Consider the following 228,361-nt stretch of genomic DNA (forward strand, 5'->3'; position numbering starts at 1 on the left):
AGCTCAGCGGCGTCACCTACGACCGGATCGACGACGCCGGCCTCCACGTGACCGTCGACGGCACCCCGCAGGTGCTCGACGTCGACCACGTCGTCGTGTGCGCCGGCCAGGAGTCGGTCCGCGGCCTGTACGACGAGCTGCTCGCCTCGGACTTCCCCGGCCGGGTGCACCTGATCGGTGGAGCGGACCTCGCCGCCGAGCTGGATGCCAAGCGCGCGATCAAGCAGGGCACCGAGCTGGCGGCAGCGCTGTGAGCGCCCCCGTGAGCGCCGGGTCCGCCTTCCGGGCGGCCGTCGAGGCCCGCGACGTCGCTGCGATGCAGGCGTGCCTGGCGCCGGACGTCGTCTTCCGCAGCCCGGTGGCCCACAAGCCCTACCTGGGCAAGGCGATCACCGGCGCCATCCTGGCGAACGTGATCGAGGTGCTGGAGGAGTTCCGCTACCTGCGCGAGCTGTCGGACGAGCACGGGCACGCCCTCGTCTTCGAGGCGACCGTGGACGGCCTGGACATCACCGGCTGCGACTTCCTGGTCCTCGACGACGACGGCCTGATCAGCGACTTCATGGTGATGGTGCGCCCGCTCAGGGCCGCGCAGGCGCTGGCCGAGCAGATGGGTGCGCGGTTCGACGCCATCGTGGCGCTCGCCTCCGAGGCGACATAACCACGAGCCTGGACGACGAAACTCGCGCTGGGACGATGATGCTTCCTCGTCCCAGCGCGAGTTTCACCGGCCGGCCGGTGAAACTGACTAGATCGCCGGGTTGTCGGCGTCCCCCGGCTTCACCTCGCCGCGCCAGCCACCGGTCTCGGTGCCGCGGGTCTCGATGAACTGCTTGAAGCGCTCGAGGTCGCCCTCGGTGCGCCGGTCGATGATCCGCAGCGCGTCGCCGGTCTTCTCCACGATCCCCTCGGGCTCGAACTCCATCCGCAGCGTGACCCGCGTCGACTGGCCGAGCTCGTCGGGCGCGAAGGAGACGGTCCCGTCGTTCTTCGTGCCGCCGAGGGCGCGCCAGGTGATCCGCTCGTCAGGCGTCTGGTCGACGATCTCGGCGTCCCACTCACGGTGCACGCCCGCGATGTCGGCTCGCCAGTGCAGGTGGGTGTCGTCGAGCTGGCGGACCTCCTCGACGCCCTCCATGAAGGACGGGAAGGTCTCGAACTGGGTCCACTGGTCGTACGCCGTGCGGACGGGGACGTCGACGGTCACGGACTTCTCGATCGTGCTCATGGTTCGTGCTCCTCTCGTCGGTTGACCGGGTGGTACCCGACGGATCGGGGCGAAACCCGGGTGTCGCCTCGATGGTTCCGCGACGAGCGGGAGCCTCGCCCGGGCGCGGCGCCTCGCACCGTGCCCGCACCTTGCTGGCGCGCATCTCCACCCCGTTGTCCGCCCGGCACCGTAGGGTGCCACGCATGGGGATCGAGTTCCGCGACGTCGGCAAGACCTACCCCGACGGCACCGTCGCCGTGACGGGCTTCTCGTGCACCGTCCCCTCCCACCGCACCCTCGCCCTCGTCGGCACCTCCGGGTCCGGCAAGACCACGCTGATGCGGATGGTCAACCGGATGGTCGAGCCCACCACGGGCTCGGTGCTGATCGACGAGCGCGACGTCCAGGACCTCGACAAGGTCGAGCTGCGCCGCTCCATCGGCTACGTGCCCCAGGCCGGGGGCCTGCTCCCCCACCGGCGGGTGGTCGACAACGTCGCGACCGTCCCCGTCCTCACCGGTACGCCGAAGCGCGCGGCCCGCGACGCCGCCCTGGCCCTGCTGGAGCGGGTCGGGATCGACCCCGCCCTCGGGAAGCGCTACCCCGCGCAGCTCTCCGGCGGTCAGCAGCAGCGGGTCGCGGTGGCCCGGGCGCTCGCCGCGGAGCCCAACGTCTTGCTGATGGACGAGCCGTTCGGCGCGGTCGACCCGATCGTGCGCCGCGGGTTGCAGGACCAGCTGCTGCAGCTGCAGGCCGAGCTCGGCAAGACCATCGTGCTGGTCACCCACGACATCGACGAGGCGTTCCGGCTCGGCGACGAGGTGGTCATCCTGCGCACCGGCGGGATCGTCGCCCAGACGGGCACCCCGAAGGAGATCGTCGCCGCTCCCGCGGACGAGTTCGTGCGCGACTTCATCGGCGCCGACCGCGCGGAGCGGGCGCTGCGCACCGTCGAGATCGACGGCCGCAGCGTGGTCGTCGACGGCGACGGACGACCGGTGGGTGTCCTCGAGTGACCTGGCTCGACGCCAACCGCGCGTACGTGCTGGACATGCTCGTCCAGCACGTACGGCTCTCCGTGCCCGCCATCGCGGTCAGCGTGCTCGTCGCGATCGTGCTCGGCCGGATCGCCTGGCGCTGGCCCCGCGCCGGGACCGTCGTCCTGGGCACCGCGAGCCTGCTCTACTCCGTGCCCGCGCTGCCGCTGCTCATCGTCATCCCCGTCCTGCTCGGCATCCCGCTGCGCTCCGGCCTGACCCTGGTCGTCGCACTGGCCGTCTACGGCACCGCCCTGCTGGCGAGCACGGCGGCCGACGCGTTCCGCTCCGTCGACGCCCGGGTGCGCGAGGCGGCCGAGGCGATGGGCTACTCACGCTCCGGGCTGTTCTGGAAGGTCGACCTGCCGCTCGCCGTTCCCGTGCTGCTGTCGGGGATCCGGGTCATCACCGTCAGCACGGTCAGCCTGGTGACGATCGGCGCCCTGGTCGGCATCCCGAGCCTCGGCAACCTGCTCACCGACGGCTTCCAGCGCGACATCCGCGCCGAGATCGTCACCGGCGTCCTGGGCACGATGCTGCTGGCCGTCGTCCTCGACGTGCTGCTGGTCGGTCTCGGCCGGATCGCCACACCGTGGCGGGCGGCGACCCCGACGGGGGCAGCGACGTGAACCTCTTCGCCGACGCCCTCGCCTGGATCACCGACGGCTCCCACTGGGGAGGGCCGACCGGGATCGACCACCGGATCGTGCAGCACCTGCTGGTCACCTTCGCCGCGGTCGCCATCGCGGCCGTGGTCGCGCTCCCGCTCGGCATCCTGATCGGCCACACCGGCCGCGGCCGGCTGGTCGTGGTCGCGCTCGCCGGCGCCGTGCGCGCCGTGCCCACCCTCGGCCTGCTCACCCTGCTCGGCCTCGCGCTCGGCATCGGCCTCACGGCGCCGCTGCTGGCCCTGGTCGCCCTCGCCTTCCCCTCGCTGCTCGCCGGCGCCTATGCCGGCGTCGAGGCCGCCGACCGCGGCGCCGTCGACGCGGCCCGGGCGGTCGGGATGAGCGAGTGGCAGCTGGTCACCCGGGTCGAGATCCCGCTCGGCGCCGACGTGCTGCTCGGAGGTGTGCGGGCTGCGACCTTGCAGGTCGTCGCGACGGCCACGCTGGCGGCCTACATCTCCGACACCGGGCTCGGCCGCTACCTGTTCGCCGGCCTGAAGTCCCGCCACTACGACGAGATGCTCGCCGGCGCACTGCTCGTGGCGGCGCTGGCCCTCCTGCTCGACCTCACCATGGCTGCCCTCCAGCGGGCCAGCCGTCCCTCCACCCGAAAGGTTCCGTCATGACCCGCATCCCCCTCGGCGTCGCCCTGCTCGCGACCGCCACGCTCTCCCTGACCGCGTGCGGCAGCGACGACCCGCTCAGCGCGGGCGACGGCGGCAAGGGCGGCGACACGATCGTGATCGGCTCCCAGGACTACTACTCCAACGAGATCATCGCCGAGGCCTACGCCCAGGCGCTCGAGGCCGGCGGCATCAAGGTCCAGCGCGACTTCCGCATCGGGCAGCGCGAGGGCTACCTGCCCGAGATCGAGAGCGGCAAGATCGACCTCTTCCCGGAGTACACCGGCCCGCTGCTGCAGGTCTGGAAGCCCGACACGAAGGCCCGCCTGGCCGACGACGTGTACGCCGAGCTCGAGGACGCCGCCGACGAGAAGGGCCTGGAGGTGCTGGACCAGTCCCCCGCCACCGACCAGGACTCCTACGTCGTGACCCGCGAGTTCGCCGAGAAGTACGGCCTGAAGACGATCGACGACCTCGCGAAGGTCACCGAGAAGATGACCTTCGGCGCCAACTCCGAGGCCGAGGACCGGCCCAACGGCCCGAAGGGGCTCAAGAAGGCCTACGGCGTCGACGTCTCGTTCACGCCGATCGAGGACAGCGGCGGCCCGCTGACCGTCAAGGCGCTCAAGGACGGCTCGATCCAGCTGGCGATCATCTACACCGGCGACCCGTCGATCAAGAAGAACGACCTGGTGACCCTCGAGGACACCAAGGGCCTCTTCCTCGCCTCCCACGTCGTCCCGGTCGCCAGCGACGACCTCAGCGACAAGGCGGAGGAGATCGTCGACAAGGTCAGCGCCGCGATGTCGCCGGAGGACCTGGTCGACCTCGACGCGCGCAGCGTCGACGAGGAGCTGCCGGCCGCGACGATCGCGAAGGACTGGCTGACGAAGGAAGGTCTCCTGTGACCCTTGCGGTCACCGGCGCGACGGGAGGGCTCGGGGGACGTGTCGCCCGGGCCCTCGCGGCGCGTGGCGTCGAGCAGCGCCTGCTGGTCCGCGATCCCGCCCGCGCGCCGGAGCTTCCGGGCGCGACGGTCGTGCGCTCGACGTACGGCGACCGCGACCTGGCCCGCGCCTCGCTCGAGGGCGTGCGGACCCTGCTCATGGTCTCGGCCGCCGAGTCGGCCGACCGGCTGGAGCAGCACCTCGCCTTCGTCGACGCCGCGGCGTCGGCAGGTGTGCAGCAGGTCGTCTACACGTCGTTCTACGGCGCGGCGCCCGACGCGACCTTCACCCTGGCCCGCGACCACTGGGCGACCGAGCAGCACCTGCGCGCGTCCGGGATGGGGTTCACCTTCCTCCGCGACAACTTCTACCTCGACTTCCTGCCCGACCTGGTCGGCGAGGACGGCGTGATCCGCGGGCCGGCCGGCGACGGCCGGGTGGCGGCGGTGACCCGCGACGACGTGGCGGCCAGCGCGGTCGCCGTCCTGCTCGCGGCCACGGACCACGCCGGTGCCACCTACGACCTGACCGGCCCGGACGCGCCCACCTTCACCGAGGTCGCGGTGATCCTGACCGACCACACCGGCCGCCCGGTCCGCTACCACGACGAGACCGTCGAGGAGGCCTACGCGTCGCGGCGGCGCTGGCCGGCCCCGCCGTGGCAGTACGACGCCTGGGTCTCCACCTACACCGCGATCGCGGCCGGCGAGATGGCCGGGGTCACCGACGACGTCGAGCGGCTGACGGGGCGCCCGCCGACCGGGCTGACGGCGTACCTCGACACCACCACGACCGAGCGCCAGAATCCCTGACATGACCGCTGCTGCGCTGGTGTTCGCCGGCCTCGCCGCCCTGCTCCACGTCTACATCTGGGTGATGGAGTCGCTGACCTGGACCAGTCCGCGCACCCGTGCGACCTTCGGCACCAGCCAGGCCGAGGCCGAGGCGACGAAGGAGCTGGCCTTCAACCAGGGCTTCTACAACCTCTTCCTCGCCCTCGTCACCGCCGGCGGCATCGCGGCGTTCGGCGCCGACGACAACCGGGTGGGCGCGACCCTGGTGTTCACCGGTGCCGGCTCGATGGTCGCCGCAGGCCTGGTCCTGCTGCTGTCCTCGCCCGACAAGGCCCGCGCCGCGATCACGCAGCTCGCGCTGCCGGCGGTCGGCGTCGTGCTGCTGGCGATCGCGCTGGCCTGACCCGGCTCCCCCGCAGCAGCCCGGGTACTGCCCGGCCCATGGACGACACCGAGACCCGTCGACCGCTGCGCGCCCTGGTGCTCTGCTGCACGCTGAAGCCGTCGCCTGCGCGCTCGAGCTCCGAGCTGCTCGGCCGCCGCGTGCTGGCGGCGCTCGCCGAGCACGACGTGCAGGGGACGCTGGTGCGCGTCACCGACCACCACGTCGCCTACGGGGTCAGCACCGACGAGGGCGACGACGAGGGCCGGATGCCCACCTCGGGCAAGGTCGCGGGCGTCGCGGTGGTCGGCAACGAGGACGGCGCCCACCACGTCTCGGCCGAGGTCCACCAGGCGTTGGGCGACGTGGGGTTCACGATCCCCGCGAACGGCGTGACCTACTGGGTCGGCGAGGCGATGCAGTCGACCGACTACCAGGACCTCGACCCGGAGCCCGAGAAGACCGCCGGGACCACCAGGACGCTGGCGGCCAACGCCGCGCACCTGGCCGCGCTGCTCAGGACGGCCCCCTACCCCGCCGCCTGACCTGGGGCTCCTCGCGCTGCTCGACGAGCTGTCCGCCGGACGCCCGCTTCTTGACCTCGGCCCACGAGAACCGCTGCCGCAGCGTCGCACCGCTGGGCACCCCGTCCTGCGCCTTGGCCCAGGCCGCGTAGTCGGCGAAGGAGCCGGTGCTCCCGGGCTGCGCCAGGTAGCGCGCCACGATCACCACGACGTCGTCGTCGCTCCACCTCCGGCTGGTCGACCGGGTCTTGTTGGTCGCGACGCCGGCGTGCGCGCAGGCGGCGTTCCACGAGCCGAACCGGCGGATCAGCAGCGCGGGCGAGGCGGCGACGCGCCGGCGCTGCCAGCCGTCGTACGCCGAGGCCGTCAGCGGCTCGCCCAGCTCGGCGGCCGCGGCGGCGAGGTCGGCGGCGATCTGCTCGTCGGAGAACTCGGGGACCCGCATGAGGCCCACCGTAGCCACCTCGCGAGCCGTTGTCCGTCGGGGACGAAGGCGTCGCGGATCTTCGGTCGTCGCGGCCGTGACCGTCGACACGGTCGCGAACCTACCTTCGAGGCATCCGCCACGGCGGCCCGTCCCGAAGGAGCCAGACCGATGCCTTTCCTCACCCCCGATGCCCCGCCCGTCGACCCGGCGGAGCTGCTCGCCCGCCCCCGCCAGGAGCGGATCCGCTTCCTCGCCACCTTCTGGACCGAGTACGGCTTCGGTACCCCGAAGATGGTGCACACGATCTACATCGTGAAGCTGCTCGTCCTCCACATCGGCGGCGGCATCGCCCTCGCGACCCTCACCTCCGGTGTCGGCGGCCCGCTCGACGTCGGGCAGTGGTGGGACCAGCCGGTGATCTACCAGAAGCTGGTGCTCTGGACGCTGTTCCTCGAGCTGTTCGGCATCGGCGGCACCTGGGGCCCGCTCGCGGCGCACTTCAAGCCGATGACCGGCGGCATCGCCTACTGGGCGCGACCCGACACCATCCGGCTGCCACCGTGGCCGGGCAAGGTGCCGTTCACCGCCGGTGACAACCGCAGCGTCCTCGACGTGCTGCTCTACCTGGCGACCCTGGCGAGCTTCCTGGTCGCCGCGGTCGCGGGCAGCAGCACCACGATCGACGGTCTCGGCGGCGTCGAGATGGTGGACCCGCGTCTCATGGCCGTCTCCGCCGCTCTCCTGGTGCTCTGCGGCCTGCGCGACAAGATCCTGTTCCTCGCCGCCCGTGGCGAGCAGTACCTGCCGATCCTGCTGATCTCGAGCCTCGCCGGCAGCGTGCTGACCTTCGTCGACTTCGTCGTCGCGGCCAAGCTCGTCATCGTGATCGTCTGGGTGGGTGCGGCGATCTCCAAGATGAACGCGCACTTCGAGAACGTCGTCCCGCCGATGGTCTCCAACGCGCCGTTCGCCCCGAGGCTCGTCAAGCGCGCGCACTACCGCTCGCTGCCCGACGACCTCAGGCCGTCGAGGTTCGCCTGGTTCATGGCCCACGTCCTCGGTACGACGGCCGAGCTGGTCGTCCCGCTGGTCCTGCTGCTCAGCACGAGCTGGACGATCACCCTGCTCGCCGTCGGCTCGATGGTGCTCTTCCACCTGTTCATCACCCAGACGTTCCCGCTCGCCGTGCCGCTGGAGTGGAACATCCTGTTCGCCTACATCACGGTGTTCCTGTTCGCCGGGCACTTCGCGGGCGACGGCTACGGCGTGGGCGACTTCAGCCAGCCGTGGATGCTGCCGGTGTTCGTGGCGGCGCTCGTGTTCTTCCCGGTGCTCGGCAACCTGCGTCCCGACCTGGTCTCCTTCCTGCCCTCGATGCGGCAGTACGCCGGCAACTGGGCCTCGGCCACCTGGGCGTTCGCGCCGGGCGCGGAGGCGAAGCTCAACCAGCTGAGGAAGCCCGCGAAGAACCAGATCGACCAGCTCGTCGAGGGCATGGGCTACCCGGCCGACGTCGCCGAGATGACCCTGCAGATGACGCTGGGCTGGCGCTCGATGCACAGCCAGGGCCGCGGCCTGTTCTCGGTGATGCAGGACTACCTGGGCGAGGAGTACGAGACCTACTCGCTGCGCGAGGCGGAGTTCTGCTGCAACTCGGTCATCGGCTGGAACTTCGGCGACGGTCACCTGCACGACGACCAGCTCATCGAGGCGATCCAGCGGCGGATCGGCTTCGCACCCGGCGAGTTCGTGGTGGTCTGGGTCGAGTCGCAGCCGATCCACAAGAAGACCCAGGCGTACTTCGTGATGGACGCAGCCCTCGGCATCGTCGAGCGCGGCACCTGGCTGGTCTCCGACTGCGTCAAGGAGCAGCCGTGGCTGCCGAACGGCCCGATCCCGACCACCGTCACCTGGCGGCACCCGCAGCACCGTCGCGTGCTCGGAGTGACGGCATGAGCCCGCTGGCCCGGATCCCCTTCACCCGCGCGGAGCAGGACCCCACCGGGTCCTGCGTCCGCGACGGCGAGCGGGACCTCGGCAATGCGAGGTTCGCGGCCGACGTGCGGCGTCTCGCACAGCGGCTCGGCCGCGTCGGCGTCGCCCCCGGCGACACGGTCGCGGTGATGCTGCCGAACTGCGCGGAGATCGTCACCACGATGTTCGCCGCCTGGTACCGCGGCTCGGCGCTCACGCCGGTCAACGCGGCGCTGACCGACGACGAGGCCCGCTACCAACTGCAGGACTCGGCGGCCGCGGTGCTGGTGGGCGACGAGCGGGCCCGCGCGCTCGCCGCCTCCGTCGGGATCGCGTGGCTGGACGCGGCCTCGATCCATGCCGACGAAGCCGACGGCACAGCGACCGAGCCGGACGACGGCCCGGTCGCCACGGCGGGCGACTTCGCGCTGATCATCTACACCAGCGGCACGACCGGACGGCCCAAGGGCGTGCTGCTCGACCACGCCAACCTCGACGCGATGAGCGGGTCGCTGGTCGAGCACTTCTCGTTGACCGCCGCGGACACCAGCCTGCTGGTCCTGCCGCTGTTCCACGCGAACGGGCTGATCGCCGGCACCCTCGCGCCGCTGCGGGCCGGCGGCGACGTGGTCGTCGCGCCGCGGTTCTCCCCCGACACCTTCTGGGACCTGGTCGAGAGCCATCGGCCGACGTACTTCTCCGCGGTGCCGACGATCTACGCCGTGCTCGACGCCCGCACCGAGCGGGAGGTCGACACCTCCTCGCTGCGGTTCCTGGTGTGCGGGGCGGCGCCGATGCCGGCCGAGCTGATCGTGCGCTTCGAGGAGCGGTTCGGCGTACCCGTGGTCGAGGGCTACGGCCTCTCGGAGAGCAGCGTCGCCTCGAACATCAACCCACTCGACGGGCCGCGCAAGCCCGGAACGGTCGGCATCGCCCTGCCCGGCCAGGAGGTCGCGGTGGTCTCGCCGTCCGGTGAGCAGCTGCCGCCGGGCACACGGGGCGAGGTGGTGATCCGCGGTGCGAACGTGATGCGCGGCTACCTCGGCCGGCCCGAGGAGACCGCGAAGGTGGTCCGCGACGGCTGGCTGCACACCGGCGACGTCGGCACCATCGACGAGGACGGGTACCTGAGCATCGTCGACCGGATCAAGGACCTGATCATCCGCGGCGGCGAGAACATCTACCCCAAGGAGATCGAGGAGTGCCTCTACGCGCACCCGGCGGTGCTCGAGGCGGCCGTGGTCGGCCGGCCCGACCCGGTGCTCGGCGAGGTACCCGTCGCGTACGTCGCACCCCGGCCCGGTCGGGTCGTGACCGCGGAGGAGCTGCGCGCCCACTGCACGGCCCACCTCGCGCGCTACAAGGTGCCCGAGGACTTCGAGGTCCGCACCGCGCTGCCCAAGAACTCGGTCGGCAAGCTGGTGAAGGGGTTGCTGCGTGAGCCGAGTCGGGTCTGAGCCGTTCTGCGAGGATGCGGACGTGGCAGAGCGAACCGGAGGCGACCTGGTCGAGGCGGTCGCGGCCGCACTCCAGCCGCGGCTCGCCGACCTCACCGGCGCGCTGCGCGACCGGCTCGCGACCAGGATCGAGGAGCTCGACGGCGACGCCGTCATCATCGACCTGCTCTACGCGAGCATCGAGGGCAACATCGAGAACATCCTCAACGCGCTGCGCCACGGCATCGCGCTCGACAAGATCGAGCCGCCGTCGGCGGCCTACGAGTACGCGCGACGGCTCGCGCAGCGCGGCGTCCCCGTCAGCGCACTGGTCCGCGCCTACCGGCTCGGGCAGCAGAACCTGCTGGAGCTGGTGTTCGCCGAGTGCGAGCGGATGGACGCGCCGGCCGCGGCGCGGGCCGCGGCGTACGAGCAGGTCGTCGAGGTCACCTTCGACTACATCGACTGGATCTCGCAGCGGGTGATCACGGTCTACGAGGACGAGCGCGAGCGGTGGCTGGCCGAGCGCAACAGCGCCCGCTCCGGCCGGGTCGACGAGCTGGTCGCGGGCACCGTGAGCGACGTCGACGCCGCCGAGAAGGTGCTCGGCTACCGGCTGCGCGTGCCCCACCTCGGTGCCGTGCTGTGGGTCCACGAGACCGGCGCCCAGCAGGACCAGCTGACCCGCTTCACCCGGGCCGCCGCGACGATCGCCGAGGAGCTCGGGGCCCGCGGCACGCCGTTGCTCGTGCCGCACGACCGGGCCACCGCGTGGGCCTGGTTCGCCGTTCCCGAGGAGACCGTGCCCGACCTCGGCGCCCTCGCGTCCCGGCTCGCCACGGTCGGCGAGCCGCCCGTGCCCCGCCTGGCGCTGGGCCGTGCGGCCTCCGGCGTCGAGGGCTTCCGGCGCACCCACCTCGAGGCGTTGCAGGCCCAGCAGGTCGCCACCGTCGGCGACGACCCGCGCCGGAGCGTCACCGGCTTCGACGAGCCCGGCCTCAAGGTCGCCTCGCTGCTCACCCACGACCTCGACACCACGCGGGCATGGGTGCGCGAGACGCTCGGCGACCTCGCCCGCGACGACGAGCAGCACGAGCGGCTGCGGCACACGCTGCTGTTGTTCTTCCAGCACGACAGCAGCTACACCGCCACCGCCGAGGCGATGCTGATGCACAAGAACTCCGTGAAGTACCGGATCGCGTCCGCCGCCAAGGCACTGGGCCGCCCGATCGGCTCGGACCGGCAGGCGATCGAGCTCGCGCTGACCGCCTGCCACTGGCTGCGCGGCGCGGTGCTGGTCGAGGCGGGCTGACCCGTGGGCCTTGTGCGCCGGGACCAAAGCCGGTCCCCGAAGTCCGGCCCCGCGGGACATGGGCCCGGACCCGCCACGCGCCGTACGGTCGAACCATGACGGACACCCTCGTGATCGGCAGCGGGCCCAACGGCCTGGCCGCCGCGCTCACCCTGGCCCGCGCCGGTGCGCAGGTGACCGTGCTCGAGGCCGCGGACGAGATCGGCGGCGGCACGCGCACCACGCAGCCGTTCGGCGAGGGCATCCTCGTCGACCACTGCGCCGGCTTCCACCCGATGGCCGTGGGCTCCCCCGCCCTGGCCGGTCTCGACCGCTACGGCCTGCAGTGGGCGTGGCCCGAGATCGACGCCGCCCACCCGCTCGACCACGCCGCGCCCGCGCTGCTGCACCGTTCGGTCGAGCAGACCGCGGCCGGCCTCGGCGCCGACGCGCGGCGCTGGAGGCTGCTGTTCGGCGGCCCGTCGCGGGCCTACGGCAAGCTGGCCGCCGACATCCTCGGCCCGGTCGTCCACCTCCCCCGCCACCCGCTGCTGCTCGGCCGGTTCGGTGCCCCGACCGTCCTCCCGGCCGCGCTGCTCGCCCGGTTCTTCCGCACCGAGCAGGCCCGCGCCCTCTTCCTCGGTACGACGGCCCACGCGATGCGCCCGCTCACCGAGGTCGTCTCCTCGGCGATCGGCACCGGCATCCTCACCGCCGGCCACCACGACGGCTGGCCGGTCGTCGTCGGCGGCACCCACGCCCTCACCGAGGCGCTCGCCAAGGCACTGCTCGACCACGGCGGCCGGATCGAGACCGGCGTGCGCGTCACCTCGCTCGACCAGCTGCCGCCCGCGGACGCCGTTCTGCTGAACCTCTCCCCGACGGCCGCCCTCGACCTGTACGGCGACCGGCTGCCCGCCGGCACGCGCCGGTCCTACCGCCGCTACCGCTACGGACCGGCCGCCTTCAAGGTCGACTTCGCCGTCGAGCATGGCGTCCCCTGGCGCGACGCCGACCTCGCCCGCGCCGGCACCGTCCACCTCGGCGGCGGCCCCGCCGAGATCATCGCCAACGAGAAGGCGGTCGCCTCCGGCCGGATGCCCGAGCGCCCGTTCGTCCTCCTCGGCCAGCAGTACGTCGCCGACCCGTCCCGCTCCCGCGGCGACGTGCACCCGGTCTACAGCTACGCCCACGTCCCGGCGGGCTACGAGGGCGACGCCACCGAGGCGATCACCGCCCAGGTCGAGCGCTTCGCCCCCGGCTTCCGGGAGCGGATCGTGGGCGTCCACGTCACCGCTCCGGGGCAGTTCGCGGCGGGCAACACCAACTACGTCGGCGGCGACATCCTCACCGGCGCCAAGTCGCCGGGCGCCCTGCTCCTCGGCCCGCGCCCCGGCCGCAACCCGTACCGGACCGGCGCCCGCGGGGTCTACCTGTGCTCCGCCGCCGCACCGCCCGGACCGGGCGCGCACGGGATGGCGGGCTACCGCGCCGCGCAGCTGGCGATCAGGGACCTCGGGCTGCGGGCGACGGTCTAGCCGAGCCCCTCCGCGCCGTACACCTCCAGCCAGGCCAGGGACGCCTCCAGCATCGCGGCGTCCCGGGTGATCCGGTGGCCGAGCAGGTCCTCGAGCCGGCCGACCCGGTAGCGGACCGTGTTGGGGTGGACGAAGAGCCGCTCGGCGGTGGCGTCGACGTTCTGGCCGGCGCGCAGGTAGGCCAGGGCGGTGGCGCGCAGCGCGTCGTCACCCCTGCTGCGGCCGAGGAGCGGACCGGCGACCCGGCGGACCATGGCCCGGGTGAGCTCGCCGTGGCCCAGGAGGCTCACCAGCTCGACCTGGCGGTAGTCGTGGCAGGGCGCGGTTGCGCGCAGGCCGATCCGCTGGGCGGCCACGGCCTGCAGGTGGCTGGCACGGAAGGCGGCCGGTCCGTGGCTGGGGCGGCCGACCGCGAGGTGCAGGCCCAGGTCGGCCACGGCCTCGGCGACCTCGGCGAGGTCGTACGACGGCTCGTCGGGCGTGGCCACCCAGCCCCAGAGCTCCCGGCTGCCGGTCAGGTGGGTGAGCGGTCGGGGCAGGCCGAGCTGCTGGCACAGCTGCACGGCGACGTCGAAGAAGGGCACGTCGACGTCGCGCTCGGGCGGCGCCGAGAGCACGAACGCCGTCTGCCACAGCATCAGCTTGTGGCCGAGCACCTGCTCGGCGGCGGTGGTCGGCTCCGCCCCGGAGACCAGCGCCTCGATGGTCTCCGCGCGGCGGGCGTGGGCGCCCTCGGCGAGCAGCGCCCGTTCGCCGGTGTAGTGGTCGATCAGCTGCTCGATGGACTCGTCGATCCAGCGCTCGGCCCGCAGCCACAGGGTGATCAGCGTCTCGTCGCGCGGCAGCCCGGGGGGCAGCGCCTCGGCGCGGGTGTGCTCGGTGAGGTAGCGGAAGACGCTCTTGTTGGCGACCCGGTAGACCTTGAGCAGCACGTTGATGTCGAGGTGCCGGCGGGCGATCGAGAGGCTCAACGCGATCGCCGACGGCGGCAGCGCGAGCCGGAACTCCTCGGAGATGCCGACCAGGAAGTTGCGCCAGTGGGCGCGGGTCGAGGCGTGCAGGTCCTCGACGAGTGCCGGGTCGCCGGCGATCTCGGGGATCGCGGCGATGATCTCGTCGTCGACGCTGCGCACGAAGTGGTCGACCTCCGCCGGCTTCAGCGCCGCCTCCGCGAACTGTGCCAGCCAGGTCTCGATCGCCGCTGCGACCTCGGCCCCCATGCCGCCTCCTCGGTGCCCGAACTTTGGTGCCACGTACATCGGGATCCAGTAGAGGTGGGATCCGGTGCTCCGCTCTTGGAGCCTCCCACAAAACCGTCGCGGACGTGTGGTGGCGGTCACAAGCGCCGCACCTGGCCGGCAGCCCACGCTGGGAGCACGGGCACGACCGAGAGGAAGCCGATGAGCGAGTACGACTACGTGGTGGTGGGCAGCGGGTCGGCCGGCGCCGTCCTGGCCAGCCGGCTGAGCGAGGACCCGGGGGTCTCCGTCCTCGTCCTCGAGGCAGGCGGGAAGAGCCGGCCCAACCTCAACGTGCAGGTCCCGGCGGCCTTCGCCAAGCAGTTCCACACCGCGCTCGACTGGGACTACGAGTCCGAGCCCGAGCCGCATCTCGGTGGCCGCCGGATCTACCAGCCCCGCGGCAAGATGCTCGGCGGCACCAGCGGCATGAACGCGATGATCTACATCCGCGGCAACCGCGCCGACTACGACGGCTGGGCCAAGGCCGGCGCCACCGGCTGGTCGTACGACGAGGTGCTCCCCCTGTTCCGCCGGATGGAGACCAACAGCCGCGGCGCGAGCGAGTTCCACGGCGCGTCGGGCCCGCAGTACGTCGAGGACGCCCCCGACCCGCGCGAGGGATCGCGCCGGCTGGTGGACGCGATGGTCGAGGTCGGCCTGGGCCGCACCGACGACTTCAACGGCGTCCGGCAGGAGGGCGCCTCGCTGTACCAGCGGTTCACGCACCGCGGCCGCCGCTGGACGACGTACGACGGCTACCTGGCGCCGCACCGCAAGCGTCCCAACCTCACCATCACCAGCGGTGCCCTGGTGCACAAGGTCGTGATCGAGAACGGCCGGGCGACCGGCGTGCGCGTGAAGGTCGGCGGCACGCTGCAGACCATCCGCGCGCGCCGCGAGGTCGTCCTGTCCGCCGGCGCCTACAACACCCCGCAGCTGCTGATGCTCTCCGGCATCGGCCCGGCCGACCACCTCGCCGAGCACGGCATCACCACGGTGGTCGACAACCCGCACGTGGGTGCGCACCTGATGGACCACCCGATGTACCTGGTCAACTGGGACAGCAGCCACCCCGACAACCTGGCGTTCGCGGAGAAGCCGGCCCAGCTGTTGCGGTACTTCGTCCAGCACAAGGGCATGCTCACCTCCAACATCGGCGAGGCCGGCGCCTTCTTCCACACCAGCGTGGCCGACGACGCGCCGTCCCTGCAGATGATCGGCGCCCCGGTGTACTTCTGGCAGCACGGTGCGGCCGCGTACGACGGCCAGGCGATCGCGATCGGCCTGTCCCTGGTCGGCGCCCGCTCGGAGGGATCGGTGCGGCTCGCGTCGGCCGACCCGGAGCACAAGGTGCGGATCTGCAACAACTACTTCGAGCACCCCGACGACATGACCTCGATGGTCGAGGGCATCGAGCGGGCGCGCGAGGTGATGGCCGCGAAGGCCCTCAGGGGCTACGCGAACCACGAGATCCACCCGGGTCCGTCGTTCGGCACCGGCCGCACGGAGCTCGAGGAGGCGGTGCGCCAAGGCGTCGAGCACACCTACCACCCGAGCTGCACCGCCCGGATGGGCACCGAGAGCGGTGCTGCCGGGGGCGTGCTCGACGCGAGCCTGCGCGTGCACGGCGTCGCCGGGCTGCGGGTCGCCGACGCGTCGGCGATGCCGAGGGTCACCCACGGCAACACCCACGCCCCCACCATGCTGATCGGCGAGAAGGCCGCCGATCTCCTCACCAGCGGAGCCTGAGCCGGGTCTTTCGCCCCGTCTGCCAGCATGGCCGGGTGAGTCCGAGCATCCTGTGGTTCCGCCGGGACCTGCGGCTCGGCGACCACCCGGCCCTGCTGGCCGCGGCGGCCGAGGGCCCGGTGTTGCCGCTGTTCGTGATCGACCCGGCGCTGTGGGGGCCCTCGGGTGACGTCCGACGGGCCTTCCTGCTGCGGACGCTGCGTGCCCTCGACGCCTCGCTGCGCGAGCACGGTCCCGGACTGGTCGTCCGGTCAGGCCGGCCGGAGTCCGTCGTGCCGGCGCTGGTCGCGGAGGTCGGGGCGCAGGCGGTGCACGTCTCCGCCGACTTCGGCCCGTACGGCGCGGCCCGGGACGCCCGGGTGGCCGACGCCCTCGACTCGGTGCCGCTGGTGCCGACCGGGTCGCCGTACGCCGTCGCGCCGGGGCGGGTGCTGACCGGTGACGGTGGCCCGTACAAGGTGTTCACGCCGTTCCACAAGGCGTGGGCCAACCACGGCTGGCGGGCGCCTGCGGAGTCCGACCCGGCCGCCGTGGACTGGCTCGGCGCACCGTCCGAGGAGCTGCCCGACGAGCCGGACGTGTCCGGGGTCGACCTCCCCGAGGCCGGCGAAGCGGCCGCCCGTGCTCGCTGGGAGGCCTGGCGCGGGACGCCGTACGACGACGTGCGCGACCGTCCCGACCTGGACGCCACCTCGCGGCTCTCCCCCGACCTGCGCTGGGGCACCCTCCACCCGCGCACGATCCTGGCCGGGCTCGACGCCCGTCGCCACCACGACGCGGTCTTCCGCAAGGAGCTGGCCTGGCGGGAGTTCTACGCCCACGTCCTGCACGCCTGGCCGGACTCGGCCCGCGAGTACTTCAAGCCAGAGCTCCAGGGACTTCCCTACGTCACCGGGCGCGAGCGCGACCGGCGGCTGGCGGCGTGGACAGAGGGCCGCACCGGCTTCCCGATCGTCGACGCCGGGATGCGCCAGCTCCTCGCCGAGGGCTGGATGCACAACCGGGTGCGGATGATCGTGGCGTCCTTCCTGGTCAAGGACCTGCACGTCGAGTGGACCCACGGGGCCCGGCACTTCATGCGCCACCTCGTCGACGGCGACCTCGCGAGCAACCAGCACAACTGGCAGTGGGTGGCGGGCTGCGGCACCGACGCGGCGCCGTACTTCCGGATCTTCAACCCGACCACGCAGGGCAGGAAGTTCGACCCGGACGGCGCGTACGTGCGGCGCTGGATCCCCGAGCTGACGGACCCGACGCTCGGCGAGTACCCCGACCCGATCGTCGACCACGCCGAGCAGCGCGCCGCGACGCTCGAGGCCTACCAGCTGTTGCGACGACACGGAGGCTGACCCATCCACGACGCCGACCGCTCCGAAGACCCGGTGATGCCCGAGACGACGACCAGCTCCCCGGCCCCGGTGTTCACCGACGCCTGGGTCCCCGAGTCCGCCCGCGCGATCGTGCTGGTGCTGCACGGCGGCGCCGAGCACGGCACGGCCCCGCTCGACGGGCGCAGCCTGTCCTGGCGCCGTGGTCGGGCACTGGCCCGTCACCTCGCCGGCGTCACTGCCGCCGACGGGATCGGCGTGATGATGCTGCGCTACCGCGTCCGGGGATGGAACGCCGGCCACGGACCGCTGCCCTCGCCGGTCGCCGACGCGCGTTGGGCGCTCGGCGACATCGCCCGCACCCACGGCCTGCCCGTCGCCGTCCTCGGCCACTCGATGGGCGCCCGCACCGGCGTCGCCGTCGCCGACCACCCCTCGGTGCGCGGCGTGGTCGCCCTCGCCCCCTGGCTCCCGCCCGGGGACCCGGTCGCGCCCCTGACCGGCAAGGTGCTCCGGGCCGCGCACGGCCGGCTCGACCGGATCACCTCAGCCCGCGCCACCCGCGCCTACGTCGCCCGCGCGGGCGAGGTCGCGGACGCCGAGTTCACCGACATGGGGGCGGTCGGGCACTACCTGCTGCGGCGGGTGCCCCTGTGGAACGCGTACGCCGCAGCCAGCGTGCGCGAGGTGCTGGACGCCCCCGGACACGCCTGAGCCCCCGCAGACGTGGAGTCCTGCGGGGTGTGGGGCGGGGTCGCTACTCGTCGGGCGGGTGCACCGGGTGGGTGCCACGGTGGTCGACCCGGAACCGGTAGCCGTTGGGACTGGTCCACACGTAGGACCCGGATGTGATGGTGTCGTAGCGCCACGTCGAGTGGGTCTTCGCGCGGTGGTGCCGCCGACACAACGGCACCAAGTTGCACGGGCAGGTCGGTCCGCCCCGGTCGTGGGGCTGGTGGTGGTCGATGTCGCACCGGGTCGCGGGACGCGTGCAGTGCGGGAACCGGCAGGTGTGGTCCCGCAACACGACCCTGGTCTTGTGCCGCTCGGGGATCTCGTAGGAGCCGACGGGGAGATGATCGGCCAGGTCGATGACCGGCCGAACGATCACGGTGGTGTGCCGGGCACGCAGCCACTCCCGGATCTGCCCGGTGCTGATCGGGCAGCGGCCCTCCTCCCACCGCCCGACCGGGTTCCGGCCAGCAAGGGTGGTGTCGGTGACGTGCACGTTGAGGACGACCTTGCGACCCGGGACGGTCGCCACGACCTCCCCGGTCGCGGGGTCCGGGACCAACAGGTCCAGGGCCAGGTCCTGGCGGGCGAGCTCGGCAGCCGCCTTGGAGCGGCGCACGTCGAGTGACGAGTCGTCCCCGAGCCGGCCGAGAACCTCCGCCCTGCGTCCTACCGCTTGGTCGAGGTCGTGCCCGTCGGCGGCATCCAGGAGCCCGTCGAGGTGCACGAGCCCGTGCTCGTCGACGTCACCGATGTCGAAGTGCCGGTGGTCAGCAGCCTTGGCCCGGTCGGCCTCGGCGCGTTCGGGGTCGTAGCGCAGCACGGCTTCGGCGACGAGGCGCTCGAGCTGGGCCCATCCGACGCCGGAGGCGTTCCACAGCTGCCGGTCCACGAACCCCGCCGCCTCAGCACCAAGACCCCGGGTGAGGTCGGCGATCCGCTCGGCCCGCCACGGCGCCAACCGCCCCGCCACGACCGCCTCGTAGACGTTCGGGAGCCGCCACGCGCACTCGATCACCCGCCCGACGTACGCCTTGCCACCGTCCGGGGTACGGCCGAGGACCGCGACGAGCTCCATCAACGCGAACTCCGACACCAACGGCGCCCCGTCGCCGGCGATCGGGACACCGGTGTCGAGGTAGCCCTCGGTGATCGTCGCCGCACCCTCCGGTCCGGACACAACGTGGTCGCTCGCCCAGGCCGTGATGTCCTCCCACTCCTCGACCACCAACGCGTTGCGGGAGCGGATCCGGTCACCCACCCGCGACAGCAGAGCTGCCGTGCTGCGGGGCCGGGTTCCGAGATCCATGACTGAATTCTCCCACCCACCGCCGACATTGATGCTGGTCTTCGCTGCTCCCTGTGGAGTAGTGAAGAGGTCCCGATCGTCGTGCCTCAGCCTCCGACTGTCGCCCTGCTGGGTTGACCATCTTGTGGTCCGGCCGGCGGTCGGGACCCCGCGCGCCGGCCGGGCGGACATGACCTAATAAGAGCCTGGCAAGCGCCTCATCAATGTCCTGTCTGCTCGCCCGACCGGCGTCGACCATCCACATCGGTACGACACGGAAGGCAGCTCCATCATGACAGCGACACGACCAGTGACCCCTGCCGTCTTCGCGGGCGCTGACACCCACGCCGACACGATCCACGTGGCCGCGATCGACGGCTACGGTCGCGATCTCGGCGACGGCGAGTTCCCCACGACGCCGGCGGGCTACCGCGACGCCTTGGCCTTCCTCGCGTCGTTCGGTTCGGTACAGGTCTTCGGGATCGAAGGCACCAGCTCCTACGGAGCAGGGCTGGCCGTTGTGGCCCGCACGGCCGGGATCGCGGTGCGGGAGGTGATCCGTCCCGAAGCCACGGTGCGGCGGATGCAGGGCAAGTCCGACCTGATCGACGCTTACCAGGCGGCCCGTGCCGCCATGACCGGTCGCGCGAAGACCGCGCCGAAGGCCGAGGACGTCGAGGGACTTCGAGCGCTTCTCAGCACGCGACGTTCAGCCGCCAAGGCACGTACTGCGGCGATGAACCAGATTCACGCACAGTTGATCACCGCGCCCGTCGAGATCCGTGAGAGGTACCGGAAGCTGAGCGACAAGCGGTTGATCGACGCGCTCGCTGCCTGCCGCCCCGGCTCCCGCGGTGGAGTGGTGGCCACCGTGCTGCTCGGGTTGAAGATGCTGGCCCAGCGCCACCGGTTCCTCGGCCAGCAGATCGAGCTGCTCGACGACCAGCTCCGCGGCCTGGTCGCGGCGATCAACCTGAACCTGATCTCGGCACGCGGCATCGGACCGGTGACCGCTGCGCAGCTGCTCCTCACCGCGGGCGGCAACCCCGAGCGCCTGGCCAGCGAGACATCCTTCGCTGCCCTGTGCGGCACCGCACCGGTCCCGGCATCGTCGGGCAAGACCACCCGATACCGGCTCTCTCGTGGCGGGGATCGTCACGCCAACTCCGCGCTGCACACGATCGCGACCGTGCGGATGGCCAGCGACCCCCGCACCCGCGAGTTCGTCGCCACCCAGCGCGCCAAGAACCGCAGCAACCCCGAGATCCTGCGAATCCTCAAACGCGCCATCGCCCGCGAGGTGTTCAAGCTGCTCCAGAACCCGAACGCGCTTACCGGAATCGCCGACCTACGACGCATCCGACGCGAGAAGAACCTGCCTATCCGAGTCGTGGTCGAACAGCTCGGCACCACCCTGAACCATGTCAGCCGCATCGAACGCGGAGTCGCGTTCGACCGCGAGTTCACCCAGCGCTACCGAACCTGGCTCCAAGCCGCTTGACAACCATAGGAGCATCACAATCCAGCGTCGGAAACCCGCCTGGGGACAAGGGAAACTCCACATGGCGGGTGTGGACAAGCGACGTCACCAGACACCACCGACGTGATGTCGCGGACCGCACCCGACCCGCGAACCCAGCCACCTCCCCACCTTCTCGTCGCTGCCCTTTCGGAACCCGCCCGGCCACCCAACCGACGCCCATGGGCAGTTCCGGCAGCACGGCAGCGGGTCTCGTGGCGGCCGCTGCGCGACGTCCTCGACTTCCGGAGCGCAGCCAGCAGGTCCGCTCTCAGGCGAGCGCCAGGAACAGCTTCTCCATCTTCTTCGCATCGACCGAGTCCGGGCCGCCCTCGACCAGGCACTTCTGCAGGCCGGTGGCGACCAGCGCGTAGCCGCCGCGCCCGACGGCCTTGTTGACCGCGGCGAGCTGCATCAGCGCGTCCTCGCACTCGGCACCCTCCTCGAGCATCCGGATCACCGAGGCGAGGTGTCCGTTCGCGCGCTTGAGGCGGGTGATGATCGCCTTGATCTCCTCGGGCTCCAGCTTCATGCGGTTGCTCCCGTCTCTCCGGCCGTCAGGGCCTCCATCATCCCGGTCAGCCGGGCGCGGCCGTCGGCGGCCACCTCGGCGAGCGCGGGGTCGGGCACGAGCGAGGCGAGCAGCGCGGGGTCCATCACGTCGACGCGGGTGCGCCCCTCCCCTGCGTCGGCGACCACCACGTTGCACGGCATCAGGGCGGCGACCCGCGGCTCGACCTGCAGTGCGCGGTGGGCGAGCTGGGGCCGGCAGGCACCGAGGATGAGCTGCGCCGGGACCTCCACGTCGAGCTTCGCCGCGAGCGTGGCCCGGATGTCGATCTCGGTGAGCACGCCGAAGCCGGCGTCGCCGAGCAGCTCGCGGACCCGCGCCACCGTGTCGTCGTACGGCGCGTCGAGAGTCGCGCTCAGCGTGAAGTCGGTCAGCTCCATGGGTGTCTCCTTCGTCGATTCATTATCCCCCCGGGGGGATCTGCTACCGTTTCAGCATAACCCCCCGGGGGGATATCTCGAAAGGAGGCGCCACCGTGGCGCAGACGACATCAGCCGCACCGGAAGCGGCCTCGCACACCTGGCGGCCAGGGCCGCTCGGCCGGCTCGGGGTCTGGGTGACCGAGCACCGCCGTACCGTCGGCATCGCGTGGATCGCGCTCGTGATCGGCCTGGGCGTCTTCGCGCCGTCGGTCGAGAAGAACCTGTCCGGCGCGGGCTGGCAGGCCGACGCCTCGGAGTCCGTGGCCGTGCGCGACCTCGCTCAGGAGCACTTCGGCGGCAACGCCAGCCACGCGATCCAGGTCGTCGTGCACAGCACCGACGGCCCGCTCGACGAGGGCGAGGGCGCGCGGGTGCTCGCCCAGGTCACGCAGGCGCTCGAGGACGAGCCGCGGATCGCCGAGGTGATCGCACCGATGCCCGGCGCGAGCCTGTCCCCCGACGGCCGTACGGCGGTCGTCCTGGGCGGCGCGGGTGCGGACACCAACGAGATGGTGCGGGTCGCGACCGACCTCAAGGAGGAGCTGCAGCACCTGTCGACCGACACGGTCCAGGTCAACCCGACCGGCTCGTCGCTGCTCTGGTCGGACTTCAACGAGGCCAACCTCGAGGCGATGCTGACCTCGGAGATGGTCTCCTGGCCGGTGACCCTGGCGATCCTGGTGCTGGCGTTCGGTGCCCTCGTGGCGGCCGGGCTCCCGCTGCTGCTGACCCTCGCCGGCCTGGTCGCCTCGGCCGGCTCGCTGGTGCTGATCAACGAGCTGGTCCCGGTGTCCATCTGGGCGATGAACTTCGCGATGATGTTCGCCCTCGCCCTGGGCATCGACTACGCGCTCTTCCTCGTGGTGCGCTACCGCGCGGCGCGAATGGGCCAGCACGGCTCCGTGCAGCAGGCGATCGCGGAGACCATGGACACGGCCGGCAAGGCGGTGCTGCTCTCGGGAGCGACCGTGCTCGTCTCCCTGTCCGCGGTGCTCCTGGTGCCGTCACCGTCGTTCCGGTCGATGGCCGGCGGGATCATGATCTCGGTCGTCTTCGTGCTCGCCGCGACGCTGACCCTGCTGCCGCTCGTGCTGTTCAAGCTCGACGACCGGATCAACCGGTTCGCGCTGCCCTGGGTCAAGGTGGGCGAGCACCGCTCCCCCGTCTTCGCCCGCTGGGGCGCGCACCTGTGGCGCCGTCCCGTCGCCTGGGGTGTCGGTGCGACCGTCGTCCTGCTGGCCCTCGCGGCTCCGGTCCTCGGCCTGAAGACGGGGATGCCGTCGATCAAGGTGCTGCCGGAGGACGCCAGCGCGCGGGTCGGGTACGCGCAGGTCAAGGACGCGTTCGGCCCCGGCGCACCGGGAATGCTGCAGGTGGTCGTCGACACTGCCGACGCCGGCACGGCGGCCGCCGTGCTCACCGAGGACAGCGGCATCCAGGCCGTCCTCCCACCGATGCCCGCCACCGACGGCAGCGACCTCACCATGATCCAGGCGATGCCCACGGTCGACCCGTCCGACCCAGCCTTGCCGGCGACGATCGACCGGCTGCGCGCCGACCTGCCGTCGTCCGCCCTCGTCGGGGGCGCCGCGGTCGAGAACATCGACCTGACCGACCAGCTGCAGCGGTCCACGCCGCTGGTGATCGGCGTCGTGCTGCTGCTCGGCTTCCTGCTCCTGCTCGTCGCCCTGCAGGCGCCGCTGATCTCGCTGCTCGGCACCCTGGCCAGCCTGCTGTCGACGGCCGCGGCGTTCGGCGTCGCACGGCTGCTGTTCCAGGACGGCCACGGCTCGGGCCTGCTCGGCTTCGAGCACCAGGGGTTCCTGGACGCGTGGGCGCCGGTCTTCTTCTTCGCGATGATCTTCGCGATCGCGATGGACTACACGGTGTTCCTGCTGGCCTCGGCCAAGGAGCACTGGGAGAAGTCCGGTGACCCACGCGAGGCGATGGTCGGCGCGGTCGCCCACTCGGGCCGGGTGATCTTCGCGGCCGGCGGCGTGATGGTCGCGGTCTTCTTCACCTTCGCCCTGTCCGGACCGCTGCCGCCCAAGGAGATGGGCGTGATCCTCGGCGTCGCCGTCCTGCTCGACGCCTTCCTGGTCCGCCTGGTCCTGCTGCCCGTGCTGCTCCGGCTCTCCGGCCGCGCCGCCTGGGCCACCCCGGCCTGGCTGCGCCGGATCCTGCCCACCATCACCTTCGCCCACGACTGACCCGCACCACCCCACCGAGAGGAACCACCATGACCGACACCACCTCGCCCCACGGCAAGCAGATCCTCGACGACCTCTCGCCGCTGCACCGCCAGCTGCGCCGCGCGATCCCGGACGTCTACCAGGGCTTCGGCGCGCTCTCCCGGGCGGCCTTCGCCGACGGCGCGCTCGAGGCGCGCACCAAGGAGCTGATCGCGCTGGCGATCGGCGTCGTCGAGGGATGCGACGGCTGCATCGCCTCCCACGCGCAGGCTGCGGCCCGCGCCGGTGCGACCAAGCAGGAGGCCGCCGAGGCCATCGGCGTCACGTTCCTGATGCACGGCGGGCCGGCCACGATCCACGGCGCCCGGGCGTACGACGCGTTCTGCTCGTTCGCCGACGCCCTCGAGCCGGCCGCTGCGGAGGTCTGAGCCGTGTGCCGTCCCGTGCGCTGCAAGACGTGCAGCAAGACGACCTGGGCCGGTTGCGGCCAGCACGTCGCGTCGGTGCAGGCGCGGGTCCCCGCCGACCAGTGGTGCGGGGGCCACGAGCGTCCCGAGAAGCCGAAGCGGTGGTGGCGGTGAACGTCGACCGTCTCGTCCTCGCCCTCGCCGGCACCCTGGTGCTGGTGGGCTCGGCCCTCGCCGCCCTGGTCTCGCCGTGGTGGCTGCTGCTCACCGCGTTCGTGGGCGCCAACCTGCTGCAGTCCAGCGTCACCGGGTTCTGCCCGGCCGCGGTCGTGCTGCGCCGGCTGGGCGTGCCGACCGGCTGCGCGTTCCGCGCGCCGGGTCAGGACGGCCAGCCGGTGTAGCCCTCCGCGAGGTAGGTCGACCCGGCCGCCGAGGTGACCAGCGAGGTCAGTTCGCCGACCTGGCGGCGTACGTCGAAGTCGCTCGCCTCGGGCAGGCGGTGCAGCATCGTGGTCATCCAGTACGAGAAGTGCTGGGCCTTCCAGACCCGCTGCAGCGCCCGCTCGGCGTACCGGTCGAGTGCCACCTCGTCCCCACGGAGGTGGAGCTCGAGCTCCTCGGCGAGCACCCGGACGTCGGCCAGCGCCAGGTTGAGGCCCTTGGCGCCGGTCGGCGGCACGGTGTGGGCGGCGTCGCCGGCCAGGACGAGGTTGCCGTGGCGCATCGGCTCCTGCACGAAGCTGCGGAACGGCAGCACGACCTTGGAGGTGATCGGGCCCTCCTTGAGGGCGTAGCCGTTGGCGCCGACCCGGGCCTGGAGCTCCTCCCAGATCCGCTCGTCGGACCAGGCGGTCACGTCCTCGGCCGGGTCGCACTGGAAGTACATCCGCTGCAGGGTCTCGGTGCGCTGGCTGATCAGCGCGAAGCCGCGCTCGGAGTGGCTGTAGATCAGCTCCTCGCTGCTGGGCGGGGCCTCGCAGAGGATGCCGAACCAGGCGAAGGGGTACTCGCGGAAGAACTGGCGGCGCAGCGACTCCGGGAACTCGTGGCGGCAGATGCTGCGCGAGCCGTCGGCGCCGACCAGGATCCTCGCGGCAACCTCGTGGCGCACGCCGTCCGCGTCGGTGAACCTCATCGACGGCCGGTCGCCGGTGAGGTCGGCGACCGACACCTCGCTCACGCCGAACCGGACGTCACCGCCGTCGCGTTCTCGCGCGTCGGCCAGGTCGATGAAGACGTCGGTCTGCGGGTACAGCTGGACGCTGGCTCCCACCAGGGCCTCGAAGTCGATCCGGTGCCCGCCGCCGCCGAAGGCGAGGTCGATGCCGGCGTGGCGGTAGCCGTCGCGCAGCACCCGCTCGGAGACGCCCGACTCGACGAGCAGCCGGACGCTGTCCTGCTCCAGGATCCCGGCCCGGTGCGTGTTCTCGATCTCCTCGCGGCCACGGAGGTCGATCGCGACCGAGTCGATGCCGGCGCGCTGCAGCAGGTGGGCCAGCATCAGGCCGGCGGGGCCGGCGCCGACGATGGCGACGTCGGTGGTGGTGCGGGTGGTGGCGGTCATCGGTCCAGCTCCTCGAGGACGCCCTTCGCGACGGCGAAGGCGTGGTTGGCGGCGGGGACGCCGCAGTAGATGCCGGCCTGCAGGATCACCTCGGCGATCTCGTCGTCGGTGAGCCCGTTGGTGCGGGCGGCGCGCACGTGCATCGCGAACTCCTCCCAGTGCCCCAGGGCGATCATCGCCGTCAGCACCGCGACCGATCGGCTGCGGCGGTCGAGGCCGGGTCGGGTCCAGACACTGCCCCACGCGTAGCGGGTGATCAGCTCCTGGAAGTCCTGGGTGAACGGGGTCTTCGCGGCCTCGGCCCGGTCGACGTGCGCGTCCCCGAGCACCTCGCGCCGCACGGTCATGCCTGCGTCGAACGGGTCGTCGTACGTCATCGGTCGGCCTCCACGAACTCGGTGATCAGGGCCGCGGTGGCGGCAGGGTCCTCGACGGTCGGCTGGTGCGCGACACCGGGGACCACGACCGCGACCTGGTCGGGCGTGACGACGACGTCGTGCTCACCGCCGGCCACGAGCAGCGGCACCGGCGCGAAGGAGACGCGGTCGCGGACGTCGAAGGCGGCCAGCGCCTCGCACGCGAGCGCGTACGACTCGTCGTCGACGTCCTGCAGCGCCAGCAGGAGGTCGCTGCCGGTCGCCGGGTCCCGGTCGAGGAAGCCGGGGGCGAACCAGCGGGCGGCGGAGCCCTCGACCATGGCGGCGGTGCCGGCCTTGCGGACGTACGCCGCCCGCTCGTGCCAGGCGTCGGCCGTGCCGATCCTCGGGGCGGCGGCAAGTGTCACGACCGCGTCGAACGGCCCGGGGTCGACGGCGATGGCGAAGCCGACGGCGCCGCCGAAGGAGACACCGGCGTAGGACACGGGCCGGCCCGCGGCGATGCCGGCCGCGCGGTCGCGCACGGCGCCCGCCAGCTCCTCGACGGTGAAGGCCGTCGTCGCGGGCGCACCGGCGCCGTGGCCGGGCAGGTCCCAGCCGACGACCTGCCAGGTGGCCGGGAGCAGCGCGGCGCAGCGGGACCAGAGGTCGGCGACGCCCGTGCCGAGGGACGGCCCGACGACGAGGACGCGCTCGGCGCCTGACGTCCGCTCGTCGCCGGTGAGCTGGGTGAAGGTCAGGTCAGCCACGGGTCTCCTCCCAGCGGGTGATCGCGATGTCGACGAGGCGGCCGGCCTCGCCGGTCCCGCCCCGGGCGTCGAGCGCCGCGGTTGCGGTGGCCGCGTCGACCCGAGCGGCCATCGCGGAGGTGTCGACCTGCAGGCCGGCGACGAGCTCGGCGGCCTGGCTCGCCGCGGTGACGGCGAGCTCCAGCAGCCGCGCCAGGACGGGCCACTCGGCGTGCCAGGCACCGTCCGGACGCTCGTCGACAGCGCCCGATGCGGACAGGTGGAGCTGGGCGGCCAGGCCGGGGGCCTGCTGCGCCGCGGCGTGCACGAGGACGGACAGGACCGGGTTCTGCTTGTGCGGCATCGTCGAGGAGCCACCGCGCCCGGCGACGGCACCCTCGCGGACCTCGCCGACCTCGGGGCGCCCGAGCAGCAGCACGTCGGCCGCCACGACACCGAGGGCGTCCGTGGTCGTCGTGAGCGCGTCCCCGATCGCGGTGAGCGTGCCGCGGCGGGTGTGCCACGGCAGGTCCGGACCGGTGAGGCCGAGCGTCTGCGCCAGCGCACCCGCGGCGGCGGCGCCACCGGGGCCGGCGAGGTGGCCGAGCAGTGCGCGGGTGCCGGCCGCGCCGCCGTACTGCAGCGGGAAGGTGAGCCCGTCGAGCGCGCCGACCGCGTCACCGACACCCGCCAGCCACTGTGCGGCCCGCAGGCCGAAGGTCGTCGGCACCGCCCACTGGGTGAGGGTCCTGGCGACCGCGACGTCGTCGCGGTGCGTGCGGGCGAGGCTCGCGAGGGCGTCGCCCGTGGCGACCAGGTCGGCGCGAACGCGGGCGACGGCGGCGCGGGCGAGCAGGACCAGCGCCGTGTCGACGACGTCCTGGCTGGTGAGGCCGCGGTGGACCGCACCCGATGCGTCACCCGCTGCGGTGCGGAGCAGCTCGACCAGCGGTACGACGGGGTTGCCGGCGGCCTCGGCCGCCACCGCCAGGGCAGGGAGGTCGACGTCGAGACCGGCCGCCGCCTCGGCGACCTTCGACGCCTCGGCGTCGGTCGCGATCCCGGCGGCGACGAGGGCCCGGGCCCAGGCCACCTCCACACGCAGGATGGCCGCCAGGACCGCCGGGTCGTCGGCGATCCCGGCCGCCCGGTGCGCACCGGGGCGCAGCAGGTCGCTCATCCGTCGTGCCTCGGGTAGCGCAGGAAGACCGTCTCGCGCTCACCCTGCAGGTGGATGTCGAAGCGGAGGCCGCCGTCGGCCTCACGCACGGCCTGGAGCGTCCGGGCCTCGTCCGCGGGGAGACCGGCGAGGAAGGGGTCGGACTCGCCCGGCAGGTAGGCGCGGGTGAACAGCCGGTCGAGCAGGCCGCGGGCGAAGACCACGACCGAGAAGAACGCCGCTCCCCCGGCGCCGTGCCCGTCCGCGGGGCGCCCCGGCTCGACGGTCGTGAACGCGAAGCGCCCCGACGCGTCGGTGGCCGACCGGCCCCAGCCGGTGAACCGGCCGTCGCGGCGCAGCGAGCCCTCGACCAGCGGGGCCCGGCCGGCCGGGTCGGCCTGCCGGATCTCGACGAGCGCGTCGGGGACAGGGGCGCCGTTGCCGTCGCGCACGGTGCCGTGGAGGCGGACCGCACCGGCCGAGCCGGCGGGCACGAGGAAGCTGTCGCCGCCGTAGGGAAGGGCGTCGTGGAAGAACGGGCCGATCGTCTGCCCGGGCGTGGGGGCGAGGGTCTCACTCATGGTCGTCACGCTCCAGGGGCGTCGCGTGGGTGCCGGTCAGCACGATGTCCCAGCGGTAGCCGGTCGCCCACTCGTGGGTGGTCAGGTCGTGGTCGTAGGTCGCGACGAGCCGGTCGCGGGCGGCCTGGTCGGTGATCGACTGGTAGATCGGGTCGAGCGCGAACAGCGGGTCGCCCGGGAAGTACATCTGGGTGATCAGCCGCTGGGTGAACTCGGTGCCGAACAGCGAGAAGTGGATGTGCGCGGGACGCCAGGCATTGAGGTGGTTGCGCCAGGGGTACGGGCCGGGCTTGATCGTCGTGAAGCGGTAGTTCCCGTCGCCATCGGTCAGGCAGCGCCCGACGCCGGTGAAGTGGGGGTCGATCGGCGCGGGGTGCTGGTCGCGCTTGTGGATGTAGCGCCCGCCCGCGTTGGCCTGCCAGATCTCGACCAGCTGGTGGCGCACCGGCCGGCCGTCGCCGTCGAGGACGCGGCCGGTGAGCAGCATCCGCTCGCCGATCGGCTCGCCGCCGTGCTGGATGGTCAGGTCCGCCTCGACCGGGTCGATGTCGGAGTGCCCGAACACCGGCGCCACCAGCTCGATCCCCTCGGGGTCGGCGTGGCGCAGGTCCTTGGTGGGGTGGCGCAGGGTGGAGCTGCGGTACGGCGGGAAGTCGATCCGCGGCTGCGAGGCACCCGGCGGGGTCGCGGCGTGCGCCTCGGTGATCTCGGCGGTGATCCGCGCTTGCGAGTCCAGGGCCGGCGCAGCGGCCGGCGTGGCGGTGGTCGTGGTCACGGTCACACGCTAGGCGTCACGGCACGCAGCGCGCGATAGGCTTCTTCCACTGAGTGAAAGACCGCACCCGGGCCGAGGTGCGACGAGCGCAGCGAGGAGCCGCGAGACGATGGCCGGCAACACCTCCGTCCCGGGCGCGAGCGTCGTCTCGCGCAGCCTCGCGCTGCTCTTCGCCTTCGACGAGACCCACCGCCGGATGACCCTCTCCGAGCTCGCCCGCCGCGCCGACCTCCCGCTGCCCACGGCCCACCGCCTGGTCGGCGAGCTGGTCGCGGGCGGCGCACTCGTGCGGCGCAGCACCGGCGAGTACGTCGTCGCCCGGCGGCTGTGGCAGGTCGGCCTGCTGGCGCCGGTCGAGACCGGGCTGCGCGAGGTCGCCCGCCCGTTCCTGAACGACCTCCACGCGACCACCCGCGCGACCGTGCACCTCGCCGTGCGCGAGGGCACCGAGGTGCTCTACCTCGAGCGCCTGTCGGGCCGGGCCTCCGTGCCGGTCGTCAGCACCGTCGGCTCCCGGTTGCCCCTGCACGCGACCGGTGTCGGCAAGGCGCTCCTCGCCCACGCGCCCGAGGACGTCGTCTCCGACGCCCTCGCCCGGCTGGTCCGGGTCACGCCGTACACGATCACCCAGCCGTCCCGGATGCGCGAGCAGCTCGAGCAGGTCCGCCGCGACGGCTACGCCACCACCGTCGAGGAGATGACGCTCGGCGCCTGCTCGGTCGCCGTGCCCGTGCGGGCCGGCGGGCAGGTCGTCGCCGCGCTCGGCGTCGTCGTCCCCTCACTCAAGCGCGACCGGGCCCGGCTGGTCGCGGCGCTCCAGGTCGCGGCCCAGGGCATCGGGCGGTCGGTGGGCTGAGCGCTGCTCACACCTTCCGGTGGATCGACTTGAAGCTGAGGTAGGCCGAGAGCCCCTCCACGCCGTACTCGACCCCGAGCCCGGAGTCGTGCCGGCCGCCGAACGGCGCGGCGTGGTTGGAGGCGAAGAAGTTGATCCCGACCGAACCGGTGTCCATCCGCTCGGCCACCTCCAGCGCTCGTTCAGGCGAGGCGGAGAAGACCAGGCCGCCGAGGCCGAACGACGTGTCGTTGGCCAGGGCGATCGCATCCTCGACGGTGTCGTAGCGCAGCACCGAGATCACCGGTCCGAACACCTCCTCGCGGGCGACCGTCATCGACGGCGTCACGTCGGCGAGCACCGTGGGCTGGACGAAGAAGCCGGGCCCGTCGACAGCAGCGCCACCGACGGTGACGCGCGCGCCCTCCGCCGCAGCCCCCTCGAGGAACCCCACCACCACGTCGCGCTGGGAGCGCGTGGCGAGCGGGCCGAAGACCGTGTCGGGGTCGAACGGGTCGCCCTGCTTGCCCGCCGCGATGGTCGCGGTGACCATCTCGACGACCTCGTCGTAGCGCGACGCCGGGGCGAGGATGCGGGTGGAGATGTAGCAGGTCTGGCCGGTGTTCCGCATCGACGACCGCACCAGCACCGCGGCCATCGCGTCGAGGTCGGCGTCCTCGAGCACGATCGCGGACGACTTGCCGCCGAGCTCGAGGGTCACCGGCTTGAGGAGCTCGCCGCAGGCGGCGCCGATCCGGCGCCCGACCGGGGTGGAGCCGGTGAAGGCGACCTTGGCGGTGTCGGGGTGGCGGACCAGCGCCTCGCCGACCGCTCCCCCGCCCGTGACGAGGTTGACCACGCCCGCCGGCACGCCGGCCGCCGCAGCCGCCTCGACCACGAACCGGATCGACAGCGGCGTCGACTCGGCCGGCTTCATCACGACGGTGCAGCCGGCGAGCAGGGCCGGCGCCAGCTTGATCACCATGAGGTTGATCGGGAAGTTCCAGGGCGCGATCAGCACGCACGGACCGACCGGGTCCCGTCGTACGACGGTCTCCGCACCACCGGCTGGGAAGGGCCGCACGTCCTCGGCCTCCAGCCAGGGGGCGAGGGAGGCGACGTGGCGCAGGATCCCGGCGGCGTTGGCCGCGGCACCGGAGGTCTCGGCGATCGGCGAGCCGTTCTCGCGGGTGTTGGTCCAGGACAGCTGCTCGGCCCGCTTCTCCAGCTCGTCGGCCATCCGAAGCAGCACCTCGGCACGCTCGCTCGGCGACGTGCGGGGCCACGGCCCGGACCGGAAGGCCGCGACAGCAGCGGCCACGGCGTCGTCGACGTCCTCGCGAGAGGCATCCGGCACCGAGCCCCACGTCTCACCGGTGGCCGGGTCCACCACCGGCAGCCGTCCGGTGCCGTGCGCCGGGCGCCACGCCCCGTCGACGTACAGGTCGCCGACGTGGGTCCACGGCAGGTCGAGTGCTGGTCGGGTCACGGAGCCACCTCGCGCGTCTCCTCGTTGCGCAGCACATCGGTCCTGAGCAGCCGGTTGGAGCGGGCGAGGTCGGCGCTGGCCATCGCGACGGCGGCCTCGGTCAGCAGCTCGGGGACGATCTCGCGGGCGAGCCGGTCGCAGTACGTCGCGGGGTCCAGCCCGAACCAGCCCGACGCCAGCGCGATGCCCGCGTGGTCGAAGCGCCACAGGCGGTCGGCGTCGCGGACCAGCGCGTCCTCCAGCGAGTACGCCTCCTTGCGCGTGTCGTGGCCGTCGACGATCGCGCACACGGCGGCGACGAACTCCTCGGAGTAGCCCAGCGGCGGCAGCACCTCGCGCGCGATCAGGCAGCCCTGCCGCTCGTGCTCGTAGCGGATCTCCGCCTTGCGCCAGTCGCCCGAGAAGCCCTCGGAGATGATCCGGCTCTCGTCGACCCGGCCCCAGCCGGTGTCGTGCAGCAGGATCGCGACCCGCACCAGCTCGGCGTCGGCCTCGGGATGGGCGCGGCACAGCCGTTCGGCGTAGGCCAGCGAGATCGGCAGGTGGATGTCGTTGCTGCGCGTCCGGGTCTCCGGAACCACGCAGCGCCACACCGGGTCCAGGTCGATCCCGGCCGCCGGGGTCAGCGAGATCGGTGAGGTGTCGACCGGGCCGGACGGCTGGACGGGGGTCGGCGGCAGTGCGTGGGTCATGACGGGTTCCTCGAGATCGACTTGAGCTGGACCGCCGGATCGGCGGCCTCGCCGGGCGGGATCGCCGCCCCGCTGGCAATGGCCGCCTTGACGGCCATGAAGTCCAGGGGTGCGTTGACGCAGTCGGCGGCGATGATCGCGTCGCCGCGGTAGTAGAGGACGGAGTACTTGCCCTTCGCCTCGTCCTGCCGCACGACGGTCAGGTCGTGCCCGGCGGACAGGCCGGCGATCTGCAGCTTGAGGTCGGCCTGGTTGGACCAGAACCACGGGACGCCCGCGTACTCCTCGGGCCGCCCGACGATGGCGTAGGCAGCCACCTTGGCCTGCTCCACCGCGTTGTTGACGCTCTCGAACCGGATCCGGTCGCCCTCGGGCGCACCCGGCACGGGGTTCGGCAGGTTGGCGACGTCGCCGACCGCGACGGTGACGCCGTCGGAGGCGAGGGCGTGCGCGTCGACCCGGATGCCGTTGTCGCACTCGAGCCCGATCGACTCGGCGAGCTCGGTGTTGGGGATGACGCCGACACCGATCAGCACCAGCTCGGCGGGGACCACTCGTCCATCGGCCAGCTCGACGCCGGCGACCCGGTCGCCGGAGCCGACGATGCGTCGTACGTCTGCGTCGAGGACCACGTCGATGCCGTGCTGGCGGTGGTGGTCGAGCAGGTACGACGACGTCTCGGCCCCGACCGCGCGCCCGACCAGGCGCGGCCCGGCCTCCAGCAGCGTGACCGTGCGGCCCATCTTGTTGAGGCTGGCCGCTGCCTCGATGCCAATGAAGCCCCCGCCGATGACGACGACGTCCTTGATCATCGGCACCCGGGCCTTGAGCTCGAGGGCGTCGTCGGCGTTGCGCAGGTAGAGCACACCGGGCAGGTCGACGCCCTCCACCAGCAGTCGCCGGGCGCGGGCACCGACGGTGAGCGCGAGCCGGTCGAACGCGATCTCCGCGCCGGACATCGAGTGCGCGACGCCGCTGCCGTCGTCCCGCTTGTCGATGCGGATGATCCGCTCGTTGCGGACCACGCGGATCCGGTGCTCGTCCCAGTACTCCTGGGTGCGGTAGATCAGCGACTCCTTGGTGATCGCCCCCTGCAGGAACTCCTTGGACAGCGCAGGGCGCTGGTAGGGACGGTGGTTCTCGTCCCCCAGGAGGGTGATGGGCGGCTCGTACCCGAGCGCGCGCAGGGACACCGCGAGCTGCACCCCCGCCTGGGAGGAGCCGATGATCAACAGGCCGGCGGAGCCCTCGGGACCAGTGGGCATGGCTCAGACCTGCGTCTCCGGCGTCGTCACGTGCAGGTCCATGCCGTCGGTGACCTTGATCTGGCAGCACAGCCGCGAGGTGTCCTGCCGCTCGACGGCGGCACCCCACAGCATCTCGTCCTCCATCTCCTCCATCGGCGGCAGCGCCGCGAAGTCGGCCTCGTCGACGAAGACGTGGCAGGTCGCGCAGGACAGCGAGCCGCCGCACTCGGCGACGATCCCGGGAACCCCGTTGCGGACAGCGGTCTCCATCACGGAGTCGCCGACGTTGGCCTCGACGACGCGGGCCGAGCCGGTGGCGTCGGTGTAGGTGATCGTGGGCATTGCTCTCCCCTTCGGAAGGACTCAGATGAACTGGCGGCCACCGTCGACGACGACGGTCTGGCCGGTGACGAAGCCGGCGTCGGGGCCGGCGAGGAAGAGGGCGACCCCGACGATGTCGTCGGGCTGGCTGGCCCGGCGCAGGGCGCCGCGGTCGACGCCGTACGACGCCGCGTCGTCCATCAGCCCGAGACTGGCGTCGGTGAGGGTGAAGCCGGGGGCGATCGCGTTGACGTTGATCGAGCGGCGCCCCAGCTCCTTGGCCATCACCCGGGTCAGGGCGATCACGCCGCCCTTGGAGGCGACGTAGTGGAGCCAGTTCTCCGACCCGCTGTAGACGGTGGCCGAGGACAGGTTGACCACGCGCGCACCCTCGGGCAGGTAGGGGCTGCACGCCCGCACCACCAGCCACGGGCCCTTGAGGTTGACCCCCATCACCAGGTCCCACTCGGCGGGGTCGATGTCCTCGAGCGGGGATCGGGTGACGGTGCCGTAGATCGCGGCGTTGTTGACCAGGACGTCGATCCGCCCGCCGCCGAACCCGGCGACCGCCTCCGCGAGCGCCGCCGTCGACGTCGCCGAGGTGACGTCGACGGGACCGTGCCAGGCCTCGGCACCCGCGTCGACCACGAGCTTCGCGGTCTCCGCGGCGCCCGCCTCGTCGATGTCGGCGACGGCCACCCGGTACCCGCGGGCGGCGAAGCCGAGCGCGAACGCCCGGCCCAGCCCGCCTGCGGCGCCGGTGACGAGCACGGTCCGACCGCGACCCTCGTCGCTCATCTCGTCAGTCCAGGATCTCGACGCGCCCGGTGCCGCCGTCGACCCGGATCCGCTGGCCGGTGCGAATCGTCGTCGACGCGCTGCCCGTGCCGGTGACCGCCGGGAGACCGTACTCGCGGCACACGATCGCCGCGTGGCTCATCATGCCGCCGATGTCGGTGACGGTCGCCTTGATCCTGCCGAAGATCGGGCCCCACGACGGAGCGGTGATGGTGGCGACCAGGATCTCGTCCTGCTGCACCTCGCCCAGCTGGTCGGCGCTGTGGATCACGCGGGCGATGCCCTCCACCACGCCGGGAGAGGCGGCCATGCCGGTGATGACGCCCTCGTCGCCGCCCTCGTCACCGGCCAGCCACCGCTGGACCTGCTCGGTGGTGATGCCGTAGAGCATCATCGTGAACGGCTCGGTGATCTCGGCCGGCGGCGTGTTCAGCGCCGGCTGCGGACGCTGGGTGGCGAGCGCCTCGAAGATCTTGCGGCGCCGCTCGATCTCGGCGGGCCAGTAGTGGGGACCGGTCGCCTCGGAGCCGACCGCCCAGCCGGTGACCAGGTCGAAGATCGCGTCGCGGACCTCGCCGCGGTTGAGGTAGAGCATGTCGGACTCGTCGGCCCAGAAGCCGGCGGCCGCGAAGACCCGTCCGAGCTCGCGGACCTTGCGCCAGAAGACGCCCATCGTCCAGTGCTCGATGTAGAAGTTGTGGTTCTCGACGTACGGGTACGCGGTCGCGGCGAGCCCGCGCTTGGCGTCGAAGGTCGCGAGCGCCTCGCCGTCGAGCAGGTCGCGGTACTCCGCGACGATCCGGTCCTTCTCCGCGGTGAGCTCCTCGACCGGCCGCATGATCTGCTGCCCCTCGTCGAGGCGGCGGACGTAGTCCTTGATGTAGCCGAGCGGGATCTCCTGGTGCTCGAGCCAGTACTTGTCGTGGCCGTAGAACCCGTTGCCGACGGTGAAGTTGAACCACGGGTCCTGCGCCGCCTCGTACGCCGCCAGCCAGGCCGCGCCGCCGTCGCGTTCCCCGATCCGGGCGAGCGTGCCGGCCACGTCGTCGGTGTCGGCGAAGGCTTCCTGCAGGCCGCTCTCGACGGCGAGGGTGGCGAGCTTCTTCAGCTCGTCGTCGGGCCGGAACAGCTCCATGTCGACGCCCTGGACCATCTTGGCGATGGCCTGGTCCGGGATGCCGGGGAAGGCCTCCTTGCAGAAGCCGAAGAAGTCGAGGTAGGCGAGGTAGCCGAGGTTGAGGAACTCGAAGTGGTACTGCCAGTTCTGGTAGCAGAGCTGGATCAGCCGGTCGTAGTTCTCCATCAGCACCTCGGAGCCGTCCTTCGCGACACCGGCGACGATGTCGTCGAACGGGACCATGTCCGGAAGCGGCTCGAAGCGCAGCGCCTCCATCTCGTCGATGGTGCCGCGGACCTTGACCCGCCAGCCGTCGAGGAGCTCGTTCCAGTTCTGGAAGTAGTGGCCGGCGCGGCGCTCGAACTCCGGCACCCGGGCGGGGATCTGGTCCTCGGGGACCGGGACCGGCGACATGTAGAGGTAGCCGAGGTGGATCTTGAACTCGATGCCGTTGGCCGGCGGGATCAGCAGGTGCCGGGTGTTGTACTGCCCGAGGCACTTGACCGCGAACTCGCCGCCGATGGTCTCGAATGGCTTGAACACCGTCGGCCAGTGCTGGCTGTCGCAGAACCAGAACTTCTCGTCCTCGGCACCGCTGAGGTTCTGGAAGACCAGGTTGTAGGGGTAGAGCTTCTCCCAGCCCTCGGCCCCCTCGGGGACGGGCAGCTGCGAGGGCTTCGGGAAGGACTTCATCGCGGGGGCGGTGGCACCCGACGTGGTGGGCTCGGTGACGGTCATCGGTTGTTCCTTGGGGTGAGAGAGCTGGTCAGTCCGGACATGAAGCCGGTCATCCCGCCCGAGGCAGGGGTGAAAGGGGGCGCGGCCGCCGTGGTGGCCCTGGCCGCGACCGAGTGGACGGTCTCGGGGCGCGCCTGGAGCAGCAGGAGGTTCTCCCCCGCCGGCAGGTCGCTGTCGAAGGCCCACTCGATGTCCTGCGGGCATCCGTAGTGCTTCTCGGCGCGCTTCGCGAGCTGCGCGACGGCGACGAGCTCGTCGTGCTCGAGGCAGAGCCGGTCGCGCCGCTCGGCCTCGACCTCGCGCTCGACGAGCCGACCGGTGGCGGCGTCGGGCACGAGCTCGGCGTGCTTGTCCCCGCAGTGCTCGGCGACCACGCTGAGCATGACCTTGTCGAGGAGCAGGTTGTCGGGGGTGACCTGGCCGGAGACGACCATCTCCCCCACGCCGTACGACGCGTCGATGGCGATCTTGGAGCGGTCCCCCGTCGTCGGGTTGAGGGTGATCGCGACCCCCGCGACGCGGGCGTTGACCATCTTCTGCACGGCCACCGCCATCGACAGCCCCTCGTCGGGGATGTCGTTCCTCAGCCGGTACAGGATCGCCCGGCTGGTGTAGGTCGAGGCCCAGCAGCGACGGATGTGGTCGCGCACGTCGTCCCAGCCGCGCAGCCACAGGTAGGTGTCCTGCTGGCCGGCGAAGCTCGCGTCGGGCAGGTCCTCGGCGGTCGCCGACGAGCGGACCGCGACCGGCACGTCGGCGCCGATCCGGGCCACCAGCTCGTCGTACGCGCCGTGGATCGCCGTCCGCACCGCGTCCGGGACGGGGCAGCCCAGCAGCAGCTCGCGGATCTGCGCCGACACCTCGTCGACGCGCACCACGTCGTCGGGGTCGAGACCCGCGAGCAGCTCGTGCACGCGCTCGGCGATGCCCGACTCGTGCACGAAGGCGTCGTAGGCGGCCGTGGTGACCGCGAAGCCCGGCGGCACGGGCATGCCGGCGGCGGTCATGGTGACGAGCGAGGCGCACTTCCCGCCGAGCAGGTCGTGCTCGGCCGGCTCCCCGGCGTCGAAGAACTGGACGAAACGCTCAGGCATCACGGCTCCCCCAGGTGACGGGCACCGCGAGCGGTGCGCGGAAGGACAGGTTGTCGCCGAACCGGATGGCGTCGGCGTCGACGAGGCGAAGGTCGGGCGCGACCCGGGCGATCTCCTCGAGGCAGACCCTGGTCTGCAGCTTGGCCAGCATGTTGCCCAGGCAGTAGTGGATGCCGAACCCGAACGCGAGGTGCTCGCGGGCGTTGGCGCGGGTGACGTCGAAGCGGTCGGCGTCCTCGAAGCGGGTCTCGTCGCGGTTGGCCGAGCCCATCAGCAGGAGCAGCTCGCTGCCGGCCGGGATCTGGACCCCGCCGACGGTGGTGTCCTTCAGCGCCTTGCGCCGCCAGCCGACGATCGAGGGGCTGATCCGCAGCACCTCGTCGACAGCACCCGCGATCAGGCCGGGGTCGTCGACGACGCGCTGCCACTGGTCCGGGTGGGCCAGCAGCATCCGCACAGCGTTCGAGATCAGCGTCGTCGTGGTCTCGTGGCCGGCGAAGAGCAGGCTGTAGCAGATCGAGGCGATCTCGTGGTCGGTGATCGGGTCGCCGTCGGCCTGCGCGCGGACCAGGTCGCCGACGAGCGAGTCCCGCTCCTCGGCGTGGGCCTCGGCGACCAGCCGCTGGCACTCGGTCCAGTAGTCGACGAGGTTGTGGGCGTGCGGCACCTGCTCCTCGTCGGACAGGTCACCCCACGTCATCGCGGCGCGCGAGTCCGACCACTTCTTGAACAGGTCGACCTGGCCGGTGTCGGCGCCGATCAGGGTGAGGATGGTGACCGTCGGGACGTCGTAGGCGAGGTCACGGACGATGTCGCCCACCCGGTCGGGGTGCTCGCGCATCGCCGTCAGCAGCGCGACGACGTGGGCGCGGATCGCCGGCTCGAGCGCCTTGTAGCGGCGCGGCGTGAACGCCTTCGCGGTCACCTTGCGGATCCGGGTGTGCTCGGGGGGAACCCGCGCCGAGAGGCCGGAGTAGGCGGTGAAGCCGCCCTCCTCCATGATCCGGCGGGCCTCGGGGCCGCGCTCGCGGACCGGCGCCTGGGCGTTCTCGCTGCTGAAGGTCTCCCAGTCCTCGAAGACCGCCTTGACGTCCTCGTAGCGGCTGACGACCCAGTAGCCGACCCGCTCGTCGTACATCACCGGCTCCTCGGCCCGCAGTGCGGCGTACGACGGGAACGGGTCGTCCATCGCGAACGGCTCGTAGCCGTGGTGGGCCACCGGGCAACCGGTGCCGGGGTCGTGCGTGGTGGTCATCTCGCACCCTTCTGGGACTGCTGGTCCGGGCTGCGGAGTGGCGCCGGTCACAAGGTCAACCTTGGCCCTCGTGCCCGCCGCTCACAATGGACACCTTCCGTTGGACGGAAGTCGATCAGCGGGGTGGCGCGGCGCCCGCCCAGCGAGCCGCCGAGGGTGCGATCCGGGCCGCTATCCCCCGCAGCGTGGGCAGGTGGCGCGGCATCTGGTCGGCCTGCGCGGAGGCCATGACCAGCCCGATCGACGCCGGTGCCCGGCCGTCCGCGGTGAGCACGGGGACGGCTACCGAGCAGCTGCCGACCCTGACCTCCTCGTAGGTCGTGGCGAACCCGCGCTCGCGGATGGCGGCCAGCTCCTCGAGCAGCCGCTGGGGGTGGACGTGGGTGCGGGCGGTGACGGGGTCGAGCCGCTCGGCGACGTACGCCTCCTGCAGCCAGCGGTCCTCGTAGGCCAGCAGCACCTTGCCCACCGCGGTCGCGTGCAGCGGGAGCCGGCCGCCGACCCGGCTGGCACGCGGGACCCGCTTGGAGCCGTAGATGCGGTCGATGTAGAGCGCCTCGTGGCCTTCGCGGATGGCGAGGTGGGCGGTCTCCTGGGTCAGCGAGAAGAGGTCCTGGAGGTAGGGGCGCGCGGCGTCGCGGAGCTGGCGCCCGGCGTGCTGGGCGACCTCCCACAGCCGCAGCCCGACGACATAGCGGCCCTCCGGGGTGCGCTCCAGCGCGCCCCACGCGACCAGCTCGGCAGCCAGCCGGTGCGCCGTCGGCAGAGGTACGTCGGCGGCGGCCGCGAGCTCGCTGAGCGACTGCGCGCTCGGCCCGTGCTCGAATGCGGCGAGCAGAGCCAGCACCTTCGAGGTGACGGTGCGTCCCCCGCCGCTCTCGTCCCTCGCCACGGGCCGAGGCTACGCCAGCGCGATCCGCTGCGACGTGGTGTCGATGGAGGCGACGGCGGCCAGGGCGAGTGCGAGGGTCCGGCCGGCGTCGGTCAGCAGGTGGTCGTGCACGCGACTCGCGATCAGCCGGTGCGCCTCGCCGCGGGTCAGCCCGAACCAGTTCATCACCGTGTCGACGCCGTGGGGCGTGAGCCGCCAGAGCTTGTCGGCGTCCTTCATCAGCGCATCGTCGAGCGAGATCGCCTCGCGGCGGCTGTCGTGCCCGTCGACGATGGCCACGACCCGCTCGGTGCGCTCAGCGTCCCAGCCGACGTCGGCCAGCACCTCGCGCGCGATCCGCGCGCCCTCCTCCTCGTGCCGCAGCACCAGGTCCGGCCGCCCGCCACCCGGTGCGATCGCCTCGAGGATCTCGGGCTCGGGCACCTGGGACCAGCCGGTGTCGTGGAGCAGGATCGCCGGCAGCACGACCTCGGGGTCGGCGTCCGGGGTGAGGTCGACCAGCGCGCGGCCCAGGCCGTAGGCGTAGATCGTGTGGCCGTCGTTGTCACGCACCTGCAGGTACGGCAGGGCGCGCTCCCAGATGGCGCCGTGCGCCGCCGGGAGCGCGTAGACGCCGCGCAGCCCGTCGGCGGCCGGCAGGTGCGCGGTGACGTCGCGGCCGAGGTCGTTGCGGGTGGGCGTGAGTTGCGGCAGCACCCACGCAGCCAACCTGCTGCCACCGGGGGCGACAAGGTGCTGCTTCCGGTGGCCGGAAACGGACTCAGGCCGCGTCGTGCGCCCGCAGGTACGCCGTCAGCGGCCCCGGCAGCTGCGCCTGCCGGTCGCCCCAGTCGTAGACCACCGCGGTCCGCGCGACCAGGTCGTGCAGCGCGCGGTGGTCGCGGCGCAGCACGATCAGCAGCGCGCCGAGACCGAACAGGGACGTGCTCAGCGGGAACGCGACCACCCGGACCACCGCGGCGACCGGCCCGACCGGGCGACCGTCGCGCGCGACGACCTTGAGCCCCACGACCGCCTTGCCGATGGTGCGGCCGGCGATCGTGGTGCCGACGGCGACGTACAGCGCCGCCCAGCCGAGCAGCACGACCGATGCGACCGCGCCGGTGCCGTCCTCGAGCGAGGCGTCGAAGATCGCGTCCAGCAGGAACCCCGTGATGCCGACGCCGATCGAGTACGACGCCACCACCACTCCCACGTCGATGGCGAGCGCCGCGGCGCGACTCACCGGGCCGGCGTACTGCCCGGTGACGCTCGCGCGGCTCATCGGTCCCCCGCCGGACTCCCGACCAGCAGGGGCGGGCCGAGCGGTGCCGGCCCGCGGCGGCGCAGGAGGCGGTCGACGATGCCGGTGACCACGGTGTCGAGGCCGGCCACCTGGCTGCGCGCGACGTCGAGGGTGCGTCCGGCGAGGTTGCCCGTCGTCTCGGCCACGATGTCGGGGATCCCGGCGCGCTGCACGAGCGCCTCGACGTCCGCATGGGCGAGCAGCCGGTCGAGGTCGACCCGCTCGAGCAGCCGGTTGATGTCGACCCGATCCAGCAGGTGGTTGACGTCGACCTGGTCCAGCACGGCGTCGATGTCGACGTGCTCGAGGATCTCCTCGACCGGCACCGCGTCGACGACCTTGCCGGTGACAGCGCCGGCGACACGGCTGAGCAAACCCGGTTCTGGCGGCGTCATGCGGTCAGGATTCCATAGGGTTCCCCCATGAATCTGCTGGTTCCGACGTCGACACTCGGGTGGATCGTGTTCGGCCTCGACATGGTGCTGCGCCTCGTCGCGCTCGGCGTCATCCCCGGCAACCGGAAGCCGTCGACCGGCATGGCCTGGCTGCTGCTCATCCTGATCGAGCCGATCATCGGGTTCTCGATCTTCCTGCTCTTCGGCCGGATCCGCCTCGGCAACCGCCGGATCACCCGCCAGCGCACGGCGATCGCGACCATCCGCGAGCGCAGCGCCGAGCTGCCGCTGTCGTTCGACACCACCCGGCTGCCGCCCGCGATGGCCGGCGTGGCGATGCTCAACCAGAACCTCGGCGCGCTGCCCCTCACCGGCGGCAACGAGGTCGAGCTGTGGCCGGACTACCGGGCACTGATGGCCGAGATGGCCAGCGAGATCGACCGGGCGCGCAGCCACGTGCACGTGCAGTTCTACATCACCGCGTGGGACGACGTGACCGACCCGGTGTTCCAGGCGATGATGCGCGCGAGCGACCGCGGTGTCGACGTCCGCCTGCTCTTCGACCACATCGGCTCGCGCCGGATCCCGGGCTACAAGAAGATGGTCAAGCGGCTGCGCGGCACGACGATCGCGTGGCACCCGATGCTGCCGATCACGCCGCTGCGTGGCCGGTTCCGCCGCCCCGACCTGCGCAACCACCGCAAGATCCTCGTCGTCGACGGCAGCGTCGGCTTCACCGGATCGCTGAACCTCACCGAGCCCGGCTACAACAAGCCCGCGAACCACAGGCTCGGCCGCGAGTGGGTCGAGCTGATGGTGCGCGTCGAGGGGCCGGTCGTCGGCGCGCTCAACGCCGTGTTCGCCTCGGACTGGTACGTCGAGACCGGCCACGTCGTCGACCTGGTCGCGGTCCACGGCGAGCCCGACCGCCGCCCCGAGGAGGTCTTCGACGTCCCGTGCCAGGTGGTGCCCAGCGGGCCCGGCATCGTCGCGGAGAACAACCTGCGCATGTTCACGACGCTGCTCTACGCCGCCACGGAGCGGATCTCGCTGACCTCGCCGTACTTCGTGCCCGACGAGTCGCTGCTGTACGCCGTCACGACCGCCGCCGAGCGCGGCATCGACGTCGAGCTGTTCGTCAGCGAGGTGTCCGACCAGTTCCTCGTGGGGCACGCGCAGGCGTCGTACTACAAGGCGCTGCTCGAGGCGGGCGTGCGGATCTACCAGTACCCGGCGCCGTACATCCTCCACTCGAAGCACTTCACGATCGACGACCAGGTGGCCGTGGTCGGCTCGAGCAACATGGACATGCGCTCGTTCGCGCTCAACTACGAGGTGTCGCTGATGATGCCGGACCCGGCCGTGGTGGCGAAGATGCGCCGCATCGAGGACACCTACCGCGCACTGTCGAAGGAGCTCACCCTCGACGCGTGGCAGGAGCGCTCGCCCGGCGCGAAGTACGTCGACAACGTGGCCCGGCTGACGGCCGCGCTGCAGTAGAGGACCCCCCGTCCCGGCCGGGTGACCCGATCGGGCCAGCCGCCGAGCTCGACCGTGCCGACCTTCCTGCGAACCGTTGCCGTTCGCGACCCGACGGCCGATCCTCGACATGAGGGTCTCGGTCATCGATATTGGGGAGGGACCATGAGCGCACTCGAGGCGACCTACGTCGAGCCGGACGTCCGGGCCGCGGAGCCCGGCCCGCGCCTGTCCCCCGAGCTCGAGGAGACGATCCTGGAGATCGCGGCGTCCGAGCGGGCCCTGGACGACCTGCTCCTGCGGGCGTCCCGGCTGCACGAGAGCCACCTGCAGCACGACCCGCGCAGCTGCCTGGTCTGCTTCTCCGAGCGCTGACGCGTCTGGCCCGGCCGTTTCCGGGCACCTCGTGTCCATGTACATCGGACTCGGCATCATCCTGCTCGTGGTGGGCCTCGTGCTCGCGCTCGACGTGGTCACCGTCGACATCAAGTACGTCAACGACGACGCGCTCGGCACCATCCTGATCATCGCCGGCGCCCTCGCGATCGTGCTGTCCCTGATGATCGCGCCGCCGTGGCGCCGGGAGCGCACGATCCACCACTACGACGACCGGGTGTGAGCCCCGCTCGTCGACCACTCACCTCCGCAGCTCACGTCCGCCGCGCGAACCGGACGTCGCCGTTGGGCAGCCGCTCCGTGCGGTAGCCGCGGTCGTGGATGCGGTGATGGTGGTGCGAGCACAGGCTGATCGCGTCGGCCAGGTCGGTGCGCCCGCCGGCTGACCAGGGCTGCAGGTGGTGCGCCTCGGTCCAGGCGGCCGGGATCGTGCATCCCTCGGCACGGCAGCTGCGATCGCGCAGCCGCAGCGCCCGGCGCTGGGCCTTCGAGAGGAGTCGCACCCGCCGCCCGAGGTCGAGCACCTCTCCCCTGCCACCCAGCACGGCCGGGATGATCTGCGCCTGGCACGCCAGCCGCCGCGCCTCCCCTGCCGAGATCACCTCCTCGCCGTCACCGGCGATCACGCCGGCCGCAGCGAGGTCGCTCAGCAACTGGGCCAGCGACATCGTGACGATCACCGTGGTCGCGTCCCCGCCGTGCTCCGGCAGACCATCGGGATCCAGCAGCTCGAGCAATGCCGCGAACGCCCGCGCATGGGCACGGTGCTGCGGCACGCGATCCTCACGCCCCACGCCGGCCCCGTCGGCCCGGCGCTGCCGCGGCGAGGTGAACGCCTGCAGGTAGTGCTTCAAGCGCTCCGCGACCGAGGTGGGCAGCACACCCGTGATCCGGGTCCGCCCGTCCCCCAGGTCCCTGAACCGCAGTGACGCCTTCTCCCGTGCCCGCCGCTCCTCGTCCTCCAGCCGACGCCCCTCCTCGGCCTCGGCGACCTCGGGCGCCACCACCTCCAGGATCCGGCGTCCCAACCGCCTCAGCTCCCGCGGCGGATGATGCGCGGCGTACGCCACCAAGGTCTGCTCCGCCTGCCCTGCCAGGTCCGGTCCGAGCCCGGCAGGAAGGTCGTCGACCGCCGCGAGGATCACCTGCGCCTGAGCCGCCGACACGGTCCCGGCCCGCATCCCCGCCGCGACCGCCGGCCGCCGCTCCAGCGCCTCGGCGAGGTGGAGAGCAGCCCGCGCCGCGCGGGGGTCGGCCTGCGTCGCCTGCGCCAACCACGCCGCCGCGTCCCGGGCACCGTGCTCGAGCGCCACGTCGTCAGCGACCGCCAGCACCCGCGCCTTCAGCTCCGCCAACTGCGCCTCGGCCCGCACGAGCTCGACCAGCACCCGCTCCTTCTCCGCCACCGACATGAACACCGGCTGGACGTCGTCGACGCTTGCCAGCGCAGTCCGCAGCGCAACGGCGCACGCCACCACCGGATGGGGTGGTGCGATCGTCGCGACCGACATGCTGGCCTCCCGAGCGGAGCAGATCAGATGCCTGCATTCGACCACCGGGGTACGACACAAACCCCGCCGACGGGCTAGATCCCGATCGAGCGCAGGTACGCGTCCCCCAGGTTCCCCGCGCCCAGGATCGCGCTCCACGCCCCCAGCACCATGAACGGCCCGAACGGCACCGCCGTCTTGCGGCCCGCCTTCCCGCCCGCCATCAGCAGCACCCCGGCCACCGCCCCGAGCAGGAACCCGAGGAACGCCCCCACCAGGAAGGTCCCCCACGTCAGGTAGGCCGTCATCGCGCCCACCAGCCCGGACAGCTTGACGTCCCCGAACCCCATGCCGCCCGGTGCGATGTACCAGACCACGAAGAAGAACGCCCCGAGGATCGCTCCCCCCTCGACCGCCCGCAGCAACGCGTGCCCGTCCCCACCGATCGCCAGCAGGACCGCCAGCACCGGGTACGACGGCAGCACGATCGCGTCCGGCAGCCGGTGCACGTCGAGGTCGATCAACGCCAGCGCGATCGCCACCGCCGCGAACGTCAGGTACGCCGGCAGCAGCCGCAACCCGTCGTCGTCCGTCCCGAACCGGAGCGCCACCAGCACGAACACCAGCCCCGTGCCCGTCTCCACCAGCGGGTAGCGCGCACTGATCGGCTCCCCGCAGTCGAAGCAGCGCCCCCGCAGCACCAGCCAGCCGAGCACGGGCACGTTGTGGCGGTTGCGGATCTCGTGCCCGCACCTCGGGCACGCCGACGGCGGGCTCACCACCGACTCCCCCGCCGGCACCCGGTGCGCCACGACGTTGAGGAACGACCCGATGGCCAGGCCGAGGAGGGCAGCGATCACCGGGACGGCGAGGTCGAGGAACTGTTGCTCGCTCAGCGCTGATGACTCCAGCTCAGGATCGTGATCTGCCTCTTCGGCGGGACGGGGACGCCGGTCGGGTCCCACACCTGGACCCTAGCGGTGAGGCTGACCGGATCGGAGGCACTGCAGGTCGACTTGCCGAGACACACGTGCACCTTCAGGTGGACGGTCGTGTTGTTGTAGCCGTATCCGGGCGAGTTGTCCGGGATCTCGAAGACCGGGCCCGTGTACCGCGGATTCCCTGTGTTGACGTCGAACTCGACTCGGCGGGCGACCACCCCGAACTTGGCGACCTCGGCGCTGAAGTTGCTCAGCACGATGCTGAGGTCGGCCAGCGGCGCGTAGGTCGTGCCCTGCAGGTACATGTTGATCTTGTTGTTGCCGGACGGGTCGGTCGAGAGCAGCGGGCACGACGTGCCTGTCGCGATGCACGTCCCAGCCTCGCCCCGCAGCACCGGGACGAAGTACTTCAGGTCCAAGGTGATGGGGCCGACCGTGGTCGTCGCGTTGTTCTGCTTCGCGTTCGCCGTGTACTCGACGCTCGCGCCGGTGTAGCCGGCCAGTCGGACCGCCTTCTGCAGGTCCGTGAGGTTCGTTCCCGTGATCGGGATGTCGGTCGTCGTGGAGCTCGTGGTGGCGGTGATCGGCGTGGCCAGGCTCCATGCCCCGATGGTGAGCTTCGCGTTGCCGGCGAAGTTCGCACCCGTCGCCGGCTCCTTGTGCGTGACGTGCAGCGTCGCCTGGGTCAGGATCGAACCCGACGGGACGGACCTGCTGGGCTGGAAGCCGTCGATCTTGAGGATGCTCGACGACTGGTTGGCAGTGGCCGTCGTCCAGGTGGCGCCCGGGCCACCCGCCTTGAGGTTGGCCACGGTCGCCCCGGTGAAGGAACCGGCCGACACGACGCTTCCGCCGTGGCTGATGTCCCGCGCCGTGTCGGTCACGGCTGTCGGTGTGCTGCCGCTCTTCAGACCGTAGAGCTCGATCGGCGGGCGGTCGCTGTGGTAGCTGGCGCACAGCTCCATGTGCGCGCCGGTGCTGCCGTTGCCGTTGAGGAACATCCGGCTGTTGCCGCCGAACACGAACTGCACACCCTGGGCGTTGACGTCGGTGATGGGGCTCTGGCAGTTCCCGGGGATCAGGCCGTCGGCGTCGGTCGGCAGCGGGGACGGGGGCTTGGCGAGCACGGCGCCGGTGGTCGGGTTCGTCGGCGTGCCGCCGAGGAGGTCGGTGCCGCGCGGCACCGACCACACGTTGGTGCTGGCGGGGTAGACGCCATCCGGGCACACGTCGGTGCAGGTCTCGTCGTGGAAGTCGAAGTAGTAGTTGCCCGGCTTGAACCACATGACGCGGCACAGGCCCATCGCGTCGTTGAGCTCCTTGGCGCTGTCGTAGTAGCCGGGGGTGAAGGTGGCCACGCCTCCCGAGCAGCTCGTGGGCGGCGTCTGCAGCGCCGGCACGGTGCTGCCGAGCTCGTGGTTGTAGTTGGGGTCGTCGACCGGCGCGACGCCACCGCAGGTCTTGGTCGCCGTTCCGGTCACGGTGGTCGCCGAGCACGATCCGGTCGCCCGGACGTCCCCGGCATCCACGCTCACCGGACCGATGATGTCGCCGTCGGCGTAGATGCCGCCGTGCACCTTCAGCGCGTCGGACGCGGTCAGGTGACCGTTGGCATGGGTCCCCTGGTCGCCCAGCGTGACGATGGCATAGCCCGGCTTGTTGGAGTCGTTGATCGGGACCGGCGACCCCTGCTGACCTGTCCCCGCCTCGCCCGTGCACTCGACGAAGGCCGAGGAGGTCTTCACCGTCCCGGTCGCCGGGTAGAAGTTGTTGAGTGCGAGCGTGTCCGTGAGGTCTGCCCCCAAGGTGCCGCCGAAGCAGCCCTTGCCGCCGAGCGCGTTGTCGAACCCGCTCGGGCTCGAGGTGAAGCCGTAGCCGGTGCGCAGGTCATTGATGGCGATGTTGCCGGCGGCGTCGGCCGCGTACGACGTGCCGGCCACGTCGCGCAGGGTCACTGTCGCGCGGAGGCTGCCGTCGCCTCGAATCAGCACCGCCCCGACGACCAGGGCGATCGTGGTCGTGATGAGCAGGGCGAAGATGAGCATCGCACCCTCGTCGTCGCGACGACGGAGCCTCCACCGGGTCATGTCTGCCTCCGCTCGCCCGAGAGGGTTGCGCTGTAGGTGCTGCTGGCGTCGCGGCTGTCCTTGTCGTGGGACGTCAGCGTCATGGTGACGATCACCGGCACGTTCGCGCCGGCGCCGTTGCACTTGTCGGCCCCCGATGCGCCGTCGGCGCGGACGCACACCACCGTCGGGACGGCCGAGAGGTTCTTGGCGACCGTCACGCGCGAGTCGACGTGCGATCCCGTGCAGCGGACCCGCACCAGGTCGTACGGCGCGCCGGCTCCCTGCCGGAGGTAGGTGACGGTGACCTTCGTCGGGGTGTCCGGGGACGCAGGCGCGTACTCCGTCCAGGCCAGCGTCACGAGGTTCGCGGCAGACGGCAGCGAGCAGCTCACCAGGCTGCCCGTGTCGGGCGCCTCCACCGACTGCTGCAGCGGGAAGGAGTGGCTGGGCCGGTCGTAGGTCGTCGACCGACGCCCGATGCTGGCGACGTCCCGCTGCCAGTACGCGGAGGCGAACTGGACGTCGTGGGACTCCGTCAGCCGGGTCTCGACCGTGACCGTCGTTCTGAGGTAGCTGACGACGACTCCGGTCAGGGCGACCACGATGATGCCCACGATCGCCACCGTGAACACCAGCTCGATGAGGGTGAACCCGTCCTCGGCGTGACGGGCACGGCGTTTGCGGATGCTCAGCTGGTGCATGGCGCCACACTCGGGTCGCAGGGTTTCCGGACCACGATCGTCAGCACCTCGTCCACCTTCCTGGACGCGGTCGCGTCAGGACTGGTGACGTGCAGGGTGACCAGCTGGACACCGGTGTCCGTCGTGCAGGCAGACCGGGCGCCCGTGGGTCCGATGCTCAGCGGCTTGTCGTGGGACAGACCGGATCCGGCCGGCAGGCCGGTGAGGCGACCCCTGACGGTCGGGCTCAGGTAGGCATTCGCCGCTGGGCAGGCCGCGTAGTGGCCGGCGGCCACCCAGTCCTGCACCGCCTCGGCCAGGCTCCGCACGTAGGCGCCGTTGGTCGTCGACTTCCGCTGGATGTCGGACGCCTTGACCGTCATCGCGAGGCCCGTCATGACCGCGACGCCGGCGATTCCGAGGATGACGACGGCGACCAGGAGCTCGACCAGGGTCTCGCCCCGGTCGTCGCGTCCGTGATCGGCGGCGTCAAGGACCATCAGACGTCCACCTGCTGGAAGATGCCGTACATCGCCGACACCAGCGCGACGGCCACGAAGCCGACGATGGCGCCCATGACGATGATCACGAGCGGCTCGAAGAGCGCGGTCAGCTTGTTGATCTTGTAGTCGAGCTCGTCCTCGTAGTACTCGGCGGTGACCTCGAGCTGGGTGTCCATCGACCCGGTCTCCTCCCCGACCCGGAGCATCGAGGTCGCCGTGCCCGGGAAGAGGCGCGTCCGCGCCAGCGGCGCGGCGAGGCCCTGCCCTTCCAGCAGCTGCTCGGTCACACCGTTGAGGCGCTTGATGAAGACCCGGTTCCGCAGCGAGTCGATCGCCACGGTGATCGCCTCCGGCAGGTTGACTCCCGCCGAGACCATCGACGCCATCACCCGGCAGAATCTCTCGACCAGTGCGTACTGGATCGTCTCACCGAGTACGGGCACCTTGAGCAGGAATGCGTGCCAGACGTACTTCCCTCGCTCGAACCGTTGGGAGATCAGGAACAGGACGACCCAGGCGGCGATCCCGGCCACGATCGCCCACCACCAGTGGCCGAGGAAGTCCGTGGTCCACAGCAGCATGCGCGTCGGCAGCGGCAGCTCGGCGTGCAGCTCCGAGAAGAAGACCTTGAACTTCGGCAGCACGTAGATCGCCAGGACCAGCACGGTGACGACCGACATCGCGGCGACCGCCATCGGGTACATCAGCGCCGACTTGATCTTCCGCCGTGCCTCGAGGTCACGCTCCAGGTAGACGGCCAACCGTGCCAGGACGGTGTCGAGCTCACCGGTCAGCTCGGCCGAGCGGACGATGCCGCGGTAGAACTCCGGGAACACCTTCGGGTAGCGCTCGAGGGTGTCGGAGAACCGCTCACCGGTGCGCAGTCCGTCCTCTATGTCGTGCATCATCCGGCGCACCGACGAGTTCTCGCTCTCCGCACCGATCGAGTGGACGGCGTCGAGGATCGGCAGGCCGGCGCGCAGGAAGGCGGCGATCTGCCGGGAGAGGTGCATGACCTCGTCCTTCTTGATCCGCGGACCCGAGATCTCGTACTGGAGGATGCTCTTCTTCTCGGTGACCCGCAGGTCGCGCAGGTCGCGCTGGTAGAGAGCGACCTCCGCGTCGCCGCGGCTCGCTGCCTTCTCGGTCCCCTTGACCCGCTTGCCCTCCAGGTCGACTCCGGCGAACGCGTACTTCGGCATGTTCAGACCCCCGCGACGTAGATCGAGCGCATGACTTCGGCGGCCGTGGTCGTGCCGTCGGTGACCAGGCGGACCGCCTGCTCCTGGAGGGTGCGCATCCCCTGGCTCCGGGCGAGCTTGCGCATCTGGTCGTGCGGTGCCCGGTCGACGATCAGCTCGCGCACCTCGTCGGTGACGACGAGCATCTCGTAGACACCGATCCGCTCCAGGTAGCCGGTGTGGGCGCAGAAGTGGCAGCCGGTGCCGTGGTGCCAACCGTCGATCGGCTCCCGGCCACCGAACTGCTGCACGAAGGCGAGCTCGTCCGGTGAGGGCTCGAAAGGCTCCAGGCACGACGTGCAGCTGCGGCGCACCAGTCGCTGCGCGACGACAGCTGTCACCGAGGAGGCGATGAGGAACGCCTCGATGCCCATGTCGAGCAGGCGGTACAGCGCCGAGACCGCCTCGGTGGCGTGCAGCGACGACAGCACGAAGTGACCGGTGAGCGCCGACTGCACGGCGATCCGGGCGGTGTCGACGTCACGGATCTCGCCGACGAGGATGACGTCGGGGTCCTGGCGCAGGATGGACTTGAGCCCGCCGGCGAAGGTGATGCCGGCCGCTTCGTTGATCTGGATCTGGTTGATCGAGTCGAAGGTGTACTCGACCGGGTCCTCGATCGTCATCAGGTTCTTGTCGGGACTGTTCAGCTCGCCGAGCGATGCATAGAGCGTCGTGGTCTTGCCACCGCCGGTCGGGCCGGCGCAGATGACCATGCCGTACGGCGAGTGGATCAGCTGGGAGTAGCGCTCGGCCGTGTCGGCGGGCATGCCGAGCTGCTCGAGCTTGAAGAGCGGGCGGCTCTTGTCCAGGACCCGCATGACGACCTTCTCACCACCGACGACGGCCGTGGTCGAGACCCGGATGTCGACCTCGCGGCCGTCGACGTCCATCGTGATCTGGCCGTCCTGCGGACGACGCCGCTCGACGATGTTCATCCCGCCGAGGATCTTCACGCGGCTGACGATGGCGGGGCCGATCGATCCGGGCAGGTCGAGCACCTCGGTGAGGGCGCCGTCGATGCGATAGCGCACCCGGACCCGGTCGCCGGTCGGCTCGACGTGGATGTCGGACGCGCGGTCGCGCAGCGCCTGGGTGATCACCGACTGGACGACCCGGACGACCGGGGCCTCCTCGTTGACGCTGACGTCGGTGAGACCTTCGGCCTCGCGGCGCAGCACGTCCCGGGCCTCGAAGGCCTGGACCTGGCCGCCGACCTCGTGGGTCGCCCGGTAGGACGTCGCGAGGCCTCGCTCGAGGTCCCGGCGGGTCGCCACGAGTGCACGGACCGGCCTGTCCAGCACGGCCGCGATCGCCTCGACGCGTTCGGGGGCAGGATCGAGCACCGCCACGACCACGCTGGAGCCATCGAGGGCGATCGGAAGCGCGTCGAGGGTGACCGCCTGGTCCCGGGTGAGCAGGGCGAGCGCGTCCGGCTCTGGCTCCAGCGCACGGAAGTCCGCGAGGGCGACCCGGTGGTGCTCGGCCAGCGTCCGGGCGAGAGCCTCGTCCGTGATCATGCCGCTGGCGATGAGCTTCTGCCCCAGCGGACCGTCCTGTTCACGGACCGCATCGAGCTGGTACGGCCGGACCTGTCCGGCGGCGACCAGGATGCTGCCGAGGCGTTCGTCGTCCTCGTCCGAGCGCGGAACGGCGACCGGCGCCTCGACCTTGCTGTGCTTGCCCTTGAGCCTCATCTGACGCGGCCCCGCCTCACTGGCCGGCGCCGACACCTGCGGCGAACCGCGGGCGGGCGTCGATGTCCTTGGGGTAGAGGCTGCGGGCCACCGCCTCCTCCTCGCTGACGATGCCGTGCTGGATCAGCTGCGAGAGCGACTTCTCCAGGGTCACCATGCCGTCCTGGGCGCCCGTCACGAGGGAGTTGCGCAACTGGTGCGTCTTGCCCTCCTTGATCAGGTTGCGCACAGCGGGGGTGGCGACGAGGACCTCGTAGGCCGCGATCATCCCGCCGCCGATGCGTGGGATGAGCCGCTGGTAGACGACGCACGACAGCGCGGCCGCGAGCTGGACCCGGATCTGGGCCTGCTGCTCGGCCGGGAACACGTCGATCATGCGGCCCAGCGACTGCGCGGTGTCGTTGGTGTGCAAGGTGGCAAAGACCAGGTGGCCGGTCTCGGCGACGGTGAGGGCGAACTGGATGGACTCGAGGTCACGCATCTCGCCGACGAGCAGGACGTCGGGGTCCTCGCGGAGCACCGAGCGCAGCGCATTGCGGAAGCTCTCGGTGTCGGTCCCGACCTCGCGCTGGTTGACCGCGGCCATCTTGTGGTCGTGGACGTACTCGATCGGGTCCTCGACGGTGATGATGTGGCAGCCGCGGTTGGTGTTGATCAGGTCGACCAGGGAGGCCAGGGTGGTCGACTTGCCGGAGCCGGTCGGCCCGGTCATCAGGATCAGGCCCTGGTGCCTCATCGACAGGTCGCGCAGTACCGGTGGGAGACCGAGCTCCTCGGGCGTAGGGACCGTGCGCGGGATCATCCGCAGCGCGACGGCCGTCAGCCCGCGCTGGGTGAAGGCGTTGCCGCGGATCCGGGCGTGCTCGCGCCAGGAGAAGGAGAAGTCGTACTCGTGGCTCGACTCCCAGACGTCGCGCTGCTCGGCGGTGAGCACTTCCGACAGCAGCGCGTCGGTGTCCTCGCGGGTGAGCGTCGCCTCGCCCGGGATGGGGGCGAGCGTGCCGTCGACACGGATCATCGGCGGCAGGCCGACGGTGAGCATCAGGTCGGTGCCGCGCACGTTCCACAGGGCGTCGAGCATCTGGTCGACGCGGGCGCCGATGCGGTGGGGGTGGTGGAACACGGGCGTGCCTCTCGAGTCGAACCGAATGGAAGAGGAGGGGGCCGCCGTCGAGACGACGGCCCCCGAACTCGGCCGATCAGCAACCGGTGGCCGTTACCTCACCGGTCGTCGTGTTGACGGCGATGCCCTCGGAAGCCGGCGGCGCCTCACGCAGGTAGTTCTTGAGAACGAGGTCCGCGACGCTGTAGTAAGCCGTGTCCTGGGCGTAGCCAGCCTCCGCGGCGACCTCGACGGTGTGCTTGTCTGCCTTGCAGGCCGCGGTCTTGCCGCGGTCGGTGATGCCACGAACGCCGAAGACCACGATCGCGGCCAGGACGCCCAGGATCACGATGACGATCAGGAGCTCGATGAGGGTGAAGCCGCCGTCGTTCCGGCGGGCCGCCGAGAGGCGGTCGGTGAGTCGGCGCATGCCAAAGCCTCCGAAGGGAGAGAGGGTTGATGAGAAAGGAGCAGCCCCCGAGCGCTGATGAATAGCAAACGCTGACCGCGACGCGCAGTCATGGCTTTTCCATTTTCTTTACCGCCGTTTGGGTACACCTCCGGAAACCCCGGAAATTCGGGATGAGTCGTGCTACATCGCCCGTGACGTGGGCCACACTGTGCCCGTGGCTACGCCGAAGGCTCCCTCGAAGCAGTCCGTCCTCAACCTGTGGGACTTCCTCGTCAAGGGCGGGATCGCCGACCTGACCCGGACCCCGTCGGAGGTGATCGACACGGGCCGGACGCGCGAGCTGCACCGCTACGACAAGGCGAAAGGCGTGCGCGGCAAGGGGATTCCCGTCCTGCTCGTGCCGCCGCTCGGGTCGCAGGCGAAGTGCTTCGACCTGCGTCAGGGGCTCTCGCTCGCCCAGGCCTTCGTCGACCGCGGGCGGCCGACGTACCTCGTCGACTACGGCCCGCTCAAGGGCGAGGACCGGCTCGTCGGGATCGAGCACTTCGTCAACGACGTGCTGCCGCCGGCGATCCGCAAGGTGTCCGAGGACGCGGGTGGCAAGGACGTGCACCTCGTCGGGTGGTGCATGGGCGGCCTCCTCTCCCTGGGGACGACGGCCGTCCACCGCGACCTGCCGGTCCGCTCGGTCGCCATGGTCGCCAGCCCCTTCGACCTGTCCAAGCAGCCGCTGCTGCGCCCGGTCCAGGTCGCCTCGAAGGTCACCCGCGGCAAGGTGGTCGGCTCCGCGCTCAGGGCGGCCGGCTCGGTCCCGGCCCCGGTGGTGAGCATCGGGTTCAAGGCGACCGCGCTGCCGACCTACCTCAAGAAGCCCCGCACCCTGTGGAACAAGCGCGAGGACCGCGAGTTCCTCGGTCAGGTGCAGGCGGTCGACCACATCATGAACAACATGCTGGCCTACCCCGGCCGCGCGACCCTGCAGGTCTACCAGCGCCTCGCGCTGCGCAACGAGCTCGCCACCGGGCGCATCCAGGGGCCGAACCACCTCATCGACCTGGCGACCGTGACGGTGCCGGTGATGAACGTGGCCGGCAAGACCGACGTCCTCGTCCCGGCGGCCGCCGCGCACCACGTCGGCGAGCTGCTCACCAGCTCCCCCGACGTCCGGCTCCCGCTCGCGCCGGGCGGCCACCTCGGCGTGCTCACCGGCACCAAGGCGCCCGAGACCACCTGGGTGCACCTGCACGAGTTCCTCGAGGCGCACGACCGCAAGCGGAAGTAGCAGCGCCTCGGGCTACTCGACGACCTCGGTCGGACGCCGCAGCGCCCGGTCCACGACGAACGGCAGGTGCCGGATCGCGACGGCGGCGAGCCGGCTGTCGCGGCCCGGTACGACGAGGAAGCCGCGCCGGCGCCCGAGCGCACGGACCAGGGTGGCTGCCACCGCCTCGGGGCTGAGGGTGGCGACGCTCTCCTCGGCGGCGAGCACCTCGGCCGGCTTGTGGCGGTTCTCCTCGTCGAAGCCCGGAGTCAACGTGTTGGGCGGGCACAGCACCAGCACGCGCAGGCCGTAGGGGCGGACCTCGCGGCGCAGGGCCTCGGAGAAGCCGATCACGCCGAACTTCGTCGCGCTGTAGACGGTGTAGCCGAACACCCCGGCCAGGCCGGCCATCGACGAGGTCGTCACGATGGTGCCGCGCCCAGCGGTGCGCAGGTGCGGGAGCACCGCGCGGCAGACGTTGATGGTGCCGAGCAGGTTGGTCGCCACCATGCCGGTCACGTCCTCGGCGGGCAGGTCCTCCAGGTAGCCCGGCCGCGCGTACCCCGCCGTCGTGACCACCAGGTCCGGTACGCCGACCTCGGCGACCAGGGCGTCCACGACCCCGCGCGTCGCGGCGGCGTCGGTCACGTCCACCGCCCGGGCGAGGGCACCCGACCCCAGCCGGGCCAGCGCCGCATCGAGCTTGGCCGCTGACCGCGACAGCACGACCACCTGCCGCCCGGAGGCCACCAGCCGCTCAGCGACCGCGAGGCCGATCCCCTCCGAACCACCGAACACGAACGCGAGCCCAGACATGCGCACAGGCTGGCAGATCACTGCCCGAGGTGTTCCTCGAACACCAGCACCGTCTGCGTGGCGACCACCTCGGGCAGCGACTGGATCCGCTCGAGGACCAGCTCGCGCAGGTGCTCCGCGTCGCGGGCCCGGACCAGGATCACGCAGTCGAAGTCACCGGCCACGAGTGCCACGTGCGCGGCCTCCTCCATCGCCCACACCTTCGAGCGGAACGTCTTCCAGGTGTTCTGCTTGATCCGGACGTGGATGTAGGCCGGCAGGCCGAGCCCCAGCGCCGCGTGGTCGACGTCGATGGTGAACCCGCGGATCACGCCGGTGTCGACCAGCCGCTTGACCCGCGCGTACGCACTCGCCCGACTGATGCCCAGCCGCTCGGCCACCTCCCGGATCGAGGTCCGGGAGTCGGCGCGCAGGATGTCCAGGATTCCTTGGTCGACGCCGTCCATACGAGACAGATTGCCACCGCTGGCCCGCAAATGACAGCCATTCGTCCGACGCCACTCGCATTTGCATGGACCGGGTCACAGACTGCAGTCATGTTCGAGGAAGGCCAGTACTTCGCCCCCGTGACCGCCGACGAGGACGGATCGCTCAAGGTCCACCTCGGCGCCGACCACCCGGGGTTCGCCGACCCGGCGTACCGCGCACGTCGCGACGCCCTCGCCACCCTCGCCAGCAGCTGGCGTCCCGGTCAGCCCTGCCCGACGGCGGAGTACACCGACGACGAGCACGAGGTGTGGCGCGTGGTCAGCGAGGCGCTGGTGACCAAGCACCGCGCGTACGGCTGCCGCGAGTTCCTCGACGGCAAGGAGTCCCTCGGCCTCCCGATCGACCGGATCCCGCAGCTCGCCGAGGTCAGCGAGTGGCTCGCCCCGCTCACCGGCTTCAGCTACCGCCCGGCCGCCGGCCTGGTGCCGCTGCGCGACTTCTACGGCGCCCTGGCCGACAAGGCGTTCTGGTCCACCCAGTACGTCCGCCACCACTCGGTGCCGCTCTACACGCCCGAGCCGGACGTGCTGCACGAGGTCGTCGGCCACGGCAACACCCTCGCGAACCCGCGCTTCACCGCGCTCTACGAGCTCGCCGGCCAGGCCTCGCGCCGGGTCCGCACCACCGAGGCGCTTGAGTTCGTCAGCAAGGTCTTCTGGTTCACCCTCGAGTTCGGCGTGCTGTGGGAGGCCGGCGAGCTCAAGGCGTACGGCGCCGGCATCCTCTCCTCCCCCGGCGAGATCGAGGCCTTCCGCGGCATGAACATCCGCCCGCTCGACATCGCGGCGATGGGCACCCAGCTCTACGACATCACCGACTACCAGGACGTGCTCTACGTCGCCGACTCGTTCACGCAGCTCGAGGACGTCGTCGGCGGCTTCTGGGCCGAATGCACCGACGACTCGATCGCCGAGATCCTGGCCCGCACGCCTGCCCACGCCTGACCCGGGCGCGCGTCGTACCTGACGGATCTGCTGGACTCGCGGTCGGATCGCGACACATCCGTCAGGTACGACGGAGCTCGGGTCCGGGGCCTGTGGATGACCGACCCCCGCACGCCCGGTCCCACCCATGCTCGTCGGCATGGGACTCCACATCACCCGCGCCGGGCTGGTCGTGCCGGTGCGCATCGATCCGTCCGGACGCACCGGCCCAACGGCCGGGCATGCCCGGGGACCTCGGTGGCGCAGTGCCGGGCCGAGCCACTACGTGCCCTCCGACGTCCCTGTCACGACGCAGCAACGCATCGTCGAAGCCGTGGCCTGCCTCCCGCCGGGCTCGGCTGCGACCGGCTGGGCTGCGCTGGACATCGTCGTCGTCGACGGGCTCCCGATCACGGTCCCGCTGCGCTCGGTGCCCTTCGCCGCCCGGACCTCCGCCGACGACCTCGCCGCCGTGCGCGCGATCGACATGGCCGCGTACGACGACCTGGTCGACCTCGCCGCCCTGCACGCCTACACCACGCGGCTGGTCGGGCGCCGCGGCAAGCGACGCCTCGAACGCGCTCTCGCAGCGGCCGACGAGAACGCCTGGTCACCGATGGAGGTGGTGATGCGCCGGATCTGGCACCAGCACCGCGGCGGCAGATTGCTGTGCAACGCGCCGATCTTCGACCTGCAGGGCCGGCACCTGTTCACCCCCGACCTCCTCGACCCCGTGGCAGGCGTCGCCGGCGACGACGACGGCGCCGACCACCTCGAGGGCGGTCGCCACAGCCGGGACCTGATGCGCGAGGAGCTCACGCGCCGGGCGGGCATCGAGGTGGTCACGATGATGGCAGGGCAGGGTGAGGCGGCACGGTTCCGCTACCGGCTCGACGGAGCGTTGGCGCGCGCCGACCAGCGATCAGCGCCCCGCTCGTGGACACTCATCCAGCCCGACTGGTGGGTCGACACCTCGACCGTGGCCCGGCGCCGCGCGCTCGCGCCCGCCCAGCGTGAGGTCTGGCTCCGACACCGTCGTACCTGACCCGTCTGCTCTCATCGCGGACGGATCACGACAGATCCGTCAGGTACGAGGGCTGCGCGCCGCCCAGGCGACCAGCTCCCGCGCCGGACCCTCGGGCGGGTGCGGCCCGCCCTTCCAGACCGCGTGCAGGCGGCGGGTGAGGTCGAGGCCGGTGACGGTGATCCGCACCAGCCGGCCGGTCGCCAGGTCGTCGCGCACGGCGTGCGCGCCGACCGCGGCGGGACCGGCTCCGGCCGCGACAGCGGCCCGGACGGCCGCGGTGCTGGAGAGCTCGAGGGCCGGGGTCGCGACCGGCAGGTCGGCGAGGGCCCGCTCCAGCACGGTGCGGGTGCCCGACCCCGCCTCCCGGACGACGAGCGGCGTGGCCGCCAGCGTCTCGGCACTGACCCGGCGACGTGAGCGTGCGGCCCAGGGGTGGTCCGGGCCGACGACGACGAGCAGCTCGTCGGTGCCGACCAGCCGCCGGCGCAGGCCGCGCGGGGCCTCGGGCCCCTCGACGAACCCGAGGGCGACGTCCCCGGCCTCGACCAGCTCGGCCACGCGGGCGCTGTTGGTCGCCGTCATCCGGACCTCCGTCGGCTGCTGCCCGCGCTGGACCTGCTGGCTGCGCAGGCCGACCAGCCAGCCGGGCAGCAGGTGCTCGGCGATGGTGAGGCTGGCGGCGATGTCGAGGTGGCCGCGACGGTCGGCCCGCAGGGCGGCGATGCCGGCGTCGAGCTCCTGGGCGGCGTCGAGCACGCGGTCGGCCCACTGGACGACGAGCTCGCCGGTCGGCGTCAGCTCCGAGCCACGCTTGCTGCGCGCCACGAGCGGCTCCCCGACCAGCGCCTCCATGGTCCGCACCCGGGAGGAGGCGGCCTGCTGGCTGATGCCCAGCTCGGTCGCCGCCGCCCCCAGCGAACCGGTCCGCGCGACCACGACGAGCAGCTCGAGCGCACGCAGGTCGGGGACGTGGGGACCGAGCATGCTCACAACGATACGTTGTGAGCACCGTCCGGCGCCGCAGGAAGCACGACCCGGAAGCGCGCGCCGCTCCCCCGGGCGTCCACCGCCGCCACCGAACCGCCCACCGTGGCGGCGATCCGCCGGCTCAGCGGCAGTCCGAGGCCGGTGCCACCGCGGCCGGAGACGCCGGGCTCGAACACCCGCTCCCGCAGCTCGGGCGCCAGTCCCGGCCCGTCGTCCTCGACCTCGATGACGACGGAGCCACCCTCGCGCCGCGCATCGAGCCCGACCCGGGACGCAGCGAACCTCGCGGCGTTGTCGACCACCGGGGCGAGCACCCGCACCAGCACCGCAGCAGGTACGACGACCGCCGCGTCCGGGGCCACGTCGGCGACCAGCTCCACCGTCGCGCCGGCCACACCGCGCAGCTCGTCGAGAACGTCGTCGACGTGCGTCGGGTCGCCGTGGGACGCACGCTCGCGGGCCATGGCCAGCAGCGTCGTGATCGCCTCGCTCATCGACCGGGCCAGGCCGAGCACCCGGGCCAGGTCGGCCCGCTCCTCCGGCGTCCCGCCGCCCCGCAGCTCCATCAGCTCGACGGTCCCGATGATGCCGGTCAGCGGGGTCCGCAGCTCGTGGGCGAGCTCGGAGGTCAGCCGCTGCTCCGACTCCAGCGCCCGCGCGACCCGGTCGAGCAGCCCGTCGAGGGTCGTCGCGAGGTGCGCCAGCTCCGGGCCGTCGGGGACCTCCCCGAACCGCCGGCCGACGTCGTGGGCGCTCCAGTCCGCGGCCCGGTCCGCCATCGTCGCGACCGGCCGCAGCGCCTGCGAGGTGATCCGGCTCGCGAGCAGGCCGCTCGCCATCAGCACGAAGGCACCGGCCACGACGGTCGCGAGCAGGGCGTACTTCTCCGCCCGTTCGTAGGGCTCGGTCGGCTCCGCGACCACCACGACGCCGTGCCAGCCCGCGGGCGTGCGGAACGGTGTCGCCCGCAGGCGCACGTTCTCGCTCGGTGCGAGGTCGCGCACCCGGGTCACGTCGGCGAGCCGGTCGGCGCCGGCGCGCTCGGAGGCAGCAAGGGTGTCGACCACGACCGACCCGGCGGCGTCGTACACCCTCACGCCCGGTTCCACCCGCCCGGCCAGCGCCTCAGCGGGCGACCCGCCGGACCGCGCGACCGCGATCACCGTGTCGGCGCGCGCGTCGAGGACCCGACCGACGTCGCGCTCGGCCGTCAGCTCGAGCACGATCTGGATCCCGCAGCCGACCGCGACCATGACGGCCAGCATCAGCAGCACCGTCGAGACCACGATCCGCCTGCGCACGCGGCCAGCATGGCAGGCTGGACGGCATGGCGCGGGTAGGAGTGTGCGAGGACGATCCCGAGATCCGCCGGGTCGTGTCCGACGCCCTGCGCCTGGCCGGCCACGAGCCGGTGGTCGCGCACGACGCCGGCGAGGCGATGCGGCTGCTCGGCGCCCCGGTCCAGCTGGCCGCCCTCGTCCTCGACATCGGCCTGCCCGACGGAGACGGTCGCGACCTGTGCCAGGCGCTGCGGGCCGGCGGTCAGGAGGCACCGGTCCTCTTCCTGACCGCGCTCGACGCGCTCCACGACCGGCTCGCCGGCTTCGGCGCCGGCGCGGACGACTACCTGGTCAAGCCGTTCGCGGTGAAGGAGCTGCTCGCCCGGGTCGAGGTGCTGGTGCGCCGTGGCGCACCGACCACAGCGCCCGCGCACGAGGTCCGGCTGGACCCGACCCGGCACGCGCTGGTCGACGGGACCGGCGAGGTCGCGCTGAGCCCGACCGAGTTCCGGATCCTGGCCACCCTGATGGCCCGTCCCGGCGAGGTCGTCCGGCGCGCCACGCTCGTCGCCGCCGCCTGGCCCGACGGCGCCATGGTCAGCGAGAACACGCTGGACTCCTACCTACGCCGGGTGCGCCGCAAGATCGCCGAGGTCGACATGGCGGCGGAGATCACCACCGCACGCGGCGTCGGCTACCGCTTCGAGCAGACGCAGTCAGGTTCCTGACAGGTTCGGCTCGCCACTCTCGGCCCATGTCCACGACAACAACCCGCTCCACCCGGGCCCTGCTGCTGAACAAGGTCCCGGAGGTCACTGCCTGGTTCTGGATCATCAAGATCCTCTGCACGACGGTGGGCGAGAGCTTCGCCGACTGGATCAACGTCAACCTCGGCGTCGGACTGGTCCGCACCGCCGTCATCTTCACCGCCGTCTTCGCGGTCACCCTCGTCGTCCAGATGCGCGCCCGGCGCTACGTCCCGGCCCTCTACTGGCTGACCGTCGTGGTCGTCAGCGTCACCGGCACCCTCTACACCGACATCCTCACCGACCAGCTCGGCGTACCCCTGTGGATCAGCACCACCGTGTTCTCGGTCGCCCTCGCCGCCGTGTTCGGCGTCTGGTGGGCCCGCGAGCGCACCCTGTCGATCCACAGCATCGTGACCACGCCGCGCGAGGCCTTCTACTGGCTGGCCGTCCTGGTCACCTTCGCCCTCGGCACCGCCACCGGCGACTGGACCCTCGAGCTCACCGGCTGGGGTCCGGGCCGCTCGGTCCTGCTGCCGCTCGGCCTGATCGCCGCGGTCACCGCCCTGTGGCGCTTCGGCGCCAACCCGGTGCTGTCGTTCTGGGTCGCCTACATCCTCACCCGCCCGCTCGGCGCCAACATCGGCGACTGGCTCGCCTCGCCCAAGTCGGAGCAGGGCCTGGGCCTGGGCACCTTCGGCACCAGCGCCGTGTTCCTCGGCACCATCCTGGCCACGGTGGTGCTCCTCACGATCACCCGCAGTGACGTGACCGAGCGCCGTACGGCCGCCGAGGAGACGTCCGACGACGCCGCGCCGGCCCGCGAGCGGGCGGCCCTGGCCGGGTTCGGCGCCCTCGCGGCACTGACGGTCGGGCTGCTCGCCTACACCAACAGTCAGCCGCACGTCAGCGCGCTCGACGCCGAGGAGGGCAAGGCGCCGTCGTGCGCGGCCGGCTCGATCAGCGCCGGGGAGGCCCACACCCGCGCAGGTACGGCGTTCCCCGCCTCGACGACGGCGGGCTACCGCACCATCGTCGAGGACACCCGCCAGCTGGTGGCGAGCGGCGACCAGAGCGGCGCCGCCAAGCGGATCACCGACCTGGAGACCGCCTGGGACGACGACCAGGCGGACCTGCAGCCGGCGGACTGCGCGGCATGGAACGTGTTCGACCACGAGATCGACGACGTCCTCAGCTCGGTGCGAGCGAGCCGGCCGAAGGCCAGCGCCGAGGAGTCGGCGATGGACACCCTGCTCACGACCCTCCCGTGACAGCTCCGTGACCGGGGTCACGGCGACTCACAAGGTCGCCTTGGGAGCACCCAAGCACAACCTCGTTCTGTGAGCCGGGCCCGCCGTCCATGATCGTCAGCATGACTCTTCGTGTAGCGATCGTGGGCGGCGGCCCGGCCGGCATCTACGCCGCCGACATCCTCACCAAGGCGGACGACGCCGACGTGTCCGTCGACATCCTCGAGCGCCTCCCCGCGCCCTTCGGCCTGGTCCGGTACGGCGTCGCGCCGGACCACCCGCGGATCAAGGAGATCATCAAGGCCCTGCAGCGGGTGATCGCCAAGCCGCAGGTCCGCTTCCTCGGCAACGTGGAGTACGGCGTCGACGTGAAGCTCGAGGACCTGCGCGAGTTCTACGACGCGGTCGTCGTCGCCACCGGCGCGATGGCCGACCGCGACCTCGGCATCCCCGGCGAGGAGCACTCGTACGGCGCCGCCGACTTCGTGTCCTGGTACGACGCCCACCCGGACGTGCCGCAATCCTGGCCGCTCGACGCCACCAGCGTCGCGGTCCTCGGCGTCGGCAACGTGGCGCTCGACGTGGCACGGGTGCTGGCCAAGACCGGCGACGAGATGCTGGTGACCGACATCCCGGCCCACGTCCACGCGGGCCTGGCGGCCAAGACCATCACCGACGTGCACGTCTTCGCGCGCCGCGGCCCGGCGTACGCGAAGTTCTCGCCGCTGGAGCTGCGCGAGCTCAACCACTCGCCCAACGTCGAGGTGATCGTGCACCCCGAGGGCTTCGACGTCGACGAGCACGGCATGGCTCACATCGCCGAGCACAAGTCGCAGAAGATGGTGCTCAACACGCTCACCAGCTGGGTGGGGGCCGACCCGGTCGGCAAGCCGCACCGGATCCACCTGCACTTCGCGGAGGCGCCGGTCGAGATCGTCGCGGACGCCGACGGCAAGGTCACCACCCTGCGCACCGAGCGCACCCACTCGCCGAACGCCGACGGCCGGGTCGAGGGCACCGGTGAGGTGACCGACTGGGACGTCCAGCAGGTCTACCGCGCCATCGGCTACCGCAGCAGCGCGCTGCCCGGCCTGCCCTTCGACGAGCGCGCCGCGGTCATCCCGAACGACGGCGGCCGGGTCCTCGACCTCGACGGCACCCCGATCCCCGGCACCTACGTGACCGGCTGGATCAAGCGCGGACCGGTGGGCCTGATCGGTCACACCAAGTCCGACGCGGCCGAGACCGTCGGGCACCTGCTCGCCGAGACGCAGCAGACGGCCACCGCGCGTCGTACCGAGGACGTCGACGCGTACTTCGCCGAGCGCGACGTCGACGTCGTCACCCACACCTCGTGGGAGCGGCTCGACGCGCACGAGGTCGCCCTGGGCGAGGCCGAGGGCCGGGCCCGGGTCAAGGTCGCGACCCGCGAGGAGATGCTGGCCGCCGGGCGCGGCTGACGACTGACACCCGCCGCTGGGGCGGGACACAGGGGTGGCACAGGCGGGCCCCGCAGCATCGGGGGCATGCCCCGTCACCTCGCCCTCGGTTCCGCCGCCCTGCTGCTCGTCGCCACCGGCGCGGGCGGTGCCGCCGTCGCCGCCCGCCTGCTGGAGGCCGACCCCGCCCCGACCTCCAGCGCGGCGACCACCGAGGTCCCCACGACGCCGACGGAGCCCACGACCCCGTACCTCCGGCGCGAGTCGTACCGCCCGAGCACCGCGAGCCAGGACGCGACGGACGCGACCGAGGAGCAGTCCACCGGCGTCGTCCAGATCACCTCGACGCTCACCCACGGCACCAGCGCGGGCACCGGGCTGGTCCTCGACGCCGACGGCACGGTCGTCACCAACCACCACGTCGTCGAGGGCGCGACCGCGATCGAGGTGAGGGTGGTGACGACCGGGCGTGCCTACAGCGCGCGGTACGTCGGCGGGAACGCCGCGACCGACGTCGCCGTCCTGCAGCTGGAGGACGCACGCGGCCTGACGTCGGTCGACCTGTCCGAGACCGCGGCCGCCGTGGGTGACGAGATCACCTCCGTGGGAGACGCGGGCGGCGACGGCGGCGCGCTGACCGCATCCCCCGGCACCGTCGCCGCGCTGCACGACGACATCACCGTCGCGAGCACCGACGGGTCCGGCGACGGCACCGCCCTCACCGACCTGATCCGGATGGACGCCTACGTCGTGCCCGGCGACTCGGGCGGCGCGGTGCTGGACGCCGATGGCGAGGTGGTCGGCATGAACGTCGCCGCGTCGAGCGGGACCGGCGACGTCACCGGCTACGCGATCCCGATCGCGACCGTGGAGCAGGTCGTCGCGCAGGTCGAGGCCGGCGACGCCGGTGACGGCGTCGAGCTCGGGTACGACGGCTTCCTCGGCGTCGCCCTCGACCCCGCGGCCACCGTTCCCCTGGTCGTCGAGGTCACCGACGGCAGCGCCGCGGCCACCGCGGGCATCGCCGCCGGCGACACGATCACCCGCGTCGACGGCACCGCCGTGAGGACGACCGACGAGCTGCGCACCGCAGTCGCCGCCCACGCCGCCGGCGACCGGGTCACCGTCAGCTGGACGAGCGCCGCAGGGACCTCGCGGTCCGCGACCGTCACCCTGGGCGAGGCACCGGTCTCCTGACCCGTGGGGCCCCGGCCCTCAGGCCAGGTCCACCTGCCAGGCGTCGTACGCGTAGACCCAGTCGGCGTCCGCCGACGACTTGAGCCAGGTGTTGCCGCGCGAGCCGATCTGGATCCGGCTGGTGCGGGGCAGGCGCGCGGCCTCGTACGCCTTCAGCCCCTGGCCCACGTCGGGGCCGCCGTCGGCGATCGACCGGGTCAGCACGACCGCGTCCTCGATGGACATCGCGGCGCCCTGGGCCATGAACGGCATCATCGGGTGGGCGGCGTCGCCGAGCAGGGTGGCCCGGCCGACCGACCACTGCGGCAGGGGGTCGCGGACGTAGAGGGCCGACTTGAGCACGGAGTCGCATGCGTCGAGCAGGGCCCGGGCCTCGGGGTGGAAGTGCTCGTACATGGCGCGCAGCTCGACGACGTCACCCGGCGTCGTCCACGACTCCTCGGTCCACGACTCCTGCGGGGTCGTCGCGAAGATGAACGTGTCCCGCCCGCGGTTGAGCGGGAAGGTGACGATCTGCGTCTCCGGGTCCGGTCCCCACCACTTGGTGAAGGCATCCAGGTTGGGGACGTCGAGCCGGTCCGAGGGGACGACAGCGCGGAACGCGACGACCCCCGTGAACTCGGGGCTCTCCTTGCCGAACAACGCAGAGCGGACGCTGGAGTGGATGCCGTCGGCGCCGATCACGACGTCCACCTCGGCACTCGCCCCGCCGTCGAAGCCCAGCCGCACCGGCCCGTCGGCGTCCTGCTCGAGGCCGGTCAGCCGGTGTCCGAGCCGGATGACCTCGGACGGCAGCTCGTGCTCGAGGGCCGAGAGCAGGTCGGCTCGGTGGATGGTGAGCTGCGGGGCGTCGTACTTCCGCTCGGCGACGTCCCCCATCTCGAGGCGCGAGGTCTCCTCGCCCGAGTCCCAGGTCCGGCTGATCCGGTAGGTCGGCCTCGCGGCCGTCTCCCGGATCGCCGCACCCACCCCACCGCCGAGCCCGTCGAGGGCGCGGACCGCGTTGGGTGTCAGGTTGATGTCCGCGCCGACGCGTCCGAACTCCGGCGCCTGCTCGAAGACGGTGACCGCGATCCCCTGCGCGCGGAGGCCGATGGCGGCGGCCAGGCCACCGATCCCGCCTCCGACGATGCCGACGTGCATGCTCATGCTGCCCTGCCCTTTCCTGGAACTCGGTCAGTCCGCCCAGGCGATCGGCCCGGACGTCCCCAGATAGATGCTCTTCTGCCGCTGGTACGCACGGATCGCGCCCAGCCCCTTCTCACGGGTCGACCCGCTGTCCTTCATCCCGCCGAACGGGGTCGCGATCGACAGCTGCTTGTAGGTGTTGACCCAGACCGTGCCGGCGTCGATCGCCCGGGCGATGCGCCACGCACGGGCGAAGTCCCGCGTCCAGATCCCGCACGCGAGCCCGTAGGACGTGTCGTTCGCCGCCTCCACCAGCTCCTCCTCGTCACGCCAGCGCAGCGCGACGAGGACGGGACCGAAGATCTCCTCGCGCACGATCGAGGCGTCGGCCCGGAGCCCGTCGATCACGGTGGGCCGCAGGTAGCTGCCGGCCGCGAGCGCGGGGTCGGTGGGCCGCGCCCCGCCGGCCCTCAGGGTGCCGCCGGCAGCGAGGCCGTCGGCGATGAAGCGCTCGACGGCGTCGCGGTGGGAGGCGGTGATGAGCGGCCCGAGCTGGGTGCCCTCGGCACGTGGGTGCCCGACCCGCAGCGCGTCGGCGCGCTCGGCGACGCGCGCCACGACCTCGTCGTAGACGCTGTCGTGCACGAACAGGCGCGAGCCCGCGATGCACGACTGCCCCTGGGAGCTGAAGATCCCGTAGAGGATGCCGTTGACGGCGACGTCGAGGTCGGCGTCCGGGAGCACGATGGTGGGCGACTTCCCGCCGAGCTCGAGCGAGGTCGTCTTGAGCAGCCGCGCCGCCGTGGCCGCGAGCTCGCGTCCGGTGTCGGTGCCGCCGGTGAACGAGAGGTGGCCGATGCCGGGGTGCTCGACGATCGCCTGTCCGACCGTCCGGCCGGGGCCGGGCAGCACGCTCACCAGGCCCTCCGGGATGCCGGCCTCGAGCAGCAGTGCGCCGAGCTCGAGGGCCAGCAGCGGCGTCCACGCCGCCGGCTTGAGGACGACGGCGTTGCCGGCGGCGAGCGCAGGCGCGACCTTCTGGGCATCGGAGGCGATCGGGCTGTTCCACGGCGTGATCGCACCGACCACGCCGATCGGCTCGTGCACGGAGAAGCTCAGGTAGTCGCCACGCGACGGCGGGATGGAGCCCTCCTGGGTCTCGAGCAGCGCCGCGACGTAGCGGAAGGTGCCTGCTGCGCTGGCCACCAGTGCGCGGGTCTCGGCGAGCGGCTTGCCGTTGTCGCGGCTCTGCAGCAGCGCGAGCTCCTCGCTGCGGTCCTCGATCAGCTCGGCGGTGCGGGCCAGGTAGCGGGCGCGCTGGTGCGGCAGCATCGTGCGCCACGCGGCGGCCGAGCGCGCGGCCTCGCCGCGGCGCACTGCGCGATCGACGTCAGCGGGCACGGCGCCGGCCAGGGTCGCGACGGTGGTGCCGTCGGCCGGGTCCGTGGCGACGATCTCGGCGCCGGAGCCCTCGACCCACTCGCCGCCGACGAGGATCCGCCCCTCCGGGGCGAGACGCTCACTCATGCCGGTGCTCCCGGGACGTGGACGGGCGGGGTGAACGGGCGCGGCATCGGTGGGTACGCCGCCAGGTCGACCTCGACGACGACCGGACCGCCGAGCGCGACCGCCTGCTCGAGCGTGGCCGTGACCGCCCCGGGCTCGGCGATGCGCAGGTGGGCCAGGCCCATCGAGCGGCACAGCGTGGAGTAGTCGGGGGTGAGCAGGTCGACCCCGGAGCGCCGGTTGCCCAGGGACTCCTGCATGTTGCGCAGCACGCCGTAGCCGCCGTCGTTGAAGACCACGAGCACCAGCCACGGCGCCTCCTGGGCCATCGTGGTGAGCTCGCCGAGGTGGACGGCCAGGCCGCCGTCGCCGACGATCCCGACGCTCGGCCGGCCGGGCCGGGCGATCGCGGCGCCGATGGCCATGCCGAGGCCCTGGCCGATGCCGCCGCCGCGGGGGAAGACGTTGCTGCGGGGATCGTGCATCTCGAGCAGCCGGTTGCCCCACGAGCTGGACGCGATGGTGACGTCTCGGGCGACGACGGCGTCGCGCGGCAGCACCTTGCGCAGGGCGTCGGCGAACGCAGCGTGCTCCCCCAGCCCGGCGCGCTGCGACTCGCGGACCGCGGCCCGGGTGACCCGGACCCGCTCGGCCCAGGCAGCACGCGGTTCGGAGCCGGCCGCGACCAGGGCGTCGACGACCGCCTCGAGGAAGGCCGTCGCGTCGGCGACGACACCCACGCTCGCCGGGTAGACCCGGCCGATGGCGTCGCGGTCGAGGTCGACCTGCACGTGGTTGGTGGGGACGACGAGACCGTAGTCGCCGGTCTCGTTGGACCGGAAGTGGGTGCCGATGCTCAGCAGCAGGTCGGCGTCCCCGAGCAGGCTGCGACCGGCCGGCGTCGTCGCATAGTTGCCGACGCACAGCTCGTGGTCCTCGGGGACCGCGCCGCGACCGGAGTTGCTGGTGAACAGCGCGGCACCGGTCAGCTCGACGAGTCGCCGCAGCGCGCCACCGGCACGGGACACTCCCCCGCCCGCCCAGACCGCCGGACGCTCGCTGGCCCGCAGCAGGCTCACCACCTCGGCCACCCGGACCGGGTCCACCGGGGCGAGCGCCGCACGGCTCGCCTGGGCCGGGAGGTCCGCCGGGACGGCGTACTGCAGGTCGATCGGCCACTCGACGCTCACCGGACCGCCGGGCGCGGCCAGCGCGTGCTCGACCGCCTCCTGCAGCAGCACCCCGGCCGACGCGACGTCGGGCACCGTGACGGCGTGCTTCGAGACGGCCGTCAGCATGCCGAGCTGGTCCTTGGTCTCGTGGATGAAGCCGCGGCCCGAGCCGAGGTAGGGCGTGTCCACCTGGCCGGTCACGTGGAGCACCGAGGTGCCGGCGCTGAGCGACTCGACGAGCGAGCCCGCCGCGTTGCCGGCGCCGGTGCCCGTGCTGGTCAGCGCGCAGCCCAGCCCCCCGCGGGCGCGGGCATAGCCGTCGGCCGCGTTGACCGCGGTCGCCTCGTGCCGCACCGGCACGAACCGGAGGTCGCGGTCCACGGCCTCCACCAGGGGGAGGTTGTGGACGCTGACGATGCCGAAGACGGTGTCGACGTCGTGGCGGCGCAGCAGGTCGACGAGCAGGTCGCCGCCGGTGCGGCCCGGTGCCGGGCTGGTCATGGGTGCTCCTCGGGAGGGGTGGAAGGGGTCAGAACAGGCCGCGGGACACGCCGCCGCAGACGTCGAGCGCCGCCCCGGTGACGTACGACGAGCGCGGGGACAGCAGGAAGGCGATGGCTGAGGCGACCTCCTCGGCGCGGCCGAAGCGGCCGAGTGCGATGCCGCGGTCGGCGGCGATCTCCCGCTCCCACGTGGCGTAGTCGCGGGTGTCGCCCGAGCCGTCGTACCGGCGGCGCCACTGGCCGGTGTCGACGAGGCCGAGGCAGACCGAGTTCACCCGGACGCCGCGGGCGGCGTACTCGACCGACATGGACTTGGTCAGGTTGAGCAGCCCGGCGCGGGCCGCGGACGTCGTGACGAGCCGCGGCTCGGGCTGCTTGGCCAGCACCGCGTTGACGTTGACGACCGAGGCCACCGGCGACTTCTCCAGCCAGGGCAGCGCCTCGCCGAGCACGTTGAGCACGCTGCTGAACTTGAGGTCGAGCTCGTCGAGGAAGTCGGCGGCACGGACGTCGGCGAGCCCCGCCATCCGGGACTGACCGGCGTTGTTGACCACGCCGTCGACGCCGCCGAAGGCCTCGCCCGCCGCGGCGACCAACGCCGCCACGGCGTCGGCGTCCCGCACGTCGCAGACCTGCGCCACCAGGTTCCCGGGGTCCCCGAGCGACGCGACCAGCGCGTCGAGCGCCTCGGCCCGGCGCCCGCACGTCACGACGCGCGCCCCCTCGGCCAGCAGCAGCGCGACGGTGGCGAGACCCACCCCCGAGCTGCCGCCGGTGACGAGGTAGGTGCGGTCACGCAGCTCCAGGTCCACGGGTCAGTCCCGGGTGACGCCGTGCATGGCCGACGTCTCGGGGTACGTCGGCACCTGCGGCTTCTGGGCGCCGATGATCACGCAGAAGAGCGCGTCGGTCTCGCCGTTGTTCTTCAGGCTGCGCGGCACGCCGGCCGGCACGACGATCATGTCGCGGTAGCCCAGGGTGCGCTTGACGACCTGGCCGTCGCGGTGGATGCCGACCTCGACCTCGCCCTCGAGGACGAAGAAGGCCTCCTCGGCGTCGTGGTGGGTGTGCTCGGGGCCCTCGGCGCCCGGGGGCAGCAGCATGTTGGAGAAGGTGAAGCCGCGCGAGGCGATGGTGCGGCGGTCGTTCTCGTGGTTGCCGGTCGCGCCGGAGCCGACGTAGCGGATCTGGGCGCGCTTGAACTGGTCGCCGGCCTTGGCCTGGAAGCCGAGGGTGTCCCAGTCCTCGTGGCGCGTGGCCCGGGTGAGGATGAGCGAGTCGGTGAACTCGGCGAGGTCGGCGGCGGTGTCGTACTGCAGGGTCATGGGATCTTCCTTTCGTGGAGGTCGGTCGCGGGCTGCGCCGCGGCCAGGAGGTCGGCGGCGCGGGTGAAGCCGCGCAGCCAGGCGTTGACCAGGGCGGGACGCTCCTGGTTGGCGAGGTGGCCGGCGCCCGGGACGAGGACGAGCGCGGACCCGGGGACCCGTGCCGCGATCTCGCGGGCCCGGTCCGGTCCGGTCACCCGGTCCTCGGCACCGGCCATCACCAGCGTGGGTGCGGTGATCCGGGCCAGGTCAGCGGAGAGGTCGGCCGCGGCCATCACCTCGGCGGCGCAGGCGTAGCCGGGTGGGCGTACGGCGGCCGCCATCGTGGCGACGACGTGCTCGACGAGCGCGGGATCGGCGTCCGGCGCCAGCAACCGCGGTCCGCGCCGGCGGGCGAAGTCGGTGGCACCGAGCCGGAGCAGCTCGCCGGACCGCTCGCGCATCTGTGCCGCGCGCACCGGATCGACACCCGAGCCGAGGCTGGCGCCGATGACGGTGAGGCTGCGGACCAGCGCGGGCCGGGCCGCCGCGGTGCGCAGCGCGAGCACGCCTCCCCAGGAGACGCCGACCAGGTGGACCGGCTCGTCGCCGAACCGGTCGTGGGCCAGGGCGGCCACCCGGTCGACGTACGCGTCGAGGTCGAGGGCCTGCTCGGGGTCGGCGGACGCGGCGTAGCCGGGAGCGTCCCAGGCCACCATCCGCAGCTCGTCGGCCAGCTCGGAGAGCTGGTGCCCGAAGGCGAGCGACGACGACCCGATGCCGTGCAGCAGGAGCGTCGGCGCGCCGGCGCCGGCCTCGCGGAAGGCCAGCACCTAGACCACCCCGCTGGGTCGGCCCACCAGTGCGGCCAGCGAGCGGAGCACGGCGTGCGGGACGACGCCGCTGGTGCGGGGGTTCTGCGGTGAGGGCAGGTTCTCGATCTCGAAGCGGTAGCGGCCCGCCGCTCCCTCGGCCACGACCCGGTGGCAGGTCAGCTCGGCAGCCGGGTCGGCGACCAGCCGGACGTCGACCAGGTCGAAGTCCCCGACCACCCAGCCCAGCGTGGCCGCGACGTTGAGCGAGCGCGGGAACAGCCGGGTCGCCTCGCGGGCGGTGCCGCGGAACACCTCGACCGGCTCGGTCACGACCCGCAGCAGGTCGGCGTCGTGGTCGTCCATCCACGGCTGCACGAGCGTGGTCGGCAGCTTGGTCGTGGTGACCTCGACCCGGGTCAGCGGCCCCTGGGCGGCGGCCGAGGAGAGGATGTCGAGTCCTCCGATCGCTCCCGCGGTGAGCAGGAAGCGCCCCGGCCCCGCGGCGCGGACCGCCGCAGCCAGGTCGGGGTCGGCCAGCGCGCCGACCGAGGTGATGAGCAGGTCGATGCCGCGCTCGAGGATGCCGACCGCGCTCTGCGCGATCACCGCCTGGCCCGCGCACTCGACGACGACGTCGGCCTGGTCCAGCGCGGCCTCCAGGCGCAGCTGCGGCACGCCGAGGTCACCCACGGGCTGCGGGTCCACCACGGCGACGGGGACCACGTCCGGCACGTCACCGCGCAGCAGCGCGGTGACGACGCTCGCACCGATCGCGCCGCCACCGATGACGACGGCCCGGATCGGGGTGTCCGCCGTCGTCCTCATGACGCCACCACCTCGTCGGCCAGCGCGCCGAGGTCCTCGACGCCGGCCATGTGCGTGCGCACATCGGTCGACGGCGGGCCCGCGGTCCCCCACAGGTCGGACAGCTCCGGGACGCGCCGCCACACGCGGCACAGCCACTGGTCCTCGACGACCTGCGCGACGTCGGAGGTGTACTCGCACACCAGACCGGCCGGGTCGGCGAAGTAGGAGAAGGTGTTGTTGCCCGGGCCGTGACGCCCCGGGCCCCACAGCGGGGTGATGCCGTGGTGCTTGAGCGAGCCGATGCCCCGCATGAAGTGGTCCATCGAGACCATCTCGTAGGCGACGTGGTTGACCGAGGTCCACGCCGCCTGGTTGAACGCGATGCTGTGGTGGTCGGTGTTGCAGCGCAGGAAGGCCATCTGGTGCTCGGACCAGTCGGAGACGCGCATGCCGAGCACCTGGGTGTAGAAGGCGACCGCCCGGTCGATGTCGACCGTGTTGAGCACGACGTGCGTGACGCCGATCGGGACGGGCAGGTCGCGGCTGCGCGGCGTCACGGAGTGGACGTCGCAGCTGAGCTCGATCCGGCGTCCCTCGGGATCGACCAGGACCAGGCCGTAGCCGGCCCCGGCGTCGTCGAGCGGCCCGGGCTCGCGCAGCAGCGGGACGCCCTGGGCGACGAGCCGGCGAGCGGCCTCGTCGACCTCGGCCGGCGTACGGACCGCGAAGCTGATCCGGCCCAGCGCGTTGCGCTCGGAGCGGCTGAGCTGGAGCACGTGGTGGTCGGGGCCGGAGCCGCGCAGCCACGTGTCGTCGGTGTCCTTCTCGACGACCGAGAGGCCCCACACCTCGGAGTAGAAGTCGCTGCAGGCGGTCACGTCCGGGACACCGAGCTGGACCGACCGCAGGGAGTGCAGTCGCACGACGGGCTGGTTCATGACTCCTCTTTTCCTTAGGGCTTAATCTTTAAGTGTTTACTTACTTACTGTCAAGCATGTTGGGTGGAAGAAGTCGTCGGATCGTGGCTAGCATCCGGCTCATGGCTCCCCAGGACGCTGAGGCAACCGCGACGACCGACGCTCTCTCCGACGTCGACCGGTTCGTGCAGCAGTGGCGCGAGCAGCGCCCCGACCTCGACCCGTCCCCGATCGCGCTGTTCGGCCGCGTGCACCGCGTCTACCTGCGCTACCAGGCGGTCATCGCGAAGTCCTTCGACGACTTCGGCCTCAACCCGGCGTCCTTCGACGTGCTCGCCGCACTGCGCCGGGCCGGCGAGCCCTACCGGATGTCCGGCACCGAGCTGGCCGCCGAGTCGCTGCTCTCCTCGGCCGGCATCACCTTCCGGCTCGACAAGCTCGAGCAGGCGGGCCTGATCACCCGGATCCGCGACACCCACGACCGCCGGGTCGTGCACTCGCAGCTCACGCCCGAGGGCCTGGCGCTCATCGACCAGGCGATCGCCACCCACCTGGCCAACGAGCACCGGTTGCTGGCCGGCGTCGACGCGGCCGACGCCGACCAGCTCGCCGCGCTCCTGCAGCGGCTCGAGGACTCGATCCTCGCCGCGCAGGAGTAGCGGCGCCGCAGTCATCGAGCCCGGTCCGCACCGATCTGCGCGGCAACGGCGCGCAGGTGGGCGACGCTGTCGAGCACGAACCGCTCGCGCTCCTCGTCGTCCGCGGGCTCGGCCAGGGAGGTGAGCGATCGCCGCTCGCCCCGCGCGACCGCGTCCTCGTAGCCCCGGGCCAGCCGTACCAGCTCAGCGAGCTCGACCGTCGTCATGTCCGGCTGCCCGGCGTGCCACAGCGGGTCGTGGATCGGGATCGGCAGCTGGAAGCGGCGACCCATGATGCCCTCGATCGACAGCGCCTTGCGGGGCGCATCGAGCAACGCCGTCATCAGGGCCGGCCAGTCGATGACGCCCTGACCGCAGGGCGCGAGCACCCGGCACAGGCCCTGCTCGGTGAAGAACAGGGCACCGTCACGGACGTGGGTCTGGCGCGTGTACGGCGCGACCCGCCGCGCCGCCGCCACGGGGTCCTCCCCGCGGATCAGCACGTTGGCCGTGTCGAAGGTGATCCCGAACGCGTCGGCACCCCCCTCCTCGACCAGCCGGACCAGCTCGAAGGTCGTGATCTCCTCGTGCGTCTCGATGTTGAGGTGCGAGCCGTGCTCGCGCAGCACCGGCGCGAGCTCGGCCATCACCTTGCCCGTTGCCCGCAGCTGGTCGTTCCAGGTGACGTCCGTGCGGTACCGGTCGCAGGCCAGGCGGCCGGCCAGATCGAACTTGTAGTTGGCCGTCGCCGCCCAGATCTCGTGGATCCCCGCAGCGGCACAGGCCACCACGATCCGCTCGATGCCCGTCAGGTAGTCCCCGTCGCCGAGCGCGCGGATCTCGGGCGCCTCCGGGGCCGCGAAGGGGTTGATCTTCGCGGCCCCGACCTCGAGGTAGAGCCCGAGGTCGTCGGCCTGCTCGCGCAGCGCGCGGAGCTCGCCGACGTCGAGGGTCGGGCTCAGCTCGAGCGCCGAGCGGAAGAACACGCCCTCGAGGCCGGCACTCGCCGCCTTCTCCAGCAGCCAGGCGGCATCCGTGCCCGCAGGTGCCGGGAACTTCGAGCTGTCCGTCCCGATCCGGAAGCCGACGTCACTCGTCATCGAGGACGTCCTCGCCCTCACCGGACAGGTCGACGAGACCGCGGCGGAACACGTTGTGCGGGTCGTACTCCCGCTTCACGGCGACCAGCCGGTCGTACTTGTCGCCGTAGGCGTAGCGTGCCGCGTTCTCGTCGCCGGCCACGCTGGTGAAGTTGATGTAGGTCCCGTTCTTGTACGGGTCCATCTCGGCGTCGAAGCCCGACACCCAGTCCATCAGCTCGGGTGCCTCGGACGGGAACTCCCACTCGGCGCCGGCACTCGCCATGAACTTCGCCGACGTGCGGTCGCTGGTGGAGGTGGCCATCGGGTCGACCCGGGCCGCCTGCCCTCCCCGGGGGTAGAGCTGGTAGGGGCACGCGAAGTGCGGCGCGATGGTCGAGCGGGCCTGCAACGGGCGTCCCGGGTAGGCGTCCGACCACTTCAGGACGGTGTCGATCGCCTCGTCGGGGAACTCGTTGAGCATGCTGTTCTTCCAGTAGCGGCGCACCCCGTAGCGGAAGTCGTCGTCGCACGCGCGCTGCAGCTCGACGTGCGGAACCTGGTACTCGGTCTGCCACACCGGCGACCCGGCGCCGATCATGCCGTCGGTGAGTCGACGGCCCTCGTCCGCGTCGCCCCAGTGGATCGTCGCGACGGAGACGACCTGGCTGCCGCGGTACTTCGCGGGCACGACCGTCCAGAAGTCCGGCACCTCGACCGTGCGGGCGTAGGTGACGACGTTGTCCTCGGCGTCGTAGCTCCAGTCGCGGAAGTGCTGGAGGACGCGCTTGCGGTCCTCCCCGACGTAGAACGCCTGGCGCACGTTGGCCTTGAGCGTGAACGGCGTGTAGCGGAAGGTGAACTTCGTGGCGATGCCGTAGTTGTGGCCGGCGCCGCGCACCGCCCAGAACAGCTCCGGGTGCTCGTTCTCGTTGACGGTGAGGATCCGGCCGTCCGCGACGACGAACTCCACCTCGACGACGTGGTCGGTGGTCAGGCCGTACATCCGCGACAGGTAGCCCGTGCCGCCGCCGAGGGTGAGGCCCGCGACACCGGTGTGCGAGACCGTGCCGGCAGGTACGACGACGCCGTGCTCGGCGCAGGCGCGGTCGAGGTCGCCGAGCCGGCAGCCCGCACCGGCCGTGACCGTGCCGGCCGCGTGGTCGAAGGTGACCTCCTTCATCGGGCCGGTGTCGAGCAGCACGGCACCGTCGATGACCGCGGTGCCCGCCAGGTTGTGGCCGCCGCCGCGGACCGTGACCTCGTAGCCGTTCTCGAGGGACCAGGTCAGCGCCCGGGAGACGTCCTGGGCGCTTCGGCACGAGACGATGGCGGCGGGGTTGCGGTCGATGTCGGCGTTCCAGACGTGGCGCTCCAGGTCGTAGTGCCGCTCCCCGGGCAGGATGACAGGGCAGTCCACGGCGCTCTTCAGCCCGGCGATGTCCGCCCGGGTCGCGTTCGCGGTCGTGCTCATGGGATGTACTCCTTCGTCGGTTGGGTGTGTGCTCCGGCAGCGGTGACGCTGCGGAGGTGCCCGGCACTTCGGCGGAGGAATTCCTCCCGCGTGAACAGCCCGCCCGCCCGCAGCCGCGCTGCGTCGGGACGATCGAATGAGCGGACGTGGTGCTCGTAGGCACCGACGCAGTCGAGGACCGCGCCAAGCTCGAGGGGATCCAGGTCGGGGTGGGCGGCCCGCCAGCGCGGGTCGTCGTGCCAGACCTGCATCGCCGGCTGGTGGGGACCGGCCGGCTCGATGGAGAGGTGGAGGTCGGGGTTGGCCCCCAGCAGCACGCCGAGGACCTCGGCCCAGTCGACGACGCCGTCGCCGCACGGGAGCAGGTAGCGGTCGGGCGCCTCCGGGCCCGCGACGATCGCGACGTCGCGCAGGTGGCACATCCGGGTGTACGGCGCCACGCGGCGGGCCGCGGCCTCCGCCGTCTCGCCGTGCACGTAGACGTTCGCGCTGTCGAAGGTGATGCCGAGGACGTCGGGACCGACCGCCTCGACGAGCCGGACCACGTCGTGGGTCGTGATCTCCTCGTGGGTCTCCAGGTTGAGGTGCGAGCCGCAGGCCCGCAGCACCGGTGCCAGCTGGTGCAGCAGGCCCTCGGTGGCGGCCATCTGGTCGGCCCAGGGGGCATCGCGGCGGTAGCGGTCGTTCTTGTGCAGGCCCGGGAGCCCCGCCTGGAAGTTGCCGGTCGCGGTCCACAGCTCGTGGCAGCCGATGGCCGCCGCGGCCTCGATCATCCGCTCCATGCCGGCGACGTAGCTGCCGTCGCCGAGCCGGCGGATCTCCGGCAGCTCGGCGGTCATGTAGGGGTTGACCTTGCCGACCCCCAGCTCGAGGTAGAGGCCCAGGCTCGCGGCCGCGTCGGCGACCTCGCGCAGCAGGCCGGCGTCGAGGGTGGGCGAGAGCTCGTAGAGGGTGCGCACCAGGACGCCGTCCAGGCCGAGGGCCGCCGTGTCCGCCAGCACCTGGGGCCAGGGCTCGTCGACGGCTCCCTTGAGCGCACGGTGCGGGGACGGCAGCTTGACGTCGGCGCCCACGCGCACGCTCATGCGGTCCTCCGCTCCGCCGTCGCGGCTGCTGCGGCGGCTCGCCGGGCGCGGTCGCGGTCCGGGTCGGGGATCGGGATGGCCGCCAACAGGCTCTGGGTGTAGTCGTGCTGCGGGCGGTCGAACACGTCGGCGCAGGGGCCGTTCTCGACCACCACGCCGCGCTGCATCACCATCACCTCGTGGCACAGGTGGCGCACGAGGGCCAGGTCGTGGGCGACGAACACCACGGCGAGGCCGAGCTGCTGCTGCATGTCGAGCAGCAGGTTGACCACCTGGGCCTGGACGGAGACGTCCAGCGCCGACACGGGCTCGTCGCAGACGAGCACCCGCGGCCCGACCGCGAGGGCACGGGCGATCGCGATCCGCTGCCGCTGGCCTCCGGAGAACGAGCGCGGGAAGCGGTCCAGGACGGTGGCGTCCAGGCCGACCAGCTCGAGCACCTCGACCACGCGGGCCCGACGTGCCTCGCGCGAGCCGGCCATCCGGTGGATGTCGAGCCCCTCCCCGACGATCGTCTCGACGCTCATCCGCGGGTTCAGGCTCGAGTAGGGGTCCTGGAAGACCATCTGGACCTCGCGCCGGAAGCGGCGCCGGGTCGCCCGGTCGGCACCCGTCAGCACGACGCCGTCGAAGAGGACCTCGCCCGCGTCGGCCCGCTCCAGCCCGACCACGCAGCGCAGCGTGGTCGACTTGCCGCTGCCGGACTCGCCGACGATGCCCAGGATCGCGCCGGGTCCGACGCTGAAGCTGACGTCGTCGACGGCGCGGGTGGCCTCGCGGCGCGACCCGAAGGTCCGGGTCAGGCCGCGGGCCTCGAGGATCGGCGTCGGGTCGGTGGTGGTCATCGGTTCCCCTCCCCCGCGGGTGCGAGCGGGTGGTGGCAGGCGACGTCGGCGGCGCCGAGGCGTTGTACGTCGGGTCGGATCTCGGTGCAGTCGGCCTCGGCGCGCGCACAGCGCGGGTGGAACGCGCAGCCGCCGGGCCGCGAGGTGGGCTGGGCCGGGCTGCCCGCGATCGGCGCGAGCGCCCCGTCCCGGTCGACGCGGGGCACGGACGCCAACAAGCCGGACGTGTAGGGGTGCCGCGGGGCTCGGTACAGCTCGCGGACCGGGCCGCTCTCGACGCCGCGGCCGGCGTACATGACCGCGACGCGGTCGGCGAAGCCGGCGACCAGGCCGAGGTCGTGGGTGATCAGCACGACGCCCATGCCGAGCTCGGCGACGAGCGAGTCGATCAGCGAGAGCACCTGCTCCTGCACCCGGACGTCGAGCGCGGTCGTCGGCTCGTCGGCGATCAGCAGGTCCGGGTGGGCGACGATGGCCATGGCGAGGCAGACCCGCTGCCGCATGCCGCCGGAGAACTCGTGCGGGTAGGCCCGCATCCGGCGCTCGGCGTTGGGGATGCCCAGGCGGTCGAGGGTCTCCACGGCCCGCTTGCGCGCCTCGACCTTGCCGACGCCGTGGACCCGCAGGGACTCCATCACCTGGCTGCCGACGGTGCGCACCGGGTTCAGCGTGGTCATCGGGTCCTGCAGCATCAGGCCGATCCGCCGGCCCCGATGGGCACGCATCTCCCGGTCGCTGAGCGCGAGCAGGTCGGTGCCGTCGAGACGCACCCGGCCGGTGACCGTGGCACGGTGGTCGAGCCGGAGCAGCGCCCGGGCGGTGACCGACTTTCCCGAACCGGACTCGCCGACGAGGGCGACCCGCTCGCCGCGGGCGACGCTCAGGTCGAACCCGGACACGATCTCCACGGCGCCCGCCGAGCTCGGATAGCTCACCGTCAGGTCGGTGACCTCGAGGAGCGGCCGGGGCGCGAGGTCCTCCCCGGGGGCCGGGGCGGGTACCTCCTGGTTGAGGCTCACGATGTCGAGACCTTTCATGCCAGCCCCGCGTCGGGGTGGTTGCGGTTGCGCAGCGAGTCGCCGCTGAGGGCGAAGGCGAGGGCGGTGACGGTGATCAGCAGCCCGGGGACCACGGAGATCCACCAGGCGTTGGTCAGGTAGCGCGCGCCGGTCTCGACCATGGCGCCCCACTCGGCGCTGGGCGGCTGGGCGCCGGCGCCGACGAAGGACAGGCCGGCCATGATCAGGGTCGCGCCGCCGATCTCGAGGGTGGCCTGCACGTAGACCCCGTCGAGCGAGTTGGGCAGGACGTGGCGCAGCATCAGCCGCCACCGGCCGGCGCCGAGGACGCGGGCCGCCTCGACGTACGGCGAGGTGATGACCGTGCGCATCTCGGCCCGCGCGATCCGGGCGAAGCCGGGCCACCAGGCCACGACCATGGCGATGACCGCCGATCGCAGGCTCGGACCGAGGGCGACCGCGACGCCGAGCGCCATGACCATCACCGGCAGCGACAAGGTGATGTCGCAGAACCTCATCACGATGTCGTCGACCCAGCGCCCGCCGATCGTGGCGACGGAGGCCACCAGGATGCCGATCAGGGCGGCGCCGGCGACGGCCAGCAGCGCGCCGAGGATGGAGGCGCGTGCCCCGGCGAGCGCCCGGCTGAGCACGTCGCGGCCCAGGCCGTCGGTGCCGAGCAGGTGGTCACCCGAGGGAGACTGCAGGGCCTGGCCGAGGTCGACGGAGTAGGGGTCGTGGGGCGCGATGAGCGGACCCACCACGGCGAGCACGAGCAGGGCGACGACCGTGCCGTAGGCGATCCGGTCGAGCCACGGCACCCGACGGCGGGTACGGCGCACGCGCGGCACGGCGTGGGCAGCGGCTGCGGTGGTCATGCGGAGGCCCTCCGGGTCTCGAGGAGGCGGACCCGGGGGTCCGCGGCGAGCTGGACGAGGTCGACCACGAGGCCGACGAAGGTGACGATCACGCCGACGACGAGCACCATGCCGATCACCGCGAAGGTGTCCTTCTGCGCGACCGCCTGGGTCAGGTAGCTGCCGAACCCCGGCCGGCTGAAGACCGTCTCGACCATGACCGCGCCGCCCATCATCCAGCCGACCTGCAGGCCGACCAGCGTGCTGACGGGTGCGATCGCGTTGCGCAGGCCGTGCTGCAGCAGCACGGTGCGCTCGCGCGCACCCTTGGCGCGGGCCGCGGTGACGTGGTCGGCCTCGAGCGCGGTGATCATCGAGCCACGCACGACCCGGATGACGAACGACATGAACGGGATCGCCAGCACCGCTGCAGGAAGCACCAGGTGGGCCAGGGCGTCGGAGAACGCGGTCAGGTCGCCGGCGAGCAGGCTGTCGACGGTGAGGAAGCCGGTGCGGCGCGGAACGTCGACCCCGAGGGTCGAGACACCCGAGATCGGCACCAGGCCGAGCTTCCGGCCGATCAGGGTCTGGGCGATCATGGCGAGCCAGAAGGTCGGCAGGGCGCCGCAGAAGATCGCGGCGAGCCGGACCGAGTTGTCGGTCCGCGTGCGGTGCCGGGCGGCGGCCAGCACCCCGAGCGGCACGCCGCAGGTCAGGTTGATGAGCATCGCCAGGCCGACCAGCTCGACGGTGTAGGGGATGAGCTGGTGCAGGTCGCCGAGAACCGGCTGGAAGGTGAAGATCGAGGTGCCGAGGTCGCCGTGCATCAGGCGGCCCAGGTAGTTGAGGTACTGCTGGACGACCGACTCGTCGAGTCCCAGCCGCTGGCGCACGACCTCCACCTGCTCAGGGGTGGCCGTGACGCCAGCGGCTGCCTGCGCTTCGTCGCCCGGAATCGCCTTGATCAGCAGGAAGACGATGGTGACGACTCCCCACAGCGTCGTGACCAGCAGCGCGAGCCGGCGCGCGAGGTAGCGGGCGAGAAGCGAAGGTGCCATCGGTCGACTCAGTCCTCGATCTGGTAGGTCTGCGGCATGTAGCCGGTGTGGGCGGGGTACAGCTCGACCCCCGAGACCGTCTTCGGTACGACGACCGTGGTCACCTCGTCCGCGACCGGCATCGAGGCCGAGTCGTCGACGAGTGCCTGCTCGACCTGCTTGTAGAGGTCGCAGCGTGCGGTGGCGTCGCCCGTGGCGTTCGCCTCGTCGAGGAGCTTGTCGACGGCCGGGTTGCCGTACTGCCCGAAGTTCGTGGAGGTCTCCTGGAACTTCGAGTGGTAGCGGGTGGTCAGCAGGCTGCCCACGTCGGGCGTCGGCGGGTTGTCCCAGATGACCGCCATGTCCGGCGTCGTGCCGACCGAGCCGAGCGACTCGATGTAGGTCGGGTAGTCGACGGTCTTGAGCTTCACCGTCACGCCGAGGTCGCGCAGCGTGGACTGCAGCGCGGTGGCCGCGTCGGCCTGCTCCGCGAAGATCGACTGGTAGGCGAGGGTCAGCTCCTTGCCGCTCGCGGCGAGTCCCGCGAGGAGCTCGCGGGCCTTGTCGAGGTCCTGCGCGAACGGCGCCAGGTCGGGGCGGCAGTCCATGACCGCGGGCGCGACGCCGGTCGCCACCGCACCGTGGCCACCGAGGATCGTCGTGACGTGGGCCTGGTAGTCGTAGGCCAGGCGGATGCCCAGTCGCACGTCCGGGTCGTCGAACGGCGCACGCTGGGTGTTGAAGTAGACGTAGAGCCCCTGCGCCTTCGCCAGCTCCACCGAGGTGAAGTGGTCCTGCTCGAGCACCGTGGCGAGGTCCTGCGGCTCGATGCCGTCGGCGACGTCGATGTTGCCGGCCAGCATCTCCTCGCGCTGGGTGGAGCTCTCCGGGATCAGCCGGTAGACGATCCGGTCGGGGGCGGCCGCGTTGGCCGCGCCGGTGAAGTCGTCGTACTTCTCGAAGATGATCTGCCGGTTCGGCTTGAAGTCCTCCAGCGTGTAGGGGCCGCTCCCCGCCTCGTGGGAGGCGAGCCAGGACTGGCCCTGGTCGGAGCCGGCGTTCTTCTCCACGAGGGCGGAGTTGACGATGTAGACCTTCGCGAGGCCGCCGAGGAAGAGCGACGACGGCGCGGAGAGGTTGAGCCTCACCTCGGTCGGGCTGACCACCTCGGCCGAGGCGTAGTCGGAGAGGAACTGCGCGACGCCGACGCCGAGCGCCTTCGCGCGGTCGAAGGTGTACTTGACGTCCTCGGCCGTCACCGGCGCCCCGTCGTGGAACTTCGCTCCGTCGCGCAGGGTGAAGGTCACCGACCGCGCGTCCTCGGCGACGGTCCACGCCGTGGCCAGGCGTCCCTGGAGGGTGCCGTCGGGGTCGTAGTCGACGAGCGACTCGTACATCGGGACCACCGACTGGTCCACCGTGCTGTTGTCGGCCAGCACCGGGTCGATGTTGGGCACCGTGCCGTCCACTCCGAAGGTGAGGGTCGTGTCGCCGGCAGCACCCGAGCCGCTGGGATCGGCAGCACAGGCGGTGACGGTCCCCAGCGCGAGGGCGGCGAGGCCGATGCCCAGCGCCCTCTTCGTCCGAAAGGTTCTCACTCCGTGCTCCTTCTGTCTGTCTCCGCCTGTGAGCCACCTCACCTGGCGTGTATACATAGAACAGCACAAGCGGCCGTGCCGCCACAAGGCTTTCATGTAACTTTCTAAGCACTTAAATATTGATTCCCGCCTTGGTACGGTGCTTTTGCGCCCGACTGACCGGTGTTCCGATCCCGAGGCCACGAACAGCACACCATCATTTGGTATACGAGGAGACCGAAGTGACCGAGTTCCCCACCCTGACGACCGCCGAGCGCGACCGGCGCTACGCCGCCGTGCGCGCCCTCATGGACCGGGCGGGCCTCGACGCCGTCCTGGTCTCGGGGCAGGGCCGCGACCAGCTCGACCGCTACCTGACCAACGAGGGCACCCGCAGCTACTGCGTGCTCCCCCGCCACGGCGATCCGGTGTCCGTCGTACCGACCGGCAACATCACGCTGGGGCGCTACGACGAGCCCGGCAGCCGCTACGAGCGCTGGGTCGCCGACCAGCGGCTGACCCGGCCCGGGCACCAGCTCGGCGACGTGCTCGCCGACCTCGGCCTCACCAGCGCCACCATCGGGGTGGTCGGCCTGCGCAGCCGCGCACCGGCCAGCGTCGCCGGCACCATCCCCTACGGCACCTGGCAGCGCGTGCTCGACCGCCTGCCCGAAGCGAGGTTCGTCGACCTGCACGCCGAGTTCGAGCAGCTGATGCTCGTCCACAGCGAGGCGGAGCTGGCGATGATCCGGCACTCGGCCGCGATCGGCGAGGCCGCGTGCGCGGCGATGATCGAGGTCGCAGGTGCCGGGGTCAGGGAGTCCGAGATCTCCGCCGCGGGCATGCAGTCGGTGACCGCCGCCGGCGGCCTGTGGCTCAACGGGCCCCAGCGCAGCGGCGCGGAGCGGCTCGGCTGGGCCGGCCCGGACTGGCCCTGGATGGGCGGCGGGTCGCGGGTCCTGGAGAAGGGCGACGTCTACGGCGCCGAGCTGTTCACGCTCTACGGCGGCTTCGAGTCGCAGCAGCAGGTCGAGATCTCGATCGGCCAGCCCGACGACGTCCACCGCCGGCTCGAGGAGGTCGCGGTCGAGGCCTACACCCGCGGCGTCGAGTACCTTCACGTCGGCGGGACCTTCGCCGAGCTCTGCGAGATCATGGAGCGGCCACTGCGCGAGGCAGGAGCGTGGAACATGGGACCGGTCGTGCAGACCGTCTCGCCCGTCATCTACAACGGTGCGACGCACGTGGGGCTGGACCTCCAGGCCGGCCTGGCCGGGGTTCCCCTCCCCCACACGACGCCACGCGACGGCGACTTCGTGATCGAGCCGGGTGTGGCCTTCGCCTTCGAGCCCAACGCGTGCCTGGATCGCGCGCGGGTGAGCATCGGCGGCACGGTGATCGTCACCGAGCAGGGCGTGGAGGAGCTCAACTCCCTGTGCCTGCGGGTGAACGTGGTCTAGGCGATGCTCGACATCCATCACCCCGAAGGGGACGACGAGCTCACCGAGGACCTCCTCGTCGACCGGATCTACGCCGACCTCGTCGAGCGCATCGTCTCCGGATCCATCGCTCCCGGCGAGCGGCTGCGGGAGACCCATGTCGCCGACATGCTCGACGTCTCGCGGGTCCCCGTGCGCGAGGCGCTGCGGCGTCTCGAGTTCGACGGCCTGGTGGAGATCCGGCCGCGCCGCGGCGCGACCGTGCGGCAGCTGACGATCGCGGACGTCGAGGAGCTCTTCGACGTCCGCGAGGCGCTGGAGGTGCTGGTCGCCCGGCTGGCCGCGCGGCACATCGACGAGCACGGCATCGCGCAGCTCGAGGAGGCGCTCGCGCGGTCCGGGGAGGCACACCGCTCGGGCGACGAGCGACGCGTCGCGGCCGCGACCTCGCAGTTCCACGAGGTGATGCTCGAGCTGACGGGGAGCAGCCTGCTCAAGGCGCTGATGCGGGTGGTGTCGGGACGGGTGCACTGGTTGTTCCGGCTCACCACCTTCCGCGGCGACCACGGGCACGGTGCCGAGCACGAGGCGATGCTCGACGCGATCCGCAACGGCGACGAGGAGATCGCGGCCGCCCTGGCCTACGCCCACGTCGCCCGCGGGCGGCGACCGACCCTGGAGGCGCTGGCCTCTATGTTGGACGGGTGAGCCGACCGACGATCCTCCGCGTGCCCCCGCTCAGCCCGCAGCTCCACGACACCGTCGGCGAGCGGTACGACGCCGTCGACCCCACCGACCTCCCGGCGCGCGCGGCGGACGTGGTCGGGATCGTCGGCAGCAACGCCGGGCAGGTCGGCAGCGACCTGATCGCGTCGCTGCCCAACCTGGGCGTGATCGCCAACCACGGCGTCGGCTACGACAACATCGACGTGCCCGTCGCCCTCGCCCGCGGCATCGCCGTCAGCAACACCCCCGAGGTGCTCGACGACGCGGTCGCCGAGACGGCGATCGCCCTGCTGCTCGCCGTACGCCGCGAGGTGGTCGTCGCCGACCGGTTCGTGCGCGAGGGCCGCTGGCCTGCGGGCCCGTACCCGCTGACCGCGCAGGTCGCGGGCAGCCGGGTCGGCATCGTCGGGCTGGGCCGGATCGGGCAGGCCGTGGCCACCCGGCTGGAGGCCCTCGGCTGCACGGTCAGCTACCACAACCGTCGCCAGGTCGACGGCGTCCCCTACGCGTACGCCGCCTCCCCGGTCGAGCTGGCCGCGTCCGTCGACAGCATGGTCGTCGTCGTGCCCGGCGGCTCCGCGACCGACGCCCTGGTCGACCGCGAGGTGCTCGACGCCCTCGGCCCGGACGGCGTCCTGGTCAACATCGCCCGCGGCTCGGTCGTCGACCAGCCCGCGCTCGTCGCGGCCCTGCAGGACGGCCGGCTCGGTGGCGCTGGGCTCGACGTCTACGCCGACGAGCCGAACGTGCCGGCCGAGCTGGTCGCCCTCGACAACGTCGTGCTGCTCCCCCACGTCGCCTCGGGCACCCACGTCACCCGGGCCGCGATGCGGGAGCTCACGCTCGCCAACCTCGACGCGTGGCTCGCCGACGGAACGCTGCGCACACCGGTCCCGGAGATGGGTCAGTAGCTGAACGACGTCGCGCCCTCCTCGCCGATCCACTCCCACATCGGGACGGTGCCTCCGATCTCGGCGCCCTTGATCAGGTTCTCGGGGTCGAGCGCCTTCGCGTTGAAGCACAGCGGGCAGACCAGGTAGGTCCCACCGGCCGCGAGGAAGCGCTCCAGCAGCTCGGGCAGCGACGGGCAGCCCTCGCAGGAACGGCCCACCGCGACGCCGGGCACGGCCAGGCGCACGGCCTCCTTGGTCAGGAACATCAGGGTCGGGCGTCCGTGCTCGGCCGCGCCGAGCGCGACCAGGAACGCCACGGTGACCCGCTCGGGGTCCTCCATCCCGGTGGCCAGGCTGACCACTGCCTTGTTCGACATCGTCGTCTCCTTCGTCGGTGCGGCGGGTGTTCGCCGACGTGTCCGACGCTAGGAATCGGGGGCACCTGCGGGCATCGGTGCCGACGCGCAGTCGCGAGTGCCCACCGGCGGGCGACGCGTACGCGCAGGATCAGGAGCGTGGCTCGAGCCCGAGCACCCGGCAGACCGCGGCGGCGCGCGCGGTGCGCCCGGACAGGCCGAGCTTGAGGTAGACGTTCTGGAAGTGCCGCTCGACGGTGCGCACGCTCAGCGTCAGCCGCTCCGCGATCGCGGTGTTGTCGAGCCCCTCGGCGGCCAGCACGAGGATCTCGCGCTCACGGGCCGAGAGGTGGTCGACGGGCACGACGACCCGGTCGGCCGCGAGGAAGCCGGCCACCTCGGCTCGGAAGACCGGCCAGGCCGGCTCGTCCGCGAGCAGCACGTGGTTGCGGGACTCGAGCATCACCAGGCGCGCGTCGGGGATCGCGGCCGCGAGCCCCGGCCCCCACCCGGGCGCGACCCGGTCGCCCTCGGCGTGCAGGACCAGCGTGGGCGCGGTGATCCCGGGGAGCAGGTCGCGCACGTCGACGGCGTGGCGCGCGATCCGGCTGCACACGGCGTTCTCGGTGTTGGTCGAGGTGCGTTGCAGCTCGTCCATCCACGCCATCTGCTGCTCGGTCGCGTCGGGGATGAAGGCGTTCGTGAACACGCGACGGAACAGCGGGTCCGGGCGCGCCCAGCCGGCACGGATCATCGCCCGGAAGGCCTCCTCGGCGGCCTCGTCCTCCTGCTGGATGCCGCCGCCGGCCATGCCGCCGTACAGCACCAGCCGGGTGACCTGCTCCGGGTGCGCGTTGGCGTAGGCGACCGCGACCGGGGCACCGCCGGACATCCCGAGCACGGCGAACCGGTCGAGCCCCGCGGCCGCGACCAGGGTCTCGAGGTCGGCCAGGCGGCGCTCGAGGGAGAAGTCGGACACCTCCCACTCCGAGAGGCCGAACCCGCGCTCGTCGTACCTGATCACGGTGGCGACGTCGCCGAGGTCGTCGAGGAAGTGCCGCCACACCGGGCTGTGCCAGTCGTGTTGGAGATGGCTCAGCCAGCACGACACGATCAGCAGCGGCGGACCCGATCCGTGGCGCGCCCACGCGATCCGCACGCCGTCGTCGGCGCGGCAGAAGCGGACCTCCTGGGTCACGGCGCTCGCCACGACCGAAGCGTACGCCCGTCCGGCTCGGACCACGCGACGAACGCGGACCCGGAATCTTGGCCGGGCCGACAGCCCGCAGGCCCGCCGCCTTCCCGATGCTGGGCAGCATGCACCAGCAGGCACCCGACCGCGCCCACCCGTCGCTCGACGCGATGGTCGCCGACCTCGAGGCGCTGGTGACCTGCGAGTCACCGTCGGAGGACCTGGCGGCCGTCGCGCGCAGCGCCGAGGTCGTCGCGGAGCTCGGCGCCCGCCTGCTCGGCGTCGCGCCCGAGCGGATCGTGCTCGACGGCTGGACCCACCTGCGCTGGCGGTTCGGGACCGCACGGCGGGTGCTGGTGCTCGGCCACCACGACACCGTCTGGCCGGTCGGCTCCCTGGAGACGCACCCCTTCGCCGTCACCGACGGCGTGCTGCGCGGGCCCGGCTGCTTCGACATGAAGGCCGGCGTCGTGATGGCGCTGCACGCGCTCGCCGCGCTCGACGACCGCGACGGCGTCACCCTCCTCGTCACCGGCGACGAGGAGATCGGCTCACCGTCCTCGCGCGCGCTGATCGAGCACGAGGCCCGCGGCTGCGCCGGGGCGCTGGTCCTCGAGGCCGCCGGCCCCGGGGGCGCCCTGAAGACCGAGCGCAAGGGTGTCTCCCGCTACGACGTCCTGGTCACCGGCCGCGCCGCCCACGCCGGCCTCGAGCCCGAGCGCGGCGTCAACGCCACCATCGAGGTCGCCCACCAGGTGCACGCGGTGGCCGCGATCGCCGACCCCGAGCGGGGCACGACGGTCACCCCCACGCGCCTCGACGCCGGCACCACAATCAACACGGTGCCCGCCGCGGCCGGGTTCGGGGTCGACGTACGGGTGCGCGACGAGGCCGAGCAGGACCGGGTCCACGCGGCGATGCAGGCTCTGCAGCCGGTGCTACCGGGTGCCGACGTCGAGGTGGTCGGTGGGCCGAACCGGCCACCACTGACACCCACCGCGACCGACGCCCTCTACGCCCGGGCCGCGCGGCTGGCGGCCGACCTCGGCCTGGCCCGGGTCACCTCGATCTCGGTCGGCGGCGCCTCCGACGGCAACTACACGGCCGGGGTCGGCACGCCGACCCTGGACGGGCTCGGCGCCGTGGGCGGCGGGGCGCACGCGGACGACGAGCACGTGCTGGTCGCCGAGCTCCCCGGCCGGACCCGGCTGCTCACCGCGCTCGTCGCGGACCTCCTGGGCGGGGACGTCGCGTGAGCGCCTCGGCCTGGACCGACGCCGAGAAGGCCGCTGCGGGTGCGGGGATCACGATCCGCACTCTCGACGACATCGCCGACCTCGAGGAGGTGCGCCGCCTGTACGAGCGGATCTGGCGCACCGGGGCCACCAACCCGCCGGTGACCGCCGACCTGCTCCGGGCGATGGCGAAGGCGGGCAGCTACGTCAGCGGCGCCTACGACGGCGAGGAGCTCGTCGGCGCCTGCTTCGGCTTCTTCTCCGCCCCCGCGCGCGACGCCCTGCACAGCCACATCGCCGGCGTGAGCGGGCGGATGGCCGGCCGGCACGTCGGCCTCGCCCTCAAGCTGCACCAGCGCGCCTGGACGCTCGACCAGGGCGCCGGGGCGATCACCTGGACCTACGACCCGCTGATCCGCCGCAACTCGTGGTTCAACCTGGGCAAGCTGGCGGCCGACGTCACCGAGTACCTGCCCGACTTCTACGGGCCGATGGACGACGACATCAACCGCACCGACGCGACCGACAGGGTGCTGGTGCGCTGGACGCTGACCGAGCCGGCCGTCGTCGCGGCGTGCGCCGGGACACCCCGCACCGTCGAGGTGGCGCGGTTGCGCACGGAGGGGGCGGTCGTCGCGCTGGAGGTCTCCGCCGCGGGCGGTCCGATCGTGCGGCCGGCGTACGGGCGCACGGTGCTGGTCGGCGTGCCCGTGGACGTCGAGGGCCTGCGCGAGCAGGACCCCGCGCTCGCCGGTGCGTGGCGCGAGGCGCTGCGGGAGGTGCTCGGCGGGCTGCTCGCGGGCGGCGCACGGGTCAGGGGATTCGACCGATCGGGTTGGTACGTCGTGGAGAGGCAGGAAGTGCAGTGAAGCTGACCGGTGTGGAGATCCGGACCGTCGAGGTGCCGCTGGTGGCGCCGTTCCGGACGTCCTTCGGGACCGAGACGGTACGCCGGGCGCTGCTCGTCCGTGCCGTCACCGACGACGCCGAGGGCTGGGGCGAGTGCGGTGCCGGGACCGGGCCGTTCTACTCCTCGGAGTACACCGAGGCCGCTGCGGACGTGCTGGAGCGCTTCCTGGTGCCGATGGTCGCGCAGGTCGAGGACCTCGACGCGCACCGGGTCGCCCCGGCGCTGGAGCCGGTCCGGGGGCACCGGATGGCGAAGGCCGCGCTGGAGACGGCGGTCCTGGACGCCGACCTGCGGGCCCGGGGCGTCTCCTTCGCCCACGCGCTCGGCGCGGTGCGCGACACCGTGCCGTGCGGCGTCTCGGTCGGCATCACCGGGTCGGTCCCGGCGCTGCTGGACGTGGTCGAGGGCTACCTCGCCGACGGCTACCTGCGGATCAAGCTCAAGATCGAGCCCGGCTGGGACGTCGAGCCGGTCCGCGCCGTGCGCGAGCGGTTCGGCGACGTGCTGCTGCAGGTCGACGCCAACACGGCGTACCGCCGTGGCGACGCCCGGCACCTCGCACAGCTCGACGCCTTCGACCTGCTGCTGCTGGAGCAGCCGCTGCCCGAGGACGACCTGCTCGGCCACGCCGAGCTCGCGCGCGCCGTCCGGACGCCGATCTGCCTGGACGAGTCGATCGTCTCGGCCCGCGCTGCGGCCGACGCGATCACGCTCGGCGCCTGCTCGATCGTCAACATCAAGCCCGGCCGGGTGGGCGGCTACCTGGAGGCGCGCCGGATCCACGACGTCGCGTCCGCGCACGGGATCCCGGTCTGGTGCGGCGGCATGCTGGAGACCGGTCTGGGCCGGGCCGCCAACCTGGCGCTGGCGGCCCTCCCCGGCTTCACCCTGCCCGGCGACACCTCGGCCTCCGAGCGCTACTACGAGACCGACCTGACCGCGCCGTTCGTGCTGGAGGACGGGCACCTCCGGGTGCCCAGCGGTCCCGGCCTCGGTGTCGGCCCGCTGCCGGACGTGCTCGACGAGGTCACGGTCTCCCGCACCTGGATCCCTGTCTGATCGGACGAACATCTGGCACGATTTCGTCGTGCTCGACGAACGACGACCCGTCTGCCCGCGGCTAGCGTCGGGCGGGTGACGACCGTGGCCGACCTCCCCCGCGCCGGACTCGCTCGCGTCGTCGAGGAGCTCGGCAGCACGCTGCTCGACGTGGTCTGCGGCGAGGTGCAGCGCCCCGAGGAGATCGGCGGCGTGGTCATCGACGACCCGCTCGACGAGCCGGAGCTGCCCGAGCACGCACTGGTCCTCGGCGTCGGGCTGCACGAGCCGGCGTCGATCACGGCGGCGCTCGAGCGGCTGGGCGGGCAGGGCGCGCTCGGGCTCGTCGTCCGGGCGCCGGTGGAGGTGACCGACGAGCTCGCGGCGGCGGCTCGTCGTACGGGCGTCACGGTGCTCGCCCTCGCCCGCGGCGCCGCGTGGACGCACCTGGCCGGGATGATCCGCGGCCTCACCAGCGACGGTCCGCAGCTCGACCCCGAGCCGCTCGGGCGCACCGGCGCGGGGCTGCGCCAGGTGGTCGGCTACCAGTCCGGCCTCGACGACCTGTTCGCCGTCGCCAACGCCATCGCCGCCCTCGTCGACGCGCCGGTCACGATCGAGGACCGCAGCTCCCGCCTGCTCGCCTTCTCCAGCCGCCAGGAGGAGGCCGACACCTGGCGGGTGCAGACGATCCTGCGCCGCCAGGTGCCCGAGGAGTACACGCGCCAGCTCGAGGAGCAGGGCGTCTTCCAGGAGATCTACCGCTCGACGCGGCCGGTCTGGGTGCCGCCGCTGTCCGACGACGAGCCGTCCGGCAGCGGACGTGCGGCGATCGCCGTCCGCGCTGGCGACGAGATCCTCGGCACCATCTGGGCAGTCGTCAACGAGCCGATGGACGAGGCCCGCGGGCAGGCGCTGTACGACGCCTCGAAGCTGGTCGCGATGCACCTGGTGTGGGCGCGGGCCGACGCCGACGTCGAGCGACGGCTGCGGGCCGACCTGCTCAGCACCGCGCTGGAGAGCGGCCCGCGCACCGCGGAGACGCTGCGCCGGCTGGGGCTCAAGGACGAGCCGGCCGTGGTCCTCGCGCTGACCGTCGTCGGCGCGGGGACCGAGAGCCCGCTGCCCGCCCAGCTCGCCGTCGAGCGCAAGCGCGTCGCCGACGCGTTCGCGCTGCACCTGACCGCCGTGCACCCGCGCAGCGCCGCCGGCCTGGTCGGCGACGTCGCCTACGGCATCCTGCCGGTCGCGCGCGGCCGCAAGGACGGCGAGGAGCGCGCCGCCGAGATCGCCGCCGACTTCCTCTCCCGCGTCGACTCCCGGCTGCGCCCGCTCGTCGGCGTCGGTCCGCTCGCGGCGGGCAGCGCGTCCCTCAAGCGCTCCCGCACCGGCGCCGACCGCGCCCTGCGGGTCCTCCGCTCACGACCGGGCCAGCAGGTCGCCCGCCTCGACGACGTCCACCTCGAGGCGCTCCTGCTCGAGCTCGCCGACCGGGTCCCCCGCGGCGACATCCCCAGCGGCGCCGTCGCCCGGATCGTCGCCTACGACCAGGAGCACCAGAGCAGCCTGGTCGACACCCTGCGCGCCTGGCTGGACGCCTTCGGCGACGTCGCCATCGCCTCGGCCGCGATGTACGTCCACGCCAACACCTTCCGCTACCGGCTGCGCCGCGCCGCCGAGGTCGGCCGGCTCGACCTCACCGACCCGAACGCCCGGCTCGCGGCCATGCTGCAGCTGCGGCTGATGGACCTCACCGCTCCGGACTGAGCCCCAGCTGCTGGACCAGGAACCCCAGCCACTCGACGTCCTGCGCAAGCACCACCTCCGGGCTGGTCGCGGCTCCGTGACCGGCGTCCTCGAAGACGTGCAGCAGGATCGGGGCATCGCCCTGCTGGGCGGCCTGCAGGCGCGCGACGAACTTGCGGGCGTGCCACGGTCGGCAGCGCGGGTCGGTGGCACCGGCCTGCACGTAGACGGCCGGGAAGGTGCCCGGGTGGACCAGCTCGTACGGCGAGCGTCCGATCATCCGGCGTACGTCCACCGGGTCGTCGGGATCGCCCCACGCCTTGCGGATCACGAAGTCGAGGTACGGGTCCCGCATGCCGGCGACGAGGTCGAGCAGGGGCGCGCGCGGGAGGACGGCCCGCCACAGGTCGGGGCGGGTCGTGACGGCGACGCCGCACATCAGGCCGCCGTCCGAGCCGCCGGTGAGCGCGAGCCGGTCGGGCGTCGTACGACCGCTGGCGACCAGGTGCTCGGCGACGGCGACCAGGTCGTCGTCGCGGACGTGCTTGGTCTCGCGGTGCGCGGCGAGGTACCAGTCCCGGCCGAGCTCGCCACCACCACGCAGGTAGGCCTGGACGACGGTGCCGCCGGCGGCGACGAAGGCCGCCAGGTCGGGCTGGTACGACGGCAGGGTCGGCACGTTCGCGGCGCCGTACGCCGTGATCAGTGTCGGCGCCGCGCCGTTGCCCGCCGCCGCGGACCGGATGACGTGGAAGGGCACGAGCGTCCCGTCGGCAGCGGGCGTGGCGCCCTCCTCGACGACCGCGTCCAGCGTGACGGCCGGCGCCAGCAGGGTCTCGACCGCAGCGGTGACGGACCGGTGCCGGTGCACGCTCCAGGAGGTGGTGGGCGTGGAGAAGGCGAACAGGAAGTCGGGCGCGGGCGCACCGACGGCGAGGCCGGTGAGCGCGAAGAAGGGCGCAGCGAGGGCGCCGCGGCCGGGCAGCGGCACCTCCCCCAGCACACGCCCGGCGACGTCCAGGACCCGCACCCGCGCGAATGTCCGGTCCAGCTCGGCGAGGTAGAGGTGCTCTCCCACGGGCGTGATCGAGCGCAGCACGGTCGGTCCCTCGGGGACGAGCTCCTCCCAGGTGGAGGCGTCGTCGGCGCTCAGCGAGTCGAGCGGGATCGCGACCACCCTGCCGCGCGCCGCGCCGACGTCGGTGACCGCGACGTACCTGTCCCCGACCACGTGCCCGGCCACGGTGCCGGTGCAGGCGGTGACGAACGGCCGCCACCCCGACCCCGGCGAGGCCAGGTCCCGCACGGCCACGGGGACCGGGCTGCCGACCCGGTGCGCGGCCACCAGCCAGCGCCCGTCCGGCGACGGCTGCACCAGCGTGTACTCGCGCGATCCCTCGGGCACCGGGACCGGCTCGACCACGGTCGCGCCGGTGGTGAGCGAGTGGTGGAAGGTCGCCTGCACGAACTCCTCCGGCGTACCGGTCAGCGCGAGGAACCAGAAGCCTGCGCTGTCGGCCGCCCAGGAGACGCCGCCGGTCCAGGCGCTGTGCAGCACCTGCGGCGGCGCGGGCAGCCGTTGTCCGGAGGCGACGTCGAGGAGCCGGATCGTGTTGTGCTCGCTGCCGTCGGTGCACACGCCGATCGCCAGCACCCGGCCGTCGGGCGAGGGCGCCAGCCACGAGAGCACCGCACCCTCGTCGAGGACGACGACCGGATCACCCGCACCGTAGGGCTCCTCGGCCACCACGACCGTCCCCGCGACCGGCCGGAACCAGCGCCCCGCGGCGTGCCGGGGCAGCACGGGACGCGCCCCGGCGTCGTGCTCCTCGACCAGCGTGCGCAGGGCGACGCGGTCCTGCGCGCCGAGGATCGAGCCGGTCGCGACCTCGGCCTGCCGTCGCTGCCAGGCGTGGACCTCGTCGTCCTCGGCCTCCAGCCAGCGGTACGGGTCGGGCACGCAGACGCCCGCCTGGGTGGCGACGACGTCGACGGTCCGGCTCGGCGGGTACGGCGCCGCGAGCTCGCGCTCCAGCCGCTCGAAGGCGCCGGGCACGCGGTGCACCACGCCGAGGTCGAGGACCAGGTCGAACGCCTCGTCGTCCAGGACCGGGCCGGGGACGCCCTCCTCCAGTGCGACCGCCCAGTCGAACGGCCGCGTCGAGCGGTCGGTGATCCGGACGGCGGGGCCGGAGGTGAAGGTGGTGCCGACGACCACGAGGTCGTCCCCCAGTGCGTCGCCGAGCAGGCCCCCCAGGGTCGGGACGCCGTCGTACGGCGTGCGCTGGACGTGCCCGTCGTGCGCGCTCACCAGCACCCGCTCCTCGCGCTCCAGCACCCAGCGCACGGTGTCGGCCATGAACCGGTCGCGGTCGTGCCCGTCGGCGAACGCGAGGACCGACGCGGCCAGCCGCTCGGCGACCGGGTCCCCCACCGCCGTGCCGCGTGCAGCGAGATCCCGCAGGTCGGCCCGCAGCCGCTCGCGCTCGGCCTCGGACAGTCCGGCCCAGCGCAGCGCCGCCTCGACCCGGCCCCCGAGGTCGCTGCGGCGCAGGAGGTCCGGATCCCCCGCAGCTGCGGGGATCCGGGACATCAGGGCCCGCACCGCGGGCCCGGGAGAGGTCGAGCCACCGGACACGTCCATGCCGTGGACGCGCACACCACCGTGCGAGCGCAACCAGGAGAGCTGCCGGTGCACGGCAGCGCAGTGCCCGAACCCGTAGGAGATCCCGGCTGCCGCCGACTCCACCGAGCCGGGACCGCCGGCCACCCACGCGTCGAGCTCGAGCCCTTCGGCGAAGCCGGACTCCAGCACCAGTGCGGTGAACCCGAGGTCCTCCACGAGCACCCGGAACAGGTCGTCCCGGAGCTCGTGGAGCTCGGTGATGTTGTGGCCGGCCTCGCCGAGTGCCACCACGCGGGCGTCACCGATCGTGGTGCGCAGCGCGGCGAGGTCGGCCACGGACATCTCCTTCATCACTTCGTGAGGTACCACTGCTCCGGGCTGTAGAGGAAGCTCAGCAGCGCCTGGAACGACTCGGGCGGGCCGGACAGCGTGTCCTTCCACACCACCAGCGTGTGCGGCGTCGGGAAGAAGAGCACCGGCACGTCCTCGGAGATGGTGGTGATCTCCTTCGAGAGCACGGCGGGGTCCGCACCGAAGGTGGACTCGTCGATCAGCTCGTCGACCTCCTTGTTGGAGTAGCTGCCCAGGTTGAAGCTGCCCGTGGTGTTGAAGACGGTGTTGCTGCTCGGGTACCCGGCAGCCAGGTAGAGCGGACCGTAGTCCTGCATCGCCCACTCGTTCTTCGTGGCCGGCGCGAAGCTGTTGCCGTAGTTGGAGTACATGTAGTTCAGCGACTTGGTCACCACGTTGACCTCGATGCCGAGCTTCTTGGCCTCGGAGACGAACGCGACGTCCCGCGCGCCGACGTACGCCGGGGTGTTGGCCGAGGCCAGCGTGAACCTGATCTTCGCGCCCTGCGGGATGTCCGCTCCGCACTGGTCCTCGGCCGTGCCGGGGTTCTCGCAGGCGGTGGTGCCGTTGGGCTCGACCTTCCAGCCGTGGTCGGCGAGCAGCTTCCCGGCCGCCTCCGGGTCGTAGGGGTAGGGCGCCTTGTCGCCGAACTCCGGCGGGTACGGCGAGTCCGCGCCGGCGGTGCTGTAGTTCTCGGAGGCGGCGCCGTTGTAGATGCCGCGGCTCTCGACGTACCCCGGCTGGTCGATCAGGTGCTGCAGCGCCTGGCGCACGTAGGGCTGGGCGATGATCTTGTCGAAGTCGTCGACGGTGTTCTCGAAGTTGATGGTCAGCGAGTCGAAGCGGGCCGGCGCGGGGGCGCCGTACACGTGGTAGCCGTCCTTCTTGAGGGCGTCGATCTCGGTGACGTAGCTCGAGTCGAGCGTGCCGACGGTGAGCGTGCCGGCCTTGTACTGGTTGAGCACGGCCGAGGCGGAGGTGAACGCCTTGAAGTCGACCTGGTCGAGGCGCGAGTCGCCGGGGCCGTCGTACTCCTCGTTGGGCACCAGCGAGAACGAGCCGGTGGTCGAGTCGAAGGACTTCAGCCTGTAGGGGCCGCTGACGACCTGCCACAGCGGGTTGGTGGCGAAGCCGGCCTGGTCCTCGGACTGCTTGGTCAGGTAGGTGTAGATCGCCTTCGCGTTCTTCGGGTCGGTGAAGTCCAGCTGCTGGCCGCCGGTCTCGGCGATCGCCCACTCCTGCGACGGCATGACGTAGAGCAGCGCGAGCATCGAGAGCAGGTAGGACTCGTTGTAGGCCGTCTCGAGGTGGAAGGTCACCGTGTCGTCGGCGCTCGCCTCGGCGGTGACGCCGTCGGGGAACTGGCCCGGCGTGTAGAAGCTCCAGTTGCCGGGGCTCTTGTCGAGCGCCGCCTTGAGCAGGTCGAGGGAGAACACGACGTCGTCGGCGGTGACGGCGCGGCCGTTGGACCACCGGTGGTCCTTGAGCCTCACCGTGACGCTCTTGCGGTCCTCGCTGACCTCCGGCATCTCGGCCAGGCTCTGCTCGGGGTTGACGACCTGGTCGCCGGTGCCGCTGGTCCGGTACAGCCCGCGCCACATCAGGCCGCGCGCGATCACCGTGCCGTTGGCCGACGCCGGCGGGTACGGGTAGATGTAGTTGGGGCTCAGGCCCGGCGTGAGCGCGACGGTGATGGTGCCGCCGTCCTGGGGCTTGCCGGTCTCGGCCGGGATGTCCTTGTACTTCTTCGCGACGTCCTTCGTCGATGCTCCCTCGCTGGAGCATCCCGAGACGAGGAGGGCGACCACCGCGACCAGGGCCGCGCCGAGGCGGCCGGTTCGCTGTCCACGCAGGTGGGTCATGTCTTCTCCGCAGTGTGGGTGGGCTGTTGCGACGAGGTTGCACCAGCCGCGAGGAGCCCGGTTCGTCGGTGTCGACGATTCGTCGCCGATGCGTCGGTCCGGCTCGACAGGGCCGCGGTGGAGGCAGGATCCGGCTCAGTCGGCCTTGCGTCCGACCGCGTCGCGCAGCGCGTCGGCGAGCAGGTTGAGGGCGAGCACGGTGAGCACGATGAACCCGCCGACGGGGTAGATCAGCCACCAGTAGTCGGCCGAGATGTAGGTGACACCGCTGGCGAGCTGGCTGCCCCAGTCGGTCGTCGGGTAGCTCAGCCCGAAGCCGAGGAAGCCGAGCGCCGCGACCACGAGCACCGCGTCGGCCACCTGGAAGGTGACGTTGACGATGATGACGCCCATCGCGTTGGGGATCAGGTGGGTGAAGATGATCCGCCGGCGCGTGGCGCCCATCACCCGGGCTGCGAGGACGTACTCCCGCACCCGCAGGGTCAGCACCTCGCCGCGGACGAGTCGGGCGGAGATCAGCCACGAGAAGGCGCCGATCACCAGCGCGAGGCTCCACGCGTTCGCGTGGAAGCGGGCGGAGAGGATGAGGACGAAGAACAGGAAGGGCACCGACAGGAGCACGTCGACCATCCGCATCAAGAAGCCGTCGACGATCCCGCCGGCGAGGCCGGCCACGGCGCCGTACACGGTGCCGAAGGTGGTGGCGAAGACCGCGGCCAGCAGGCCGATCTGCAACGAGACCTGGCCGCCGGCCATCAGCCGGCCGAGGACGTCGAAGCCGTTGGTGTCGGTGCCGAGCGGGTGCCCGGGGCCGGGCGGCAGCGCGGCGTCGAGCAGGTTGACGTCGGTCTGGTTGGTCTTCCAGAACAGCGGCCCGAGGTAGCAGAAGGCGACGACCAGCAGGAGCAGCGCGCCACCGGCCAGGCCGAGCGGGTGGTGCCGCAGCCGGCGTACGGCGGCCCGGACGCCGGCCGGCGCGGGGGGCAGGTGCACGGACTCGGGGGTGGCGGGGACGGCGGTCATGAGGCGAGCTCGATCCTGCGGTCGGCCATGGCGACCGCGATGTCGGCGATGAAGTTGCCCGCGACGGTCAGCACACCGCCAATGAGGGTGTAGGCGAGGAGCACCGGGTAGTCCTCGCGTTGCAGGCTGTTGAGGAACAGCAGCCCCAGACCGGAGTAGTTGAACAGCGACTCGACGATCAGGTTGCCGGCCAGGAGCAGCGGGATCATCGTGCCGACCAGGGTGATCAGCGGCAGGCAGGCGTTGCGCAGCAGGTGCCGGGTGAGCACCAGCCTCTCGGGCAGGCCCTTGGCGCGTGCGACCCGGATGTAGTCCTGGCCGAGCTGGTCGAGTGCCGAGGAGCGCTGGTACTGGCTGAAGATCGCGATGCTCGTGACCGCGATGGTGACGACAGGCAGCGCCATCGATCGCGGGTCGGTGAACACCACCCACGGCGAGTGCGACTGCGAGGCCTCCGCCGGGAACAGGTCCAGCTGCTGGCTGAACACCGCGATCAGGACCAGGCCGAGCAGGAACGCCGGCGTCGCGTAGAGGACGTAGGCGAGGCCGGTGGCGACCCGGTCGACGACACTGTTGCGCTTGACGGCTTGCAGGATGCCCAGCGGGACGGCGATGAGCAGCGCCAGCACCAGCCCGGCGAGGGACAGCATCGCGCTGCGACCGGCGTTCTGCTGGAGCAGCGTGCCGACGTCCTGGTTGAGCTTGTAGGAGCGGCCCAGGTCGCCGTGCAGCAGCTGGCCGAGGTAGCTGAGGTACTGCACCACGACCGGGCGGTCGAAGCCGTGCTCGTGGTTGAAGTCGGCCACCGCCTGCGGGCTGGCGCGCTGGCCGAGCACCACCCGGCCGGGGCTGTCGGAGACCAGGTGCAGCAGGAAGAAGACGACGGCCGAGATGCCGAGGAGGACCACGGCGGAGACGGCGAGCCGCTTGGCGACGTACCAGGCCATGTCAGGACGCTCCGTTCGCGTTGGCGTGGTGGCAGGAGACGCTGTGCGTCGGCGTGAGCTGCAGCGGCAGCGGCTCGACCTCGGCGCAGACCTCGGTGGCGAGCGGGCAGCGGGTCCGGAACCGGCAGCCGCTGGGCGGGTCGAGCGGGCTGGGCAGCTCGCCGCGGACCCGCTCGGCACGCGGGGGCTGCGCTGTCGGCGCCGTCGGCGACGCCTCGGGTACGGCGGCCAGCAGGCCCGCCGTGTAGGGGTGGGCCGGTGCGGCGTACACCTCCTCGGCGGTGCCGCTCTCGACGAGCTTGCCGAGGTACATCACGCCGACCCGGTCGGCGAGGTAGCGGACGACGGCGAGGTCGTGGGAGATGACGACGCTGCTCAGCCCGCGCTCGCGCTGGATGCGGCGCATCAGGTTGAGCACCTGCGAGCGGATCGAGACGTCGAGCGCGCTGACGGGCTCGTCGGCGACGAGCACCGTCGGGTCGAGGGCGAGCGCCCGGGCCAGGGCGACACGCTGGCGCTGGCCGCCGGAGAGCTCGTGCGGGAACCGCTCGAGGACGGTGGCGGGCAGGCCGACGTCGGCGAGCAGGTCGCGGGCGGTGGCGGTACGTCCGGCGCGCGTGCCGATGCCCTGGATGGCGAGCGGCTCGCGCAGCACGGCGCCGATCCGCATCCGCGGGTCGAGGGCGGCGCTGGAATCCTGGAACATCATCTGCAGGCGGGCCCGGTGGCTGCCGAGCTCGCGGGGCTTCATGGTGGTGACCGAGCGGCCCTCGAAGACGACCTCCCCGGAGGTGGGCTGGTCGAGGGCGACGAGCATCCGGCCGAGCGAGGACTTGCCGCAGCCCGACTCCCCCACCAGGCCGAAGGTCTCGCCGGCGGCGACCTCGAAGCTGACGCCGGAGACCGCCTTCACCGTGCGCCTGGGACCGAACCAGCTGCCGTGGCCGGCGGGGTACTCCCGGTGCAGGTCGACGACGTCGAGCCTCGGGCCGGTCGCGACATCCGCCGTGGGGGCCGACGGCTCTGCGACGCGGACCGCGGTGTGCTGCACCGGGCCGGACGCCGGGTTCCAGCAGGCGAAGGCGTGGCTGCCCTCGGTCGTGACGGGCGGCTGCACGGTGCGGCACTCGTCGGTCGCTGCCGCGCACCGGGGCGCGAAGGCGCACCCGACCTGGGTGGCCGAGAGGTCCGGGGGGGTGCCGCCGATGCTGTAGAGCTCCTCGCCACGGTCGTGGGTGAGCGACGGGATCGAGGCCAGCAACGCCTGCGTGTACCGGTGCCGGGTGCGCTCGAAGAGGTCGGTGGTCGGCCCGGTCTCGGCCAGCCGGCCGGCGTACATGACACCGACGCGGTCGGCGTGGCGGGCGATCACGCCCATGTCGTGGGTGACCAGGATCATCGCCATCCCGAGCCGGGCACGCAGGTCGTCGAGCAGCTCGAGGATCTCGGCCTGGATGGTGACGTCGAGCGCGGTGGTGGGCTCGTCGGCGATGACGACCTTCGGCTCGCAGACCAGCGCCATCGCGATCATCACCCGCTGCCGCATGCCGCCGGAGAGCTGGTGCGGGTGGTCGTCCATCCGCTCGCCGGGGCGCGGGATGCCGACCAGGGCGAGCATCTCCTCGGCCCGCTGGCGGGCGGCCCGCTTCGAGAGGCCGAGGTGCAGGCGCGCGGGCTCGGCGACCTGGTCGCCGATCCGCCGGGTCGGGTTGAGCGCGGTGAGCGAGTCCTGGAAGACCATGGCGATGTCGTTGCCGCGGATCGCCCGGTACCTCGCGGGCTCCAGGCCGACCAGCTCGGTGCCGCCGAAGTCGATCGAGCCCTGCGTGACGCGGCCTCCGGACGGCAGCATCCCCATGATCGCCAGGCCGGTCATCGACTTGCCGGAGCCGGTCTCACCGACGATGCCGAGGGTCTCGCCGCGGTGCAGGTCGAGGCTGACGCCGGTGACCGGACGCACGACGCGCTCGCCGCGGCGGATCTTCACCGACAGGTCGCGGACGCTCAGCACCCGGTCGGTCGCCGGTGCGGGATCGGTGATCACTGCGGTGCTCTCCGTCGTGAGGTCTGCGGTGCGCTCTGCCACGCAACGATGGTGCGACGCGGGTCATGTCCGGTGTTGGTGCGGGCCGCCCGAGCTGGGGAGGGCGGTTCGTCGGCGGGGACGAACCGGCTCATGCGGATCGACCGGCCGGTCCGGGACGGCCCAGCTCGGCGACGTACAGGCGTCGTACGTTCGCACCGAGGACGGCGGTGACGTCGGGCTCCGCCCAGCCGCGGCGCAGCAGCGCCTCGGTGACGAGCGGCAGGCCCGCGGGGCCTTCGAGGCCGGGCAGGTACGCGTCGGCGGGCACGCCCTCGACGAGGGTGACCTCGCAGCACGGCGGCGTCGTGTCGGCCAGGACCTCCTTGACGAAGTCCGGGCCGAGCCCGACGTGCTCGACACCGGCGACGGACACGACGTGCTCGAGGTGGTCGACGAGGCGGTCGATCGAGAAGTCGGTGGCGTGGAGGTAGGGCGCGAAGAAGTTCACGCACACGACGCCTCCCCCGGCGGCGATCCCGCGGATCTGCGCGTCGGTCAGGTTGCGGTGGTGGTCGAGGGGGGCACGCGCCGAGGAGTGGGTGGCGATCACCGGACGGGTCGCCAGCTCGAGGACGTGCTCGACGCCGGCGGCCCCGAGGTGGCTGACGTCGAGGAGCATCCCGATCCGCTCCATCTCCTGCAGGGCCGCGACACCGGCCCTCGTCAGCCGGCCGCCCGTGCCGTCCTCACCGCTGCCGTCGGCGAGCGCGGTCCGGCCGAAGTGGGCCAGCGACGCGACGCGGACCCCCAGCCGGAACAGGGTCTCCAGCAGCTCGACGTCGTCGCCGATGCCCGGTGCGCTCTCGAGGGCGAGGACCAGTGCGGTCCGGCCCCGGGCCAGGGCGTCGTCGATGTCCGCTCCGTCGCGGCACAGCGCGACCTCGTCGGCGTTGCCCTCGGCCAGCCGGTGCGCGGCCTCGATCATCCGCAGCGTGCGGCGCAGCGCCCCCTCGGGCCGGTACGGGTCCTCGATGAACACCGGCAGTGTCTGCAGGTCGACGCCGCCGGCGCGCAGCTGCGGCAGCCACTGCTCGCGGAAGAAGGACGCCCACCGCTCGACCGGGCGGGCGACGACCGCGCAGAGCAGGTCGTTGTGGGTGTCGGCGACGACGGCCTCGTCGTGGAGCCTGCGGGCGTCGGTCATCGGGTCCTCCGGTCGGCTCGTCCGGTGTGCAGGTACGCCGCCCGCCCCGTGCCGTCGTCACCGAGGAAGGCCACCGGCTGGTGCACGCCGCCCTCGGGCTCGAGCGGCCACAGCGTCTCACCGCGCCAGGCGACCAGCTCGGTGCGGTAGGGCGGCTCGTCGATCTCGGCCAGCACGCCGAGCGGTGTGCGGTCCAGCCACAGGCGCCCCTGCCCGTCCTGGCTGACCACCGTCTGCCCGACCTCGGAGGCGTAGGTGCCGGCGTACCGGGTCGGGTCGGGGGTGGAGATCGTCGCGGGCGGCTCGGGGGCGGGCGGCAGGTCGACGCCGGCGAGCTCGCGGAGCACGTGGCCGGTCACCGCGCGGTGGAGCAGCTTGGCGGGTCCGCCGTTGGTGAGCACCGCCACCGCGAGGTCGTGCTCGGGCAGCAGTCGCAGGAAGGCGGACTGGCCGATGGTGTTGCCGTCGTGGCCGACGATCGGCGTCGGGGCGAGCCGGAAGAGCTCCCAGCCCAGTCCCCACGCCTCGCCCTGGCCGAGGTCGGGCAGGGCGACCTGGGGCGTCCGCATGCCCGCCAGCGCAGGGTTCTCGAGGTGGTGGCGGGCGAACGCGACCAGGTCGCGGGCACGCATCGCGAGCATCGAGCCGGCCGGGGCGTTGGAGCGCGCCAACGCCCACACGTCGGTCGGCCGGCCGTCGACGTGGCCGACCGCGGTGCGGTGCAGCACCGCCTCGTAGGGGTCGGTCGCGGCGCTCGTCATGCCGAGCGGGTCGAGCAGGTGGGCCCGCAGGCAGGTGTCGTACGGCGCTGCGCGGACCACCTCGACCAGCCGGCCCAGGACGCAGAACCCGGCGTTGTTGTAGGACCACATCTCGCCGGGCGGGAACAGCTGGGGGACCTCGGAGAGCAGGTCGACGTACTTCTCCACGCAGTCGTCGCCCTTGCCGGTGTCGGTGAACACGTCGCCCTCGAAGCCGGCGGTGTGGGTGAGCAGCTGGCGGACGGTGAGGGTCGCGGCGGCCGACTCGTCCCCGAGGCGCAGCCCGGGCAGCCACGTGCGCACGGGGCGATCGAGGTCGACCAGGCCCTCGTCGACGAGCTGCTGGACGAGGGTCGCGGTGAGCACCTTGGTGATCGAGCCGACCTGGAAGATCGCGTCCGTCGTGGCGGTCACGCCGGTCGCGGCGCTCAGGGTGCCGGCGGCGGCGTCGACGACCTCGTCGCCGTGGGCGACCGCCACCGCGGCCGCGGGCACCCCCGTCCCTTCGAGCAGCTCCGGAAGGCGTCGCTCCAGCCAGTCGTCGATCCCGCGCATGCGCGCAGCCTAGGCGGGCCGGACGGCCGGACCTTCGTCGATCAGGACCGGCTCACCGGGCCGGTTTGGTCGCCTCCACCAACCCGATCTGGATCACGTCGATCGCCGCAGCGGCGGAGGCGAGGAGCCGCTTGGTCAGCCGGGCGTCGACCTTGCCCTCGGCGGCGGCCCGCTGCACCTCGCGGGTCATCCCGCGCGTGGTGCCGACCAGCGCCGAGGCGACGGCCCAGGAGCGCAGGTCGTCGCCGAGCTCGTCGACCAGGAGCTCGCGCAGGGCGCAGACGGCACGGTCCGCCTCGAGCCGCTCGCGCGCCTGCAGGCTCGGGCTGTCCTGCACGATCCGGGCGATCCGGGACAGGCTGGCGAGCACCGGGGAGGCGGGGTCGGCGAGCACGCCGCGGGGCTGCAGGACGTGGTCCCGGAAGGCGCTGACGACGCGCTGGCCCGCCGGGCGGTCGCGCACGGCGGCCAGCAGGTGCTCGTTGAAGGCCGCCATCCCGTCGTAGATCAGGTCCTCCTTGGCCGGGAAGTAGTTGAACACCGTGGCGGTGGAGACGTCGGCGGCGACGGCGATGTCGGCGACCGGGACCTGCTCGAACCCGCGCTCGGCGAACAGCTCGATCGCGGCCTCGGTGATCCGCTGTCGCGTCTCCTGCTTCTTGCGCTCACGCAGTCCCGGCTCGGCCATGCCGGCACCCTACCTTGACTTTGCTCCACTCCAAACTTAGAGTCACTATAAATTTGTATCGACGACACGAAAGGAGAGCGGTCATGAGCCAGACCGCCACCCCCGCCGCCGCACCCGCCGCGGCACCGCTCGACCGGACGGCCCGCACCGTCATCGCCGTGGTCGTGCTCGGCATGATCACCACCGTCCTCGACGCGACCATCGTCAGCGTCGCGACCGACCGCCTCGCGGCCGAGTTCAGCGTCTCCCTCACCACCGTCCAGTGGGTGATGACCGGCTACCTGCTGGCCTTCACCGCCACGATCCCGCTCGCCGGCTGGGCGATGGACCGCTACGGCGCCCGCCGCGTCTGGCTGCTCGCCGTCGGCGTCTTCACCCTCGGCTCGCTGCTCTGCGGCGCCGCGTGGTCGGCCCCGTCCCTGATCGGGTTCCGGGTCCTGCAGGGCGCCGGCGCCGGCCTGGTCAGCCCGGTCGGCATCGCCATGGTGGCCCGCGCGGTCGGCCCGCAGCGGATGGGCCGGGCGATGGCCGTCGTCGGCATCCCGATGATGCTCGGCCCGATCCTCGGACCGGTCATCGGCGGCGTCCTCATCGACAGCGTCGACTGGCGCTGGATCTTCCTGGTCAACATCCCGGTCGGCCTCGCCTGCCTGGCCTGGTCGGTCCGCGCCCTCGCCGACCCCCGGGGCGCCGGTCGCGAGCGGCTCGACGTCCTGGGCCTGGCCCTGCTCTCCCCCGGTCTGGTCGCCCTGGCGTACGGCGTCACCGCCCTCGCCGGCCCCACCGGCTCGTCGGCCGAGGCGGTGGCCGGGATCGCCGGTGGCGTCGTGCTCCTCGTCGCCTTCGTCGCCCACGCCCTGCGCACCGACCGGCCCCTGGTCGAGCTGCGCCACTTCGCCACCCGCGGCTTCGCCACCGCGACCGCGGTGCAGTTCCTCGCCGTCGGCGTCCTGACCGGCGCGGGCTTCCTGCTGCCGCTCTACCACCTCCTCGCCCGCGGCGAGACCGAGCTGCAGACCGGGCTCCTGCTGGTCCCGCAGGGCGTCGGTGCCGCCCTGGCGATGGCCCTGACCGGCCGGCTGGTCGACCGCGGTCGTGGCCGGGCCGTCGTGCTCACCGGCGTCGGACTGCTGGTCGCCGGCTTCCTCGGCTACACCGCCGTCGGCACCGACCCCGGTCAGGTGTTCCTCGGGATCGCCCTGTTCGCGATCGGCCTGGGCGCCGGCTGCATCTTCGCGCCGACCAGCGCTGCGGCCTACGCAGCCCTCGACCACGCCGCCATCCCCCGCGCCACCACGACGATGAGCATCGCCCAGCGCACCGGAGGCGTCGTCGCCACCGCGGTCTTCGCCACCGTCCTGCAGCACCAGCTGTCCGCCACCGCCGTCCCCGCCGACGCGTTCGGAGCCGCCTTCTGGTGGCCGCTGGCCGTCGCCGTCCTCGCCGTCGTCCCGGCCGTGCTGCTGCCGGGCCGGAGGCACACTGGAACCGAAGGAGCCTGACCATGTCCATCGAGCTCAACCACACGATCGTCCACGCCAGCGACCGCGACGTCACCGCGGCCTTCCTCACCGACGTCCTCGGCCTCCCCGAAGCGCCGGTCTACGGCCCCTTCCGGGTCGTCGAGCTCGGCAACGGCGTCAGCCTCGACATCGTCGCCCACCCCGGCCCGGTCACCGTCCAGCACTACGCCTTCCTCGTCGGCGACGACGAGTTCGACGCGATCCACGCCCGCATCCTCGAGCGTGGCCTGAGCTTCTGGGCCGACCCGTTCCACCGGCAGGAGGGCGTGATCAACCGCAACGACGGCGGCCGCGGCCTCTACTGGTCGGACCCCGACGGCCACAACCTGGAGATCATCACCGTGCCCTACGGCGGCTGATCCCTCGTCGAGACGGGGTCAGGACATGTGGGTCAGGACATGGGGGTCAGGACATGTGGGGGTAGCGGTGGTCGGTCGGGGGGACGAGGGTCTCCTTGATCGACCGGGGCGAGGTCCAGCGCAGCAGGTTGAGGGCGGAGCCGGCCTTGTCGTTGGTGCCGGAGGCGCGGCCGCCGCCGAAGGGCTGCTGGCCGACGACGGCGCCGGTGGGCTTGTCGTTGACGTAGAAGTTGCCGGCGGCGAAGCGCAGGTGGTTGCTGGCCCAGTCGATGGCAGCACGGTCGGTGGCGAGGACCGACCCGGTCAGCGCGTACGGCGCCGCGGACTCGGCCTGCTTCACGACCTCCTCGAACGCGCCGGGGCGGCTGTCGTCGTAGACGTGGACGACGAGGATCGGGCCGAAGTACTCGGTCGAGAACATCTCGTCGCTCGGGTCCTCGGCGACCACGACCGTGGGGCGGACGAAGTACCCGACGCTGTCGTCGGCCGTGCCGCCCGCGACGACCTGCAGGCCGGGGGTGGCGGCAGCGCGCTCGAGAGCGGCCTTGTGCTTGGCGAACGCCCGGGCGTCGATGACCGCGCCGGTGAAGTTCGAGAAGTCGGTGGGGTCGCCGACGGGCAGCGCGTCGGTCTGCGAGGCCAGGTCGGCGCCCATCCGCGCCCACAGCGAGGCCGGGACGTAGGCACGCGAGGCGGCCGAGCACTTCTGGCCGGAGAACTCGAAGGCGCCGCGGATCAGCGCGGTGCGCAGCACGTCGGGGTCGGCCGACGGGTGGGCGATCACGAAGTCCTTGCCACCGGTCTCGCCGACCAGGCGCGGATAGGTCCGGTACGACGGCAGGTTGGCCCCCACGCTCGCCCAGAGCTTCTGGAAGGTCGCGGTGGATCCGGTGAAGTGGATGCCGGCCAGGTCGGGGTGGGCGAGGGCGACCTCGGAGACGGCGAGCCCGTCGCCGGGCAGCATGTTGATGACGCCCGGCGGCATGCCGGCCTCCTCGAGCAGCTCCATGGTCAGCGACGCGGCGAGCTGCTGGGTGGGCGACGGCTTCCAGATCACGGTGTTGCCCATCAGCGCGGGCGCGGTGGGCAGGTTGCCGGCGATCGCGGTGAAGTTGAAGGGCGTGATCGCGTAGACGAAGCCCTCGAGCGGGCGGTGGTCGGTGCGGTTCCAGATGCCGGGGGCGTTGGCGATCGGCTGCTCGGCGAGGACCTGCCGGGCGAAGTGGACGTTGAACCGCCAGAAGTCGATCAGCTCGCACGCGGCGTCGATCTCGGCCTGGAAGGAGGTCTTCGACTGTCCGAGCACGGTGGCGGCGTTGAGCCTCTGGCGCCACGGGCCGGCGAGCAGCTCGGCGGCGCGCAGGATCACGGCGGCGCGCTCGTCGAAGGGCATCGCCTGCCAGCCGGGGGCGGCCTCGCGGGCGGCGGCGATCGCGGACTTCGCGTCGTCGGCGGTGCTGTTGCGCAGCACGCCGAGGACCTTCTGGTGCGCGTGCGGCTGGACGACGGCGATCTCCTCGCCGCCGCCGACGACCTTCTCGCCGCCGATGTGCGCGTCGAGCTGGCGCGTCGTACCGCCGAGGGCGTCGAGCTGGGCGACCAGCGCGTCCCGCTCGGCGCTGCCGGGTGCGTAGGTCAGGTTGGGCTCGTTGACGGGAGCCGGCGGGGTGGTGATGGCGTCCATCTCAGGTCCTCTCTCAGGAAGCGGCGGGATCAGCGGTGCGCGAGGGCGCGCAGGAAGAAGGCGACGTTGGCGGGGCGCTCGGCGAGCCGACGCATGAAGTACCCGTACCAGTCGGTGCCGAACGGGATGTAGACGCGCATCCGGTGCCCGTCGTCGACCATCCGCTGCTCGAGCTCGGGGCGCACGCCGTACAGCATCTGCGCCTCCCATCGGTCGGCACCGCGCCCGGCGGCCACCGCCGCGGACACAGCGCGGTCGAGCATCGCCGGGTCGTGGGTGGCGATCATCGGGTAGCAGTCGGAGGCCATCAGCGCGTCGATCGCCCTCTCGTAGGCGTGGTCGACCTCCACCTTGCGCTGCAGGGCCACCGACTCGGGCTCGCGGTAGGCGCCCTTGACCAGGCGGATCCGGGCGCCGGAGCCGTCGAGGTCCGCGATGTCGCCGGGGGTACGACGCAGGTTGGTCTGCAGCACGTTCCCGACGGACGGGTACGTCGCGCGCAGGGCGTTGCCGATCGCGAGCGTGGAGTCGACGGTCGTGTGGTCCTCCATGTCGAGGGTGACCGTGCACCCCAGGGCCGCGGCGGCCCCGGCGATCTCCGCCGCGTGGTCGGTGGCGATCGTCGTACCGTCGGGCAGGGCCTGGCCCATCGCGGACAGCTTGAGCGAGACGTCGGCGCCGGCGGCGCAGCCGGCCTCGTCGAGCGCGGTGAGCAGGGTGCGGTAGGCGTCGCGCATCGCGCGGGCGCCGGCCAGGTCGAGGACGTCCTCGCCGAGCACGTCGATGGTGACCGCGCGGCCGGTGGCGACCAGGCCGCGGGTGGCCTCGACCGCGTCGGCGGTGGTCTCGCCGGGCACGAACCGGTCGACGACCCGGCGGGTGACGGGGAACGACTCGACCGCACGACGGGCGCGAGCGCTGCGCGAGGCGCGGTTCAGCGTGTGACTCAACGTGTGACTGAGTGCCTGGTCCAGCATGCTTCCACGCTAGGAGCGTGCCGGGTCACACGGAACGGACACCTGTCACATCTTTCGGGCGCCGACGTGTGACACTTGTCAGATGAGCTCGCTCGACGACCTCGTGGAGGACATGGCGCGGCTGACGGACGCCCCGTGCACGCTCGAGGACCCCGACTTCCGGCTGATCGGCTTCTCCGACCACCGCGGTGACGACGTCGTCGACTCGATCCGGCAGCGCTCGATCCTGCAGCGCCGCTCGACCGAGGACGTGCTCGTGTGGTTCCGCGGCCAGGGCATCGAGGACTCCCCCGGCCCGCTGCGCACGCCGGCCGACCCGGACCTCGGGATCGTCGCCCGGCTGTGCGTCCCGGCCCGGCACCTGGACCGGGTGCACGGGTACTTCTGGCTGATCGACCCCGACGGCCGGATCCCCGAGTCCACCTGGCCCGAGGCGACCCGGATCGCGGAGTCGGCGGCCCGGCTGCTCAACGTGGCCGAGCGCCGCCAGGCCCACCGCGACGCCGTCTTCCGCGAGCTGGTCGAGGGCGGGCGGCTCGCCGCGCGCGAGTCGGCGGTCGACCTCGCCCAGGCCGGCGGCCTGGACCTGCAGGAGCCGGTGACCTGCGTGCTGCTGGAGCGGCCCGAGCTGCTCGACCAGGTCGCCAGCCGGCCCTCGCGCGCGGGCGTGGTCTGGGTCCGCTCCAGCCCGGGCGTGGCCTGTGCCGTCGCCCGCGCCGCGCTCGTCACCGAGACGGACGGGCTCACCGACCTGCTCGCCGCCCTCGGCCTCGGCCGCCGCGTCGACAGCCTGGACCGGATCACCCGGGCCGCCACCGGCCCCACGGTGGCGGGCATCGACGCCCTGGCTGCCGCGCACCGCGGCGCCCGGGTCAGCCTCCGCGTCGCCCGCACGGCCGAGCCCGGCACCGTCGTGCGCTGGGAGTCCCTCGGGCCGCTGGCCCTGCTGGGCGTCACCCGCGACGACGACCTCGAGGCCGCCGTCATCGACCCGCAGGTGCGCACCTTCCTCGCGGCCGCGGCCCCCGAGGTCCTCGCCACGGTGCGGGTCTGGCTCGACGAGGCCGGCAGCGCCGGACGTACGGCGACCCGGCTCGCCGTGCACCGGCAGACCGTCTACCACCGGATCGGGCAGGTCGAGCAGGCGACCGGCTACGACCTCGCCCGCGGCCCGGACCGGCTGCGGCTGCACCTGGCGCTGGAGCTGGCGCCGTACCTGACCGGGTGAGCCGGCAGGCTCACACCACCAGGTCGAGCCGGTGCTCGGTGCCGCCGACGGTGAAGCTGTCGCCCGCCTTCAACCCGACGATCACCGCGTGCAACGGGGAGTCCGCGGCGATCCCCTCCACGGTGGTGCCGTCGACCTCGAACGCCTCGGCCGCCACCCCGACGAGGTAGTGGTCGCCGCCGAAGGCGACGATCGCGCCGTCCCCGACGACGTCGGTGGGGGCGAGGTCGAGGGCGTCGATGCGCACGAGCTCTCGCTGGCGCCGGTCCACGACGCCGCCGAACAGCCCGGCCAGGTCGCCGCCCTCGTCGGACTGCGAGAGGTCGTCGACGTCGTGGACGTCGGCCTGGTCGAGCTCGGCGGCGCCGCGCTGGTCGGCCACGGCCTCCCTCGCGCTGGCGAGGGCGGCCTCGACCCGGCCGCGCAGTGCATCCCTGACCCGCAGCTTGCGGGCGCCGTCCCAGCTCGTGTCGTCCATGGTGCCGTCCTGTCGGTCGCGCCGGTGCCGGATCCATGGAAGCACGAGATCAGCGCACGATGAAGCCCTCCCCGAGCCCGGCGAACGCGTGGCACAGCGCGGGGTGCACGACCTGCGCACCGGACTCGAGGTCGAACCAGCGGTCGACGTGCGCCCAGTGGTGCGGGTGGATCATGTAGTCCACGGTGAGCCCGTCGAGGTCGGCGTACTCCTGCTCCCACACGAAGTCCCACGCCGTGCCGTCGGTGGCGTCCCACTCGAGCGTGACCGCCCGGCTCAATCGCCAGTTGCGGATCGACGCGATGTGCGCGGGCATGGCCAGGGTGTCGCGGGCGAACTCCGCCTCGACCTCAGGGTCCACGCCCGGCAGCAGGCGGAAGAGCGCGGTGCGCTTGACGCCGCCGACGATGCCGGGCTCGCGGGCGCCGGCACCGATCGTGTCGAGACCGAGCGCCGACCACGACGCGCAGTGCTCCTCGAGCGCGGGCAGCAGCACGTCGGTCCACAGCTCCGACTTCCGCGCGACCTGCGCGCTCTCCCGGTCGGGGTGGATCAGGTCCCAGGTGAAGTGCCCGGCCCCGAGGTCGGCGAGGAAGTTCGGGCTCAGGATCGCGGCCTCGATGCCGGGCAGCTCGGCCGCTCGCGCGAGCACGGTCGCCAGCGCACCCATCTCGGCCTCACCGGCGCCGGCGGGCAGGTACAGCTGCGCGGTCTCGCGCCACCGGCTGGGGGTGACCCCGTCCGGCCGGGTGTCCGCGGGCACCGGCCCGACCTGGTCCGGCGCCAGGAGGTAGGTCCGGGCCCGGGACACGACGAGCGCATCGACGTCCGCCCAGAACTGCACGACGTCGGGCGCGTGGGTCTGGGCACGGGCGGTCCAGAAGCCGCCGGCGTCGGGCAGGTTCCAGCGCACCCACAGCACGATGGGCTGGTCGGCGAGGGCGAGCGGCGGGGAGACCTGCTCGTCGACGAGCGTGAGGCCGCGTGCGGCCGCGCCGACGGCGTAGCCGGCGAGGAGCTCGCGCAGCCGCGGCAGGTCGGCGGCGAAGACCTCGAAGCGGTCCTGGACGACGATCGGGTCGGCGGTCGGGTGGGCGGTCGGGTCTGGGGTCGGTGTGGTCATCTCGTCGCCCTCAGAGGTCCGCGACCTTGAGCACGATCTTGCCGCGCGTGTGGCCGGTCTGGATCGCCTCGTGGGCGGCGGCTGCCTCGCGCAGGTCGAGCTCGCGGATCTCCGGGAGCCTCACCTCGCCGGACACGACCAGGCCGGCGATCGTGGCGAGCGCGGGCGCGCAGTCGATGTCGGTCATCATCGAGTAGACGCGCTCGATGCCGCGTCCGGCGGCCGCCGCGACGTCGGCGGGGATGTCGCCGTCGTCGACGAGGGTCGGGATGCTGACGAAGGCGCCGCCGTCGCGGACCAGGTCGAGGCCGTGGGCCAGCGAGCTCGCGCCGGCGGTGTTGACGAGCAGGTCGAGGCCGTCGGGCGCCCACTCCTTGACCGCGGCGGTGACGTCCTCGGTGACGTAGTCGATGACCCGATCGACGCCGAGCCCACGCAGGTAGGCGACGTTGCCGGTGCTGCAGGTCGCGGCCACCTCGGCGCCGGCGGCGCGGGCGAACTGGACCGCGAAGCTGCCGAGACCGCCGGAGCCGCCGTGCACCAGCACCCGCTGGCCGGGCTGCACGCCCCCGTTGTGCTGCAGGGCCTGCCACGCGGTGAGCGCAGCCACCGGCAGTGCTGCCGCCTCGGCGAAGCCCATCGCCTCGGGGACCGGTGCCACCCGGTCGACGTTCGCCACGACGTACTCCGCATAGCTGCCCTGGGCGCCCTGGCCGTGGTTGGTCGGCGTGACCACGCGGTCGCCGACGGCGAACCCGGTGACGCCCTCGCCGAGCGCATCGACCACGCCGGCGGCGTCGAAGCCCAGCACGTACGGGAAGACGTAGGGACGGAAGGCGGCCAGCATGCCCTGCCGGTTCTTCCAGTCGGCGGGGTTCACCCCGGCGTACGCCACGCGCACCCGTACCTCGCCCGGCCCCGGCTCGGGGGTCTCGATCTCGCCGTACTGCAGGACCTCGGGCCCGCCCGTCTCGTTCATGATCATCGCGAACATGGGCCGAGCGTGGCGCCGGTCACACCGCTCGCCGAGCGTGCTCCCGCTGAGCGGGACGCACCGGGGGCCCACCAAATCGGTGGAGTGCAGCAGCCGCGCCGACGTACCGTGGAGGAGTCGGACCTCGCGCAGAGGTCTCCTGCCCTTCACGCCTTCGTGGCCGAACGGAAATACGGACCCTGGACGATCCATCCGACAGGTGGCGTACGACCAAGCGGCCAGGCCGGCGAGCAGGAAGGGGGTGACGGCAGCCATGACGACCGTGATGCTGCTCAACGCCTCCTACGAGCCGCTCGGCACGGTGACCTTCCAGCACGCCGTGCGGATGCTGTTCCGCGAGGTGGCCACCGTCGAGGAGGCGCACGACGACCGGATGATCGGGCCGCACCCGTGGCCGCGGGTGATCCGGCTGGTGCGCTACGTCGCCGCGAAGTGGATGTACCGCCCCGCGGCGTACTCCCGCAGCAACGTGCTCAAGCGCGACCGGCACCGGTGCGCCTACTGCGGCTCGTACGCCACGACCATCGACCACGTGCTCCCGCAGAGTCGCGGCGGTGGGTGGACGTGGCTGAACACGGTCGCTGCGTGCAGCCCGTGCAACGGCCGCAAGGCCAACCGCACCCCTGCCGAGGCCGGCATGCGGCTGCGACTCGACCCGTTCGTGCCGACGCGGGCACAGCTCGCCGTCGCCTGAGCCCCTGCGCCCCTAGAGTTCGGACGTGCGCACGTCCACCAAGCTCAAGCTCGCCTATGTCGCCCTCGCCGCGGCCGACACCGCACTGGCGGGGTCGAGCCGTCGGTGGGCGCACCAGGTCCGCCACGTCACCAAGCCGCTGCTGCTGCCGACGCTGGGCTCTGCGCTCGCGACCGATCCGCGGGCGGCACGCTCGCCGCTGCGAGCCTCGACGCTGGCCGCCCAGGTCGGCGGCTGGGGCGGCGACGTGCTGCTGCTCGGCGAGGGCGAACGGGCGTTCGCGGCCGGTGCGACGTCGTTCGGGGTCGGCCATCTGGCCTACGTCACGGGCTTCCTGCGCCACCGCGACCGTCGTACGCCGATCACGGCGAGCCGCACCGCCCGGGTCATCGGCGGCCTGTGGGCTGCCAGCGGCCCGGTCGTCGCGGCGAGGGCAGCGACCCGGGAGCCCCGGCTGGGGGCGACCCTGCTGGGCTACTCCGGACTGCTGGCCGCGATGGCGGCCACCGCCTCCCACCTCGACCCGGCGCTGCCGCGCGACGCCCGGCTGCTCACCGCCGCGGGTGGGGCGATGTTCCTGGCCTCCGACGCGGTCCTCGGCGCCCGGACCTTCCTGCTCCCCAACGCGCCCGAGCGCCTCGAGTCGGTCGTGATGGCGACCTACACCGGCGCCCAGCTGCTCCTCGCCGAGGGAGCTGCTCGCGCCGGTCGCTGACCCGATCCGGGCACGCGACACGGCCGGGGCGCCGCCCGCTCGGCTGACCGTGGACCTCTGAGTCCGGTCCCCCACCGGCGGATGGCCCCTCGAACCGTCCGGTCGAGGGGTTGTCGTGCCCTGCCCCCGGGTGCATGCTGGCGGAACGGACCGGGAAATCTCTCCACGGAGGCAACCGATGTCTGTCAGACGCTTCGCCACCACGACGCTCGCCGCCGCGGTCCTCTGCTTCTCCGCTGTCGCCGGCGCGGCCGCCGTCGGCTCACCGGTCGAGGTGCCGGCCACCGGCAGCCCGGTCGGGCCGTTCTCGCAGAACAAGCAGAACGAGCCCGCGGTCGCCGTCGACGCCCACCAGCCCGACGTGATGGCCGCCGGCGCCAACGACGAGATCGACATGGAGGCCTGTGCCGCGGGCGACCCGAGCACCTGCCCGTTCACCGACGGTGTCGGCGTCTCCGGCATCTACTTCTCCATGAACGGCGGCGACTCCTGGGTCCAGCCGACCTACACCGGCCTGTCCGCCCGCTCCTGCACGGGCCCGGCCCCGTGCACGCCGACCACCGGCCCGATCGGCACGCTGCCCTGGTACGCCGAGGCAGGCATCGTGTCCGACGGTGACCCCGCGCTCGCGTTCGGCCCGCGCCCCGGCGCCGACGGCCGGTTCTCGTGGGACAACGGCTCGCGCCTCTACTACGCCAACCTGACCTCGCCCGTCGGTGGGGCGCCGCACAGCGACGTCTTCCGCGGCTTCGAGGCCATCGCCGTGTCGTACGTCGACGACGTCGCCGCTGCGGCCGCCGGCTCGAAGGAGGCGTGGAGCCGCCCGGTGCTGGTCTCGCAGCAGTCGACGACGACCTTCTCCGACAAGGAGCAGGTGTGGGCCGACAACGCGTCGAGCAGCCCCTACTTCGGCTCGGTCTACGTGTGCTGGGCGTCGTTCCGCAGCAACAGCCACGGCCAGGCACTGCCGACACCGCTGACGGTCGCGCGCTCGAGCGACGGCGGCACGACGTGGACGACCCGTCAGGTCAGCCCGGCGACCGACAACGGCATCAGCTCGCAGCCCGACGGCTGCACGGTGCGGACCGACAGCCACGGCACCGTCTACGTGTTCGGGATCGGCAAGCGCAAGGCCCAGACCCAGCAGCTGATGTACCGCTCGACCGACGGCGGCGCGCACTTCACCGGCCCGACGCCGGTCGCCGCCGCGGTGCAGCCCGGCACGTTCGACCCGGTCCTCGGCCGGCCGAACATGGACGGCATCGCCGGTGCGCGCGTGGACCTCGCCGCCGGTGCGAGCGTCGACATCGCCAACGGCGCGCCGTCCGGCGCGGACGCGACCGACCAGATCCTGATGACGTGGGCCGACGCCGCCAGCGGCGCGAACCACGAGCAGGTGCTGGCCACGACGTCCCGCAACGGCGGCGCCACGTGGTCGGCACCGGCCGTCGTACCGCTGCCCGGCGGCGACCGGCCGGTCTACACCGCGCCCGCCCTGTCCCCGGACGGGACGGACGCCTACCTGACGGTCAACGCGTTCACCACGCCGTACCGCACCGACACCACCTCGCCGCGTGGCCTGGTCGGTCAGGTGCTGCACGCCGACGTCGGCCCGACCGGTGTCCTCGGCCCGTGGAGCGTGCTGGTCCGCGGCGCCGTCGGCGACCCGCGCGGCACGTCGCAGAACGGCCTGACGGCGGAGTTCCTCGGCGACTACGTCTACACCGCCGCGACCCGCGACGGAGCGGTGGGCGTCTGGAACGACGCCTCCCACGCGGCCGACTGCCCCGCCATCGACGCCTACCGGGCGTCGCTCTACAGCGCGACTCCGCAACCGGCCCCGGACGTGCAGGCCAGCTGCCCGACGGCGTTCGGCAACAGCGACATCCACGGCGCCGCCGTCACCGACCCGACGCCCTGACCTCCCCGGGGCGCGGCCGGCGCCGCGGTGTCTGGGATGCCAGACACCGCGGCGCCCTCGGCGGTTCCACCGCGCGCCGGGATCGGGTGGACTGGAGGCGATGAGCACCGAGACGAGCACGACGATCACCCGCGCCGCCGACCTGAAGCAGGTCCCGTGGCGCAACGGCCAGGGCATGACCACCGAGATCGCGCTCGGCGGCTCCCCTGACGACTTCACCTGGCGGGTCAGCCTCGCCGAGGTCGCCCAGAGCGGCGACTTCTCGGCGTTCCCGGGCATCGACCGGATCATCGTACTCATCGAGGGCCCCTCGATGAGGCTGCAGCTGCCCGGCCACACCCAGGTGCTGCGCACCGACGAGCCGTTCGCCTTCGACGGCGGCGTGCCCGTGCAGTGCACCGTCGATCAGCCCACCCGTGACCTCAACGTGATGACCCGCCGCGGCGCCGCGCGGGCCACGCTGGACGTGTTGGTGCTCGTCGCGGGCGCACCACCACTCGTCGTACCGGCTTCGGGGACGGTGGTCCTGGTCGTGCTGGAGGGCCAGGTCCGGCTGGCCGACGGGGACACCGACCTGCAGCAGGGCGACGTCGTCGTGACGGAGGAGCAGGTGGGCCTGACGGGTGGGGGCCGGGTGGCGGTCGCGCGGATCCTGCCGGGTCCGGCCGGTGATCAGCTCGGGTCCGCGGCCGGCTCGAGGCGCCAGGTGTAGCTCACGACCAGGCCGCCGTCCGGGCCGTCGGGCGTGACGGTACGGCTGCCGGTCAGCGGGTGCGCCGGGTCGTCGGTGTCCCAGGTCTGGTACTTCGCTGTGTCGGCGGCCCTGTTGGTCATCGAGTAGCTCGACGTCCCCCACGGGCAGCTGATCGAACCTGGCGTCCGGACCGACGGGCCGCTCCATTGGAGGTCGTAGGTCCCGGAGAGCTCGTCGAGCGCCATGGTGACCGACAGGTCGCCGTCCACCACGTCGCCGGATCCCTCGATCGTGCACTCGCCGTTCCGGCCCGTGCCGGTCCAGCTGCCGGAGAGGCCGGAGGCGGCGGTGAGGTACCAGGTCCGGCCGTCCTGCTTGAAGTACTGCTCGACGTACGCCGTCACGACCCACGAGATCTCGGTGTCGTAGTTGGTGCCGTTGGTGTAGTTGGAGGTGCCCTCGATGGCCAGCTTCCAACGCTCGGGGACGGCAGGGATCCGGCAGGAGATGTGCACCTCGGCGTCCGGTGCGCAGAAGTCCGGATCGGCGGCGGTGTTCTCCGGCCCGCCCGGAGCGCCGCCGTGGCAGGTGTCGGTGCCGGCACCGCCGTGGCACTCGTCGACGTCGTCGTCACCGTCCATCCGGTCGTTGCCTCCCCCGCCGAAGATGCGGTCGCTGCCGGGACCGCCGTGCACCGCGACGTCGTTCCCGTCGCCGAGGAGGATCAGGTCGTTGCCTGCCCCGCCGTCCTGACGGCCCGGGACGTCGGCACCGGTGATCTCGTCGTCACCGTCGCCGCCGAGGAGGGCGACCCCGCCGGCACCGGCGGTCAGGACGTCGTCGCCCTGGTCGCCGGACAGCACCGCCTGCGGGCCATCGGCCCTCAGCCGGTCCTCACCGGGGCCCCCTCGCACCCGGCTGCGACGGCCCTTCACCGTGACCCGGTCGTTGCCCGATCCTGCGCAGACGACGTCCGCGCCGCCGCGGCCGTCGATCCGGTCGTTGCCGCCCCGGCCGACGATGACGTCCTTGCCGCGGGTGCCGCGCAGCACGTCGTCCCCCGCGGTGCCGACGATGGTGGCGCGCAAGCCACCACAGCGTGGCCTCGCGGCCGCCTCGGCGGACGAGGCGGGGACGGCGAGCACTGCCGCGATCATCAGCAGGCCGGTCATGGCGCCGACGCGCACGCGTCGGCCGGTGGGGTGCTCCATGGGCTCCTCGATCTCGTGGTCGGCGCTCGCGCCGGCGGGGGAAGTCGGTGGCTCCAGCCTCCTGTCCGCGCACGCGCACCGGCCATCCCGGACCGCAGGGTTCTTCTCGCCCCAGAGAAGTGGGGGTCTCGGGCAAAAATCAGAACCCGCGTCAGGTTACTTCCGGGTAAGTAGTGACGAACCCTCACCACAACCGATAGAACACGTTCTGGTTCTTGCCCCTTGTGATGGAGGTCACATGTCCGAAAGCCCCCGTTCCGCGTCGTCCCGCTTCACCCGTCGCGGATTCCTGGCGACCACCGGAGCCGCCGTCGGCGCCGCGTCGATCGGCCTGCCGGCGATGACGAGTCCGGCCGCCGGAGCCGCCATCGGCAACGGCGCCCAGGTCCCGGCGCTCGTCATCGGCACCGGGTACGGCGGCGCCGTCGCCGCGCTCCGGCTCGCCCAGGCCGGCGTACCCGTGGAGATGATCGAGATGGGCATGACGTGGGACACCCCCGGCTCGGACGGCAAGATCTTCCCCAAGGTCACCTCGCCCGACAAGCGCGCCTACTGGCTGCGCACGAAGACGAAGGCGCCGGTCAGCAACTTCTTCGGCTTCCCGATCGACAGCAACATCGAGCGCTACACCGGGGTCCTGGACGCCGAGGAGTTCGCCGGGATCACCGTCTACCAGGGTCGCGGCGTCGGCGGCGGCTCCCTGGTCAACGGCGGCATGGCGGTCACGCCGAAGCAGTCCCGGTTCGCCTCGATCCTGCCGTCGGTCGACGCCGCCGAGATGTACGCCACCTACTACCCGCGGGCCAACGCCGGGCTCGGCGTCGGTTCGATCGACCCGACCTGGTTCGAGAGCGCCGCGTGCTACCAGTACGCGCGGGTGGGCCGCAAGCACGCGCAGCGCTCCGGCTTCGCGTGGACCTTCGTGCCGGACGTCTACGACTGGAACTACATGAAGGCCGAGCAGGCCGGCACCGTCACGCGGTCCGCGCTCGACGGCCAGGTCATGTACGGCAACGACCACGGCAAGAAGTCGCTCGTGCAGACCTACCTCGCCCAGGCCCTGGCCACCGGCCGGGTCAACGTCTCACCGCTGCACAAGGTCACCTCGGTCGCCCCCGTGCCCGGCGGCAGCGGCTACACCGTGACGATCGACCAGCTCAACACCAGCGGCGACACCGTGGCGACCAAGACCGTCACGGCTGCGAAGGTGTTCTTCGCCGCCGGCAGCGTCGGCACCAGCAAGCTGCTCGTGAGGCTCAAGGCGACCGGGGTGCTCCCCAACCTCAACGCCGAGATCGGCAAGGGCTGGGGCGACAACGGCAACGTCATGTGCGGGCGCGCCAACCACATGTGGGACCCGACCGGCGAGCTCCAGTCCACCATCCCCTGCTCGGGCATCGACAACTGGGACGCCGGCGGCGCCTTCGCCGAGGTCGCTCCCCTGCCGACCGGCATCGAGACCTACGCGTCGCTCTACCTGTCGATCACCCGCACCACGCGGCGCGCGGAGTTCAGCTGGAACCCCTCGACCGGCAAGGTCGACCTGTCCTGGCAGACCGCCTGGAAGCAGGACTCGATCAACATGGCCAAGACGATCTTCGACAAGATCAACAGCAAGGAGGGGACGATCTACCGGACCGACCTCTTCGGCGGCTACAAGATCTGGCAGGACGGCCTGACCTACCACCCGCTCGGCGGCGCCGTCATCAACAAGGCCACCGACAACTACGGCCGCCTGCACGGGTACGACGGCCTGTACGTCATCGACGGCGCGCTGATCCCCGGCAACACCACGGTCAACCCGTTCGTCACGATCACCGCGCTGGCCGAGCGCAACATCGACAACATCCTGGCCAACGACGTCTGACGCTGCGGTGCACGTCACGGAGGGGCCGGGACTATCCCGGCCCCTCCGCTGGTTCAGCGACCATGCCCGAGCTCGTCGTCCCCCCTGCGTCGCGACACCAGAACGCGCTGATGATCTGGCTGGCGGTCTTCCCGACGCTCACCGTGCTGAACCTGCTCCTCGGCGGCTGGCTCGGCCACCTGCCGGTCGTGCTGCGCACCTTCGTGCTCGCCTCGATCGCAGTGCCGATCGTCGTGTACGTCGTCGTGCCGCGGCTGCACCGGGCCCGCGCCCGGATCCTGCGCTCGCGCCTGGGCTGAGCCGCATGGATGCGGCCGCCGCGGGCACCACGCCAGCATGGGCGACCTGCTCGAGAGGTATCGGCGCAAGCGCGACTTCACCCGCACCCCGGAGCCGGCGGGCGCCGTCGGCGAGCAGCCGGCCGGCGCGCGGTTCGTCGTCCAGCGGCACCGCGCCAGCCGGCTCCACTACGACCTGAGGTTCGAGATCGACGGCGTCCTGGTGAGCTGGGCGGTGCCGAAGGGCCCGACCCTCGACCCGGGGGCGCGCCGCCTGGCGGTGCACGTCGAGGACCACCCGATCGAGTACCTGCACTTCGAGGGCGTCATCCCCTCGGGACAGTACGGCGGCGGGGACGTCATCGTGTGGGACACCGGCACGTGGGAGCCGGTGAGGACCGACGACCCGCGGGCCGCCGTACGCGACGGCGAGCTGCACGCCGAGGTCCACGGGCACAAGCTGCGGGGCCGGCTGGTCCTGGTCCGCACGGGCGCCGAGGGTGATCGCGAGTCCTGGATGCTGCTTCACAAGCGCGACGCGCACGCCGTCGACGGCTGGAACCCCGAGGAGCACCCACGCTCGGTGCTCACGGGCCGCACCAACGACGACGTGGCCGCCGACCCCGACCGCCGCTGGCGATCCGGCGCACCGGCGGCCGAGGCGGAGGAGGTCCTCCTGCCCGACCCGCTGCCGGACGAGGCCGTCGCGTCGCTCGAGGACCTCGGGCGCGAGGGGACGTGGGAGGTGTTCGGACGACGGTTGAAGCTCACCAACCTCGACAAGGTGCTCTTCCCCGGCGAGCCACCGGTCACGAAGCGCGAGCTGCTCGCCTACACCGCGCGGATCGCGCCGGTCGCGATCCCCTACCTGCGCGGCCGGCCGCTCAACCTGCACCGCTACCCGGACGGGGCCGACGCGAAGGGCTTCTGGCACAAGCAGCGCCCCGACCACGCGCCCGACTGGCTGGGCGCCTGGGACAACCCGGAGGCCGATCCCGGCGAGACCACGACGTACGTCGTCGCGGACGAGCCGGCCGCTCTGGTCTGGGCAGCCAACTTCGGCGCCCTCGAGTGGCACCCGTGGACGTCACTGGCGACCGCGCCGCACGAGCCGACGTACGCGCTCGTCGACATCGACCCGGGCGAGCGGACCACGTGGGAGGAGGTGCTGACCCTGGCCCGGCTGCACCGCACCGCCCTCGACCACCTCGGCGTGCTGGCGCGCCCGAAGGTCACCGGCCGCCGGGGCATCCAGGTGTGGATCCCCGTCGTGCCGGGCTACACCTTCGACGACACCCGGGCCTGGGTCGAGCAGCTCTCCCGCACGGTCGGGAAGGTGCTGCCCGACCTGGTCAGCTGGAAGTGGGAGGTCCGCGCCCGCAAGGGCAGGGCACGACTGGACTACACGCAGAACGCGATCAACAAGACCCTGGTCGCGCCGTACTCGCCACGCCCGGCGCCCGGCGCACCCGTCTCGGTGCCGATCGGCTGGGGCGAGCTCGACGATCCCGGCCTGCGGCCGGACCGCTGGACCATCCGGACCGTCCTCGACCGTCTCGCCTCGCGCGGCGACCCGTTCCAGGCCCTGCTCGACGCGGGGCAGGAGCTGCCCGAGATCACCTGAGCAGGCGGACGGGTGGTCCTGCGCGCCGCGGGTACCGACGGTGCGTTGGAGAGGAGGTACGCCGACATGCTGATCGCCATCATCGTCGTGGTCGCGGTCCTGATGGTCGCCGCCACCATCTGGTGGCTGCGCGAGCTGCGGAAGGGGCCGGTGATCGAGTCGCCGGACTCGACCCTCAGGGAAGCCCAGCACCGCGAGGGCTGAAGGCCCTCAGGCCACCACCAGCACGAGTGCGCCCAGGCCGGACAGGCCGGCGAGCGCAGCCACGGCCCCCGGGAGCCGACCGTCGAGGTCGCGTCGCAGGTCGCCGCCGGGCCGGCGGCGGGGATGCCGGCGGGCCACCGCGGCCAGGGCGGCCGTCGCGACGAGCAGCCCGGCGGCGATCACGGTCACCGCGAGCACGCCGTCGACCGCGCCCAGCACCCGGGCCTCGACGAGCACCACGCCCAGCAGCGACAGCACGCTGCGCGACCACGCGAGCCGGGTCCGCTCGGTCTGCGTGCCCTGCTCTGTGGCCTGCTCGACGCCGGTGGGCCGCGTCACGACGCACCGAGCGTCAGCGCGACGAGCACCAGTCCCCCGGCGGCGACCAGCACCGCGAGCGCGATCCCGAGCGGCAGGCCGGGCAACGGCCGGGCCTCGCGCAACGCCCGCTCGTTGGCCATCCAGCGCAGCCAGGCGAGGCCGCAACCCACGACGCCGGCGAGGATCAGGCAGGCGGCGACCCAGCGGCGCGGCGCCTCGGGCAGCGCGCTGGCGAGCGAGTCGAGCGCGACGCCGGCAGCCATCAGGGCGAGTGCCGTGCGGATCCATGCCAGGAAGGTCCGCTCGTTGGCGAAGGTGAACCGCGGGTCCGGCTCGGCCCCGAGGTCGTAGACGCTGCGCGGGCGCCGCACGGTCACGGCTGCTCCCCCTCCGCGCCGAACGGCGCCATCTCGAGGGCGAGGTCGATGAACGCCCGGGCCGCCGGGGAGAGCGGACCCTCGCGGCGCACGATGCCGATCTCGTGGGCGACCGCGGGCGTCGTGGCGACGACCCTGGCGCCGAGCTCGGCAGCCTCCTGCGCCATGTGCCGCGGGAGGAGCGAGGCGCCGACGCCGGCCGCGACCAGCTTCGGGATGGTCGCGCGGTAGATCGTCTCCACCACGATGCGCGGCTCGGTGACGTTGGCGATCGCGAGCGAGTCGTCGAGCCGCTTGCGCGACGCCGTGCCCGGCGGGGTCGCGATCAGCGGGAGCTCGGCGAGCACCGACAGCTCCACCGGCCCCGGCCCGGGGTCGGGGCTGTCCGGCGGCAGCACCAGGAAGAACTCCTGCTCGCCGAGGGCGATCGCCTGCAGGCCGGTCGTGGCCGCAGGCAGACGCACCACGCCGATCTCGCACTGGCCGCCACCGACGATCGCCGCCGCACCGCCGGGCACGTCGCAGTCGGTGATCCGCACGTTGATGCCGGGGTAGAGCTGGCTGAACCGCCCCAGCAGGGCGGTCAGCGGGTGCGCGGCCACGGTCGGGGTGGACGCGATGTCGAGCGTGCCGTCGTACCCGCCGCGCACCTTGGCCACGGCGGCCCGCGCGACCGCGTGGTCGCGCAGCACCTGGCGGGCCGGCGCCAGCAGCGCCTCGCCGGCGGCGGTCAGCTTGACCTTGCGGCCGAGCCGGTGGAACAGGGTGACGCCGAGGTCCTTCTCCAGCGCCGCGATCGCCTGCGACAGCGACGGCTGGGTCACGTGGACGGCCTCCGAGGCCCGCCCGAAGCCGCCCTGGTCGACGACGGCGACGAAGTACTCGAGCTGACGGCGTTCCATGACGGCCAGCGTACGCCGATGGATAGGTGCTGGCTATCAGACGTTGCAGCGCTCAGTCGTGGCGACGGGCTCGAATGGCGCCAATCTCGCACCGATCAGCATCACCGCCGCCGCAACTCATAGGCACTGCCTATCTTTCGGGTACGAAGTTTCCATTAGACCTCCGACCCCGGACGGCAGCACGCTGGTGTGACCTCGGACACCGACCACCGTCCCGCCCCATCCTGGAGGACCCATGAAGACCCTGCGCACAGGGCTGGCCGCCGCCACCGCCGCCGCACTCGCACTCGCACTCACCGCCTGCGGGGGTGGAGGCGAGGAGCGCAAGACCGAGGACGGGCTGACGGTCGTCACCGTCGCCTACACGCCGATCTACTCCGTCGGCGCCCTCAAGCTCGGCATGGACCAGGGCTTCTTCGAGAAGCAGGGCCTGCGGGTCGAGCTGAAGCAGGTCGCCAACCCGCCCAGCGGCATCGCAGCCGTCGCCGGCGACGAGGTCGACTTCAACTACACCCCCTCGATCCCCTTCGTGAACGCGATCGCCAACGGCGTGCAGCTCGAGATCGTCGGCGCCGCCGACGGATACGACGAGGGCACCAAGGCCGCCGTCGAGGCCGACCCCTCGCTCGCACTGCAGCACGACGACAGCGGGGTCGTCGCCGCAGCGGACTCCGGCATCACCCGGGCCCGCGACCTCGAGGGCAAGACCGTCTCGGTCCCGGCGCGCGGCGCCCAGCTCGAGGTGACGATCGCCGCGGCGGTCAAGGCCGACGGCGGTGACCCGGCGAAGATCAACTGGATCACCCTCGACTTCCCCAGCGCGGTCAGCTCGCTGAAGTCCGGTCGTGTCGACGCCGCCGGCCTCGTCGTCCCCTTCCTCTCCCAGGCCGAGGACGCCGGCGGCAAGCTGGTCCTCTCCCCCGGCCTCGAGTTCTTCGACGACGGCGCCGTGGGCATGTGGGTCACCTCGGCCTCCCTCGCGAAGAAGGACCCCGAGATCGTGAAGTCCTTCCAGACCGCCGTCGAGCAGACCAACGAGTACGCCGAGGCGCACATCGCCGATGCCCAGAAGGCTGCCGCCGAGGTGCTGAAGACCGACCTGGCCACGGTGCAGGCGGGCTCGGAGCCGGCGTTCCCGGCGACGGTGGACCCGGCCGACGTGCAGTCGGTGATCGAGCGGATGAAGGAGCTCGGCTACCTCAAGAAGGACGTCGACGCCGCCTCCCTCGTCTTCGGCAGCTGACGGAGGACGACGATGCCCACCCTCCGTCCCGGCAGCCTCCGGCGCTACGCCGTCGGCGCGGCCAGCATCGGGGTCACCGCCCTGCTCTGGCAGTGGGCCGTGACCGGGCCGCTCGCCGACAAGCCCTTCGCGACGGTGCCCGAGATCCTCGGCCGGCTGCGCGACTTCGCCGGCGACCCGCTGTTCTGGTCCTCGCTCGGCGAGACCTTCCGGGTCGCGGCCATCGGCCTGGTCATCTCGGTCGTGCTCGGTGTCGCGGCCGGCCTGCTGGTCGGCCAGTCGGACCTGGCCTACCGCAGCACCCGGGTGCTCGTGGAGTTCCTCAAGCCGATCCCGCCTATCGTGATCCTGCCGCTGCTGGTGCTGGTCCTCGGCCCGACCGGGGACATGGGGATCTTCCTCGTCGCCTTCGGCGGGGTCTTCCCGCTGATCACCCAGACGGCCCACGGCGTCCACGACGTCGACCCCGTCGCGGCAGAGACGGCGCGGTCGTTCCGGCTCACCCGGTGGCAGCGGATCCGCACCCTGGTGGCGCCGACGGCGCTGCCGTTCGTCGCCACCGGCGTGCGGATCAGCGCCAGCGCCGCGCTCGTCATCGCACTGGTCTCGGAGATCATCGGCGGGGCCCCCGGCCTGGGCAAGGACCTGGTCCTCGCCCAGACCACCGGCGACTACCCCGCGATCTACGCACTGGTGGTGACCTTCGGCGTCCTCGGCGTCCTCATCAACGCCGTGCTGGCCGCGGTCGAGCGACGCGCCCTGTTCTGGCACTCCTCGGTCCGGTCGGAGGTGACCGCATGACCCGCCGCCTGTGGCTGGTGGCCCTCGAGCTGTGGCTGCCCGTCGTCGTCCTCATCGGCTGGTGGGTCTGGTCGGCCGGTGCCGCCGAGCCGTTCTTCCCGCCCCTGCGGGAGATCCTCACCCGGTTCCGGGAGATGTGGCTCTTCGACCAGTTCGTCAGCGACGTGCTGCCGAGCCTGCGCAACATGGTCGTCGGCTTCGCGATCGCCTCGGTCGTCGGCATCGCCGTCGGCATGGTGCTGGCCCGGGTCCGGCTGCTCCGCGAGGCGCTCGAGCCGCTGATGCACTTCGTCCGGGCCACGCCCGGAGTCGCCCTGGTGCCGATCTTCATCCTGCTCCTCGGGTTCGGTCCGAGCATGAAGATCTCGATCATCGCCACCGCGGCGGTGTTCCCGACGATCATCGCGACCATGGACGGCGTCCGCAGCGCCGACCCGGTGCTGCTCGACATCTCCCGCGCCTACCAGCTGACCCGCCGGCAGCGCGTCACGAAGGTGCTGCTCCCCGCAGCGGGTCCGCAGATCTTCGCCGGCCTCCAGGTGAGCCTGCAGGTGGCGTTCGTGGTGATGATCGCCAGCGAGATGCTCGGCTCCACCGAGGGCATCGGCGCCCTGACCCTCCTGGCCCAGCAGAGCTTCGCGGTCACCGACATGTGGTCCGGCATCGTCCTGCTCGGTCTCCTGGGCTACCTCGTCAACCTCCTCTTCCTCCTCGCCCGCAGCCGTGTCCTGCACTGGTACGACGGCACCCGAAAGGCGGCCAAAGAATGAGCACCACCCTCACCCGCACCCCCTCCACCTCTCCGACGACAGGAGCTCCGACGATGAGCGAACGCCAGGTCCGGCTCTCGATCGAGGGCCTGCACAAGGGGTACGGCGCCGGCGCGGCCCGCAAGGAGGTCATCTCCGACCTCACCTTCGACGTGCTGGCGGGCGAGTTCGTCTGCATCGTCGGCCCCTCCGGCGCCGGCAAGACCACCCTGCTGAAGTGCCTGACCGGCCTGCACCCGGCCAGCTCGGGGGCGGTCCGCCTCGACGGCAAGGTCGTCGACGGTCCGCCGCGCCAGATGGCGCTGGTGCTCCAGGAGTACACCCGCTCGCTCATGCCGTGGCTGACCGTGGAGAAGAACGTCCGGCTGCCGCTGGCCAACCTCAGGATCGGCAAGGCCGAGCGCGAGCAGCGGATCACCGACGCGCTGCGCGAGGTCGGCCTGTCCGACGTACGCACGAGCTATCCGTGGCAGCTCTCCGGCGGCATGCAGCAGCGCGTCGCCATCGCCCGTGCCCTGGCCTACCGGCCCGAGGTGCTCGTGATGGACGAGCCGTTCGCCTCGGTGGACGCGCAGACCCGCGCCGACCTCGAGGACCTGATGCTCAAGGTGCGCCAGGACTTCGGGATCACCATCGTGCTGGTCACCCACGACATCGACGAGGCGGTCTACCTGTCCGACCGCGTCGTGGTGGTCACGAAGGGGCCGTGCACGGTCGACGAGATCATCTCGGTCGAGCTGCCGTTCCCCCGCGACCAGATCGAGACCAAGTCCGACCCGCGCTTCGTCGACCTGCGGGCGCGCGTCTTCTCGCGGATCAAGGCGTCCGCGTGAGCAAGGTCCGCGGCGTCGTCGTCCTGGTCGCCGACCAGCTCCGGGCCGACCACCTCGGCTTCGGTGGCGGCCAGGTGCCGACCCCGCACCTCGACGCGCTGGCCGCGGGCGGCACCGTCTTCGACCAGGCCTACGTCGCGAACCCGACCTGCATGCCCAACCGGGCCACGATCGCCACCGGCCGCTGGCCGTCCACGCACGGCACCCGCACCAACGGCGTCACCCTGGACTGGGACGCGCAGACGTTCATGCGCTCGATGCAGCGGGCGGGCTGGAGCACCGCGGCCGTCGGCAAGCTGCACTTCCAGACCATGGGCTGGCCCTACGAGGACGACCAGCTCGCCGACATGGCGCGGCACGCACCCGAGCTCGTCGACGCAGCTCTGGCCGACGCCGTCGAGCGCGACCGCCCGGCGCAGTGGGACACCTGGGAGAGCTTCGACCGGCACCGGGCCGCCCACCTCGAGCTGCCGCCCGACTACTACGGCTTCGACACCGTCGACCTGGTGATCGGCCACGGCGACGCGCCGGGGGGCCACTACGCCCACTGGGCACGCGCCCGCGGGCTCGACCCGGACACGGTGCGGATCATGGGAGACGCGCTCGTCGGCTACCCCGGCTGGGAGCAGGTGTACCAGTCGGAGGTCCCGGTCGAGCTGCACCCGACGACGTACGTGACCGAGCGTGCGATCGACCGGCTCGAGCAGCTGGCGGCCGGCGACGCGCCGTTCTGCCTGTTCGTCTCCTACCCCGACCCCCACCACCCGTTCGCTCCTCCGGGCGACTACTGGCACCGGGTCGACCCGAGCGCCGTCGAGCTGCCCGCGACCTTCTTCGACCGGCACGACCGCTCCCCCGAGCACGTGCGGCAGATCGTCGCCGAGCGCGGCCGTCCCGCGGCGGACCCGACGATGACCTGGTCGCCCACCGAGGAGCAGTACCGCCACGCCCTGGCCGCCGAGCTGGGTCTGGTGTCGCTGCTCGACGACAGCATCGGCCGGATCCTCGGCCGACTCGAGGACCTCGGCGTCGCCGACGACACCGCGGTGGTGTTCACCGCCGACCACGGCGACCTGTTCGGGGACCACGGGCTGATGCTCAAGCACTTCGTGCACTACCAGGGGGTGACCCGGGTCCCGCTCATCGTCCGGACCCCTGGTGGCGACGCGGGGCGCTCGTCGGCACTCGTCAGCAGCGCGGACATCGCACCGACGCTGCTCGACCTGGGCGGCGTGCCGGCGTACCGCGGCATCCAGGGCACCAGCCTCCGCTCGCTGGTCGAGGGCCGGGCGTCCGCCGTACGGCCCCGCCTGCTCGTCGAGGAGGACCAGCCGTTCGGGCTCCCCGGCCTGCCCGGCCCGGTGCACATCCGCACGCTGCTGACCGAGGACGCCCGCTTCACCGTGTACGGCGGCCACGACGTGCGCGAGCTCTACGCCCTCGGCGACGACGCCGACGAGACCACCAACCTCGCCGACACCGTCGACGGCGCCGCGCTGCAGGCCCGGTTGACCGCCGACCTCGCCGCCGAGCTGATCCGGCTCAGCGACACCGGCATCCGTCCCGCTGCCTCCGCCTGACCCGAAGGAGCCTCGTGCACGCCGACCTGATCCTCCACTCCGGCACCGTCCTGAGCGTCGACCCCGCGTTCTCGACGTCCTCCGCCGTCGCGGTGCGCGGGGACCGGATCGTCGCCGTCGGAGACGACCGCGACGTCCGCGACCTCGCCGGCCCGGGCACGCGCACGGTCGACCTGGCCGGCGGCACCGTGCTCCCCGGGCTCAACGACTCGCACCTGCACCTGCAGTGGTGGGGCCTGGCCCGCTCCCAGGTCGACCTCTCCGCGGCCGGCTCGCTCGACGAGGCCCGCGAGCTGGTACGACGCCACGCGGCCGCGCAGCCCGAGGGCGCCTGGGTGCGGGGACGCGGCTGGCACGAGCGGGTGCTCGCCGGCGACGACCCCCTGGGCCCGACCGCCGCGATGTTCGACGACGTGTGCGGTGGGCGGCCGATGGTCCTCGAGCACTTCAGCGCGCACGGCGCTCTGCTCAACACGCTGGGCCTGCACCAGGCCGGGATCACCTCGGCCACGGCAGCGCCACCGGGCGGCGAGGTCGTCCACGACCCGGCGACGGGCGAGCCGACCGGCGTGCTCAAGGAGGCTGCTCTGCAGCTGCTCGACGGGGTGCTGCCCACACCGACGGCGACCCAGCGGCAGGCCGCGGTGGTCGATGCGATCGGCGAGCTGAACCGGCGCGGGATCACCAGCGTAACCGACCCGATCGTGACGCCCGAGATGCTGCGCGACTACGTGACCCTGCGGCGCGAGGGCCGGCTCTCGGCGCGACTGACCACCCTGCTGCACTGGACCTGGCCGTCGGTCCAGACACCGATCGCCGTCCTCGAGGAGGCGATGCGGTACGTCGGCTCGACCACCGGCCTCGGCGACGACCTGCTGCGCATCGGCGGGTGCAAGCTGATCGCCGACGGGGTCGCGGCTCTCGGCACCGCGTGGATGTCGGCGCCGTACCACCACGAGGGCACCTGCGGCTCGCTCGTCACCGAGGGTGCGGACGACGCCGAGCGCGTCGCTGCCCTGCACGCGCTGGTCCGCCTGCTCCACCGGCACCGGTTCCAGGTCCAGGTCCACGCCACCGGCGACCGGGCCTGTGACACCGCGGTCGAGGCGCTGGTCGCCGCCCTGACCGACGACCCGTGGCCGGACGCCCGGCACGTCCTCATCCACGCCAACCTGCCGTCGGCCGCGAGCGTCGAGGCGATGGCCCGCCACGGCATCCTCGCCAACGTCAACGCGCTGGTGAAGTGGCAGGCGGCCGCCGGGCTGGTCGGCGTCATCACCGAGGAGCAGTGGCACCGGATGATGCCGGCCCGCTCGATGGCCGACGCCGGGGTCGTCGTCTGCGACGCGTCCGACGCCCCCATCACCGACCCGGACTGGCGACTGGCGCTGCAGATGCTGGTCACCCGGGTTCCGCGTGGCGGCGACGGCCCGTGCGGCCCCGCCGAGCGGCTCACCCGGGAGCAGGCGATCCGGGCCTGGACCGCCAACCCCGCCTGGCAGGACCACGCCGAGACGGACAAGGGCACCGTCGAGCCGGGCAAGGTCGCCGACCTGTGCGTCCTCGCCGAGGACCTGATGAGCGTTCCCGACGAGGACCTGCACGCTGTCACGCCCGTGATGACCGTGCTGGGCGGACGGGTCGTGCACGAGGGCTGACGGGCGTCTGTGGCCGGCGCGGTCTGCGGGCGCGCCGGCGAGGAGCCTCGGGCCCTCCGGGCCTGCTTCGTCAACCCGCCCGAAGGCAACAGCCGCGTAGTAGGCACAGTCCTGAAAGGCGCAGCGACGAGAAAGGTGCGTAGGGGTCGGGTACCGCTGTCGGGTTGCGGTTCTGCCGGGAGCAACGTGCTGCCGCGCGACCGGCCGCGACCTCGAAAACCCGCTAGAAACAAGGCGAAACTCGTCGCACGACACTCGCCGTTCGAACATGTGTGCGATAGAATCAAGCCATGATCTCGGACCTCTCGGAAGCCACGCCGGAGCAGCTGCTCCACGCGGCCGAAGACCGCGTCCGCGTGGCCCGTCAGGTCGAGGTCGACAAGCTCGAGCTGCTGCTCGCCTGGGCCGACCACCACTCCGGAGACCCGCAGGCCGAGCCCGACGCCGTGCCCGTGAAGTTCGGCGGACCCAGGCTGATCACCCTCGGTGGGGACGGGACGCCGGAGGTCCAGGACCTGGCGTTGGTCGAGATCGCGATCGCCCGCCACGAGGGCGTGCTGACCACCCGCAACGCCCTGGCCGACGCGTTCGACCTGCGCCACCGCCTCCCTGCCGTGTGGGCCGGTGTGAAGGCCGGACGCTGCGAGGTCTGGGTGGCCCGCAAGGTCGCCCGCTGGTCCCGCAAGCTCGACTGCCACCAGGCTCGTCTCGTCGACGACGCGGTCGCCGCCGCGTTGGACGAGGCACCCTCACGGATCCTCACGATCGCCGAAGCCAAGATCATCGAGGCCGACCCGGTCGCCCACGCGAAGCGGATCACCGACAACCAGAAGACCAAGGGCGTCTGGTACCCCACACCCCGACCCGGCTCCCAGATCAACGACACCGACAACACCGACGGCACCGGTAACACTGCCGGGATCGCAACGGTGTTCGCACGTCTCGCCGAGGCCGACGCGATCGAGCACGCCGCCATGGTCGAACACCTCGCCACCACGCTGGCCGAACACGCCGACGTTCCTGACGGCGAGGAGCCGCTCGGGATGGACCACTGGCGCGCCGAAGCCTTCGCGATGCTCGCCGACCCCGCCGCCGTCCTCGCGTTCCTCCACGGAACCGACGACGAAGACGCGGAGCCCGAACCCAGCCCCATCCCGGCTGCGGAGATCGTGGTCCACCTCGCCCAACAGGCCGACGGCACCCTCGGCCCCCTGTCCCGCGTCGAAGGCCTCGGCCCGCGGCTCCTCGACCAGGTCCGCGACCTGCTCCGCCGCCACACCACCATCACCCTCACCCCGGTCATCGACCTCCACACCGGCCGCTCGGTCAACGGCTACGAGCACCCCACCGACGTCAAGAAGCGCACCGAGCTCCGCACCACCGGCGACGTCTTCCCCCACGCCACCCGCCTCTTCACCCAGCACGGCCGGGCACCCGACCACGACCACACCACCCCGTATGACCGGCACGGCCCGCCCGGCCAGACCGGCGACCACAACGACACACCACTCGCCCGGCACCACCACCGAGCCAAGACCCACCTCGGCTACACCGTCCTGCAGCTCGGACCCGACCGCTGGGTCTGGGGCACACCCCACGGCCTCTACCGCCTCGTCACCGGCAGCGGCACCACCACCATCACCCGGGCCGAGTACCACGTCCTCGAGGAACAGGCGATCGTCCTCGCAGGCGACTACGCCGCCTGACTCCTCCCGCCGTGCGCGGCGCTCCGGCCATCGCGCAACGCCACCACCACGAGGTGCTCTCGGCAGGCTGATCGCGGATCCACCACCCTTCTGGGATCCGGGATTCCCCCGGGGTCGGGGATGGTCGCGGTGCGGCCGCCACGCCGATGCTTCCGGCATGAAGACGATCACCCGCACCCGCCGTACCGCCGCCCTCCTGCTGACCGGGGCCCTCGCCGCCGTCCCGGCGCTGGCGCTCTCGACCGCCGACGCCACCGCCGGGACATCGAGGCAGGCCGCCCACCACGGCGACAGGGTCGCCGCGATCCGCGCCGCCACGGCGAAGTACCACGACATCGATGTCGCGCTCGCCGACGGCTACGTGCCTGTCTCCGAGTGTGTGGAGAGCCCCGAGGGCGCCATGGGCGTGCACTACATGAATCCCGCGCTCGCCGGCGCTCCGGTCGACCTGCGCCACCCGGCGTTCCTGCTCTACCTCCCGGGGAGGGACGGGATGCGCCTGGTCGGTGTCGAGTACTTCAAGGCGGACGCCGACCAGGACCTTGCCACCGACGAGGACCGTCCGAGCCTGCTGGGCCACGAGTTCGACGGTCCGATGCCCGGCCACGGTCCCGGCGCCCCCGTGCACTACGACCTGCACGTGTGGACCTGGGCGCACAACCCGGACGGGATGTTCGCGGAGTTCAACCCGGCGCTGTCCTGCTGAGGACGGACAGCGCCGGGCAGGCCACCGTCAGCTGCCGCAGTCGGCTCCTGCGACCGACCGGCCGAGGACGATCTCGGCACCGAGGACCTTGATACGCAGGGCCGTCTGGGTCACGGTGTTGCCGGAGCGGGTCTGCTCGTTGAGGGCGACCGCGACCAGGCCGACGTCGACCTTCAGCGGGGTGCTGAGGCCACCGGCCGGCACGACCGGGACGCCGTTGATCGTCAGGCCCGCGACCTTGGACTGACCGCTGGTCGCGGCGGCGCCGGTGCAGCTCGACAGCTGCGAGGACGCCGAGCTGGTGAGCCCGTCGACCTTGATGGTCGCGCCGGCGACGGTGATCGTGGCGCCCGCGACCTCGGCCGAGGCCCTGGACCCGCCGGTCGTCCGCTCGGTGGCGCCCTCGATCACGTCTGCCTTGACCGACTGCGCCGGGAGGAGCAGCAGCGCCGGCGTGATCGTGACGTTCGCGCGCAGGATCCGGTCCGTCCGCGTCGCGCACGGGCTCGTCGCGGCGTTGGCGTCGCCCAGCGTGATCCCCAGCAACGAGACCGCCGTGCCGCGGCAGACGCCGGCGACCGGGACGACCCGGTACGACGTGGACGCGGTGCCGGTGAGCGCGTTGTTGTCGGTAGCCGTGACGGAGAACGTCTTGGTGCCGGTGGTCGCCGTGTCGATCGCCGCTCCGGCCGGGACGGTGCCGACACAGCTGGTCACCGTGCCGTCGGGGTCGGCACACGAGTAGCTCGCCTTCACGACCTGTCCCTGGAAGTAGACCGCACCGTCGGGTGGCGTGGTGATCGTCGCCGTCGGGGGCTGCGAGGTCACCGTCAGCGTGCCCGGCACGAAGGCGAAGGTGTAGTTCGCCGTCGACAGGGTGCCGATCGCCGCGGTGATCGGGTAGGTCCCGGCGGGACTGGTCGCCGTGGCCGAGGTCGACAGGGCAGGTGCGCCGTCGACGTCGGCGCGGTCGTCGCCGTTGACGTAGCCGGTGAACGTGGCCGTGAACGTCGGCAGGGGGTTGCCCTGGACCTTCGTCTTGTCGTCGGCCGTCACCGTCAGCGTGGCCGGGGTGACCGTGAGCGTCCCGTCCTCGTAGCCGACGGTGTAGTTCGGCCCCGCGTCGGCGCCCGAGCAGGTGATGGCGTAGCTGCCGACGTTCGCGTGGGCACCGGCCACGGTGCAGTGCGGCGCCGTGACCAGCGCGTCGCCGCCGACCAGGCCGGTGACCCCGAAGGTGTACGCCGGGTCGCCCGCGCCGTACACCTTCGACGTGCTGTCGGCGGTGACGGTGACCGTCGCCCGGGTCACCTCGAGGGTGCCGTCGACGTAGGTGATGGCGTAGTTGTGGCCGGCATCGGCACCGGAGCACGAGATGTCGTACTCCCCTGCCGCAGCGTGCGGACCTGACACGCCGCAGGTCGGCGCGGTCACCAGCTCGTCACCGCCCAGCAGGCCGTCGACCTGGTGGGTGAACGCCGGGTCGGCCGTGCCGTAGGACCTCGACTTGTTGTCCGCGGTGATCCTCACCCCGGCCGGTACGACGACCAGCGAGCCCGCCTCGTGGGACAGCGTGTAGTTGCCCCCGGCGCTGCCGCCCGAGCAGGTGATCGGGTAGGTCCCGACGTCGCTGTGCGGACCACTGACCGTGCAGGTCGCCGGGGTGACCAGCTGGTCCGAGCCGTGCAGCCCGGAGACCTGGTAGGTGAATGCCGGGTCGTCCTCCCCGAAGGTGATCTGCTGGTCGTCGGCCACCACGACGCCGGGCTTCGCCGTCACCGTGAGGGTGCCCCCGGCGTACTCCACCGTGTAGTCGTCGCCGGCATCGGCGCCGCTGCAGGTGATCGGGTAGCTGCCCACGTCGCTGTGGGCGCCCGCGACACCGCAGGTCGGGTCGGTCGTGAGGGCGTCCGGACCGACCAGACCGTCGCTCGTCCAGGTGAAGGCCGGGTCGTCGTCGCCGAACACCGTCGCCTTGCTGTCGGCGCCGATCGTGACGACCTTTCGTCCGACGCTCAGCGTGCCCGCCTGGTAGGAGACGGTGTGGTTCGGCCCGGCGTCGGCGCCCGAGCACTCGATCGCGTAGGAGCCTGCGGCCGTGTGCGCACCGGCGACCGCGCAGGTCGGGTCCGTCACCAGGTCGGCCGCGTCGATCCCCGCCACCGACCAGGTGAACGCCGGGACGCTGTCACCGTAGGTGATCGACTGGTTGTCGGCGGTCACCACGACCCCGGCGGGCAGCACGTCGAGCTCGCCGGGGAAGTACTCGATCGTGTAGTTGTCGCCCGCGTCGGCGTCGGTGCACAGGATCGGGTAGCTGCCGGCGTCGTCGTGCGCGATCCGCGGCTCGCAGACCGGCTCGTCGACCAGGGCGTCGGAGCCCACCAGGCCGTGCACCGTGTACCCGAAGACGGGATCGGGGTCGCCGTAGGTCTTGGTGGCGTTGGCCGCCGTGACCGCCAGCGCCTTCGGCGTCACGGTCAGCAGGCCGTCGGCGTAGCTGACGGCGTAGTTGCCACCGGCGTCCGCGCCCGCGCACGCGATGGCGTAGCCACCGACGCCGTGGTGCGGGCCTGCGACGTCACAGGACGGCTCGTGGGTCAGCTGGTCGCCGTCGGTGAGGCCGTCCACCGTGTAGCCGAACGCGGGGTCGGCCTGGCCGTAGACCTTGGTCGCGTTCCCGGCAGTGACCACGACGCTCCTCGGCGTCACGGTCAGCGTCGCGTCGACGTAGGAGACGGTGTAGTTGCCACCGGCGTCGGCGCCGGAGCACACGATCGGGTAGCTGCCCGCGTCGGCGTGCGGCCCGCTCACCGAGCAGCTCGGCTGGGCGAGCAGGGCGTCGTCGCCCACCAGGCCCGACACCGTGGACGTGAAGCCGGGGTCGGCTGCGCCGTACGCCTTGGACCTCGGCTCGGCGGTGACCACGACGGTCGCCTTCGTGACGGTCAGGGTGCCGCCGAGGTAGGCGATGTCGTAGTTGCCGCCGGCGCTCGCGCCCGAGCAGGTGATCGGGTACGTCCCGACGTCGTGGTGTGCCCCGGCGACCGAGCAGGTGGCCGGGGTGGTCAGCGTGTCGCCGCCGACCAGCCCCTGCACCGCGAAGGTGTACGACGGGTCGGCGGTCCCGTAGACCTTGGACTGGTTGTCGGCGATCACGGTCGCGGTCGCCCGGGTGACCTGCAGGGTGCCGGTCTCGTAGCGGACGGTGTAGTTCGACCCCGCGTCGGCGCCCGAGCAGGTGATGGCGTAGCTGCCCACGTCGCTGTGGGCGCCGGCCACCGTGCAGGCCGGCTGCGTGACGAGCGTGTCCCCACCGGCGAGGCCGGCCACCGTGGCCGTGAAGGCCGGGTCGGCCGTGCCGAAGACCTTGCTCCCCGGCACCGCGGTGATCACCACCTCGGCCTGGCCGACCGTCAGCGTCCCTGCCACGTAGGCCACGTCGTAGTTGCCGCCCGCGCTCGCCCCCGAGCAGGTGATCGGGTAGGTCCCCACGTTGGCGTGCGGGCCGCTGACGGTGCAGGTGGGCGCCGTGGTCAGGCTGTCGGAGCCGACGAGGCCGCTGGTGGTGAAGGTGAGGGCGGGGTCGCCCTCGCCGTAGGTCTTCGTCCTGCTGGTGGCCGTGATCGTCACCGTCGCCTTGCCGACCGACAGCGTCCCCGGCGTGTAGGCGATGGTGTAGTTGTTGCTGGCCGCCGCACCCGAGCAGGTGATCGGGTAGCTGCCGACGTCGGCGTGGGCGCCGCTGACGCCACAGGTCGGGGCGGTGGTGAGGGTGTCGGAGCCGACCAGACCGCTGGTGGTGGACGTGAAGGCGGGGTCGGGGGCGCCGTACTGCCTGGCCTTGTTGTCCGCGGCGATGGTCACCGTCGCCGGCGTCACCGTGAGCTGGCCGGCGACGTAGGTGACGTCCTGGTCGGGGCCGGCGGCGGCGCCCGAGCAGGTGATCGGGTAGCTCCCGACGCTCGTGTGTGCACCGGAGACGCCGCAGGTCGGCGGGGTCGTCAGGGTGCCACCCGAGGTCGTGAAGGTGAAGTCGGGGTCGGCGGTGCCGTAGACCTTCGTCTTCGGCTCGGCCGTCACGACGACAGGCGGGTTCCACACCTCGGTTGCCGACGCGGTCGCCAGGCAGGTCGTGACGGGGAGGTAGCAGGCACTGATCTGGTCGGTGCCGGCCAAGTTGCCGGTGTAGGTGAAGGTGGCGTTGCCGGCGGGGTTGGTCGACGCGACGCCGCTCGCGGTGTTGGCGCCGGTCACGGTGAAGCTCACCGGACCGTTGGGGATGGCCACGCCGTTGGAGTCCTTCAGCTTGGCCGTGACCGTGTGCGTCGTGCCGACGGGCGAGGCGTCGGTGGCCGGGGTGAGGGTCATCGAGGTGCTGACCGGCTGGGCGCCCGGGACGCAGTTGACGGCAGGGTTCGGGACGAAGCTGGTGCGCAGGTTGTTGACGAAGACCGCCGAGTCGTAGCGCGCATCGCCCTGGTCGAAGATCGAGAGATAGAGCGAGTGGGCGCCCGGCGCGACCTGGGTGTTCGCCCGCAGCAGGGTCGTGGCGCCGTCGTAGACCGTGCCGGAGGCGTTCGCGGCGGACAGGCCGCCGATCCCGGTGCTGTTGACGCTGACGACGTTGCCCGAGGAGTCCTTGGCGAAGCTGTTCGGCGCCGTGATCGTGGCGTCGTTGGTGGTCTGGTTGGCCGTCCAGGTCGTGCTGTCGAGCTCGGCGACGAAGCCGTCGTTGAACTGCTGGCCGACGTACTCGGGGAACTCCTCGGACAGGAACTTGAAGTCCATGCTGAGGCAGTTGGTGCCGGTCGGGGCGGTGAAGTCGATCTTCAGCACGGTGGTGTCGCGGGCGGAGTTGCCGCGGACCGTGAGGTTGTCGTTGATGCGGACGTCGGACAGCGTGCTCTGCGAGCCGAGCACGTTGCTGACGCTGCCGGTGGTCAGGATCCCGAACGGGCCGGACGGCGACGGGAAGCCGCCGATCGCGGTGGTGGACGTGCCGTTGACCGTGCTCGACGCGGGCACGGTGCTGAAGCTGGCTCCGGTCCGCTGGAAGCCGGCAGCCGACATCGCGGTCGCGATCGTGGTGGCGCCCGCGGCGGTGTTCGGCGCCGCAGTCACCGCGGCCGACGCCGGTGCAGCGGTCGTCGCCACGATCCCGGCCACCCCCAGCAGGCCGGCGAGCGCCGCGGTGGCACCCTTCGAGAGCTTCGCCCGACGCGTGACGCGTCGATGAGTACCGGACATACCAAGACCCCATTCTTGGTTCCAGTCCCGAGAGCGGCGGAGGGAGACCGCCAGCCACTGTCGTCAGGGACCGTCCCACCCGCTGGAGCGCGCGGTCAATCAGGTCGCGGAGGATTTGACCGAGACCTCGGGAAACTTTGCCTTGGCTCGCCAGCATTTCCCAAGGATCCCGGCCTAGCGTCGTTGGCGGACGCCCTGCCTGTGGCTGGTACAGCGTCCCGCGTCGTACGGTGACGGCGCGCCGGCAGCGCCGCATCTCCCGCAGGCGGCCGCCGCCCGCAGACCTCCACGGCGGAGTCCGTGGAGGTCTGTCGGCGTCCGGGACCGGCGAAGACCGGAGGTCGCCGCCGCAAGGTTTTCCCAAGGACGCCTGTCGATGGTGGAGCCGTCCATCTCCGATCCCGAGGCAGGTTCGATCATGCTCCTCACGCGCCGCCACGCCGACGACCCACTGACGCCCTCATCGATTGCCGACTCGGGCCGGAAGTCCGCACGACACCGCAGGCCCGGCGGCCGGTTCCGGGCCCGCCTGCGCGCGCACCTGCGCGCCCGGAGGAGCCCCGTCGCCCTCGCGACGGCCCTCGCCGTACCGCTGGCGCTCGGGCTGCAGGTCGTCACGCCCGTCGCTAACGGCGATCCCGGCCCCGTGGGCAGCGGCTTCACGGTGACGACCGGCGACCTTGCCTTCATCCTCAAGCAGATCAAGATCGCCGAGCGCCACGCCGCCACCCTGTCGCCGGCGCATCCCTGCAGCACCTTGGTCAACCAGCCCGGTGACGGCATCCCGGACGCCGAGCAGGTCCCCGACATCCTCACGTCCTACGGCCTGCGCACCGTCGACGGGAGCTGCAACAACCTCAAGGCGGGCGACGAGAACTTCGCCGCCGCCGACCAGCCGTTCCCGCGCCTGACGAACCCGAAGTTCCGCCCGGCCGAGGACGTCCCGCCGGGCTTCGGTCCTCCGGGATCGACGTCGTACGCCCAGAAGAAGGGCAACGTCTTCGACTCCCAGCCCCGGGTGATCAGCAACCTGATCGTGGACCAGACCTCGACCAACCCGGCGGCGATCGCCGCGGCGCAGTTCCCGGTGCGCAGCCAGGGCAACACCGGTGTCGTGCCCTGCACGACCGACCCCGACCCGAACGCGGACCCGCCCGTCGCGGGCGTGCCGGACGGCTGCGTGCCCAGTCACAAGACGCTGTTCATCCCCAACGTGACCACCGACGTCGGCCTCTCGCCGCCGTACAACAGCCTGTTCACGTTCTTCGGCCAGTTCTTCGACCACGGCGTCGACCAGACGGTCAAGAGCGGCGGCACGGTGTTCGTCCCGCTCAAGGCGGACGACCCGCTGCGCACGCTCGGCCCGGACGGCAAGCCCGGCACGGGTGACGAGGTGCCCGCCTCCCAGGCCTTCATGGTCCTGACCCGCGCGCAGAACCAGCCCGGGCCCGACGGCGTGCTCGGCGACGACCCGGCCACCCCGGCCGACGAGAGCGCCGACGACGTCCAGAACGCCAACAACACCGACACGCCCTGGGTCGACCAGAGCCAGACCTACACCTCCCACGCCTCGCACCAGGTCTTCCTGCGCGCGTACGCCGCGAGCAGCCGGCCCGGCCCCTACGGCGCGAGCAACCCGGCGTCGGTGTCGACCGGCAAGTTCCTCGACGGCCTGCCCGCCGGCCAGACCTACGCCGGCTCGCCCGACGGCACCGAGGGCATCAGCACCTGGGCCTCGGTCAAGAAGCAGGCGGCGGAGCGGCTCGGTCTCGAGCTCGTCGACATGGACGCCCTCAACGTCCCGATGCTCGCGACCGACCCGTACGGGAAGTTCATCCCGGGCCCGGCCCGCGGCCTCCCGCAGTACGTCACGAAGACCGGCCTGGTCGAGGGCGACCTCGCGAACCCGGTCCCGGTCCCGGCCAACGTGCTGCACTTCGACACTCCGTTCCTGACCGACATCGCCCACAACGCGGACCCGAGTCCTCAGGACACCGATCACAACCCGGGAACCCCGCCCGTGCCGCCGGTCCCCGACGCGGACGACACCCCGTCCGCCGACTTCGCGAGCCAGCAGCCCGGGACCTACGACGACGAGATGCTCGACGCGCACTTCGCCTGCGGCGACGGCAGGTGCAACGAGAACATCGCGCTGTCGACGATCCACCAGATCTTCCACTCCGAGCACAACCGGCTCGCCGCGGAGATCGACCAGGTCCTGACCGGTGACACCAGCGCGGCGGGCATCGCCGCCCTGGCGGACTGGAAGGCCATCGGGGTCAGCGGCTACGGCTACGGCGAGCGGCTCTTCCAGGCGGCCCGCTTCATCACCGAGATGCAGTACCAGCACCTGGTCTTCGAGGAGTTCGCGCGCAAGGTCCAGCCGGCGATCCGGCCGTTCCACGTCTACAGCCCGGACATCAACCCGGCGGTCGAGGCGGAGTTCGCGCACGCGGTCTACCGCTTCGGTCACTCGATGCTCGACGACGACGTGGCCCGCACGAACGCCGACGGCTCCGACAACTCACTGCCACTGCTGACGGCCTTCCTGAACCCGCCCGAGCTCTTCGACGGCGGATCCGCAGGAACGCTCGGCGCCCGCGCCGGCGCGGGGTCCATCATCATGGGCTCCTCCGACCAGGTCGGCAACGAGCTCGACGAGTTCGTGACCGAGACCCTGCGCAACAACCTGCTGGGCCTGCCGCTCGACCTCCCGGCGATCAACATGACCCGCGCCCGTGACGCCGGCATCCCGCCGCTCAACGACGTGCGTCGGCAGATCTTCGCGGAGACGAACGACGGCCAGCTGGCGCCGTACACGAGCTGGAGCGACTTCGGGCAGCACCTGAAGCACCCAGAGTCGCTGATCAACTTCGTGGCGGCCTACGGCAAGCACCCGACCATCACCGGGGCCACGACGCTCGCCGCCAAGCGAGCGGCAGCCCGAGCGATCGTCGACCCGCAGGCCGGTGACGTCCCGCCGGACGACGCGTCGGACTTCATGTTCAGCACCGGCGCCTGGGACAGCAACGCCAACGGTGTCACCACCACCGGTCTCGACGACGTCGACCTGTGGGTGGGTGGTCTTGCCGAGATCACCAACCTCTTCGGCGGCCTGCTGGGCAGCACGTTCAACTACGTGTTCCAGACCCAGCTGGAGAAGCTCCAGGACGGTGACCGGTTCTACTACCTGGCCCGCACGCCCGGCATGAACCTGCGCACCCAGCTCGAGGGCAACTCGTTCTCCGAGCTGATCCAGCGCAACACCGACAACACCAACACCCTCAAGGCGGACGCCTTCGCGACGGCCGACTGCAAGTTCCAGCTCTCCCACCTCAACGGCACCTCCGCCGGGTTCGCTCAGTTCGGCTCCGCCGTGGCAGACGACCCGGCGACGCCCGACTGCGACGAGAACCTGCTGCTGTTGCGCAAGCCGGACGGCACCATCCAGTACCGGCAGTTCAACTCGGTCGACCCGCCCGGCATCAACGGCCAGTCGGTCTACCAGGGCACCGACGGACCCGACCGGGTCTTCGGCGGCAACGACAACGACACCTTCTGGGGTGGCAAGGGTCGCGACGTGATCGAGGGCAACGGCGGCGACGACGTGGCACTCGGTGGCGAGGGAAGCGACATCATCACCGACCTGTCCGGTGCCGACACCCTCAAGGGCGGTCCCGGCAACGACGCTGCGGACGCCGGCATCGGTGACGACATCATGATGGGCGGCGACGGGCAGGACGTCCTGAACGGAGGCGCCAACGACAACGAGGAGTTCGCCGGTCCCGGCAACGACTTCGTGATCCTCGGCCAGGGTGCCGACGCCGCCTTCGGCGACGGCGGCGACGACTGGATGGAGGGTGGCTCGGGCCAGGACCTGATCCAGGGTGACCACGGGGCACCGTTCTTCGACGACCCTGCCGAGATCGCTCCCGGCAACGAGATCATGATCGGCCAGGTCGGCGAGAACGACTACGACGCCGAGGGCGGTGACGACCTCATGGCCGCCAACGCCGCGGTCGACCGCAACGCCGGCGCCGCCGGCTTCGACTGGGCCTTCCACCAGTACGACACGGTGGGAGCCGACGAGGACATGGCGATCAACAACAACCTGGTCGGCGTGCCGATCCAGGTGGTCGTCAACCGCGATCGCTGGCAGGAGGTCGAGGGCAACTCGGGTTCGGCGTTCAACGATGCCATCCGGGGCACCGACGACACCCCGACGGCCATCGGTGGCGCAGGCTTCGCCGGGTGCGACGCGCTCGACCAGGCCGGCGTCGACCGGATCGCCGGGCTCGCCGCCCTGGTGCCGCCGGGCATCATGACGGTGCCGGCATCCTCGCTCAACGCGAACGCAGCAGCCGGGCGGTGCCCGCTGTCCGGGAATGTCTGGGGTGACGGCGAGATCCTCATCGGTGGCGGCGGAAGCGACACGCTCACCGGGCGTGGCGCGAACGACATCATCGACGGCGACCGGTCGCTGAACGTGCGCATCGACGTGCACGCCAACGCGGACGGCACCGGACCGGTCATCGGCAGCACCCACCTGCTGGAGCACCCGTACCTCACGGGCAGCACCCGCACGCTGCAGCAGGACGTGTTCGCCGGCATCGTGGACCCGGGCCAGCTCGTCATGGAGCGCGCGATCCTCCCGGCACCTGCCGGCGACCGCGACGCCTCCAGCTCGGCGGCCAACCCGGCGCCTGCGGTGGACACGGCGGTCTTCCTCGGCCCGCGGTCGAGCTACACCGTCACCTCCGAGGGTGACCACCTGGTCGTCGATCAGACGGGCGCGCTCGGTGCGGCCCAGAAGGTCAGCGACGGCCGGGACACGCTGCGCAACATCGAGCAGCTGCGGTTCACCAACGATGACGGAACCACGGAGACCGTGGTCCTGGCAGCACCCGATGCACCCACGATCGGGACCGCCACGGCCGGGCCTTCCTCCGCCGACATCACTTGGACCCCGGCCGCCACCGGCCAGCCGGTCAGCAGCTTCGAGATCCAGGTGCTCAGCGGCGGCGTCCAGCAGGGCGCGCTCCGCACGGCGCCGTCGACCGACACCAGCGCCCACGTCACGGGCCTGACCAACGGCACCAACTACACCTTCAAGGTGCGTGCGGTCGGCGCCTTCGGCACCAGCCCGTACTCCGCCGAGTCGAACGCGGTCACCCCCGCCAACACGGCTCCCGGAGCACCGACGATCGGCACGGCGACCGCGGGGGTCGGCTCCGCGAGCGTCACCTGGTCCGGGCCGGCGAACAACGGAGGATCGCCGATCACCGGGTTCGTGGTCCAGGCGATCAACGCGGCCAACACCGTGGTCGGCTCGACGACAGCCGGACCCGGCGCCACCAGCGCCACGGTCACCGGCCTGGCTGCGGGCACATCGGTGCGGCTGCGGGTGGCCGCGGTCAACGCGGTCGGCACCGGCCCGAACAGCGCACCGTCGAACGCGGTCACCGTGCAGGCGGACACCACTCCACCGACGGTGACGGCCAGGAACCCGGGCATCAACGCCGTCAACGTCCCGATCGCCACGACGGTGACCGCAACGTTCAGCGAACCCGTGACCGGCGTCAGCGGCACCACCGTCCGGCTCCGGAACACCGCGACCGGCACCAACGTCACGGCAAGCGTGACGATGACCGGCAACACGGTCACCCTCACGCCGAGCGCGGCGCTGGCCAACAACACTCAGTACACGGTCACGCTGACCGGCGGTGCCACGGCGATCAGGGACCTGGCGGGCAACCCGCTGGCGACGACGTCGTGGAGCTTCCGCACGGTGCCCGACCTGGTCGCGCCGACGGTGACCAGCAGGTCACCGTCACCGGGCCAGAGCGGTGTGGCGGTGGGCGCCAACACCGTGGTGACGTTCAGCGAGCCGGTCACCGGCGTGACGCCGACGACGTTCTTCGTGACCAACAACGCCACGGGAACCCGGGTGGTCGCAACGATCACCCAGACGCCGGACGGGCGGACATTCACGCTCAACCCGGTCCTCAACCTGCCGGCCGGGAGGACCTTCACGGTCACCTTGACCAACGGCATCCGTGACGGCGCGGGCAACAGGCTGGTCGCGGTGACCTGGACGTTCAGCACCTAGGAGGAGGAGCAGCACCCAGGACGGATGCCCGTGGCCGGAGGCCGCGGGCATCCGTCCGTTCCGTCCGCGTTCCATGCGTACAAGTTCCGTGCAAGGCCGCCGGTGAACCATCGAGGCATGGACGTGCACGCACTGCGCCCAGGCGCCCTCGTCAGCCGGACCAGGTGGGCCGCGCTGGCCGTGGCCCTGCTGGTCGCGGCGACGGCGTACGGCGGCTACCGCGCGATCGACCTGGCGAGCAACCCGGTCCCGGACCCGGCGGTCCTGCAGCTCGGGGGCGCGCGGGTCGAGCTGCTCTCGGCCGAGGAGGTCGTCGGCGTCGCGGCCTCGGACCTGATGAGCGGCATGGGCCACAACATCTCGGGCTGGGTCCCGGAGGACCAGATGATGGTGCAGGTCTGGTTGCGCGTCTCCGCGGGTGACCGCGCGGCCGGCTACGACGCCGGGCAGCTGCGGGCCTTCTCCCCCGGCTCCAGCCGACCGCTGCTCCCCGTCAGCGGCACGCTCGGCGACGGCACCCTCACCCCACACGCGGTGGTCGAGGGTTCCGTCAGCTTCGTGGTGCCACGCGACTGGACCCACCTCACGCTCGGCGCGACCGGCTCGGACCGGTCGATCGACATTCCCGCACTCCCCGCAGCCCCGGGTTCCTCCGGCACGCCGGCTCCCGGCGGCGAGGACCACAGCCACCACTAGTTCCCAGCCAGGAGGGCAGTCATGACGCCCCGACCCGCAACCATGTCTCGGACCGTCCGGACGGACCAGGTCGGCGGCGCGCTCGCCGCCGACCTGCTCGTCGGCCTGCTGTGCTCCGTCGCCGGGTCGGCTTGGCTGGTCCTCCTCGAGCCGGGCCGGCATGCGGGTCACGGCGCCACGGACGACCCGGCCGGTGCGCTCGTGCAGCTCGGTGCCATGGTGGGCTTCGCCCTCGTGCCGGCCGTGGCGGTGGTCGTCGTGCTGCTCTCGGCGCGACGTCCCGTGCTCCTGGTCGCCCCCGCGGCAGCGCTGGCCGTCGCGACCGGCGCCCAGTTGCACGCGTCCTCCGCGGGCGCGACGCCCAGCGTGACCGGGCTGCTCGGGGACACGGCGATGCTGCTCGCCGTCCTGCTGCCCCTGCTCGCCCTGTGCCGCCGGGCTCGTTCGGCGGTCGGCACGCTGTCGCCACGACGGATGCGGGCGTTCGTCGCCGTCGCGACCGGCGCCGTCACCCTGCTCACCACTGCCGCGCTGACGTCGGTGGCACCCGCCGCATCCGCGGCCCCCGGCTGCCTCGCCGGTGGGCCCACGGATGCCTCCTTCGACGTCACGGCGATCGACGTCGACATCCCCGTCAACAGGTTCGGCGACCACGACCCGCAGGGCACCATGTACGCGCTGACCAGCGCGATCCCCGCGATCCGGCAGCAGGAGCAGAGCCAGCAGGTGTCGATCGGACTGCGCGACGACCCGATCCAGCCGCTCGTGATCCGCGCCAACGAGGGTGACTGCGTCGCGATCACCTTCACCAACCAGACCTCGCGCGGCTCGGTCGGCATGCACATCGACGGACTCGAGTTCGCCGTCGACTCCTCCGGCGACCAGGTCGGCAGCAACCCGTCGTCGGCCGCCGGGCCGGGCGACACCGTGACCTACCGGTACGCCGTGCCCGACGACGCGCGCGCCGAGGGCGGGCACCACATCCATCCCGGCCCCGGCATGCGGGCCGCGGTCGACCATGGCCTGTTCGGCTCCCTTGTCGTCGAACCCCCGGGGTCGACCTACTGGGACGCCAGCGAGCCGGGCAAGCCGCTCCTCTCCGGCTGGGAGGCGATCATCAAGCCGGCGGGCATCGACGTGCCCTGCGACATCGGCAGTCACGAACCGACCTGCGCGTTCCGCGAGGCCGCCCTGCTCCACCACGAGATCGGCAACGACAACGAGCAGCTCACCGCAAAGGACGGCAGCCTCGTGCCGCTGGTGGACAACACGACCGGCTCCTACCGTCCGGGCAGCTTCGCGATGAACTACCGCAGCGAGTCGTTCCGCAACCGGCTGCTGGCCTTCCCGAAGGAGAAGAGCCACGCCTACAGCTCCTACACCTTCGGCGAGCCGTCGACGCCCATGATGCGCGGCTACCTAGCCGACCCGACGAAGATCCGGCTGATGCACGCCGGTGCGGAGAAATTCCACATCTTCCACCTGCACGGCGGCGGCGACCGCTGGCGCTTCAACCCGGTCTCCGACCCGTCGTACTACTACGCCGACACCGGCTTGCGGAAGGACCCGGCGACCGACCTGTCGCCCTCGCAGCGACTCGACTCCCAGTCGGTGGGCCCCGGCGAGTCCTACAACCTCGAGCTCGAGGGCGGCGCCGGCGGCGTGCAGCAGTCCGCCGGAGACTTCCTCTACCACTGCCACATCGCCAAGCACTACGTCTCGGGCATGTGGGCGCTGTGGCGGGTCTACGACACCCTGCAGCCCGACCTGGTGCCGTTGCCCGACCGACTGGCCCCGCCCGCACCGGTCGACTCGTCGGGCCTGATCGGGCGCACCTACGGCGGCACCAGGATCACGGCCAACAACCTCGACAGCTGGATCCGGCCGCAGCTGCCGCCGTCGGGCATCCCCGCGAACAACCAGGACGCCACGGTGATGGACTGGAAGATCGCCGGGACGACGGCCCGGCCGGTCTACCTCGGTGCGCCCGCCGACCCGACCGACTTCGTCGAGTCGCCCCACCAGGTCGCCGGACAGCCCAACCTGCTGCTGATCGACCGGGACAGGATCGTCGGCAACCGGCCGACCATCCTGTTCAACCCACGCAACGGCAGACCGGCGTACCCCCTCCTGCGCACGCACATCGGTGGCCGACCACCCTTCACCGGCAACGGGCACACGGGCGCGCCGTACCTCGGCAACAACGCCGGGCAGGCCGGCACCGGCACCGACCCGTGGGCTCGCCGCACCGACGGGCTGTGCCCGGCGGGTCGCACCACCCGCACCTACAACGTCGTGGCTGTCGCCAAGCCGATCCGGCGGACCCCGACGTTCGTCGATCCCGACGGCAAGGTGTTCGTGCTGGCCAAGGACAAGACCGCGCTGCTGGCCGATCCCGAGGCAGGCGAACCGCTGGCCATCCGTGCCAACCAGGGCGACTGCGTGGCTCTCACCCTCAACAGCGAGATCCCGGACTCGGCGGTCTTCGACGGCTTCTCCAAGGTCTCGATGCACATCCACCACGTGCAGTTCGACATCCAGGGATCGGACGGCGTCAGCGCCGGCTTCGCCTACGAGCACAGCGTGCGGCCCTACAACCAGGTGGAGCCGACACTGAGCAAGAACGCGCTCAAGGGGGCGTCCACCATCAGCCTGACCTCGGTGGCGGGACTGAGCGGCCTGGACGCCAACAACAAGGTCGTGGGCAGGTGGATCGCGATCGGCCAGGGCACGGAGGGCATCGAGATCCGGCAGGTCAAGTCGGTCAACACGAACCTGCGCACCGTCACCCTGACGGCCGCGCTGGGCAAGGCGCACGCGGCTGGGGAGTTCGCCGGAACCGAGTTCATGCAGAACCGCTGGTACCCGGACGTGCTGCTCGACAACGTCTTCTGGCACGACCACGTCGACGGCATCCACGGCTGGGGTCACGGTCTCGTCGGCCAGATCATCGTCGAGCCGAAGGGCTCGACCTGGACCGACCCGGTCACCGGTCAGCCGGTCGACTCCGGAGCCCTCGTCGACATCCACACCACGAACCCGCTCGCGCCCGGCCTGGTCGAGGGCAGCTTCCGCGAGCTCGCGCTGTGGACCATCAACGACAACGACAGGAGCGACTTCTCCACGCTGAACCTGCGTGCCAACCCGCTGGTCGACCGGCCCGACAAGGCCCACCAGTTCAGCTCGTGGACGTACGGCGACCCGCTCACCCCGTTGCCGAGGCTCTACCCCGACGACCCCCTGGTGGTGCGCGCGATCAGCATCTCGCCGACCCTCGACACGCTCCACTTCCTGGGCACCACCACCGTGCTCGAGCCACGGCAGAGCGCCGGCGGGCAGCCGAACGGCTCCCTGGTCGACGCGGTCCACGGCGGCATCAGCGAGCGGTTCACCCTGGTGCTCAACGGCAGGCCCGACGCCATGCGGCTGCAGCCCGGTGACTACCTGTACGCCAACGGCATGGAGGAACGCACCCAGCAGGGCGCGTGGGGCATCGTCCGGGTGCTGCCGGGGCTGGTCGGCAACCTCAAACCGCTTCCGGGCGTGAGCACCCCGAGCACGACGTACACCGAACCGACCAGCACCGGCGGCCCTCCGCCGGATGCTCCGCCGGGCAACCCATGCCCGGCCGGCGCGCCGGCCCGGTCCTTCGACCTGTCCGCCGTGGACCGGTCCACGACCTTCAACGGCGCGCGGACGGCGTACGTACCGACGGTTGACGCGAACGCGATCATCCAGCGGATCAAGCAGCCCGAGCCCCTGGTGATGCACGTGGTCGCGGGCGAGTGCGTGACAGTCACGCTGCGCAACCGGCTCGTGACACCGGTCGGGTTCAGTGTGGGGAAGCTCGACAGGGAGGCCGGGTCCGGCGGCGTCGACGTGGGCTACGCACCCGAGCAGGACGTGGCGCCCGGGGGCAGCCGCACCTACCGCTACTACGTGCCCACCGACCACATCGGCAGCGCTGCGATCGGTGACCTCGCCAACGGCACCAGCCTCAAGAACGGCCTGTACGGCGTCGTGGTGGTGGCCCCGGCCTCGACCGTCCCGGGCCAGCCGACGATCTTCCGGGACCCGACCACGGGCGCCCTGAAGGACCTCGGCGCCCAGGTGCTGGTCCGGGCTCCGGGCCAGGCTCAGCCGAACTACCGTGACTTCACGGTCCAGCTGGCCGAGGACGACATCGCCATGGGACGCGACCAGATGCCGTACCCGACCGACGCCGACGCCGGACGCACGCTCCTCGGGTACCGGGCGGCCCCGGCCGGCGACGGCGCCAGCGCCTTCGTCGACCCCGGTGCGGTGCCGACCCTGACGGCATACGCCGGCGACCCGATGCTGGTGCACGTGCTGATGGCTCCCGGCAGCGAGAACAGCCACGTCTTCTCGCTGGGCGGCCTGCGTTGGCCGCAGGACCGGCTGATCCCCGGAACGAACTGGATGTCCGCCCAAGGGATGGGTCCGTGGGAGACCTTCGACCTCGACGTGGTCGGCGGTGCCGGCGGCGGACAACCCGGCGACTACGTGTACGGCGACGCCCGGCGTCCGTTCACCGCGGTCGGAGCCTGGGGCCTGCAGCACGTGCTCCCGGCGGACAGCTGCTCGGTGCGCAGGGTCGACGCCAGCAGCTGCTAGCCCGACACGGGAGAGGAGGGGCGGGCCATCGAGCCGCCCCTCCTCCTCCGCACCCGGGACTCGAGCTCAGGGAACCGGGGTCCCCGCGAGGGCGGTCGGATCCGCTTCGACCGACGGGGTCTCGACCGCCGATCCCTCGACCGGCGACTCCTCCACCGGCGGCGTGCACACCGGAGCCGGTGCCGGCGTGGTCGTCGGCCCGGGCACGGGGTCGGCCGTCGGGGTGTCGCCGGCCTCCTCGGTGGGCCACTCGGTCGACTCGGTGGAGTCCGCCGGCGGAGCGCAGGCCTTCGGCGTGCTCTCCTCCGGCGGCACCGGCGCAGGCGGCTCGGGCAGGTCGGCGGGCACTTCCACGGGCACAGGGTTCGGGACGGGCTCGGGGACAGGTGGCTCGGGGACAGGCGGCGCCGGGACAGGCGGCGCGGCTGCGACGAGCGTGGCCTGGCCCTGGCCTCCCGTCACGGGCTGCGGCGCCGGCGGGACCTGGGTGGCGATCTGGGTCGCCACCGGCGGGTGCGGAGGCGGCTGGACCGGAAGAGCACCGTCGAGACGGTCCTTCCAGCCCAGGATCAGCTCGAGGTAGTCCCGCGAGTGGTTGTAGGCCAGGACCGCCGCCTCGAGGTCGGCCGGATCGGCGAGGTCCCTGCCCTCGGCGCAGAGGTACTCCGCGGCGGCGACCGTGGCGTCGTCGATGTCCTGCGGATCCAGGACGCCGTCGCCGTCGCCGTCGCTCCCCCACCGCACCCACGTGCCGGGGAGGAACTGCATCGGCCCCACCGCGCGGTCCCATCGGGTGTCCCCGTCGAGGGTCCCCCGGTCGGTGTCGGCGACCGCTGCGAACGCCGTCCCGTCGAGCACGGGGCCGAGGACCGGCGGCACCACCCGGTGCCCGGGGTCGAGGGCACGCCCGGACAGCGAGCCGGACTCCACCTGCCCGATCGCGGCGAGCAGCGACAGCGGCAGGTGGCAGTGTGCGGGCGCGCTCGCCACTGCCTGTGCGTAGGCCTGCCACAACAGCGCCGACACGGCGCTGCGGGGGCTGTCGCCGCCCGGGGCGGCGAGCACTATCGGCACGTCGTACACGTGCCCGGCGGCGCCGGGCACGGAGCGCAGACGTGCCGGGGTCACCGAGGCGGCCTCGTCCGCCGCGCCGGCCGGCCGCTCGCCGGCCGGTGGTACGACGACCACCGTGCTGGCGACGACAGGCAGCAGCAGGCAGGCCAGCGCCGGGCGCGCGCCAGCGCCCCGTGCGGGCCTGTGCTGCGCAGCCCCCCACCGCCGCCCACCGTGCCGCTTCGCGCTGCTCATCTCCCCAGCATCGGCGGGAGACCTTGCGCGCACCTTGGATCGCATCGCGGCACCAGCAATTCACAAGGTACGCCCGGCAGGGTGGGGCCATGACCGGTGTGCTGTCCCCCGCCGACGCGGGCCGGCAGGTGTCGATGGCGGCCGACGTCGACCTGGTCGCACGCGCCGTCGTGACGAGTGCCCTGGTCGGCAGCGCTGTCATCCACGGCACCGTCGCCGGTGAGCACTTCGGTGAGTGGGTGCTGGCGGGGTTCTTCTTCATCGTGGTCCAGCTGGCCGAGCTGACCCTCGCTCTCGCGGCGGTCTACGCCTGGTCGCGGCGGGCGGCGCTCCTCGTTGTCGGCACCGGACTCACGACCGTTGCGCTCTGGTCGGTCTCTCGAACGACCGGGCTTCCCATGGGCCCCGACGACTTCCGCGCGCCGGAGCCGGTCGGCGTACCGGACCTGGCCTGCGGCGTCCTCGAGCTGATGTCGGTGGCGGCAGCGTGCGTCGCCCTGTACGCCGCGAGCCCGCGCGGGCGAGCGGGGAGCCGGTCACGTCCCCGACCGTCCCGTCGGGGGATCGCGGTGGCGTGCGCCGCGGTCTGGGCGGCCCTGGCGCTCACCGCGTGGGGCGGCGCACCCACGGTCCTCGGCGGTGGCGAGGACGCCCACCACGGTTCCGGGGCGGTCTCGAATCCTCGATGAGGAGGTCGTCGGCCAGCGCGGTGGCTGCTGCCGGACAGAGCCAGACGTCGCCCCGGTGCACGGCGCGGACCGCATCGACGATCTGACCGGCGTCCGCGCCCTTGAACAGGTACCCCGTCGCGCCGACGGCGAGGGCGGCACGGATCAGTGCGGGAGCGCCGTGGCAGGTGTGGACGAGCACGTGGACGCCGGCGTTCGCAGCCACGATCTCCGCCGCGGCGGCGAGGCCGCCGCAGCCCGGCATCGACAGGTCGAGGAGCACGACGTCGGGAGCCAGCGTCCGCGCCAGCGCGACCGCATCCTCGCCGGTGCCCGCGCTCCCGCACACCGTGATGTCACGCTGCTCCCCGAGAATCGTGCCGATGCCCATCCGGACCAGGACATGGTCGTCGGCGATCACCACCCGGATCATCAGCCACCTCCTGCGCGGTTCCCGTCCCGCGGTCCGTGCCCAGTCTCGACACGCGGGCCTGCGTAATCCTTGGACGGCGGGGGCCCTACCGGTCCGGGTCAGGCACCGGGAAGGAGCCGCGCAACACGGTGCCGCCGTCCAGAGCGGGGCCGATGGTGAGCTCGCCGCCCTGGTGGACGACCGCGTCGCGGAGCAGGCGCAGCCCGAGGTGACCCGACGGCGACTGGGAGATCCGCTCGGGCGCGAGTCCCCGGCCGTCGTCGCGCACCGAGACCTCGACCTCGCTCGCGCTCGCCCGGACGACGACCCAGGCGCGCGTGGCACCGGCGTGCTTGACGACGTTGAGCAGGCCCTCGCGCACGATCCGGTACGCGAGCTGGTTGGTGACCCGACCCAGGACCCGATCGGTCCGGACGTCGACACTGACGACCGTGCCGGACCGCTGCGCCGAGACCGCCAGCTCGTCGAGGGCGTTGGCCAGCTCCCCCAGCGCGAGCGACGGCGGGTAGATGTCGACCAGCAGCGTGCGCAACGCGGCCAGGTCGCGGCGCACGAGCTCGGTGGCGTCGACGACGATCTGGTGGGCGTCCTCGGCGTCGGGGACGCGTGCCAGCCGCGACGCCGCCGACGGCAGGGCGTAGCCGAGGCCGGCGAGGTCCTGGACCACCCCGTCGTGCAGCACCTGCGCGATCCGGGAGCGCTCGAGGTCCGCCGCGCCCAGCGCGTGGCGCAGCAGCCGGTTGCGCTCCAGCACGCTGCGATTGGCGCTGCGGGCCAGGCTCACCGCGATGGGCAGCACCAGGGCCAGCAGCAGCAGCATCGACCCGACCGACAGCGGCGCGATCGTCCAGAGCAGCCGCCGCTCGTCGTCGTGGATCCGGGCCGCCGACCAGTAGGTCTCGAAGATCAGCGGTACGCCGTCGGCGTCCGCCGCCCCGACGTACACCTCGAGGAGGTGGCCCGGTGCTGCCTCCAGCTCGTTCTCGGCGTGCGACAGGTCGGAGAGCTCGGCGTGCGAGAACGAGCCGCCGGCCAGCGACCGCATCGGCTCCTCGAGCTCGAACCTCCGCCCGATCAGGGCGGTCTCGTCCGACCAGATGACCGTGCCGTCCGTGCTCCACAGCTTCATGTGGACGATCGAGCCGGCCTCGATCCGGTTCGCCATCACCCGCGCGAAGACCTCCGTCGCTGCCGGGTCACCGTCCCGGACCCCCTGGGTGACGAGCGGGGCCGCGACCCCCCGCGCGAAGGCCTCGCCACGGGCGCGGGCATCGCGGATCGCCATCTTCTCCGACATCGTCTGGGCGACGTACAGGGTCGCGACGCTGACGACGAGCACCGAGAGCATCGCGCGCACGAGGAACTCGACGAGGGCGCGACGGCCGAGCCCACCTGCTGGCGGCCGGGTACGGTCACGAGGCGACATCGCTGACGCCGACGAGGCCGGAGCGCAGCGCGACCACGACGGCCTCGAGCGGTGACGGAGCCCCGAGCTTGGTGAGCACGTCCTGCACGTGGCCGCGGCACCTGCCCACCGGGATGCCGAGCTCCTGGGCGATGACCGACGCGTCGAGCCCGGCCGCCAGGAACTGGAGGACCTCGTGCTCGATGGCGCTCAACGACGGCGGGTGCGCCGCGAGCGCGGCGGGGTCGACGCCGAGGTTGCGCAGCAGCCGGGGCTGGACGACGAAGCTCCCGCAGCGGGCGGTGCGCACCGCGTGCAGGATCTCCTCGACGTCACCGTCCTTGGGGTGCAGGGCGCAGGCGCCGGCCTCCGCGGCGCGCCGCATCAGCGTGGTGTCGATGTAGCCGCTGAGCACCGCGACCCGCAGGCGCGGGTGGCTGGCCACCAGCTCTGCGGTGGCGGCCACGCCGTCACCGTCGCGCAGCCGCGCGTCCATCAGCACCAGGTCGGGTTGCAGCGACGCGACCATCTCGAGCGCGACCGCGACGTCGCCGGCGATGCCGACGCACTCCATGTCGGGCTGGTCAGCGAGCGTGATCGCGAGCAGCTGCGCGAACATCAGGTGATCGTCGACCACGACGATCCTGGTCGGCCGGGCGGGCGCCGGACGCGACACGGTCTGAGCCATCAACTTTCTTCCACCCCCATGAATCGAAGGGCCCTCCATGCCCACGGTGCCGGGGCGGCGGTCCCGAGCACGACGACCCGTTCGGGCTGCCCCGCCAGGACTGGGAGAAGGCGGTGCGGCTCACGGCTGGAGGGCGATCACCCTGACGGCTGCCGCCGACAGGGCCGAGTCGAGGGCGGGGAGCACGGCCCCGGGGGTCGACGCCAGGGACTGGCGGAGCAGGACCAGAAGCGTCTCCAGCTCGGGGCCGGCCAGGCGGCGCCGGTCCCGCTCGTCGGAGGAGTCGCGCAGCACCGCGAAGTAGAGCTCGCGGGTCTCGGGACCGGGCTCGTCTCCGAGTTCGTCGAGCACGACCTGCCGCAGGTCCGCATAGGCACGCAATGCCTCGCCGTGGCGTCCGGCGAGCCAGTACGACCGGATCAGCTGCTGCCAGGCGAGCTCGCACAGTCGGTCGAGGCGCACGGCCTCGACGGCCAGCCGGGTCGCGTCGCCGAAGCGCCGGGTCGCGTTGGCCAGGCCGGCGGCGCGCACGTACGTCGCGACCGCCTCCCGGGCGAAGACCTCCCGTGTCCGCTCGGCCCACGCGGCGTACGGCTCGCTCTCGAGGAGGTCGCCCGTGGTCAGCCGGACCGCGTCCAGTGCCCGGTCCACCGCGACGTCCGCGTGGCCGGTCGCGGCGTCGAGGTGGGCGCGCGCCTCGGTCAGGTCCACCGACACCGACGGCCCGGCGAGCTGATAGCCGCCGGCCGAGGTCGCCAGGACCGAGCCTCGTCCACTGCGCACCCCCAGGCAGTGCCGCAGGTTGCAGACGTAGCTCTCCAGGGTGCCGTGGTGCGACGCCGGCGGCTCGCCGTCCCAGACCAGGTCGGCCAGCCGGTCCTTCGCGACCGGCGCACCTGCCCCGACGGCGAGGATCTCCAGGATCTGCCGGGGCCGGCCGCGCAGGGCGCCGGGTGCGAGCCACTGGCCGTCGACCTCGACGGACGTCGGCCCGAAGAGCTTCACGCGGATCATCCAGCTCCCCCTTCGCAGGCCCCGGGGTCAGGCAACGTGGCTGCTGCCGCCTCACGCCAGTGTCGCGGAGAGCGCCCTCTCCCGGCAGGTGCTGGGTTCCCCAGAATCGAGGAAATCAGGCGGCCGGCCAGGACAGCATCACGACGCTGCGGCCGCAGCGTCGGGCTCGACGTCGCTCTCGTCGAGGTCGAGCACCGGGGGTCGCCGGGTGAAGCCACGGGTCAGCACCGCCAGGTACACCACGCCGATCCCGAACCAGCTGAGCCCCACCTTGAAGGTCGTCGCCGAGAGGCTGGTCCACAGCCAGGCGGTCAGCGCGAAGCCGATCAGCGGCACGAGGCCGTAGCGGACGAGAGCCGCGGTCCCGCGGTGGCCGTGGTCGACGAGGTAGTGCTTCACCACCGCGAGGTTGACCATGGAGAAGGCCACCAGCGCCCCGAAGCTGATCATGGCCGCCGCGAGCTCGAGGCTGATGAACAGGGCCGTCAGGGACACCGCCCCGACCACGAGCACGGCGAGGACGGGGGTGTTGAACCGCGGGTGCAGACGGCCGAACACGGTGCGGGGCAGCACCCCGTCGCGCCCCATGGCGAAGAGGATGCGGGCCACGCTGGCCTGGGAGGCCATGGCGGAGGCGAAGCAGCCGGCGACGTAGGCGGCGGTGAAGAAGGAGACGAGGAACGCGCCTCCCGCCTCCCTCATGACGTCGGTGGCCGCCGAGTCGACGTCGGTGAACAGCGACGGGTCGGGGAAGACCAGGTGGCCCACCCAGGCGAGGGCGATGAACAGCAGCCCGCCGTACAGGGTCACCAGCCAGATCGCCCGCGGGATGGTGCGCTGGGCGTCGCGCGCCTCCTCGGAGAGCGTCGAGATGGCGTCGAAGCCGAGGAAGGACAGGCAGAGCACCGCCGCGCCCGCGGCCAGGGAGGAGAACTGCGCGCCCTCGCCGAAGAAGGAGGTGCCGAGGGAGGGTGCGCCGTCGCCGGCCAGGTGGTGCAGGGACGTCGCGAGGAACACGATGATGAAGACCGCCTGCGCACCGACCAGGACCAGGTTCATCCGGCTCACCATCTTGATGCCGAGCACGTTGAGGCCGGTCACCACGGTGATCGAGAGGAGGACCCACACCCAGGCCGGGACCGCGGGCCACTGGGCGTGGAGGAAGATGCCGATGACCAGGTAGTTGATCATCGGCAGGAACACGTAGTCGAGCAGCAGGCTCCACCCGGCGAGGAAGCCGGCGTGCGCACCGAAGGCCTTCTGCGTGTAGGAGTACGCCGAGCCGGCGTACGGGTGGGCCACGACCATGCGGCCGTAGGAGTAGGCCGTGAACAGCATCGCCGCGAGGGTGAGCACGTAGGCCCCGGGCAGGTGGCCGCCGGTCATGTCGGTGACGACGCCGTAGGTCGTGAACACCGTCAGCGGCACCATGTAGGCCAGGCCGAACAGGATCAGCTCGGGCGTGCCCAGCACGCGCTGGAACCGGCCGGTGGGGTGGGACATGGGAACTCCTGGGGTGTGCGGTGTCAGGCGGTGCGGTGGACGACCCGGCCGGCGGCCACGGTGAGGGTGACCCGGGCGTCGGTCGGCAGGACGTCGGGCGCGTGCGGACCGGCGAGGACGTCGGTGTCGAGGACGGCCAGGTCGGCCCGCGACCCGACCCGGAGCACGCCGGCCTCGTCGTCGTGGTTGACGTACGCCGACCCGGCGGTGAAGGCGCGGAACGCGGTGGCGGCATCGAGCGCCTGGTGCGCCAGGAACGGGGCGCCGCCCCGCTGCGAGGGATCCGTGCGGGTGATGGCCACCTCGATCTGGGCGAGCGGGTCGGCCGTCGAGACGGCCCAGTCGCTGCCCATCGCCAGCCGTGCACCGTGGAGCACCAGGTCGGCGAAGGGGAACTGCAGCCGGGCGCGGTCCTCGCCGAGGAAGGGCAGCGTGAGCTCGTCCATCTGGGCGTCGCTCTGCGCCCAGTAGGCCTGGCAGTTCGCCACCACGCCCAGCTGCGCGAAGCGCGGGAGGTCCTCGGGCTGCACGAGCTGCAGGTGGGCGATGTGGTGGCGCAGGTCGTTGGGCCCGTGGGCAGAGCGGGCTGCGGCGACCGCGTCGAGGCAGTCGCGGGAGGCGCGGTCACCGATGGCGTGCATGTGCACCTGGAAGCCGTGGCCGTCCAGCGCGGTCACGGCCTCCTGGAGCAGCGCGCGCTCGACGTAGCTCAGGCCGCGGTTGTCCGTGTGTCCGCCGCAGCCGTCGCAGTAGGGCTCGAGCAGCGCGCCGGTGTAGTTCTCCATCACGCCGTCGGCCATGATCTTGACGCTCGTCGGGGAGAAGGTCCCCACGGGGCCGCTCCCCCGGCGTGCGACCAGCTCCTCGACCTGCTCCAGCCCCCGGTGCCGGTCCCACCACAGCGCGCCGACGACGCGGGCGGTCAGCTCGTCGTTCTTGGCCAGCGCCTCGTAGGCGGCCTGTGTGTCCGGCGTGACCCACGCGTCCTGCCAGCCGGTGATGCCCAGGCCGTGCAGGTGGGCCTGCGCCACCCGGATCGCCTGCTCCCAGTCGGCCTGGGCCGGACGCGGCACGAAGCGGTCGTTGAAGGTGTAGGCGGCACCCTCGTGGAGCGTGCCGGTCGGCTCCCCGGTCACGGGGTCGCGCTCGATGCGGCCGTCCGACGGGTCCGGCGTGGCGCGGTCGATGCCCGCGACCGCCAGGGCTCGGGAGTTCACCCAGGCCCCGTGCACGTCACGGTTGAGCAGGAACACCGGCCGGTCGGGCACGATCGCGTCGAGGTCCTCCTTGCGCGGGGTGCCGCCGGGGAAGTACTCCATCGCCCATCCCCCGCCGACGATCCACGGCGCGTCGGGGTGCGCGGCGGCGTACGCGGCGATGTGCGCCAGGTAGGCGTCCTTCCCCTCGAGGTCGTTGAGCCAGACCCGGAGCAGGTTGTGCCCGGCGAAGGGGGCGTGCACGTGGGCGTCCTGGAACCCCGGAAGCACCAGGGCTCCCTCGACGACCTCCGTGCGGGGGCCGGTGACGGCGGCGACCTCCTCGGCACCGAGGGCGACCACCCGGTCGCCACGCAGGGCGATGGCGTCGGCGCTCGGCCGTGCCTCGTCCCAGGTGACGACGTGCGTGTCGCGGACGACCAGGTCGGCGTGCGTCATTCCAAGTCCTCTCGTGTGGCGCGGGCCACAGGAAAGCACATGACGAAACGTTTCGGCAATAGCCGTGGGCGAGGTTCTCAGCACTCGGTAGGTTGTCCGCATGCCACCGCGCCGAGTCACGATCCGCGACGTCGCCCGGGCGGCCGGCGTCTCGACGTCGACCGTCTCGGAGGCCCTCTCGGGCCAGGGCCGGATCGCGTCCGAGACCCGGGAGCGCGTGCGCCAGGTCGCCGACGAGATCGGGTACGTCGCCAGCGCGGCCGCACGCAGCCTGCGCCTGGGACGCTCGGGCGCACTCGGCCTCTACGTGCCCGACCGGACCGTCGGCTTCGAGTACTACGTGCAGCTCTCACGCGGAGCCGCAGAGGCCGCCCTCACCCACGGGCTGGCCCTCACCCTCGTGCCGGCGTGGGACAACGTCGAGCAGCTGCGGGCCCTGCACATCGACGGCCTGATCGTCGCCGACCCCGCGGTCGGCGACCCGGTCCTCGCGGTGCTCCGCTCGCTCCCCGTCCCGATGGTCACCGTCGAGCGCGACCTCGGTCCCGACGCCGGGCCGGTGGGCGTCGTGGCCTCCGACCACCTCACCGCCACGGGCGAGCTCCTCGACCACGTGGTCGCGACCGGGGCCACCTCGATCGCCGTCGTCGCCCCCGGCGACGAGACGTCCTTCGGCCAGCAGATCCGTGAGGCCTGCCGCCGCTACGCCGGCGTCCGGATCGTCGACATCCCCCTGGCCTACCGGCCGGAGGACGCCACGGCCGCGGTCGACGAGGCACTCGCCTCGGGAGCCGACGCCCTCGTCCTGGTCCCCGACGGCTCGGTGGTCGTGGCCCTCCACCACCTCCGGGAGCGCGGCATCCGCGTGCCCGACGACGTCCTGCTGGCGTCGTACGTCGACGGGCCGTCGCTGCAGATCACCCGTCCGCGCATCACCGCCGTCGACATCGACCCGCGCGCCACCGGGGAGGCAGCCGTCGAGGCACTGGTCGACGTCGTCGTGCACGGGAGGCAGGACGTCGTCGAGACCTTGGTGCCGTCCCGCCTGGTGGTGCGCGAGTCGACCCGGCGCTGAGCCCCCGAGAGGCTCAGCGCTGCCAACCCTCCTGGATCGCGCCGATCACCTTCGGCCGCAGGTCGCTGGCCGCGATCACCTCGTCGACCGAGCCCACCTCGACCGCGCGGTGGATGTCGTGGACACTGTCGAACTCGGCGGCCACCTCCGCGATCTTGTCGGCGCGCAGCTGGGCCCGCAGCTCGGCGAGCTCGACGACGAGGGCGCCGCGCTCACCGTCCTCGGCGTGGTCGATCCGCTCCTGGAGCTCGGCGACCTTCGGGTCGGCCGCGGCCCGCTTGGCGACCTCGGCCGCGAACACGACCGCTGCGGCCGGGGCACCGCCGAGAACCGAGGCGTAGGAGCCCTCGATCGCGAGCACCGTCATCGCCGGGTTCAGCTGCTTGGAGAAGACCACGAACGCGCCGCCGTGGTAGCGCGAGATCACGCAGAACACGATCGGGCCGTCGAAGTTGACGATCGCCCGGCCGATCTCGGCGCCGTACTCCAGCTGCAGGTTGCGCATCGACTCCGGCGAGCCGTCGAAGCCCGACAGGTTCGCCAGCACGACGAGTGGCCGGTTGCCGGAGGCCGCGTTGATCGCGCGGGCCACCTTCTTCGACGACCGCGGGAACAGGGTGCCCGCGGTGTAGGTGTCGGGGCCGTCGGTGGGAGGGAAGCCCGCTCGCGGCACCGGCTTGGACTCGATGCCGACCAGGCTGACCGGGTACCCGCCGATCCGGGTGTCGACGACGACCGCGGTGTCGGCGTCGGCCATGCCGGCCCAGCGCTCGAGCATCTCGTGGTCGGCGTCGGCCAGCGCCCGCATCACCGTGCGGATGTCGAAGGGCTTCTTGCGGTCCGGGTTGTGCGTCGCGGAGAAGATCTCGCCGACGGTCGCGAAGTCCGTGCCGGGGTGCGGGTACGACGTCACGTCGCGGTCGACCGGGTCGCTCGACTCGGCGCGCCGCGGCCCGTTCTCGCCGGGGGCGACGTAGGTGTGGTCGTAGTGCGCCATGAGGACGCCGAACGCGCCGGCCAGGTCGGGCACCCAGTACTGCGCCTGGCCGTTGGGGCCCATCACCCGGTCGTAGCCGCCGATGCCGTGGTTGTCCTCGGCCGAGACGCCGCCGGAGAAGTCGAGGGACTGCTTGCCGGTCAGCACCATCGCGCTGTCGGGGGTCATCACGAGGATTCCCTTGGTGTGCATCAGCATCGTGGCCTCGGCGTTCCAGTACGGCTGGGCGCCGACGTTGATCCCCGCGACGACGATGTTGATCTCGCCACCGGCCTGGGTGAACTGGACGATCCGGCGCAGGGCCGCGGCCACCCAGTCCATGTTCTCGGTGCCGCTCTCCATCGAGATCCGGGCACCGGCCGAGACCGCGAACCACTCGACCGGCACGCCCAGGCGCTCGGCGAGGTCGATGGCCGCGATGATCCGCGAGCACTCCGGCTCCGAGACCGCGCCGAGGGACATCAACGGGTCCCCGCACAGCACGACCCGGGTGACGCCCTCGGGGTGCAGCGGCGTCGGGGTGGAGACGACCGCGACGATGATGCCGGCCTTGTTCTGGCCGGGCTCCCGCTCGACGGGCACCAGGACGCCGGTGTCGTCGAGGTCGTGCTCGACCACCGTGCCGCCGCCGGCGAGCACGGGCTGCAGCTCGTAGGGGTAGACCAGGCCGCGGCGCCGGGCACGCAGCACCTTGCCGGCGTACTCGTCGAGCGGGGCCAGCGGCTCGGTGGGCGGCGCGACGATGTCGGCCACGACGCCCGCGCCGGGCTTGGCGTGGAACCGGATCGCCAGCGGGGTGGGGGCGCCGCCGTCGGGGCTCGCGACGCGGCCCTCCGCGAGCACCTCCTCGATGCCCGCGCCCTCGCTGAGCGGGGTGATCTTGCCCTGCAGCGCGGTCAGCTGGTCGAGGTCCGCCTCGACGACCGGCCACACCGTCACCCACACGTGGTTGACGTCGAGCTTGGTGCCCTCGCGGCCGCGCGCCGTACGGACCCGGCGGATCGCCTCGAGGCAGTTCTCGACCGCGCGCTCGGCGTGCGGGAGCGCGATCACCCGCCCGTCCTCGTCACGTACGACGGCCAGCTGGCGCACCTGGGCCGCGGCGACCAGGCGGCGGTCGGCCGGGTTCGTGCGGGCGACGCACTCGTAGAGCAGGACGTCGTCCGGCGCGGCCAGCCTGGTCACGTCGAACTCGCGCAGCCGCCACAGGTTGAGGCGACGCCCGACCATCGGGTGCATGCCGCGGATGAGCGTGTCCTCCACCAGCTCGCCGTCGCCCTCGGGACGGAAGGTGAAGTAGTCCACCGGCTGCGGCGCGGCGGGGCAGACCGCGACGGAGACCCGGCGGGCGCGGGCGGCGAAGTCCTGGCCGGCGAGCATCTTGGCGACCTCTGCCGAGGCCCGGTCCGGGTCGGCAGGGGCGTCGGGCCAGCGCAGGTAGATCTCGACGACGTCGTCGTGGTCGGCGACCAGCGCGTCGGTGATCGCGGTGCCGAGCGCGCCGGCGGGGTCGGCCAGCTCGGTGACGTCGCCGATCGTGGACACGACCCGGGTCGCGCCCTTGTCGTCGGTGGCGTACTCGGCGTGCACCACCGGGCGACCGCCGTACTCGCCGGGGGCGGAGACGGTCAGGTCGTGCAGGTCGTACTCGAGGTAGTGGCGCCGGATCAGCACCTCCAGCAGCGGCTCGCGCTCGGGCAGGCCGTCGACCAGGCGGTCGCGGAGGAAGCCGACCAGCTGCTCGGGGATGGCGGTGAGGGCGGCGATCCGGGCGTCCCGGTCGGGCGCGGCGGCGTCGGTGAGCGCGGCGACCTCGGCGGCCACGCCCTCGAGCACCGTGCGGCGCTCGTCGTCGACCAGCGGCTGGTCGAACCAGGCGAAGCGGACCGAGCGGGCCAGGTCTCCGACGACGGCGAAGCGCAGCTGGGTGGCGCGCACGAGGCGCTCGAGCAGCGCCCGGGCCTCGGCCTGCTCCTCGGCCGGGGGCGGCGGCGGGGTGCTCAGCCAGCGCTGGAGCACGCCGACGGCGATGTCGACGTCGGAGGGGTGCTGCTGGGCCAGGAAGACCCGGAAGACCGCCTGCTCGAGCTCGGGGGTGCGCTCGAGGTCGGTGATGCCGTAGTGCGCGAGGACCCGGAGCAGCTTGTCGCGGAAGTGGTCAGGGAGCGCGCCGCGGTCGGGGTCGAGGCTGCGCAGGTAGGTGTGGAAGTACTCCCGCGAGCTGTGCACCCGCAGCTCGGTGTGGCCCTCGTCGCCGGCCGGCCGGTTGCGGCTGAGCTCGGCGAAGTCGGCGAACAGCGCGAGCAGGTCCATCTCGGCGCGCAGGGCGCCGGGCTCGCGGGTGGCGAGGTGGCCGGCCAGCAGCGCACCGCGCTGGTCCGGCGCGATGTCGTAGCCCAGCAGCTGGCCGGTGAGGGCACCGAGCGTGTCGGTGGCCACGCTGGCGCGGTGCGAGCTCGGCAGGTCCAGGTCGACGGCCCCACCGGCAGCCTCCGCGGCCTCGTCGCCGTCACCGGTCGGGTCCAGCCGCACCAGCGGCGCGCCGGTCTCGACCTGGCCGCCGACGCGGACCAGCAGCTCCTTGATCCGCCCGGAGAAGGGCGCGGGGAGCACGGTCTCCATCTTCATCGACTCCAGCACCAGCACCGGCTGCCCGGCGGCGACCTCGTCGCCGACCGCGACCGGGGTGGCGACGACCAGGGCCGGCGCGGGCGAGCGGACCATGCCGCCCTCGTCGCGGCTGACCCGGTGCATGACGTCGTCGACCTCGACCAGGTGGACGGTGCCGTGGGTGGCGGTGACCAGCCGGTAGCGGTGGCCGTCGACGGTGAGGCGTCCGTGCACGTCGTCGATCCGGTCGAGGACCGCGGTGACGGTGCGCTCCTCGCCGCCGCCTGCGACGGTCACGTCGTACCGGGCGCGACCGGTCTGGCGCACCGTGAGGGCGTACGTCGCTCCGCGCAGCTTGAGCTCGATCGTGCGGGACGGGTCGTGCTGGACCTGCGGGCGACCGCCCTGCGCGGACTGGAGGAAGCGGGCGATCTCGGCGCGCTCCTCCTCGTCGTACGCCTCGATCGCGGCGGCCACGAGCGCGACGCCGGAGTGCCGCGCCGACTGCAGCCGGCCGCCCGACTGGTCGCCGCGGACCCGGTCGATCCAGCCGGTGTCGGCCCAGGTGGGGGTACCGCTGGTGACCTCGCCCTGGTCGAGCAGGTCGAGGATGAAGCTCTTGTTGGTGGCACCGCCGTCGATGACGACCGTGGTCTCCCCCATCGCGCGGCGCAGCCGGGCCAGCGCCTGCTCGCGGTCGGTGCCCCAGGCGATGACCTTGGCGATCATCGAGTCGAAGTCGGCGGGGATCACGTCGCCCTCGGCGACACCGGTGTCGACCCGGATCCCGGGGCCGGCGGGCAGCTCGAGGCGGGTGATCCGCCCGGGCGCCGGGGCGAAGTCGCGGTCGGGGTCCTCGGCGTTGAGCCGGGCCTCGACGGCGTGGCCGCGCTCGACCGGGCGCTCGCCGGTGAGTGGGATGCCGCGCGCGACCTGGATCTGCAGCGCGACCAGGTCGGTGCCGGTCACCTCCTCGGTGATCGGGTGCTCGACCTGGAGACGGGTGTTGACCTCGAGGAAGGCGAAGGACCGGGTGCCGGGGTGGTAGAGGAACTCGACGGTGCCGGCGCCGGCGTAGCCGACCGCGTTGGCGAGCCGCTCGGCCGAGCCCTTGAGGTCGGCGGTCTGCGCGTCCTCGAGCAGCGGCGAGGCCGACTCCTCGATGACCTTCTGGTTGCGGCGCTGCACCGAGCAGTCGCGCACGCCGATCGCCCACGCGGTGCCCTGGCCGTCGGCGATGACCTGGACCTCGACGTGGCGGGCGTCGGTCACCAGCTTCTCGAGGAAGACCACGCCGCTGCCGAACGCGCGCTCCGCCTCGTCGCGGGTGCGCTGGTAGGCGTCGGTGAGCTCCTCGGCGGAGGTCACCTTGCGGATGCCGCGTCCGCCGCCACCGGCGGTGGCCTTGAGCATCAGCGGGTAGCCGACCTCCTCGGCGCTGGCGAGGGCCGCCTCGAGGCTGTCCACGCCGCCGCGGCTCCACGGCGCCACCGGTACGCCGACCTCCTCCGCGATCAGCTTCGAGCCGATCTTGTCGCCGAGCCGGCGCATCGCCTCGGCGCTGGGGCCGATGAAGGTGACGCCGAGCCGCGCGCAGAGCTCGGCGAAGGCCGGGTCCTCGGCCACGAAGCCCCAGCCGACCCACGCGGCGTCGGCGCCGCTCTCGGTCAGCGCCCGCTCGAGGACGGCGAGGTCGAGATAGGGACGGTCCGCGGCCGCGCCCAGCAGGTAGGCCTCGTCGGCCTCGCGGACGAACGCCGAGCCGGCGTCGACGTCGGTGTGCAGCGCGATCGTGCGGATCTGCTCGCTCCCGGACGTGTGCCGGGCGTTGAGGTCCCGCACGGCGTGGATGAGTCGCATGGCGGCTTCACCGCGGTTGACGATGGCGATTCGCGAGACCGTTGGCACGGTCTCGACCCTTCCATCTCGCGGCGCGCGCGGGACAGCGCGGATCCCACAGGCTTGTCGCCGAATCGTTGTGGGATCCGTCCAGCCGCGGCGCTGGCGCGCGGCCGGGACGAGGCGCACGCTGGGGTCATGGGCTTCTACGACGACCACGTCGTGCCGCGGATCGTGAACCTCGCCTGCGGCACCAAGGACATGCGACCGCACCGTGACCGCGCCTGCGCCGGGCTGCACGGCGAGGTGGTCGAGATCGGCTTCGGGTCCGGTCTCAACGTGCCGCACTACCCGGACACGGTCACCCGGGTCACCGCCGTCGAGCCCGCCGACCTGGGTTGGAGGCTCGCGGAGCGCCGGGTGGCGGGCTCGCGGGTGCCGATCGACCGGGCCGGGCTGGACGGGCAGTCGCTGCCGTTCGCCGACGACTCCTTCGACAGCGCCCTGAGCACGTGGACCATGTGCACGATCCCCGACGTCGCCCGGGCGCTGCGCGAGGTGCGCCGGGTGCTCAGGCCCGGCGGCACCCTGCACTTCGTCGAGCACGGCCTCGCGCCGGACGAGAAGGTGCAGCGCTGGCAGTACCGCCTCGACCCGATCGAGAAGAGGATCGCGGGTGGCTGCACCTTCAGCCGGCCCATCGCGAGGCTCGTGACCGACGCCGGGTTCACCATGACCGAGCTCGACGAGTTCTACGCCACCGGTGGGCCGAAGTTCGTGACCGCGTTCTACCTCGGCGTCGCCGCTGCCTGACGCGCTGATCCACCCCAGCGATCTACCCCATCGACGTGATGACGGCCTACGGGTGCGGGACCAGACTCGAGTCGGGAGAAGGAGCCTGCCATGTCCTGGAACCTCACCGGAAGCTACGTGGAGACCTGCTCGTGCGAGCTGATGTGTCCCTGCAACCTGTCCCTCGACCACGGCGCCACCTACGACTTCTGCCGGGTGACGCTGGTGTTCGACATCCGCGCGGGCGACATCGAGGGCACCGACATCGCCGGGCGCCGCGTCGTGATCATCGCGGACACCCCGAAGGTGATGACCGAGGGCAACTGGCGCCTCGGCGTGTACGTCGACGACGGCTCGGACGACGACCAGTTCGACAAGCTCGTCCAGCTCTTCGGAGGCCAGCTCGGTGGCCCGATGGGCGCGCTGGCGCCGCTGGTCGGCGAGGTGCTGGGCGTGGAGCGCGCCAGCATCGAGATCGCCGACGACGGCCTGCGGCACAGCGTCCGGGTCGGCGACACCATCGACTTCGAGATCGAGGACGTCGTCCCGTTCGGCGTCGAGACCGGCGAGCCGGTCCGGTTCAACGGCATGTTCCACCCGATCGGCCCGGACCTGACCATGGCCGAGGCGAAGCACTCCCGGATCAACGCGTTCGGGATCGCCTACGAGGGCCGCACCGGGCTGTCGAAGTCCGAGTTCTCCTGGGCAGCCTGAGCGCCGCACCGATGAGCTCGCCGGGCCGGGCACCGGCCGACACCGGCCTCACCCCGGCCTACGCCGCCGCCCGGGCCCGGCTCGGCCTGGTCGCCGCCCTCGTCGCCGTCGCCGCCGTCGGCTGGGCGTGGACCGCGCGCACGATGCGCGGCATGGACGCCGGACCGTGGACGGACCTCGGGGGCCTCGCCTGGTTCCTCGGCGCGTGGGTGGTGATGATGGCAGCGATGATGCTGCCCTCGGTGGCCCCCACCATCGCCCTCTACGCCAAGGTCACCCGCGCCTCCTCGCCCCTGTCGCCGTGGCTGTTCGCCGGCGGCTACCTGGTCACCTGGGCCGGCGCCGGCCTCGCGGCGTACGCCGTCGGGAGCGCTGCCTCCGCCCTGCTCGGCGACCGCCTGGCCTGGGACCGGGCCGGCCACGGCCTGGCCGCCGCGACCCTGGTCGCCGCCGCGGCGTACGAGCTCACCCCGTTGAAGCGCGTGTGCCTCACGAGGTGCCGCAGCCCTCTCGGCTCCTTCCTCGGCTCGTGGCGCGGCGGCCGCGGGGGTGCGCTGCGGATGGGCATGACCAACGGCGCCTGGTGCGTCGGCTGCTGCTGGGCGCTGATGGCCGCGCTGTTCGCGCTCGGGGTGATGAGCGTGTCGTGGATGGCGCTGGTCGCCGCGATCATCGCCGCCGAGAAGACCCTCCCCTGGCGCCACCTCCCGCTCGCCACGGCCGTGCTGCTGCTGGTCCTCGGCGCGACGATGCTGCTCGCGCCCGGCGTCCTGCCCGGGCCGACCGTCCCGGATGCCCCGGCCATGCCGATGGGCTGAGGCCGCCGGCCGGTCAGCTCGCGCGGTTCCAGCCGGTCGCTGGCGGGTGCCAGTCGACCCGGGACGCGGCGCCCACCGCCGCGACCTGCGAGCGCACCTCCAGCTTCGCCAGGATCGACTTGACCTGCGTGCGCACCGTCGTCTCGGACACGACGCACGTGCGGGCGATGTCACGCACCTGCGCCCCCTCCATCAGGGCCGCCAGGACCTCCGTCTCCCGCGGGGTGAGGCGGGCCAGCCGCGCACGCACCGCCCGGACCTCCTCCCGCTCGCGGCACGCTGCCTCGACGAGCTCCGCGCGCTCGGCGGCCGGCATGGCGGGCAGCCCGTCCCGGATCCGGCCGACGGCAGCCAGCACGTCGTCGAGGCATCCGGTCATCGGGAGGACGGCCTTCGCCCCCTGCCGCAGGCACTCGCCCCGGTCGCCGGGGGTGCGGCGATCGGTGAGGACGACGACCGACACCCCGGCCCCGGCCAACGGGGCGACGAGGCGGATGCCGTCCCCGATCCGACCGAGGTCCGGGTCGAGCAGGACCACGCGGGGCACCGAGCGCAGCACGCACGCCAGCACGGAGGCGAGCGTGGCGCCGGACTCCGCGAGGTTGAGGCGCTTGACCAGGTAGCCCTCCTGCGCCAGGGTCGCGGCGACGGACTCGGCGAAGAGCACGTGGTCCTCGACGATCGTCAACCGGGTCGGCCGCGCGCCCGGCGTCATGTGTTGTCCCAGTCGTCCACCGCAGGTGCTCCAGACCGACGCTCCTACCGGTGGCCTACTGCCAGACCCACCATGGAGCGAGTATGCGCGCCTCGCCGTCCCCGCAACAGCGGTTGGGGGCCGGAGTACCCAATCCTTGTCCGTGGGCGGGGCCTGGGTGCTCAGCCCGGGCGGACGGTGCGGATCAGCTTCTTGTTGACGAACTCCTCGATGCCGTACCGCCCCAGCTCCCTGCCGAAGCCGGAGCGCTTGACCCCGCCGAAGGGCAGCTCGACCCCGTCGGCGTTGACCCCGTTGACGAACACCATGCCGACGTCGAGGCGGTCCGCGACGCGCGCCGCCTGCTCGGGGTCGGGCGTGAACACGTAGGACCCCAGTCCGTACGGCGTGTCGTTGGCCATCGCGACCGCCTCGTCCTCCGAGCCGGCGCGCAGCACCATGGCCACCGGCCCGAAGAGCTCCTCCCGGAGGACGGGGTTGTCCGGCGTGACCCCGACGAGCACACCGGCCGGGACGAACGCACGGTCCCACTCCCCCGCCCCCGGGACCAGGGTGGCGCCGGCGGCGACGGCCCGGTCGACCTGGTCGCTCAGGGTGGCGGCCGCCGTCTGCGAGGCCAGGGGGGCGGCCAGGTCGAGCTCGGCCAACCGGCGCGCGAACCGGTCGACGAAGTCGTCGTAGAGATGCTCGAGGACGATGAACCGCTTGCCGGCGTTGCAGGCCTGACCGGTGTTGTAGGTGCGGGCGTCGACGGCGGCCTCGACGGTGGCGTCGAGGTCGTCGGCGCCCAGCACGAGGAACGGGTCGGAGCCGCCGAGCTCGAGGACGACCTTCTTGAGGTTGCGCCCGGCGATCTCGGCGACGGCCGCGCCCGCGCGCTCGGAGCCGGTCAGCGAGACGCCCTGGACGCGCGGGTCGGCGATGACGTCGGCGACCTGCTCGTCGGTGGCGTAGATGTTGACGTAGGCGCCCTCGGGCAGGCCGGCGTCGACGAAGATCTGCTCCTGCAGCGCGGCCGAGCCCGGGCACTGCGGCGCGTGCTTGAGCAGGATCGTGTTCCCTGCTGCGAGGTTGGGCGCGGCGAACCTGGCCACCTGGTAGACGGGGAAGTTCCACGGCATGATCCCGAGCAGGACACCCACGGGCGCCCGGCGTACGACGGCGGTCCCGGTGCCGCCGAGCAGCGCGATCGGCTCGTCGGCCAGGAACTGAGCTGCATGCTCGGCGTAGTACCTGTAGATCAGCGCGCTGAACCCGACCTCGCCGATCGCCTGCTCCTCGGGCTTGCCCATCTCCCGCACGATCGCGCCGGCGAGCTCGCCGGCGCGCTCCTCGTGGAGCTGCGCGACCCTCAGCAGCAGGCTCGCCCGGTCGGCCACCGACGACGTCCTCCCCCAGGAGCCGAACGCCTCGTCGGCGGCGGACACGGCTGCGGCCACCTCGGTGTCGGTGGCCGTCGGGTACGACGCGACGAGTTCTCCGGTACGGGGGTCCTGCACGGCGTAGGTGGTCATGGCCGGTTCCTCTTCTCGGGGGTCGTGGGCTGGTGGTCGCGCCGCTCGACGCAGGCCGTGACGAAGGCGCCGAAGAGGCGCCGGCGGTCGTCGGCGGGGCCGTCGTCGTCCTCGGGATGCCACTGCACGCCGAGGACCCATCGGTCCGGGTCCTCGATGGCCTCCACCACCCCGTCCAGGGCACGAGCGGCGACGACGAGGTCACGGCCGACCCGGTCCACGGCCTGGTGGTGGCCCGATCTGGCGACGACCTGCTCCGCACCGAGGATGGCGCGCAGCCGGGTGCCCTCCTCGATCCCGATCTTCTCGTCGAGGAACATCGGCTCGCCCGGACCGCCGCGGTGGAGCGCGTGGTCCTCGATGTCGGGGACGATCGTGCCGCCGCGGTGCACGTTGACCAGCTGGGAGCCGCGGCAGATGCCGAGCACGGGAAGCGCGGCGTCCTCGGCGACGCCGATCATCCGCAGGGCGTCGCGGTCGGCCCGCACGTCGACGCCGTAGGAGTTCGGGACGTCGAGGTCCGCCGAGCCGTAGCAGCTGGGGTCGACGTCGCCTCCCCCCAGCAGCAGTAGGCCGTCGTGGCCCGCGATGGAGTCGGGGTCGGCCAGCGGCGCCGAGGTGTCGAAGAGCTCGAACGCAGCGCCCTGCGCGTGCAGCGACTCCAGGCACACGCGGGTGAATCTGCGCACCAGGGCGGCGGTCTCCTCCCCCAGGTCCGGGAAGTTGAGGGAGACCACGACCCCGACCCGTGCGACGGGCCGGGCGGGCGGAGGTCCTGCCGGCAGGACCTCCGCGAGGCGGACGACGCTGCTCATCGTTCCCGCCTCCTCTTGTCGGCGCGCTCCACCAGGTCGGCGAACAGCGCCGCGTCCGTGGCCGAGCTCGCGTGCAGGTCCTCCGGGTGCCACTGGACCGCGATCACGTCGGCCCGCGCGTGCTCCAGCGCCTCGACCACCCCATCCGCGGCGCTCGCCGTGGGGACCAGGTCGGTGCCGAGCACGTCGACGGCCTGGTGGTGGTACGACGAGACGCCGACCCGGTCCGTGCCCAGGACGGCCCGCAGCCGGGAGTGGTGCTCGATCCTGACCTCGTGCACACCGTCGCGGTGGTCGACGCCGGTCTCGGGCAGGTGCTGGTGCAGGGTCCCGCCCAGGGCGACGTTGAGCACCTGCATCCCCCGGCACACGGCGAGGGTCGGGATCGCCGCGGCGACGACCGCACGGGCCACTGCGAGGTCGAGGTCGTCCTGGAGGTCGACGACGCCCGTCACCTCGGGTGCCGGGCTCTGCCCGTAGCGGGCCGGACCGAGGTCGGCCCCGCCCGGCAGGAGGACGCCGTCGAAGCGGGCCAGCCGTTCCGGGAGCCCGGCGGTGGGATCCGCCGCGGGACCGTGCACCACGACCGGCTCGCCACCGCCCGCGAACACCGCCTCGCAGACCGCCTCGGCCGCGAGGGTCGCGCCGAAGCGCAGGATCGGCACCGACGCGCAACGCTGGCCGATCACCGCCACGAGCGGGCGCATCAGTCGACGTCCTCGGCGAAGGGGTAGGCCAGCGTGGGCAGCCACTCCTCCCAGGCCTTGCGGTGCCGGCCGTCGGCGATCACGCGGGCCAGCGCGGTATCCAGGGCGTCGCGGACGTCGGGGCGGTGCTTCGCGACTCCGAGGGCCCAGCGGTTGCCCGTCGGCACGGTGAACGCGACCTCGAAGCGGGGGTCGCCCTCGCCGAGCGGGACGAACACGACGTCGTCGTCGACCACCGCCTCGACGGCGCCGGCCTCGAGGGCGGCCAGCATGTCGCCGTACACGTCACCGGAGCCGCCGTCGCCGAAGGCGACCGGCTGCGCACCGGCGAAGGTCCGGGCGAGCGCCATGTTGGTGCTGCCGTCGATCGCGGCGACCTTGCGTCCGGCCAGGTCGGCGACCGAGGTGATCCCCGAGCCCCGGCGGACGAGGACGCTCTCGTGGAAGACGGCGTAGGGGCGGGTGAAGTCGACCTGCTGGAGCCGGTCCTCCGTCACGCCCTGCCCGCACAGGATCGCGTCCGCGGTCCCCGCCTGCACGGCGGGGATCATCTCCGGCCACGATGTCTGCACCCAGCCGAACGGCCGTCCGAGCTCCTCGGCGAGGAGCGCGGCGACCGCCGGCTCGAAGCCACGGCGCCCGCCCTCGGCCGCGAGGGGGGTGAACAGCGGCGGCGCGTCCGCGTCGATGCACGCCAGCCGCAGCACGTCGGCAGCGGCGCTCACGGGGCGTCGTCCCAGTAGGTCGAGCGCTCCCAGTCCGTGACGGCGCCGCAGAACCGCGCCCACTCGTCGGCGTGGAAGTCGACGAGCAGCTGCGAGAGGTCCTCGCCCAGCGCCGAGGTCAGCACCTCGTCGTCCTGGAAGGCGACGATGGCCTCGCCGAGCGTCATCGGGAGCCGCGGGAAGCGTGCATCCTGCGGGGTGTCGTACGACGACCCGACCGTCGGCGCACCCGGGTCGATGGCGTTCTTCAACCCGTCCTCGCAGGCGGCGATCATGACGGCGTGCGAGAGGTACGGGTTGACCGCGGCGTCCGGCAGCTTGTACTCGAGCCGGCCGTTGGCCGAGAGCCGCACCGTGCAGGTCTTGTTGTCGAGCCCCCAGTCGATGCGCGACGGCGCGAACTGCCCGGCGTCCCAGTAGCGCTTGTAGGAGTTGACCGTCGAGCCGTTGACCAGCATCGCACCGGCGGAGTGGGTGAGCAGGCCGCCGAGGGCGTGCCGGCCCTCCTCCGAGAGGTGGAGCTCGGTGCGACCGGCCTCCTCGAGGACGTTGACGCCGTCGCGCCACAGGCTGAAGTTGTGGTGACACCCGTTGCCCATCATCCCGGTGGCGGGCTTGGGCATGAAGCTGGCCTCGATGCCGAGCTCGCGGGCGACCTGCTTGCAGATCTGGCGGTAGGTGACGAGGCGGTCCGCGGTGAGGTTCGCGTGGTCGTACATGAAGTTGAGCTCGACCTGGTACTCGTCCTCGTAGTCACCCTCGATCATGTCCAGGCCCAGGGCCTGGGCGTAGTCGATCACCCTGGTGACGATCGGGCGGTTCCGCTCGAGGTGCTCGATGTGGTAGGCCGGGCTCGAGTCCGGACGGAAGCGACCCTCGAGGCCCTCGCCCTTCCAGGTCATCTCCGGCTCGCAGCCGGTCCGCATCTCCAGCCCGGTGCGCTCGGTGAACTCGCCGTGCACGCGACGGAGCAGGCCGCGGCTGTCGCAGGCGTACGCCGCGCCGGCGCCCTCCGCCAGGTGGTCGGGCTCGTAGAGCCGGCAGAACACCCGGGCGTAGGTGGTGTCCCACGGCAGGACCGCGAACGTCTCGAGGTCGGGGATCGCGGTGTACTCGGCCGCGTTGACGCCGCCGCCGAGCAGGACCCCGCCCCGCGTGGTCTGCAGGTTGGCGACGGCGGTCCGGTGCTGCTGCACGCCCTTGACCGCCGCCCGCTCGAAGTGGTTGGCCGGCATCACCTTGCCGACCACGCGTCCGGTGATCGTGACGGCCTGGTAGTAGACGTACTTGACGCCGCGCTCGGCGATGGTCGACAGGGCGGCCGCGAGGTGGGGGCTCGACGCGTTCTGCTCTCGGTGCAGGTCGAGTGCGCTCGTGCTCATGGGCATTCCTTGGTGAGTGGACCGGTCGCTCAGGCGGCCGGGACGGGGTGGGAGAACTGCTCGCGCAGCTCGCGCTGGCGAGCCGGGCCGAGGTTGACGGCGAGGGTGCCGACAGGACGGCCCTCGCGGTGGTAGGTGACGAGGAGGCCGTCGAGGAGCCGCTCGGGGTCGCCCTCGGCGACGACGACCTCGTCGGCCAGCGCCGGTGAGCCCAGGCTCTGCAGGCGCAGGCCGAGCTGGTCGCTCCAGAACGACGGGACTGGACGGAACTCATCGGTGACCGGCCGGCCGGCGAGGTCGGCGACCAGGGTGGCGGCGGCGACCCTGGCCGTGTCGGTCGGGATCGACCAGTGCTCGACCCGGCGTGGCACGTCGTCGAAGACCGGGTTGGGGAAGCGGGCGACGTCGCCCACGGCGACGACCCGCTCGGCTCCGACCACCCGCATCCGGTTGTCCGTCAGCACGCCGTCGGCGAGGTCCAGGCCGTTCTCGGCCAGCCACTCGGTGTTGCACAGCGAGCCGACCGCCTCGACGACGACGTCGGCCGGCAGCACGCGGCCCGAGCCGAGGACGACGCCCTCGACCCGCTCCCCGCCGAGGTAGCCGGTGATCCCGGTGCCGAGGACGAAGCGGATGCCGGCGGCCTCCAGGTGCCGCTGGATCGCGGTCGACGCCACGGCGCCGATCACCCGCTCCATCGGCGTCCCGACGGGTTCGACGACCGTCACGTCGTGGCCGAGCGTGCGCAGGGTGGCCGCTGACTCGCAGCCGATGAATCCCGCGCCCACCACGACCACGCGCTGCCCGGGCCGGCGTCCGAGGTCGGCGCGGAGCGCGTGGCTGTCCTCGACCGTGCGCAGGACGTGCCGGCCCGCCGTGGGGCCGGGGACGTCGAGACGGCGGGGTCGCAGCCCGGTCGCGACGACCAACCCTTCGTAGGGCGTCGCGGCACCGGATCCGGTCCACACGACGCCTGCGCGCAGGTCGGAGGCGACGACCGGGTCGCCGAGCCTGAAGTCGACGTCCGCCGTGCTCGCCCGGCGCCGGAACGCGAGGCGCTCGGCCAGCTCGGCCGGCGGTAGGTGGTCGCCCGACGCGAGCACCTCCTTCGACAGCGGCGGGCGGTTGTAGGGCAGGTGCGGCTCGGCGCCCAGGACCGTGATCGAGCCGGTGTGGCCGGCGACGCGCAGCTGCTCGGCGGCGCGCAGGCCACCGAGCGAGCCGCCGACCACGACGACGCGCGGGGTGCTCATGGTCGGCTCAGTCCGCGATCAGGATGGCCTGGACGGGGCACACGTCCGCCGCCTCCTCGACGTACTCGAGCAGCTCGTCGCTCGGCGTGCCGTCGTACTCGAGGTGGCCCTCCTCGTTGATCCGGAAGACCTCGGGCGCGGCGATCGCGCACTGGCCGTGGTCCTGGCACATCGTCATGTCGACGGTGACCTTCATGGTGACTCCTCGGGTGGTCGTTGGGTGGGGTCAGGAACCGGGCGTGAACCCGATGGGCAGGCTCGTCGGGCCGGTGTTGCCGGAGTCGGGGAGCCACGCGTCGCCGGGCAGCAACCGGATGTCGCGCATCCGGCGGGCGAGCAGCGGGAGGGCCTCGCTCATGTCCGATCGGGCCACGAAGTGCCCCAGGCAGTGGTGGGCTCCGCCGCCGAAGCCGAAGTGGGGCTTGCGCTCCGCGGTGATGTCGAAGCCCTCCGCGAACACGCGCGGGTCGGTGCCGGCGGACTCGCTGTAGAGGTGGACCGTGGTCCCGGTCGTGAGCTGGACGCCCTCGAACTCGAAGTCCTCGAGCACCTCGCGGGTCACCCAGCGCACCGTCGGGTTCACCCGCATGACCTCCTCGACCGCGGCCCGGCCGAGGTCGGGGCGCTCGGCGAGCAGGCGCCACTGGTCGAGGTGGCGGCTGAATGTCTGCATCGCGAGGCCGAGCTGGTTGCGCGTGGTGTCGAAGCCGCCGAAGATCAGCAGCACCATGGCGTCACGCAGCTCGGTGTCGCTGAGCCGGCCGTCCTCCTCGCGCGAGGCGTTGACGAGGGCCGTCACGAAGTCGTCACGGGGGTGGGCGCGACGGTCCGCGATGAGCTCGTCGGAGTAGGCGTAGAGCCGCTCGAGCGCCGCCTCGATCTGCGGGAGGTCCTCCTTGAGGGTCACGCCCATCGCGAGCCCGATGGTCACCGACTCGCGGGCGATCACGGGCCACTCCTCCTCGGGCAGGCCGAGCATGATCGCGATGACGCGCGCGGCGTAGGGCTCGGCGAACTCGCTGACGAACTCGCACCGGTCCCTCGCCGCGAAGCCGTCGATCAGCTCGGTGGCGAGCGCCTGGAAGCGCGGCACCAGAGCGCCGATCAGCTTGGGCGAGAAGGCCGGGTTCATCAGGCGGCGCAGCCGGTGGTGCTCGGCGCCCTCCTTGTTGAGGATCCAGCTGGCCCACCACTGCGCGAAGGGCCCGTCGACGACGCCGTTGTGCGCCGGCCACGCCACGCTGCCCTGGCGCAGCCTGGGGTGCTTGATGAGGCGGCTCATCTCGTCGTAGCGGAGCACGGCGATGCCGTACGGCGTGGTCGCGTACCAGCTGGCCTCGCGGGCGGCGTGCACCTGCGGGGAGGTGATCGAGAAGGCGGGGTCGGCGACGTCGAGGACGGGCGCGACGACCGGGCTGGTGGCCTGCATGGGGCAACCTCCGAAGCAGAGTGGTCAACGTGTGAGGTCAAACACTCTAAAACTGGAGGTTTATCTGTCAAGCCCTTCAGCCCACGTTCTTCGCGCCCTCCTCCGCAACCACGAGACCGAGGACCCAGCCCATGCCCGGCAGCAGGGGCTCCACGGCGGCGTAGACGATCCCGCCCTCGGCACGCCCCACCTCGGGCGCCGCGGCGAGCCGGGTGCCCAGGACCCAGCGCGGGCTGTTGGCCGCGATCACCCGGCGCTCGGCATTGACGATCACAGCCTCGAACGGCTCCTTGCGCAGCACGTCGACCAGGCGCCGCTCGAGCTCGCCGAAGAGCAGGTCGGCGCCGGTGACGCCCACGAAGCGACCGTCCACCAGCACGGGGACCGCGGTGGTCACGATGTAGAGCTCCGAGCCGGAGTAGTCGACGTAGGGCCCCATGGCGACCCGGGCGCGCCCCGCCGCGGGCTGCTGGAACCACTCCATCTCGACGTAGTCGTAGACGTCGATGCTGGAGCGGTCGAAGTTGAGCCGCAGGCGCGTGGTGCGCCCGTCGTTGCGCTGCCACCACATCATCGCGCGCTCCTGGCCCGCGATCACCAGAGGCGCCGGGACGAAGCCCATGCCGACCAGGGCGTCGTCCTCGACGATCGAGGCCACGATGCGCTCCTGCACCGGGGCGAGGTCGGACTCGGTCCACTCGCCGGGGGGCGCCGGCGTCGCCGCGACCGTGGCCGCGACGCGCTCGATGCGCTCGTAGACGGGCAGCAGGATGGCGCAGAGTGCGGCGGCGACCCGCGGCGCCTCCTCAGCGGCAGTGGTCTCGCTCATGCCTCGGTTCCTTCGTCGATGAGCCGCAGGTGGGCCGCGGTCAGCAGCCGGAGCACGCCGGCGACGTGCTGCTCCGCGAGGCGCCGCGCCTCGGCGCCGTCCTCGGCGAGCACCGCGGCGGCGATCGCGTGGTGCTCCTCCACGTGCGCGGTCACGTCCACGCCGGCCTCGGGCAGGAGCCACAGCATCCCCGACACCTCGGCCTGCAGGCCGACCTCGCGGCGCGTGAGGCGCGAGGACTGCGACGCGACCGCCACCTCGATGTGGAAGCGGCAGTCGGCGCGGACCCGGTCGCCGGGCGTCATGGCGCTGCCGAGCTGCTCGGTGAGCGCGAACAGGCGCCGGGCGTTGGACGCCGACGCGCGTTCGGCCGCCAGGCGGGCGGCCTGCCCAGCCACACCCTGGTGCTCGTCGACGAGGTCCCGCAGCCCGGAGATCGTCATGGCGACCAGGCGCTGGCGCACCGGCCCCACGGGCGGCGACGACGGCCGGCGCACGAACGACCCGCCACTGCGGCCGCGCTTGGTCTCGACCAGGCCCTCGGCACGCAGCGCCGCCAGCGCGTCGCGCATCGTCATCGGGGCGACGCCGAACTGCGCCGCGAGCTCCACCTCCGACGGGAGCCGCTCGCCGTCTCCGAGCAGGCCGAGGTGGATCGCCTCGCTGATGCGCTGCACGACCTCGTCGGCGCGACCGCCGACAGCACTCGGCGAGATCAAGGGGGTCAACCCGGACACCGGCACACCTCCTTCTCGACGCTCGGCCCGACGGCGCTCATGTTAGGTGCAGGCGATGGTGCGCGGATCGATCCGGCGTACCCCTTGACGTTAATCCAACAAAATCGTAGGTTTTCGCGCAACTGTTACCCGGGTCACACCCGGCCACACGAACGGGAATGCGGATGACGAGCTCGACCAGTCCCGTCGGCGAGGCCGACGGTTTCTACCAGTTCCACGACCACGACGACGCGGCCCACCTGCACGCGCTGGGCTACGAGTCGGAGTTCAAGCGCGACATGAGCCCCTGGGCGAACTTCTCGCTCGGCTTCACCTACCTCTCGCCGGTCGTCGGCGTCTACACCCTCTTCGCCTACGCCCTCGCGACCGGGGGGCCACCGATGATCTGGAGCTTCGTGATCGTCGGCCTCGGCCAGCTGATGGTCGCCCTCGTCTTCAGCGAGGTCGTGGCCCAGTACCCCGTCGCCGGTGGCGTCTATCCCTGGGCGCGGCGGCTGTGGGGCAGGAGGTATGCCTGGATGACGGGTTGGGTCTACCTGATCGCCCTGCTCGTCACCATCGCCTCGGTCGTCTACGGCGCCGGCCCCTACATCGCCGCGGCGTTCGGCTTCGAGGCCACCGTCGACAACGTCATCGTGTGCGCCCTCGTGCTGCTCGCGCTCGCCACCGCCATCAACTTCATGGGCACCAAGGTGCTCGCGATGGCCGCCCTCATCGGCTTCACCGCGGAGATCATCGGCGCCCTGGTCGTCGGCGGCTGGCTGCTCATCGCCCACCGCGAGCACGGCCTCGGCGCGCTCTTCGACTCCTTCGGGGCCGGCGACGGCGGCAGCTACCTGCCGGCCTTCGCGGCGGCCGCCCTGATCGGCGTCTACCAGTACTACGGCTTCGAGGCCTGCGGCGACGTGGCCGAGGAGGTCCCCGACCCCGGCCGCCTCATCCCCAAGGCGATGCGTCGCACCATCTACATCGGCGGAGCAGCGGCCACCTTCGTGTGCCTGGCACTCGTGCTCTCGGTCACCGACATCGGTGCGGTGATCGCGGGCGAGGACACCGACCCGGTGAGCACCCTGCTCAACGACGCGTTCGGCACCACCGGCGCCCGCGTCGTGCTGCTCGTGGTCCTGCTGTCCTTCCTCTCCTGCGCCATGAGCCTGCAAGCGGCCGCCAGCCGGCTCGCCTACTCCTACGGCCGCGACGGCATGATCATGGGCAGCTCGCTGCTCAAGAGGTTCTCGCCGACGCGCCACGTGCCGCCGTACGCCCTCGTCGTCGCGGCGGTCGTCCCCGCGCTGATCGTGGTCGGCTCCAAGGTCTCCACCGACGCCATCACCAAGATCATCAGCTTCGCCGCGCTGGGCATCTACATCGGCTTCCAGATGGTCGTCCTCGCGGCGTTGCGCGCCCGGCTCAAGGGCTGGGTGCCGAGCGGCAAGTACACCCTGGGACGGTGGGGCCTGCCCGTCAACGTCGCCGCCCTGGTCTACGGCATCGTCGCGATGGTCAACATGGCCTGGCCGCGCACGCCCGACGTCTCGTGGTACGACAACTGGATCGTGGCACTCTCCGGGGTCGTCGTGATCGCCGTCGGCCTCGTCTACATGGCCGTCCACCCCCTCCACGACCGCAGCACCGCGCCCTACGACGACGCCATCCCGAAGAAGGGGACGGCCGGCCGGTAGCACGGCCGCCCCCGCGCTCAGCCCCGTCGCGCCCTGCGCCGGCTCCCGTTGACCCGGTCGTTGAACCTGTCGACGGCCCAGATCGTCCGGAGCCCGGCACGGCCCATCATGATCGGCCGTGGGAACCGCGGCTCGTCGTGCCACAGGGTCCGCAGGTCCTCGGGCAGCTCGTCGTCGACGATCGCGTCGGCGACGAGCGTCCCGACGTACGGCGCCTGCGCCAGGCCGTGGCCGTTGCACGCGATCGAGTAGTGGACGTTGTCGCCGACCCGGCCCGCGACCGGCAGCCACGACGAGGTGATCGCGATCCACCCGCCCCAGGCCCGGTCGAGCGCCACGTCGGCGAGCGAGGGGAACCGGAGGGCGAAGGCGCCGGCCAGCTCCTCGACCAGGGCTCGGTCCGGCACCTTCTCCGGCAGCGGGTACGACGTGCCGCGCTCGAGCCGGCGCACCCCGAACACGATGGTGTTGCGCGGGGTGAGCCGGTAGTTCTCCATGATCGCGTGCTGGGTGACCAGGCCCATCCCGCTGGTCCACCCGAGGGCGGCGATCCGCACGGGGTCGATCGGCTCGGTCTCGACCTCGACCACGTAGATCGGCACCGACAGGTTCCGCGGGGTGATGTCCCACTCGCCGGCGAACGCGTTGGTGGCCAGCACGACATGGTCGGCACGGACCCGGCCGTGCGGGGTCGTGACGACGACCTGCTCGCCGTCGCGGACCACGTCGGTGACCTTCGTCTGCTCGAAGACCCGGGCGGCGGAGTCGAGCAGGACCCGGCGCATGCCGAGGCTGAACCTGCCCGGGTTCATCCGTCCGCCGATGACCTCGCGCATGCCTCCGACGAAGCCACGCGGGATCCCGAGCTCCGCAGCCGTCCCGACCTCGACGTGACCACCGGCGCGGGTGACGATCCTCGCGACCCGGCGCACCCGGCCCATCTGCCCGCGCGACACCGCGGCGAACGCGTTGCCGGTCGGCTCGTACTCGCAGTCGATGTCGTGCTTCGCGATGAAGTCCTCGACGTGGTGGGCGGCGTGCTCGGCGAGCCGCATCATGCCGGGCATCTTCTTGCGGGACAGCAGGTTCAGCAGCTGCAGGTCTCCGCCCGGAGCGCCGGCCAGCTGACCGGCGTTGCGCGAGCTGGACCCGTGGCCGCAGAACTCGGCCTCGAGCAGGACGACGTCCTGACCGCGCTCCGTGAGCCGCAGCGCGGTCGACATCCCGTTGATGCCGCCGCCGATCACGGCCACCCGGCAGTCGATGTCCTCGTCCAGCGCGGGCCGTGGGTCGGTGGGCGGATCCACCCAGCCGGTGAAGGAGGTGTACTCGACGTGGTCGGTGTTCATGCCCGGACCGCCCTGCTGCGCTCGTGGGCCGGCGCGGCACCGCGCGCCACGTCGTGGTCGTGCAGGGCGCGGTAGCCGAAGTAGTACGTGAGCAGCTGCAGGCCCCAGACGGTCAGCGCGAACGTGTAGAAGAGCGGGCGGTCCTCGATCGGGTCGACCGAGTCGGGCAGCGGGAAGAAGTCGTAGGTCAGCGCGACGACCGTCGCCGCGAGGCTGACCGCGAGGGTCGCGACCGCCGTCCGGGTCGCTCCGATGTCCCGCAGCCGCTTGGCCAAGTAGACCAGGAAGAGCAGCGTCAACAGGTTCCCCACCAGGAAGAAGGTGGCCGGCCCCTGGTGCAGCACGAACTCACCGTTGGCGTCCACGTGCTCGCGGTACTTCGGCTGCGACAGGTAGAGCCCGCAGCCGATCGCCAGGACGAAGATGCCCACCTCGACCGCCAGGCTCGCCTTGTAGCGGTGCGTCACGGCCATCAGCCCGACCACCAGCAGCAGCGTGATGCCGATCGACCGCGAGAAGGCGTCGAAGAAGAAGGCGACGGCGTACTGGGGGCTCGCCATGCCCGCCTCGGGATCGTCGGTGAAGCGCAGCGCCCAGACCAGGAAGTTCAGCCCGGAGGTCGCCACGATGAACCACTCGATGCCGATCAGGTAGTTGCGGTAGTGCTTGATGAAGCGCCAGCCCGCCCAGTAGCCGGCCACGATCATGACCAGGTCGGCGACCAGGAAGGTCAGGCCGTAGATCTCTTCCTTCATTTCGGTTTCCTTCGGGTGAGTCGGATGGGTCGGGTGGTCGCGGCCCGGTCAGGCCGCGACCCGGCGGGTGCGCCGGCGGGTGCGGGCGCTGGAGACGGAGACGGTGAGCACCACCGCGAGGGCGAGTGCTCCGGAGAGCCAGTAGCCGACGCCGTACAGGCCCTGCGCGGCGACCTCGAGAGTGGTGCCGGGCACGGGGACGAGGGAGGCACTGAGGTCGGCGCTGACCAGGGCGGTGCCGAACGCGAAGCCGACCGCGAGGAAGGTGCCGGCGACCCCGGTCGCCATCCCTGCCTTCTCCTCGGGCACGGCCAGCTGCACCAGCGTGAAGCCGGCCGCGTACCCGATGCTGCAGCCGAGACCGATGACCGCGGCGCCGACGAGGTAGTGCCACTTCTGGTCGTGGGCGAGGGCGAGCCACGTGAGCCCTGCGGCACTGATGATCGCGCCGCTGACGAAGACCGGCACCACCCGGCCGTTGTTGACGGGGCGGTCGGCGATGACGCCGCCGACGACGAAGGTCAGCGCGAAGGGCAGCATCAGCCAGCCGGTCTCGAGCGCGCTGAGGCCCAGGCCGTAGGAGTCGATCGGGCGCAGCGCCTCGGGGATGATCTGCGCGTAGGTGCTGACGAGCAGCAGGAACGCCGAGTTCACGGCCGCGAAGAGCGCGATGCAGATGCACGAGGCGGTGACGAGCGGGGCCTTCATCAGCGCGACGTCGAAGACGGCCGACGAGGAGCGTCGCTCGACCCGGAACCACGCGATGCCGCCGACGACGCCGAGCACGAGCGGGATCAGCGCCGCGTTGCCCCACACGAGGCCCTGGGTCATGGTCAGCAGGACGGCCGCGACCCACGCGATCATCCACACGGTGCCGACGACGCCGATGCGCCCGTTGCGCTCGGCCGGCGGGGCGTGCGGGATCAGGAGGTACGACGCGACCGTGGTCACCACCCCGATTGCGGTGAGCACCACGAAGAAGCTCTGCAGCGACAGGCTCTGCACGATCAGCCCGCCGCCGATCATCCCGGCGACGATGCCGACGCCCGTGCCGATGACCAGGACCGCGACCGCGATGGCGATGCCGCTCTCCCCCAGGCCGCGGCGCAGGAACCCCAGCGGGAGCACCTGGGCCGCCCCGCCGAAGCCCATCAGGGCGCAGCCGACGAGGAGGGTCGGGTAGGAGTCGCCGATCGCCGGCACGAGGGCGCCGGCGGTGAGGAAGACGGCAGCCGCGACGTTCGCGTTCCGGTCCCCGTGCAGGTCCGCCAGCCGGGGCAGCAGGATGAATCCCGCGCCGCCGCCGAGGGTGAGGACGGTGTAGAGCCAGGTCGTCTCCGCGACCGTGGCGAGGCCGTACTGCGCCTGGATGACCGGCAGCAGCGGCGGGAGGATGAAGATGATGGCGTTGGTCAGGACGACCAGCAGCGCCCCGATGCCGACGAGGGCGCCCCTTCCGCGAACGGCTCCTGCCGTCGATGTGCGGGCGAGTCCGCCCGGGTGCTCGATCTGTGTCATGACTGGTCTCCGATCGGTGCGGTGTGATCCGGCTCATACGCTAGGCCGAAGTTAGTCAGACGATCAAGATGTATGACCAAGATGTTTGACCAAGTTTTCGCCGCTGGAGTGGCGAGGGCGTGCTGATATGCTCGCTTTGACTAAATCAAGCGCCCAACTGAAGGCGGGCGCCCCGGCACCCCGGAGGACCTGATGGCACGGATCCCGGTCGCCCAGCGACGACGCGACTTCATCGATGCCGCCGTCGAGGTGATCGCCTCCCACGGCATCGACGGCGCGACCACGCGCCGGATCGCCGAGCAGGCCAAGGCCAACGTCGCGATGCTGCACTACTGCTACGACTCGAAGGAGGACCTGTTCGCGGACGTCTACGAGTTCGTGACGGGCAAGTACCGCGAGGTCATCGAGGGCAGCGACCCGCACACCGACCTCCCCGACGCGGCGGAGCAGATCCTGCGGGGTGTCATGCAGTGCTACCTGGAGTCGCCGAGCTTCACCGCCACGACCTTCGAGCTGGTCAGCTGGGCCCGGCGCCAGCACGGCGACCGCGGCATCGCGGTCTACGACCAGGCGTTCGACACGGTGCGCAAGGCGCTGCAGGAGGCGGCCGCCGCCGACCCCGTCACGCCGGAGCTCATCGACGAGATCGCCTACGTCCTCGCCACCCTCGCCGACGGCTTCGGCGTCAACTGGCTGACCTACGGCGACGCCGACGTGGCGCGCGCGCAGATGGAGATCAACTGCTCGGTCCTCGACACGTGGCTGTCGGGCCGGCTCGCCGCCACCAAGCCGGCGCGACGCAAGCGCGCGGCCCGGGCCTGACCGGCCCCTGACCGCGCGCCGCGCCTGGTCTCACATCGGCAGGTCGGGCGAGTCGACGCCGACCACCCGGTCGCCGCAGAAGACCCGGACCGACTCGGCCGGGCCGTGGCCACCGACGCCGGCGGGCCCCCAGAAGCTCTGGGCGGAGTCGTCGCCGAGGTCGGCGACCTTGGCGCCGTTGACCCGCACCTCCCCCGCGACGATGCGGGAGCCGACCTCGATCGCGCGGTCGGTGTCGGTGCCGAACACGTAGGCGTCGAGGCCCGAGGGATGGGCGTTGGCGATCCGCAGCGCCTGCTCGGCGGAGTCGACGGCGTGCAGCGAGACCAACGGGCCGAACAGCTCGGCGGTCGCGGCCGAGGGGTCCGCGCCCGAGGCGAGTGTCGGCGAGAGGAACCAGCCGCCCAGGTCGGGCAGTGCGGCAGGCTGGTCGATCTCGGCGCCGAGGTCGCGCAGACCCTCGATCCGGGACTGCAGCGTGTGGAAGTGCGCTCCGTTGGAGATCGGGCCGACCTGGGCGTCGTCGTCGAGGGAGTGGCCGACGACCAGCGTGGCGATCCGCTCGGTGAGCGCCTCTCGCAACGGCCCGACCAGGTGGTGGGGTGCCAGGACCTTGCCCGGTCCCTCGCACCACTGGCCGTTGAGCTTGGTCATCCCGTCGAGGATGCCGTCGGCGGTGACGTCGAGGTCGGCGTCGTCGAGGACGATCACCGGGTTGTTGCCGCCGAGCTCGAGCTGGAGGACCTTGAAGTCCTCGACGGCCGCGCGGGCGATGGCCCGGCCGGCGCCCGGTCCGCCGGTGAACGAGACGATCTTGATCCGCGGGTCGCCCGTCACCTGCGCGCCGACCTCGCCTGCGCCGTGCACCAGCTGCAGCGCACCGGACGGGAGTCCCGCCTGGACGAAGCAGTCGACGACGACCTGGGCGCTGGCCGGGGCGTGCTCCGACGGCTTGAGGACGACCGGGCAGCCGGCCGCGATGGCGCTGACGACCTTGGCGGCGGGGATGAAGCTCGGACCGTTCCACGGGGTGAGGATCGCGGCCGGGCCCCACGGCACCTTGTGCAGCCTGACGTCGCGCCCTCCGGCCTCGAGCGCGGTGACGCGCGGGATGTCACGCAGGTCCTGGGCCGCCGAGCGGATCCGGTACGGCAGGAAGGCCGCGACCTTGCGGGTGGCGCCGATCGGCGTACCGCTGGTCAGTGCGTCGGTGCGGGCGATGTCCTCGATGCGGGCCTCGAGGTTGTCCGCCACCCGGTCGAGCACGGCGGCCCGTTCGTGACGCGCCTCGTCGTCCCACCGGCCGACGTCGTAGGACGCCTCCGCGTGCCGGAGTGCGCGCTCGACCTCGTCGGCGTCGGTCGTGACGCTGCGGTGGAGGGGTTCGCGCGTGTTGGGGTCGACGTTCCAGCTGTCGAGGGTCCTGCACTCGCTCCAGTGGTCGGCGATGTAGTTGACCGGCTGCGCGACGGTGGCCACGTTGCTCATCGGAGCTCCTCTCCGGCCCGCAGGTCGACGACGATGCGGGTCACGTCACCGGACTTCATCTGCTCGAAGCCCTCGTTGATCTCGGCGAACGGCACGACCCGGGTGACCATCTCGTCGAGCAGCAGGCGGCCCTGCTGGTAGAGCCGGGCGAACTGGGTGATGTCCTCGCGGGCCTGGCCCGAGCCCATGTAGGAGCCGATCAGCCGCTTCTCCTGGAAGAAGAAGTCGAGTGCGGGCACCGTGAGCTCGGTGCCCATGGGGGCGATCCCGACGAGGCAGGCGGTCCCGGTCGCCCGCACCAGGGCCAGTGCCGTCTCGGCGGTGCGGGCGGAGCCGACGGCCTCGAAGGCGTAGTCGACGCCGTCGCCGAGGAGCCGCTGCAGCTCGGCGACGGGGTCACCGTCCCCACCGTTGATGGTGTGGGTGGCGCCGTAGGTGCGAGCCGCCTTGAGCCGGTCGTCGTCGAGGTCGATCGCCACGACGGCCGAGGCGCCGGCGAGCCGCGCGCCCTGGACGATGGCCGACCCGACGCCACCGCAGCCGATGACGGCGACGGTGCTGCCGGGGCGTACCTGCGCGCCGCGGAAGACCGCACCGACGCCGGTGACGATGCAGCACGACAGGAGGCAGCCGACGTGCAGCGGTACGTCGTCGGGCAGCCGCACCAGCGCGGTCTCGCGCAGCAGGATGTGCTGGGAGAAGGCGCCGATGGCAGCGAGGCGCTCGATCGGCCGGCCGTCGACGGTCTCGAAGGCGGGCCGCTGCCGCAGGCGGACCTCGTCGAGGCGCGTGCACTGCGTCGAGTGTCCGACCTCGCAGTTGACGCAGCGGCCGCACGACGGGGTGAGTGCCCCCGTGACGCGATCGCCGGGTCGCAACGTGGTCACGGCCGTGCCGACCGACTCGACGACACCGGCGACCTCGTGCCCGACCACGACCGGCAGCTCGGTGGGCACGGTCCCGGTCATGTAGTGCAGGTCGCTGTGACACAGCCCGACGTGCGTCACCGCGACCCGCACCTCGTGCGGCTCCGGGTCGTCGACCCGGATGTCGGTGAGCTCCAGCGGTGCGCCGATCTCGTTCAGGACGGCGGCTCGGGTGGTGATCATGCGGTGGTCTCCCTCGTCTTCCAGAAGCCGGCGACGCCGGCGGTGAGCAGTCCGCTCGTCCACGCCTCGTGGGCGGCGGTGTCCTCGCGCTCGAACGCGGCCTCGACCTCGGCGAGCAGCGGGCGCAGCAGCGCGAGGTGGAGAGCGGTCGTGTTGCCCTCGGGGGTCCAGGCGTGGACCGTCGCGATGGCATGGTCGAGCAGTACGTCGGTCGCGACGACCTCGTCGAGGAGACCGATCCGCAGCGCCTCCTCGGCGGGGACCCGTGGCGAGCCGAGGACCATGCAGGTGGCGTGGTTGCCGACGAGCCGGCGCAGCAGCAGGCTCGTGGCGTTGGAGATGGTGAGGCCGCGACCGTTCTCCGGCTGGAAGTACTCGGCGGCAGGCGAACCGATCCGGGCGTCGCAGCACAACGTGATCTCCGAGGCGCCACCGACGGCCAGCCCGTTGACGGCAGCCACGACCGGCACCCGGGTCTGCAGGATCGCGCGGGTGATGTCGTGGAAGCTCTCGAACGCCGCATGCACCTCGGCCTCGGTGGTGGGCGTCTGGGTGAGGTCCTCCCCCGCCGAGAACGCTCGCCCCGCGCCGGTGAGCACGATGCCGCGCACGGTCTCGCCGGTGCCGTGCTCGCGGATCAGTGCGGCCAGCCGCAGCCGGGTGGCGACGTCGAGGGCGTTGAGCCGGTCGGGGCGGTTGAGGGTGAGGACGGCGACGTCGCGGACGACGTCCACGTCGACGTACCCGTCCAGGGTGGTGGTCGTGGTCAAGGCGATCAGCTCCTTCGCGGGGAGAGGTCGTGGGTGGTGCCCGGCGCCTCGGCGGCGCGGGCCTTCAGGGCGGGCTTGGAGACCCGCTCGGACGGTGTGCGGGGGAAGTCGGCGACGAACTCGACGTAGCGGGGCACCTTGAAGCGGGCGAGCTCGGCGCCGGCGCGCGCCACGATGTCCTCCGCGGTCGCCCGGTCCGCCGGGACGCCCGCCGCCAGCTGGAGGAACGCCTTGACCTCCTCGCCCAGCACCTCGTCGGGCTCGGCGACGACGGCGGAGGCGACCACGCGCTCGTCGCGCTCCAGGGCGGCCTCGACCTCGACGCAGGCGACGTTCTCGCCGCCACGGCGGACCATGTCCTTGATCCGGCCGACGAGCTGGACACCGCCGTCGGGACGGCGTACGACCAGGTCGCCGGTGTGCAGCCAGCCGTCCCGCAGCGTCTGGTCGGTGGCATCGGGCCGGTTCCAGTAGCCCTTCATCATCGGCCGACCCGAGATCACGAGCTCGCCCGGTCGACCGGCGGCGACCTCGGCCCGGGTCGGGTCCGCCGGGTCGACGACACGGACCTGCTTGGTCGGGACCGGGCCGCCCAGGCTGCCACTGCCGACCGAGCCGGTGTCGGCGAACGGGCTGAACAGGTCGATGCCCGACTCGGTCATCCCGTAGACCTCGCGCCACGGCGCTCCCCAGCGCTCCTCGAGCTCGGCGTGGAGGGCGACCGGGATGCCGGAGCAGAGCACCATGCGCAGGTCGTTGTCACGGTCCGCCGCGGTGGGGAGCTGCTTGGCCAGCAGGGTCGGCATCGAGCCCAGCACGTAGAAGAAGGTGGCCCGGTGCCGTCGTACGTCGGCCATGAACGTCGAGGCGGAGAAGCGCGGCAGGACCACCAGCGGCGCGCCGACGGTCAGCGCGACGGCGGTGTTCCACTGCGGGTCCATGTAGGAGAACGGCTGCGAGGTCAACAGCACGTCGTCGCCGCCGAGACCGGTCACGGCCGCGCAGATCCAGCCGAGCCGGGTCCAGTAGCCGTGGGTCAGCATGCAGGCCTTGGGGAACCCGGTGGTGCCCGAGGTGTACTGCAGGTTCGCCAGGGTGCCGGCGTGGCTCGCCGTCGTCGGCGGCGCGGAGCACGGGAAGCCCTCGGAGCCGTCGTCGGCGAGGTCGAGGACGCGGACGTCACCGAGGCCGTCCTCGCTCGCGACGACCTCGGCGACCAGGTGCGCGTGCTCGGCGTCGGTGACCACGACCCGGGCGCCGGAGTCGCCGAGCACGAACGCGAGGTCGGCCCGCTGGTAGCCGCTGTTGACCGGTACGACGACCGCGCCCGCCTTGAGCGCCGCGAGCCAGGACACCGGCCAGTGCACGACGTTGGGCAGCATCAGGGCGACCCGGTCGCCCGGCCGGACGCCGTCGACCTCGATCAGCCGGTGCGCCAGCCGCGACGTCCAGGCGTCGATCTCGGCGAAGGTCCACGACCACTCCCCGAAGCGCAGGAACTCGCGGTCCCCCGCGTCGAGTGCGCGCTGTGCGAGCAGCCCGGTCAGGGTCGGGACGGCCGGGTCCTCGGCCATCCGGTCGCCGGCGACGACGGGGCGCCGTCGTACCTGGGGGACGTGGGTCATCGGGTGCTCCCCTCGTCGAGCAGTCGGGCCGCCTCGTCGACGACCCACGACAGCGCCGGATCGGCGCTCTTCATCCACTCGGGGTGCCACTGCACGCCGAGGACCGGACGGCCGGGCACCTCGATCGCCTCGGCGACGCCGTCGCTGGCGCGGCCGGTGACGACGACCCCGACGCCGCAGCGGTCGACGGCCTGGTGGTGCCAGGAGTTGGTGATCGTGTCCTCGCCGTACAGCCCGGCGGCGACGGAGCCGGCTGCGAAGGCGACGACGTGGTCGACGTTGCCGTCGGTGGGTGCGGTCTCGGGCGACAGGTGGCACACGGCGCTGGCCGGCAGGTCGGCGACCAGCGTGCCGCCGAGGGCGACGTTGAGCACCTGCATGCCGCGACACACGCCCAGGACCGGGATGCCGCGGTCGAGCGCGGCCCGCACCACGGCGATCTCGTAGGCGTCGCGCTCGGGGTCGTGGACCATCGGGTCGGTGCGGGGGTCGATGCCGCGCACCACGGAGGTGTCGCCGCCCCAGCAAGCCGGGTGCAGGTCCTGCCCGCCGGTGATCACGACAGCCGAGAGCCACTCGCACACGGCGGCCGGTTCGGTCTCGTAGGACAGCTGGACGGGAAGCCCGCCCGCCTCGGCGACCCGCGTCGAGAAGTCGGACATGGAGGTGTCGACGCACCGGTCGCCGTACCTCTCGTCGGCGCCCCGGAGCAGGGACAGCCGGAAGCGACGGCCGGTGATGCCGATCAGCGGCCGCATCACGGGAGCTCGAAGTAGCGCGTGGACTCCCACTCGGAGAGCGAGGCGTTCGGGTCGCCGCCCTTGGTGTGGAACTCCATCCACTCCCAGCGGCGCGAGGCGACCCAGAAGTCGACGAACTCGTCGCCGAGGTAGGTGCGCAGCAGCGGGTCCGCGGCGAGCGCGGCGCCGGCCTTCGACATGGTGTCGGGGATCCGTTCCACACCGCAGTCCTCGGGCAGGCACCAGGCCATGTCGGTGACCTCGGCGGGCGGTTCGATCCGTCCCTCGACGCCGGCCAGCACACCGGCCAGCACCGCCGCGAGGGCCAGGTAGGGATTCACGTCGGAACCGGGCAGCCGGTACTCGAGCCGCGAGTACTTCGGGTGCCCGGTGATCGCCCGCACCGCCGCCGTCTTGTTGTTGACGCCCCAGCTGACGGTGGTCGGCGGTCCCGTGAGGTCGACGAGGCGTCGGTACGACGTGATCTGCGGCATCACGACCGACGTCGCCCCCGCCATCGTGGCGAGCAGCCCGCCGACAGAGTGCCGCATCAGCTCGGAGGGGCCGTCCTCGGCGAAGTACTCGTTCACGCCGTCGCGCTGCAACGAGATGTTGATGTGCGCGCCCTGGCCGAATCCCGCGGTGGGCTTGGCCATGAACGAGACCGTGTGCCCCTGCTCGAAGGCGACCTCACGCATCACCTGACGGGTCCGCGCCCAGCCGTCGGCCAGCCGGACCGGGTCGGTCGGGGCCAGGTTGAGCTCGGTCTGCCCGGGGGCCGCTTCGTCGGTCCAGGCCTCCCAGGGGATCCCGACCTGGTCGAGCCGCGCGACGACGGCCTCCATGTAGTCGACCCAGTCGCTGGAGCGGGCCAGGTGGTACGTCGCGCCGGTGCTGCCGCCCAGCGGGGTCAGGTCCCGGTAGCCCTTGCCTCGGGCCTCCTGGACCGACTCCTCGAAGAGCGTCGCCTCGATCTCGACCGCGACGGTGGCGGTGTAGCCGTGCTCGGTGAGCCGGGCCACGAGTCGCTTGACCAGGTTGCGCGGGCAGATCGGGACGGGGCTGCCGTCCTTGAGCCAGTAGTCGCCGATCACCGAGTCCAGGCCGGGCTTCCACTCCACGAGCGTCGACAGGTCGGGGACCATCGCGATGTCGTAGAGGTTGCCCCGCCAGTCGGGGAAGGCGTCGCCGAGGACGATCTCGTTGCTGAGGTCGATCGCGAACAGGATGTCGGCGAACGCGAAGCCGCTGTCCTTGCCGGCCTCGAACTTGGCGGGCGAGACGTTCTTGCCGAGCAGGCTGCCCTCGTGGTTGGTCGCCTCGAGGCGGACGGCCTTGCGGGTGCTGGTGGCGGTGCTGGTCTCAGACATCGAAGCGGACCTTCCAGGAGGCGGCGGTCATGACGGACAGCTGGGACAAGGTGCCCTTGACCTGCAGGCCGGCACCGAGCGCGGCGAGGAAGTCGTCGGCCCCGGTGAAGACACCGGCGAGCAGGTCGGCGGGCCCGGTCACCTCGTAGGCGGTGGCGCCCTCGCCGAACCGACCCTCCTCCGGACCGTCAGGGCCCGTGACGTGGACGACCAGGACGTCGGGAATGCCCGGGATCGCGCGGGTCTCCTGCCAGAAACGGGCCGCCGCCTCCCTCCAGTGCGGGAGCGGCCGACGCAGCGCACGCAGCACTCCGGCCGCCAGCACGGCGTCACCGGTTGGCTCCTCGGTCGCCGCGAAGCGGTCGTGCAGGTCGACGACGACGGTCGCATCGGGCTCCGCGAGGACCCCGCCACTCACCTCGATCGTCGCACCGAGGGTGATGGTCGCCGCCTGCGGCGTGTCGTGCGACCGGACTGCGACGGTGCCACCGCTGCGGCTCAGCTCGTCGAGCGGGTGACCGGCCAGGACGGCCTCGCGCAGGGTGCGGCCGAGCTGGCGGACCAGCGGCGCGGCGTCGTCCTCGATCGCGACGTGGACCAGCTCCTGCCGCACGGGCGGCGGGGCGACGGTCGTGGGTGCGGACATCTCTTCGTCCTCTCGGGAGTCCCAGCAGCCATAGTTAGTCATATGACTCGATTGATTGACCAAGATGGTGCGTGCTCCAGGTCACGTTGTCAACAGCCCCGCCCGAACGAGTCGGGACGGATCACGGATTCACCGCGAGCCCTTGACGGACCGTGACCCGGGACACACACTTAGTCATCCGGCTCAATCAAATGACTAAGTACGGCGACCAAGAAGGAAGCGGACATGAAGCACAGCAACGACACCGAGACCGTCGACATCGTCGTCATCGGCGCCGGGCTCTCCGGCATCGGTGCCGCGAAGTACCTGACCGACGACTTCCCCGACAAGTCGGTCCTGCTGCTCGAGGGGCGCGACGCGATCGGCGGCACCTGGGACCTGTTCCGCTATCCCGGGGTCCGATCCGACGACGCGGTGCACCACTACGGCTACGCGTTCAAGCCCTGGCTCCACGAGGACGCGATCGCCGCGGGCGGGCTGATCCGTGACTACATGGGCGAGACCCTCACCGAGTTCGGGCTGGACGAGATCCTGCGGCTGCGCCACCGGGTCACCGCCGCCGACTGGTCCAGCGAGGAGGCGCGGTGGACGCTGCACGTCACCGTGGCCGACGAGGCCGGCAACGAGACCCCCAAGCTCATCAAGGCCGGGTTCGTCTTCAGCAGCACCGGCTACTACCGGTACGACGAGGGCTACGAGCCCCACTTCGAGGGCCGGGACGACTTCCGTGGTGACATCCTGCACCCGCAGCACTGGCCGGAGGACTACGACCACAGCGGCAAGCGCGTGGTCATCATCGGCAGCGGCGCCACCGCCGTGACGATGCTGCCCGCGATGGTGACGGGTGAGGGCGCGGCAGCCCACGTCACGATGCTCCAGCGCACCCCGAGCTACGTCGCGTCGATCCCGCGGGTGGACAAGGTCGCCCAGGCGCTCGTGAGGATCTTCGGCGTCGAGCGCGGGTACGCGCTGACCCGGTTCAAGAACATCTGGCGCGACCACTTCACCGTGACCGTGATGTGCCGGTTCCCGAACCTCGGACGCAGGCTGCTGCGCCGCATGACCGCCAAGGAGCTGCCGGCCGGGTTCGACGTGGACACCCACTTCGCGCCGCCGTACAGCCCCTGGGACCAGCGCCTGTGCGCCACTCCCGACGGTGACTTCTTCGCCGCCATCCGCGACGGGAACGCCGACGTCGTCACCGACCAGATCGAGCGGTTCACACCGGAGGGCATCCGGCTGAAGTCGGGCCGGACGCTCGAGGCCGACGTCATCGTCACCGCGACCGGCCTCGTGATGCAGATGCTGGGCGGCATCGAGCCGACGGTGGACGGCACACCGGTCAGGATGACGGACTCGGTGCTCTACCGGGGCGCCCTGATCTCCGGCGTGCCCAACTGGGGGATGATGCTCGGCTTCACCAAGGCGACCTGGACCCTGCGCATCCGCAACGTGACACGCCTCGTCGCCGAGGTGATCCGCGAGATGGACGACAACGGCTACGACACGGCGGTTCCCACCGCGCCCGAGGGCATGCCGACGCAGGCCCTCTTCGACCTCTCGGCCGGCTACATGCAGCGCGGCCAGGCGGTCCTCCCCCGCCAGGGCACCAGCCTGCCGTGGCAGATGCACACCACCTTCGTCAGGGACAACCGGCTCTTCCGGGGACGCCTGATCCACGAGGACATCAAGTTCTCGCAGCGCGCCGTCGCCGCCGCTCCGCAGCTGACCAGCGTGGAGGCGGCGTCATGAGCGCGCAGACCTTCACGGCGGCGCAGCGCCTCCAGCGCGGACTGCTCGTCCTTCTCAGCCGGCTGCCGGCGAGCCTGCAGCGGATGCTCGCCCGGCCCGCGACCAACACGGCCGGCGACACCATGGCGCCCGACGTCGCGCTGCTGATGAAGCTCACCGAGAGCGGCCCGGACTACAGTGACCTGCCGCCGGCCGAGGCTCGTGCGACCACCGAGCGCGACCTGGCCCTCTTCGCGTCGCGCATCCCCGCGTGCGCCGTCGAGGAGGAGATCGAGATCGGCGACGGCCTCCTGGCCACCCGCTACAGCAACGGCACGCCCGACCGGGGTCTCGTCCTGTTCTTCCACGGCGGCGGCTTCGTCATCGGCAGCCGGGCGAGCTACACGGCCCCGGCGCGGATGCTCGCGCACGGCACCGGCGCGGACGTCGTCTCCGTCGAGTACCGCCTCGCGCCGGAGCACCCCTTCCCCGCCGCCCAGGACGACGCCCTCCTCGCCTGGCACCACGTCGTCGAGCACGCCGCCGGATGGGGGGCCGACCCGCACCGGATCGTCGTCGCCGGCGAGAGCGCGGGCGGCAACATCGCCGCCGTCCTGTGCCAGCAGGTGCGCGACGAAGCAGTGCGGCCGATGCTCCAGGTGCTCATCCAGCCGGTGACCGACCTCGTCGAGCACCGGCCCTCGCAGGACGAGTTCGCCGGCTCCCCCGCCCTCTCGGCCAAGCAGGTCGCGTGGTTCGTCGACAACTACCTGCCCGACGGCACCGACGTCGCCGACCCGCGCGTCTCTCCCTACCGGGCGGCCTCGCTGGACGGGCTACCGCCCGCGATCGTCAACCTCGCCGGCTTCGACCCCCTCCACGACGACGGCCTGGCGTACGCGACGGCCCTGCTCGAGGCCGGCGTACCCACCCAGGTGGACCGGGAGGCGGGCCTGGTGCACGGCTACCTGTCCTACACCGCGATCAGCCCGAGCTGCCGGGAGGCGACCGAACGGCTCGTCGCCTCGGTCTCCACGGTGCTGGACCGCGCCGCCCACACCACCCCGACCAGGAAGGCGAGCTGAGCACCATGACCACCGCACGCAAGGACAAGATCCGCGAGGAGACCCACGAGGTCGTCGTCATCGGCGCCGGGATGGCCGGCCTGATGGCCGCGACCACGCTCGCCGAGCGCGACGTCGTCGTCCTCGAGGCGGCCGATCGCGCCGGCGGCCGGGTCGACACGGTTCGCAGGGGCGAGTACTGGATCAATGTCGGCACCCAGTTCACCGAGGGGACCGGCCCCCTGATCGACGCGCTCCACCGGCACCAGGTCCCCCTGGGCACGCTGGAGGGTAAGTCGGTCGCCCTCAACATCGGGGGCAAGCAGGTCGACACCTCGAACCCCTTCTCGCTCATGCTCAGGTCGAGGATGACGTGGCGCGACCGGTTCGGCCTGGCCCTCGTCGGCTCCCGGATCCTCGCGAACGTGCCCTTCCTCGAGATGAGCGAGGACAACCGGTGGGCGAACCGCGTCCGCGCGAAGCTCGACCGCCGCCGCGCCGACTTCGTGCTCCGTGGCGTCAGCTCCGAGCTCGCCCACGAGATGGTCCGCTCCTGGTCCGGGCAGTGGATGGGCTGTGAGCCGGAGGAGACCGCCGCACGCCAGTTCGTGTTCTCCATGGGCATCCTGCTCACCGACCCCGAGAAGGTCCCGAACCTGACCCTTCCGCAGGGCGGCAACCAGACCCTCACCGACATCCTCGCCGCCGACCTCGGCGACCGGGTCCGGCTCGGCTCGCCGGTCAGCTCCGTGCAGTGGACCGACGACGGCGTCGTCGTCGACTACCGGGACGCCGACGGACCGGTCCGGATCCGAGCCGACCGCGCGATCGTCGCCGTGCCCGCCGACATCGCCGTGCGGATCATGCCCGACCTGCCGACCGAGTACCGGACGGCCTTCGAGGCCATCCGCTACGGCCGGTACGTCGTGGTCGGCTTCTTCACCCACGAGGACGGCGAGCCCCAGCGGTGGGACGACTACCTCGCGGTGTCGACCCCAGGAAGAGCGTTCCAGGCCGTCTTCAACCACGCGGCCGCCGTACGGCGTGGAGGCGTCCGCAAGCCCGGGGGCGCCCTGGCCTGCTTCGCCGGCGGTGCCGAGGCGGACCGGCTCTTCGAGCTCAGCGACGAGGAGATCGTCGCGCGGTTCACGGCAGACCTGCTCGACCTCTACCCGGAGCTCGCCGGCAAGGTCGACCCCGGCATCCTGCGCCGCCACCCACGGGTCGTGCCGTTCTGGGCCCCGGGCGGACGCGCCTGCCTGGACACGCTCAGGCAGAGCCTGGGCCCGGTCCACCTCGCCGGCGACTACCAGCTCGACGTCCCCTCCCTCGCCGACGCCGCCGCGTCGGGCGAGCGTGCCGGGCAGCTGGTGCTGGCCAGCCTCGAGGAGCGGGGAGCCGAGCTCAGCGGAACGCCGCGTGGCCCGTCATCGCCTGGCCGATGACCAGGGTGTGCATCTCGACGGTGCCCTCGTAGGTCAGCACGGACTCGAGGTTGTTGGCGTGGCGGATCACCGGGTACTCCAGCGAGATGCCGTTCGCGCCCAGGACCGTGCGGGCGGTGCGGCAGATCTCGAGAGCCTCACGGACGTTGTTGAGCTTGCCCAGGGACACCTGCTCGGGACGCAGCGTGCCGGCGTCCTTGCGGCGGCCGAGGTGCAGCGCGAGCAGCACGCCCTTGGTGTACTCCAGGTTCATGTCGACCAGCTTCTGCTGGGTGAGCTGGAACGCCGAGATCGGCTTGCCGAACTGGATCCGCTGGTTCGCGTAGTCCAGTGCTGCCTGCAGGGACGAGCGCGCCGCGCCCATCGCACCCCACACGATGCCGTAGCGGGCCTCGTTGAGGCAGGACAGCGGCCCCTTGAGCCCGCGCACGTCGGGGAACGCCGCCGAGTCCGGCAGCCGGACGCCGTCGAGCACGATCTCGCCGGTGACGGAGGCGCGCAGGGACTGCTTGTGCTTGATCTCCGGGGCGGAGAAGCCCGGGGTCGAGGTGGGGACGACGAAGCCGCGCACGCCCTCCTCGGTCTGGGCCCAGACGACGGCGACGTCGGCGACGGAGGAGTTGGTGATCCACATCTTGCGGCCGTCGAGCACCCAGTCGGAGCCGTCCCGGCGGGCCCGGGTGCGCATGCTGCCCGGGTCGGAGCCCGCGTCCGGCTCGGTCAGGCCGAAGCAGCCGATCGCCTCGCCCGCCGCCATGCGGGGCAGCCACTGGGTCTTGTGCTCCTCCGAGCCCCAGCGCCAGATCGCGTACATCGCGAGCGAGCCCTGCACGGACACCAGGGAGCGGATGCCGGAGTCGGAGGCCTCGAGCTCGAGGCAGGCCAGGCCGTAGTCGGTGGCCGACATGCCGGCGCAGCCGTAGCCCTCCAGGTGCATGCCCAGCAGACCGAGGGAGCCGAGCTCCTTGGCCAGGCCGCGGATGTCGTCGATGGTGCCGCGCTCGAACCAGTCGGCGACGTACGGGTCGACCCGCTCGGCACACAGCTGACGAACCGAGGCGCGCACGGCCTTCTCGTCGTCACTCAGCAGGTCGTCGATGCCCGCGGGGTCGAGCGGCTCGAACGGCGGAAGGGTGGTCGGGGTGCTCATCGCGGGTTCTCCTGGTTGTCCTGAGGGATGCTCAGCATGGTTCGTACGTCGTCGTTGTGCTCGCCCAGCCCGGGCGGAGCGGTGTAGGTCGTCACGGGCGTCGCGGAGAAGGTCAGCGGGCTGCGGACCTGGCGGGCCCGGCCGTGGCCGACGTCGACGGTCGGCTCGAGCCCCAGCCTCGTGGCGAGCTCGAAGCCGTCAGCGACCGAGCCCACCTTGCCGACCGGGAGCCCCGAGCCGGCGAGCCGCTCCACCCACGTGTCCACGGTATCGGCAGCCAGCGCGTTCTCGAGCAGGCCGACGAGGTCCTCGCGGTGCGCGACCCGGTCGCCGTTGGTGACGAAGCGTGGGTCCGCGGCCAGGCCGGGCAGGCCGACGGCGGACACGAGCCGGGCGAACTGGCCGTCGTTGCCGCAGCACACCGCGACATGGCCGTCCTTGGCGCGCAGCGTCTCGTACGGCGCGATCGAGGGGTGCTGGTTGCCCATCGCGACCGGGGCGGCGCCCGTCGTGAGGTACGCCGAGGCCTGGTTCGCCAGCGAGCCGAGCAGGCTCGAGAGCAGGTTGACCTCGACCCGCTGGCCGCGCCCCTCGGCGTGCCGGTCACGGGCCCGGAGAGCCGCGAGGATGCCGACGACGGCGTCCTTGGACGTCAGCACGTCGACGAGCGCGACGCCAGCCTTGGTCGGCTCGTCGGGCCGGCCGGTGATGCTCATCAGGCCGCCCACGGCCTGGACGAGGAAGTCGTAGCCGGCGAGGTCCGCTCCCCCGCCGCTGCCGAAGCCGGTGATGGAGGCATAGACGACGCCGGGGTTGCGGGCCGCCACGGCGTCGTACCCCAGGCCGTGCCGGTCGAGGGAACCGGCCCGGAAGTTCTCGATCAGCACGTCGCAGCGGGCCGCGAGCTCCCGGGCGACCGCGAGGTCGGCGGGATCGGCCAGGTCGAGCTCGACCGACTTCTTCGACCGGTTGGCGCACTCGAAGTAGGAGCTCGAGCTGCCGGCAGGCGTCTCGGTCCACGGCGGGCCCCAGTGCCGGGTGTCGTCACCGACCCCGGGGCGCTCGACCTTGATCACCTCGGCGCCGAGGTCGGCGAGGGTCGCCGCGGCGAGCGGACCCGCCAGCACCCGGCTGAAGTCGGCGACCAGCACCCCGTCGAGAGGCAGGCTCATGAGCGCCTCCCGTTCACCCGGCGCGGCAGTCCCCACGGGTTGGCGGCCTGCGCCTCGGGCGGGAGCCACCCGTCGTGCGCGGACTGGTAGGCCACCGGACGGACGAACCGCGACAGGCCAGCCGCCCCCACCGAGGTCGACGCCGGGGAGGAGGTCGAGGGCCAGGGGCCTCCGTGCTGCTGGGCCCAAGTGAACGCGACACCGGTCGGCCACTCGTCGACCGCGACCCGCCCGACCTTGCCGCTGAGCAGCGCGATGACCTGGGCGGCCTGGTCGTCGTCCGCGCCACCGGTGATGACGCTGGCAGCCAGCGACCCCTGCAGCCGGCCGAGCACGTCGGCGAGCTCCGGCGCACCGTCGTACTCGACGACGAGGGCGACGGCGCCGAAGGTCTCCTCCAGGAGCCGGCTGCCGGGCACCAGGGCCGATGCGGGCGCGGCGAGGACGGCGGCCGGCGCAGCCCAGCCCCCGGAGCCCGCGGGCACCTCGCCGACGAGCTCGGCACCCGCGTCGAGCATCGCCGCGACACCGGCGGCGACGCCGTCCGCGATGGCCTCGGTCAGCATCACCGGTTCGGGTCCCGCTGCGCGCAGCGCGCCCGCCACCGCGTGCGCGGCGCCCGAGCCGACCGGCGCGAGCAGGAGGCCGGGCTTCGTGCAGAACTGACCGCTGCCCAGGGTGAAGGAGCCGACGAACCCCTTGGCGACTGCGTCGATGTCGACCGCACCGCCCGAGGTGACGACCACCGGGTTGACCGTGCCCATCTCGGCGTACACCGGGATGACGACCTCGCGCTCGTTGGCGATGCGCCACAACGCCAGGCCGCCCGCCTGGGAGCCGGTGAAGGCGACCGCCGTGGTCTCGGGAGCCTCGACGAGGTCGACGCCGGTCCGGTGACCGCTCACGACCGCGAAGGAGCCGCGCGGGGCACCGGCGCCGGCCAGCGCCTCACCGGCGATCTCGGCCTGGCGCAGCGAGAGACCGACGTGCGCAGGGTGCGCCTTGGCCACGACCGGGCACCCAGCGGCGAGCGCTGCGGCCGTGTCGTTGCCGAGCACGCTGAACGCGAACGGGAAGTTGCTCGCGCCGAAGACCGCGACCGGACCGAGTGGCCGGTTGACCCGGACCAGGCCGGGCGTGGTGGCGGTCGGCTCGTCGACGGTGACGTCGAGGTACGAGCCCTCGGCCGCGACGTCGGCGTAGAACCGGAGCTGGCCGGCCGCCCGGGTGACCTCACCGGTCAGCCGCTCGAGACCGAGGGCGGTCTCGAGGTCGGCGAGGCGCGCGAGCTCGGTGCGGTGCAGCTCGAGCGCGTCGGCGACGGCGTACAGCCAGGTACGGCGCTCGACCGGGCTCGTGGCGCCCAGCCGCGGCGCGGCGGAGGTCGCGGCCGCCAGGGTCGAGCGCAGCTCGTCGGGGCTGGTGTCGGCGACCGTGGCGACGACCGCCCCCGTACGCGGGTCGAAGGAGGTGACGCTCATCGGACACCCCGGATCGCGTCGACGAGGACGTCGATGGCCTCGTCGAGGAGGTCGAACGGGATGACCAGTGGCGGCAGCAGCCGGATGACGTTGCCGTAGGTGCCGCACTGGAGCGTGAGGACCCCCTGCTCGTGACAGCGTTCGACGACGGCCTTCGCGATCGCCGGCGCCGGCTGCGTGGTTCCGGGCTCCACGAGCTCCAGCGCCAGCATCGCGCCGCGCCCGCGGACCTCGCCGACGACCGAGCCGGCGACGACCAGCTCCGCGAGGCGAGGAAGGACCCGCTCCTCGATCTCGCGCGCCCGGGCCACCAGGCCCTCGGACTCGATCGCCTCGAGGGCGCCGAGTGCCGCGGCGCAGGCGACCGGGTTCCCGGCGTACGTGCCGCCGAGGCCGCCGGCCGCCACGGCGTCCATGATCTCGGCGCGACCGGTCACCGCGGCGAGCGGCATCCCTCCCGCGAGGGCCTTGGCGGTCGTGACCAGGTCGGGGACGACGCCCTCGTGCTCGCACGCGAACATCGCGCCGGTGCGGCCCAGACCGGTCTGGATCTCGTCGGCCACGAACACGATGCCGTGCTCGGTGGCGAGCTCCTGGACCGCCTTGAGGTAGCCCGGTGGCGGGACGATGAAGCCGCCCTCGCCCTGGATGGGCTCGACCACGATCGCGGCGACGTTGGTCGCACCGACCTGGATGGTCACGATGTCCTTCAGCGCGGCGAACGCCTCCTCGGCGGCGCGCTCGGGGCCGGACGGCCATCGGTAGGGATAGGGCGACGGGACCCGGTACACCTCCGGCGCGAGCGGTCCGAAGCCCTGCTTGTACGGCACGTTCTTCGCGGTCATCGCCATCGTCAGGTTGGTCCGGCCGTGGTAGGCGTGGCCGAGCACGACGACCGCGGGCCGCCCGGTCGCCGTACGCGCGATCTTGATCGCGTTCTCGACGGCCTCGGCACCCGTGCTGAACAACGCGGTCTTCTTGGCGTGGTCGCCCGGGGTGAGCCGGTTGAGCGCGGCGGCGACGTCGACGAAGCCGTCGTACTCCGTCACGAGGAAGCAGGTGTGGGTGAACCGCGCGGCCTGCTCGGCGATCCGCCGGGTCACCGCGGGATGGGCAGCACCGACGGACGTGACGGCGATGCCCGAGGCGAGGTCGATGATGTGGTTGCCGTCGACGTCGACGAGGATGCCGCCGCCGGCGCGGTCGACGAAGACCGGCATCGTCGTGCCGAGTCCGTTGGCCAGCTCCGCCTTGCGCTGCGCCTGCCGTTCCAGCGACAGCGGGCCCGGGATGGCCGTGGCGAGGATCCGGCGCTGCTCCGGTTGGGTCGAGGTCGTCATGTGCCCGACCGTAGGAGGCGCCGATCCCTGCGTCTTGGGACGATCCACACAAGTTGCAGCACGCCTTGGTCGAAATGCCGAAACGATCATCCTCAGCCGGTGGCGCCGCGGTCCCGCAGGGCCAACCAGGTCTCGGCGGCGACGTCCGGGTCGTCGAGGTCGAGGCCGAGCAGCTCGGTGGCCCGCCCGACCCGGTAGCGCAGCGTGTTGCGGTGGACCCCGAGCGCAGCGGACGCCGCCTCCCACTGGCCGCGGTGGCGCAGCCAGGCGACCAGCGCGGCGCGGAGGTCAGGCCCCGCGGCCGCGACGAACCCGTCGACGGCGTGCGCGACTCGCTGGGGTGTCGCACGCGCCGGGGCCACCGAGCCTCCCGGCTCCACCGCGGCCAGGTCGCGCTGCAACCGTGCCCGGACCGCTCCGGCGTTCTCGACGGCCACCAGTCCGGAGAGCACGGTGGCCGCGGACGAGTCGGCCGCGTCGAGCCGGCGGCGCAGTTCCTCGGCCGTGCCGTGGTCGTCGGGCAGCAGGAACCAGGCCGCGGTCCGGTCCACGGCGACGCCGAGGGCCGACGGGCACCAGCGCTCCACCACCTGGGCGAGCACCTCGCTGTCCCGGCCCCGGACGACGAGCAGCGCGACCTCGCGCGTGGGCGCCGGGCAGTCGCTCGCGGCCGCCAGCCGCCGCGCGGCGTCGACCAGGCCGAGGTCGACGAGGACGGCGACGCAGCGGCGGGTGGCGGTCAGCGCGGACTCGACCTGCTGGCGCCGTACGGCATCGAGGCTGAGCAGGGCGCCGGCCGTCAGCACGACGCGCCGTCGCGCGGCGTCGAGCTGGCCGCGCGAGCCCGCCGCGAGGTAGCCCACCACCTGGTTGCCGACGGCCAGCGGGAAGACGGCGGCGACGTGGTCACCGACCGGGAAGGACGCCGAGGAGTGCACGCCCGCCACGTCGAGCCGGGCGACCTCGGCCTCGAGGACGCGGAGCTCCTCGCCGAGCGAGGGCGGGTGGACCAGGTCGACCGAGCCGGTGGCGTCGAGCAGCACCGCCCAACCGTCCAGCCAGCGGGCGAGCCGGCTGAGCAGTGACGCCGCCGGGTCGGGGGCGGCGGCCGCCTCGACCAGGGCGCGGTGCGCGGACACCACGTCGTTGAGCCGTTCCTCGGTCGAGCGTGACTGCGCCGTCCAGTACGCCCGGGTCACCGTGAGGAAGGGTGTGGCCGGCGGCACGAGCAGCAGGGCCACGCCCCGGTCCCGGCACGCCTCGAGGAGCACCTCGGGCGGCGTCTGGTGGACCGGGCCGAGGCCGAGGACGAGGGCACTCACCTCGGCGGCCCGGACCCGGTCGACGTACGCCCCGACGCCGGCCTCGTCGTCCGGCAGCGCCAGCCCGGTCGTCAGCAGCAGCTCGCCGCCCGTGAGGTAGGCGCCCGGGTCGAGCAGCTCGCTGATGTGCACCGCCGTGACCTCGGTGCCCGGCGCCCGGAAGCCCGCGGCAGGCACCAGGTGGCTCCCCAGCGCGGTGCACAGGGAGGCGACGGTGGGTACGGACATGGCGGCCTTCGACGGGGGACGGTGCCGACAGGTTAGTGGGCGTCCGGTGCGGTCGGCAGTGCACCGACCCGGCGCGGACGCCAGCGAGCTGCCTGTCGTGCCAGAGGCCGCGAACGCGTCGTCCGCGCCGGAGCGCCTGACCTCGATGGTGCGGGCGTCCCCGCTCTGGCACAGCGCATGGTCGCGCAGCCGGGAGCCGGACGGGCCAGCTCGCAAGAAGCGTCAAGGCCCGGAGATCCGTGGATCTCCGGGCCTTGACCTTTGTAGCGGGGGCAGGATTTGAACCTGCGACCTCTGGGTTATGAGCCCAGCGAGCTACCGAGCTGCTCCACCCCGCGTCGGTGAAACCAACGTTAGAGCATGCCCCCAAACCCCGCCAAATCGGGGGCGATCGACCGTCACGAGGACGGCGGTCCCAGGCGCGGAACGGGGGCTCGCCACCCTCGTTGGTCGGCGATCAGCCGCCACCCCGTGGTGACCAGGGCGGCCGGGGCGATGATCACTGCGTGGGCGACGCCGAGCTCGGCCCCGGTCGCGGCGATGGCTGCGCCGGCGAGGGCGGGGATGGCGTAGAGCTCGCCGTGCCGGAAGATCACGGGGATGCGGCCGGCGAGCAGGTCGCGGATGATGCCGCCACCGACGCCGGTGACCATGCCGAGCGCGGCAGAGGGGGCGGGGCCCAGGCCGTACTCCTGGGCCTTGAGGGCGCCGGCCACGCAGAACAGGCCGAGGCCGAAGGCGTCGAAGACGTTGATCTCCCGCTCGAGCCGGCCGACGGCGGGGTGCAGCCAGAAGGTGACCAGGCCGGCGACCACGGGGATCAGCAGGTAGCGCCAGTCGGCGATCGCCGGTGGGGGCACGGCACCGATCACGACGTCACGGATGACTCCCCCGCCGAGGCCGGTGGCCATCGCCAGCACCACGACCCCGACGATGTCGAGCTGGTTGCGCACGGCGACCAGTCCGCCGGAGATCGCGAAGACGAAGATCCCGACCAGGTCGAGGGTCAGCAGCATGCCGCGATGATGCCGCAGCTACTGCTTTGGGGTCTCCTCGGCAGCCTTCCTGTCGCGCTCGTCCGCGAGCTTCACGGCCTTCTCGACCTCGTCCTGGGCGATCTCGAGCTGCTTGGCCCACGTCACGGTGTCCCCCGCGGCCTGGGCCTCGCTCGCCGCCTTGAACGCGTCGTCGGCCTTCCGCAGAGCCGCCGCGATCTGCTCCTCGAGGGTCCCGCTCGGCTCCTCCGGCGTGCCGGGGGTCTCCGGCGTGCCCGGCTCGGGCGTCGGTGTCCCGGTCGACGGGTCGACCCCGAACGCGTCCGCCAGCGCGAGCGGCAGCGTCTCGCCGATGCCGACGTTCTCGCCGTACTTGACGATGACGTACTGCAGGATCGGGAAGCTGGACGACCCGGTGGTCCGTACGACGTAGATCGGCTCGATGTAGATCAGCCCGCCCTCGACCGGCAGGGTGAGCAGGTTGCCGTAGCGCGGCGGGGTGTCGCGCTGCACGTTGAGGTCACGCAAGGTGTCGGTGACCTTCTTCTCCTGCTTCATCTCGTTGACGACCTGGCCGGGTCCCGGCGAGTTCTGGTCGGTCATCTCGAGCAACCGCAGCCTGCCGAAGGAGTCCGCCTTGGTCGCGTCCGAGTTGACCTGCAGGTACGACGCCACCGTGCCCTTGCGGTACGGGACGAAGACCGAGGTCAGCGACCAGTCGTTGTCGACCGAGTCCGCGGCGCCGGTCGAGTAGAGCCGGTACGGCGGCTGGAAGACCTGGCGCGAGGCGTTCGGGTCCTCGGGGACCTGCCAGCGGTTGTTGCCCTGATAGAAGTCGCCGGCGTCGGTCACGTGGTAGCGCGCCAGCTGGTAGCGCTGCACCTTGAACAGGTCCTCGGGGTAGCGGATGTGCTTGAGCAGCTCGTCGTCGATCGCCGACCTCGGCTTCACGGCGCCGGGGAACGTCTTCATCCACGTCTTGAGGATCGGGTCGCTCTCGTCCCACTGGTAGAGCGTGACCGTGCCGTCGTAGGCGTCGACCGTGGCCTTGACCGCGGAGCGCATGTAGTTGATCTCGTCGGTCGGGATCGTCTGCAGGCCGGTGTCCTGCTGCAGCGAGTCGTCGATCATCGCCGCGAACGACTCGCGCTGCGCATTCGGGTAGCGGTCGGTGGTCGTGTAGCCGTCGAGGATCCACACGATCTTGCCGTCGACCACCGCCGGGTACGGGTCGCCGTCGACGGTCAGCCACGGCGCGACCTTCTCCACCCGCTCGGTGGGCGTGCGGTTGTAGAGCACCTTCGAGTTGCCGTTGACGCGCCCCGAGAGCAGGAAGTTCGGCTCCCCGAACTTGATCGCGTACATCAGCTGGTTGAACGTGCTGCCGATCGGGACACCGCCCTTGCCGTCGTACGTCGTGCGCTGCACGTCCGAGGAGCTGCCGGCGTTGGCGAGACCGAGCTCGACACTGGCGTCCTTGGCGCTGGCCTTGCCGACGATCGAGTACGACGGGCTCAGCTCGCCGTAGTAGAGGCGGGTCTCGAACTTGCTGGTGTCGGTGAGGTCGGTGCGGCCACTGGTGCCGCTGCCGATGCCCTCGGCCCACACGATCCGGCCGTTGACCTCGTCGCTGGTCGCGACCTGGTTGGCGTACGCCGCGATCAGGCCCTCGCCGTGGGTGTAGACGGTGTGCAGGTTCGACCAGTTCTGGTCGGAGGCGTCGATGCCGGACTGGTCGAGCTCGCGCGCACCGAGGACGAGCGGCTCGTTCTTGCCGTTGATCTCGTAGTGGTCGACGTCGAGCACCTTCGGCACCGAGTAGTACGACCGGATCTGCTGGCGCTGCTGGAAGGTGTCGCGCACCTGCTGCGGGTCGACGACCGGCGCCTCGGTGAGCTGGCCGAGCACGGCCTGGGCGGTGGTGGCGTCCGGGGCCGTCCCGGTGGGCGCTCCGGGGAACGGCTCGGTCGCGACGTCGCTGAGGCCGTAGGCCTCGCGGGTGGCCTCGATGTTGGCCTTGATGTAGGAGTTCTCCTTGTCGGCCTCCGACGGCTTGACCTGGAAGTTCTGCACGATGGCGGGCCAGATCATGCCCAGCAGGACGGCCGACAGGGCGAGCAGCGCGAGGCCGACCGACGGCAGCTGCCAGGTCTTGCGCCACACGTTGAGGAAGAACAGCACCGCACAGATCAGCGCGACGCCGACCAGGATGTTGCGGGCAGGCAGCATGGCGTTCTCGCCGGCGTAGTTCATGCCGGTGAAGAGCCGGTGGTCGTCGGCGACGAGGTCGTAGCGGTCGAGGTAGTAGTCGACCGACTTCATCAGCACGAACGCGCCGAGCAGCACCGAGAGCTGGACCTGGGCAGCCGGCGAGAAGCGGTCGTGAGCGACCTGGAGCCGGATGCCGCCGTACAGGTAGTGGACGATCGCCGTGGCGATCAGCGACACGATGGCGACCGCCATCACGAAGTCGATGACGAAGTTCCACCACGGCAGGTCGAAGACGTAGAAGCCGATGTCCTTCTTGAAGTAGGCGTCCTTGCTCCCCCACGGCTCCGCGTTGCGCCACAGCAGGAAGGTGCGCCACTGCCCGATCGCCGACGTGCCGGCGAAGATGCCGACCACCACGCCGACGCCGGCGAGCAGCCAGCCACGGATCGGCGTGACGGCGTCGCGGTAGCGGTCGACCCCGTCGGGCCCGGCCATCAAGAACAGCGGCCGGAAGCGGAACGCGAGGTACATGTTGAGCGCGACGACGCCGCCCATCACCGCGCCGAAGGCGAGGAACAGCCCGACCCGGGTCCACAGCAGCTTGCTGAAGACCCCGCCGAAGCCGACCTCCTTGTACCAGAGCCGGTCGGTGTAGAGGCCCGCGAAGGCGCTGAGCAGGAAGAACCCGACGATGAGCACCACACCGGTGATCACCAGCGCACGGGTACGACGGCCGGTCCGCTCGGGCGCGGGGCGCTCCGGCTCCTCGTCGAACAGCTCACTCATCGGTCTCGTCCTCCGCGTCGTCGAGCAGGGTGGCGCGCAGCAGCTCGAGGAGCCCCGGCACCAGGTCGTTGCCGCCCATCACGGCCATGTCCTCGTCCTGGCTGCGCATCCGCAGCGCGCAGTAGCTCGCACCGTGCCGGGTGACGCCCGCGATGATGCGGACCTCCTCGGCATCGGGGTGCTCACGGGCGAACTCCGCAGCCGCAGCCGGGTCGTCGGGCACCTGGCCGTCGGCGGCAGGCGGCAGCACGAGTCGCTCCACCACCGCCGCGCAGCCCGCGACCACAGCGGGCCAGTGGATGCCGGGGAGCACCTCCTCCAGCTGCTGGCCCGCGGGCAGGTCCTCCTGCTCCACGGGGGTCAGCGAGCCCTGCGCGGCCGGCTCGTCCAGGCCGAGCTGCGCAGCCAGCGCGGGCTCCTGGGCCACCAGCCGCGCGGTGTCGACGAGGGCGTAGAGCCGGGCCGGCTGGTCCCAGCCCGCCCGGGCGTGGTGCCCCTCGATCTCGAGCACCGCGGCGGCCAGGGCCGGGTCGACGTCCAGCTCGTAGTCCATGGTCCTTGCTCCGTCGTCCGGTCGGTCCGTCAGCAGGTCGGCAGGGCGGCGTCGTGGTCGCCGACCCACTTGTCCAGCGCGAGGCGGGCCTCGTGCATCGTGGTCGCCTTCACGAGGCGCAGGTCGGGGTGGAGGCCCTTGACGTCGGCGCAGTTGTCCTTCGGCACGAAGAACAGCTTCGCCCCGGCCGCCTCGGCTCCGGCGATCTTCTGCTCGATGCCGCCGATCGGGCCGACCGTGCCGTCGGGCGCCAGCTCGCCGGTGCCCGCGACGGTCGCGCCGCCGGTCATCGAGCCCGGGGTGAGCGTGTCGTAGATCGCCAGCGAGAACATCAGGCCGGCGCTCGGGCCCCCGACCTGCGGGTCGACGCGCAGGTTGATCGTGAACGGGAACTCGTAGCCGAGGCCGAGCGAGACACCGACGCGCGGCTTCCCGTCGATCTGCTTGGGCTTGATCCGCACGGTCAGCTCGCGCTTGTCGCGCAGGATCCGGAACTCCACGAGCGAGCCGTCGTCGTGCTTGCGGACCGCGGCGATGATCTGGTCGGCCTTCGTGACCGGCTCGCCGTCGACCTCCTTGAACACGTCGTGGACGAGCAGCTTGTCCTTCGCCGGCCCGTCCTCGTCGACCATCGCGACCTGCACGGCGGTGGGGACCTTCAGCCCGAGTTCGCTCATCGCCACGGCCTTCGCGACGTCCTGCGAGGTCGTCATCTGGACCGCGCCCTCGGCCTTCTCGTCGGCCTGCGAGGTCTGGGGCGGGTGCACGACGTCGTACGGGAGGATCGCCTTGTTCGGGTCCAGCCAGCGCGACAGGGCCTCGCCCAGCGACAGCTTCTGGCCGTAGGACGACGCGACCACGGTCGTGAAGCGCATCTGGCCCTTGTCGTAGTACGCCTCGTGCCCGTCGACCTGCACGACCTCAGCGTTGTCGGCGTCCTTGCCGAGGATGTCGTACGTCGGACCGGGGCTGTAGGACGCGTACGGAAGCGGCACCACGAGCGCGATGCCGCCCAGGATCAGCACCAACGGGGCCGCGATGCACGCGGCGATCAGGCGCTGGCTCATGGCGCCTACCTTGTCAGATGCGTCCAATCAGGATGCGCGCCGGTCGCCCGTGGCGTCCGGCGCCTCGACCGGAACCTCCGCCGCGGGTGCGTCCCCTGCGTCACCGGCGACCACGGACGGTCGCGCCTGCGACGCGCGCAGGGCCACCCCGGTGTGCCGTTCCGGCGCTCGCTCGGGCGCGGCGTACCCGGGTCGCGAGCGCTGCTCGCGGGTCAGTGCCTCGCCGAGCCGCCGGGCCGCGGTCTCGCGGTCGACCTGGCCCCGGCCCTCACGGCCCCACCACGCGACCCACGCCATCGAGGCGAGGGTGAGCACGGCGGCCGGCAGCAGCCAGAACAGGATCTCCACCCCACGAGGGTAGGTCGGCTCCCCTCGCCGTCCGGTCAGGACACGCTACGGCGAGCCGACCCACTCGTCGGATCCGTCGCTGAACCGCTGGTGCTTCCAGATCGGCACCTCCGCCTTGAGCGTGTCGATCAGGGCACGGCTGGCCTCGAACGACGAGCCGCGGTGCCCGGCGGTGGTGGCGACGACGACGGCGAGGTCGCCGATCTCGAGGTCCCCGACCCGGTGCACCGCCGCGACCGCCGTGACGTCGTGGGCCCCGGCGATCCGTTCGCACACCTCCTGCAGCCGGTCGAGCGCGGAGGGGTGGGCGGAGTACGACAACCCGGTCACGCCCTGCCCGTGGTCGTGGTCGCGGACCCGGCCGACGAACAGCACCAGGCCGCCGGACGCGGCGTCGTCGAGGCTGTCGAGCACGTCGCTCACCTGGAGCGGCTGGTCGGAGATCGCGACGAGGCGCACGGCGGGGTGGGACATGCGGCCCACTCTAGGGGTCCGCTCAGGGCTGTCCCCGACACCGTCGGTTGTGGATCGGGCGTAGTTTTGACCCATGACCGACAACCCGGGCGACGACCAGCCGAACCCGTTCAAGGGCACGCCGTTCGAGCAGATCTTCGGCGCCCTCGGCGGCGCCTTCCCCGGTGGCGCCGGCGGCGGGATGGCCTTCTTCCAGCAGCTGCAGTCGCTGATGCAGCCCCACGACGGCCCGCTGAACTGGAACGCCGCGAGCGACATGGCCCGCAAGGCCGTCGCCCAGGAGCCGGACCCGTCCCCCACGCAGCGCGACCAGGACCGCGTCGCCGACGCCGTCCGGCTCGCCGACCACTGGCTCGACACCGCCACCGGCTTCCCCTCCGGCGTCGCCACGACGGCCGCCTGGAGCCGCGCCGAGTGGCTGGTCGAGACCCAGCCGGTGTGGCAGGTCCTCGTCGAGCCGGTCGCGGCCCGCTCCGTGACCGGCCTGTCCAGCGGCCTGCCCGAGGAGATGAAGGCCGCGGCCGGCCCGCTGGTCGGCATCATCGGCCAGGCGGTCGGCGGGATGATGGCGATGCAGATCGGGCAGGGCCTCGGCGCGCTGGCCGGCGACGTGCTCACCGCCTCCGACATCGGCCTGCCCCTCGGCGCCCCCGGCAAGGCGGCGCTGGTCATGACCAACGTCCGCGCGTTCGCCGAGGGCCTCGACGTCACCGAGGACGACGTGGTGCTCTACCTCGCGCTGCGCGAGGCCGCCCACCAGCGGCTGTTCGCCCACGTGCCGTGGCTGCGCGAGCACCTCATCGGTGCGGTCACCGACTACGCCCGCGGCCTCGAGATCAACGCCCAGCAGATCCAGGACCGGGTCCAGGAGCAGCTGCGCGGCATCGACCCCACCAACCTCGAGGCGATGCAGGGCCTGCTCGAGGGCGGCATGTTCGACCCGCCGCAGACCGAGGCGCAGACCGCCGCCCTGTCGCGGCTCGAGATCGCGCTCGCCCTGGTCGAGGGCTGGGTCGACGAGGTCGTCGGCCAGGCCACCGCCGACCGGATGCCCGCCGCCGCCAAGCTGCGCGAGGCCGTACGCCGCCGCCGCGCCGCCGGTGGACCGGCCGAGCAGACCTTCGCCGCCCTCGTGGGCCTCGAGCTGCGCCCGCGGCGGCTGCGCGACGCGTCCACGCTGTGGGGCGGACTGCGCACCCGCTCCGGGCAGGAGGCCCGTGACGGGGTGTGGATGCACCCCGACCTGCTGCCCACCGCGGCCGACCTCGACGACCCGCTGTCCTTCCGCGACGAGGCCACCCAGCCGGAGGCGCTCAGCGAGGACGAGTTCGACGCGGAGCTGCGCAAGCTGCTCGACGGCCCCGGGACGCCCGACTCCCCCGACAACCCCGACAACCCCGACAACCCCGACACCCCCGCCGAGTGAGCCTCCACGCGGACGCCCTGGGCGTCCTCACGAGCTGGCGCGCGCCCGACGCCGTCGAGGAGGCCCTGCGCGAGCGGTACGTCGCGCACCTCGCCTCCACGCCGGAGGGGATGCGGCGTGCGTCGTACCCCGACCACATCACGGCCGGCACCCTCGTCATCGACGCGACCGGTGAGCGGGTGCTGCTCAACCTGCACCGCAAGGCCGGCCGCTGGTTCCACTTCGGCGGGCACTGCGAGGACGACGACGCCACCCTCGCCGCCGTCGCGCTGCGCGAGGCGCACGAGGAGAGCGGGCTGCGCGAGCTGGCCTTCCATCCGGAGCCGGTCCAGCTCGACCTGCACACGGTGCCCTTCTGCGGGGAGCGCGGCGACGTCAACCACCTCGACGTGCGCTACGTCGCCGCCGCGCCGGTCGACGCGACGGCCGTGGTCAGCGACGAGTCCCTCGCCGTGCGCTGGTGGCCGGTCGACGACCTGCCCGAGCTCGAGCCGGCCATGCACGCCCTCATCGCCCGGGCCCGCGCGATCCTGGTCTGAGGATCAGTCGACGTCCTCGCCCGGGACGACCTGCTCCGAGGGCGGCCGGTCGATCCGGGCGGCGTCGGACCAGCCGGCGAGGTAGCCCTTTGCCTTCTCGGCCGCCGGGTAGTGGGCGACCCAGGCCCAGAACCTCTCGTCGTGGTGCGGCTCGATGAGGTGGGCGAGCTCGTGGACGATGACGTAGTCGATCACCCACTCCGGCATCCGCTGCAGCCGCTCGGAGAGCCGGATGGTGCGGTCGCGCGGCGTGCACGAGCCCCAGCGGGCGCGCTGGTTGCCCACCCAGCGGATCGACTCGGGCACCGCGATCCCACCGAGGTACTCGTCGCTCAGCTCGTGGGCGCGCTCCATCAGGTCCTCGTCGTCCCAGCGGCGGGGCGTGGCGGCGCGCAGCTCCTTGCGCTGGACCCGGGCGACCATCTTGGAGACCCAGGCGCGCTCCTCGGTGACCGAGAGGTTGTCGGGCATCAGCACGACGATGGTCTCGCCCTCGCGATAGGCCGTGACCGTACGACGGCGGCGCTGCGACCGTCGTACCTCCACGCGCGGGGTGGGCATGTCTCGACCCTAGATGATCAGCTCCGAGGGAGCGTGCAAACCAGCGACGCTCAGCGCGTGCGCTGGCACGGCGCAGGCGCGAGGGCATGCTGGGGGCACGTCATCTGGGCCTTGCCCACTCCAGCAGGCGCTGGACGGGCCACGTGTTGACGATCCGATCCGCGTCGATGCCGGCGGCCTCGGCGCGCTCGCAGCCCAGCAGCGGGTAGTCGAGCTGCCCCGGCGCGTGCGCATCGCTGTCGATGGAGAACAGGCAGCCGACGTCGCGGGCCAGCTCCAGCAGCCGGGTCGGCGGGTCGCGCCGCTCCGGGCGGGAGTTGATCTCGACCGCCACGCCCTCCTGCGCACATGCCTCGAACACCGCGCGGGCGTCGAACCGCGACTGCGGACGGGTGCCGCGGCTACCGGTCACCAGCCGGCCCGTGCAGTGGCCGAGCACGTTGGTGAACGGGTTGCGCACCGCGGCCACCATCCGCCGGGTCAGCGGCTCGGGGTCCATCGCGAGCTTGGAGTGGACGCTGGCGACCCGGACCTCGAGCCGGGAGAGCATCTCGTCGCTCTGGTCGAGCGAGCCGTCGTCGAGGATGTCGACCTCGATCCCCTTGAGCAGCCGGAAGCCGGCGCCAGCGAGGTGCGCGTTGACCGCCTCGACCACCGCGAGCTGCCGGGTGAGCCGCTCGGCCGAGAGGCCGCGGGCGACCTTGAGGCGCGGCGAGTGGTCGGTGAGCACGAGGTAGTCGTGGCCCACCTCGATCGCGGTCATCGCCATCTCCTCGATGGGCGAGCCACCGTCGGACCAGTCCGAGTGGGAGTGCAGGTCGCCACGCAGTCGCGCCCGCAGGCCGGTCCCGGCGCCCTCCACGGTGAGTGGGCCGCCGTACTGCTCCTCGACCTCGGCCAGCTTGTCCGGCAGCCGGCCTGCCGCGGCCTGCGCGATCACCCGTGCGGTGCTGGCGCCCACGCCGGGCAGGTCGGTCAGCGTCCCGGCCCTCGCCCGGGCGGCGACGTCGTCGGGGTCCAGCGGCAGGATCGCCGCGGCCGCGCCGCGGTACGCCTTGACCTTGTAGCTGTCCGCGCGCCCGCGCTCCAGGAGGAACGCGATGCGGCGCAGCGCCGCCACCGGCGTGCCGTCGTACTCCTGCTCGCTCACGTCCTCATCCGTCCTCGAGAAATGTCTGTCCACAGGCCGTGGACGAGCCTGTGGGGACCATCCTTGCTGGTCAACCCGCGGTACGGCGCCCGTGGGGTCGATCTTGCCAACGGTTCCTCCACAGGCCGATCAGGGTTCTCCCCCGTCCATCCACGGGCAGGGCGCTCGATCCACAGGTTTCTCCACAGCAGTGTCCACAGCCCGCGTGCCGCGCGGATTGACCGCGCCCGCTGCGATGCCTAGGTTCGTCCCGACGAGGCCCCTCGGGGCCGCAGCACCTCGCTCGCAAGGGGAAGGCAAGCGAGAGGCGGCGGCACCGGGGGTCTCTTCACGTTCCGGCCCCTCAGCGCCCGGTGAAGACCGGCGGCCGCTTCTCCTGGGCGGCCCGGATCCCCTCGAGCAGGTCCTCGGTGGCGAGCGTGACCGGCTGGGCCAGGCCCTCCCACTCCAGTGCGGTCTCGATGCTCGCGTGCCCGTGCTGCAGCGCACGCTTGGTGAGCCTGGTCGCGATCGGCGCCGCGCCGGCGATGTCGGCGGCCGCCTCCAGCACGCCGTCGAGGAAGTCCGCGGGCTCCCACACCCGCGAGACCAGGGCGAGGCCGAGCGCCTCGTCGGCGTCCACGAGCCTGCCGGTCAAGAACAGGTCCCGCGCGGCGGCCGGGCCGACCACGTCGGGCAGCAGGTGGGTGCCCGCCATGCCCGGGTGGATCCCCAACCTGGTGAACGGCACGCCCATCCGGGCGCCGCGGGCGGCGTACCTCAGGTCGCAGGCCAGCGCCATGCACAGCCCCGCCCCGATCGCCGCGCCGTTGATCGCGGCGATGGTCGGCACCTCCAGGCGCCGGATCGAGAGCCAGGCCCGGTAGAACGGGAGCATCCGGGCGCGCAGGTCGTCGACGGTCGCGTCCGGCTCGGACGCCAGCCACGACAGGTTGCCGCCGGAGCAGAACCCCTTGCCCTCGCCGGTCACCACGACCACCCGCACGGTCGGGTCGCCGGCGAGGTGGTCGACCGCCCGTACCCACGACTCGGTCATCTCGTCGCTCATCGCGTTGCGCAGCTCGGGCTGGTCCAGGACCAGCAGCGCGACGCCCTCGGAGGGTCGTTCGAGGCGCAGGTGCGTCAGGGACGGCGACGTGGGCCGGTTCACAGCGGATTCAGACATGCGGGGCACGCTACTGCGACTCCGAGGCGGCGTGCCGTAGGGTCAGAGAGGTTCGGAGTGCTGCTCCGGACCCCGGCGGGCTTCCCCCCATGTCCCCCGTCGCGACGACCGAACGAACAAAAGATGAGCAAGGAGGCCGTCATGGCGGAGACCTGGAGCGGCGAGTTCTACTGCGTCAAGTGCAAGGAGAAGCGCGAGGCCGAGGGCGAGGTCAAGGTCAACGAGAAGGGCACCCGGATGGCCAAGGCCGTCTGCCCCGTCTGCGGCACGAACCTCAACCGCATCCTCGGCAAGGCCTGATCCACAGGCACCAGCCGACTTTCACGGGCGGCTCCACTGCGGTGGAGCCGCCCGTGGCGTGTTTTCCACCGGCCCGCGCACGTCGAGATCCACCCCTGTGGAGGACCACAGCGCACCGCGGGGCGCCCGTGCCACGCTGCCGCCATGGCGTACCGGCCCCTCCTGCTGCGCCCCGGCATCCCGGTGCTGAGCCGCTCCCCGGGCGTGCTCCAGGTCGGCCTGGTCGGTCCCTGCCTCCGGCTCCCCGACGTCCCGGCCGTCCGCGCCCTCCTCGACGAGCTGGCCGAGCCCGGCGGTCACCTGCCGGCCGACGACCTCCCGCCGGAGGCGGCCGAGGCGCTGACCCGGCTCGTCGACGCGGGCCTCGCCGTCCCAGCGGTGCCCGACGTGGACCCGCACCTGCTCGCCCAGGCCGGCCCGGACGCCGTACGACGCCGCGCGGCCCACGCCGCCGCCCCGGTCGCCGTCGACGCCCCTGAGGGCGCCCACGCCCACCTCGGCCCGCTGCTGGCCGCGGCCGGGCTCCCCCTGGCGGCACCGGAGGACGCCGCGGTCCGCCTCGTCGTCTCCGACGGCACCCTGTCCCGCGAGCGGGTGGACCCGTTGGTGCGCGCGTCGGTCCCCCACCTGCTGGTCAGCGGCGACGCCACGGGCGTGCGGCTCGGACCGTTCGTCGCCCCGGGCCGCACCGCCTGCCTGCGGTGCGTGGACGCCCACGAGTCACTCCACGACCAGCGCCTGCCGCTGCTCGTCGCCCAGGCGGCTCGGCACGGCGTGCAGCGCCCGCCGCCTCGCGACCCCGTGCTCGACCAGCTCGTCCTCGCCTGGGCGGTGCGCGACCTGACCCGGTTCGCGGAGGGCGACGAGCCGAGCACCTGGTCGACGACCGTGGACCTCGCCCCCGGCGGCGCGCCGGTGCTCACCCGGTGGGGGCGCCACCCCTGGTGCGGCTGCGCGTGGGACGGCTTCCTCGACCTGCCGTGAGCGCTACCACCACTCGCTGTCGAGCTTGGCCTCCATCGAGCGCAGGTGGGTGCGCGAGCACTCGTCGCAGTAGCGGCGCACGCGCCCCCGCTCGACGGCCGTGGTCCAGGTCAGCGGCGCCTCCTCGCCCTCGACCTGGCGCCCGCAGAAGTCGCAGGTGACGCTCATGGGCCCAGCCTACGCAGAAATGCCGGAAGGGCCGGCCCGACGATCAGTCGGTCCGGCCCTTCCTTCTCACCCGCGATCAGGTGCCCTTCGAGGAGGCCCCGAAGAATTCCGGTCTCGCTGGTCCGCGGTGCGGACTCAGAGTGCGCGAGCGAGGGCGAGACGAGCCTGCTGCGCTGCACGCTCGGCCTTGCGGCTCAAGCGGCGTGCGCGGGCCATCCTGCTGGCCGCGCGCAGCTGCTGCGCCTCTCCCAGGCGCATGGCCATGTGGGCCCGCGCCAGGTCTTCGTTCATGAACTGCGTCATCTCAAGCTCCAGGGGTGTGGTGGTACGGAATGGGTTCGAGTGGATGGGTGGACTACGCCGCGGCGTCCTTGCGCGGGCGGCCCCGGGGCCGCTTGCGCGGGATCACCACGCCGGCCAGGAACAGCTCGCCGCCCCAGACGCCCCACGGCTCACGCCGCTCCAGGGCGCCGGACAGGCACATGCTCTGGACCGGGCAGTCCAGGCACAGCGCCTTCGCGGCCTCGACGTCCGACGGGGACTCTGCGAACCACAGCTCCGCGTCGTTCAGCCGGCACGGCAGCAGCTCGTCCAGCGTCGGCTCGAGAACACTGGTCGTCATCTGCTTTTCACCTCCTCAACTTCTGACCTGATCGCGTTGTCATTTCGGGTGGGGATCCGGACTTCGCGTATCTCGGTCTGAGAAGTACGAAGGCCGCGGATCCCGGTCTGATTCGGGTTCCGCGGCCTGGAGGCTGCCGAGCTGATGTGTGTCAGATCGGTGGGCTCCAGGCGTGGACACCCGGGACGTAGGCGGCGTTGCTGCCACGGTGGTCCGTGCCGGCGATGCGCTCCCGCTTGACGGCCTTGGCCGCCACGGCGAACGGCGCAAAACCGGTCGCAGCCGTGGCCGGACGCGCGGCGATGCCCTGGACCTCGAGGGTCGCGAGGGCAGAGGTGGCGCAGCCGAGGGTCGCGGACAGCGTGGGCTGCCAGGCGGACGTCATCACCGGGAAGACCGGGTTCGTCATGTTCTCCATCAGGGCCACCTCCTTCGGTGCGTGCGGGCGCCGGCCTTGTCAGGGCCGTGGTGCGCAGTTTGAACGTGCCTGACGACCGTAATGGCCGGTCAGCGAAGGGCGCAAATCATTTATCGAAGTTTTTTCGAGGTTTTTTCAAACCCTGCTCCGAGGGGGCGCTCAGGCCCCTTCGGCGACGAGCGCGAGCACCGCGTCGCCGTAGCGCTCGATCTTGCTCGGCCCCACGCCGTTGACCTTCGCCAGCGCCGCCATCGAGGCCGGCTTGTGCTCGGCGATCAGCTCCAAGGTGGCGTCGGTGAACACGACGTACGCCGGCAGCGGCTTGCCGTCCTCACCCGCCTCGCGCGCCGTCTCCAGCCGCCACGCCTTGAGCCGCTCGAACAGCGCCTCGTCGTAGCGCACCGGGTGGTGCGCACAGCGCCCGCGCTTCTTCTCCGCGGCCGTGGTCAGCGGCTGGAGGCAGTCGCGGCAGCGGGCCACCTTGGTGCGGGTGCGGGACTGCTGCGGCTGCTGGCTGGCGGGCAGCATCGGCACGATGAACCGCGACGGCTGACGGCGCGGAGCCTGCCCCGGGTTGCGTGCCGCCGCCCAGGACACCATCAGCTCGCGCCGGGCCCGGGTCACGCCGACGTAGAGGAGGCGCCGCTCCTCCTCGACCGCGTCGGGACGCGCGCCGCCCTGCTCGGCGTACACGATCGGAACGGTGCCGTCCTGGACGCCGCAGCAGAACACGGCGTCCCACTCGAGGCCCTTGGCGGCGTGGAAGGTCGCGAGGGTGACGCCGTCGGCGGTCGGGGCGTGCTGCTCGGCCGCGCGGCGGTCGAGCTCCTCGACGAAGGTGGCGATCGACGCCTCGATGCCGCGCTCGGTGGCGAACTCGTCGGCCTGGTCGGCGAGCGCCTGGAAGGACTCCCAGCGGTCGCGGACCTGGCCGCGCGACGTCGGCGGCTCCGCCGTCCAGCCCATGCCACCGAGGACGTCCTTGACCACCTCGAGCCACGGGCTGCCGTCGCTCTCGCCCGAGCGGGCAGCACCACGCAGCCGGGTGACCGCCTCGAGCACCTCGCGCCGGTCGAAGAACCGGGCCGCGCCGCGCACGATGTAGGGGATGCCCCGGTCGGCCAGCGCGTCCTCGAAGGTCTCGGACTGGGCGTTGATCCGGAACAGGACCGCCATCTCGCCGTACGGCGTCCCGGCGCGCTGCAGCCGCAGGATCCGGTCGGCGACGCTGCGGGCCTCGGCGACCTCGTCGGGCTCGCCCTGGAAGCGCACTGCCGAACCGGGCTTCTGCTGCGAGCGCAGCTCGACCCCGGCGCTGGGCGTGCCGGCCAGCAGCGAGTTGGCGGTCTCGACCACCTGGGGCGTCGACCGGTAGTTGCGGACCAGCTCGATCGAGGTCGTGCCCGGGTAGCGCTTCGGGAAGTCCCGCAGGTAGTCGGCGTCGGCGCCGGCGAAGCTGTAGATCGTCTGCGCCGGGTCGCCGACCACGCACAGCTCGTCGCGCCCGCCCAGCCACAGGTCGAGCAGCGCCGACTGGAGCGGCGAGACGTCCTGGAACTCGTCGACGACGAACCACTTGTACTGCCGGCGCACCTGCGCCGCGACCCGCTCGTCGGAGGCCAGCACGCCCGCGGTCAGCAGCAGCACGTCCTCCATGTCCATCCGCCCCTGGTCGCGCTTGACCAGCTCGTAGGCGTCGATGACCCTGCCGATCATCTCGGGGGTCTGGTCCGCCACGGAGCGGCCCTTGGCCGGAGCGATGCGCGGGTAGTCGTCGGCCCCGACGTTGCTCACCTTGGCCCACTCGATCTCGGAGGCGAGGTCGCGCAGCAGGGCCTGCTCGGCCCGCATCCCGAGGTGGCGGCAGGCGGCGGCCAGCATCGGGATCTTGGACTCGGTCAGCGTCGGGAGCTCGGTGCCGTGGACGTGCGGCCAGAAGTAGCGCAGCTGGCGCAGCGCCGCGCTGTGGAAGGTCCGCGCCTGCACACCCGGCGCGCCCAGCTGGCGCAGCCGCTGGCGCAGCTCGCCCGCGGCCCGGGTGGTGAAGGTCACCGCCAGCACCTCCGTCGGCGCGTAGACCCCGGACATCACGCCGTGCGCGATGCGGTGGGTGATCGCCCGCGTCTTGCCCGTCCCCGCACCGGCCAGCACCCGCACCGGGCCCCGCAGCGTCTCCGCGACCTGCCGCTGCTCCGGGTCGAGCGCGGAGAGGAGCCGTTCGATGGACTCGGACATGGGTGCGGGCGCTCCTTCGGGGGCTGCGTCGGGTCGGTTCGGGGTGAGGAACCAACCTAGACGCAGCCCCCGACACGAGCTCACCGACGGGGTCGGCCCGGGACGTCCGGGGTCAGCGGCGGACCTTCACCACGCCCGAGGTCGCCGAACGGTCGGCGTACCCGCCCCTGTGGACGGTGACGCGGACCTGGATCCGCTTGCCGCGGTCGGCCTTGCCGAGCTTGTACGTAGCGCCGGTGCGACCCGCGACGACCTTGCCGTTGCGCAGCCAGGTGTAGGTGACCGACGTCGGTGAGGGCGACCAGGTGCCCGCGCTGGCGTGCAGCTTCCTGCCCACCTTCGCCTTGCCGGACACGACCGGCGCCGTGCCGGGGACGAAGGCGTGGCCGCTGGTCCCGCCACCGCCGGCTCCACCGCCGGGTCCGCCGGCCGGGGGCGCGGAGAGCGGGGCGGGCGACCAGTCCGGCTCGGTGCCGCCGGCCGCGATCTTCGCGATCGTCGTCTCCGCGGAGCATGCGGCGAGTCCCTTGATGACCCACAGGTCGCCACCCTCGCTGTAGGCGGCCGAGTCGCTGTCGGGCCCGAAGCTCGGGTCCGTCGCGACCGGCTGCCCGGGATCCGGCGTGAGGTAGCACTCGGGGCTGGCCGTCGGCGGAGCGGGCTTGCCGGCCCGCGGGTCGCCGACCGTCGTCTTCATCGCGAGGCCGCCGGCGCTCCCGAAGATCACCCGCTTGCCGTCGCGCGAGACCTCGGCCTCCTGCAGCTCGATGAACTGCCCGAAGATGTCGTTGGAGTAGAACCACACCACCGACTCCTGCCCCAGGTCGTCCAGGTGGACGTCGCCCGACCGGTTGAGGGTCAGCCGGCTGTTGGTCACCCACGACGGCTGGCTGCCCCGCACGATGCCGTACTTGTCGGGCCCCACCCACTGGGCCGCGTCGGTGACGCCGACCAGCGCCTCGGTCTCCAGGTAGCCGCCGGCGCCGCCGTACCGCTCCAACCGGAGCTGGCTGTAGGTGATCTTGGTGCCGTCGGGCGAGATCTCCGGGTCGTGGATCGGGCTGATCACCACGGTGCCGTAGTCGGGGACGAACAGGTCCTCGGGGTTGATCCGGTTGTAGACCGCGCCGTCCTGGCCCATCCGGACGATCAGGTCGCCCTTCATCACCGCGATGACGCCGGCGTCGGACATGGTCGGGTGCTCGTACGGCGACGCCTCGGTCCCGTCCACCGTCACGGCCCGCTGGCCGCTCCCGTCGGGCCGGCTCAGCCACACGTTGAAGCCGTGGATGTAGACGATCGAGCCGTCGGCCGCGGTCGCCGCGGCCGGGGTGGCGGACCTGGCCTCGCTCGTGGTGATGGTGGTGTCGGTCGGGGTCGCCGTGGTCGCCGCCAGCGCCGGGTCGGCGACGGAGAGCAGCGAGGCCGTCGCGAGGGCGCTCACGGAGAGCAACGCGGCGGTACGGGTGCGGGACATCAGTCCTCCTCGAGATGCGGGGGGTTGGTGTCGCCGACCTTCGCGGGCCCGGTGTCCCGGCGGGCAGTGGCAGGTGTCCCGGGTCGCGTCCCGACCTGCCACCCCGGACCGGTCCCCGGAACAAGACGACCGGCTCCGTGGTTGAGTGGAGGCGAACCCCGACCGGAGAGAAAGCGCCCCCGATGACCTTCACGATGTACACGACCCCCTGGTGCGGCTACTGCCACCGCCTCAAGAGCCAGCTGGACCGCGAGGGCATCGCCTACGACGTCATCGACATCGAGCAGCAGCCCGAGGCGGCCGCGATCGTCGAGTCCGCCAACAACGGCAACCAGACGGTCCCGACCCTCGTGTACTCCGACGGCACCGCGCACACCAACCCCAGCGTCGCCCAGGTGAAGGCGAAGCTCGAGGCGCTCAGCGCCTGAGCGGCGCCGCCCGGCTTCCCGGCGTCACCAGCTGCCGGGGAGCGGGCCGCCGTACCAGTCCTCGACCAGCGAACGGCTGATCGAGACGCCGCTCCCGGGCAGCACCAGGGTGCCCGCCTCGGTCTGGCGCAGCATCTCGTCGCGGGTGAACCAGCGTGCGTCCTCGACGTCGTCGTCGTCGAGCCGGATCTCCTCGGACACGGCCCGGCCGTGGAACCCGAGCATCAGGCTCGACGGCAGCGGCCACGGCTGGTTGCCGAAGTAGCTCACCTCGCCGACGACGACGCCTGTCTCCTCGAGCACCTCACGGCGCACGGCGTCCTCGAGCGACTCCCCCGGCTCGCAGAACCCGGCCAGGGTCGAGAAGCGTCCCGTCGGCCAGCTGTGGTTGCGCCCCAGCAGGCAACGCTCGTCGGGCGCGCCCGGCTCCCCGGCCGCGATCAGCATGATCACCGCCGGGTCCGAGCGCGGGAACTGCGGCTTGCCGCACTCGGTGCACACCAGCTCGTGCCCCGCCGCGCGCGCCACCAGCGTGCCGCCGCACCGAGGGCAGTACCGGTGGGCCCAGTGCCACTCCGCCAGCCCGATCGCGTGGAACACCAGCGGCGCCTGGCGGACCCGCTCGCCGTCGAGGAACGGCAGCAGCCCGCGCAGCGGCAACCAGCGCTCCGGCTCGGACCTCGCCACCTCGCCCGGCACGATCACCGCCCACCACGTCACGCCGTCCCGCTCCCCGAGCAGCACGCGTACGCCCTCCGGTGCCTCCGCCGTCGAGACCCACTCCAGCCCGTCGGGCCCGGGCCTGACCCGGGTGCCGGCGATCACGAGCACCCGACCCGACGGGTCGGACCAGCGCTCGTCGAGCCACGCGTCGTCCGTGCGGAGCAGACCCAGGCGGTCGTGCGGATCGGCGGCCAGGGACTCGTGCGGGAACGTCACGGAGCGAGCCTAGCCACGCCCCTCCTGCGGCTAACCTGAGCCATGGACGCCAGCACCCTGCGCGCCGCGCAGGCACCGTTGAAGGAGCGCTACCGCTCCGATCCCGCCACGGCCCGCACCGCCACCGCTGCCACCGGCGACTACGGCGCCCCGGACGTCACGGCCACCATCGACGGCTGGGCCGGACCGATCCGCGCCGGTCTGCACCCGGCCACCGGAGGCGACGGGAGCGACGCCTGCTCGGCCGACCTCCTGCTGCAGGCGGTGCTGGCGTGCGCCGGGGTCACCCTGCGCGCGGTCGCCACCGCCATGGGCGTCGAGGTCCGCTCCGCGCAGCTGCGTGCCGACGCCTGGTGGGACGCCCGCGGCACCCTCGGCATCGACCGTGGGGCCCCCGTGGGGGTCCAGGACATCGTGCTCACGCTCGCCCTCGACACCGACGCGGACGACGCCACCCTGGGCCGCCTCGCGACCGCGACCGAGCGCTACTGCGTCGTCGGCCGCACCTTGGCCCAGCCTCCCGAGATCCGGGTCGTGCGCGCCTGACCCGGTCCCGGCCATGCCGCCGCTGTCGCGGCCTCACCGCAGGAGTGCCTCCACCTCTTCCCTGCCCGGGAGCTCGTCGTGCACCACGAGCTCACCGGTCCGCACGTAGAAGAAGCCTGCCCGCACCCGCTCCGGGTCGACCCCCTCGAGCTCGGCCCAGGCCAACCGGTAGAGCGCGAGCTGGAGCGCATCGGCGTCCTGACGGGAGCTGGTCTTCCAGTCGACGACGAGGTAGGAGCCGTCGGGCTCGACGTAGACGGCGTCGATGCGCCCCCGCACGACCTGTCGCCGGCCCTCCCCTGCTCCGAGCACCAGCGCGAACGGGGCCTCGACCGCGTGCGGCTCCCGGCTGCCGAACGGGCCCTCCTCGAACCGGACGATGAGCTCCTTGAGGTCTGCCTCGTCGTCGATCCCGGCGTCTGCCCGCCCGGCCAGCTCGTCGGGGTCGAACAACCCCTGCTGACCGAACCGGGCCTCGACCCAGGCGTGGAATCGGGTACCGAACCGCGCCGCCGGTGCCGGTGGCCGTGGCATCGGCCGAGCCAGGTCACGGGCGAAGCCCTCGGGGTCGTCGCGCAGCCGGCCGAGCGCGGTCGCCGACAACGAGGACGGCAGCGGCACCTCGACGGCGCTGCCCGCTCCCGCCGCGAGTCGCGCCTCCCTGAGCAGCTGGTCGATCTCGGCGTCCCACTCGGCCACCCGGGCCGCGGTCAGCACGTCGAGGTCGGGATCGGGAGCATCGGGGTCTGCCTGCGCCACACGCGTCGCGGCCTCCAGCCGCAGCCGCGCCTCCTCTCCCACGCCGTCGACCGGCCACGGTCGCGAGGGGTCCTCGGCGTCGTAGGGGTTCGCCGCACCCTTCCCCGGACGCACCAGCCAGGGCTCGGGAGCCAGTCCCCAGGAGGTGAGCACCTCACGGACCGACTCCTGGTAGGACGACGGTCCGTAGGGGGTCTTCCGTGGGCCCCACTGGTAGGACGTCACCGCCAGCCGGTGGGCGGCACGCGTGAACGCGACGTAGCCGAGCCGCAGCTCCTCGTCGGCCTCGTGCGCCTTCGACCGCTGGCGGTAGTCGTCGAGGGCGGTCTTGTCATGACCCTCCAGCTGGGGAAGGTCGGCGGCGTCGCCGCGCAGGGGTGCCGGCAGCACTGCCGGCGAGGACACCCACAGCGTCCGTCCCTGGGCCGAGGGGAACCGGGACTCGCACACGCCGACGCAGAAGACCGTGCTCCACTCGAGGCCCTTCGAGCGGTGGACGGTCAGCAGCTTCACCGAGTCGGCCTCGGTCGGCGTCGCGATGTCGAGGCCGTTGCCCTGGTCGTCCTCGGCGGTGAGGTACGCCAGCAGCGCAGGCAGGGTGACGTCGCCGTCGACGGCCTGGAAGTCGGCCACCGCCTTGACGAACAGGTCGAGGTTGTCGCGACGCGCCGCGGCGGCCGGGCTCACGGCCGAGGCGAGCTCGACGTCCGCGCCCGTCACGTCGATGATCCGGCGCACCAGGTCGAGGAGGGGCTCGCCGACCGCGGAGCGCAGCAGCCGCAGCTCGTCGCGCAGCAGGCCGAAGCGCGCCACGGCCTCGTCCGAGTAGGGGCCCTCCCCCGGGTCGGCCAGCGCGTCGTCGAGGCACGGGATCTCCGCCGGGTCGATGCCGTCGGCGATCGCGACGAGCTGCTCGGCGACAGACACCTGCTCGCCGGAACGACCACGGCGCCCGGCCAGCTCCCCGGCGCGCTGGCCGAGCAGCCGCAGGTCCCGGGGGCCGATCGCCCACCGAGGTCCGGCCAGCAGGGTCAGCAGGGCGGCGTTGTCGGTCACGTCGTGCAGGAGCCTGAGCACGGCGACGATCTCGGCGATCTCCGGGAGCCGCAGCAGGCCCGAGAGACCGACGATCTCGACCGGGACGCCGGCCGCGGTCAGCGCGTCGAAGACCAGCTCCGCGTGCGCGTTGTCCCTCGTCAGCACACCGATCTGCGCCCAGTCGCCGGCCTCGCCGCCGTGAGCACCGCGCACCGCCCCGGCCAGCCAGGCCAGCTCGTCGCGCTGGGTCTCGAAGGTGTGGGCCTCGACCGTGCCGTCCACCGCCCCCTCGGGCGCCCGGAGCCGGGCCACGCCGGCTCCACGCGCCTCCAGGGCGTCGTACAGCGGTTCGGCGAGGTGGCTCGCGACGTCGAGGATGCGGCGGTCGGAACGCCGGTTGACGGTGAGCGCGTAGGTGGTGGCGGTCCCGTCGGCGGCGGGGAAGGTGTCGGCGAAGTTGAGGATGTTGGCCACCGACGCCCCGCGCCAGCCGTAGATCGCCTGGTTGGGGTCGCCCACCGCCGTCACCGCGTGGCCGAGTCCCCGGCCGGGACCCGGACCGGAGAAGAGCCGCGACAGCATGATCGCCTGGGCGACCGAGGTGTCCTGGTACTCGTCGAGGAGCACCACCTTGAATCGCCCGCGCTCGACCTCACCCACCTCGGGACGCTCGGCAGCCAGCCGGGCGCCGAGCTCGATCTGGTCGGAGAAGTCCATCAGCCCGAGGTCTCGCTTGAGCTTGCGGTACGACGCCACGAGTCCCAGCAGCTCCTCGCGCCGGTCGATCGCCGACAACGCCTTGTCGATCGCATCGACGTAGGTCTTGCGGGCCTTGCCGGCGAGCTCCTCGCCGCGGGCGCGCTCGAACCCGCGACGGGCAGCGGCGTCGTGGGCACGCACGTCGTCGGGACCGACGAGGTGCTCGCTCATCGCCGAGTCGAGGGCGAGCAGGTTCTGGATGGCGGTCTCGGGATGGTCCGTCAGGTGCTCGACCTCGCCCGTGTAGCGATCGACCACCCGGGCGCCGAGCTGGTAGCGAGCCGCGTCGGTGATCACGCGGGTGTCGGGCTCGTGCCCGATGCGCAGGCCGTGGTCGGTCAACAGCCCCGAGGCATAGGCGTTGTAGGTCGCCACGGTCGGCTCGAGGACCTCGTCGACGTCGTCCTCACCAGGCCCGCGCCCGGCTTCGCCACCGAGGTCCAGCGCACCGGCGTCACGCAGTGCCGTGCGGATGCGCTGCCGGAGCTCGGCGGCGGCCTTGGTCGTGAAGGTCAGTCCGAGGACCTCCTCGGGCCGGACCTGGCCCGTCAGCACGAGGTAGACCACTCGCGCCGCCATCAGCGTCGTCTTGCCCGAGCCGGCGCCGGCGATCACGACCGCCGGGCGCAACGGGGCGCTGATCGCGGCCCACTGCTCCTCGCTCGGCGGGAACTTCGCCTTCATGGCCCGCTGCAGCGCCTCGGGCGAGTCGATGGTCATCGGGATCGGTGTCGTGGGGCTGATCACTGGGACACCACCGCTCCTGCGCTCTTGGCCGGGCACAACGACACGAACGTGCAGGTCCGGCACTGCTGGCCGGCCACCGCCGGGAACTGCTCCTCGCGGATCAGGTGAGCCGCGTGGCTCAGGCGCGCCCGCAGCTCGTCGCGCTCGGGCCCGTCCTCGGCGTGGACCGGTTGCCGCTGGACCGTGGCGTCCGGTCCGCCGTCGGTCAGGCCGAGCTGCACGAGCTCGGCTCCGCCCGCCTGGTGCGGGGCGCCGCCCGGCTCCCCCAGCTGCGGGTCGAGCGCGCCGTGGTCGACGGCGTACTGGTACAGCGCCAGCTGGACGTGGCTCCTGACCGAGGTGCCGCTGGGCTTGTTGCGACCGGTCTTCAGGTCCACCACGACCACCCGGCCGTCGGCGTCGAGCTCGACGCGGTCGGCGTACCCGGTGACCTGGACCAGCTCGCCGTCGACCTCGACCACCGTCGAGAACCGCTCCTCCCGTCCGACCAGGGTGCGCGGGTTGGCCTCGTGCCAGTCGACGAAACGCTCCAGCGCCGCGCGCACGCGGTCGTGCTCGCGCTGCTTGGACCACGGCGTGCGGAAGTCGAGGCGGTCCCACACCTCGTCGACGTGGGCCATCAGGGCGGCGGGTTCGGGAGGCGCGTCGCCGGAGGCCACCCGCTCGGCCAGGGCGTGCACCAGCTCGCCGAGGTTGGCCGACTGGTGGGCGCGGCCCACACCGCCCGCCTCACGGGTCAGGAACCACTGGGTCGGGCAGACGGCCAGCGAGTCGAGCATGCTCGCCGACACCGGCACCGGCCGGTCGTCGTCACGGATCGGCTGGGCCGAGCGGCTGACCGCGCGGGTGCCCCACCAGTTGGCCGGGTCCGCCGCCGGGACGGCGGCACGCCGACCGACCCGCTCGCGACTGAGCCGCGCCAGCCTCCGTGCCGCGGCGTCGCGCAGCGCCGGGTCCGCGTCGGGGTCGGCGAGGGTACGGCGCAGCTCGGCCACCAACCCGTCGAGCGACAGGGGCCGCGGTGGCCGACCGACGACGTGGACCACGGTCGAGCCGAGCTCGTCGAGGAAGCGCGAGGGTTGGTCGCCCTCGTCCTCGGCCGACTGGACGGCGGTCACCACGAGCCGCTCGCGGGCGCGCGTGCACGCGACGTAGAACAGGCGACGCTCCTCCATCAGCAGCTCGCGGACGGTGAGCGGCGGAACGACCGACCCGACCAGCCCGCCCGAGGTCGACGGTCCGATCCGGTCGGCCTGGAGCAGGGTCGAGCGGCGACGCAGGTCGGGCCAGCCCTCTGCCTGGACGTGGGCGACCACGACCAGGCGCCACTCCAGCCCCTTGCTCCGGTGGGCGGTCAGCAGCCGGACCGCGGCGCCACGCGCGCCGCGGTCGGCGAGCGTGTCGGCCGGGATCTCCTGCTGCACGAGGCTCTCCAGGAACGGGGCGACCGCGAGGTGCTCGCGCCGCTCACCGGCCCGGACCGCGACGTCGAAGAGCGCGCAGATCGAGTCGAGGTCGCGGTGCGCTCGCCGGGCCGCGCCGCCACCCGTCTCGACCGAGCGCCGCAGCCGCTGGGGCCAGGTGGTGCCGGACCACAGCGTCCAGAGCAGCTCCTCGGCGCTCGCGCCGGCCTCGAGGTCGGCCCGGGCCCGGGCCAGCAGGCCGGCCAGCCCCCGCGCCCGCTCCGCCTCAGGAGCGTCGATCGAGGCGAGGTAGGACGCATCGAGCACCGCGAGCCGGACCAGCTCGCGCGACCCGCGCGGGGTCCCGCCGGTCTCCTGGCACAGGTCCTTCTCCCGGTTGCGGAGCAGGCGTGCGAGCCGGCGCACGTCACCGGCGTCGAGACCGCCGAGCGGACCGGTCAGCAACGCCTCCGCTCGCGATGCGTCCACGTGCTCGACGTGCTCGGGGTCGTCGTTGTCGAGGTTGACCACGGCGCGCAGCGCGTCGAGCAGCGGCAGCACCGCCGGGTCGCGGACGAGCGGCACCTCGTCGCGCGCGACCTCGACCGGCACGCCGGCAGCACCGAGCGCGCGCCGCAGCGGCGCGATGCTCGCCCTGCCCGAGCGCACCAGCACGGCCATCTCGTCCCAGGCGACGCCGTCCTCGAGGTGGGCGCGGCGCAGCAGGTCGGCGAGGTGCTCGGCCTCGGCCCGCTCGGTGTCGAACGTGCGGACCTGCACCCGCCCCGGTCCGTGGGACGTGGCCTCGGCCTGCGGCGCGAGGAACCGCTCGCGCGCCTCGGCGGGGATGGTCCCGCGGAGTCCGATCCGGCCGGCGACCCGCTGGGCGGGCGCGAGGATGCCGGGACCGAAGCGGCGCACCGTGCGCAGCGCGACCACGTCGGCGGGCGAGCCGTCGGCGCGGGGGAACTGGGTGGGGAACTCGAGGATGCCGCGCACCTCGGCACCGCGGAACCCGTAGATCGACTGGTGCGGGTCCCCGACCGCGACGAGGTCGCGTCCGTCGCCCGCGAGCGCCTGCAGCAGCGCGACCTGGCCGGGGTCGGTGTCCTGGTACTCGTCGACGAACACGTGGCGGAACTCCTCGCGCAGCTCGGCGCGGTGGTACTCCGCCTCGATCCGCGCGCGCCGGATGAGGTCGGCGTAGTCGGTGGCGCCGAGGGAGTCGAGGGAGTCGAGGTACTGCTCGAGGAACAGGCCGGCGGCGACGTACTCGTCGATGCCCTCGGCCTCGCCCAGCCGGCGCAGCGCGTCCCCGTCGAGCCCCTTCTCGCGGGCGCGGCCGAGCACGGCGTGCACCTCGCGGGCGAACCCGCGGGTGGCCATGGCCTGGCGGAACCGGTCGGGCCAGCGCACCGACTCGGGGTGGTCGGCCAGGAGCTCGCGCAGGACGACGTCCTGCTCGGGCGCGGACAGCAGCCGCAGGGGCGCCTCGTAGAGGCCGGCCGGTGCGTAGCGGCGGACGAGGGCGTAGGCGAAGGAGTGGAACGTCGAGCTCAGCTGGGTGCCGGTCGTGCGGCCCAGACGCGCGCTCACCCGGTCGCGGAGCTGGTCGGCGGCCTTGCGGGAGAAGGTCAGCGCGAGCACCTGGTCGGGCCGTGCGCCCCGTCGCTCGATCCGGTCGACGATCGCCTCGACCAGCGTCGTCGTCTTCCCCGTGCCGGGGCCGGCCAGCACCAGCAGCGGACCACCGGGGTGGTCGACGACCTGGCGCTGGTGCTCGTCGAGCTGCGGCACCGCTGCGACCGGCGGAGCCGGGGCGAATCGGTAGCGGGTCGGAGCGGTCGAGGAGTCCACGGGCGTCACTCAACCACCACCGCCCGACACAAGCCCGGCCGGCCGGAAGGGGACGTGCGGGAGCACGGTCAGGCGAGCTCGAAGTCCGCGAAGTCGAAGCCCGGCGAGACCAGGCAGCTGACCAGGGCGTCCGCGCCCGACACGACGGTGCGTTGCCACACCCCGGCCGGGACCAGCCCCTGTCCGCTCCCCGGCCCGACCACCACCGACGTCGCGCCCGCCTCGTCCGGCACGGCGCCGTCGCCGCCGAGCTCGACGGTGACCGTGCCCTCGTGGGCCAGCCACATCTCGTCGGAGGAGACCCGGTGCCACGCCGACGACTCGCCCGCCGGGAGCAGGAAGTAGATCAGCGTGGCCGTCGGCCGCACCCGGCCGTCCGACAGGGTCACGCTCACGGGCGAGGCC

The 228,361-nt window shown here is 72.4% G+C and carries 204 protein-coding genes and 1 tRNA gene (2 of these 205 cut by a window edge); 78 read left to right on the forward strand and 127 right to left on the reverse strand.

Annotated elements, in window-relative coordinates:
* Both BJ958_RS10235 and BJ958_RS10240 read left to right on the forward strand, forming a co-directional pair.
* Positions 1-254, forward strand: partial view of an NADPH-dependent 2,4-dienoyl-CoA reductase gene (locus BJ958_RS10235; protein ID WP_179726734.1) — the 3' portion only. Its footprint begins 1,750 nt before the window's first position; the window shows 254 of its 2,004 coding nt (coding positions 1,751-2,004); its start codon lies off the left edge, out of view; its stop codon occupies positions 252-254.
* An 8-nt stretch (positions 255-262) separates the two neighbouring features.
* Positions 263-661, forward strand: a complete 399-nt coding sequence (locus BJ958_RS10240) for a nuclear transport factor 2 family protein (protein ID WP_273517952.1) — start codon at positions 263-265, stop codon at positions 659-661.
* Positions 662-748: 87 nt separating this feature from the next.
* Here BJ958_RS10240 and BJ958_RS10245 read toward each other — a convergent pair whose 3' ends face one another.
* A complete protein-coding gene (locus BJ958_RS10245; protein WP_179726735.1) occupies positions 749-1,228 on the reverse strand; it encodes an SRPBCC family protein in 480 nt (159 codons plus the stop codon).
* Between the two features lie 185 nt (positions 1,229-1,413).
* Here BJ958_RS10245 and BJ958_RS10250 point away from each other — a divergent pair, with 185 nt between their 5' ends.
* The 7 genes from BJ958_RS10250 to BJ958_RS28490 are packed head-to-tail and all read left to right on the forward strand — an operon-like array spanning position 1,414 to position 6,206.
* Entirely contained in the window at positions 1,414-2,226 is an 813-nt protein-coding gene (locus tag BJ958_RS10250) for an ATP-binding cassette domain-containing protein (RefSeq protein ID WP_179726736.1), read from the forward strand.
* Positions 2,223-2,876 carry an ABC transporter permease subunit gene (locus tag BJ958_RS10255; protein WP_273517954.1) on the forward strand — a complete coding sequence of 218 codons (654 nt, stop codon included), beginning with the start codon at positions 2,223-2,225 and terminating at the stop codon, positions 2,874-2,876. Before BJ958_RS10250 ends, BJ958_RS10255 begins: the two co-directional genes overlap by 4 nt.
* Entirely contained in the window at positions 2,873-3,541 is a 669-nt protein-coding gene (locus BJ958_RS10260; RefSeq protein WP_179726737.1) for an ABC transporter permease subunit, read from the forward strand. Before BJ958_RS10255 ends, BJ958_RS10260 begins: the two co-directional genes overlap by 4 nt.
* Positions 3,538-4,446 (forward strand): ABC transporter substrate-binding protein, encoded by a 909-nt coding sequence (locus BJ958_RS10265; RefSeq protein ID WP_179726738.1) that lies wholly within the window; start codon positions 3,538-3,540, stop codon positions 4,444-4,446. Before BJ958_RS10260 ends, BJ958_RS10265 begins: the two co-directional genes overlap by 4 nt.
* Positions 4,443-5,297, forward strand: coding sequence for an SDR family oxidoreductase (locus tag BJ958_RS10270; RefSeq protein WP_343052634.1), 855 nt, complete (start codon positions 4,443-4,445; stop codon positions 5,295-5,297). Before BJ958_RS10265 ends, BJ958_RS10270 begins: the two co-directional genes overlap by 4 nt.
* A 1-nt stretch (position 5,298) precedes the next feature.
* Positions 5,299-5,682 (forward strand): DUF1304 domain-containing protein, encoded by a 384-nt coding sequence (locus BJ958_RS10275; RefSeq protein ID WP_179726739.1) that lies wholly within the window; start codon positions 5,299-5,301, stop codon positions 5,680-5,682.
* A gap of 38 nt (positions 5,683-5,720) precedes the next feature.
* Positions 5,721-6,206, forward strand: coding sequence for an NADPH-dependent oxidoreductase (locus BJ958_RS28490; protein ID WP_179726740.1), 486 nt, complete (start codon positions 5,721-5,723; stop codon positions 6,204-6,206).
* Here the strand turns inward: BJ958_RS28490 and BJ958_RS10285 are convergent.
* Complete coding sequence (locus BJ958_RS10285) at positions 6,178-6,630, reverse strand: homing endonuclease associated repeat-containing protein (RefSeq protein WP_179726741.1); 453 nt, start codon at positions 6,628-6,630, stop codon at positions 6,178-6,180. The two genes, BJ958_RS28490 and BJ958_RS10285, sit on opposite strands and share 29 nt — an antisense overlap.
* Before the next feature lie 150 nt (positions 6,631-6,780).
* Between BJ958_RS10285 and BJ958_RS10290 the strand changes: the two genes are divergently transcribed.
* From BJ958_RS10290 to BJ958_RS10305, 4 genes are all read left to right on the forward strand, one after another.
* Positions 6,781-8,568, forward strand: coding sequence for a DUF3556 domain-containing protein (locus BJ958_RS10290; RefSeq protein ID WP_179726742.1), 1,788 nt, complete (start codon positions 6,781-6,783; stop codon positions 8,566-8,568).
* Positions 8,565-10,043: a class I adenylate-forming enzyme family protein gene (locus BJ958_RS10295; protein WP_179726743.1), complete on the forward strand. Its 1,479-nt coding sequence runs from the start codon at positions 8,565-8,567 to the stop codon at positions 10,041-10,043. The genes BJ958_RS10290 and BJ958_RS10295 overlap by 4 nt, the downstream gene beginning before the upstream one ends.
* A 22-nt stretch (positions 10,044-10,065) precedes the next feature.
* On the forward strand, positions 10,066-11,334 hold the full coding sequence (locus tag BJ958_RS10300; RefSeq protein WP_179726744.1) for an RsbRD N-terminal domain-containing protein: 1,269 nt from the start codon (positions 10,066-10,068) through the stop codon (positions 11,332-11,334).
* Positions 11,335-11,429: 95 nt separating this feature from the next.
* Positions 11,430-12,851 (forward strand): phytoene desaturase family protein, encoded by a 1,422-nt coding sequence (locus BJ958_RS10305; RefSeq protein ID WP_179726745.1) that lies wholly within the window; start codon positions 11,430-11,432, stop codon positions 12,849-12,851.
* Here BJ958_RS10305 and BJ958_RS10310 read toward each other — a convergent pair.
* The gene (locus BJ958_RS10310; RefSeq protein WP_179726746.1) at positions 12,848-14,071 is read right to left on the reverse strand and encodes a helix-turn-helix domain-containing protein; all 1,224 of its coding nucleotides are present in this window, start codon (positions 14,069-14,071) and stop codon (positions 12,848-12,850) included. The genes BJ958_RS10305 and BJ958_RS10310 overlap by 4 nt on opposite strands.
* 180 nt (positions 14,072-14,251) lie before the next feature.
* On the opposite strand from BJ958_RS10310, the gene BJ958_RS10315 reads away from it, so the two are divergent.
* The 3 genes from BJ958_RS10315 to BJ958_RS10325 are packed head-to-tail and all read left to right on the forward strand — an operon-like array spanning position 14,252 to position 17,883.
* Positions 14,252-15,841, forward strand: a complete 1,590-nt coding sequence (locus BJ958_RS10315; protein ID WP_179726747.1) for a GMC family oxidoreductase — start codon at positions 14,252-14,254, stop codon at positions 15,839-15,841.
* Between the two features lie 35 nt (positions 15,842-15,876).
* The gene (locus BJ958_RS10320; RefSeq protein ID WP_179726748.1) at positions 15,877-17,190 is read left to right on the forward strand and encodes an FAD-binding domain-containing protein; all 1,314 of its coding nucleotides are present in this window, start codon (positions 15,877-15,879) and stop codon (positions 17,188-17,190) included.
* A gap of 36 nt (positions 17,191-17,226) precedes the next feature.
* The gene (locus BJ958_RS10325; protein ID WP_179726749.1) at positions 17,227-17,883 is read left to right on the forward strand and encodes an alpha/beta hydrolase; all 657 of its coding nucleotides are present in this window, start codon (positions 17,227-17,229) and stop codon (positions 17,881-17,883) included.
* 43 nt (positions 17,884-17,926) lie between these two features.
* Here the strand turns inward: BJ958_RS10325 and BJ958_RS10330 are convergent, their stop codons facing one another.
* Positions 17,927-19,210, reverse strand: coding sequence for an HNH endonuclease signature motif containing protein (locus BJ958_RS10330; RefSeq protein ID WP_179726750.1), 1,284 nt, complete (start codon positions 19,208-19,210; stop codon positions 17,927-17,929).
* Between the two features lie 289 nt (positions 19,211-19,499).
* On the opposite strand from BJ958_RS10330, the gene BJ958_RS10335 reads away from it, so the two are divergent.
* Positions 19,500-20,690, forward strand: coding sequence for an IS110 family RNA-guided transposase (locus BJ958_RS10335; protein WP_179726751.1), 1,191 nt, complete (start codon positions 19,500-19,502; stop codon positions 20,688-20,690).
* 289 nt (positions 20,691-20,979) lie between these two features.
* Here the strand turns inward: BJ958_RS10335 and BJ958_RS10340 are convergent, their stop codons facing one another.
* Positions 20,980-21,240, reverse strand: coding sequence for a metal-sensitive transcriptional regulator (locus BJ958_RS10340; protein ID WP_036541962.1), 261 nt, complete (start codon positions 21,238-21,240; stop codon positions 20,980-20,982).
* On the reverse strand, positions 21,237-21,659 hold the full coding sequence (locus BJ958_RS10345; protein WP_246319032.1) for a DUF302 domain-containing protein: 423 nt from the start codon (positions 21,657-21,659) through the stop codon (positions 21,237-21,239). Before BJ958_RS10345 ends, BJ958_RS10340 begins: the two co-directional genes overlap by 4 nt.
* A gap of 95 nt (positions 21,660-21,754) precedes the next feature.
* On the opposite strand from BJ958_RS10345, the gene BJ958_RS10350 reads away from it, so the two are divergent.
* The 4 genes from BJ958_RS10350 to BJ958_RS10365 are packed head-to-tail and all read left to right on the forward strand — an operon-like array spanning position 21,755 to position 24,701.
* Positions 21,755-23,911 carry an MMPL family transporter gene (locus BJ958_RS10350; protein ID WP_179726752.1) on the forward strand — a complete coding sequence of 719 codons (2,157 nt, stop codon included), beginning with the start codon at positions 21,755-21,757 and terminating at the stop codon, positions 23,909-23,911.
* A 29-nt stretch (positions 23,912-23,940) separates the two neighbouring features.
* Positions 23,941-24,321, forward strand: coding sequence for a carboxymuconolactone decarboxylase family protein (locus tag BJ958_RS10355; RefSeq protein WP_179726753.1), 381 nt, complete (start codon positions 23,941-23,943; stop codon positions 24,319-24,321).
* Between the two features lie 3 nt (positions 24,322-24,324).
* Complete coding sequence (locus tag BJ958_RS10360; protein ID WP_179726754.1) at positions 24,325-24,474, forward strand: hypothetical protein; 150 nt, start codon at positions 24,325-24,327, stop codon at positions 24,472-24,474.
* Positions 24,471-24,701, forward strand: a complete 231-nt coding sequence (locus BJ958_RS10365) for a YgaP-like transmembrane domain (protein WP_179726755.1) — start codon at positions 24,471-24,473, stop codon at positions 24,699-24,701. The genes BJ958_RS10360 and BJ958_RS10365 overlap by 4 nt, the downstream gene beginning before the upstream one ends.
* Here BJ958_RS10365 and BJ958_RS10370 read toward each other — a convergent pair.
* From BJ958_RS10370 to pcaH, 6 genes are read right to left on the reverse strand one after another with little or no spacing between them, the layout of a single operon-like run.
* Positions 24,680-25,864 (reverse strand): 4-hydroxybenzoate 3-monooxygenase, encoded by a 1,185-nt coding sequence (locus BJ958_RS10370; protein ID WP_179726756.1) that lies wholly within the window; start codon positions 25,862-25,864, stop codon positions 24,680-24,682. The two genes, BJ958_RS10365 and BJ958_RS10370, sit on opposite strands and share 22 nt — an antisense overlap.
* On the reverse strand, positions 25,861-26,241 hold the full coding sequence (gene pcaC / locus BJ958_RS10375) for a 4-carboxymuconolactone decarboxylase (RefSeq protein WP_179726757.1): 381 nt from the start codon (positions 26,239-26,241) through the stop codon (positions 25,861-25,863). Before pcaC ends, BJ958_RS10370 begins: the two co-directional genes overlap by 4 nt.
* The gene (locus tag BJ958_RS10380; RefSeq protein ID WP_179726758.1) at positions 26,238-26,990 is read right to left on the reverse strand and encodes an alpha/beta fold hydrolase; all 753 of its coding nucleotides are present in this window, start codon (positions 26,988-26,990) and stop codon (positions 26,238-26,240) included. Before BJ958_RS10380 ends, pcaC begins: the two co-directional genes overlap by 4 nt.
* Complete coding sequence (locus tag BJ958_RS10385) at positions 26,983-28,149, reverse strand: lyase family protein (RefSeq protein WP_179726759.1); 1,167 nt, start codon at positions 28,147-28,149, stop codon at positions 26,983-26,985. Before BJ958_RS10385 ends, BJ958_RS10380 begins: the two co-directional genes overlap by 8 nt.
* On the reverse strand, positions 28,146-28,709 hold the full coding sequence (gene pcaG, locus BJ958_RS10390; RefSeq protein WP_179726760.1) for a protocatechuate 3,4-dioxygenase subunit alpha: 564 nt from the start codon (positions 28,707-28,709) through the stop codon (positions 28,146-28,148). The genes BJ958_RS10385 and pcaG overlap by 4 nt, the downstream gene beginning before the upstream one ends.
* Positions 28,702-29,484: a protocatechuate 3,4-dioxygenase subunit beta gene (pcaH, locus tag BJ958_RS10395; RefSeq protein WP_343052635.1), complete on the reverse strand. Its 783-nt coding sequence runs from the start codon at positions 29,482-29,484 to the stop codon at positions 28,702-28,704. Before pcaH ends, pcaG begins: the two co-directional genes overlap by 8 nt.
* A gap of 109 nt (positions 29,485-29,593) precedes the next feature.
* Here pcaH and BJ958_RS10400 point away from each other — a divergent pair, with 109 nt between their 5' ends.
* Positions 29,594-30,340, forward strand: coding sequence for an IclR family transcriptional regulator (locus tag BJ958_RS10400; RefSeq protein WP_179726762.1), 747 nt, complete (start codon positions 29,594-29,596; stop codon positions 30,338-30,340).
* Between the two features lie 7 nt (positions 30,341-30,347).
* On the opposite strand, the gene BJ958_RS10405 is transcribed toward BJ958_RS10400, so the two are convergent.
* The 12 genes from BJ958_RS10405 to BJ958_RS10460 all read right to left on the reverse strand — a co-directional run bounded on the left by BJ958_RS10405 (position 30,348) and on the right by BJ958_RS10460 (position 41,642).
* Positions 30,348-31,808, reverse strand: coding sequence for an aldehyde dehydrogenase family protein (locus BJ958_RS10405; RefSeq protein WP_179726763.1), 1,461 nt, complete (start codon positions 31,806-31,808; stop codon positions 30,348-30,350).
* Positions 31,805-32,500 (reverse strand): HD domain-containing protein, encoded by a 696-nt coding sequence (locus BJ958_RS10410; RefSeq protein ID WP_179726764.1) that lies wholly within the window; start codon positions 32,498-32,500, stop codon positions 31,805-31,807. Before BJ958_RS10410 ends, BJ958_RS10405 begins: the two co-directional genes overlap by 4 nt.
* Positions 32,497-33,765: an NAD(P)/FAD-dependent oxidoreductase gene (locus BJ958_RS10415; RefSeq protein ID WP_179726765.1), complete on the reverse strand. Its 1,269-nt coding sequence runs from the start codon at positions 33,763-33,765 to the stop codon at positions 32,497-32,499. Before BJ958_RS10415 ends, BJ958_RS10410 begins: the two co-directional genes overlap by 4 nt.
* Before the next feature lie 3 nt (positions 33,766-33,768).
* Positions 33,769-34,089: a 2Fe-2S iron-sulfur cluster-binding protein gene (locus BJ958_RS10420; RefSeq protein WP_179726766.1), complete on the reverse strand. Its 321-nt coding sequence runs from the start codon at positions 34,087-34,089 to the stop codon at positions 33,769-33,771.
* 21 nt (positions 34,090-34,110) lie between these two features.
* Positions 34,111-34,866: an SDR family NAD(P)-dependent oxidoreductase gene (locus tag BJ958_RS10425; RefSeq protein WP_179726767.1), complete on the reverse strand. Its 756-nt coding sequence runs from the start codon at positions 34,864-34,866 to the stop codon at positions 34,111-34,113.
* A 4-nt stretch (positions 34,867-34,870) separates the two neighbouring features.
* On the reverse strand, positions 34,871-36,721 hold the full coding sequence (locus tag BJ958_RS10430; RefSeq protein WP_179726768.1) for a PEP-utilizing enzyme: 1,851 nt from the start codon (positions 36,719-36,721) through the stop codon (positions 34,871-34,873).
* Complete coding sequence (locus tag BJ958_RS10435; RefSeq protein ID WP_179726769.1) at positions 36,718-37,815, reverse strand: PEP/pyruvate-binding domain-containing protein; 1,098 nt, start codon at positions 37,813-37,815, stop codon at positions 36,718-36,720. Before BJ958_RS10435 ends, BJ958_RS10430 begins: the two co-directional genes overlap by 4 nt.
* Positions 37,808-39,070 (reverse strand): cytochrome P450, encoded by a 1,263-nt coding sequence (locus BJ958_RS10440; protein ID WP_179726770.1) that lies wholly within the window; start codon positions 39,068-39,070, stop codon positions 37,808-37,810. The genes BJ958_RS10435 and BJ958_RS10440 overlap by 8 nt, the downstream gene beginning before the upstream one ends.
* 115 nt (positions 39,071-39,185) lie before the next feature.
* On the reverse strand, positions 39,186-39,962 hold the full coding sequence (locus BJ958_RS10445) for an IclR family transcriptional regulator domain-containing protein (RefSeq protein WP_273518005.1): 777 nt from the start codon (positions 39,960-39,962) through the stop codon (positions 39,186-39,188).
* A 9-nt stretch (positions 39,963-39,971) separates the two neighbouring features.
* Complete coding sequence (locus BJ958_RS10450; protein ID WP_179726771.1) at positions 39,972-40,658, reverse strand: HD domain-containing protein; 687 nt, start codon at positions 40,656-40,658, stop codon at positions 39,972-39,974.
* Positions 40,659-40,722: 64 nt separating this feature from the next.
* On the reverse strand, positions 40,723-41,226 hold the full coding sequence (locus BJ958_RS10455; RefSeq protein ID WP_179726772.1) for an RDD family protein: 504 nt from the start codon (positions 41,224-41,226) through the stop codon (positions 40,723-40,725).
* A complete protein-coding gene (locus BJ958_RS10460) occupies positions 41,223-41,642 on the reverse strand; it encodes a hypothetical protein (protein ID WP_179726773.1) in 420 nt (139 codons plus the stop codon). The genes BJ958_RS10455 and BJ958_RS10460 overlap by 4 nt, the downstream gene beginning before the upstream one ends.
* 27 nt (positions 41,643-41,669) lie before the next feature.
* Between BJ958_RS10460 and cls the strand changes: the two genes are divergently transcribed.
* The 3 genes from cls to BJ958_RS10475 all read left to right on the forward strand — a co-directional run bounded on the left by cls (position 41,670) and on the right by BJ958_RS10475 (position 43,740).
* Entirely contained in the window at positions 41,670-43,142 is a 1,473-nt protein-coding gene (gene cls, locus BJ958_RS10465) for a cardiolipin synthase (protein WP_179726774.1), read from the forward strand.
* A gap of 144 nt (positions 43,143-43,286) precedes the next feature.
* A complete protein-coding gene (locus BJ958_RS10470; protein ID WP_179726775.1) occupies positions 43,287-43,496 on the forward strand; it encodes a hypothetical protein in 210 nt (69 codons plus the stop codon).
* Positions 43,497-43,533: 37 nt separating this feature from the next.
* Positions 43,534-43,740 (forward strand): DUF6458 family protein, encoded by a 207-nt coding sequence (locus BJ958_RS10475; protein ID WP_179726776.1) that lies wholly within the window; start codon positions 43,534-43,536, stop codon positions 43,738-43,740.
* A gap of 31 nt (positions 43,741-43,771) precedes the next feature.
* Here the strand turns inward: BJ958_RS10475 and BJ958_RS10480 are convergent, their stop codons facing one another.
* The 9 genes from BJ958_RS10480 to BJ958_RS10520 all read right to left on the reverse strand — a co-directional run bounded on the left by BJ958_RS10480 (position 43,772) and on the right by BJ958_RS10520 (position 53,670).
* A complete protein-coding gene (locus BJ958_RS10480; protein ID WP_179726777.1) occupies positions 43,772-45,028 on the reverse strand; it encodes an HNH endonuclease signature motif containing protein in 1,257 nt (418 codons plus the stop codon).
* Between the two features lie 74 nt (positions 45,029-45,102).
* Positions 45,103-45,972, reverse strand: a complete 870-nt coding sequence (locus BJ958_RS10485; RefSeq protein ID WP_218865686.1) for a prepilin peptidase — start codon at positions 45,970-45,972, stop codon at positions 45,103-45,105.
* Positions 45,900-48,035: a hypothetical protein gene (locus tag BJ958_RS10490; RefSeq protein WP_179726778.1), complete on the reverse strand. Its 2,136-nt coding sequence runs from the start codon at positions 48,033-48,035 to the stop codon at positions 45,900-45,902. The genes BJ958_RS10485 and BJ958_RS10490 overlap by 73 nt, the downstream gene beginning before the upstream one ends.
* A complete protein-coding gene (locus BJ958_RS10495; RefSeq protein ID WP_179726779.1) occupies positions 48,032-48,718 on the reverse strand; it encodes a PulJ/GspJ family protein in 687 nt (228 codons plus the stop codon). Before BJ958_RS10495 ends, BJ958_RS10490 begins: the two co-directional genes overlap by 4 nt.
* The gene (locus BJ958_RS10500; RefSeq protein WP_179726780.1) at positions 48,706-49,197 is read right to left on the reverse strand and encodes a type II secretion system protein; all 492 of its coding nucleotides are present in this window, start codon (positions 49,195-49,197) and stop codon (positions 48,706-48,708) included. The genes BJ958_RS10495 and BJ958_RS10500 overlap by 13 nt, the downstream gene beginning before the upstream one ends.
* Entirely contained in the window at positions 49,197-50,402 is a 1,206-nt protein-coding gene (locus BJ958_RS10505) for a type II secretion system F family protein (RefSeq protein WP_179726781.1), read from the reverse strand. Before BJ958_RS10505 ends, BJ958_RS10500 begins: the two co-directional genes overlap by 1 nt.
* Positions 50,403-50,404: 2 nt before the next feature.
* The gene (locus BJ958_RS10510) at positions 50,405-52,138 is read right to left on the reverse strand and encodes a GspE/PulE family protein (RefSeq protein WP_179726782.1); all 1,734 of its coding nucleotides are present in this window, start codon (positions 52,136-52,138) and stop codon (positions 50,405-50,407) included.
* 16 nt (positions 52,139-52,154) lie between these two features.
* Entirely contained in the window at positions 52,155-53,261 is a 1,107-nt protein-coding gene (locus BJ958_RS10515; protein WP_343052636.1) for a type IV pilus twitching motility protein PilT, read from the reverse strand.
* 76 nt (positions 53,262-53,337) lie between these two features.
* Positions 53,338-53,670, reverse strand: a complete 333-nt coding sequence (locus BJ958_RS10520) for a type II secretion system protein (protein WP_179726783.1) — start codon at positions 53,668-53,670, stop codon at positions 53,338-53,340.
* A gap of 196 nt (positions 53,671-53,866) precedes the next feature.
* Between BJ958_RS10520 and BJ958_RS10525 the strand changes: the two genes are divergently transcribed.
* On the forward strand, positions 53,867-54,934 hold the full coding sequence (locus BJ958_RS10525) for an alpha/beta fold hydrolase (protein ID WP_179726784.1): 1,068 nt from the start codon (positions 53,867-53,869) through the stop codon (positions 54,932-54,934).
* 12 nt (positions 54,935-54,946) lie between these two features.
* Here the strand turns inward: BJ958_RS10525 and BJ958_RS10530 are convergent, their stop codons facing one another.
* On the reverse strand, positions 54,947-55,729 hold the full coding sequence (locus BJ958_RS10530) for an SDR family oxidoreductase (RefSeq protein WP_179726785.1): 783 nt from the start codon (positions 55,727-55,729) through the stop codon (positions 54,947-54,949).
* Positions 55,730-55,746: 17 nt separating this feature from the next.
* Positions 55,747-56,175 (reverse strand): Lrp/AsnC family transcriptional regulator, encoded by a 429-nt coding sequence (locus BJ958_RS10535; protein WP_179726786.1) that lies wholly within the window; start codon positions 56,173-56,175, stop codon positions 55,747-55,749.
* Between the two features lie 90 nt (positions 56,176-56,265).
* Here BJ958_RS10535 and BJ958_RS10540 point away from each other — a divergent pair, with 90 nt between their 5' ends.
* On the forward strand, positions 56,266-57,162 hold the full coding sequence (locus BJ958_RS10540; protein WP_179726787.1) for a phenylalanine 4-monooxygenase: 897 nt from the start codon (positions 56,266-56,268) through the stop codon (positions 57,160-57,162).
* Positions 57,163-57,301: 139 nt separating this feature from the next.
* A complete protein-coding gene (locus BJ958_RS10545) occupies positions 57,302-58,186 on the forward strand; it encodes a hypothetical protein (RefSeq protein ID WP_179726788.1) in 885 nt (294 codons plus the stop codon).
* A 39-nt stretch (positions 58,187-58,225) separates the two neighbouring features.
* Here BJ958_RS10545 and BJ958_RS10550 read toward each other — a convergent pair whose 3' ends face one another.
* Together BJ958_RS10550 and BJ958_RS29010 are read right to left on the reverse strand one after the other, a co-directional pair.
* On the reverse strand, positions 58,226-59,152 hold the full coding sequence (locus tag BJ958_RS10550; RefSeq protein ID WP_179726789.1) for a LysR family transcriptional regulator: 927 nt from the start codon (positions 59,150-59,152) through the stop codon (positions 58,226-58,228).
* Positions 59,153-59,154: 2 nt separating this feature from the next.
* Entirely contained in the window at positions 59,155-60,456 is a 1,302-nt protein-coding gene (locus BJ958_RS29010) for an ATP-binding protein (RefSeq protein ID WP_179726790.1), read from the reverse strand.
* 26 nt (positions 60,457-60,482) lie between these two features.
* Here BJ958_RS29010 and BJ958_RS10560 point away from each other — a divergent pair, with 26 nt between their 5' ends.
* From BJ958_RS10560 to BJ958_RS10575, 4 genes are all read left to right on the forward strand, one after another.
* Complete coding sequence (locus BJ958_RS10560) at positions 60,483-61,163, forward strand: response regulator transcription factor (RefSeq protein ID WP_179726791.1); 681 nt, start codon at positions 60,483-60,485, stop codon at positions 61,161-61,163.
* Between the two features lie 26 nt (positions 61,164-61,189).
* On the forward strand, positions 61,190-62,452 hold the full coding sequence (locus tag BJ958_RS10565) for a COG4705 family protein (RefSeq protein WP_179726792.1): 1,263 nt from the start codon (positions 61,190-61,192) through the stop codon (positions 62,450-62,452).
* Between the two features lie 101 nt (positions 62,453-62,553).
* Positions 62,554-63,891: an FAD-dependent oxidoreductase gene (locus tag BJ958_RS10570; protein ID WP_179726793.1), complete on the forward strand. Its 1,338-nt coding sequence runs from the start codon at positions 62,554-62,556 to the stop codon at positions 63,889-63,891.
* A 66-nt stretch (positions 63,892-63,957) separates the two neighbouring features.
* Positions 63,958-65,067, forward strand: a complete 1,110-nt coding sequence (locus BJ958_RS10575) for a S1C family serine protease (RefSeq protein WP_179726794.1) — start codon at positions 63,958-63,960, stop codon at positions 65,065-65,067.
* Positions 65,068-65,085: 18 nt separating this feature from the next.
* On the opposite strand, the gene BJ958_RS10580 is transcribed toward BJ958_RS10575, so the two are convergent.
* Genes BJ958_RS10580 through BJ958_RS10615 form a run of 8 tightly spaced genes read right to left on the reverse strand, consistent with a single transcriptional unit; the run spans position 65,086 to position 73,240 of the window.
* Positions 65,086-66,216 (reverse strand): FAD-dependent monooxygenase, encoded by a 1,131-nt coding sequence (locus tag BJ958_RS10580; protein ID WP_179726795.1) that lies wholly within the window; start codon positions 66,214-66,216, stop codon positions 65,086-65,088.
* Positions 66,217-66,243: 27 nt separating this feature from the next.
* A complete protein-coding gene (locus BJ958_RS10585) occupies positions 66,244-67,722 on the reverse strand; it encodes an aldehyde dehydrogenase (protein ID WP_179726796.1) in 1,479 nt (492 codons plus the stop codon).
* The gene (locus tag BJ958_RS10590; RefSeq protein WP_179726797.1) at positions 67,719-69,374 is read right to left on the reverse strand and encodes a thiamine pyrophosphate-binding protein; all 1,656 of its coding nucleotides are present in this window, start codon (positions 69,372-69,374) and stop codon (positions 67,719-67,721) included. The genes BJ958_RS10585 and BJ958_RS10590 overlap by 4 nt, the downstream gene beginning before the upstream one ends.
* A gap of 28 nt (positions 69,375-69,402) precedes the next feature.
* Positions 69,403-70,188: an SDR family oxidoreductase gene (locus tag BJ958_RS10595; RefSeq protein WP_179726798.1), complete on the reverse strand. Its 786-nt coding sequence runs from the start codon at positions 70,186-70,188 to the stop codon at positions 69,403-69,405.
* A 3-nt stretch (positions 70,189-70,191) separates the two neighbouring features.
* Positions 70,192-70,701, reverse strand: coding sequence for a cupin domain-containing protein (locus BJ958_RS10600; protein WP_179726799.1), 510 nt, complete (start codon positions 70,699-70,701; stop codon positions 70,192-70,194).
* Positions 70,698-71,513 (reverse strand): alpha/beta fold hydrolase, encoded by an 816-nt coding sequence (locus BJ958_RS10605; protein ID WP_179726800.1) that lies wholly within the window; start codon positions 71,511-71,513, stop codon positions 70,698-70,700. The genes BJ958_RS10600 and BJ958_RS10605 overlap by 4 nt, the downstream gene beginning before the upstream one ends.
* The gene (locus BJ958_RS10610; protein ID WP_179726801.1) at positions 71,514-72,320 is read right to left on the reverse strand and encodes an aspartate dehydrogenase domain-containing protein; all 807 of its coding nucleotides are present in this window, start codon (positions 72,318-72,320) and stop codon (positions 71,514-71,516) included. It abuts the gene before it with no gap.
* Positions 72,317-73,240, reverse strand: a complete 924-nt coding sequence (locus BJ958_RS10615) for a VOC family protein (protein ID WP_179726802.1) — start codon at positions 73,238-73,240, stop codon at positions 72,317-72,319. The genes BJ958_RS10610 and BJ958_RS10615 overlap by 4 nt, the downstream gene beginning before the upstream one ends.
* Before the next feature lie 101 nt (positions 73,241-73,341).
* On the opposite strand from BJ958_RS10615, the gene BJ958_RS10620 reads away from it, so the two are divergent.
* Positions 73,342-73,878, forward strand: coding sequence for a MarR family winged helix-turn-helix transcriptional regulator (locus BJ958_RS10620; RefSeq protein ID WP_179726803.1), 537 nt, complete (start codon positions 73,342-73,344; stop codon positions 73,876-73,878).
* Between the two features lie 11 nt (positions 73,879-73,889).
* Here BJ958_RS10620 and BJ958_RS10625 read toward each other — a convergent pair whose 3' ends face one another.
* Genes BJ958_RS10625 through BJ958_RS10660 form a run of 8 tightly spaced genes read right to left on the reverse strand, consistent with a single transcriptional unit; the run spans position 73,890 to position 82,851 of the window.
* A complete protein-coding gene (locus tag BJ958_RS10625) occupies positions 73,890-74,957 on the reverse strand; it encodes a sugar phosphate isomerase/epimerase family protein (RefSeq protein ID WP_179726804.1) in 1,068 nt (355 codons plus the stop codon).
* Complete coding sequence (locus tag BJ958_RS10630; RefSeq protein ID WP_179726805.1) at positions 74,947-76,410, reverse strand: FAD-binding oxidoreductase; 1,464 nt, start codon at positions 76,408-76,410, stop codon at positions 74,947-74,949. The genes BJ958_RS10625 and BJ958_RS10630 overlap by 11 nt, the downstream gene beginning before the upstream one ends.
* Entirely contained in the window at positions 76,407-77,495 is a 1,089-nt protein-coding gene (locus BJ958_RS10635) for a sugar phosphate isomerase/epimerase family protein (protein WP_179726806.1), read from the reverse strand. The genes BJ958_RS10630 and BJ958_RS10635 overlap by 4 nt, the downstream gene beginning before the upstream one ends.
* Positions 77,492-78,340, reverse strand: coding sequence for an ATP-binding cassette domain-containing protein (locus BJ958_RS10640; protein ID WP_179726807.1), 849 nt, complete (start codon positions 78,338-78,340; stop codon positions 77,492-77,494). The genes BJ958_RS10635 and BJ958_RS10640 overlap by 4 nt, the downstream gene beginning before the upstream one ends.
* Positions 78,337-79,359, reverse strand: a complete 1,023-nt coding sequence (locus tag BJ958_RS10645; protein ID WP_343052637.1) for an ABC transporter ATP-binding protein — start codon at positions 79,357-79,359, stop codon at positions 78,337-78,339. The genes BJ958_RS10640 and BJ958_RS10645 overlap by 4 nt, the downstream gene beginning before the upstream one ends.
* A 14-nt stretch (positions 79,360-79,373) precedes the next feature.
* Entirely contained in the window at positions 79,374-80,237 is an 864-nt protein-coding gene (locus tag BJ958_RS10650) for an ABC transporter permease (RefSeq protein ID WP_179726809.1), read from the reverse strand.
* Positions 80,234-81,274, reverse strand: a complete 1,041-nt coding sequence (locus BJ958_RS10655) for an ABC transporter permease (protein ID WP_179726810.1) — start codon at positions 81,272-81,274, stop codon at positions 80,234-80,236. Before BJ958_RS10655 ends, BJ958_RS10650 begins: the two co-directional genes overlap by 4 nt.
* Before the next feature lie 8 nt (positions 81,275-81,282).
* On the reverse strand, positions 81,283-82,851 hold the full coding sequence (locus BJ958_RS10660) for an ABC transporter substrate-binding protein (protein WP_179726811.1): 1,569 nt from the start codon (positions 82,849-82,851) through the stop codon (positions 81,283-81,285).
* A 221-nt stretch (positions 82,852-83,072) separates the two neighbouring features.
* On the opposite strand from BJ958_RS10660, the gene BJ958_RS10665 reads away from it, so the two are divergent.
* Genes BJ958_RS10665 through BJ958_RS10675 form a run of 3 tightly spaced genes read left to right on the forward strand, consistent with a single transcriptional unit; the run spans position 83,073 to position 85,906 of the window.
* A complete protein-coding gene (locus BJ958_RS10665) occupies positions 83,073-84,290 on the forward strand; it encodes a M24 family metallopeptidase (protein ID WP_179726812.1) in 1,218 nt (405 codons plus the stop codon).
* A 3-nt stretch (positions 84,291-84,293) separates the two neighbouring features.
* The gene (locus tag BJ958_RS10670; protein ID WP_179726813.1) at positions 84,294-84,977 is read left to right on the forward strand and encodes a GntR family transcriptional regulator; all 684 of its coding nucleotides are present in this window, start codon (positions 84,294-84,296) and stop codon (positions 84,975-84,977) included.
* On the forward strand, positions 84,974-85,906 hold the full coding sequence (locus BJ958_RS10675) for an NAD(P)-dependent oxidoreductase (protein ID WP_179726814.1): 933 nt from the start codon (positions 84,974-84,976) through the stop codon (positions 85,904-85,906). Before BJ958_RS10670 ends, BJ958_RS10675 begins: the two co-directional genes overlap by 4 nt.
* Here the strand turns inward: BJ958_RS10675 and BJ958_RS10680 are convergent.
* Together BJ958_RS10680 and BJ958_RS10685 are read right to left on the reverse strand one after the other, a co-directional pair.
* Complete coding sequence (locus BJ958_RS10680; RefSeq protein WP_179726815.1) at positions 85,900-86,265, reverse strand: DsrE family protein; 366 nt, start codon at positions 86,263-86,265, stop codon at positions 85,900-85,902. The two genes, BJ958_RS10675 and BJ958_RS10680, sit on opposite strands and share 7 nt — an antisense overlap.
* A 130-nt stretch (positions 86,266-86,395) precedes the next feature.
* Positions 86,396-87,454, reverse strand: a complete 1,059-nt coding sequence (locus tag BJ958_RS10685; protein WP_218865690.1) for an alpha/beta fold hydrolase — start codon at positions 87,452-87,454, stop codon at positions 86,396-86,398.
* A gap of 107 nt (positions 87,455-87,561) precedes the next feature.
* On the opposite strand from BJ958_RS10685, the gene BJ958_RS10690 reads away from it, so the two are divergent.
* From BJ958_RS10690 to BJ958_RS10705, 4 genes are all read left to right on the forward strand, one after another.
* Positions 87,562-88,692, forward strand: a complete 1,131-nt coding sequence (locus BJ958_RS10690; RefSeq protein ID WP_179726816.1) for a M20 family metallopeptidase — start codon at positions 87,562-87,564, stop codon at positions 88,690-88,692.
* Positions 88,689-89,540, forward strand: coding sequence for a GNAT family N-acetyltransferase (locus BJ958_RS10695; RefSeq protein WP_179726817.1), 852 nt, complete (start codon positions 88,689-88,691; stop codon positions 89,538-89,540). The genes BJ958_RS10690 and BJ958_RS10695 overlap by 4 nt, the downstream gene beginning before the upstream one ends.
* On the forward strand, positions 89,537-90,640 hold the full coding sequence (gene menC / locus BJ958_RS10700) for an o-succinylbenzoate synthase (protein ID WP_179726818.1): 1,104 nt from the start codon (positions 89,537-89,539) through the stop codon (positions 90,638-90,640). Before BJ958_RS10695 ends, menC begins: the two co-directional genes overlap by 4 nt.
* 75 nt (positions 90,641-90,715) lie before the next feature.
* Positions 90,716-92,386 carry a helix-turn-helix domain-containing protein gene (locus tag BJ958_RS10705; protein WP_273518083.1) on the forward strand — a complete coding sequence of 557 codons (1,671 nt, stop codon included), beginning with the start codon at positions 90,716-90,718 and terminating at the stop codon, positions 92,384-92,386.
* Here BJ958_RS10705 and BJ958_RS10710 read toward each other — a convergent pair.
* The 8 genes from BJ958_RS10710 to BJ958_RS10745 form a co-directional block, all read right to left on the reverse strand.
* Complete coding sequence (locus tag BJ958_RS10710) at positions 92,370-95,327, reverse strand: prolyl oligopeptidase family serine peptidase (protein WP_179726819.1); 2,958 nt, start codon at positions 95,325-95,327, stop codon at positions 92,370-92,372. The genes BJ958_RS10705 and BJ958_RS10710 overlap by 17 nt on opposite strands.
* Before the next feature lie 14 nt (positions 95,328-95,341).
* Positions 95,342-97,204, reverse strand: a complete 1,863-nt coding sequence (locus BJ958_RS10715; RefSeq protein ID WP_179726820.1) for an ABC transporter substrate-binding protein — start codon at positions 97,202-97,204, stop codon at positions 95,342-95,344.
* A gap of 135 nt (positions 97,205-97,339) precedes the next feature.
* Positions 97,340-98,227 (reverse strand): ABC transporter permease, encoded by an 888-nt coding sequence (locus tag BJ958_RS10720; protein ID WP_179726821.1) that lies wholly within the window; start codon positions 98,225-98,227, stop codon positions 97,340-97,342.
* Complete coding sequence (locus BJ958_RS10725) at positions 98,224-99,174, reverse strand: ABC transporter permease (RefSeq protein WP_179726822.1); 951 nt, start codon at positions 99,172-99,174, stop codon at positions 98,224-98,226. The genes BJ958_RS10720 and BJ958_RS10725 overlap by 4 nt, the downstream gene beginning before the upstream one ends.
* Before the next feature lies 1 nt (position 99,175).
* Positions 99,176-101,260: an ABC transporter ATP-binding protein gene (locus BJ958_RS10730; RefSeq protein ID WP_343052638.1), complete on the reverse strand. Its 2,085-nt coding sequence runs from the start codon at positions 101,258-101,260 to the stop codon at positions 99,176-99,178.
* 88 nt (positions 101,261-101,348) lie between these two features.
* Complete coding sequence (locus BJ958_RS10735) at positions 101,349-102,404, reverse strand: dipeptidase (RefSeq protein ID WP_179726823.1); 1,056 nt, start codon at positions 102,402-102,404, stop codon at positions 101,349-101,351.
* Positions 102,401-103,720 (reverse strand): serine hydrolase domain-containing protein, encoded by a 1,320-nt coding sequence (locus tag BJ958_RS10740; RefSeq protein WP_179726824.1) that lies wholly within the window; start codon positions 103,718-103,720, stop codon positions 102,401-102,403. Before BJ958_RS10740 ends, BJ958_RS10735 begins: the two co-directional genes overlap by 4 nt.
* A gap of 52 nt (positions 103,721-103,772) precedes the next feature.
* A complete protein-coding gene (locus BJ958_RS10745; protein WP_179726825.1) occupies positions 103,773-104,408 on the reverse strand; it encodes a TetR/AcrR family transcriptional regulator in 636 nt (211 codons plus the stop codon).
* 83 nt (positions 104,409-104,491) lie between these two features.
* Here BJ958_RS10745 and BJ958_RS10750 point away from each other — a divergent pair, with 83 nt between their 5' ends.
* Together BJ958_RS10750 and BJ958_RS10755 are read left to right on the forward strand one after the other, a co-directional pair.
* Positions 104,492-105,910: a DHA2 family efflux MFS transporter permease subunit gene (locus tag BJ958_RS10750; RefSeq protein WP_179726826.1), complete on the forward strand. Its 1,419-nt coding sequence runs from the start codon at positions 104,492-104,494 to the stop codon at positions 105,908-105,910.
* Between the two features lie 2 nt (positions 105,911-105,912).
* Entirely contained in the window at positions 105,913-106,290 is a 378-nt protein-coding gene (locus BJ958_RS10755) for a VOC family protein (protein ID WP_179726827.1), read from the forward strand.
* Between the two features lie 46 nt (positions 106,291-106,336).
* Here BJ958_RS10755 and pruA read toward each other — a convergent pair whose 3' ends face one another.
* On the reverse strand, positions 106,337-107,974 hold the full coding sequence (gene pruA / locus BJ958_RS10760; RefSeq protein WP_179726828.1) for an L-glutamate gamma-semialdehyde dehydrogenase: 1,638 nt from the start codon (positions 107,972-107,974) through the stop codon (positions 106,337-106,339).
* Between the two features lie 29 nt (positions 107,975-108,003).
* Complete coding sequence (locus BJ958_RS10765) at positions 108,004-108,951, reverse strand: proline dehydrogenase family protein (protein WP_179726829.1); 948 nt, start codon at positions 108,949-108,951, stop codon at positions 108,004-108,006.
* 82 nt (positions 108,952-109,033) lie between these two features.
* Between BJ958_RS10765 and BJ958_RS10770 the strand changes: the two genes are divergently transcribed.
* Entirely contained in the window at positions 109,034-110,179 is a 1,146-nt protein-coding gene (locus BJ958_RS10770) for a PucR family transcriptional regulator (protein ID WP_179726830.1), read from the forward strand.
* A 10-nt stretch (positions 110,180-110,189) separates the two neighbouring features.
* On the opposite strand, the gene BJ958_RS10775 is transcribed toward BJ958_RS10770, so the two are convergent.
* From BJ958_RS10775 to BJ958_RS10785, 3 genes are read right to left on the reverse strand one after another with little or no spacing between them, the layout of a single operon-like run.
* Positions 110,190-110,657 carry a hypothetical protein gene (locus tag BJ958_RS10775; RefSeq protein ID WP_179726831.1) on the reverse strand — a complete coding sequence of 156 codons (468 nt, stop codon included), beginning with the start codon at positions 110,655-110,657 and terminating at the stop codon, positions 110,190-110,192.
* Positions 110,658-110,706: 49 nt separating this feature from the next.
* Positions 110,707-111,780 (reverse strand): Dabb family protein, encoded by a 1,074-nt coding sequence (locus BJ958_RS10780; protein ID WP_179726832.1) that lies wholly within the window; start codon positions 111,778-111,780, stop codon positions 110,707-110,709.
* A gap of 10 nt (positions 111,781-111,790) precedes the next feature.
* Complete coding sequence (locus BJ958_RS10785; protein WP_179726833.1) at positions 111,791-112,774, reverse strand: NADP-dependent oxidoreductase; 984 nt, start codon at positions 112,772-112,774, stop codon at positions 111,791-111,793.
* 253 nt (positions 112,775-113,027) lie between these two features.
* Here BJ958_RS10785 and BJ958_RS10790 point away from each other — a divergent pair, with 253 nt between their 5' ends.
* The 4 genes from BJ958_RS10790 to BJ958_RS10805 all read left to right on the forward strand — a co-directional run bounded on the left by BJ958_RS10790 (position 113,028) and on the right by BJ958_RS10805 (position 116,816).
* On the forward strand, positions 113,028-113,468 hold the full coding sequence (locus tag BJ958_RS10790; protein WP_179726834.1) for an HNH endonuclease: 441 nt from the start codon (positions 113,028-113,030) through the stop codon (positions 113,466-113,468).
* Between the two features lie 25 nt (positions 113,469-113,493).
* Positions 113,494-114,183 (forward strand): lysoplasmalogenase family protein, encoded by a 690-nt coding sequence (locus BJ958_RS10795; RefSeq protein ID WP_179726835.1) that lies wholly within the window; start codon positions 113,494-113,496, stop codon positions 114,181-114,183.
* Between the two features lie 178 nt (positions 114,184-114,361).
* Positions 114,362-116,104 (forward strand): sialidase family protein, encoded by a 1,743-nt coding sequence (locus BJ958_RS10800; protein ID WP_179726836.1) that lies wholly within the window; start codon positions 114,362-114,364, stop codon positions 116,102-116,104.
* A gap of 100 nt (positions 116,105-116,204) precedes the next feature.
* Positions 116,205-116,816 (forward strand): HutD/Ves family protein, encoded by a 612-nt coding sequence (locus BJ958_RS10805; RefSeq protein WP_179726837.1) that lies wholly within the window; start codon positions 116,205-116,207, stop codon positions 116,814-116,816.
* Here BJ958_RS10805 and BJ958_RS10810 read toward each other — a convergent pair.
* Positions 116,777-118,009 carry a calcium-binding protein gene (locus BJ958_RS10810; RefSeq protein WP_179726838.1) on the reverse strand — a complete coding sequence of 411 codons (1,233 nt, stop codon included), beginning with the start codon at positions 118,007-118,009 and terminating at the stop codon, positions 116,777-116,779. The two genes, BJ958_RS10805 and BJ958_RS10810, sit on opposite strands and share 40 nt — an antisense overlap.
* 238 nt (positions 118,010-118,247) lie before the next feature.
* Between BJ958_RS10810 and BJ958_RS10815 the strand changes: the two genes are divergently transcribed.
* From BJ958_RS10815 to BJ958_RS10830, 4 genes are all read left to right on the forward strand, one after another.
* Positions 118,248-119,876, forward strand: a complete 1,629-nt coding sequence (locus BJ958_RS10815) for a GMC oxidoreductase (protein ID WP_179726839.1) — start codon at positions 118,248-118,250, stop codon at positions 119,874-119,876.
* A 62-nt stretch (positions 119,877-119,938) separates the two neighbouring features.
* Positions 119,939-120,175, forward strand: a complete 237-nt coding sequence (locus BJ958_RS10820) for a hypothetical protein (RefSeq protein ID WP_179726840.1) — start codon at positions 119,939-119,941, stop codon at positions 120,173-120,175.
* Between the two features lie 37 nt (positions 120,176-120,212).
* Positions 120,213-121,778, forward strand: coding sequence for a non-homologous end-joining DNA ligase LigD (locus BJ958_RS10825; RefSeq protein ID WP_179726841.1), 1,566 nt, complete (start codon positions 120,213-120,215; stop codon positions 121,776-121,778).
* A 66-nt stretch (positions 121,779-121,844) separates the two neighbouring features.
* Positions 121,845-121,982, forward strand: coding sequence for a hypothetical protein (locus BJ958_RS10830; protein WP_179726842.1), 138 nt, complete (start codon positions 121,845-121,847; stop codon positions 121,980-121,982).
* A 6-nt stretch (positions 121,983-121,988) separates the two neighbouring features.
* On the opposite strand, the gene BJ958_RS28495 is transcribed toward BJ958_RS10830, so the two are convergent.
* From BJ958_RS28495 to BJ958_RS10845, 3 genes are read right to left on the reverse strand one after another with little or no spacing between them, the layout of a single operon-like run.
* On the reverse strand, positions 121,989-122,321 hold the full coding sequence (locus BJ958_RS28495; protein WP_179726843.1) for a DUF202 domain-containing protein: 333 nt from the start codon (positions 122,319-122,321) through the stop codon (positions 121,989-121,991).
* A complete protein-coding gene (locus BJ958_RS29015) occupies positions 122,318-122,680 on the reverse strand; it encodes a YidH family protein (protein WP_343052639.1) in 363 nt (120 codons plus the stop codon). Before BJ958_RS29015 ends, BJ958_RS28495 begins: the two co-directional genes overlap by 4 nt.
* Positions 122,677-123,582 (reverse strand): LysR family transcriptional regulator, encoded by a 906-nt coding sequence (locus BJ958_RS10845; protein WP_179726844.1) that lies wholly within the window; start codon positions 123,580-123,582, stop codon positions 122,677-122,679. The genes BJ958_RS29015 and BJ958_RS10845 overlap by 4 nt, the downstream gene beginning before the upstream one ends.
* 235 nt (positions 123,583-123,817) lie before the next feature.
* On the opposite strand from BJ958_RS10845, the gene BJ958_RS10850 reads away from it, so the two are divergent.
* The 8 genes from BJ958_RS10850 (at position 123,818) to BJ958_RS10885 (ending at position 132,879) form a co-directional block, all read left to right on the forward strand.
* The gene (locus BJ958_RS10850) at positions 123,818-124,825 is read left to right on the forward strand and encodes an ABC transporter substrate-binding protein (protein ID WP_179726845.1); all 1,008 of its coding nucleotides are present in this window, start codon (positions 123,818-123,820) and stop codon (positions 124,823-124,825) included.
* A 12-nt stretch (positions 124,826-124,837) separates the two neighbouring features.
* A complete protein-coding gene (locus BJ958_RS10855; RefSeq protein WP_179726846.1) occupies positions 124,838-125,626 on the forward strand; it encodes an ABC transporter permease in 789 nt (262 codons plus the stop codon).
* On the forward strand, positions 125,623-126,396 hold the full coding sequence (locus BJ958_RS10860) for an ABC transporter permease (protein ID WP_179726847.1): 774 nt from the start codon (positions 125,623-125,625) through the stop codon (positions 126,394-126,396). The genes BJ958_RS10855 and BJ958_RS10860 overlap by 4 nt, the downstream gene beginning before the upstream one ends.
* 53 nt (positions 126,397-126,449) lie before the next feature.
* The gene (locus BJ958_RS10865) at positions 126,450-127,229 is read left to right on the forward strand and encodes an ABC transporter ATP-binding protein (RefSeq protein ID WP_179726848.1); all 780 of its coding nucleotides are present in this window, start codon (positions 126,450-126,452) and stop codon (positions 127,227-127,229) included.
* The gene (locus BJ958_RS10870; RefSeq protein ID WP_179726849.1) at positions 127,226-128,809 is read left to right on the forward strand and encodes a sulfatase-like hydrolase/transferase; all 1,584 of its coding nucleotides are present in this window, start codon (positions 127,226-127,228) and stop codon (positions 128,807-128,809) included. The genes BJ958_RS10865 and BJ958_RS10870 overlap by 4 nt, the downstream gene beginning before the upstream one ends.
* Positions 128,810-128,823: 14 nt before the next feature.
* Positions 128,824-130,467 (forward strand): amidohydrolase family protein, encoded by a 1,644-nt coding sequence (locus tag BJ958_RS10875; RefSeq protein ID WP_179726850.1) that lies wholly within the window; start codon positions 128,824-128,826, stop codon positions 130,465-130,467.
* A 290-nt stretch (positions 130,468-130,757) separates the two neighbouring features.
* Positions 130,758-132,173 (forward strand): hypothetical protein, encoded by a 1,416-nt coding sequence (locus BJ958_RS10880; RefSeq protein WP_179726851.1) that lies wholly within the window; start codon positions 130,758-130,760, stop codon positions 132,171-132,173.
* A 157-nt stretch (positions 132,174-132,330) separates the two neighbouring features.
* Positions 132,331-132,879 carry a hypothetical protein gene (locus tag BJ958_RS10885; protein WP_179726852.1) on the forward strand — a complete coding sequence of 183 codons (549 nt, stop codon included), beginning with the start codon at positions 132,331-132,333 and terminating at the stop codon, positions 132,877-132,879.
* 27 nt (positions 132,880-132,906) lie between these two features.
* Here BJ958_RS10885 and BJ958_RS10890 read toward each other — a convergent pair whose 3' ends face one another.
* Positions 132,907-138,129: an MBG domain-containing protein gene (locus tag BJ958_RS10890; RefSeq protein ID WP_179726853.1), complete on the reverse strand. Its 5,223-nt coding sequence runs from the start codon at positions 138,127-138,129 to the stop codon at positions 132,907-132,909.
* A 376-nt stretch (positions 138,130-138,505) separates the two neighbouring features.
* On the opposite strand from BJ958_RS10890, the gene BJ958_RS10895 reads away from it, so the two are divergent.
* From BJ958_RS10895 to BJ958_RS10905, 3 genes are all read left to right on the forward strand, one after another.
* Positions 138,506-144,238, forward strand: a complete 5,733-nt coding sequence (locus BJ958_RS10895) for a peroxidase family protein (RefSeq protein ID WP_218865694.1) — start codon at positions 138,506-138,508, stop codon at positions 144,236-144,238.
* Between the two features lie 117 nt (positions 144,239-144,355).
* Positions 144,356-144,934, forward strand: coding sequence for a hypothetical protein (locus BJ958_RS10900; RefSeq protein WP_179726854.1), 579 nt, complete (start codon positions 144,356-144,358; stop codon positions 144,932-144,934).
* A gap of 42 nt (positions 144,935-144,976) precedes the next feature.
* Positions 144,977-149,569 (forward strand): multicopper oxidase domain-containing protein, encoded by a 4,593-nt coding sequence (locus tag BJ958_RS10905; RefSeq protein WP_179726855.1) that lies wholly within the window; start codon positions 144,977-144,979, stop codon positions 149,567-149,569.
* 66 nt (positions 149,570-149,635) lie between these two features.
* Here the strand turns inward: BJ958_RS10905 and BJ958_RS10910 are convergent, their stop codons facing one another.
* Positions 149,636-150,877 carry a lytic transglycosylase domain-containing protein gene (locus BJ958_RS10910; protein ID WP_179726856.1) on the reverse strand — a complete coding sequence of 414 codons (1,242 nt, stop codon included), beginning with the start codon at positions 150,875-150,877 and terminating at the stop codon, positions 149,636-149,638.
* Between the two features lie 89 nt (positions 150,878-150,966).
* On the opposite strand from BJ958_RS10910, the gene BJ958_RS10915 reads away from it, so the two are divergent.
* A complete protein-coding gene (locus tag BJ958_RS10915; protein WP_179726857.1) occupies positions 150,967-151,566 on the forward strand; it encodes a hypothetical protein in 600 nt (199 codons plus the stop codon).
* On the opposite strand, the gene BJ958_RS10920 is transcribed toward BJ958_RS10915, so the two are convergent.
* The 6 genes from BJ958_RS10920 to BJ958_RS10945 form a co-directional block, all read right to left on the reverse strand.
* The gene (locus BJ958_RS10920) at positions 151,481-151,978 is read right to left on the reverse strand and encodes a response regulator (RefSeq protein WP_179726858.1); all 498 of its coding nucleotides are present in this window, start codon (positions 151,976-151,978) and stop codon (positions 151,481-151,483) included. The two genes, BJ958_RS10915 and BJ958_RS10920, sit on opposite strands and share 86 nt — an antisense overlap.
* 85 nt (positions 151,979-152,063) lie before the next feature.
* Positions 152,064-153,404, reverse strand: a complete 1,341-nt coding sequence (locus BJ958_RS10925; RefSeq protein ID WP_179726859.1) for a sensor histidine kinase — start codon at positions 153,402-153,404, stop codon at positions 152,064-152,066.
* On the reverse strand, positions 153,391-154,071 hold the full coding sequence (locus BJ958_RS10930; RefSeq protein ID WP_179726860.1) for a response regulator transcription factor: 681 nt from the start codon (positions 154,069-154,071) through the stop codon (positions 153,391-153,393). The genes BJ958_RS10925 and BJ958_RS10930 overlap by 14 nt, the downstream gene beginning before the upstream one ends.
* 120 nt (positions 154,072-154,191) lie before the next feature.
* Positions 154,192-155,085 (reverse strand): AfsR/SARP family transcriptional regulator, encoded by an 894-nt coding sequence (locus BJ958_RS10935; RefSeq protein ID WP_179726861.1) that lies wholly within the window; start codon positions 155,083-155,085, stop codon positions 154,192-154,194.
* A gap of 138 nt (positions 155,086-155,223) precedes the next feature.
* Positions 155,224-156,588, reverse strand: a complete 1,365-nt coding sequence (locus BJ958_RS10940) for an APC family permease (protein ID WP_179726862.1) — start codon at positions 156,586-156,588, stop codon at positions 155,224-155,226.
* 23 nt (positions 156,589-156,611) lie between these two features.
* The gene (locus BJ958_RS10945; protein WP_179726863.1) at positions 156,612-158,243 is read right to left on the reverse strand and encodes an amidohydrolase; all 1,632 of its coding nucleotides are present in this window, start codon (positions 158,241-158,243) and stop codon (positions 156,612-156,614) included.
* A gap of 100 nt (positions 158,244-158,343) precedes the next feature.
* Here BJ958_RS10945 and BJ958_RS10950 point away from each other — a divergent pair, with 100 nt between their 5' ends.
* Complete coding sequence (locus tag BJ958_RS10950) at positions 158,344-159,318, forward strand: LacI family DNA-binding transcriptional regulator (RefSeq protein WP_179726864.1); 975 nt, start codon at positions 158,344-158,346, stop codon at positions 159,316-159,318.
* 13 nt (positions 159,319-159,331) lie between these two features.
* Here BJ958_RS10950 and BJ958_RS10955 read toward each other — a convergent pair whose 3' ends face one another.
* Positions 159,332-164,833 carry an ATP-binding protein gene (locus BJ958_RS10955; protein ID WP_179726865.1) on the reverse strand — a complete coding sequence of 1,834 codons (5,502 nt, stop codon included), beginning with the start codon at positions 164,831-164,833 and terminating at the stop codon, positions 159,332-159,334.
* Positions 164,834-164,962: 129 nt separating this feature from the next.
* On the opposite strand from BJ958_RS10955, the gene BJ958_RS10960 reads away from it, so the two are divergent.
* From BJ958_RS10960 to BJ958_RS10970, 3 genes are all read left to right on the forward strand, one after another.
* The gene (locus BJ958_RS10960; protein ID WP_179726866.1) at positions 164,963-165,577 is read left to right on the forward strand and encodes a class I SAM-dependent methyltransferase; all 615 of its coding nucleotides are present in this window, start codon (positions 164,963-164,965) and stop codon (positions 165,575-165,577) included.
* 90 nt (positions 165,578-165,667) lie between these two features.
* On the forward strand, positions 165,668-166,270 hold the full coding sequence (locus BJ958_RS10965) for a DUF1326 domain-containing protein (RefSeq protein WP_179726867.1): 603 nt from the start codon (positions 165,668-165,670) through the stop codon (positions 166,268-166,270).
* Positions 166,271-166,281: 11 nt separating this feature from the next.
* Complete coding sequence (locus BJ958_RS10970) at positions 166,282-167,088, forward strand: DUF2182 domain-containing protein (protein ID WP_179726868.1); 807 nt, start codon at positions 166,282-166,284, stop codon at positions 167,086-167,088.
* 13 nt (positions 167,089-167,101) lie between these two features.
* Here the strand turns inward: BJ958_RS10970 and BJ958_RS10975 are convergent, their stop codons facing one another.
* The 11 genes from BJ958_RS10975 to BJ958_RS11025 all read right to left on the reverse strand — a co-directional run bounded on the left by BJ958_RS10975 (position 167,102) and on the right by BJ958_RS11025 (position 177,194).
* On the reverse strand, positions 167,102-167,803 hold the full coding sequence (locus BJ958_RS10975) for a LuxR family transcriptional regulator (RefSeq protein WP_179726869.1): 702 nt from the start codon (positions 167,801-167,803) through the stop codon (positions 167,102-167,104).
* A gap of 161 nt (positions 167,804-167,964) precedes the next feature.
* A complete protein-coding gene (locus tag BJ958_RS10980; protein WP_179726870.1) occupies positions 167,965-169,317 on the reverse strand; it encodes an NAD-dependent succinate-semialdehyde dehydrogenase in 1,353 nt (450 codons plus the stop codon).
* Positions 169,314-170,132 (reverse strand): gamma-glutamyl-gamma-aminobutyrate hydrolase family protein, encoded by an 819-nt coding sequence (locus tag BJ958_RS10985; protein ID WP_179726871.1) that lies wholly within the window; start codon positions 170,130-170,132, stop codon positions 169,314-169,316. The genes BJ958_RS10980 and BJ958_RS10985 overlap by 4 nt, the downstream gene beginning before the upstream one ends.
* Positions 170,129-170,839 carry a gamma-glutamyl-gamma-aminobutyrate hydrolase family protein gene (locus tag BJ958_RS10990; protein WP_179726872.1) on the reverse strand — a complete coding sequence of 237 codons (711 nt, stop codon included), beginning with the start codon at positions 170,837-170,839 and terminating at the stop codon, positions 170,129-170,131. The genes BJ958_RS10985 and BJ958_RS10990 overlap by 4 nt, the downstream gene beginning before the upstream one ends.
* Positions 170,839-171,564 (reverse strand): transporter substrate-binding domain-containing protein, encoded by a 726-nt coding sequence (locus BJ958_RS10995; protein WP_179726873.1) that lies wholly within the window; start codon positions 171,562-171,564, stop codon positions 170,839-170,841. Before BJ958_RS10995 ends, BJ958_RS10990 begins: the two co-directional genes overlap by 1 nt.
* Complete coding sequence (locus BJ958_RS11000; protein ID WP_179726874.1) at positions 171,561-172,946, reverse strand: glutamine synthetase family protein; 1,386 nt, start codon at positions 172,944-172,946, stop codon at positions 171,561-171,563. Before BJ958_RS11000 ends, BJ958_RS10995 begins: the two co-directional genes overlap by 4 nt.
* A 29-nt stretch (positions 172,947-172,975) precedes the next feature.
* Positions 172,976-174,199, reverse strand: a complete 1,224-nt coding sequence (locus BJ958_RS11005) for an NAD(P)/FAD-dependent oxidoreductase (RefSeq protein WP_179726875.1) — start codon at positions 174,197-174,199, stop codon at positions 172,976-172,978.
* 7 nt (positions 174,200-174,206) lie between these two features.
* A complete protein-coding gene (locus BJ958_RS11010) occupies positions 174,207-174,395 on the reverse strand; it encodes a ferredoxin (protein ID WP_179726876.1) in 189 nt (62 codons plus the stop codon).
* A gap of 30 nt (positions 174,396-174,425) precedes the next feature.
* Positions 174,426-175,628: a cytochrome P450 gene (locus BJ958_RS11015; RefSeq protein ID WP_179726877.1), complete on the reverse strand. Its 1,203-nt coding sequence runs from the start codon at positions 175,626-175,628 to the stop codon at positions 174,426-174,428.
* Positions 175,629-175,704: 76 nt separating this feature from the next.
* On the reverse strand, positions 175,705-176,457 hold the full coding sequence (locus tag BJ958_RS11020; protein ID WP_179726878.1) for a cache domain-containing protein: 753 nt from the start codon (positions 176,455-176,457) through the stop codon (positions 175,705-175,707).
* Positions 176,454-177,194, reverse strand: a complete 741-nt coding sequence (locus BJ958_RS11025) for a GntR family transcriptional regulator (protein WP_179726879.1) — start codon at positions 177,192-177,194, stop codon at positions 176,454-176,456. The genes BJ958_RS11020 and BJ958_RS11025 overlap by 4 nt, the downstream gene beginning before the upstream one ends.
* Before the next feature lie 164 nt (positions 177,195-177,358).
* Here BJ958_RS11025 and BJ958_RS11030 point away from each other — a divergent pair, with 164 nt between their 5' ends.
* Positions 177,359-178,876 (forward strand): APC family permease, encoded by a 1,518-nt coding sequence (locus BJ958_RS11030; protein WP_179726880.1) that lies wholly within the window; start codon positions 177,359-177,361, stop codon positions 178,874-178,876.
* Positions 178,877-178,893: 17 nt separating this feature from the next.
* Here BJ958_RS11030 and BJ958_RS11035 read toward each other — a convergent pair whose 3' ends face one another.
* The 3 genes from BJ958_RS11035 to BJ958_RS11045 are packed head-to-tail and all read right to left on the reverse strand — an operon-like array spanning position 178,894 to position 182,498.
* Entirely contained in the window at positions 178,894-180,225 is a 1,332-nt protein-coding gene (locus BJ958_RS11035; protein WP_179726881.1) for an NAD(P)/FAD-dependent oxidoreductase, read from the reverse strand.
* Positions 180,222-180,980, reverse strand: a complete 759-nt coding sequence (locus tag BJ958_RS11040) for a hypothetical protein (RefSeq protein ID WP_218865698.1) — start codon at positions 180,978-180,980, stop codon at positions 180,222-180,224. The genes BJ958_RS11035 and BJ958_RS11040 overlap by 4 nt, the downstream gene beginning before the upstream one ends.
* A 48-nt stretch (positions 180,981-181,028) precedes the next feature.
* The gene (locus tag BJ958_RS11045) at positions 181,029-182,498 is read right to left on the reverse strand and encodes an MFS transporter (RefSeq protein ID WP_179726882.1); all 1,470 of its coding nucleotides are present in this window, start codon (positions 182,496-182,498) and stop codon (positions 181,029-181,031) included.
* 192 nt (positions 182,499-182,690) lie between these two features.
* Between BJ958_RS11045 and BJ958_RS11050 the strand changes: the two genes are divergently transcribed.
* Complete coding sequence (locus tag BJ958_RS11050) at positions 182,691-183,320, forward strand: TetR/AcrR family transcriptional regulator (protein WP_179726883.1); 630 nt, start codon at positions 182,691-182,693, stop codon at positions 183,318-183,320.
* A 30-nt stretch (positions 183,321-183,350) separates the two neighbouring features.
* Here the strand turns inward: BJ958_RS11050 and BJ958_RS11055 are convergent, their stop codons facing one another.
* From BJ958_RS11055 to BJ958_RS11085, 7 genes are read right to left on the reverse strand one after another with little or no spacing between them, the layout of a single operon-like run.
* Positions 183,351-184,808 (reverse strand): aldehyde dehydrogenase family protein, encoded by a 1,458-nt coding sequence (locus BJ958_RS11055; protein ID WP_179726884.1) that lies wholly within the window; start codon positions 184,806-184,808, stop codon positions 183,351-183,353.
* Positions 184,805-185,917, reverse strand: coding sequence for a Zn-dependent alcohol dehydrogenase (locus tag BJ958_RS11060; protein WP_179726885.1), 1,113 nt, complete (start codon positions 185,915-185,917; stop codon positions 184,805-184,807). Before BJ958_RS11060 ends, BJ958_RS11055 begins: the two co-directional genes overlap by 4 nt.
* Entirely contained in the window at positions 185,914-186,687 is a 774-nt protein-coding gene (locus BJ958_RS11065; RefSeq protein ID WP_218865700.1) for an enoyl-CoA hydratase/isomerase family protein, read from the reverse strand. Before BJ958_RS11065 ends, BJ958_RS11060 begins: the two co-directional genes overlap by 4 nt.
* A 5-nt stretch (positions 186,688-186,692) precedes the next feature.
* Complete coding sequence (locus tag BJ958_RS11070) at positions 186,693-188,312, reverse strand: class I adenylate-forming enzyme family protein (protein ID WP_218865702.1); 1,620 nt, start codon at positions 188,310-188,312, stop codon at positions 186,693-186,695.
* Positions 188,309-189,070 (reverse strand): gamma-glutamyl-gamma-aminobutyrate hydrolase family protein, encoded by a 762-nt coding sequence (locus BJ958_RS11075; protein WP_179726886.1) that lies wholly within the window; start codon positions 189,068-189,070, stop codon positions 188,309-188,311. The genes BJ958_RS11070 and BJ958_RS11075 overlap by 4 nt, the downstream gene beginning before the upstream one ends.
* The gene (locus BJ958_RS11080; protein WP_179726887.1) at positions 189,070-190,422 is read right to left on the reverse strand and encodes a glutamine synthetase family protein; all 1,353 of its coding nucleotides are present in this window, start codon (positions 190,420-190,422) and stop codon (positions 189,070-189,072) included. The genes BJ958_RS11075 and BJ958_RS11080 overlap by 1 nt, the downstream gene beginning before the upstream one ends.
* A complete protein-coding gene (locus BJ958_RS11085; protein WP_179726888.1) occupies positions 190,415-191,068 on the reverse strand; it encodes a hypothetical protein in 654 nt (217 codons plus the stop codon). Before BJ958_RS11085 ends, BJ958_RS11080 begins: the two co-directional genes overlap by 8 nt.
* A gap of 225 nt (positions 191,069-191,293) precedes the next feature.
* Between BJ958_RS11085 and BJ958_RS11090 the strand changes: the two genes are divergently transcribed.
* The 3 genes from BJ958_RS11090 to BJ958_RS11100 are packed head-to-tail and all read left to right on the forward strand — an operon-like array spanning position 191,294 to position 195,308.
* Entirely contained in the window at positions 191,294-192,820 is a 1,527-nt protein-coding gene (locus BJ958_RS11090; RefSeq protein ID WP_179726889.1) for a flavin-containing monooxygenase, read from the forward strand.
* A complete protein-coding gene (locus BJ958_RS11095; RefSeq protein ID WP_179726890.1) occupies positions 192,817-193,884 on the forward strand; it encodes an alpha/beta hydrolase in 1,068 nt (355 codons plus the stop codon). The genes BJ958_RS11090 and BJ958_RS11095 overlap by 4 nt, the downstream gene beginning before the upstream one ends.
* A 5-nt stretch (positions 193,885-193,889) precedes the next feature.
* Positions 193,890-195,308, forward strand: coding sequence for a flavin monoamine oxidase family protein (locus tag BJ958_RS11100; RefSeq protein WP_179726891.1), 1,419 nt, complete (start codon positions 193,890-193,892; stop codon positions 195,306-195,308).
* Here the strand turns inward: BJ958_RS11100 and BJ958_RS11105 are convergent.
* The 12 genes from BJ958_RS11105 to BJ958_RS11160 all read right to left on the reverse strand — a co-directional run bounded on the left by BJ958_RS11105 (position 195,268) and on the right by BJ958_RS11160 (position 208,435).
* Positions 195,268-196,458, reverse strand: a complete 1,191-nt coding sequence (locus tag BJ958_RS11105) for an acyl-CoA dehydrogenase family protein (RefSeq protein ID WP_179726892.1) — start codon at positions 196,456-196,458, stop codon at positions 195,268-195,270. The two genes, BJ958_RS11100 and BJ958_RS11105, sit on opposite strands and share 41 nt — an antisense overlap.
* Positions 196,455-197,630 carry a CaiB/BaiF CoA transferase family protein gene (locus BJ958_RS11110; protein WP_179726893.1) on the reverse strand — a complete coding sequence of 392 codons (1,176 nt, stop codon included), beginning with the start codon at positions 197,628-197,630 and terminating at the stop codon, positions 196,455-196,457. Before BJ958_RS11110 ends, BJ958_RS11105 begins: the two co-directional genes overlap by 4 nt.
* A complete protein-coding gene (locus tag BJ958_RS11115) occupies positions 197,627-199,111 on the reverse strand; it encodes an aldehyde dehydrogenase family protein (RefSeq protein WP_179726894.1) in 1,485 nt (494 codons plus the stop codon). The genes BJ958_RS11110 and BJ958_RS11115 overlap by 4 nt, the downstream gene beginning before the upstream one ends.
* Positions 199,108-200,451, reverse strand: a complete 1,344-nt coding sequence (gene gabT / locus BJ958_RS11120; RefSeq protein WP_179726895.1) for a 4-aminobutyrate--2-oxoglutarate transaminase — start codon at positions 200,449-200,451, stop codon at positions 199,108-199,110. The genes BJ958_RS11115 and gabT overlap by 4 nt, the downstream gene beginning before the upstream one ends.
* Before the next feature lie 92 nt (positions 200,452-200,543).
* Entirely contained in the window at positions 200,544-202,001 is a 1,458-nt protein-coding gene (locus tag BJ958_RS11125; RefSeq protein WP_179726896.1) for a PucR family transcriptional regulator, read from the reverse strand.
* Positions 202,002-202,265: 264 nt separating this feature from the next.
* Positions 202,266-202,339, reverse strand: a tRNA-Met gene (locus tag BJ958_RS11130).
* Between the two features lie 60 nt (positions 202,340-202,399).
* A complete protein-coding gene (locus BJ958_RS11135) occupies positions 202,400-203,017 on the reverse strand; it encodes a trimeric intracellular cation channel family protein (protein WP_179726897.1) in 618 nt (205 codons plus the stop codon).
* An 18-nt stretch (positions 203,018-203,035) separates the two neighbouring features.
* On the reverse strand, positions 203,036-205,993 hold the full coding sequence (locus BJ958_RS11140) for a UPF0182 family membrane protein (protein WP_179726898.1): 2,958 nt from the start codon (positions 205,991-205,993) through the stop codon (positions 203,036-203,038).
* Positions 205,986-206,546: a PPA1309 family protein gene (locus tag BJ958_RS11145; RefSeq protein WP_179726899.1), complete on the reverse strand. Its 561-nt coding sequence runs from the start codon at positions 206,544-206,546 to the stop codon at positions 205,986-205,988. The genes BJ958_RS11140 and BJ958_RS11145 overlap by 8 nt, the downstream gene beginning before the upstream one ends.
* 29 nt (positions 206,547-206,575) lie before the next feature.
* Positions 206,576-207,613 carry a YlbL family protein gene (locus BJ958_RS11150; RefSeq protein WP_179726900.1) on the reverse strand — a complete coding sequence of 346 codons (1,038 nt, stop codon included), beginning with the start codon at positions 207,611-207,613 and terminating at the stop codon, positions 206,576-206,578.
* 27 nt (positions 207,614-207,640) lie between these two features.
* Positions 207,641-207,961: a hypothetical protein gene (locus BJ958_RS11155; protein ID WP_179726901.1), complete on the reverse strand. Its 321-nt coding sequence runs from the start codon at positions 207,959-207,961 to the stop codon at positions 207,641-207,643.
* 45 nt (positions 207,962-208,006) lie between these two features.
* Complete coding sequence (locus BJ958_RS11160) at positions 208,007-208,435, reverse strand: molybdenum cofactor biosynthesis protein MoaE (protein ID WP_179726902.1); 429 nt, start codon at positions 208,433-208,435, stop codon at positions 208,007-208,009.
* A 73-nt stretch (positions 208,436-208,508) separates the two neighbouring features.
* Here BJ958_RS11160 and BJ958_RS11165 point away from each other — a divergent pair, with 73 nt between their 5' ends.
* A complete protein-coding gene (locus BJ958_RS11165) occupies positions 208,509-209,861 on the forward strand; it encodes a zinc-dependent metalloprotease (RefSeq protein ID WP_179726903.1) in 1,353 nt (450 codons plus the stop codon).
* On the forward strand, positions 209,858-210,400 hold the full coding sequence (locus BJ958_RS11170; protein ID WP_179726904.1) for an NUDIX domain-containing protein: 543 nt from the start codon (positions 209,858-209,860) through the stop codon (positions 210,398-210,400). Before BJ958_RS11165 ends, BJ958_RS11170 begins: the two co-directional genes overlap by 4 nt.
* A gap of 3 nt (positions 210,401-210,403) precedes the next feature.
* Here the strand turns inward: BJ958_RS11170 and BJ958_RS11175 are convergent, their stop codons facing one another.
* The 3 genes from BJ958_RS11175 to BJ958_RS11185 form a co-directional block, all read right to left on the reverse strand.
* A complete protein-coding gene (locus tag BJ958_RS11175) occupies positions 210,404-210,961 on the reverse strand; it encodes a M48 metallopeptidase family protein (RefSeq protein ID WP_179726905.1) in 558 nt (185 codons plus the stop codon).
* Between the two features lie 100 nt (positions 210,962-211,061).
* Positions 211,062-212,111 (reverse strand): PHP domain-containing protein, encoded by a 1,050-nt coding sequence (locus BJ958_RS11180; RefSeq protein WP_179726906.1) that lies wholly within the window; start codon positions 212,109-212,111, stop codon positions 211,062-211,064.
* A 343-nt stretch (positions 212,112-212,454) separates the two neighbouring features.
* Positions 212,455-213,276, reverse strand: coding sequence for an enoyl-CoA hydratase/isomerase family protein (locus BJ958_RS11185; RefSeq protein WP_179726907.1), 822 nt, complete (start codon positions 213,274-213,276; stop codon positions 212,455-212,457).
* Between the two features lie 141 nt (positions 213,277-213,417).
* Here BJ958_RS11185 and BJ958_RS11190 point away from each other — a divergent pair, with 141 nt between their 5' ends.
* A complete protein-coding gene (locus BJ958_RS11190) occupies positions 213,418-213,576 on the forward strand; it encodes a DUF5679 domain-containing protein (protein ID WP_238408271.1) in 159 nt (52 codons plus the stop codon).
* Between the two features lie 144 nt (positions 213,577-213,720).
* Positions 213,721-214,560 carry a hypothetical protein gene (locus tag BJ958_RS11195; protein WP_179726908.1) on the forward strand — a complete coding sequence of 280 codons (840 nt, stop codon included), beginning with the start codon at positions 213,721-213,723 and terminating at the stop codon, positions 214,558-214,560.
* Between the two features lie 3 nt (positions 214,561-214,563).
* Here BJ958_RS11195 and BJ958_RS11200 read toward each other — a convergent pair whose 3' ends face one another.
* From BJ958_RS11200 to BJ958_RS11225, 6 genes are all read right to left on the reverse strand, one after another.
* Positions 214,564-214,728, reverse strand: coding sequence for a hypothetical protein (locus BJ958_RS11200; protein ID WP_179726909.1), 165 nt, complete (start codon positions 214,726-214,728; stop codon positions 214,564-214,566).
* 135 nt (positions 214,729-214,863) lie between these two features.
* The gene (locus BJ958_RS11205; RefSeq protein WP_174245198.1) at positions 214,864-215,031 is read right to left on the reverse strand and encodes a hypothetical protein; all 168 of its coding nucleotides are present in this window, start codon (positions 215,029-215,031) and stop codon (positions 214,864-214,866) included.
* 52 nt (positions 215,032-215,083) lie between these two features.
* Positions 215,084-215,350 (reverse strand): WhiB family transcriptional regulator, encoded by a 267-nt coding sequence (locus BJ958_RS11210; RefSeq protein WP_141003398.1) that lies wholly within the window; start codon positions 215,348-215,350, stop codon positions 215,084-215,086.
* A gap of 151 nt (positions 215,351-215,501) precedes the next feature.
* Positions 215,502-215,768, reverse strand: a complete 267-nt coding sequence (locus tag BJ958_RS11215; RefSeq protein WP_179726910.1) for a hypothetical protein — start codon at positions 215,766-215,768, stop codon at positions 215,502-215,504.
* Between the two features lie 159 nt (positions 215,769-215,927).
* Positions 215,928-218,003, reverse strand: a complete 2,076-nt coding sequence (locus tag BJ958_RS11220) for an ATP-dependent DNA helicase UvrD2 (protein WP_179726911.1) — start codon at positions 218,001-218,003, stop codon at positions 215,928-215,930.
* Between the two features lie 112 nt (positions 218,004-218,115).
* Complete coding sequence (locus tag BJ958_RS11225; RefSeq protein WP_179726912.1) at positions 218,116-219,480, reverse strand: hypothetical protein; 1,365 nt, start codon at positions 219,478-219,480, stop codon at positions 218,116-218,118.
* 182 nt (positions 219,481-219,662) lie between these two features.
* On the opposite strand from BJ958_RS11225, the gene BJ958_RS11230 reads away from it, so the two are divergent.
* Positions 219,663-219,908, forward strand: coding sequence for a mycoredoxin (locus BJ958_RS11230; protein WP_179726913.1), 246 nt, complete (start codon positions 219,663-219,665; stop codon positions 219,906-219,908).
* 24 nt (positions 219,909-219,932) lie between these two features.
* On the opposite strand, the gene nudC is transcribed toward BJ958_RS11230, so the two are convergent.
* Positions 219,933-220,847 (reverse strand): NAD(+) diphosphatase, encoded by a 915-nt coding sequence (gene nudC, locus BJ958_RS11235; RefSeq protein WP_179726914.1) that lies wholly within the window; start codon positions 220,845-220,847, stop codon positions 219,933-219,935.
* A gap of 42 nt (positions 220,848-220,889) precedes the next feature.
* On the opposite strand from nudC, the gene BJ958_RS11240 reads away from it, so the two are divergent.
* Positions 220,890-221,393 carry an OsmC family protein gene (locus BJ958_RS11240; RefSeq protein ID WP_179726915.1) on the forward strand — a complete coding sequence of 168 codons (504 nt, stop codon included), beginning with the start codon at positions 220,890-220,892 and terminating at the stop codon, positions 221,391-221,393.
* Between the two features lie 33 nt (positions 221,394-221,426).
* Here BJ958_RS11240 and BJ958_RS11245 read toward each other — a convergent pair whose 3' ends face one another.
* From BJ958_RS11245 to BJ958_RS11255, 3 genes are all read right to left on the reverse strand, one after another.
* On the reverse strand, positions 221,427-224,669 hold the full coding sequence (locus BJ958_RS11245; protein ID WP_179726916.1) for an ATP-dependent helicase: 3,243 nt from the start codon (positions 224,667-224,669) through the stop codon (positions 221,427-221,429).
* A 23-nt stretch (positions 224,670-224,692) separates the two neighbouring features.
* Complete coding sequence (locus BJ958_RS29020; RefSeq protein ID WP_343052640.1) at positions 224,693-227,956, reverse strand: ATP-dependent helicase; 3,264 nt, start codon at positions 227,954-227,956, stop codon at positions 224,693-224,695.
* Between the two features lie 68 nt (positions 227,957-228,024).
* Positions 228,025-228,361: the 3' portion of a cupin domain-containing protein gene (locus tag BJ958_RS11255; RefSeq protein WP_179726917.1), read on the reverse strand. It continues 77 nt past the right edge of the window; only the last 337 of its 414 coding nucleotides appear in the window; its start codon lies off the right edge, out of view; its stop codon occupies positions 228,025-228,027.

The sequence above is a fragment of the Nocardioides kongjuensis genome, from assembly GCF_013409625.1.
In the GTDB taxonomy this organism is placed as follows: Bacteria; Actinomycetota; Actinomycetes; order Propionibacteriales; family Nocardioidaceae; genus Nocardioides; species Nocardioides kongjuensis.

Coding starts and splice junctions, on each gene's coding strand:
- BJ958_RS10480 (WP_179726777.1), bottom strand. CDS start 45,028: ATGTCGGTCGCGACGATCGCACCACCCCATCCGGTGGTGGCGTGCGCC.
- BJ958_RS11240 (WP_179726915.1), top strand. CDS start 220,890: ATGGACGCCAGCACCCTGCGCGCCGCGCAGGCACCGTTGAAGGAGCGC.
- BJ958_RS10655 (WP_179726810.1), bottom strand. CDS start 81,274: ATGGCACCTTCGCTTCTCGCCCGCTACCTCGCGCGCCGGCTCGCGCTG.
- BJ958_RS10785 (WP_179726833.1), bottom strand. CDS start 112,774: ATGTTCGCGATGATCATGAACGAGACGGGCGGGCCCGAGGTCCTGCAG.
- BJ958_RS10275 (WP_179726739.1), top strand. CDS start 5,299: ATGACCGCTGCTGCGCTGGTGTTCGCCGGCCTCGCCGCCCTGCTCCAC.
- BJ958_RS10330 (WP_179726750.1), bottom strand. CDS start 19,210: ATGGATCTCGGAACCCGGCCCCGCAGCACGGCAGCTCTGCTGTCGCGG.
- BJ958_RS10530 (WP_179726785.1), bottom strand. CDS start 55,729: ATGTCTGGGCTCGCGTTCGTGTTCGGTGGTTCGGAGGGGATCGGCCTC.
- BJ958_RS10490 (WP_179726778.1), bottom strand. CDS start 48,035: ATGACCCGGTGGAGGCTCCGTCGTCGCGACGACGAGGGTGCGATGCTC.
- BJ958_RS10715 (WP_179726820.1), bottom strand. CDS start 97,204: ATGACCCACCTGCGTGGACAGCGAACCGGCCGCCTCGGCGCGGCCCTG.
- BJ958_RS11160 (WP_179726902.1), bottom strand. CDS start 208,435: ATGTCCCACCCCGCCGTGCGCCTCGTCGCGATCTCCGACCAGCCGCTC.
- BJ958_RS10740 (WP_179726824.1), bottom strand. CDS start 103,720: ATGCGCGGGATCGACGACTGGCTGGAGCGACGCCTTCCGGAGCTGCTC.
- BJ958_RS11035 (WP_179726881.1), bottom strand. CDS start 180,225: ATGAACACCGACCACGTCGAGTACACCTCCTTCACCGGCTGGGTGGAT.
- BJ958_RS10495 (WP_179726779.1), bottom strand. CDS start 48,718: ATGCACCAGCTGAGCATCCGCAAACGCCGTGCCCGTCACGCCGAGGAC.
- BJ958_RS10340 (WP_036541962.1), bottom strand. CDS start 21,240: ATGAAGCTGGAGCCCGAGGAGATCAAGGCGATCATCACCCGCCTCAAG.
- BJ958_RS11195 (WP_179726908.1), top strand. CDS start 213,721: ATGGCGTACCGGCCCCTCCTGCTGCGCCCCGGCATCCCGGTGCTGAGC.
- BJ958_RS11080 (WP_179726887.1), bottom strand. CDS start 190,422: ATGTCTGAGACCAGCACCGCCACCAGCACCCGCAAGGCCGTCCGCCTC.
- BJ958_RS10475 (WP_179726776.1), top strand. CDS start 43,534: ATGTACATCGGACTCGGCATCATCCTGCTCGTGGTGGGCCTCGTGCTC.
- BJ958_RS11145 (WP_179726899.1), bottom strand. CDS start 206,546: ATGGACTACGAGCTGGACGTCGACCCGGCCCTGGCCGCCGCGGTGCTC.
- BJ958_RS11055 (WP_179726884.1), bottom strand. CDS start 184,808: ATGAGCAACGTGGCCACCGTCGCGCAGCCGGTCAACTACATCGCCGAC.
- pruA (WP_179726828.1), bottom strand. CDS start 107,974: ATGGACGCCATCACCACCCCGCCGGCTCCCGTCAACGAGCCCAACCTG.
- BJ958_RS10440 (WP_179726770.1), bottom strand. CDS start 39,070: ATGACCACCACGCACGACCCCGGCACCGGTTGCCCGGTGGCCCACCAC.
- BJ958_RS10860 (WP_179726847.1), top strand. CDS start 125,623: ATGACCCGCCGCCTGTGGCTGGTGGCCCTCGAGCTGTGGCTGCCCGTC.
- BJ958_RS10570 (WP_179726793.1), top strand. CDS start 62,554: ATGACTCTTCGTGTAGCGATCGTGGGCGGCGGCCCGGCCGGCATCTAC.
- BJ958_RS11005 (WP_179726875.1), bottom strand. CDS start 174,199: ATGAGCACCCCGCGCGTCGTCGTGGTCGGCGGCTCGCTCGGTGGCCTG.
- BJ958_RS10310 (WP_179726746.1), bottom strand. CDS start 14,071: ATGGGGGCCGAGGTCGCAGCGGCGATCGAGACCTGGCTGGCACAGTTC.
- BJ958_RS10430 (WP_179726768.1), bottom strand. CDS start 36,721: ATGACCGTCACCGAGCCCACCACGTCGGGTGCCACCGCCCCCGCGATG.
- BJ958_RS10575 (WP_179726794.1), top strand. CDS start 63,958: ATGCCCCGTCACCTCGCCCTCGGTTCCGCCGCCCTGCTGCTCGTCGCC.
- BJ958_RS10455 (WP_179726772.1), bottom strand. CDS start 41,226: ATGAGCCGCGCGAGCGTCACCGGGCAGTACGCCGGCCCGGTGAGTCGC.
- BJ958_RS10825 (WP_179726841.1), top strand. CDS start 120,213: ATGGGCGACCTGCTCGAGAGGTATCGGCGCAAGCGCGACTTCACCCGC.
- BJ958_RS10435 (WP_179726769.1), bottom strand. CDS start 37,815: ATGCCTGAGCGTTTCGTCCAGTTCTTCGACGCCGGGGAGCCGGCCGAG.
- BJ958_RS10975 (WP_179726869.1), bottom strand. CDS start 167,803: ATGACGCCGGGCGCGCGGCCGACCCGGTTGACGATCGTCGAGGACCAC.
- BJ958_RS10990 (WP_179726872.1), bottom strand. CDS start 170,839: ATGCGCCCGCTCGTGGCGGTGATCGGCCAGCGTTGCGCGTCGGTGCCG.
- BJ958_RS10540 (WP_179726787.1), top strand. CDS start 56,266: ATGTTCGAGGAAGGCCAGTACTTCGCCCCCGTGACCGCCGACGAGGAC.
- BJ958_RS10725 (WP_179726822.1), bottom strand. CDS start 99,174: ATGGCCTGGTACGTCGCCAAGCGGCTCGCCGTCTCCGCCGTGGTCCTC.
- BJ958_RS10900 (WP_179726854.1), top strand. CDS start 144,356: ATGGACGTGCACGCACTGCGCCCAGGCGCCCTCGTCAGCCGGACCAGG.
- BJ958_RS10535 (WP_179726786.1), bottom strand. CDS start 56,175: ATGGACGGCGTCGACCAAGGAATCCTGGACATCCTGCGCGCCGACTCC.
- BJ958_RS11060 (WP_179726885.1), bottom strand. CDS start 185,917: ATGATCACCACCCGAGCCGCCGTCCTGAACGAGATCGGCGCACCGCTG.
- BJ958_RS10640 (WP_179726807.1), bottom strand. CDS start 78,340: ATGACCACCACCGACCCGACGCCGATCCTCGAGGCCCGCGGCCTGACC.
- BJ958_RS10845 (WP_179726844.1), bottom strand. CDS start 123,582: ATGGAACGCCGTCAGCTCGAGTACTTCGTCGCCGTCGTCGACCAGGGC.
- BJ958_RS11045 (WP_179726882.1), bottom strand. CDS start 182,498: ATGACACAGATCGAGCACCCGGGCGGACTCGCCCGCACATCGACGGCA.
- BJ958_RS10650 (WP_179726809.1), bottom strand. CDS start 80,237: ATGACCACCGCAGCCGCTGCCCACGCCGTGCCGCGCGTGCGCCGTACC.
- BJ958_RS10850 (WP_179726845.1), top strand. CDS start 123,818: ATGAAGACCCTGCGCACAGGGCTGGCCGCCGCCACCGCCGCCGCACTC.
- BJ958_RS10910 (WP_179726856.1), bottom strand. CDS start 150,877: ATGAGCAGCGCGAAGCGGCACGGTGGGCGGCGGTGGGGGGCTGCGCAG.
- BJ958_RS10510 (WP_179726782.1), bottom strand. CDS start 52,138: ATGAGGCTCAAGGGCAAGCACAGCAAGGTCGAGGCGCCGGTCGCCGTT.
- BJ958_RS10775 (WP_179726831.1), bottom strand. CDS start 110,657: ATGGACGACACGAGCTGGGACGGCGCCCGCAAGCTGCGGGTCAGGGAT.
- BJ958_RS11230 (WP_179726913.1), top strand. CDS start 219,663: ATGACCTTCACGATGTACACGACCCCCTGGTGCGGCTACTGCCACCGC.
- BJ958_RS10580 (WP_179726795.1), bottom strand. CDS start 66,216: ATGAGCATGCACGTCGGCATCGTCGGAGGCGGGATCGGTGGCCTGGCC.
- BJ958_RS11000 (WP_179726874.1), bottom strand. CDS start 172,946: ATGAGCACGAGCGCACTCGACCTGCACCGAGAGCAGAACGCGTCGAGC.
- cls (WP_179726774.1), top strand. CDS start 41,670: ATGAATCTGCTGGTTCCGACGTCGACACTCGGGTGGATCGTGTTCGGC.
- BJ958_RS11105 (WP_179726892.1), bottom strand. CDS start 196,458: ATGAGCACCCCGACCACCCTTCCGCCGTTCGAGCCGCTCGACCCCGCG.
- BJ958_RS10625 (WP_179726804.1), bottom strand. CDS start 74,957: ATGACGAGTGACGTCGGCTTCCGGATCGGGACGGACAGCTCGAAGTTC.
- BJ958_RS10780 (WP_179726832.1), bottom strand. CDS start 111,780: ATGACCACACCGACCCCAGACCCGACCGCCCACCCGACCGCCGACCCG.
- BJ958_RS10425 (WP_179726767.1), bottom strand. CDS start 34,866: ATGAGCGACGAGGGTCGCGGTCGGACCGTGCTCGTCACCGGCGCCGCA.
- BJ958_RS10830 (WP_179726842.1), top strand. CDS start 121,845: ATGCTGATCGCCATCATCGTCGTGGTCGCGGTCCTGATGGTCGCCGCC.
- BJ958_RS11020 (WP_179726878.1), bottom strand. CDS start 176,457: ATGAGCGAGACCACTGCCGCTGAGGAGGCGCCGCGGGTCGCCGCCGCA.
- BJ958_RS11185 (WP_179726907.1), bottom strand. CDS start 213,276: ATGTCTGAATCCGCTGTGAACCGGCCCACGTCGCCGTCCCTGACGCAC.
- BJ958_RS10930 (WP_179726860.1), bottom strand. CDS start 154,071: ATGGCTCAGACCGTGTCGCGTCCGGCGCCCGCCCGGCCGACCAGGATC.
- BJ958_RS10750 (WP_179726826.1), top strand. CDS start 104,492: ATGAGCCAGACCGCCACCCCCGCCGCCGCACCCGCCGCGGCACCGCTC.
- BJ958_RS11245 (WP_179726916.1), bottom strand. CDS start 224,669: ATGACCATCGACTCGCCCGAGGCGCTGCAGCGGGCCATGAAGGCGAAG.
- BJ958_RS11125 (WP_179726896.1), bottom strand. CDS start 202,001: ATGTCCGTACCCACCGTCGCCTCCCTGTGCACCGCGCTGGGGAGCCAC.
- BJ958_RS10370 (WP_179726756.1), bottom strand. CDS start 25,864: ATGACCGCCACCACCCGCACCACCACCGACGTCGCCATCGTCGGCGCC.
- BJ958_RS10325 (WP_179726749.1), top strand. CDS start 17,227: ATGCCCGAGACGACGACCAGCTCCCCGGCCCCGGTGTTCACCGACGCC.
- BJ958_RS11175 (WP_179726905.1), bottom strand. CDS start 210,961: ATGCCCACCCCGCGCGTGGAGGTACGACGGTCGCAGCGCCGCCGTCGT.
- BJ958_RS10905 (WP_179726855.1), top strand. CDS start 144,977: ATGTCTCGGACCGTCCGGACGGACCAGGTCGGCGGCGCGCTCGCCGCC.
- BJ958_RS10345 (WP_246319032.1), bottom strand. CDS start 21,659: ATGGAGCTGACCGACTTCACGCTGAGCGCGACTCTCGACGCGCCGTAC.
- BJ958_RS10620 (WP_179726803.1), top strand. CDS start 73,342: ATGGCTCCCCAGGACGCTGAGGCAACCGCGACGACCGACGCTCTCTCC.
- BJ958_RS11070 (WP_218865702.1), bottom strand. CDS start 188,312: ATGACCCACGTCCCCCAGGTACGACGGCGCCCCGTCGTCGCCGGCGAC.
- BJ958_RS11050 (WP_179726883.1), top strand. CDS start 182,691: ATGGCACGGATCCCGGTCGCCCAGCGACGACGCGACTTCATCGATGCC.
- BJ958_RS10285 (WP_179726741.1), bottom strand. CDS start 6,630: ATGCGGGTCCCCGAGTTCTCCGACGAGCAGATCGCCGCCGACCTCGCC.
- BJ958_RS10590 (WP_179726797.1), bottom strand. CDS start 69,374: ATGACCAGCCCGGCACCGGGCCGCACCGGCGGCGACCTGCTCGTCGAC.
- BJ958_RS11220 (WP_179726911.1), bottom strand. CDS start 218,003: ATGTCCGAGTCCATCGAACGGCTCCTCTCCGCGCTCGACCCGGAGCAG.
- BJ958_RS11075 (WP_179726886.1), bottom strand. CDS start 189,070: ATGCGGCCGCTGATCGGCATCACCGGCCGTCGCTTCCGGCTGTCCCTG.
- BJ958_RS11205 (WP_174245198.1), bottom strand. CDS start 215,031: ATGACGCAGTTCATGAACGAAGACCTGGCGCGGGCCCACATGGCCATG.
- BJ958_RS10960 (WP_179726866.1), top strand. CDS start 164,963: ATGGGCTTCTACGACGACCACGTCGTGCCGCGGATCGTGAACCTCGCC.
- BJ958_RS10855 (WP_179726846.1), top strand. CDS start 124,838: ATGCCCACCCTCCGTCCCGGCAGCCTCCGGCGCTACGCCGTCGGCGCG.
- BJ958_RS11095 (WP_179726890.1), top strand. CDS start 192,817: ATGAGCGCGCAGACCTTCACGGCGGCGCAGCGCCTCCAGCGCGGACTG.
- BJ958_RS10615 (WP_179726802.1), bottom strand. CDS start 73,240: ATGAACCAGCCCGTCGTGCGACTGCACTCCCTGCGGTCGGTCCAGCTC.
- BJ958_RS11215 (WP_179726910.1), bottom strand. CDS start 215,768: ATGGAGAACATGACGAACCCGGTCTTCCCGGTGATGACGTCCGCCTGG.
- BJ958_RS10415 (WP_179726765.1), bottom strand. CDS start 33,765: ATGCCCACTGGTCCCGAGGGCTCCGCCGGCCTGTTGATCATCGGCTCC.
- BJ958_RS10810 (WP_179726838.1), bottom strand. CDS start 118,009: ATGGAGCACCCCACCGGCCGACGCGTGCGCGTCGGCGCCATGACCGGC.
- BJ958_RS10950 (WP_179726864.1), top strand. CDS start 158,344: ATGCCACCGCGCCGAGTCACGATCCGCGACGTCGCCCGGGCGGCCGGC.
- BJ958_RS10585 (WP_179726796.1), bottom strand. CDS start 67,722: ATGAGTGAGCGTCTCGCCCCGGAGGGGCGGATCCTCGTCGGCGGCGAG.
- BJ958_RS10420 (WP_179726766.1), bottom strand. CDS start 34,089: ATGCCCACGATCACCTACACCGACGCCACCGGCTCGGCCCGCGTCGTC.
- BJ958_RS28490 (WP_179726740.1), top strand. CDS start 5,721: ATGGACGACACCGAGACCCGTCGACCGCTGCGCGCCCTGGTGCTCTGC.
- BJ958_RS10670 (WP_179726813.1), top strand. CDS start 84,294: ATGCTCGACATCCATCACCCCGAAGGGGACGACGAGCTCACCGAGGAC.
- BJ958_RS10560 (WP_179726791.1), top strand. CDS start 60,483: ATGGCGCGGGTAGGAGTGTGCGAGGACGATCCCGAGATCCGCCGGGTC.
- BJ958_RS11140 (WP_179726898.1), bottom strand. CDS start 205,993: ATGAGTGAGCTGTTCGACGAGGAGCCGGAGCGCCCCGCGCCCGAGCGG.
- BJ958_RS10610 (WP_179726801.1), bottom strand. CDS start 72,320: ATGAGGACGACGGCGGACACCCCGATCCGGGCCGTCGTCATCGGTGGC.
- BJ958_RS11200 (WP_179726909.1), bottom strand. CDS start 214,728: ATGAGCGTCACCTGCGACTTCTGCGGGCGCCAGGTCGAGGGCGAGGAG.
- BJ958_RS11150 (WP_179726900.1), bottom strand. CDS start 207,613: ATGAGCCAGCGCCTGATCGCCGCGTGCATCGCGGCCCCGTTGGTGCTG.
- BJ958_RS10265 (WP_179726738.1), top strand. CDS start 3,538: ATGACCCGCATCCCCCTCGGCGTCGCCCTGCTCGCGACCGCCACGCTC.
- BJ958_RS10980 (WP_179726870.1), bottom strand. CDS start 169,317: ATGACCACCTACGCCGTGCAGGACCCCCGTACCGGAGAACTCGTCGCG.
- BJ958_RS10965 (WP_179726867.1), top strand. CDS start 165,668: ATGTCCTGGAACCTCACCGGAAGCTACGTGGAGACCTGCTCGTGCGAG.
- gabT (WP_179726895.1), bottom strand. CDS start 200,451: ATGACGACCTCGACCCAACCGGAGCAGCGCCGGATCCTCGCCACGGCC.
- BJ958_RS10290 (WP_179726742.1), top strand. CDS start 6,781: ATGCCTTTCCTCACCCCCGATGCCCCGCCCGTCGACCCGGCGGAGCTG.
- BJ958_RS10915 (WP_179726857.1), top strand. CDS start 150,967: ATGACCGGTGTGCTGTCCCCCGCCGACGCGGGCCGGCAGGTGTCGATG.
- BJ958_RS10635 (WP_179726806.1), bottom strand. CDS start 77,495: ATGAGCGTGCGCGTGGGCGCCGACGTCAAGCTGCCGTCCCCGCACCGT.
- BJ958_RS10690 (WP_179726816.1), top strand. CDS start 87,562: ATGCACCAGCAGGCACCCGACCGCGCCCACCCGTCGCTCGACGCGATG.
- BJ958_RS11165 (WP_179726903.1), top strand. CDS start 208,509: ATGACCGACAACCCGGGCGACGACCAGCCGAACCCGTTCAAGGGCACG.
- BJ958_RS10720 (WP_179726821.1), bottom strand. CDS start 98,227: ATGACCGCCGTCCCCGCCACCCCCGAGTCCGTGCACCTGCCCCCCGCG.
- BJ958_RS10305 (WP_179726745.1), top strand. CDS start 11,430: ATGACGGACACCCTCGTGATCGGCAGCGGGCCCAACGGCCTGGCCGCC.
- BJ958_RS10890 (WP_179726853.1), bottom strand. CDS start 138,129: ATGTCCGGTACTCATCGACGCGTCACGCGTCGGGCGAAGCTCTCGAAG.
- BJ958_RS10940 (WP_179726862.1), bottom strand. CDS start 156,588: ATGTCCCACCCCACCGGCCGGTTCCAGCGCGTGCTGGGCACGCCCGAG.
- BJ958_RS10985 (WP_179726871.1), bottom strand. CDS start 170,132: ATGAGCAGCGTCGTCCGCCTCGCGGAGGTCCTGCCGGCAGGACCTCCG.
- BJ958_RS10500 (WP_179726780.1), bottom strand. CDS start 49,197: ATGGTCCTTGACGCCGCCGATCACGGACGCGACGACCGGGGCGAGACC.
- BJ958_RS10945 (WP_179726863.1), bottom strand. CDS start 158,243: ATGACGCACGCCGACCTGGTCGTCCGCGACACGCACGTCGTCACCTGG.
- BJ958_RS10550 (WP_179726789.1), bottom strand. CDS start 59,152: ATGCTCGGTCCCCACGTCCCCGACCTGCGTGCGCTCGAGCTGCTCGTC.
- BJ958_RS10520 (WP_179726783.1), bottom strand. CDS start 53,670: ATGCGCCGACTCACCGACCGCCTCTCGGCGGCCCGCCGGAACGACGGC.
- BJ958_RS10865 (WP_179726848.1), top strand. CDS start 126,450: ATGAGCGAACGCCAGGTCCGGCTCTCGATCGAGGGCCTGCACAAGGGG.
- BJ958_RS11040 (WP_218865698.1), bottom strand. CDS start 180,980: ATGAAGGAAGAGATCTACGGCCTGACCTTCCTGGTCGCCGACCTGGTC.
- BJ958_RS11225 (WP_179726912.1), bottom strand. CDS start 219,480: ATGTCCCGCACCCGTACCGCCGCGTTGCTCTCCGTGAGCGCCCTCGCG.
- BJ958_RS10805 (WP_179726837.1), top strand. CDS start 116,205: ATGAGCACCGAGACGAGCACGACGATCACCCGCGCCGCCGACCTGAAG.
- BJ958_RS10385 (WP_179726759.1), bottom strand. CDS start 28,149: ATGAGCGACCTGCTGCGCCCCGGTGCGCACCGGGCGGCCGGGATCGCC.
- BJ958_RS10470 (WP_179726775.1), top strand. CDS start 43,287: ATGAGCGCACTCGAGGCGACCTACGTCGAGCCGGACGTCCGGGCCGCG.
- BJ958_RS10820 (WP_179726840.1), top strand. CDS start 119,939: ATGCCCGAGCTCGTCGTCCCCCCTGCGTCGCGACACCAGAACGCGCTG.
- BJ958_RS10815 (WP_179726839.1), top strand. CDS start 118,248: ATGTCCGAAAGCCCCCGTTCCGCGTCGTCCCGCTTCACCCGTCGCGGA.
- BJ958_RS10790 (WP_179726834.1), top strand. CDS start 113,028: ATGACGACCGTGATGCTGCTCAACGCCTCCTACGAGCCGCTCGGCACG.
- BJ958_RS11135 (WP_179726897.1), bottom strand. CDS start 203,017: ATGCTGCTGACCCTCGACCTGGTCGGGATCTTCGTCTTCGCGATCTCC.
- BJ958_RS10630 (WP_179726805.1), bottom strand. CDS start 76,410: ATGAGCACGACCGCGAACGCGACCCGGGCGGACATCGCCGGGCTGAAG.
- BJ958_RS11085 (WP_179726888.1), bottom strand. CDS start 191,068: ATGTCCGCACCCACGACCGTCGCCCCGCCGCCCGTGCGGCAGGAGCTG.
- BJ958_RS10460 (WP_179726773.1), bottom strand. CDS start 41,642: ATGACGCCGCCAGAACCGGGTTTGCTCAGCCGTGTCGCCGGCGCTGTC.
- BJ958_RS10885 (WP_179726852.1), top strand. CDS start 132,331: ATGAAGACGATCACCCGCACCCGCCGTACCGCCGCCCTCCTGCTGACC.
- BJ958_RS10505 (WP_179726781.1), bottom strand. CDS start 50,402: ATGCCGAAGTACGCGTTCGCCGGAGTCGACCTGGAGGGCAAGCGGGTC.
- BJ958_RS10250 (WP_179726736.1), top strand. CDS start 1,414: ATGGGGATCGAGTTCCGCGACGTCGGCAAGACCTACCCCGACGGCACC.
- BJ958_RS10755 (WP_179726827.1), top strand. CDS start 105,913: ATGTCCATCGAGCTCAACCACACGATCGTCCACGCCAGCGACCGCGAC.
- BJ958_RS10600 (WP_179726799.1), bottom strand. CDS start 70,701: ATGACCCTGCAGTACGACACCGCCGCCGACCTCGCCGAGTTCACCGAC.
- BJ958_RS11010 (WP_179726876.1), bottom strand. CDS start 174,395: ATGAAGGTCACCGTCGACATGACGATGTGCCAGGACCACGGCCAGTGC.
- BJ958_RS11090 (WP_179726889.1), top strand. CDS start 191,294: ATGAAGCACAGCAACGACACCGAGACCGTCGACATCGTCGTCATCGGC.
- BJ958_RS11110 (WP_179726893.1), bottom strand. CDS start 197,630: ATGAGCCTGCCTCTCGACGGGGTGCTGGTCGCCGACTTCAGCCGGGTG.
- BJ958_RS11015 (WP_179726877.1), bottom strand. CDS start 175,628: ATGCAGGCCACCAGCCCGGTCGTCGCGCCCGTCCTCGACGTCGCCGAC.
- BJ958_RS10245 (WP_179726735.1), bottom strand. CDS start 1,228: ATGAGCACGATCGAGAAGTCCGTGACCGTCGACGTCCCCGTCCGCACG.
- BJ958_RS11210 (WP_141003398.1), bottom strand. CDS start 215,350: ATGACGACCAGTGTTCTCGAGCCGACGCTGGACGAGCTGCTGCCGTGC.
- BJ958_RS10410 (WP_179726764.1), bottom strand. CDS start 32,500: ATGACCCACGCACTGCCGCCGACCCCCGTCCAGCCGTCCGGCCCGGTC.
- BJ958_RS10925 (WP_179726859.1), bottom strand. CDS start 153,404: ATGTCGCCTCGTGACCGTACCCGGCCGCCAGCAGGTGGGCTCGGCCGT.
- BJ958_RS10745 (WP_179726825.1), bottom strand. CDS start 104,408: ATGGCCGAGCCGGGACTGCGTGAGCGCAAGAAGCAGGAGACGCGACAG.
- BJ958_RS10735 (WP_179726823.1), bottom strand. CDS start 102,404: ATGACCGACGCCCGCAGGCTCCACGACGAGGCCGTCGTCGCCGACACC.
- BJ958_RS10400 (WP_179726762.1), top strand. CDS start 29,594: ATGGCCGGCAACACCTCCGTCCCGGGCGCGAGCGTCGTCTCGCGCAGC.
- BJ958_RS11115 (WP_179726894.1), bottom strand. CDS start 199,111: ATGAGCGTCACCTCCTTCGACCCGCGTACGGGGGCGGTCGTCGCCACG.
- BJ958_RS10765 (WP_179726829.1), bottom strand. CDS start 108,951: ATGCTGGACCAGGCACTCAGTCACACGTTGAGTCACACGCTGAACCGC.
- BJ958_RS10315 (WP_179726747.1), top strand. CDS start 14,252: ATGAGCGAGTACGACTACGTGGTGGTGGGCAGCGGGTCGGCCGGCGCC.
- BJ958_RS10935 (WP_179726861.1), bottom strand. CDS start 155,085: ATGATCCGCGTGAAGCTCTTCGGGCCGACGTCCGTCGAGGTCGACGGC.
- BJ958_RS10355 (WP_179726753.1), top strand. CDS start 23,941: ATGACCGACACCACCTCGCCCCACGGCAAGCAGATCCTCGACGACCTC.
- BJ958_RS11030 (WP_179726880.1), top strand. CDS start 177,359: ATGACGAGCTCGACCAGTCCCGTCGGCGAGGCCGACGGTTTCTACCAG.
- BJ958_RS11190 (WP_238408271.1), top strand. CDS start 213,418: ATGGCGGAGACCTGGAGCGGCGAGTTCTACTGCGTCAAGTGCAAGGAG.
- pcaC (WP_179726757.1), bottom strand. CDS start 26,241: ATGACGTACGACGACCCGTTCGACGCAGGCATGACCGTGCGGCGCGAG.
- BJ958_RS10680 (WP_179726815.1), bottom strand. CDS start 86,265: ATGTCGAACAAGGCAGTGGTCAGCCTGGCCACCGGGATGGAGGACCCC.
- BJ958_RS10770 (WP_179726830.1), top strand. CDS start 109,034: ATGAGCTCGCTCGACGACCTCGTGGAGGACATGGCGCGGCTGACGGAC.
- BJ958_RS10895 (WP_218865694.1), top strand. CDS start 138,506: ATGGTGGAGCCGTCCATCTCCGATCCCGAGGCAGGTTCGATCATGCTC.
- BJ958_RS10970 (WP_179726868.1), top strand. CDS start 166,282: ATGAGCTCGCCGGGCCGGGCACCGGCCGACACCGGCCTCACCCCGGCC.
- BJ958_RS10800 (WP_179726836.1), top strand. CDS start 114,362: ATGTCTGTCAGACGCTTCGCCACCACGACGCTCGCCGCCGCGGTCCTC.
- BJ958_RS10565 (WP_179726792.1), top strand. CDS start 61,190: ATGTCCACGACAACAACCCGCTCCACCCGGGCCCTGCTGCTGAACAAG.
- BJ958_RS10920 (WP_179726858.1), bottom strand. CDS start 151,978: ATGATCCGGGTGGTGATCGCCGACGACCATGTCCTGGTCCGGATGGGC.
- BJ958_RS10545 (WP_179726788.1), top strand. CDS start 57,302: ATGGGACTCCACATCACCCGCGCCGGGCTGGTCGTGCCGGTGCGCATC.
- BJ958_RS11100 (WP_179726891.1), top strand. CDS start 193,890: ATGACCACCGCACGCAAGGACAAGATCCGCGAGGAGACCCACGAGGTC.
- pcaG (WP_179726760.1), bottom strand. CDS start 28,709: ATGAGTGAGACCCTCGCCCCCACGCCCGGGCAGACGATCGGCCCGTTC.
- BJ958_RS10880 (WP_179726851.1), top strand. CDS start 130,758: ATGATCTCGGACCTCTCGGAAGCCACGCCGGAGCAGCTGCTCCACGCG.
- BJ958_RS10295 (WP_179726743.1), top strand. CDS start 8,565: ATGAGCCCGCTGGCCCGGATCCCCTTCACCCGCGCGGAGCAGGACCCC.